This is a genomic window from Bacteroidia bacterium (assembly GCA_020852255.1).
Taxonomy (GTDB): Bacteria; Bacteroidota; Bacteroidia; order JADZBD01; family JADZBD01; genus JADZBD01.
This window is the reverse complement of the sequence record JADZBD010000002.1, coordinates 403,700-578,548: the sequence shown is the minus strand read 5'-3', so window position 1 is coordinate 578,548 and position 174,849 is coordinate 403,700. Positions and strand designations below refer to the sequence as shown.

Sequence of the window (174,849 nt, the reverse complement as noted above, 5' to 3'; positions counted from 1 at the left end):
TGGAAAGCATAAGGGATCAGGACAGCTTTGTTCCGATGGTGTTTACTATTATGTCTGCAGAGTGAATGAAATACGCCTGCAGGGCATTGAAGCCCGTACGCTCACCGGTTTTGTTCACCTTCTTCAATCAAAATAATTAATGTTCTCCGGTATAGTGGAGTGTGTGGGAGAGGTAACGGGAATCCGGACGGATTCGGGAAATGTCCATTTTACACTTACAGCTCCTTTCGCGGCGGAATTAAAAGCAGATCAAAGTGTTTCTCATGATGGGGTTTGCCTTACCGTGGTAAGTTGCCATGAGGAGAGTTATACTGTAACGGCGGTGGCGGAAACCCTGCGTCGCACTAAGCTGGGAGATTGGAAAAAGGGAACACAGGTTAACCTGGAGCGGAGTGTGAAAGTGGGAGACAGGCTGGATGGCCATATTGTGCAGGGGCATATCGACGGAACCGGTATTTGTAAAGAAGTGAGGACAGACAACGGAAGTCATATCTTTACTTTTCATTTCGATCTCCCGCATGTTCTTATTCCAAAAGGATCCGTAAGTGTGAACGGCGTTTCACTAACTGTGGTAGATCCCGGACCCGGTGTGTTTTCAGTGGCCATTATTCCTTACACCTTCGAGCACACGAATTTCAAATACCTGAAGGCAGGGGATAAGGTGAATCTCGAATTTGATGTGATCGGGAAGTATGTGCAGGCCCTGCTTAAAACACCTCTTTAGCTACGCGGCGGGTAGTTTCTGATGTTCCCATTGTATAAAAATGCAGGCAGGGAGCTTTGGCTTTTACCAGTTCCTTGCTCTGCTGTATGGCCCATTCAATTCCCACTTCTTTTGCTTCAGCATCCGATTTGCATTTTTCAACTGCATCCAGCAGCGCGTCGGGTATGTCAATCTTAAATGTTTTTGGCAGGATCTTCGCCTGACTCCGGGAGGTAAGAATCTTGAGCCCGGGGAGAATGGGAACTTTGATCCCCATATCACGGCACTTGTCCACAAAATCAAAATAGGCCTTATTGTCGAAAAACATCTGCGTTACGATGTATTCTGCACCTGCATCAATCTTAGCCTTAAGGTATTTCAGATCCGATTTCATATTCGGAGCTTCGTAATGCTTTTCGGGGTACCCGGCTACGCCAACACAGAAATTGGTGGGCGCCATGTTTTCCACCTCCTCGTGCAGATATTTACCGCAGTTCATGTGCACGATCTGTCTGACCAGATCAGAAGCATATTCATGCCCGTTTGGTTCCGGAACAAAAGCAGGTTCGGATTTAATGGAATCACCCCGCAGTGCAAGTACATTATCAATGCCGACAAACTGAAGATCTATCAGCGCACTTTCCGTCTCCTCCTTGCTGAAACCGCCACAGATAATATGTGGCACGGCATCCACATGATAGCGATTAATGATGGCCGCGCAAATACCCACCGTTCCAGGTCGTTTGCGGATACTCACCTTTTCAAGATATCCGCCCTCTCTTTTCTTGTAGACATACTCCTCACGGTGATATGTTACATCGATGAAAGAAGGTTTGAATTCCATTAAAGGATCAATCCCGTCAAAAATCGATTGAATGCTCTTCCCCTTGAGAGGGGGCAGAATTTCAATGGAGAAAAGCGTTCCTTTTGCTTTTTTCAGATGTTCTATTACCTTCATCTACCTGATTCTGAGGGGGCAAAGGTAATAAAAACACAGGCAAAATCATGACTAATATTTGGCTAGGATCGCGGAAATACCTACTTTTGCGGGGTAGATACGGTATAATAAAGAGGGGTCAAAAGCCCCTCTTTTGTTTGTATAAGGTTCAATGATCGCAGCCGAAAGAGTGGAGGAAATTTGCAGAGAGCATCTGAGCGGCTCCCCGCTGTTCCTGCTGGATGTGAAGGTGAGTCCGGGTAACCGGATACTTGTGAGAGTGGATGCAGATCAGGGAGTACGAATAGACGACTGCCGCGAACTGCACCGGAAGATAGAGGCCACACTGGATCGGGATGTGGAGGATTTTGAACTGGAGGTTTCTTCCGCAGGATTGGAGGAGCCCTTCGTAGTACAAAGGCAGTACATCAAAAACGTGGGGCGCGTAGTGGAGGTACTGCTGCAAAACGGAAAGAAGAAAAAGGGCATACTGAGTGCGGCGGATGAACAGGGAATTGAGATCGAAGAAAAGCCAAAATGGAAGAATGACCCGGTGATACGTCACCGGTTTGAATACCCGGAAATAAAACAAACCAAAAAAACCATAACGTTCAAATAAACAAAACAATGAACAACATCAACCTGATCGAATCCTTCTCAGAATTCAAAGAGATCAAGAACATCGACCGCGTAACCCTGATGAGCATCCTGGAGGATGTGTTCCGCAGTATGATCAGAAAGCGTTACAACTCCGACGAAAATTTTGACATCATCGTGAACCCGGACAAAGGGGATGTGGAGATATGGCGCCGCCGAGAGATTGTAGATGATGAATTTGCTGAAGATAGTTTCGATTATGATGAAAACAGGCATATCAGCCTTACCGAAGCAAAAAAAATTGAACCTGATTTTGAACTGGGCGAAGAAGTGACCGACCAGATATATCTTAATGACTTCGGCCGCCGGGCGGTTCTGTCTGTCCGCCAGAACCTGGTTTCTAAGATCCTGGAACGGGAAAAAGACAACCTTTACAAGAAGTATAAGGACAGGATCGGCGAGATCGTGACCGGTGAAGTTTATCAGATATGGAAAAGGGAGTTACTGGTGCTCGATGACGAAGGCAATGAACTGATCCTTCCCAAAGTGGAGCAGATTCCGTCGGATTTCTTTAAGAAGGGTGATAATGTGCGCGCCGTGGTTTCCGGAGTAGAACTCAAGAATAATAATCCTGTGATTATCCTCTCCCGTACGTCGCCACTCTTCCTTGAACGTTTGTTCGAGCAAGAAGTGCCGGAAGTATTTGATGGACTCATTACCATCAAACGCATCGTGAGGGAACCCGGCGAACGTGCTAAAGTGGCTGTGGAATCCTACGATGACCGGATTGACCCGGTGGGTGCCTGTGTGGGCATGAAAGGGTCACGTATTCATGGCATCGTACGCGAATTGAGGAATGAGAATATTGATGTGATCAACTTTACCAATAACTCTACCCTGTTTATTCAACGGGCTCTGAGCCCCGCGAAAATAACCTCCATTAAGCTCGATGATGAAAGTAAGCGAGCGGAGGTTTATCTTAAGCCCGACCAGGTTTCGCTTGCCATCGGAAAGGGGGGACATAATATCAAACTCGCCGGAAAACTCACGGGATACGAGATTGACGTCTACCGCGATACCGATGAGGATTCTGAAGACGTGGATCTGGAAGAGTTTGCAGACGAGATTGACGGATGGATCATTGATGAACTCAAGGGTATCGGGTGCGATACGGCCAAGTCGGTACTCGAACTTTCCGTAGACGATCTCGTGAAACGTACGGACCTCGAGGAGGAAACAGTGAAAGAAGTGCGCAATATTTTAAAAGCAGAATTCGAATAGACATTCTATGACAGAAACCGCCAGCATAAGGCTTAGTAAAGTTCTGAAGGAACTCAATGTGGGCATGCCCCACATTATTGAGTACCTCGCCGCCAAAGGGCATAAGATCGAAAGTAATCCCAATACCAAGATCACCCAGCGGATGTACGAGTTGCTTCTGGACGAATTCCAGAGTGAAAAGAAAGATAAGGAGGATGCCAAAACAATCTCCACTACGGTGAAAGCGAAAAAAGAGTCGCTGACCCTGGATGATGTGGATGTTACGCAGCGGCCGGGCCGGGAAGAGGAGGAAGAACTCATGATTAAGGACTCCTCTGCAAAAAAAGCAAAAAAGGAAGAACCTGAAGAGGTAATCAAAGCTAAAGTAGATTCCGATGCGGTGAAGGTAAGCGTGAAGGGTAAAATTGATCTGGAAGCGGTAGGTGGCACAAAATCTAAAGCAAAAAAGACAGCAAAAAAGGAAGAACCGGAGGAAACACCCAAGAAAAAGAAAACCACTAAAAAGGCAACTAAAACGGAGGAAACTCCGGAGGAGAAACCGGAAGTGATTATACCGCCTGTAGAGGTGAAGAAACCGGAGGAAGATAATTTCCTGAAAACGAATTATCAGAAACTGGAAGGGCCTAAGATTCTTGCAAAGATCAATTTACCGGTTGAGGAGAAGAAAAAACCAGTGGCATCTTCTAATGAGGCGTTCGGGAAAGACAAGAAAAAGAAGCGTAAACGGATTCAGAAGGAAGGTGGAGCACCGGAAACCGGTGCAGGTGTACAAAGGCAGGGTCGTGGGAAGCGGCGCGACGAAAAGGTGGAACTGACAGAAGAGGAAATACAGGCGCAGATAAAGGAAACCCTGCAGCGCCTGAGCAGTGGAGGAAAATCAAAAGCATCTAAGTACCGCAGGGAGAAGCGCACGGAAATCAATAGAAAATTGCAGGAGCAGGCGGAAATTACCGCAACGGAGTCCAAAACGCTTAAGGTTACTGAGTTTGTGACCGCAAACGAACTGGCCACCATGATGGGTATTTCCGTGGCGCAGGTTATTTCCTCCTGCATGTCGCTGGGACTCTTCGTCTCTATCAATCAGCGACTGGATGCTGAAACCATTGTGATTGTAGCCGAAGAATTTGGATTCAAGGTTGAATTTGTGAGTGTAGATGTGCAGGAGGCCATCCGGGAGGAAGAGGATAAGCCGGATGAACTGATCACCCGCCCGCCCATTGTAACGGTAATGGGTCACGTGGATCACGGAAAAACCTCTTTGCTGGATCATATTCGAAAGTCGAACGTGATTGCCGGTGAAGCTGGAGGAATTACACAGCATATTGGTGCCTATAATGTGAAGCTGGATTCCGGAAAAACGATCACCTTTCTGGATACTCCCGGTCACGAGGCTTTTACCGCTATGCGTGCACGAGGTGCAAAAGTAACGGACGTAGCGATTATTGTAGTGGCAGCAGACGACAGTGTGATGCCTCAGACCGTGGAAGCAATTAACCACGCACAGGCTGCAGGTGTACCAATGGTGTTTGCAATCAATAAAATTGATAAGCCGGGAGCGAACGCAGAAAAGATCCGTGAGGCACTTTCGCAAATGAATATTCTGGTGGAGGAATGGGGAGGAAAATACCAGTGTCAGGAAGTTTCCGCAAAGAAAGGATTGAATATTGATACCCTCCTCGAAAAGGTATTGCTTGAGTCGGATATGCTGGATTTGAAGGCCAACCCGAAACGGCTGGCCACTGGAACCATCATCGAATCTTCATTGGATAAAGGCCGGGGGTATGTAGCTACCATCCTCGTACAGGCAGGAACCTTGCGGGTGGGTGATGTAATGCTCGCCGGATGTTACTCGGGAAGAATCAAAGCAATGTATAATGAACGGGGCCAGATTGTAGAAGAAGCGGGTCCGTCTATTCCGGTTCAGATCCTTGGTCTTACCGGCGCTCCCCAGGCAGGAGACCGGTTCAATGTAATGGATGATGAACGTGAAGCGCGCGATATCGCTTCCAAACGCCTGCAACTGCAGCGGGAACAGTCCATCCGCACAACCAAGCATATCACACTGGACGAGATCGGAAGAAGGATTGCGATTGGAGACTTCAAGGAACTCAATGTAATCGTGAAAGGTGATGTGGACGGTTCTATCGAAGCGCTTTCGGATTCCCTCATCAAGCTATCAACAGAAAAGATACAGCTGAAGGTGATTCACAAATCGGTTGGTGCCATCTCCGAGTCGGATGTCATGCTGGCCTCTGCATCTAATGCTATTATCGTGGGCTTCCAGGTTCGTCCTACCGTGAATGCGCGTAAACTGGCTGAACAGGAGCAAATTGATATTCGCCTGTATTCTATCATCTACGACGCCATCAATGAGATTAAGGATGCTATGGAAGGAATGCTTGCGCCGGAATTTCAGGAAAAGATCCTATGTAATATCGAGATCCGGGAAGTCTTTAACATCACTAAGGTGGGAACCGTGGCCGGATGTATGGTGCTTGACGGTAAAATCAGCCGGAATAATAAAGTACGCGTGATCCGAGACGGTATTGTAATCTATACCGGAGAACTTGGATCATTGAAGCGATTCAAGGATGATGCCAGGGAAGTGGCAGCCGGATTTGAATGCGGACTCAACATCCAGAATTTTAACGATATCAAAGTGGGAGACATTATTGAAGGATACGAATTACTGGAAGTAAAGCAAAAACTGTAAACCTGCACTGTTCCGACCTTATGCAGATTTCACGGAAAGTAACCTCACAATCCGTCCGCATTATCCTGCTGGTGCTTATAACGGCCGGAACTGGCTTCAGCTATACCGTTGAGAAATCCGGGGTACCTGCGCATTCAGCACCTGATTGCAAAACGGTTATTACTCAAATGCTGGATTCAATGAGTAATGTCAGAGCAATGCGTTTCAAAATGAAAATTCTGGAACGAATCAAGGGACAGCTGATGAATTACGGCTCACAGGGGAAGTACGTAAAGTCTCCGCGAAAGATCTACCTGGAACTCAATGGACCGGAAGTTTTATGGAAAGAGGGATGGAATAACGGACAGGCACTCGTAAACCCGGGTGGATTCCCTTATTTTAATCTTAACCTCGATCCCTACGGATCTATTATGCGGGAAGGTCAGCATCATACGATTTTTGAAATCGGCTTTACCTACTTTGAAGATATTATACGGAATGCAATGCAGCGGGCAGGAAATGATTTTAACAAGCATATAAAGCTGGTGGGAAGTGCAACATGGAACGGAAATGATTGTTGGCTCGTATCTCTCGAATATCCTGAATTTGCATTCATAGATTATACAGTCAGGAAGGGAGACAATCTTTTAAAGATAGCCAGGGAAAAAAGAGTGGCGGAATACATGATTCTGGAGGGAAACACAAAGATGAAGGATTTTTACGATGTTAAGCCGGGACAGGTAATCCGTATTCCGAATGCCTACGCCCGCAAAACTACAATCATGATCAACAAAAAGTCCTTTCTTCCCGTCAACACCAAAATATATGATAATCAGGGACTCTTTGAATCCTACGAATACCATATGTTACAGGCCAATGTGAACATCCCGGACGTGGAGTTCAGCAAAGAGTATCAGGGGTATAAATTCTAAAACAGAAAGCCCGCACGGATCACCGGATAAAAGATCCAGTGAGAGTGGAATAGCCGCATGGTCGCGAATGAATTGTTGCCGGTTCCCCCAACATCGTCGGTGCTGGCGAAATAATGGAAATCATTCGAGGGATCCCAAAGGTAGGAATCGGGATATTTTTTCAGAGGAACCCGGTATGCTGAAGCCGAGGCCAGCGGTTTGATATTGCCAAAACTGAACCCGGTTTTAACACCAATGTCAATGAGAAGGGAGTGATGCAGCATGATCTTTCCTCCCCCCGTGAAAGTAAACGCTGTTTCAAGATTCCGATAGGTTAAGGCGGCACCGGTGGAGTCGGGAATCTCTGAAAAGGTGTTCTGAATCCGTTCCGTTCCAAGTGAGTAATAGAGTCCGGCAGGAGCAGGTACACCGGAAGATCTGCTGTGCATGGTAAGAGCAAGGCTCCAGGTAATGCCTTCGGACAGGTAGGTAAAATGCCCGGTAAATTCCACCTCATTGCTGTCTGTCCAGCTTTCGTTAAAACTGCCTCGTTTTGAAATATACCCAAAACCGGCTTCAGCGTGCAAATATTTTCCCAGGCTTCTTGAATAGGTGATCCGGTAAATGCCATTATGAATCGCCGGAACAGGTTCAGCATACAACACATTTTTCTTGCCGTTGAAACCACGGTTCCTGTCGCGCCCGTCTTTTAGTTCTCCTGAGGCATAGTAAAAGAGATTTTCATAAGGAAGCTTCCGGATCTTTTTCCAGTGCGTTTCTGTACTTACCCGCACAGGAACAGGGTCGCGTACATCAAAACGAATGGATTGCACTCCGTACGCATAGGAAGGAGATCCGTCTTTTAGTTCCAGTGCATACCGGGGGATCAGGAAAGGATAGAGGGGCGGGATGTAATACCATATCGTATTTTTAACCCGGTCAGGATTCTCCCACAGGTAAGGGTCTGTGAAAGCAACGGAGCGCAGATTTTCCTTTTCCATCCATTCCCATAACAACGGATCAGCGTAAAATGGGTTTTTCTTACGCCATACGGAAGTATCCGTTTCAATGGCATTAAGTATAAAGCCCGTACAATGTTCACTCTCGGAAACCTCCTCCATAAGGGGGCCGGCGCAGATACGCCGGAAATATTCAATACGCCTGTATTCTTCCGGATGCCAGCGCCGTACATCCTCCAGAAATATAACCGGGCCTTTGAACGTCTTAAGAAAAGTTGTTGAAGCATCGAATGGCAGGAGGGATGAGTCCTGCTTCTTCAGACCGCTTTCTTCCCGGATGTATTTTTCAAGAGGGAACAGGTAATTCAGATCCCGGCTGTTCTCCCGGATGGTTCCTTGCAGGCGGTTGTTCAGCATGGCATCTGCAAAGGCATGGTGAAGAATGTTCTTTTCTTTCAGATAGCGCTGAAGGCAGGAGTCCCGTTTACCGTGATGACGAGCGTACCAGAGGGCAGCGGTTAAATGCATCTCATTTACGGGAATACGACGGAACTGCCGAAGGAGGTACTCCATCATCTCTCCGTATGTTTCCAGCAAAGGTGCACCTGCCGCCAGCGTGAAGGCACCATGTGCATACTTGTTTCCGGTAGTATCGGGTTCCAGCAAGCGGAGGTCGCGGAAAATGCCTCCTGTGCGAAGCACGGAACGTGCGGCTTCCGATCCGAATCCCTTATACGCCGTACCCGGCTGACGGTAGATCATCCTTCTAATGCCTTCCGTCAGAAGGAAGAGTGCCGTTGTGTCGTTACCAAGTATATGGTATTGATAAAATGCAATCCGGATAGCGAGCGGATATTCTTCGGCTCTCCACAATTGTTCACAGGCGGAAATTAAAAGGGAGTCTTCTCCGGGCAGCGAAATACTGTCGTCCGGATGCGTCAGTGCAGCTGGCGAATTCATCCAGATTTTAAGTTCCGGAACCGATTCCAGATACTGAGATAAGAGATCCTTCATCTTTGATGAACTTCCGGCATTCTTAATACGTGTCTTCCCGGAGAACCGGAGCAGGCTCTGCTCTGTCATCAGGTGAAACAGCAGACCGGGAGCACCGTCCGGATTTACCGGTAAACCGGGAACCGCTCTCCGGAAGAAGAATTGGATCTCTTCCTTGGTGGGGGAAGTAGCCAGGAAGGACGTTGGGATGACTACCACCTGGTCCGGACGAAGGTAGGGGAGGTACTCCGTTCCGCTGCTGATCTCAACCGGGTATTTTCCTTTCATTGAGTCCGGCAGCGATGCATCGGTGCATGCGCGGATGAACGGGATCTGCCCCTGCATGCAGAAGCATCCGGCCAGAAGCAGAAGAATTAACATTCCTCCGCTTTTCCTTAGATCACTGAAACGCGATCTTGTTGAAATAAAAAACTGTTCGTTTGCCGTTTTTTCCATTTCCGTCCTTACCGGAATTTTTAATACGCTGGAATCCCCAGGTCAGAAAATAATTATCATACCAGAATTCCATATCACTTCCCCAGGATGATTTAACAAGGTCCTCAGGGTAATTGGTTTCTATTACTGTGGTCTGTTTCCCGTCCACTACCTGGTTTCCGGAAATAACTTTCGAACGGATACTTCCGGCAATGCTGTAGGCCAGTACAATATTGTCGCCCTCAAACATCACCTTTACGCGTTCCTTAAGATTGAATGTAAGAATGTCCATAATCTCGAAAGAGTTGTCCCACAACTTCTCCCCATCTTTGCTGAATGCGGCAATGAGGGCATGGGTGTAACGGTATCCTACAAACACCTGTGTGGTGCGTGGAACATAGTTACCATTCGGATCAAAATAATAATCCGTTCGTGTTTCATATTCGGGAAAGTAGGCTTCAGAAATTACGATATATTCATTGTTTCGTTCGATCACATTGTGAACAAGGAGATGATATCCTATGCGACCTTCCGTTTTTTTATTTTCATTCGCCCCCGGGAAGCGATCTTTGGTGTCGTTCCAGAAAGATTGAAAGCCGGAAAATGGATAATAACGGATGTACTCCTGTTCACCTTCAGCGATTTTTGCAATGAATAGTCCGTTGGATGTGGCAGGTGCACTGGTTCTGCCGGAGGCTCTCGACAGCCGTTCACTGAACGATTTGTACTTAACGGGTAAACCATACGTTCCGATAACCAGTTTGCCTTTATCTGCCAGCGGATTCACTCTTCCGTATAACAGTTCGTTGTTCCCTCCCGAACTGATCCGGATGCTTCCGGCAAGATCTTTCCCCCGGAAATCCTTTACTTCCATTTTGAATTCATTTTTATCCGGACGGTGAAGAATAACGGTTTGTGCAAGTCCGGATATAGTGTCGGCGGCCAGATCGGTGATCGCGGCGGAGCCGCTGTACGGAAGTACCAATGGCTGGGATCGTCCGCCGTTGCTAACGTCGGCAACGTAAAGTACGGGTTGGAATTTAAATTCAAATCCCCCGAAGAATGCCGGCACGCAGCAAAGGGCATAGGTAAAGCATGTACGCGCAAAAACGGTTGTTTCGGTGGGAAGTGTCCGGCCTCCGAGATAGGCAAGCCCGCTCACTACTACAAAATCCTCGAATCGGGTTTTGTATGGTACCCGGCCGGTGATGGATATGATTTCGCCGGAGGAAAGATCAAGATGGATGATCTCAAAAACGGAATTCTTTTTTTCTTCCGTCAGCAATACATACAGCCGGCTGCCTTCTGTAGTGTACTTGCAGAATTCCAGTCCGGAAGTAACGGGAAAATTCTTTTTCCATGTCTGCTGAAGTTCGGTATTGTACATTTCAAAGGTAAATACGTTTTTATCCTTCACGCGTTTTTCGTTGTTTGCATAGAAAAGCACCAGTCCCAGACCGGCGGCGGGTACTACATAGTAATCATCGCTTTGCCCTGCTTCAATTTCAATACGCAGCGGCGGCGATTGTGCCGCGATCTGCGCAGCAGTCATCAGAAGTAGTAAGAATATCCGCATAGAGTAAATTTACTAAAAGGCACCTTCGAGCTTTAACAGGTGATCCCGCACCGCATTCTTATACTCCCGCTTCTTTTGTTCATTTACCCCGTGGACGAGCTTCATGGCATAGCGCGCGCCCCCGGAATAAAAACGTACCGAATATGTAAATCCTGTAAAAAAGGCCGTGAGCCAAACACCCTGCGACACGGAGAGCACCCCATATCCCACCGCCATTCCTGCCAGCACCAGCGAGGATAACCCTCTCCAGGCTTTGCCGGCATACACCTGCCCGAGTCCGGGTAACAGGAGAGAAAGAATGAGGGCTTTTCGTTCGCTCTTCAGTTGCAGTTCCTCTTCAGACCGTATCAGATGAAAAGTCATGCTGTCCTTTTTATTCACCCTGCAATACTCCAACCAGGAGCTGAGTGCTGTTTCCCATTTTTCTCCTTCAGTAAACACAATGACGTCAAGGTACAACGATTGTTGTTTCAGTTCACGGCTCTTTACTACTTCTTTTAAGCGCATCAGATGTTCTTCTGCATTGAACAGATCCCCTGCAAGATATGAACAGAGTGCAATTTCATAATGGGTGAAGAAATTCAGAGAATCTTTCCCATCCCTGACAGGAATCCGTGCAAAGGTGAGCGCTGCTTCATGAAAAGCACCAGACATTTTCTTCGAAAGACCTTTTTGCATTAAAGCACGGTCTCTGAGATCAGGATCCGGTGAATAATACCATACTCTCTCATATTCCAGTTCAGCCTGGAGATGATTTCCGGCGGCCAGAAGACTGTCTGCTTTCCGGAGTTCGTTACCAAAGCCCGCCGTAAAGATCATGCAGAGAAACCCGAAGGTCCACCATGATCTGTTCCCTGGTGATGTCATATTGTGTTTGTTTAGCAATCCGTACGGCTAACGCGCTGCCGTAAATATTCCCGATATAGAAAACAGTGAATGCGGCTCCAAATATCCAGAACCGGGGACTTTGTAATCCCTGATGCCGGTATCCTTCCCAGCATTGTACACCCATTATTGCCAGTGGTATAAACGAACTGAACATTTGCCGCGGTGATCCGGCGTATACCTTGCCCAGCCCGGGTACCAACGCTGAGAGCAACCCGCCTAACACGGGTTTACGCCTGGAATAGCGGTTCATGGTTGATACATATCCTGCCAGCTTCTTTCGGTACTCCGGCGGACCCACCGAAAAAACGGTGTCCTTATGTATCAGGAGTTCCAGCGCATCCCGCTGAAAGTCCAATACGATCTTTGATCGTTTGTCACCGGAAAAATCCGATGTCAGCAACTGCAATGCGCTGTCAGTGCGACCTGTTTCCAGCAAATAAAGCGAAGAATACTGAAGCCCGCAGGTATGAAAAGAGGAAAGGGATACCAGACCGGATAATAATTGAATAGCTGTATCCGTTTTTCCCATTCCGGCGTAACACAATCCGGTATAAAATGAAAGTGAATCATAGTCCTTAAAGCGATCCGAAGACGCAAGAAGCTGCAGTTCAAGAACAGCTTCCCTGTAATATCCTTTTTTGTAGAGGTGCCGCGCGAATTCCAGTTCTTTCTGCTGCGCCCCGGCCTGATAAAACAGGCAACACAAAAGCAGGGAAGGGAGAATCCTTCTCATTGATCAAAATGAATGCGTGGTTCGTCAATGGCTTTGCCGTTCGGTGCAAAGCGGAAGGGAGGAAGCTGGCGAACAGTACCACGGTTGCAGCGTGTCAGACGGTCTGCTGTCAGCAGCACACCGCGAATGGCCCCGAATTGCCCAATGGCGTGCTTCGCATAATTTGAACAGGTCATCTGATAGAGGCAGCCTGCAGATAATTGAGGAGAGATCACATGCTGATATGCAAGCATACTTCCTTTGAGGAGGAGCATGAACGGGTTGTATGCCGCTGCGGGGGTTCCTTTCCTGGAGTTTAAAACTTTACGACTGTTGGGTGAAGGTGGCGAGGGTGGTTTTTTTTCACTGCCAAATCCTTGTTTCAATAGTTTGAGATCCGGGAGCGGAGCTTTCTGGGCAAAGGTAAATGTTGCCAGCAATAAGCTGAAAATGAGCAAACGGCACATGCTACAAATGTACTGAAGCTCCTTCATATTTAGTACATTTGATACCGAAATTCATGAGCGGAATTGTTGATAGAATCAAAGCACCAGTGCTTTCGGAAATGAAGGAGTTCGAGAAGAAATTCCATGTTTCCATGAAGTCTTCTGTGCCCCTGCTGGAGAAAATCACCGGTTACATTGTTAAGAGAAAGGGAAAGCAGATGCGACCTCTTTTTGTCTTTCTTGCTGCAAAAACAGCGGGAGGCATGACCGAATCATCCTACAGGGCGGCAGCCCTCATCGAACTGCTTCATACGGCAACGCTCGTGCACGATGATGTAGTGGACGACTCCAATGAACGCCGCGGATTCTTTTCCCTGAATGCACTGTGGAAAAACAAAATTGCAGTGCTGGTCGGCGATTACCTCCTGTCACGGGGTCTGCTTCTTTCTGTAGAGCACAATGAATTCCGTCTGCTGCAGATTGTGTCAACAGCCGTGCGTGAAATGAGTGAAGGCGAATTGCTGCAAATTGAGAAAGCCCGGAAACTTGATATTGAAGAACCGGTCTATTATGACATCATTCGTCAGAAAACAGCTTCCCTGATTGCCGCCTGCTGCGCCGCAGGTGCATCGTCGTCAGGTGCGGGTGATGAAGTAGTAGAGAAAATGAGAAGTTTCGGAGAAAATACCGGAATGGCTTTTCAGATCAAGGATGACCTGTTTGATTACGGACATGATGAAGGGATCGGAAAACCAACAGGAATCGACATCAAGGAAAAGAAACTGACCCTTCCCCTGATCTATACCCTCTCTAAAGCGGATAAAAGCACCCAAAGGAAAATCATCAATATTGTCAGAAATTACGGACACGACAGCCACAAGGTGGACGAGGTCGTTCGGTTGGTGAAGGGAAGCGGAGGTATTGAATATGCCACCGAGCGCATGATGGAATACAGAGCAAAGGCGCTGACTATCCTGCACGAACTTCCGGCCTCAGATGCCCGAGACTCCCTTGAATTACTTGTCAATTATTCGATTGAGCGAAAGAAATGATTCGGGGTATATTCCTGCTTTTTTTGATTCCTTCTTTCCTCCCGGCGCAGGTCAACTGCAGTTTTTTTCCCGATGGAACGCCCATGAGGTGCGGGTCTACACGCAATGGTCTCCGTTACGGATCCTGGAGATTTTTTCATGAGAATGGCACCCTGGCATCCACTGGTTATTACAATGAAGGTAAACCCGACAGCCTCTGGATGTATTTTAATGAAGGAGGACTACTGATAAAAAAGGGTTTTTTTTTAAAAGGAGAATTTCACGGAGTATGGGATTTTTATACCGGCAACGGAAAATTGATCTCTACAGCCTATTACAGGCAGGGGGTGATGGATGGATCATGGATATCCTACCATCCGGATGGTACTGTACGTCAGCAGGGGAGCTACCACAAGGGATTGTTGCATGGACTCTGGAAAACATTTGATGCGGAAGGGAAGCCCCTGAAGATGGAACAGTATAAGCTAGGTGTAAAAACCGGATGGCAGGAGGAGTGGTATCCAAACGGAATCTGTGCTTCGCGTACGGAATATAAAGGCGGGGTGCCGCACGGAAGGTGTACCATGTGGTACCCCGGCGGAACAGTGAAGTCGGAAGGAAAATACTATAAAGGTAAGACGGAAGGAAAATGGTATTTTTACGATGAAAAGGGAAATCTCTCTGTGTCCGCTTCGTTTAAAAGGGGTTGTTGGCACGGACAGTGGACCGATTACGGAAGTGCCGGAAAGATCAATTCAAGGGGGCGGTACAGGAAGGACAGAAAGAGTGGAAAATGGATGATCTGGGATGCGTACGGAATGCTTAACAGAATAGAATTTTATGAAGATGGAACACTGGTTAAAGAGATTACTTTTAAGTAGTGTCGGCGCACTGCTGATCGCCTCACTACCCGGATGTGGTCCGGAGGAAGGGGATAAGGATGCGCCGGGCACGGCAGACACAGCAGGTATCTCGGTTACGGAAGTGCCCGTGCAAAGCCCTAAACGTGTGGATGCAAATGATCCCCGTTTGAACGGAATTGATTATCTCGAAAAGTATCCTGATGGAGTAATCCGTGTAAAGGGATACGTTGTAGGCGGATTGAGGGAAGGAACCTGGATGAGCTTTTATCCGGACGGATCTCCATGGAGTCAGAATGTGTACCTGAAGGGAAAACTCAATGGAGCTACGGTGACATATTACGAAAATGGAAAAGTGAGGTATAAGGGTTTTTACCGCAATGATCAGCGCAGCGGCCATTGGCAGTTTTTTGATGAGCAGGGAAATAAAGTAGAGGAAATGGACTATAACGCGAAACCATGAAGATCGCGGGTATCATACCGGCGCGTTACGCCTCCTCACGCTTTCCGGGGAAACCTCTGATAGAGATCAAAGGGAAAACGATGATCCGGCGGGTATACGAACAGGCGGTTAAAGCAAAAGCGCTTTCCGATGTGATCGTGGCAACTGACGACCGGAGGATTTATGAGCATGTTCTTGAATTTGGGAAGGCTGTGATGACTTCTTCGAAGCATCTCACCGGAACAGACCGCCTGGCGGAAGTAATCCGGAAATGGAAGGGGACGCGTCCGGCGGGTGTAATAAATATCCAGGGCGACGAGCCTTTTATTCAACCCGGGCAGATCGATCTGCTTGCCGGAATCCTGGAGAAAAGAAATACCGCCATCGCCACCCTCGCAATACCGCTGAAGGAGAGAGGAGATATTCACAATGCGTCCGCTATTAAAGTGGTCATGGACAAAGAAGGTTATGCCTTGTATTTCAGCAGGGCGCCTATTCCCTTTGTGCGCGCTGAAGGCAGTGAGAGAACCGGGTATTTCCGTCATGTTGGGATCTATGGGTATCGTTCTTCCGTACTTCTGAAACTGGCCTCGCTTGCCCCGGGAAAGCTTGAAAGACTGGAATCGCTGGAGCAACTGAGATGGATGGAAAACGGATACAGAATACGGGTGGGAATTACACGACACAGTTCCTTTTCCATAGATACACCTGCGGATCTTCGGAAGATCTCTGGTATTCTCTGAATCCCTTGAAAACAGGGGCTTTCAGGGGATTCTGATTTCGGCGGTCTGCACCCTTTTCAAACCTTTTTTAATGTAAATTTGAGCATGCGAATGGAGCGCTATCTGGAAGAATTGCTTTACCGCCACGAATGCGTGATCATTCCCGGGTTCGGAGGATTTGTGAGTAATTTCTCACCGGCCCGGATCAATCCTTCAACGCATCAGTTCACGCCCCCTTGCCGGATCCTTACCTTCAACCGGCATCTGCGAAACAACGACGGACTTCTTGCCAATCATATTGCTACAGCAGAAAAATTATCGTTTGCAGAAGCACTCGCCCAGGTCAGAACCTATGTTGATGAAATGGAACGGACGCTTAATGGGGGTGATCGTTTTTCTATGAACCGGATCGGAAGTTTGTTTTCCGACCGCGATGGTAAAATCATCTTCGCTCCTTCTGAAGGGCAAAGCTTTCTGCCGGAATCCTTCGGTTTGCATTCTTTCCGGTTCCCGCCCATCCGCCGTGAAGAGCTGGTAAAAAAGGTAGAGAAACAGTTTAAAGACCGGCTCGCACCGGAGGTGATCGAAAAAGGAGTAGCAAAAAGGAGGATTCGTCCTGCCCGTGTGGTCGCTATGGCTGCTTCTGTTCTGTTGCTGGCCTCACTGATATATATTCCATGGCAAACCAGTGTAATGGAACAGCAGGGATGGGCAGACCTCAATCCGTTTAAGAGTCTGAAACCCCGGTTTTTTGTGGAACGCACAGAAAGTTTTATCCCGCCGGGTGAAAGTGACTTTAAAGAAGAGACGATAATGAATTACCCGGATACCGGTGCTTTTACGACGATGAGTGTGGAAGAGGGTTCCGTTCCGGTGGTGGTTCGTCTGAGCGAAAATCCGGCAAATCCGGATAAAACGGTGGTGAAGAACCACGGGAAGGAGAATCGTTTCAACAGAGCTGGAAGATTCCACCTCATTGCCGGCGCCTTCGCCGTACCCCAGAATGCAGATAATTTTGTGGTCAGGCTGAGCAGTGAAGGATTAGGAGCCGGTATCATGGAACAGCAGTTTTCATCGCTGCGCTACGTTTCAGTGGGAAATTTTCAAACCCGGGAAGAAGCACTGGCGGAACTGGCACGGATCAAAGCCTCTCATCCCGACGTCTGGCTTTTGGTTAAATAATGTCAATGATCCAAAAGGAGGAACTCCAGATGCGTTCCTGTTAAAATCCCTTCATGATGAAGTATGTGATTCTGATTTTTTCATTGGCAGCCTTCGCATCCTGCAAGGAACCGGTACCGGTTTATCATTCCAGTCTTCCGGGTAAGCCCCTGGATTCTATACCCTATTCCGTTTGCGGATCATGGGTGGGAATTGATGACGTGATGAAACGCGAACTCAACCAGATGCAGCTGTGGTTCCCGCCAAATCCTGATGACCTGAAATATGTGGTGGCCGATACCTCCTTTCATTCCCCTTCGGATACAGCAAAAAATAAATTGTTTGCTTTTAACAAGCAATCCTGTGAGCAATTCCTGAGACCGATTGATTCCCTGGAGGGCACGGCAAAGAGAAGAATTAAAGTGGGGGTAATCCGGATTATTCCGGGCGGAATGGATTTCGAATTTATGGATTCCACAGGACTAAGAGCGAGCCTTCCCCTTTTCAGACTGGGAGAAAATGTGAAAGTAATTTCCTTCAAAGAAGATTACTTTATCGCTCAGAAAACAGTGCTGGGCTGGGAACTGCTTATGCTGGATATTCATCATAAAAATCTGATGAGTATACGTATCCCGTGGTTTACCGCTTATGATGAGAAAGCCACCACACCGGATGCTTTCCGCAACTCCATGAAATCTACCTGTCCGAAACTCAAACCGGTCCTTAACAAAGAAGGTAAGATCATCGGATTGTCTGCGGCATTAAAACCGGACGAGATTATTGACCTGCTGCGCAACAGTAATACGGACCCTATCAATCTGCACCGGTATTAACTTGCAGGAGAACCGTCTCCTTCTGTAGTTTATTTTTCGCGGTTCTTTTTGTAGAGCTGAACGCCGATGTATAAGCCCGCAGCCAGTGCCACCAGTCCGATTCCCATCCACACCCACCCGGAATTGCTCTTAGGTACTACAAGGAACACAATAGCGAACAGTAACAACGTGGCTACTTCGTTCCAGATTCGGAGCCGGAAGGAACTCCATGCGGCATCTTTATCCCTGAATGCTGTAAATAGAAAGTGATTCTGAAGGTGGTAAAGCACCAGCACACCTACAAAGCACATTTTCAGAATGAACCAGGGTTGTTGAACATAGGCCGAAAAACTCTGAAGTGCCAACCAGGATCCCGTGAGTAATGAAAGAATCATGCTCGGCCAGGTAATGCCGTACCAGAGGCGCCGCTCCATGAGGCGGTACTGCTTACGAAGTATGCTTTTCTCCGGTTCCGGCATATCTACCGTTTCGGCATGGTAAACAAAAAGCCGGACAATGTAGAAAAGACCTGCAAACCAGGTAACAATAAATATGATGTGCAACGCAAGGAGATAATGGAAAGCCATACCTTTATACCTGTAAAGTTAATGAATTGCCAGCCATGAACAAGTCAAAGAAAGCATCTGAAACCCGCGCGGTCCTTACGGAGATCGTTCTTCCCAACGATACCAACACCCTGGGTAATCTGGCCGGAGGTAAACTCCTGCACTGGATGGACATTGCCTCCGCTATCTCCTCGCATCGCCTATGCAAAAGAGTGGTGGTTACGGCATCCGTTAACCACGTTTCTTTTACTGAACCAATAAAACTGGGCAGTATTGTTACATTGGAGGCCAAAGTTTCGCGGGCGTTTAATACCTCGATGGAGGTGTATATTGATGTGTTTGTGGAGGATAATGTGACGGGCGAAATTAAGAAACACAATGAGGCGATCTATACGTTCGTAGCAGTAGATCAGAATGGCGCACCCCTGCCTGTACCGCAGGTGATTCCGGAATCTGAAGTGGAGAAGAAGCGATACGAAGGTGCTTTGCGCAGGCGTCAGCTGAGCCTGATCCTTTCAGGGAAAATGAAACCGCAGGACGCAACGGAGCTTAAGGCGCTCTTTCAGTAATCGCAATCAGCGGTTCAGTGCCGTGGCAATGGCAGTAATATCCTGATCGTACATACAGCGAAAATGCCCCTTTGGACATTGTTCAAATCCCAGCTTCGAACAGGGCCGGCACGGTAGGGATTTGACTTCGAATAAATGACCTTCACCTTTTTTTCCGGTGCCGCTTAAATAGGGATACATGCCGAAGGCCGGAACAGTACTGCCCCACACGGAAATGATTTCCTTTTTGAATGCCGCTGCAATGTGCATGAGACCGGTATCATGTGTCAGTATTTTTCTCGCCAGCTGCACAATGGCCGCGGAAGTGAGAAGATCTGTTTTTCCGGAAAGATCCTGTGCTGTGTTACCCAGTGCGGCGTTGAGTTCCGCCGCTTTTTTCTTTTCACCGGTTCCTCCCAGCAAAACAAGGGGAGCCTGCACCCGGCGAAGCAAATCGGCCATCCGTTCCGGCGGCATTTGTTTGGTTCCGAATTTGGCTCCCGTAACTACTGCAATATAATCCTGTGGCAAAGAAACCCCTGCCCGTGCCAGCAGTTCCTCCGCTTTTTCTCCGAGGAAAAAATCCAGCCCCCTGCCGTCGTTTCGTACACCGAGGTCTTTTACCGTCCGGAAATACCGGTCTACCACGTGTTCATCCGGTAAACGGTTAATTCCTGCATTAACCAGCAGCCACTTTTCAAAATTCAGTTTCGGAAAGGAGGTGGAAGGAACACGCAGTGCTCTTTTAACCTGCCAGCTCCGCAGATTGTGATGCAGGTCCACTATGTGATCGAACTGTTCTGCTTCAAGCGCGGGAATTACTTCGCTTACAGAATGCGTAATCGTGTGCACTTTCCGGATGGCGGGATGGTGTTCTGTCAGCGGCCTGAAAGACGCCTTGGTAAGGTAGTGAATCTCTGCGTCAGGAATTTGTGTCGAGAGACAGCGCACCACCGGAGAGGTGAGTACGATATCACCAATAGAACTGAAGCGGATGACCAGAAATTTTGGCACCTTAGAAAGGAAGGAAGTGATATTCTTTTACTGTACCTGAATCTGTTTCCTGAAGCCATAACTCGCGCTCCTTAAGACGGAGAATGGTGAGACTCCAGTTGTCGGCAGTTGGGGCTGTCTGGTTGAACAGAATGGCATCTTTGTCTCCGCTGAGATGCCAGGTTCCGCTTTGTTCTACATCAATCAAACCCAATAATTTATAGGTAAAAACAAAATTCTCACTTTTTGTCAGTGAATATTTCGCTCCCTGGAAAGTGTTTTGGAAATCTGTGAGCTTGTTTACCCCGTTCTCCCAGTATCCCGAAATCTTCCAGTCATTGGCGATGCGTTCTTTTTTACTGCGTAAACTGAAAAGAGGACCATCTTCATACTTCTTACAGGCTGGGAAGGAGATCAGAAGAACAAGTAGCATGGAAAGGGAAAGAGTGCGCATAGTTTACTGGATGAGTGAATATTCAAATACGTGAACGGACGTCCCGTCATTATAACGCAGCTTGAGTTCTTTATTGTACAGCTTAATGATCTCCTGCAGCGAGAGCATACCCGAAGAAGATTCGGTAAACTGAACATTTTCCTTTTTTTTATCAAACTCCCATGATCCCTGTTCAGAATCAATGGTTAAGGGCAGCGGAGGAATGTTGTAGGTGATGAATTTGTCGTAATTGCCCGAGCGGTGAATGTTCAGCCGCCAGGAAGTTTGCGACAGATCCTGTTCCGTTCCGTCAATGGTCCACTTCATGATCTGCCAGGATCCTTCCAGTCGTTTGATCTTGCTCCGAAAAGAAAAAAACGGGCCCTCCTCATATTTATTACATGAGCACAGACTCAACGCAAGGATGACCGCCAGAACAGGGAAACGCACAGACAAAAATAAAAAAACCCCCGAGGCGAAGCCCGGGGGTTGGTTAAAGCATTAGTGGTTTATTGCTCGTAGGTTGTGATGGTAACATCTCCACCACTTTCATCCTTCAGTTTCAGCATCTTGTTTTTTAACATCACAATTGTGGATGTATCCTTATCGCCGGTACTGTTGGTTGAGATCAGGGTTTCTTTCTTATCGCCGAATTCCCAGGTTCCTACATCTGTTAGAGTGCCGAGAACGGGAACCGTCATGATCATGGTGTATCCTCCGTCCTTCTCAATCTTCAATTCGTAGGTAGAACCGCTCAGGTTTACAGCCGTTCCGTTCACGAGCATTTCAGTTAGTTTCCAGTCACCGGCCAACCGGCCCTTTCTTGTGCGAAGACTGATTTTTGGACCTTCTTCATACTTACTGCAGCTGACAATGGCGATGCTTCCGAACATCAGAAGTGCCAAAGTCCAAATAATTGTTTTTTTCATGTGTTTTGTTGTTTATTATTATTAGATGGTTTTATTTCTTAAGGACGACAAAGTTATCCAAAAGCAGCCATTTCAAAGCAAGTTTTGTTCCGCAAATGATGATCGCTGATAATTATAATTTGTTGGATAACAGACAGATAGGTTTATCCCATTTTATTATCTTCGTCCCGGATGATAATAGATACGCATACCCACCTTTACTTGCCGGAATTTGATGCCGACCGCGACCTGATCATCCGGCGTGCCATGGAGGCGGGGGTCAATCGGTTCTACATGCCCAATATTGATGGGGATTCGATACCTGCACTCTTCATGCTGGCAGACCAATACCCGGAAAGTTGTTTTCCCATGATGGGACTGCATCCCTGTTCCGTTGCCAACCGGTATGCAGAGGATCTGAAGGTAGTAGAGTACTGGTTGGGAAAAAGAAAGTTCAGCGCGGTTGGAGAGATCGGCATTGACCTTTACTGGGATAAGACGTATTACGAGCAGCAAAAGGACGCGTTCCGGCATCAGTTGAGGCTGGCAAGAAGGTATTCACTGCCGGTGGTTATACATACCCGCAATTCGTTTGAAGAAACTTATCAGGTAATCCGGGAGGAACGCTGGGATGGTATGAGGGGAATATTTCATTGCTTTTCCGGCAGTGCGGACCAGGCAAGGCGGGTGCTGGAACTGGGATGCTTTATGCTCGGAATCGGAGGTGTGATTACCTTCAGGAACTCCGGACTGGATAAGCTGATAGGGGAGGTGGGCGTAGCATCCGTGGTGCTGGAAACGGATGCGCCGTATCTTGCACCAGTGCCCCACCGCGGTAAACGCAACGAGCCGGCCTTTTTAACCCATGTTGTTGCAAGACTTTCGGAGATCACAGGGAAAACTGCGGCGGAGGTGACGACCCTGACATCTGAAAATGCGCTGAAAATATTTGGGAAATAAAGCTTCCTTTGTATCTATGGCCAGACCTCCCAGAGTTTTACTCATTTATACCGGCGGAACCATTGGCATGATGCAGGACCAGCGAACCGGTCAGCTGCGTCCTTTTAATTTTGCACGGCTCAGCGAACAAGTGCCTGAGCTGAAAAAAACCGGAGTGCAGTTGGAGAGTTATGCATTCAAGCATCCGCTGGACTCCTCCGATATGTCACCCGCGGTATGGGTTGAAATGGCTGAGGTAATAAGAAAAAATTATTCCCGGTTCGATGGTTTTGTAATCCTGCACGGATCAGATACGATGTCGTTCTCCGCTTCAGCGCTGAGTTTTATGCTTGAAGGACTGGCCAAACCGGTCATCTTCACGGGTTCGCAGTTGCCCATTGGTATTCTGCGTACAGACGGAAAGGAGAACCTCGTTACCGCCATAGAGATCGCAGGGGCCGGAACAAAAGGCAAACCGGGTATTCGTGAAGTATGCATTTATTTTGAGTATAAATTATTCCGTGGTAACCGTACGCACAAGTACAATGCGGAGCAGTTTAACGCTTTTCAGTCGCCGAACTATCCTGAACTCGCGGAAGCGGGCGTACATCTTAAATTCAACACCGCCGCTTTGCTTAAGAAGCCGAAAGGAAAACTCAGGGTGCATACACGCATGGATCCTTCAGTGGCCATACTGAAGGTGTTTCCGGGCATTGGTCCTGCACTGGTGAAGTCCGTTCTTCAGACGCCGGGTATGAGGGCCGTGATCCTCGAAACGTTCGGTTCCGGAAACGCCAGCACGCAAAAATGGTTTCTCGATGCATTGGAGGCCGCAATCAAAGGGGGTCTTATTGTACTTAATATTACTCAGTGCAATGCCGGGAGCGTGGTTCAGGGAAAATATGCCACTTCGGCCGGGCTGAAAAAGATCGGAGTTACGAGTGGCGGGGATATGACCACAGAAGCCGCACTTACAAAGCTGATGTTCCTGCTAGGAAAAGAAAAGGAGCCGCGCAAAGTTGTTCGCTTGCTCAGGCAGAACCTCCGTGGTGAACTCACGCCCTGACTACCTCTACTTCCAATCTCCCAGCACGTTCAGCGTTTCCCATACGTATACATCCTTTTTAAGACTTTTATGCCACTCCTTGTGCCGGTCGTTCTTCGTTGAATCGCTCTCAATGAGTAAGCGGTCGGCCGACGCATAGGAAATCTTCATTTCTTTTTCTTCCGTGATCTTATCGTATTTCTTGTTCTGCTCCTTTTCCATTTTGCGCTCCTTCAGATACTGCGCAAGGTTAAGCGAGTACCTGGTTATATCCCTTTCTTTTTTGAGCTGTTCAGCCCACTCTCCGATGAGCCGGAAACGGGGTTCATCTTTTACCCGCGCATCACTTTTCGTACGGAGTTGCTGTATGTTCGGGGAAGCATTCCATCGGGAGTAGTCTGCCTTTCGTACTTCGTCCCATGACAATGGATATTCCATGTCTTTTTCTCCGTCGGTGATGTACTTATAAACATCCGGTAATACAATGTCGGGTTCAACCCCCTTCAGCTGTGTGCTGCCGCCGTTTACACGGTAGAATTTCTGTATCGTCAGTTTCACCGCACCAACAGGCGCTATACTGTCGAACTGCGGAAGAAGATATTCATCCAGATTCACAAATTGCTGTACAGTTCCTTTGCCGAACGTACTCTTGCTTCCGATGATCACTCCCCTTCCATAATCCTGCACGGCTGCCGCCAGAATCTCTGAGGCGGAGGCAGAATTCTCGTTTACCATAATGGCCAGCGGACCGCTGTAGATTACATTCGGATCATCATCGCCGTATACCTGGGGAATCTTTTTATCTCTCTGCATCACCTGCACTACCGGTCCTTTAGGAATCAGGTATCCCATAATGCGGATCACATCCTGCAATGAACCTCCGCCGTTATTTCGAAGGTCAATCACAATCCCGTCTACTTTGTCTTTGCTCAGTTTTTCCAGTTCCAATTTCATATCCTTCGAGCAGTTGCGTCCGTTCGCCTTGGTGAAATCGGCGTAGAAACCGGGCAGGTGTATAAAACCAATTTTTTTATTTCCTTGTTCGATCACTGCAGACCGGGCATAGGTTTCCTCGAGTACTACAACATCACGGATAATGGGAATCACGAGAATACTGCCATCAGGTTTTTTAACCGTGAGCCGCACTTCCGTTCCTTTTTTTCCGCGGATCAGTTCAATCGCGTCATCCAGCCGCATCGCCGTTATATCTACCGGCTCGTTCGCGCCCTGTGCCACTTTGGTTATAATATCACCCGCCTTCAGTTGTCCCTGTTTCCAGGAAGGACTTCCCGGCACAATACTGGCAACCTTAATTGCCCCGTCACGCTCATTTAGCTGGGCGCCGATCCCTTCCAGCTGTCCGCTCATCTGGATGTCAAAATTCTTCTTGTCCTTGGGCGGGAAAAACTCTGTATGTGGATCATAAAGATTGGCGATACAGTTGAGGTAAATATAATACCGGTCGTACCGGTTAATCTTCATCAGACGGGAAAAGTAATCGGCATTGGTTTTTCCTACCTTCTCCCGTGCTTCTTTCTCAAGCTCCGCAAAACGAGGCGAATTAAGATCAAACTTTTTTGTGCTGTCTTTTTTTTCTTCGTCTTCAATCATTTGCGCCAGGCGCAGCATCACCTGGTACTTCATGGCCGTGTACCAGGCGGCTTTCATTTGTGCGGTGGTTTCCGGATAGAGTAGTTTTTTGGGATCTGTTTCAATCGCGTCATCCCCGTTAAAGGAAAACGGCTTTTCCAACGCCTCTTTATAATACACTTCCGACTGCTTCACGCGATTTTGCATGAGCGTATGTGATTGATCAAAAAAATTTACGGTGCCTGCTTTCAGTTCATCGTCCAGTAACAGCCGGTACTTTTTCAATTGATGCACATCTTCCTGCAACAGAAATTTCTTACTGTAATCCAACCGCTCCAGATACATGTCGAACAGCTTCTCTGAAAAATCATCCGAATAATTCTTCGGGGAGTAATGAACCGAGTTCAAACTGCTGGTCACCAGGTTCAGCATCACCTGATCACGAACCTCCGAACCGTTGAAAATATACGCGGCGGAAAAAAGAAATAGGGCAGATATGGCTGCCGTAACCCGGGTGGTTCTTGTCTTAAACATAGCGCTTCTGTGAATGATTAAATGTACGGGTACTTTCCAAAAAGGATGCCGTAAGGCAACGGAATTCACACAGATGGCGTCTATAAATGACGGAATTTCATATTATTAGTATATTTGGTACCCTTAAACCGGATTCCATATGAAGAGGATTCTACCCCTTGTTCTTAGTGTCTGTATTTCAATGACTTGCGCATCGCAGGTGAGTATACTGTGGAGCCAGACCTACACCTCCACAGGCAATAATATTGACCGTTCTGTAGAAATGGTGATGGACGGCAGCGGAAATGTGTATGTGACAGGGATTGGGAGGGGCACCAGCAACTTCGATATTGTGACCATAAAGTACAATTCCGCAGGTGTTCAGCAGTGGATTTCCACGTTTAATGGATCCGGGAACGGACTCGACGAGGGAAGAGGTATTGCACTGGATGCGGCGGGTAACGTGTATGTGGTGGGATGGAGCTACGCAACCAATTATGATTATGTGACTATTAAATATAACGGTGCTACAGGCGGACAGGTTTGGGCCAGGTATTTTAACGGAACGGCGAATTCCACGGATGATCCCTATGATATACAGGTAGATGCCGGCGCGAATGTGTATGTGACCGGCGGAACGAATTCAACCGGTACGGGTGAAGATTATGGTACGGTGAAATACGATTCGGCGGGAACCCAGCAATGGATTCGTCTTTACTCCTTTACAGGAGCCAATATCGACAAAGCCCGCGCCATGTATATAGATAACACCAACAATATATACGTAACCGGACTCAGTACAGGATCCGGATCAGGTCTGGATTACGCCACCCTGAAATACGATGCTGCAGGAACCGCTTTGTGGGGCACTCCTCACCGCTATAATGGTACAGGTAACAATGATGATGAGGCAACCGCTCTTACTGTTGATAACCTCACCGGTAACGTTTACATCACAGGTTACAGCCGCAACACGGTGATTATTGATTATGACATAGCCACCATTATGGTGAACAGTTCAGGCACCCAACAGTGGGCCATGCGCTACGGAGGAACAGCTGCAGAGCTGGACCGTGGGAACGACATTGTAGTGGATGCTGCCGGCAATTGTTATGTGGGGGGAAAAGCAAAGAACAGCACGACCAACGAGGACCTCGTAGTGCTGAAGTATGACAACGCAGGTGCATTGCAATGGAATACGGTTTACAGCGGATTTTCCAATTATTTTGACGAGGCAAAATCACTGGTGCTGAATCCTGCCGGTACTTTCCTCTATGTGGGAGGTGCCACCAATTTCGGAACCACCCTGAATGATTTGTATACCCTTAAGCTGCAAACCGGAAACGGCTCTGTTGTATGGGGAACGCGTTTCAATGGCGCCGGAAACGGGGCCGATCTTAATTTTGATATTGCCATTGATGCCCAGGAAAACGTATACGTTACGGGCCAGACTACCGGCACCGGAAGCGGCAGCGATTTCATCACTATAAAGTATTGCCAGCTGCTGGCATCGGCCGGAGCCGATGATTCCATTTGTCTTAATGCTTCCGTTCAACTGAATGCATCTGCTCCGGGAGCCACAGCATATAGCTGGAGTCCGGCATCCGGATTGAGTAATACCACTATTGCCAATCCGATCGCAAATCCTACCGTTACCACCACCTATGTGGTTACCATAACCAATGCCAACGGCTGCACTGATTCCGACACACTCACCATTACCGTTTTTCCGTTGCCCGGACCAAGTATTACCCCCAACGGCCCCACAACGTTTTGTGCCGGCGGAAGTGTAACACTCAGTGGCCCTGCGAATTTCAATTACCTCTGGGCGCCCGGAGGTCAAACCACACAGTCTATAAACGTTACCTCATCAAACACCTATACACTTACCATTACGGATACCAATACCTGTGCGGCTCAAAGCACACAAATGGTTACCGTAAATCCGCTGCCGAGTGTGTTTGCGGGTCTGGATGATTCAATCTGCCTTTCTCAGAATGCTCCCCTGAATGCCACCGGGGCACAATCTTATTTGTGGAGTCCTTCCGGAACATTGAGCAATCCCAGCATCGCCAATCCGGTAGCAGGTCCCGTGACCAATACAACGTACACCGTAGTAGGAACCGATGGCAACGGATGTACTAATCTTGATTCCGTAAGCATTACTGTGAATGCGAATCCACCTGTTCCAACTGTTTCGTATAATTCTATTACCGGAATTCTCACGTGTAATCAGGCCGGCTACTATTACCAGTGGTATTCGTTGTACCCATCCGTTCTTATTCCCGGTGCAACACAGCAGACGTATATGCCCGTGCAAAATGACACGTTTTACGTTGAGATCATTGATAACCTGGGATGTTTTACATCTTCGGATACCAGCATAGTGATCAATGTGGGAATAACCGAATATGGCGACCCATTTTCCGCGGGACTTTATCCGAATCCCAATAACGGAAGTTTCATTATGCACTTTAGCACGGGAATGGCCCAGCAGATGAATGTTCAGATCACGGATGTTTCCGGCCGCGCACTGTGGAGCCGGTCGCTGGGAAATGTATCGGGTGAAATGAGGGAGACGATTTCAGTAGCGGAGTTTGCCTGCGGCATGTATCTGTTAAGGCTGCAGGGCGAGAGTGGAGAAACCGTCTTACGGTTCAGTATTCAACGCTAAAAAGGTTTACAGCTGCTCGAGCATTTCCATCACCTCCGCTTTTTTACGCGTGGAGACGGAAACATGGCTTTTATCAGTCATTAACAGATAGCCGCCGTCCGCTTTAATAAATTCTTTGATGTGTCTGGTGTTAACGAGATGGCTTTGGTGCACTCTGAAAAATCCGCTGTCGGACAGTAAGTCATCGTATTCTTTTAGTGTTTTTGTTACCAGGTGCGATTTCCCACCCGTCAAAAAAAAGCGGCTGTAATTACCGTCCGCTTCTATCCGGATGATGTCATCCAGTTCCAGCATGTGTACCTTTTCAGATGTATGAATGGCGATCCGGGTATGTTTCTTCTTAATATTCTTTAATGCTTCTGCCAGTAACTGCATTGAACTGTCTGATTTGTTCCCCTGGTCTTTTACTTTTCTGACCGCTTTCTGAAGTTCTTCCGGATCTACCGGCTTTAGCAGGTAATCCACGGCGGAAAATTTAAATGCCTTGATGGCGTGGGCATCAGAGGCAGTTGTAAAAATCACTTTGAAATTCTTCTCTGAAGTTTGTTCCAAGACATCAAATCCGTCACCGTCCTGCATTTGAATGTCAAGGAAAACGATATCGGGATCACATTTTTTCAGTAAGGCCATTGCCTCCCTCACTCCACCTGCTTCCCCGAGTACCTTCACATCAGGGCAATACTCCTCAAGATCTCTGCGGAGGGTGGTGCGGGCTTTTTCTACATCGTCAACAATAATGGCGGAAGGCATGAGGCAAAAGTAGGAAATTTACGGGTCCTTTCTGCTTGAGAAATAACCGTATCCAGCTCAAAGCTGGTCATTTGATTAAATCCGGATAGTATCTAACGAATTTTAGTGCGAAAGAGAATTTCCATGCGTTGTTCAGCGGCAGTCCAAAATGATTAAAGCTTTATTGTTTAATACGAATGACGATGCAGGTGCCTGTAGGTTTTCCGTTTTCGGTGAGATCATTGATCTCCAGTGATTGGACGCCGGAATTTTGATTCAGTAAATCGAGGCGCTCCTGTGTTACAATAAGCGCGGTTGATTTATGATGCTCGGCCTGCTGCGAACGAATCTCTATGGCTTTTGTTCTGCCTACTCCATTGTCGCTGATGCGGCATTCAAGAATCGGACCGTCCAGCGAAAAGGTGATCGTAATTTTACCCGGCCGGTCCAGATAACGAATTCCGTGAATCACCGCATTTTCCACGAACGGCTGAAGTAACATCGGTGGAATATAAATCTCGTCCTTCGGAATGTGTTCGTCGCAACGGATCGAATATTCGAATTTGTCGTCTGAACAGAATTTTTCAATGGACAGGTAATGCTCTAAAGTCTGTATTTCAGTCAGCAACGAAATACTGCTCTGCCTGGAATTATCCAGAATCATTCGCATCAGTTTGGAGAATTTTGCCAGATAGAGTCGTGCCGTCTTTTCGTCCTTTTGCGAAATCAAAGACTGAATCGAGTTCAGAGCATTAAAGATGAAATGTGGATTCATCTGCAAACGCAACGCTTTCTGCTCCAATTCCAGCGTGTTCTTTTCCATTTCCAGCTGCTTTCTCAATAATTCCGAGCGGCGTTTTACTACAGACAGCCGCAGGTAAAATACCAGCGCAATAACGCCTGCTCCTGATCCGGTGATCAGTGCAATGAACCACCAGGTTCTCCAAAACGGGGGAAGCACTGTGAATGAAATACTTTGTAATTCCTCCGATTCAATACCTTCTTCGTTCACCGCTTTCAGGCGGAATGTGTAGTCGCCGGGAGGAAGGTTAGAATAGGTAACGTTCCGGTTATGTGTGTACGGCGACCATTTTTTTTCCATGCCTTCCAGAATCCAGGAATACATTACCGCCTCCGGTGCAGGCATATTCACGGCGAAGAATTCAAATCCTACATGATTCTCATCGGGATTTAAAATCAAATGGAGGCCTGGAGTAAACCAGCTTCCCAGGCGGCCGGCGAAACGGGTCTCCATCACGGGCTTATAAAAAATCTGAATTCCTGTGACAGCCAGAACAGGCGCAACCGTATTCTTTATGCTACTGTTTGGAAAATAACATATAAGGCCGGTTCCTGTGCCGAACCACAGATTCTGTTTCGTGTCCAGGATTGCAGCATTGAGCGAAGCTTCAACTCCGGAGGGTCCTTCGCCGAATTTTAAATGACGGATCGAAGTGATCTTTCCGGAAGGGGACATGATGAGATAATCTACCCCGCGGCCGGCGCCAACGTACATATTGCCGCTGGTGTCCGGCACCAGAAAATACACATTGGATCCTGTCAGTCCGTCATTCAGGTCAATAGTATCTATGCCGTCCGTATTCCCATCCTCCGGTACGATATTGATACCTTTCTCAGATGTTCCCAGCCAGATGTTCCCGTATTTGTCTTCTGAAATGCAATTAATTTCGTCATACGATAATCCATTGCTACGGTCGTAAATAAGCGATACCGAATCGTTACGGATATAACCGGCACCGTGCTGGTCCGTGGCAAACCAAATCCTTCCTTTGCGGTCGAGGTGCAGAGCATTGATCCGGTTAGTTGGAAGCCCCTTTCGTGTGGTAATTGTCTGAAATTCTTCCACCATCATATGGGTAGAGTCTGTGGTTAGGATAAATATCCCACCCCCGGCTGTAGCTACCCACACGCGGGAACTGTCGTCCATCAGCATGTCTTTGATGAACTTGCCATTGAGCTCCCGCACGGGAATAAATGTGCCTGAATCGTGAATGAAAATGCCATTCCCCTCCGTTCCTAACCAAATATGCTTACCGGGTCCCTCCAGAATGGAACGAACTTTCACATCTTTGAAGGAATTCTGAGAGGAAAAATTTCTGAATAGGCCGCTGTCCAGAACGCAAATGCCTTTACTTCCTGCACCGGTCCATACCCGTCCTTCGGAATCCATCAGTACGGATCCTGTGAATTTGTCAGGTAACCCGTTTCCCTGGTCGTATCGGATGAATTTCTGACCACTGTATTTATTCACCCCGCCGCCCGAGGTTCCTATCCAGTAATTTCCCCATCGGTCTTCACTGGTAACCCTCACGTGATCAACGCTCAGTCCATCCTTCTGTGTCAGATGCAAAATGCTGCTGTCAGCAGGGTTGAACCGAAATAGACCGTCTTCCTGGGTGGATATCCAAACCGTTTTTTTTGAATCAAAGAAAAGATGATGCACGATCCTGGAACGCAGCCCATGCGCGTCTTCAGGTCGATAAATGCGTTTACCATTGAAAATGTACACCCCCCCGCCGTAGGTTCCTATCCATATATTTCCCTTCGCATCTGCGCAGAGCGATTGGATCTGTGAATCCAGGAGTCCTTCTTTTTTACCGTACCTTTTTTTTACACCGGTGTTGCTGCATTCGTACAAACCGTCCGATGTTCCCACCCAGTGCGCGCCTTCTTCTGTGTGAAGGATACTGGAAACATTTTTCAAATCCTTCCCGTTTTCATCCCGGATCACGCGGAAGCTGGTCCCGTTGAACAGAACCAGGGAATTCACGGTACCGATCCAGAGTGTTCCGCCGGCATCAAATGCCAGTGACTGGATCTCTTTGATAAGATCTGCGGCGGTCGGATTTATTTTCTCGAAATAGAGTCCATTGAAACGTACCAGCCCTTCATCCGTACCTGCCCATATATTGCCTTCACTGTCCTCTGCAATGCTCCAGATATGGTTGTTGGGAAGTCCGTCGTTGCGGGTGTATGTTTTAAAACCCATTCCGTTATACACGGAAATTCCGCCTCCCCGTGTGCCCATCCATACCTGACCGCGCCGGTCATGCAGCATCGTCCAAACCTGGCTTTGCGCCAACCCATCCTCCAGGGATAAACGTGAAAAATTGTACTGCTGTGCCGTGAGTTGTAAACTACTGAACAGCAGTAGGATGTATATGAGTTGCGAGATCCGCATTTTCTGAATTCCGGCGCTTAATCAAAGATACAAAACGCTTGATAGTCCGTGTTTTCCGTTCGCTCATCAACGGGTATGAGCCTGCCGGTTCTGATTAACTTTGTAAGGTCAATGAGAAATTTTTTTCGAAATACAGGCCGGTGGATATGGAAATGGAAATATCCTATACTGGTCATTGGTTTGATTTTTTCCTTCTGGTTCTATCATTGTCTTCCGGAACGTCTGTTTACTTCCCCCACATGCACTATTTTGTTAGACAGGGAAGGGAATTTACTTTCGGCAAAAATCGCGGACGACGGACAGTGGCGTTTTCCGGAAAATCCGGAAGTGCCGGTGAAGTTCAGGGAATGTATTATCCGGTTTGAGGATCGTAATTTTTTTGATCATCCCGGCATCAGCCTGCGCTCTCTTGGACGGGCGGCCAGGCAGAATATCTCCGCAGGAAGAATTGTCAGCGGAGGAAGTACGCTTACCATGCAGCTGGCACGTATTGTGCGCGGCAACCGTTCGAGAAATCTTTGGGAAAAGGGAGTGGAAATGCTGTGGGCTTTGAGAATGGAAATGCGCTACAGTAAGGAGGAGATTCTCGCGATGTATGTTTCTCATGCTCCTTTCGGCGGGAATGTGGTAGGATTGGACGCGGCGGCCTGGCGTTATTTCGGAAGAAAGGCAGAACATCTTTCATGGGCGGAAGCCGCTACGCTGGCTGTATTGCCCAATTCACCCGGACTCATCTATCCCGGCAAGAATCAGGACAAGCTATGGAAGAAGAGAAACCGACTACTCAAAGGGCTGCTGGACGCGAAAATTATTGACAGTACAGGTTATGAGCTGGCCATTGCCGAACCTCTTCCTCAAAAACCATTTCCTCTCCCAAAATATGCACCACATTTACTTCAAAAAGCGATAGCAGACGGGCAAAAGGGTAAAGTGATCCGGACCACAGTGGATGTAGTGTTGCAGCAGCGTGTGCTGGAGCTGGTGGACAGGCATCACCGTACCCTCATGCTGAATGATATCAATAATGCTGCGGTGATCGTAATTTCGGTTGAGAAGGGCGAGGTGGTGGCGTATGTGGGAAATACAGAGGACGGAACCGGAGAACATGGAACGGATGTGGACATTATCACTTCGCCGAGGAGCACAGGCAGTATTCTCAAACCCTTTTTATACGCCGAGATGCTGCAGGACGGAAAACTGATGCCGAAAATGATTGTACCGGATGTGCCAACCAATATCGGGGGATATTCACCAAAGAATTTCAATGCCGGATACGATGGAGCGATTTCCGCTGACAAGGCATTGTCGCGTTCACTGAATATCCCCGCTGTACGCATGCTCAGTGACTACGGTCCGGAAAAGTTTCAACGGCGCCTGCAGCATCTGGGCATGACCACCTTACACCGAAGCCCGGATGAATATGGACTTTCTCTGATCCTCGGTGGAGCGGAAGCCAGCCTATGGGACCTGGTCACCATTTATGCGGGTATGGCCAGAACGCTAAAGCAATATCCAGTCTACCAACCGGGTGTTTGGGCAGAGAATGTTTATGTAACAGGACAGGTAAAAAATAAGGAGACTAAGCCTTTGCTGGATCCGGCGGTGATCTATACCACTTTCGATGCCATGGTGGAAGTGAACAGGCCGGAAGCGGATTTGAACTGGAAGGCTTTTTCTTCCAGCAGCAAAGTAGCCTGGAAAACCGGCACCAGTTTCGGGTTCCGCGACGGCTGGGCCGTGGGGATAACACCCGGTTACGTGGTGGGTGTGTGGGTCGGGAATGCCGATGGTGAAGGCAGACCCGGTATCACCGGTATCCAGGCTGCGGCGCCGCTGCTATTTGATGTTTTTTCCGGATTGCCAAGGCATGGATGGTTCCGCAAACCTGAAAGAAATATGGATAAGGTGAGGATCTGCCGCCAGAGCGGACACCGTGCATCAGAATATTGCGAAACGGTGGACTATGCCGAGGTACCACGCACTTGTCTGAGAACTACGGCTTGTCCCTATCATCAGTTAATTCACCTCGACCGTACGGGAAGGTACCGGGCCGACAGCGAATGCGAGGATGTTGATAAAATGAAGCACAAAGTATTTTTCGTTCTTCCCCCGCTGATGGAGAAGTATTATAAGTATAAACATCCTTCCTACGAAACCCTGCCGCGCTTCCTTCCCACTTGCGTGAGCCGGCAGCAGGAGAACAATATGTATGTGGTGTATCCCAAAAAAGGGAGCAGGATTAAGGTGCCGGTTACACAAGACGGCAGCCTGGGGAGAACAGTATTTGAGGTGGTACATCGCCGCAGCGATGCCGTGGTGCACTGGCACCTGGATGATCAGTTCCTTGGCAGTACCAGGGAATTTCATCAGATGGAAATAGCCCCCGGACCAGGTAGTCATATCATCACTCTGGTAGATGATTACGGGGTTACTGTATCACAGGAATTTGAAGTGGAAGAGTAGGTACCAGCCGAAATCGCATTATTTTAGCAGTTGAACGTAATGCCGGCTGTTGCTATATGCTAAGAACGCTGTTTTTTCTGTTGTTGACTAGTGCCTGTTTTCTGCCCCTGTTTTCAGGTACCGACGAACAGATCGTTCGATTTTCTGATCTGAGCTTTCGCGACGATGCCGAACGTGAACTTTTTCGTGATCATGCAGGCAGCACCGACCCAATGAAAATACTCGCCTTTCTGCTGACTCCTTATGCAGACGGGAAAAGTTATCCGCTGGGTATCGCAACAGAAAGAATTAATGAATGTGTCCGGGAAATGGAAAAGGAGCTGTCCGGGCGATCGCCGAAAAAGAAGATCAAATACGTCTATCAGCACGTACATAACACCTTTTTAAAGGTGTACAGCCTGGAAAATTCTTTTTCCGCCCTGCTTGAAAAAGGAGCATACAATTGTGTATCGGCCTCGGCATTGTATGCAATTGTTTTTTCAAAACTGGGTATCCCATATAAAATATACGAAGCCCCGGAGCATGTGTACCTCCTGGCGTATCCGGATAAAGAAAAGATCATCATCGAAACAACCAGCCCGCAGAACGGCTACGCAGGAGTAAGTGAAGAATTCATGAAGAAATATGTGAGTGCAATGGTTTTAAATAAACTTATCGTCCGCGAAGAACTGGATACGTCTACAGTGAGCAAGGTGTTCAACCGCTACTTTTTTTCTTCATCAGACATCAGCCTCATACAGCTGGCCGCCTTGCAGTATAATAACTTCGGTGTGTATGCCTCGGCGGCAGGTGCAGACACCGCTTCCGTAAAGTATTTTATGAAAGCTGCTTACCTGTACAAAAGGGAAAGGCAGAACATGGTTCTTCGAATGGTGCTTGGACTTGAACTCGACCGCTGCAATTTTACCAGAAAGGAAGATGCGAAGTACCTGGAGATAATGTGCCGGTATTTTACAGCCGGAGACCGGGCGGTGGGAGAGGAGAATATCCGGAACGCTTTTTACCGGATGACCCTGGAGCAGCTCAATAACCGTTCCGACTATGCTATGTATGAGCAATCCTATAAACTTGTTCGGTCGGCATTGAAGGATTCAGCCCTGCTGAAGGAAATTGATTTTGTATTTCATTATGAATTAGCGCGCATCGGCAGTATGACCTCGAAGGATAAATCATACATTACTGGTCATCTGAAAGCAGCCTGCGATGCAAACCCGGCCAATACCCAATTGCATGGCCTGGTCTATGAGTACTTTGATCAATTAACCGGCATTACGGAGGATTCCGGTGAACTTCTGAAACTTAGTGAAGAGTTCAGTAATTTATTTCCATTCATGAATTCCAATAACAGATTCAGCGGATTCAGGGCCGACTGCCTGCTGGATCTTGCATTCAAGAGTTTCGCTCTTAATAATATTTCTGAAGGAGAAATGCACCTGGCGAAATTCGAAGAGTTGTGCAGGAAGATTCCGGAAAGTATTTACAAGCCGTTCTTAGTGGAACGTGCTTATTCTGTAGGCGCCTCCGCATATTATAAAAAGGGAAACTATAAAAGGGCGAAGCAGTTGCTCCAGACTGGATTGATCTACGCTCCAGGAAATTTCGGACTTCAGCAGCGGCTGAGGGAGTTTTGAATTAATAATTGTTTGCCGCGGCGTTAAAACTGGTGCTGCTGAATAGGGTGTTGCCCATCCCGGACTTTCGGGTTGCTTCAATTTTAACATTTTCCATCACGTAATCCCCGGGGAAAACAGAAAATTCCAGTTCATAGAAGCCATTTCGCAAGAGAACTTTTGACCTCCACTCCTGTTTATTATTCGGGTTGTACTGTACACGGTAAACTTCATCCGACTCCTGTGGATTCTCAAGCCGTAGTAGAAAACGAAGTTTGTTCTCCATTTTAACCCTGTTTTGTTCCTGAACATAAATTTTGAAACTATTGTTGATGGGATTCCCGGCACCGTCCCATTCTTCCGTACCCGGAAGAGGTTGTCCTGCTTTATAGTACGTTACACTTTTCTTAGTGCCGTTATTGTAGAACACTTCCTGCTTCCCGTCCAGGCGCCCCCGCTGGTACCTGTAGCGTTTCAGCACCTTCCGCGATTTATAGGAATATTTAACTACTTCACCATGGAGTCGGTCATCCTCATAATGAGATTCGGAAATTACTTGTCCTGATTTATTATAATTCTTCCAGCACCTTTCTTTTTTTCCCCTGATCAGGATCTGGATGGTCTGCAAATTCCCGTTTTCGTAGTACCAGATTGTAGAATCACGCAGCGTGTCATTCACATAATACCGAATCATCTTGAGCTGCCCGCTCTTGTAATATTCCTTATGGGCCCCGTTTCTTCTCCCGTCTTCATATTGAACAATTGTTTGCACTTTCTTCGTTCCGGGATAAAGGAAAATCTTAGTGCCTTCATTTTGCTCGCCGCAGGCATCTAAAAGAAGGAAAAGTAGAAGGAAAATTGCAAGACGAATGAGCATATAATAAATGTACGAAGCCTCAGGAAAGTATTATTCCCCGTTTTGCCAATACCCAAAAAAAGGCTAGGTTTGCGACCCGAAATTCGGTGATGTAGCTCAGTTGGTAGAGCAAAGGACTGAAAATCCTTGTGTCGGGGGTTCGATTCCCTCCATCACCACCACGTCCCCCCCCATAAGCTTCTTGGAGGGGGCGTTTTATTTTGTAACAACCTGAAATACAGGTAATTGTAAGTTCACATCTTCCCGCTGCTTTCCTTTTGCATTATTAACCCCGGTACATACATTTGTACGCCAATCAATTTGCTCCTTATGAACAAGTTTCTTTCTTCATCGCTGGGCCAGAAGGTGATCATGGCCTGCACAGGTCTTTTCCTTTGCCTTTTTTTAGTCGAACATCTCTACACGAATCTTCTGCTTTTTGCCGGCGACGGGGGGGAGGCTTTCAATGAGGCATCGCATAATATGGTACACAGCCTCATCATCCGGATTGTTGAGGTAGTTCTTTTCGCCGCTATTCTTACCCATGTGTGGCAGGCCATCCAGTTGACCCGGCAGAATGCGAAAGCACGGCCTGTTGGTTACTTAGTTTCTGGAACCGCGCAAACTTCAAGTTGGTTCTCGCGGAACATGGGAATTACCGGAAGTGTGATCTTTTTTTTCATCGTGGTTCATATGTATAACTTTTTTGTTCCTTATCGCATCACAGGTGAAGTAGGCCCGGGTGCCGCAGAAACGGTAGCGCAGGAGGTGGCAGAGGCTATGAGTAACCCCTGGTACGCATTGCTGTACACGATTTCTATTCTTTTCCTCTCTTTTCACCTGAACCACGGATTCCAGAGCGCGTTTCAGTCACTGGGAGTGAACAATAAGAAGTATTCGCCGGTTCTTAAAACCGCCGGAAGCTTTTTCGCCTTTGGCCTGGTGGGTCTTGGTTTCGCTTCCTTTCCCATCTTGTTCTACCTCTCGCACCTGGCCGGGTTCGATCTGCTGAACTGGAACCTTTGATATTCTGAACAGTTAACTATTCAATCCAATTATTATGTCGGCTTTAAATTCCAAGATCCCTGAAGGTCCGCTCGAAACGAAGTGGTCAAAGTACCGCTCTACCGTTCCCCTCGTGAATCCTGCCAATAAGCGTAACCTGCAGGTTATTGTAGTGGGATCAGGACTGGCAGGTGCGTCTGCCGCCGCGTCCCTGGCGGAAATGGGTTATTCTGTAAAATGCTTTTGTTTCCAGGATTCTGCCAGACGTGCACACTCCATCGCCGCGCAGGGCGGGATTAATGCCGCGAAAAATTACCAGAACGATGGCGATTCGGTGTATCGTCTTTTCTATGATACCATCAAGGGTGGCGACTACCGTGCCCGAGAAGGCAATGTTCATCGTCTTGCGGAAGTTAGTGCCAGTATCATAGACCAGTGTGTGGCGCAAGGGGTACCTTTTGCACGGGAGTACGGCGGGTTGCTCGATAACCGCTCCTTCGGCGGCACACAGGTGCAGCGCACATTTTATGCAGCCGGGCAAACCGGGCAGCAACTCTTGCTGGGCGCGTACTCCGCTCTTCAACGTCAGGTGGGAAAGGGAACGGTAAAAATGTACACCCGTCATGAAATGCTGGATGTGGTGAATATTGACGGAAAGTGCCGGGGTATTATCGCCCGTGACCTTGTAAGCGGCAAACTCGAAAGACATTTCGGACACGCAGTGCTCCTCTGCACGGGTGGTTATGGTAATGTATTCTTTCTTTCTACCAATGCAATGGGAAGTAATGCAACAGCAGCGTGGAAAGCGCATAAAAAGGGAGCATTTTTTGGAAACCCCTGCTTTACACAGATCCATCCCACCTGCATCCCTGTCTCCGGTGATCACCAGTCGAAATTAACATTGATGTCGGAATCCCTGCGAAACGACGGAAGGATATGGGTACCCAAAAAACAGGGTGAGACCCGTCCTGCCAAGCAGATACCTGAAGAGGAGAGAGATTATTATCTGGAGCGGAGGTATCCCGCCTTCGGTAATCTGGTACCCCGTGATGTAGCTTCCCGCGCTGCCAAAGAACGCTGCGATGCAGGTTATGGTGTAGGTACCTCCAAAATGGCCGTGTACCTCGATTTCGCTTCTGCTATTGAGCGCTACGGGAAAGTAAAAGCCAATCAGTTGGGATTGCACAATGCTTCCAATGAGCAGATCATCTCTCTGGGCAAAAAGGTGGTGGAGGAGAAATACGGGAACCTCTTCGAGATGTATGAGAAGATTACAGGGGAAAATCCCTATGAAATGCCCATGCGTATCTATCCTGCCGTGCATTACACGATGGGAGGTCTGTGGGTAGATTATGAGCTGATGACAACCGTTCCCGGACTGTATGCACTTGGTGAAGCGAATTTTTCCGATCACGGCGCAAACCGCCTGGGAGCCTCGGCACTGATGCAGGGACTGGCCGACGGTTATTTCGTAATCCCTTATACCATCGGAAGCTACCTGAGCAAGGAAATTGCTACCAAAGCAATTTCAACCGATCATGAAGCCTTCGTGGAAGCAGAAAAGGCTGTGCAGGCTCAACTGGAACATTTTATCAATATCAAAGGTTCAAAATCAGTAGATCACTTCCACAAGAAGTTGGGAAAGATCATGTGGGACAAGTGCGGCATGGCACGTAACGATGCCGGACTCAAACAGGCCATCGATGAGATCCGCGCTCTGCGAGAGGAATTCTGGAGAGAGGTGCGTATACCCGGTACCGTTAATGAATTCAATCCTGAACTTGAAAAGGCCGGGCGTGTAGCCGATTTTATGGAACTCGGAGAACTTATGTGTTATGATGCTCTGAACCGTGCCGAATCCTGTGGTGGGCACTTCAGGGAAGAACATCAGACGGAAGAGGGAGAAGCCCAACGTGAGGATGACAAGTTTATGTATGTTTCCGCCTGGGAATATAAGCCGGGTAACCAGTGGGAAATGCATAAGGAAGAATTAAAGTACGAGGTGGTGAAGCCCAGCCAGCGTAGTTATAAATAAACAAAAAAGGAGATGAGCGTATGAATCTTACACTGAAAGTCTGGAGACAGAAAAACAGCAAGGAAGCCGGAAATTTTGTCACCTATAACCTTAAAGATATTTCTCCGGATATGTCCTTTCTGGAAATGTTCGATGTACTCAATGAGGACCTCATTGCCAAAGGACAGGAGCCCGTTGCATTTGACCACGACTGCCGGGAGGGAATCTGTGGTATGTGCAGTATGTATATCAACGGAAGAGCGCACGGACCGCAGAGCGGAACCACCACCTGCCAGCTTCATATGCGCCATTTCTCCGACGGCGAAACAATAGTAGTGGAACCCTGGAGAGCCAGCCCCTTTCCCGTGATAAAGGACCTGGTAGTAGACCGTACACCATTTGATAAGATCATCTCAGCGGGCGGTTTTGTTTCAATCAACACAGGAAATGCCCAGGATGCCAACACTATTCCGGTACCCAAACAGGATGCGGACAATGCATTTTCTGCTGCCGCCTGCATCGGTTGCGGCGCCTGTGTGGCTTCTTGTAAAAATGCCTCGGCCATGCTTTTTGTGTCGGCCAAAGTTTCACAGCTTGCACTGCTTCCGCAAGGTGCAGTAGAGAGAGAAGACAGGGTACTGAATATGGTGAAGGTGATGGACGAGGAGGGTTTTGGGAACTGTACGAACACCGGAAGCTGCGAAGCAGAATGTCCGAAGGGTATTTCTCTGGAAAATATTGCACGGATGAACCGTGAATATCTTCTGGCTAACGCTAAAAAGTAGAAGTTGAAGAGATTATTGTTCTTGTTCTTTATGGGTGCAGTTTTCTGCCTGCACGCCCAGCCCTACACTACGGCTGTTGGAGCCAGAATTGGTTTCGGGGTCGGGCCTTCTTGTAAGTTCTTCTTTTCCCAGAGAGACGTTTTTGAAGGTATCCTCGCCTGGCAGTGGCAGGAGAAAGGAGCAGGGCTAACGGCCTTATACGAAAGACATAACTATAATATTTTGCGTTCCAATAGCGCGGCTGTTTTTTACGGAGGCGGTGTGCACCTCGCATATTACACCAGTGGATATTATAAAACCAGGGAACAGATACTTTATGCCGAGAATGTATACAATGTCGGAATTGATATGATCCTCGGATTGGATTTTCACGAGTCAGGAACGCCGCTGAACTGGAGCCTGGATGTTAAACCTTTTTTTGATCTGGTGAATAAGGGATTCCGGTTCTGGGACGGAGCGGTAAGTGTACGCTGGGCGTTCTAATGATGGTGACCGCCGGGTCCGTGTACGTGGCCATGACTCAGCTCGTCCGGACTGGCAGCCCGGATCTCCAGAACTTCACCTATAAAATGTAATTCCAGTCCAGCCATCGGATGATTGAAATCCATCGTAACGCTTTCCAGTTTTACTTCCTTAATGATTCCCTGAAGATGATTTCCGTGGTTGTCCATCATGGGAAGCGTTTTCCCAACGGTCAGCACTGAACGGTCTACCTCACCCTTCTCATTCTTGAACGCTTCAATGGGTACGGGGATGAGATACTTTTCATCGAATTCTCCGTATGCATTAGCGGGTTCAATATGAAAATCAAAAGTATCACCAACCTTTTTCCCTTTCAGGTTGTTTTCAAATCCTTCTATGATCCCGCCATGACCGAAAAGGAAGGTGAAGGGATGTCCTTCCTCGGTACGTTCTACAATATTTTCCGGTTCTGATGTGGTCCGGCGAGAGGATAAAGTATAGGATACAGAAACTACTTTGTCTTTTTCAATGGTCATGTCAGAAATATTTCGGGCAAAGGTAGGAATATTCAGAACGGAACTACTGAATCCGGCTTTTTTGGTCGTTTTTCAACTCCCTGTGTCCGAAACGGATAGCAATAATCAGTTCATGTGTTCCGGAACTATAGTTTTTCAGGTTGGTAGTAGTAAAGTCGTAGGAGTAGCCAAGTGTCAGATTTTTCTCATAATTGAATCCCACAAAAGCGGCCCAGGCATCCATGGTACGGTAGGTTGCTCCGGCCCAAACCGATTCCTTATAAACAAGGCGAATCCCCCCGTCGAATTGCAGGGGAACCGGTTTTACATATTTCAGTAATATCGAAGGTTCCAGATCAAAATCCTCTCCCAGGTCAAAGGAATATCCCGCCGAACCGTAAAAATGTGTCTGCATCCTGCTCTCAGGATCGCTTTGGTATGAGAAGAATTTCAACTTAGCGGGATAAACCTGCGGCGCGGAACCGCCCACGTACCATTTCTCGCCGTAGAAATAAAACCCAGCGCCCAGGTTCGGAACCAGTACCGACTGATATCCGTTGCTAATAATATTATCGAAAGGATGATAAAGTGTAATCTTGGAACCGTCAACAGCCCACTGCAGCAAGCCGGCGGACGCCCCAAAGGATAATTTTGTTTTCTCTGCCAGCTGGATGTGATATGCGTACGTGAAATCAATGCCAATACGCCGTGTCGGTCCTACAATATCAGTAAACAAGTATCCGCCCAGCCCTACATTTTTATCTCGGGTAGGTCCGTTTGCGCTCAGAATATAGGTTCTCGGTGCATCTGTAATGCCGATCCACTGGTAACGATTATTGGATTTTACTTCGTAATAAGGGTTTTTTCCGGCAATGGCCGGATTCATCACATAGTCATTCAGCATGTACTGTGTGTAAAGCGGTAATTGCTGGGCTCGTATACCGGCCGCAGTAAAAATAAGTAGTATGTAAAACAGGCGGATCATCTGTAAACAGTTATAGGTCCTGTGAACACATCCGGGAACATGGGATCGTTCAGGTTAATGATGTAATAATATGTACCTACAGGAACGTTCTTTCCTTTGTAGGTTCCATCCCAGAAAACACTGGTATTGTCGTATCCGTCGCCATGGTAAAGAAGTTCTCCCCAACGGTTATAAACTTCCACCCAGTTATTCGGGAATAAATGGATATTATCAATAATCCAGGTATCGTTACTGCCATCACCATTTGGCGAAATTCCGTTGGGGAATATGATCTCTGGTAACACGGTAACAGTTATGCTGTCCAAAGCTGTACAACCGTCAGCTGAAGTCACAATTACAGTGTAGGTTGTTGTGATTGTAGGGGAGGCTATGGGATTTGCTGCAAGGCTGTCGCTTAGTCCTGTGGACGGCTGCCACAGATAGGTGGAGCCACCGGGCCCGGTGGGTGAACCGCCGATGGTGGTATTTCCGTTCACAACAATACTCTGATCGTTACCGGCATTCGCAAAAGGCAGGGGATTCACTGTCAGCATCACTGTATCTGTGTCGGAACATCCTCCATTCTGGGTAATAAGAATGTAGGTGTAGGTGCCGGCGTTCGGATTATTAACAACAATGGTGGGATTGGTACCAAGGTTTGTCATGGACGGAATCTCGTACCATTGGTAACTGGATGCATTTACACTTCCGCTGCCATTAAACATGTAGGACGAACCCGCGCAGGCGCTGGTATCTGACCCTGCATCCGCAATCACTGAAACATTGGAATTGACAATCACCGTAGTGGAGGTGCTACACCCGTTCGCATCTGTTATCACCACACTGTATGTGCCGGAGAGAATGGCGGAAAGATCTTGTGTGGTAGCTCCGTTGCTCCAGGCATATGTGAGGGCACCCGTTCCTCCGGTAACTGTGATATCAATGCCTCCGTCGTTTACGGTGTTGCAACTCGATGGAGTCACATTCACATTTGTTACAGTGATAGCTGGCGGATTATTCAGCGTCATGGTTTGCGTGGCTGTGCAACCGTTGGCATCCGTTACGGTTACAGTATAAGTACCGAAACATAAACCGGTAATTGAAGGATTAGTGGAGCCGTTGGACCATAGAAAGGTAAAGGGTAAGGTTCCGCCGAGCGGCAATGCTGTAACAGATCCGTTACAATCACCGTTGCAAAGAGGTTGCACAACCACCGGCGCACTGAAAAGAATGGCAGGTGGTCCTGTAATTGTGGCTACAACCAGGGTAGAGCAGTTATTTGCATCTATGACGGTTAGAGTATATGTCCCTGAACAAAGTCCTGTGATGCTGCTGGTTGTGCCTCCGTTACTCCAGTTGTACGAATAAGGTGGAGTACCTCCGCTTACAGTAGCAGTGGCTGATCCGATACACCCGCTGTTACAAGTGAGATTAACGGTAGTAAGTGAAACGGAAGGGCCATTCACATTTGTGACCGGAATGGTGTAGGACTCAGTGCAGCCGTTAGCATCGGTGATGGTAACTGTGTATACTCCTGCACAAAGATTTGAAATTCCCGCAGTCACCTGGTTACCGGGTAACCACAGATAGGTGTAAGGTGCAGTTCCTCCGCTTGGACTCATGGTAATGGAACCCTGGCATGCGCCACAGTCGGTATGAATAATCATGGGGTTACCTTGTATTTGCGTAGGTGCGCTAATCACCACCGTGTCGGTGGTAATACATCCGTTTGCATCGATAACCTGTACGTAATAGGTTCCAGGACACAGTCCATTGATAGACGAAGTTGTTTGTCCGCCCGGCAGCCAGTTATAGGTGTATGGAGCTGTTCCTCCTGTGGGTGCCGCGGTGGCCGAACCGGTGCAGGTATTCGAACACGGAGGATTGACAATGGTGACGTTTGGTGTTGGAGCGCCCGGATTGCTGACGGGAATGTTGAATGTTTGAGAACAACCGTTGGCATCGGTGATGGTAACCTGGTACAGACCTGCACAAATACCCGTTACACTGGCTGTGGTTTGCCCGTTATTCCAGATGTAGGTGTACGGAGCCGTGCCTCCGGTAGGGGTAAGTACGATCTGGCCATTGCACATGCCGCAGGATGGTGGGGTGAGGGCCGAGGTTACAACAATGGGAGGAGTGGCAGTGATAGTAACAGACTGGGTGGTGAAGCAACCATTGGCATCAGTGACCGTTACGGTATATGTTCCGGCACATAATCCGGTTGCCTGCGGTGTAAATTGACCGAAAGGATCTGTCCAGCTGTAAGAATAGGGCGCTGTACCACCTACCAGGTTAATCACCATGGCGGTTCCGGTACAGACATTACTGCACTGTATATTGGTGGATGTGGTGGCAAAGGCGATCACAGTGTTTCCCAGTACATTCACGGCAATGGTATCAAGGCATCCCTGAACATCGGTGATGATCACTGAATAGGTGCCAACACAAAGGCCGGTGATGGAAGATGTAGTCTGGTTTCCGGGCAGCCATAGATAAGTATACGGACCGCCGTTTCCACCTGAAGGATTAATCAGGATACTTCCATCACAAATCCCTGAACAGGAGGCATTGGTTACGTTGGCATTCGCCAGAATATTCGGAGGATCCTGGATATTTACGGAATCGATAGTAATACAGCTGTTGGCATCGGTGACCGTTACAAAATGTTGTCCGGCACATAAGCCGGTGACCGAAGCAGTAGTCGCCCCGCCCGGTGACCAAACATAAGTAAAAGGCCCGGTGCCCGTTGCTACCACACCAGCGGTACCATCGCAATCTCCGGGACAAGTTGTACCGGTAAAACTCATAACGAGTGAGGGCCCTGTAGTGTTGCTGACACCATATATAAAGGAACTGGTACATCCTCCGGCATCTGTTACAGTTACGGTATACAAACCGGCACAAAGTCCGGTGATGCTGGCGGTCGTTTGATTACCCGGGGCCCAGAGATACGTGTAGGGTGGCGACCCTCCCGCCGCAACAATGGCGATGGTTCCGTTGCAAACGCCGCAATTGGCTTGTCCGATCGCCGGTGTGGCAGTGATGGCCGGTGGATCATTTACCGGAAGTATCTGCTGACCTATACAACCGTTCGCATCTGTTACCTGTAAGGTGTAGGTGGTTTGTCCGCAAACACCCGTCACTGTTTGTGTAGTGGCGTTGACAGGCAACCATAAATAGGAATACGGAGGAGTGCCACCCACGGGGTTAGCGGTAATCACTGCATCACAGGAATTAGGGCAGGATGGTAATGTGGAAACAAAGCCGCCCGCCTGCAGAACATTGGGTGCGGTGATCGTGAAAATCGTAGATGCAGTACAACCGTTGGCGTCGGTTACGGTCAAAGTATAGGAACCGGGACAAAGTCCATTTACTGTAGAAGTAGTAAGACTTCCGGGCATCCATAAATACTGGTAAGGGCCGGTTCCTCCCGTTGGTGTGGAAATGGCGGCACCATTACATGCTGAATTACAACTTGCATTAAAGGTTTGCAGGCCGGTATTCACAGCAACAGGGGGTACAATATTTACCGGAATGGCCGCGGTACATCCGTTCGCATCCGTAACGGTAACCGTATAATTCAGTCCGCATAACGCTGTAACCGTGGCAGTGGTGAAGCCGCCCGGGCTCCACAGATAGGTATACGCAGGGTTACCACCACCTGCCGTTACTGTTGCTGTTCCGTCGCAAGAAGAGTTGCAAAGCGGGGGAGTGGAGGAGGTAAGGATTAAAGTAAGTACCGGAGGTTCCGTGATGGTCACCGTGGCGCTAGCTGTACACCCGTTTCCGTCCGTAACCGTTACGGTATAAACACCAGGGCAAAGATTTACAATATTCTGTGTGCTGAAATTGCCGGGCATCCAGAGATAAGTGAAATTACCTACGCCACCTGATGGATTGGCGATTGCCGTACCATCGCATGCGTTGTTACAGTTTACATTGGTGGAATTAACCGTTACGGTTACCGCCGGCGGAGCCGTGATGGTGTAAGTGAATGTGCTGTCGCAAAGATTCGCATCGGTAATGGTGAGCGTATAGGTGCCGGCGCATAAACCTGTGAGATCTTCCGTTGTACTATTTCCCGGCATCCACAAATAGGTATATGGCGCTGTTCCTCCTGTTGGAGTTATATTTATTGAGCCGTTGCAAGGAGTGGCACACGAAGAGTTTACAATTACTGCCGGGGCACTGAAAGGAGCAGGTTGATTAATTGTGACAGTGTTAAATGATATACATCCCGGCTGGTCGGTTACCTGTACAGTATAGGTTCCCTGACAAAGTCCTGTGGCAGTAGAAGTGGTTTGCCCACCCGGACTCCACAGGTAGGTGTATGGAGGCGTTCCTCCGTTTGCGGTAACCGTTGCCGTACCATCGCAGTCGCCGTAACAGGTGGTCGGAGTAGAAGTCATGGTTAATGAGGGTCCGCTGTTATTGTTCAGAGTAACCGTAAACGTGAACGTACAGCCATTGGCATCCGTGATGGTCACCGAATAAATACCGGCACAAACGTTGTTCGCCGTCGGACCATTGGAAACATTTGGCACCCACACATAAGTATACGGTGCAGTTCCGCCGGATGGATTAAGATTAATAACACCGTCACAGATATTGCAATTGGCCAGGGTAAATGTTGGGGCAATGGTAACGGGTGATGGTTCGGTGATGGTGATGGAACTCGTGATGGTACACCCGTTCGCATCGGTTACGGTAGCAATATAGCTGCCGGCACAAAGGCCTGTTGCTGTTTGCGTGGTCTGAACAGGAACCGTGTTCCAGGAATAGGTGTAACCGGGAGTTCCGCCGCCGGGTGTTGCTGTGGCGGTACCAATACAAATGTTGTTACACAGAAGATTTGTTCCGGATAGACTCAGTGTAAGGGCAGGTGGATCTGCAAAGGTTACTGTAGCAGTACCAAAGCATCCGTTGGCATCTGTTACCGTTACAGTAAAGGTGCCTGCACAAAGCCCGGTGGCTGATTGCGTAGTTTGAATGGGAAAGGTATTCCAGAGATAAGAGTATGGAAGCGTTCCCCCGGACGCTATGGCGGTAGCAATTCCATCGCAGTCGCCATTACAATCCAGCGTATCTGTAGACGTGGTGATAATAATCTGTACCGTCTGAAACACGTTTGCAACAGCGGTTGCCGTGCACCCGTTCGCATCCGTTATGGTCACAGTATATTGTCCGGGACATAAACCGGTGGCGGCTTGTGTGGTTTGTCCGGTGGGATTCCACAAATAGGAGAAGGGAGCAGTACCTCCGACGGCATTGGCAGTAGCGGTTCCGTTACAAATATTACAGGACGTGGTGGTGGCGGTGATTTGCGCTACCAGCGGTGCCGGTTGGGTAATGGTTACGATCTGGCTGACAGTACACCCGTTCGCGTCTGTGACCGTGAGTGTATAGCTGCCGGCACATAACCCGGTGATGGTGGCACTCGTTTGGTTGCCTGGTTGCCACTGATAAGAATAAGGTGCCGTTCCGCCGGAGGGATTTGCAGTGGCGGATCCGTTACATTGTCCATTACATAAAACATTCTGAGTAGTGACACCAGTGTTCACCGGTGGTGGATTCGTAATGGTTATGGTTGTGCTCGCGGTACATCCGTTCGCATCGGTGATCGTTACAGTATAGGTTCCCGGACATAAGCCGGTGATATTAGATGTGGTTTGTCCGCCGGGTGCCCAGAGGTACGTATAAGGTGCATTGCCTCCGCCTCCAAGAGCAGAAGCCGAACCATCGCATCCATTGTTACAGGAAGGGTTATTTGTAACAGTGAAAATATTTAGTGGAGTAGGCTGCGTAACATTAATCACCTGGCTGGATGTACATCCGTTGGCATCGGTAACAGTTACAGTATAGGTTCCTGCACATTGTCCGGTAATGCTCGAGGTGGTTTGTCCGCCCGGTTGCCAGGCGTATTGATACGGGGCGGTTCCTCCAAATGCACTTACACCCAGATTCGCAGTGCAGTCACCATTACACTGTAATGCAGAGGAAGACTGAGTGGTGGTTAGCAGCGTCGGCTGTGTAATAATCACAGATGCGGTTCGTGTACATCCCAGATTATCCGTGATTGTAACGGTATAGGTTCCTGCGCATAAACCGGTGGCAGTTTGCGTGGTTTGTACAGGCACGGTGTTCCAGGAATAGCTGTAAGGGGGACTTCCTCCTCCCACGTTGGCCGTTGCTGTGGCATTACAGTTTCCGTTGCACGCAAGGGGGTTGTTGGTGGTTGTAATGTTAATGGTAATCTGTGGTGGTTGAGTGATGGTTACTGTCTGAGTTCGTGTACATCCGTTGGCGTCTGTAACTGTTACAGTATATGTTCCGGCACATAAGGAGGAAATTCCTTGTGTGGTTTGTCCGCCCGGACTCCACAAATAGAAATATCCGGGTGTTCCGCCGCCCGGATTTGCTGTGGCTGTAGCAATGCACTGATTGAAACACGTGAGGGGATTATTGGTCGTGGTAATGTTCACCGTGAGTTGTGGCGGTTGGGTGATGGTTACCGTTTGAGAAATGGTACATCCGTTCGCATCTGTAACAATCACCGTATAGGTTCCGGCACAGAGGCCAGTAACGTTTGCTGTGGTTTGATTGCCCGGACTCCAGAGATAACTATATGTTGGCGTTCCGCCTCCTACAGTGGCTGAGGCTGTGGCATTGCACTGGTTAAAGCAAAGCAGCGGGTTATTGGTGGTGGTGAGAGACAGTGTAAGTATGGGTGGTTCCGTAATTGTAATGGTTTGTGTACTGGTACATCCGTTGGCGTCTGTCACGGTAACCGTGTAAGTTCCCGCACATAACCCGGTAATGTTAGCTGTGGTTTGTCCGCCCGGCGACCACGAATAAGAGTATGGGGCCGTTCCTCCTGAAGGAGTTGCAGTGGCAGAAGCTGTACAGTCTCCATTACAAGCAACGGGATTTCCGGCGGAATTAACAGTAACGTTAAGTGCCTGCGGTGGCTGAGTGATGGTGATTGCTTGTGTGCGGGTACATCCGTTGGCGTCAGTAATTGTTACGGTGTAGGTGCCTGCACATTGCCCGGTGATGGAATTCGTGGTTTGTCCGCCTGGAGCCCAAACATAATTGTAGGGGGGAGTGCCTCCGGTGGGCGTTACCGTGGCTACACCTGTGCAGTTGGGATTACACAGAACGTTGGTTTGTGTAGGGTTGGGAGAAATAGCAGTAGGTTGGGTAATGGTGGTAGTGGCAGAATAGGTACAACCGTTGGCATCCGTAACATTGATGGTGTAGGTGCCTGCACACAAACCCGTGGCTACGTTGGAGGTTTGGGCAGACGGTGTCCACAGGTACGAGTACGGAACGGTTCCTCCGATCACGTTGATAGTGCTCTGACCTGTGCACCAGCTATTGCACAATGGATTCACATTGTTGAAAAAACTTCCGAAGGGAAGGTAGTTGGTCATTATGATTCCAGCCTGACAAACATCGTTTGGATTGTTATTGTCTATCACCTGCACAATGTAACCCTGGCCTGTGCAAAGACCTGTTGCCGTTTGTGTGGTTTGTCCGTTCGACCACAGATAGGAATAACTTCCGGGTGGATTCACATTAACGGTGGCCACACCGTTGCACAGCCCCGGACAAAGGTTGTCTGTAATCACTACAATGGAGCAGGTGTGATTGACCGGAGCGGCAATAAATTTTGCAGTACTGTTGCTGTCTGAACCTGTTGCCACCTGCCGGTGGGTGAGGTATTTGTTCAGCGTTGAATAATCTGCGGAGGAACTGGTTTGAATCAAAACACCCGCTGCCACACGGATCTTAAAATCTGCTGCGGGATCCAAAAAGTGTATGCCCTCACAAATAATACTCCCCTCCACAACAACCCCGTCTCCTGATTTTAATCCGGATTGCGTGTTGAAATAGACAACATCTCCATCTCCGGGAATAAGGATTCCGGGCATGCCGCCCGGGCGATCCGACCAATGTGCCGGATCATTCCATCTGCCAGGCCCCCCAACCCAGTAGAAATCCGTACCTGCAGCCGACAGGGTCACTAAAAGCAAACTAAAAAAAAGTAATTGTCTACCCACGGGCTATTGCTTTGAAACAGAGGGAGCTACACATTTCCAAATATAAGTAAATCCCCTATATAAAAGACGGATGAGGGATTAAAACCGTTGCACAACGGCTTGTTAATTATTTAAGTCGGAAAAGGGCGCTTTTGTCGTGGGAATGTCCCGTTTTGTCTAATGAAAAAAACCTTTTCAACGGCTTCTCGTAAGCAGGGATTCCTGAAGAAAAAGAAGACTTTTTTTTCCTTTGGGCAAAAGTGGCAGGGCGTTAATGGTATTGATCAGGCGGGCGGTCTTTCTGCGGCACAAGGACTCTCCTGCTTCTCTGACTTTCAGGTTCCGGTAAACCTTTCTTACTTTTTCTTCGTTTCCTGTTCTGAGCATTTTCTGGAAGGACCGGCCTTGGCGTGAATTTCCGAGGCAATCGGTTACATAGGAAGCCAGCCAGGTTTTTTTTCCGGCCCGGATATCCTGTCCTGTTTTCTTTCCGGTCATTTTTTCATTTCCGAAAGTATCCAGCAGGTCATCCATGATTTGGAAAATGATTCCCAGCTCCACGCCTATTTTATAAAGTTTACGTGCGGTCAATTCAGTCGCGCCACCGGCGAGAGCGCCCATTTCCAGACTTGCGCCCAGCAATACCGCCGTCTTTTTCCGGATCATTTCTTCATATTCCTTCAAGGTAACACTGTTTCGCTGCTCAAAAGCCATATCCATTTCCTGTCCTTCGCATACCTCCAGCGCCATGCGATGGAAGATGGGATATAATTGAGAAGAAACCTTGACGGGATAATCGTCCAGGCAACGCCAGGCCAGTACAAAGAGTGCGTCGCCGCTGAGAATGGCTCTGTTCACACCAAATTTTCTGTAGACAGATGGCTTTCCCCTGCGAAGGGCGGAGGCATCCATGATATCATCGTGCAGGAGGGTGAAGTTGTGAAAAAACTCAACACAACGTGCGGCGGGCAGGGCTTTGGCTATAGAGGCACCGGTTACGGCTGCACCAAGCAGTGCCAGTACGGGTCTAACTCTTTTTCCGCCTTTTTTCAATGTATAACGAACAGGGTCGTAGAGTCCGGATGGTTCCTTGGAAAGGTGCTGAACAGATTGCCGGAGGTCCTTCTCAACGGCTATGAGGCATCGGGTGATCAGCTCCTGGCTCATTCCACTTTCAGTAAATATTCTCCGTATCCGCTCTTGCGTAAGGGTTCGGCGATCTTATGAAGCTGCTCTTTTGTAATGAACCCCATACGGTAGGCTACTTCCTCTATACATCCGATTTTCTGACCCTGCCGGTCTTCAATCACCTGAACAAATTGCGAAGCCTGCATCAGTGAGGCAAATGTTCCAGTGTCCAGCCAGGCGGTGCCCCTTTCCAGCTTCGCCACTTTCAGTTTCCCCCTTTTCAGATATTCTCGGTTCACATCGGTAATCTCAAATTCTCCGCGGGCACTGGGCTTCAGATTTTTTGCAATATCCACCACAGAGTTATCGTAGAAATACAAGCCCGGAATAGCGTAACTTGAGCGCGGGTTTTTCGGCTTTTCTTCGATGGAAACAGCTTTGCCGGACGCGTCAAATTCCACCACACCATACCGTTCGGGGTCGCTTACATGATAGGCAAGCACTACGCCGCCGTCAGGGTCGTTGAAATGTTTGAGCATTCTTCCCAGACCGGTTCCGTAAAAGATATTATCCCCCAGCACCAGTGATACTTTATCTTTTCCGATAAAGTTTTCGCCTATGACAAAGGCCTGAGCAAGTCCGTTGGGTACCTCCTGACGTGCGTAACTGAATTTGCAGCCGATCCCACTTCCGTCACCAAGCAATCGCTCAAACATCGGGAGATCGTGGGGTGTGGATATGATCAGTATCTCGCGGATCCCGGCCATCATCAGCACTGAGAGGGGATAATAGATCATAGGTTTATCATACACGGGCATAAGTTGTTTACTGATAGCCAGTGTCAGCGGATGCAAGCGGGTACCGGATCCTCCGGCCAGGACGATGCCTTTCATTCGTTTTCGTCTTTTTTGTGGTGACGCTTCTGTATTTCCAGCTTCTCATGATCAATATCCTCTTCTTCATCCATGAGATTGATGAGGGGTTCACGCTTGAGTGCCTTCAGAACGATCCGTTTCTCAAGCGACAAAAGGATAGAAGGCAACAGTACAAGGTTCGTAAAAAGAGAAACCAGCAATGTTACCGAAAGCAATATGCCAAGTGAAACGGTACCGCCAAACGAGGAGACAGAGAAAATAACAAAACCGGAAAACAAAATGACCGCTGTATAGATCATGCTGATTCCGATCTCATGGATGGTCCGCGAGATAGCTTTGTTCTTGTCTGTGTTTTTTCCTTTCAGGAGCTGATTCCGGTATTCTGTGAGAATATATATCGTTCCATCTGATGCGATACCAAAGGCGATGGAGAAAATAAGTATAGTGGAAGGCTTGAAGGGAATGCCAAGGAATCCCATGATTCCTGCTGTGATCACCAGCGGAATGAGCGCAGGAGCTTTGGAAAGAATGATAATGGCTACGCTGCGGAATAAAATCATCCCAATGATCAGAATCAGTACAATGGCAATGATCAGGCTGATCATAAGATGGTGGAACAGGTAATCGTTTCCTTTCAGAAAAGTGCTGCAGTAACCTGTAATGCCTACATCGTACTCTTCTTTCGGAAAGATGGAGTCTATTCTTGGCTGGATTTCTTTTAAAAGAGCTTTTAAGCGGACAGAGCCAATATCTGCTACCTGGTATGAAATCCGCGTGTACTGGTGCGTACTGTCTATAAATGATGCAAAACGGTCTTCCCCTCCTTTCACGCCCTTGGTATAATCAGAAAGTTTTTTCAGTTCTGTAGCGCCGGGGAGAATGAAGTATTTCGGCTTGCCGTCATTGTACGATTGATAGGCGAATTTTAATACTTCTACAATGGAAACCGGACGGGATAGCTCCTCATATTCTGCCATTTTTTTCTGGAGCGCCCGCATTTTATAAAGTGTTTTTGCGTTATCTGTAAAGATCCCGTTTCGTTTTTTTGAGTCGATGCTTACTTCAAAAGGCAATACACCTCCGAAATTACTCTCGAAGAATTTCAGATGTGTGTAAATCGGATCTCGCTTTGGCAGATCATCCACCACGTATCCGATCACCTTCACCTGAAACATTCCGTAGATGGCCACAACAGTTACTACGGTTGTGATCAGGTACAGTATCCTCCGGTGGCGATGGATGAGCTTGTCAACCCAATTGATCAGAAAATTAATACGCTTTCCTTCCAGGTGACTGGTGGCCTTTCCGGAAGGTGCGGGGAGATAACTGAACACGATTGGAATGAAAAATAAAGCGATGGTGTAAGTGGTCATCACATTCACTGCGGCCACAATCCCGAACTCCATCAGCATCGTACTATTGGTGAAATAAAAAACGAAAAATCCGATAGCTGTCGTAACATTCGCCAGCAAATTGGATAATCCTACCTTCTCAACTGTTCTGCTCAGCGCTTTTACTTTATTACCATGTTTTCGCAGTTCCTCCTGGTATTTATTAATCAGAAAAATACAGTTGGGAAGCCCGATAATCACCACCAGGGGTGGTATAAGCCCGGTGAGCAATGTGATCTTGTATCCGAAGAGTGCCAGTGTGCCGAAAGACCAAACGGCAGAGATGATCACCTGGATCACGGAGAAGAAAACCGCGTTAAAGGAACGGAAGAATACCCAGAGAATAATAGTTGTAACTAATATGGCAAGACCCAGGAACAAACCCATCTCCATGGAAACTTTTTCCATCATGTATGTACGGATGTAGGGTACACCTGAATAGTGAATCTCAACATTTAATTTATTCGCGAACTCATCACCCAGCCGCACCAGATCGTGCACAATGGATATACGGTTACGTGAGTTGAGCTCTTTTTCATTAAAAGTTACCGCCATTACGGTGGCTGAAGTTTCTTCTTTAAACGCCAGACCGTCGTAAAATGGGAGATTCAAAATGATTTCCTTCAAACTATCCAGCTCCTGCTGTGTAGAAGGTCGTTGTGTGATAATGGGCTTAAATTCGAATTTTACCAGGGAATCATTTCTGCGGATATTGTACAGGCTGGTAACGGATAATACATCCTTCACGCCCTGGATTTCACGGATCTTCCGGTCTGTATCATACCATGCATTGAAACGATCCAGTTTGAAAATATCAGGATCAGAAAAACCGAGGAGAAGCACTTTATCGTCCCCACCGAACCTTGAACGAAATTGCTCATACCGGATAAAGTCAGGATCGTCTTTGGGTAACGCACGCTGATAAGTGTAGGATAGCTCAATGCGCGTGGCCATGTATGCAAACCCGGCGGTCAGCAGCATGAGCAGTATCAGAAACTGTACACGGTAACGAAGTATGGCTCTACCAAGGGCTGACCACATAAGACAAGAGCAGACTACCTAAGTCCCTGATTATTAGTTCAAACCCCGAAGTTAGCTAATTTATCCGAAGCTGCTTCAGAAAAGAATCTTGAATGTGGTCTTAATGGAGTAATTATCAGATACTTGTGGGAAGGAATAATAGCCATACCGGTACATTCCCTGCAAGCCCAGCCCAATGAACTGATTTCGGAGCAGCCCGTTAATCTGAATTCCGGATTCCATGTAAACCTGCTCGGGCGTAACGGGCGCAATGCCGGGTGTAGGAAGAATGGTGTTATCCGTAAGGCCCCAATGCAAGTTATTCACCAATACCACGGAAGGATTAAACGAATGTTTTCGGGAGATTTTACCGAAATCGTGTCTGTGAAAAAGACTTAGACAGGTGGTGGAAGCAAATTCATTGTAGCGCATGTTCTCAAAGGTGTTTTCCGCAAAGTGTCCGAAACCAGCATAGCTCCCGAAGGGGATGAAGGCGATACTCACCGGAACTTTTCCATACATTTTGCCTCCCTCCAGACGGAAAAAAGACGTCCCTTTGGTTTTTGTTTTCCATTCCCAATCCACTCGGAACTCATAACGGTTCCATCGGGCATGCACCAGGGAGGTAACCGGAAGCTGCAGGTCGAAAACCGGATCTCCGACCGTGCCGGACCAACGCAGGTATACCACCGGCCACTTACTTCCCAGGCTGTTTCTTCCGAATCGTGTATGGATAAATTTTTCATTCTGCTGCCAGCGCAATTGCACCGTACCGGTCAGGGCGCTGACTCCGTCCATCCGCACTTGTGCTCCGGAATTGACTCCGGCAAAAACACCGGAGTCCGGCCATAAGGAATACTGTTCGGCTGCCGCATACCATTTCAAGTGTTGATTCATGCGCATGCTCATCATCATTCGGACGGATTCTTTCCATTCTAGCCAGGAAATTTTGTACTCCCTGACAGAGGAACCATCTATTTTTCCACGCGGTTCCATCCAGTCAGTTTTTCCGGGTTCTGATAAATCAAACAAGTACCGGGTTGCGATCGAAAATTCATGCGATGCGCGGCACTGCCAATGAATCCGGCCGCCGTATTTGAAACGCTGATCTTTTGCTCCGTAGGCTACATATCCGCCCAGCTGCCACAAACGCAATAACCTGCGTGATGTGTGAAGTCCGACCCCGATCCTCACTTTTTCCACTTCGTTATACCGGAATAGGTGAGGGAGTTCCAGTTCTACCGGACCCAACGGAATATTTCCATCTGCCAGCGCCTCTGCAAAATCCATTTTGCGGTCGAAATGTTCCGCATTGCCGGTACTATCTAACTTCCGGTAGGTCAGCAGATCCTTTGCATCCAGTTTTTCCATTCGCTTGTCTTCCCACCATGCACTATCCCGTCTGCCATGCTCCGGATCGGCAAACACTGCATCGGGCGAGAAGCGAACATCGTCAAGATCGTTTCCTATCTCAATACGGCGAATCCTGCTTTTACATACTACTTTCATTTTATTGGTGGTTCCTAATGAAAAGTTACGTGTAGAGGCGGTGATACTACTGTCGCCCACCTTCATGTTATTGTAATACCAGTCTGTGTGTAGTACCATCGGAAACCATTTGCCGTTGGTCCGTTCATATTCCTGTTCAATATGCGCGGAGATCACGCCTGTTTCATCTACCGGTTCGGCGATCACACGGTAAAGCGCATATCCGGATGTGTGGATATATAATACTCCCTTCATCGCCTCGAAATTCCTCCCTTTCCGGGGACGGAACGAAATCAGAAAAATGCTGTCACCTTCCGTGGTCAGTATCGTATCCTCGAGGAGGAAGAAATACCGCTTAAAAGTACCCTGGGAGAGGGGATTAACGTAATCTTTGTCGAGAATAGTGATGAAGCTACTGTAAAAGCCAAAGCTTTGAAGCTGGCTTACAGGAGTGAAGAAAGGGGCCAGCTGGAAGCCGGATACTCTGCTACCGATCACCTTCTCGTTTTCTTTCGACGGTTTGATATAGATTTTCTCTGTTACTGTTTCGGTTAGAAACAGATGTTGCTTTTTGAAATACTGCCTTGTTTTTTTCAAACTATCGGCGCCACCTTCCGACGTATCTGCCGGAAACTCTCCGGTAACATACATTTTTGTATACGTCTCACAGCGGAAACTGCTTTGAGCGTAGGGGTCATTGAATGCTGCGTTTTTCTGAACTTGAAGAATAATGCGGTGCGCGGGATTCTCACCCGGAAGAATGTTCACTGCGTCAAATGAATGCACCACCGGATGCATTTTAACACGAATGCTGGCCTGGTTCTTTTCTAAGCTAACCGTGATCGGGTGGTATGCAACATGGGTAATACGTAATACGGATACAGGTGCTCCGGTTTGTAGGGTAAATTGCCCTGAGATATCGGTTAGCACGGTTTGTTTTGTGCCTTCAGCGTGCACTGCTGCAAAGGCAACAGGTTCATTGTTTTCACTATCAGTAACCGTACCCGTGAGGGTGTGTACTTGTGCCGCCGTGAACAGAGGCAGTAAGAGTACGGCAAACCAACGTTTCATCCTGTAAAGATAACCGAACGGGTAGGATTTTATTCTAACTTTGAACATGACCCGAGGCAGCGCTTTTACATGGAAACGCGCCCTTCATGCCGCAGGCTCAAGGCTGGCTTTCCTTGGATCGCACCGGCTGGGCTTCCACGGAGCTCCGCTACCGGCGGCAATAGCGGTTGAACCAACCAACTTCTGTAACCTGAGATGCCCGGAATGCCCGAGCGGTCTGAGGTCATTCACCCGTCCGAGCGGCTACATGGGCCGGGAACTCTTCACCCGGATAATGGATGAAGTAGCCCCGCATTGCGGCTATCTGACCTTTTATTTTCAGGGGGAACCTTTCCTGCATCCTGAATTTACGGAATTGATTCGCATTGCCGCTTCCCGAAGGATGTATTGTGTAACATCTACCAATGCGCATTTCCTCAATGAGGAAACCTGTGAGAAGGTGTGCCGGTCAGGACTCGGCAAGCTGATCGTTTCGCTCGACGGTATGCACCAGGATACGTATGAAAAATACCGGATCGGAGGAGATATGCAACGTGTATTGGATGGCTTAAAACTTCTCTCTGAAACGAAAAAGAGGTTAGGAACCGGACCGGACCTGACGCTTCAGTTCCTTGTAATGAAGCATAATGAGCAGGAGGTGAGCGCTGTCAGGAAACAATACAGGAGCTGGGGCGCTGAGGAACTGAATTTTAAAACCGTACAGATCAACGACCCTGCGGATCCTAATGATCTGATGCCGGCTCACCCGAACCGCTCGCGTTACCGGAAAGGAAAGGATAAAAGGCTGGAGATTGTGAATGCATGGAAAAACAGGTGCTGGAAACTCTGGAGTTCGGCAGTGATTACTTGGGATGGAAAGGTTCTTCCCTGTTGTTTTGACAAGGACGCCCGGTATGTGATGGGGGATCTGCGCAACAACACATTCAGGGAGATCTGGTATTCGGAAGGATACCGTGCATTCAGAAAGCAAATTCTCAATGGAAGATCATCCATTGATATTTGCACGAATTGTTCTGAGGGCTCAAGAATTGAACCTGAAATCTGAAGGGTTAGAGCGCACGTATGGCTTCCAGCATTTTAGAAGGAAGATGTGCATAGAGATTGAGGAAGTGTTGCTGGAAGAGAAGAATGTAATCTTCATCTGCTGCGGGAAGTGTTTTTTTTCTGGATGAAGCATTCAACAGCCGTGATACGGAATCCCAGAATTTTTTATAAGGCAACAGCTTTTTTTTGTCCTTCTGCGCTGCCAGGTATTTCTGATTCCTGATACAAAGGGAGAGAGCGAAATCAACATCCTTTTTCAGGATGAACGTGATGGTCTCGAGTATTCTTATTTGTAACATGAAGGGCTGGTAGTAGGTTTTTTCGTTCAGGCGGTTCGCCTCGCGAAGATGGGAGAGAGCCTGAGGAACGTCACCACTGCTCAGAAAGAGTTTGCTGTGTATAAGGGCTTTCCGTGTGGCCGGTACATCCTTGAGGGTATTAGGGAAGTCCTCAAAATAGCGGTGAATCAGTTCACCGGCTTCTTTTGTACGCCCGGTGGCCAGTGCTGCAACAGCGAAATGTTCGGCATGATAGTGCAATCCGTAGAGTGTGTCGGGGGCTGCGCCCATTAATATCTCCTTGTACACCCTGTAGGCTTCCTCCGCTGCACCTGCACGTAAAAGTGCGTCGGCCCGGTGCGCGCGAAGCGTGAGATTCATGTCTCTTGTGAAATAATGCTGAACTTTCGGAACCAATGCAATGGAGCGGTCAAGATAATCCAGCATCCGGTCGTGATCCGTAACCATGTAGGTATAGTAGGAACAAAGGCAGCGGTAGAGATAAAACAAGGCGCCGTAATGCCCTTTAGCGAGCAGGTCACCGGCGGCAGCGGACAATTCGGCAGGTTCTTCACGGAAAAGGCGGAACGGATCTTTGGAAGCAGCGGCACGATTGCAGGTGGCAAATAGTGTATGGTACTTTATGTAATTTATCCGTGATTCCTGCTTCTTATCAGGTATAGCCATGTACCGGTCTGCCAGGGTCTTAACCAGTTTTTCGTTGTAATAACGGAAGGGAATATCCAGAGCCTGGTGAATACACCTGAGGTAAAAGTTTTCCGTGGCCGGAAGCCCTTGCGTACTTTCCAGCTTCTTTCCCAACCATACCATCCGGTGCGCCATATGTTTATAGAGGCCTTGCTCCTTGAGCCAAAGAATAGATTCAACCGGATCGGCGAACAGATGATCCAGGATCTTCCGGGTTACAACACTGCTTAGTTTGTAGGTATGAGATTCTGATAAATTCTCTGAGCTCCTCCGGTTGGATAAGGCCTGCAGGTAGTCGTTTTCAGTAGGGCTCAGCGGGACTTCCCCAAGTCGCCTAACTTGTTCTTTATCAAGAATTTGATATAATTCAGAAAGCTGGTCCATCCGTGGGCGAATGTAGTAAGAAATTGGCTTTTTCGGTTTAGCTGTTTGTTGCGGGACGGATACATTTGCGCTAAACCACAATGATTAACCTAACAACAAACAAATGAAAAAACTTATTTTCTCATTGGGCTGGCTGGCCGCTATGAGCGGAGCCTCCTACGGGCAGGACATTCATTACAAGGTACTGGAAGATGACCCCTACAACATTAAGAAACTGATGATCCACCTGGATCCTTTTTATTGTGATGCTTGGTGGACGGACGTTACACTGGGATGGGGTGTACGGGCCGACCTTCATTACGGCAGCCTTGGAACCCTAAATATTGATTTCAGAAGAGCTTATCTTGATGTCGTCAAGAGCTCAAATAAGAATGATAAGGATGTGAAGACGCACATGTGGTTCGAGGGCGTAGCATCCCTGAATCTGGTAGATAAGACCAAGCAGCGCAGTATGAAGATTGTTCTTTCTTCAAGCTCGCATTCGTCAGGGGGGTATACCTACACCAATACGAAGTTTTTTATGGCGCCCGGAACCAAGAGAAAGATTTTCGGGGTACGCGGCGGCATCTACATGGTTAATACCCCTTATGAAACAGAAGATGCCCATGCGTATAAACTGGAGGGGGTAGATACCAGCAGGGCAACAGGGGCAGCTATGATGAAAACCATGACAATCGTTGGCGGAATATCCTTCAAATCCATCACCAATCTTCAGGTTTCTGTAGACGACTGGGGAACGCGCCGGAACTCAGCGTACTCAGATTTCTACATTGACTTTCTGTTTGCACCGGGCGTAGGTATGGGAAAAGGTGACGTTACCCACCCTGTGAGCGGCATTGTGAGTCCGAATGCGGATCTGGATGTGAAAGAGAAAAAACACATGGGATGGAGAATGGGATGGTCTTATAAGAATCCGATGCGCACCTGGCTGACCTACAAGTTTGAGTGGGGCTCACGCCCGGGGTTTAAGTCGCAGGAATCGGGCATTCTCTCGGCCAATGCGTTCCTAATGATGACCATGGGAATCTCCATACCTTTTAACGTAAAATTCTGAACCACTGTTATTTGTTGGTTGAGGCGGGTGATCAATGTGGTAGGCGTGTTCCTAACAAGGAACACGCCTTAATTCAAAACAACTCTTAATTTCGCAGCTATGAAAGCAAAATTATTATTCGCAGGATTATTCCTCCCCCTTGCATTCCTTGCTCAGCAGGTGCAATGGGCCTCTAAAGTAATTGATTACTCATCCCAGTTCGACACCAAAGGCTATTCAGCCAACCAGGTGCTGGGGAAGCCATCCTGTATGCCGAAGGGTGGTGACAATCCCAATACTTGGAGCCCTTCGAAAAAGACTCCGAAGGAATTCATTAAGGTGGGATTCAGCAAGCCCATGAAAATTCAGCAGGTGATTATCTGTGAGGCATACAACGCATCCGCAGTTACAAAAGTGGAGCTGTTCGATGCTTCCGGAAAAGCATATAAGGTGCATAAAGGGAAGCCTAAGCTCATAGACGGCGGTGCACGGATGCTTTATGTAAAGTTTCCAATGACGGAATATGAGGTTGTGGCGGTAAAAATTACCGTAGATCTGGCATGGAACGGAAAGTATGCCAGTCTTGACGCGATTGGTATATCTGAAAGTGCCGACGAATGGATTCCTAAACCGGTGATCGCTACAGACGTGAATTTTGTCTCACAAAAAGAAAATCTGGGTGAAAATGTGAACAGTACTTACGATGAATTGCTTCCGGTGATTTCTCCCGACGGCAAAACCCTGTTCATTTGCCGCGATGATGATCCCAAAGGGAAAGGTGGGCAGGATATCTGGGTGAGTGAGCTGCAGCCCGACGGGAAATGGGGGAAGGCCACTAACCCGGGAGAACCGCTGAATAATTCAAAGCCAAACTTCGTTTGTTCCGTTACACCCGACGGAAATAAAATCATCGTGGGAGGCGTTTACCAGACCGAGGGCGGGAAAGGAATTTCCTACAGCATGAAAGGAAGCCGCGGAAAATTTGAAATGCCTTCCAAGCTTCCGATCAAGAATTATTACAATAAGAATGATTACAATGAGTACTGCATGGCCAACTCGGGAAAGTATATCCTGATGACTGTGGAGCGGGATGATACCTATGGTGATAAGGACATTTATTTCTCTATGTTACTTGATAACGGAGAGTGGTCAGAGCCGGTGAATATCGGAAATGTGGTGAACACCGCTTCGGGAGAAACAAGTCCTTTCCTTGCTGCGGATGATAAAACCTTGTATTTCTCTTCCGCCGGGCACATGGGATACGGATCGAATGACATCTTTATGACCAGGCGTTTGGATGATACCTGGACCAACTGGTCGGAACCTGTAAACCTGGGACCCGCCATCAATACACCGGAGTGGGATGCCTATTATACCATTCCCGCTTCCGGGGATTACGCCTATTTCACAAGTAGTGGCAAAACCATCGGAGGTATCGATGTGTTCCGTGTTAAATTACCGAAGGAGATCAAGCCGGATCCTGTTGCTCTCGTTTCCGGAAAAGTTTACAATCAGAAAACCCGCGAACCACTGAAGGCCAATATCAGCTATATTCTGATGGAAAACGGTAAAGAGGTGGGAGTAGCAACCACCAATCCTACGGATGGTTCCTACATGATCAGCTTACCGTTCGGAAAGAAATATGGTTTCTCCGCCAGTGCACCGGGTTTTATCGCTGTAAACGAGAACCTTGATCTGAGTGATCTCAAGGAATACAAGGAGGTTACACGGGATCTTTACCTCGTGCCGATTGAAGTAGGTCAAACTGTTCGTCTGAACAATATCTTTTTTGAGTCTGGCAAGTGGGACCTCCTGCCCGAATCCTATATGGAACTTGATAAGCTCGTTAAAGTAATGAATGAGAATCCAACTATGGAAATTGAAATTGAGGGTCATACTGACGATGTAGGATCGGATGCAGCCAACCTGACTCTTTCGCGAAACCGTGCAAAATCCGTATTGGATTATCTCGTATCAAAGGGAGTAAACGCAGCGCGCATAAAATCCAACGGCTTCGGTGAAACCAAACCCATTGCCGATAATAAAACGGATGATGGAAAGGCCCTGAACAGAAGGGTACAGTTCACCATCAGCAAAAAGTAATTTAAAAAGCCCCGGATTATCCGGGGCTTTTTTTTAATCCTTCTTTTTCTTCTTTTTTGGATTCTTCTTATCCTTCGTTTCGTAATTATACGGAGGTTTAATCTCTTCTTTCTTTTCTTCTTTAGGCGGAACCTTTACAATAATGTTCCCGTCCGCATCCAGCTCAACCACTTCGTATCCCAGCTCCTTCGCTTTCTTTTCTATGCCGGCGTACCATTTTTCCTTATCTCCGACTACGGTAATAATCATGTTCTCGGGCTGAAGCATTTTCTTGGCATAAGCATCCAGGTCCGCCTTCGTGATAGTTTTCAGGATCTCACCCTGCTTTTCAATGTAAGTCTTATCGAGATTATAATCCAGGAGCCGCAACAGGAAACCGGCCTTCTGTCCGGGCTGTTCAAACTTCAGCGCATCGCTCTGCCCAATGGAGTTTTTTGTGAAACTCAGTTCCTTTTCTGTGATGCCGGTGGTGTGGTATTCTTTAATAATGCGCATGAATTCTCCAAGTGCGCTGTCGGTAGCGTCGGCGCGGATGCCGGCGAAGGCGTACCATGAACCATCATACTTCGACCCGCGGAAGAAACCGTAGGCGTTATACGCCCAGCCTTTTTCTTCGCGAATGAAGAGGTTGATTCTGCCGCTGAACCCTCCGCCAAGAGGAAAATTCATCAACGTGCTTTTGTAATAGTCTCCGGTGGCATCGTAGGGGATGGAGGGATGCCCGAAGCGAAACTCCGTTTGGGCGGCTTTGCTCTTATCCACAAAATAAACAGTTGTCTTATTCACCGGCGCAGGAGCAGGAGGCAGGCTGCGCACTACTTTTTTATTATTCCACTTTTTCAGGAACTCGATTTTGGGAAGCAGCAGCTCTTTTGAAACATCTCCCACTACCACCACGTTAGTCACAGATGGTGAAAAGTTGGAATTGTAGTAAGCAATCACATCCTCCAGACTCACTTGTCCCACGGATTCTTTTGTTCCAATAACCGGTGTTGAAAGTACTGAACCCTGTCCGTACATCAGTTTCCGGAACACATTGTCGGCAATAACGGTGGGTTGGGTTTTTTGATTCTCGATGCTTTCAAGAATCATTTTTTTTGATCGTTTAAACTCGAGTGAATCAAATTTAGGGAAGAACATCATCTCTTCCAGGATCTTGAGCGTTGCATCAAGATTTTTAGTCAGTGAGTTTATTGTGTAGGTGATGTCGTTCAGCCCGGCCGAAACGGAAATCTCCGAGCCAAGTAACTCAAGCTGATCACTGATCTTCTCCGCAGCTGTTTTCTGAGTGGATTCGTTCAGAAGATCAGCCAGTAAATTTGCAATTCCGGCCTTCGAGGGATCTTCAAAGCGGTGACCTATCTCTATGTTGATTTGCATGGTAATACTGGGCAATTCATCCGAACGGGTGCCGATCAGTTTGAGTCCGTTGGGCAGCGTTTCCTGCCAGTAATCCGGAACTTTGATTACGGGGTTAGGACCCGGCTGGGGTTTTTTACTTCGGTCGAAGGAATCTTTGGCTTTTACGTACTTCAGGTTCTTGTATTCCTCGCTTTCCGGTGTATTGAGATCGCGCGGAGGGGAAACATACGTGTCTTCTTTAGCTTTCATTTCCGGTTTCCCCTTGGGGTATACGCTGATGATAACAGCGGGCTTACCTTTAATATACTTGTTGTACACCCGCATTACATCTTCTTTCGTTACTTTCTGATAACGCTGCAGATCCACCTTGATGAAATCGGCGTTGCCTGTAAAAGTGAAGTAGGCGGCAAGCTGGGAGGCCTTCCCGCTCACACTGCTCAGACTGTTGATGACATCCGCTTCATGCGTTGCTTTGAATTTTTTAAGGTCTTCGTCAGAGACCCCTTTCTTCTCAAATTCTATCAGCGCTGAACGAATCATAGAATCCATCTGGGAAAGGTTGTACATGGGATAGGGAAGCACGGTTACGGTGAACCGGCCGTGAAGCTCCGATGAAGGATTGGAAACGGAAGCATTCACTGCTTTGTTTGTTTTTATGAAGTTGTTGTAAAAGATAGAACCCTTCGAGGACCCGCTGAGCAGGTTAGCCAGAACATCCAGGGCCGCTTCGTCATCCGTGAAAGATGAAGCAGTGGGCCAATTGAACTGCAAAAGGGGGAAACGGATGTTGTCTTCGTAGCTGATATACCGGTCTTTGTCAATGCTCACAGAAGATTTTGGAAGATTCTTTACCTCCGGGCCGCGGGGAATGGATCCATAATATTTTTCTACCAGTGCGATTACCTGCTTGGGATCTACATCTCCGGCAACAGTAAGTACAGCGTTGTTCGGACCATACCAGCGAAGGAAAAATTTCTTCAGATCGTTGACATCTACCCGGTTCAGGTCTTCTATATAACCAATCGTTGGCCAGGAATAGGGATGGTTTTTTGGATAGAGGGCTGCAATTACTTTTTCATTCACGAGTCCGTACGGCCGGTTATCGTAATTCTGTCCGCGTTCGTTTTTTACTGTGGACCGCTGGATCTCAAATTTTTGTTGTGTAACTGCGTCTAGCAGAAATCCCATCCTGTCCGCCTCCAGCCACAGCCCGATCTCAAGCATATTTGATGGCAAAGTCTCAAAATAGTTTGTCCGGTCCAGGTTGGTGGTTCCGTTGAGAGTACCTCCGCATTCGGTCACAATCCGGAAATGTTCTTCGTCAGCTACGTTGTCCGACCCCTGGAACATCATGTGTTCAAAAAAGTGGGCGAATCCTGAGCGGCCGGGTTGCTCACGGTTCGACCCTACATGGTACGTCATGTCCACATGCACGATGGGATCCGAATGGTCTTCATGGATCAGCACGGTAAGTCCATTGGGTAGTACCCAGCGTTGATACGGAATCACGATCTCATTACCTTTCTTGGTGACGGTTTGTACAAGTTTCGCCTTTGGCGCTACCGGAGCCGGCACCTGTGTGAAGAGTGCCGTTGTCAGCAGAAGGATCGGGAAAAGCAACATCTTTTTCATGGAAATTCCTGAGATTGTTAAGGAGCAAAGTTAAAAATATAGCCCTATCTTTGTCCTCTCAAAACGTATACCATATGTACCCTGCAGAGATTGTAATTCCAATGAAAAAAGAACTTACTACCGTTGGTTTTGAAGACCTTACAAACCCCGACGATGTCAAGAGTGCCTTGACGGGTGGCGGTACGGTATTATGTGTGGTCAATTCTGTATGCGGATGCGCTGCCGGCGCAGCCCGTCCCGGGGTAAGACTGGCGCTTTCCGGTGCCAAGAAACCCTCCAGGCTGATCACGGTGTTTGCCGGATTTGACACCGAAGCAGTAGTAGAAGCACGGAAGTATTTTGCCCCGTACCCTCCTTCCTCACCCTGCATGGCTTTATTTAAAGACGGAAAACTGGTTCACTTCATTGAAAGGCATCACATCGAGGGACGATCTGCGGAGATGCTCGCAGAGCACCTGAAGATGGTATTCGATCAATTCTGCTGAGCTACTTTTTTTCGACCACCTTTGGAACTTTGAAATAATCAGAGTCCTTTTTTGGTGCGTTCATCAGGGCTTCTTTTGTGCCGATCTCCTTCCGGATGTTGTCCTCTCGGAGAACATTCACTTCTTCGCTCATGTAGATGAGTGGTTCAACTCCGCTGGTGTCAAGTTCATTCAGCTTATTCACAAAGTCCAGCATGCGCCCAAGATCTTTTTTGACCTGTTCTTTTTCCTGTCCGTTAAACTGAAGCCGGGAAAGCCAGGCCAGATGGTCAATCATTTTATCATTGATCTCCATGAGTAATTATTTGCGAAGCGCCTCGTCAATCACCTGATAGCACTTCTCCCGCAAAGATACTAAATCACCGGCTCCCATGCCCTTGGTGGGAATGGGTTCATGCACAATGACTCGTGCAATTCCGGGTCGGGCATCGGCCATTAGAAATGAGCCTGTCTGAAGTAAATGGATGTTATTCAGATACGTTATGGGTACTACCGGCACTTGCTTCTCAATCGCCAGACGAAAGGCTCCGTTCTTAAACCGGTGCAACTGCTGATCCCGGAAAATGATGCCACCCTCAGGAAAAATAAAAATACTGTTCCCCTTCTGCAGTTCCTCACCGGCGCGCAGAAAAGCTTTGTGCGAATCTACATTGCTTTTCCTGTCTACCAGGATATTCATCCCCCGGAAAAATACATTGAATAATGGAGTATTCTGAATCTCACGTTTCCCCATAAAGATGAAGTAATGCGGAATCACAATGTATGACATCAGAATATCCAGATACGAATGGTGATTGGCGCAATAAACACAAGGTCCTTTTTCCATAGAGGGCATCCGTTGAATCCGGGGGTAAATCCCGGAGGTGAACGCAATGAAGTAGGCCCAGCTTCTCATCAGCCGGAATGCAGCAGGGTAGCTGGAGGAGCGGCTCAGGAGCAACCGGAAAAAGGGATAGAGCAGGAGCATGCCGATCCCGAAATTGAGCGAGAGCCAGCATTTCCATAAAACCCGGGGAACGAGGGTGAGGTACTTCACTCCTCAAAATTAGCGAAACCTGTTAACTTTGCCGCTAATGGCCAGAATACTTACCGGAATTCAAAGTTCTAATATCCCCCATCTGGGGAATATTCTGGGGGCCATTCTTCCTGCCATCCGGCTTTCACAGGATCCGCGAAATGAGTCCTTCCTCTTTATCGCCGACCTTCATTCCCTTACCACAATCAAGGATGCCGGGTTCCGGCGCAACTCCTCCGCGGCAGTCGCTGCTACCTGGCTGGCCTTTGGTTTTGATACCTCACGGAACCTGCTCTACCGCCAGAGCCGCGTGACGGAAGTTTGTGAACTCACCTGGTATCTCAGCTGCTTTACTCCCTTTCCCATGCTGGCCAATGCGCACTCATTTAAGGATAAGGCCGGGAAACTGTCGGATGTGAACGCAGGTCTTTTTACCTATCCGGTTCTAATGGCCGCAGATATAATACTTTACGATGCACACAAAGTACCCGTAGGGAAAGATCAGTTGCAGCACCTCGAAATGACCCGCGATATCGCAGGTGCATTCAATCATCAATACGGCGACACATTTGTGATTCCTGAACCACTGATTGATGAAAGAGTAATGATCGTTCCCGGAACGGATGGGCAGAAAATGAGTAAGTCGTACAATAATTTCATTAATATCTTTCTGCCGGAAAAAGAGCTGCTGAAGGCGGTCAAAGGCATTGTTACCGATGCCACCCCGCTGGAGGCTCCGAAGGATCCCGAAAAGTGCAACGTGTTCGCGCTGTACAAACTACTCGGTACGGACCTTCAGGTGAGTGATTTGCGAACGAAATATCTGGGGGGGGGATTTGGTTATGGACATGCTAAACAAGCTCTCTTTGAGCTCATCATGGAGTGCTACCGGTCGCAGCGCGATGCCTTTCATGATCTCATGAACCAGCCGGAAATGCTGGAGCGTATTCTTGCGGACGGAGAAGAAAAAGCCCGTGCGATAGCACGGGCCAAACTCAAACTGGTCAGAGAAAAGCTAGGCTACTGATCAGCGGATCACCAGCTTCTTCACATAGGTATTACCGTTATGCTCCAGGGTCAGCAGATAAATGCCGGGAGCCAGATCTCCGGAATGGAAAGCCAGCTGGGTTTCTCCACTGAATTCCCCTTTTAATATTTCCTTCACTTCCCTCCCCATCACATCGTTTAATGATATACGGATCGTTTCCGGACCGTCCGTAGTGAATAGGAGCTGAGAAAATCCTTCCACCGGGTTGGGAAATACGTTCATCCCGAAAGGATCGGCCCCCGTGTTTTCCATACCTAGTGTGCCGGTCATATTAATGTGATCCACGTAAATATTATTTCCGCCATCGGAAGTAAATTCAAATTTCACCTTCAGTTTTGCAGCGCTCTGATAAGCGGCCAAACTTACTGTTTCCAGTCTCCACTGGCTGGCCTGCGTGGGAATGAATGAAGCGGTTTGCGGATTAACGGTCTTTAAAATGGATCCGGATTTTGAACTTCGCTGGGTCCACATTTCTCCGCAATCAATAGACACCAGAATACGAAGTTTGTCATCCGAATTGGCATCGCGCTGGGCATAGGACACATAGTAATAGAGTTTCGGAGAATTAATGGAAGTCATATTTACGGAAGGTGAAATGAGCTCATCCACCTGGCCCGTGAGTCCGGAACTATTCACATACCGGACGGAGCTTCCGCCAAACCAGCTGGCGGTATTTGTGATCGTCCAGGTTACTGCATCTCCTCCCAGGTTGTATACGGCCCAGTCTGACGGAAGCTGGGAAGCGTCAAATCCTTCATAATAATTCCATGTACTATACTGAGCGGTGCCGGCACTGACAACGATCCAACCTGTTTTTGTAGCTGTGTTGGTTCCCGCGGTGTTGCTCACAGTGAGTGTTACGGAATAAATCCCGGGAGTGGAATAGGTGACATATTCAGTAGAATCAGTGGAGGAGGACGGGGAGCCGCCCTGGAAGGACCAGTTGCGGTTACTTACGGTCCCGTTATACGACATATCCTTGAAAAGAACGGAATCGCCGGCACATATCAGGGCAGGAACAAAGGGGGAAATTTGGGCTACCGGGGCGCAGAGCACAGCGGGCGATCCGTCTGTTCCGGTTGCCGTAAGATTTGAAGCACTCCAGATGTTGGCTCTTGCACCGCTCAACGTGGTGTTCATACGAGTACACTGTCCAACCGAAAACATATTCTGACAATTACCATCAGTGTAGTCCATGTAATTCACATACATCTCACCATTGGGGCCCGGATTGCACTGGCTGCCTACGTTGTAAGGGAAAGTCGGACAACCTGAATTCGCTCCCAGGTGCGTAGGTGTATCACTCACCTGGTCGTTTCCGCATACGGCATCACCCCAAATATGGCGCAGGTTAAGCCAGTGACCGGCTTCATGACAAAGCGTGCGGCCGTTATAATTGGCGAACGGCCCCGTTGCTGCTGTGCCTATGTCTCCCACTACATCATGACGGAGTACCACACCATCCGTTCCAGGGCTGATCGGCAGCAAGTTTGGGAATTGAGCATAACCGAGAATCGTACCCGGATTACCATTGGCATCAATGGATTTAACCACCCAGATATTGAAATATTTTGTGGCAGGCCAGTAACTCACCGCCTTCACATTGTCGCGCGCATTCACGCTCAAAGGCGAATATTTGCGTACAATACCATCCGTACAATTCCCACTGGGATCTTTTTGTGCCAGGCGAAATTCGATATTGGCATCGCCGGCCAGAGGTTTAAAGGGGCCGGGCGTATTTACGGTGTCCGGATTTAGTCTGCGGAAATCCTCATTCAGTATGCGCATCTGATCCAGTACCTGCGCCTTGCTGATGTTTTCCGTTCCGCCAACATGGATGATATGGAATACTACCGGAATGATCCGGGGCCCACCCTGTGTTTGCAATTCAGGATTGTTCCGGAGGATCTCCTCGAATTTTTTCTCTTCTTCATTAAAGACAGCTCGCTTTAACGGATCCTGAAGGAACAATTCTTCCATGTGCTCCATCGTATGGCATGGAACAACCTGCTGGGCCATAGCAGGAACCGAACAGGCCAGGAGCATTGAGTACAATACTGTTTTCATCACTGGATTTTATTAGAATTAATGGTCCTTTACTGAAAAAACAATTTCTTCCGGGGATCCTATTTTCGCTAAGATACTAAAGTATTTCTCCGCTGTCAAGCGCGGATCCCCTAACACGTTGTCATTCTTGTACTTCTGAAAATCTTCGAGCCTGCTGAAATCAGAAGGCGAGGCCGAACGAATTTCTGTCTGCATCTGGGTGTCTACTATTCCTGGTGCAATGGAGAAAATGCGGATGCCTGTTTGCCGGGAGATTTTCTGCTCTTTATCCACGACACGGCTGAACATATCCAGTCCGCTTTTCGACGCACAGTAAGAACTCCATCCGTCAATTGGATTTTTGCCCGCCCCGCTGCTCACATTGACGATCATACGGTCGCAGTTCTCTTCACGGAATGCTTCAATAAAACTGTTGATCAGAACGGCCGGACTCACCAGGTTCACGTGAAAGCAGGCGATGAGCTGATCGGGATTCAGTTTGCCGGCCGGTTTAATCTGACCGATTGTACCCGCATTATTGATCAGCCAGATCTTTCCTGCTCCGGGATGGTAGGAAAACCGGAAGGCCTTAACCGCTGCCGGATCACTCAGATCCAGTTTATGCCAGGAGAAATTTGGGTGTGACAGGGTATTGGTCCGCGAGAGCCCGACCACATGATTGGTATGGTCGCGTAAGAGGTATTCGGCCATGGATTTGCCAATGCCGCGGGAGGTTCCGGTGATATAATAGTGATTCAACGGGGTAAACCTATTAATTCCGCGAGCGAATTGCAACAAATTGGGATAAACGGCAAAAAATCAGCTGAGGGCCTGTTTCAGATCGTCTAAAAGATCCTGAACATCCTCAATTCCCACACTCAATCGAATAAGATTATCTACCACACCCACCCTTTGCCTTTCTTCTCTTGGGATGCTGGCATGGGTCATGCTGGCCGGATGATTAATAAGCGATTCCACACCGCCCAGGGATTCGGCAAGGGAAAATACCTTCGTTCGCTGCATCATTTTTCCTGTTGCCTCGGCGTCAGCACCCTTCAACACAAAGGAGATCATTCCCCCGAAACCGCGCATCTGTTTTTTTGCAACCGCATGATTAGGAAAGTCGGCAAAACCGGGCCAGTAGACCTTTTCCGCTTTGGGATGTCCTTTCAGAAATTCTGCAACGGCTTTGCCGTTGGAACAATGTCGGTCCATACGTACATGCAGGGTTTTTATTCCGCGCAGGACCAGGAAGGAATCCATGGGGCCGGGATTCGCACCGCTGGCATTGAGTGCAAAGGCAAGCTGCTCGAGCAGGTTGTCGTTGTTGGTACAAAGGGCACCCATCACCACATCGCTGTGTCCGCCGAGATATTTTGTGGCGGAATGCATTACAATGTCTGCGCCCAGATCCAGCGGATTCTGCAGATAGGGCGAGGCAAATGTGTTATCCACCACCAATATCAGTTTTCGCTCCTTTGCAATAACAGCGCAGGCCGAAATATCAATGATCTTCATGAGCGGATTAGTAGGTGTTTCCACCCACAGAAGCCTGGTCTTATCCGTTATCGCACGCCGGATGTTCGCCGCATCCCCCATGTCCACATAAATAAATTTGATACCGTAGGGAGAGAAGATCTTTTCAAACATCCGGTAAGAGCCTCCGTAGAGATCATCCGTGGCGATAACTTCATCACCGGGTCTGAGCATTTTGATAACGGCGTCGCTGGCTCCCATTCCGCTTGAAAAGCAAAGTCCGTGACGGGCGTTCTCCAACGCGGCGATGCACTTCTCCAGTGCCATGCGTGTTGGATTTTTCCCGCGGGCGTAGGCGTACCCTTTGTGTTTCCCGGGAGCCTCCTGTACGTATGTTGAGGTCTGGTAAATGGGTGTCATGATCGCGCCGGTACTGGGATCGGGTTCCTGTCCGGCATGAATGGCTTTGGTGTCGAATTTCATAACATCAAAAGTAAGGATTCGACAGTGTATCTTTGTGCCCGGTTCAAAAAAAACCGAAAACAGGGTGAATACCATTTATGCTCATACGGCGCTGCTGGTTGCACAGGTGATCTACGCCATCAGTTTTGTTGTAGCTAAAGACTTTACAGCGGACTGGATGGAACCGGCAGGATTGGTGGTTTTACGGGCTGCCGGCGCAAGTTTACTTTTTTGGTTCGCCGGTACCTTGTTTGTACGTGAAAAGACGGATCGCAAAGATCTGCCCCGGCTCCTGATGCTTGCCGTTTTCGGAGTGTGCATCAACCAGATGCTATTCCTTAAAGGATTGGATCTGACCAGCCCCATTCATGCGGCCATTATGATGATTACTACCCCTATTCTTGTACTGATTCTGGCGGCACTCATTATCCGGGAGCGCATTACAATGGTGAAAGCCGCGGGGGTGTTGTTGGGATTTCTCGGAGCGGCTGCACTGATGTACTCCGGAAGCGGTGATACAAAGGGTGTTGCGGATCCACTGGGCGACTTTTTTGTTTTACTTAACGCCACATCCTGGGGATTGTATCTCGTGCTGGTAAAGCCCCTGATGCAGAAGTATCATACTGTAACCATTCTGAAGTGGGTCTTCCTCTTCGGAGCCATTCTGGTGCTGCCGTTCGGGGTTGCAGACACGGCGGTGGATTATAGCGCTTTCTCGCGGTGGGCATGGGGCGCCCTGGCTTTTATCATTATCGGTACTACTTTTATTGCATACCTGCTCAATACCTTCGCACTGAAGGCCCTTAGCCCATCTGTCGTAAGCGCGTATATCTATCTTCAGCCTGTTCTAACGGCCATCATCGCAGTTGGCCTGGGAAAGGATCACCTTGATCTCGGCAAGGTACTTTCTGCTCTCTGTATTTTTACCGGCGTCTACCTGGTGAGTGTGCGGAAACCAGCCTGAGTACTGAATGACGAAATACAGGTCATCGAAGGAATCGAACGTACAGACACCATTCTCTCTTTGGAAGAAAGTATCATCCGTCCTATTGACCTCGGCAGAATCATAAAGAAATAAGTTCATTCGGGTTTGCTCCTGCGGTTCATTAACTGACCGGGGTCAGTATCTGTGCTGACACCACTCACAGGACCTTTCCTTTGTGATTAGCTATCTTTGGAGAATGGCATCGGGACCCCTCGCACCCCTGAGAGAAACATTGGACGATACAGGCCGGATGGCTGCTTTCGCTGCGCGTTTTTTCAGGGAGTTGTTCCGGCCGGGGTTCGAGTTTTCCGAGTTCCTGCGGCAGTCGTACTACGTTGGCTATCGTTCCTTACCTCTGGTTGCCATCACCGCGTTTATCATGGGGCTGGTAATCACCATCCAATCACGGCCCACACTGGTGGAATTCGGTGCTGAGGCTTGGCTTCCCAAAATGGTATCGCTCTCACTGGTACGGGAAATTGCGCCCGTAATTACTGCACTGATCTGCGCTGGAAAAGTAGGTTCCGGCATCGGTGCGGAACTCGGATCCATGCGCGTAACAGAGCAAATTGACGCAATGGATGTTTCCGGTACCAATCCTTACAGGTACCTGGTGGTTACACGGGTGCTGGCTACTTCACTGATGCTCCCCATTCTATCCATTCTTGCCGATGGTGTATCGCTCTACGGCAGTTACCTCGGCGCGAATATTCGCGGAGTTGTGAGCTGGGAACTTTTCTGGAATCAGGTGTTTGAAGTGATGAATTATTCGGATCTTATTCCTGCTTTTATTAAAACTTTCTTTTTTGGATATGCCATTGGTATGGTGGGATGTTATAAAGGGTATTTTTCAAGTAAAGGAACGGAAGGGGTGGGGCGGTCCGCAAATTCTGCTGTTGTGATCGCTTCCCTTCTGGTATTCCTGATAGATCTGGTGGCCGTTCAGATCACGGATATTCTTGGGCTTAATTGAGTAATGGAGATCGGCGAACTGGTTATCGAAAGCAAGGGGATCCGGAAATCGTTCGGAAGCAATCATGTGTTGCGCGATTTCGACCTGCAGCTTCATCGGGGCGAAAATGTGGTGGTGCTGGGAAAATCCGGCTCGGGCAAGTCGGTATTTATTAAAATTGTCATTGGGTTGATGCAACAGGACGCCGGTTCCATGAAGGTGTTTGGACAGGAGGTGACGGAGCTGGACAGGGATGAACTGGATAAATTACGCGCCAGAGTCGGGTTCCTCTTCCAGAGTAATGCCCTTTATGATTCCATGACGGTACGGGAGAACCTGGAGTTTCCTCTGAGGAGGCACTGGATACAAATGAAAAAGGAAGAAGTGAATGCGCTGGTGATGGAAGCGCTCTCCAACGTTGGCCTCGCGGAAACAGTGGATTTAATGCCTGCGGAATTATCGGGCGGTATGCGAAAGCGCATCGCACTCGCACGTACTCTTATTCTGAAACCCGAAATTATTCTGTACGATGAACCTACCACGGGTCTGGATCCAATCACCGGTCGTGAAATTTCAAACCTGATGGTGGAGATTCAGAAGAAATACAAAACTTCTTCGGTGATTATTTCGCACGACCTCAACTGCGTGGAGATCACTTCCAACCGTGTAGTGATGCTGATTGACGGAAGAAATCACGAGGAGGGAACGCTCAATGAACTGCGACACTCCTCAGACCCTGCAGTGAAACCTTACTTTAAGCTGACATGAAAAAAGAAGGAACCAGAAATTTACGGCTTGGCATTTTTGTGTTGGCTGGAACAGCCTTACTGATTGCCGCACTCTATCTGGTGGGAACTAAACAGAATTTGTTTGGATCAACCTTTAATCTGTATGCAAATTTTAGTACCGTAAGCGGCCTGATGGAGGGCAATAATGTGCGCTACGCCGGTATAGACGTAGGCACTGTTTCGGAGGTCATGATTGTGAACGATTCAAATGTACGGGTGACCATGATGATTGAGGAAAGTGTTCAGAAATATATCCGGAAGAATTGCAAGGCGGCGGTAAGTACCGACGGACTGATGGGAAATAAACTGGTGAACATAACTCCTTCCTCCGGCCCATCGCCTATGGTGGAACCGGAGGATGTGCTGGCTACTGTGGCTCCCATCGAAATAGAGCAGATGATACGTACGCTAAGCGTTACGAATGATAATATGAAGGACATTACTGCTAACCTGAAGGATATTACGGAGCGTTTCCGAAGCAGAAATACCATATGGTCGCTGCTCACGGATGAAGAAGTGGCGGAAAATATAAAAGCGTCTATTGTGCAAATCCGCAAGACTTCGGATCATACCTTGCAGATCACAGGAGACCTGCATAGCCTTGTGGCCGGCATAAAAAATGGCAAAGGCTCGCTGGGGGCACTGGTAACGGATACGGCGCTTTACGGCAGCGTGAAACAAACCGTGTTGAAATTTGAGAAATTGTCGGATTCCCTCGCTGTGCTCAGCGGTGATATTTCGGACATTTCCGGTAAATTGAAAAAGGGAGAGGGAAGTATTGGCGTGCTGCTTAACGATACAGCCTTTGTTCATCATCTCAACCAGAGTATGAAGGAGTTGAACAAGGGGACTATTCTGCTCAATGAAGATCTGGAGGCGCTAAAACACACTTTTCCACTGAAAAGATATTTTAAAAAGCAGGAGAAAAAGAAGAAAAAGGCTGTAAAGTAAAAAGTACTTTATCGGGCATCACCGGTCTTAGCCGATCAGATGGGCCAGCCCGCTGTTCACGTCGCTGCAGAGATCATTCACGTTTTTATCGGAGCACATTGTCCTGAACAGTTCACGAATTGGTTTGAAATCATTATGAAACGGACAGGGATGTGTTTCACTGCATTTTGTTAATCCCAGGCCGCATTTACTGAACACATCCTTCCCGTCTATGGCATGAACAATATTAATAATAGGCTGTCTATATTGCCTGCCTGTCATATAGAATCCGCCGTTAGGGCCTTTGACACTATTGATAATTTTAGCCTTCACAAGTTTTTGCAGAAGTTTCCCAACAGTATGTTCATTTTCATTGATATATTCGGCAATCTCCCGGATGCCGGACTTCATATTTGAGTCGGATTTTGAGCCAAGATAAATGACTGCTTTGATCGACGCTTTACATGTCAGGCTCAGCATGATTATCGTTTTAAAAACGCTTTGCCCTCTTCCGAGATCCGTTCAAAATTCCAGGGCGGATCAAATGTAAGAACCACTTCTGCTGAATAACCTGTGAATGAAGTCTGCAATGACTCCCTAACTCCGGTCGTAATGGAATCTCCCATTGGGCAAAATTCTGCAGTGAGTGTCATCAGGCATGTTACTTTTTTTCCCGGCTCATCAAAATTTATTTCATAAATCAACCCCAGATCTACCACGTTCAGCCCAATCTCCGGATCCAATACCGTAGACAATCCCGCCAGCGCAACCGTACACTGAATAGTATTATTTGTTTTTACGTTCATTTAGTTACGGCTTTATGAGTAATAACTTTAAATACATTCAGATTATACATTACCCCGGTGAGGATCAGCAACAAGGCACCAACTTTTAGCGTCACAACAGAAGTAAACAATATCCCGGATGCGAAAATAATAAAACCGGAAAGATAGGCCAGACTCATGATCTTAAACACGACCGGGCTGAAAAGCTCCTTCGGACCGGGGGTCTTTCCGCGGGCAGAGCGGTGGTGGTAAACCTTGTTCCACACGATAAACGGCAGGGTCTTAAATGTCATTCCAAATATCAGTGCCGTAATCCATCCAAAAAAGATCACAAAACCGTACGTCAGGACCAGCGTAATATGATCTCCTGAAGCAGTCAATATCGGAATCAGAATTGCAAACAGAAACAGCACAGGAATCAGGATCATTCCAACGGAAAGCAGAGAGATTTTCATCTGATCGTCTACCATGCGACGGATGCGTTTACGGTACGATTCATAACAGTAAAATGCAAATAACAGAACCGCAAGCAGAATCATCGTGAGTGGAATGAATAGCCAGGATGCATTCGCCTGAAGAAAAAAGACTGCCAGATAATGAAGCAGCGCAGCGTTGATTAGAATGCAGATAAGCCCAAGAAGTTTCGTATTAGTGTATTTGGAAATGAGGAACATTGGAATCAGCCGTGAGGCTACTCCAATTACCAGCAGGAGAAACCAGCCGATGATGCCGACATGGGCATGCAGGGGAAGGTAATGCAGCGAATCTGACGGGAGAACCACTCCTGTGAAATTGTAAACAAGCAGCAGACCCAGTACGGCAGTAAATAAGAGCCAGGCCGCGGAAGTAAAAACAAACAGGGTATGCACGTTTTTACTCCGGCCTCCCGAGATACTTCCGCCGATGTTGATGAGATAGGTCGTTAGAGCGAGTACAATCAGTTCGCCCCCACGCCGGGCAGAAAATCCCATGTCAAAATTATAAAAGCCGTACAGTAGCAGTGGAATTCCAAGGGCCGCCAGACCAAAGGTGAAATAGGCCAGCCATTCGCTGTATAGTTTTCCCTCACTGATAACCGGTATCATCTGATGACTGGCGCCGATAATAATCATGGTTCCCCAGCCCAGTGTCATCATGTGCGTAAGTGAGAGGAGTTGAGGATGAAAATAATGCGTCATAAACGCTTCGGCGGAAATAAAAAGGAAAATCGTGGCCACCAGGTAGGAGAGAGCAGCGTAAATATAGAAGGGCAGTACCACTTTGTGCGAGGTGGTCCTGATGGTGGAAGTATCAACGGGGGCACCTAACATTCGGAATGAAAAATCAAAAGATGAACATTTCCGTCACTGATTTCTTTGATACGGTACTCCATCTTTCGTTCTTCCAGCTCGGGAAGAAGAAATACGGGGATACGTTTATGCTGAACAAACAGTGCCTGGTCTTTAGGCAGTTGTTCGAGTGCCTCCAGTATCATGTGCATTGGCTGAGGCATTTCCAGGTGGCGTACATCTATGTTGACCAGCTTATCGCGGAAACGTTGGTAAACCTCGTCCCAGCCGGTGGCATCACCCACCTGTGGCAGTGTTGCATTTCCGGTGCCTCCTTTACGAAAGAAGTAGGTGTGCACAAGATCGTCGTTCTTGTGTTCCACAAAATATTCAAAACCTTGTTTGCTGAGGATATTCAAAAGAGGTACCGGTGCAAATGTGTTGATCAGCAGCAGAACCGAATCCGCCGGGAGTTCATTTATCTTCTGCATAATACTACTGAACGGATCTTTCCCTTCGGCTATTACCGGCCGAACATCCAGTGTTTCAACAGATAGTTGCTGAATGTTATTCATAAAGCCGGGCTTTTCAGCTGTGAAGTGGTCCTCTGAGGGGGCAGTGGTCCGGTCAATCGTAAAGCCCAGCGGTTCCAGTTTCAGAAAGAAATCATTTACGGAACAGCCCCCAACTTTACTGGCAGTAAAAAGTGAGGTGCGTGAGGCCATTAATTTGCGCAACACAGGATTCCTCAGTTTGTTGAATTTTGGTGACAGGCTGATAATCGCTTCCAATGCACCCGGATGTGCTTTAATAACTGCTGCAATCTTTGTGTCGGCATTGATAGTGATCATGATCGTAGTTTTTAATTCGGGTTAACCATTCCGGAATGGATGCCTCCCGGTTATACCGCTGTACATTGGCGCTTTCTGTATGGAGAGCAAATCAGCCATGTTATATCCATCCTCCTCGTGAGATCGCTACCCCCAGAAATGCGATAAGGACAGATAACAGCAAATTGATGCGGCCAGACCATCGGGCAACCAGCGTAAGCTTATTTTTTTGATCTGCCTTTATTAGTTCTATAGCTTTTTCACCAATGTAAAAGTCGTGAATAAATGCTATCATCAGCAGGATGGAAAAGAGTATCAGTTTGAACGCAAGTAGCCGCCCGTAGCCACTCTCCGTTAGGAATTCCAGACTGAATGGTATACCGCGTAAATACATATTCAGGAGTCCCGTGATAAGCAGCCCTGCCAGTGCAACCCATCCATACAAACGAAAACGGATTCCGGTCTTATAAAGCAGCGCAACACGGTTGCTTTCGTTTTTTATTCCCGGCAAAAATACCAGAGGCAGGAACAGCATACCGCCCATCCAGAAAGCAGCAAAGAGGATATGAAGAAAAACTGAAGCAATGTATGGCATTGGCATCTCAATCCTCTCTTCAGAATATTAATTTCTCAGCGACTTCTCCATTTCTATTGCTTTTGGAAAAAGTATGTTATTCTCGAGATGGATATGTAAGTGCAGATCGTTTTCGAATTCGTCCAGCATGCGGTAAAGCATACTGTAACTGGCGCAGGCATCGGGCGGCAGCGTATAACCTCCCGTACAGGCATTGAGTTCTTTCAGAATGTTGCCAAGTGTATCGTGCTCATGTTCCATCATATGGATTGGATTCTCCACAGTTCCGAACGGACTGCCTTCGAAGGGTTCTGAATTCTTTTTAATAATGGCGAGTTGCCGTATGTACGGGAAAAGGATCTGTTCTTCCTTATGCATATGTGGAAGGATTTCGTTAGCGGCGGATTCTACGAGTTCATATACCTTGTGTAACTCCGGATGCTGGTCGCCGTGCACGCGCATTACCTTGTTCGCATACATCCGGATATCAGGAAGATTTTTGTTAATATAACCGTGGTGGGTATTCACAATATAGTCGGCTAAAAAGCCAGGATCCCATTCGTTATAAGGGAGCGGACGACTTTCCCTGACCTCTTCCGCCTGCTGCAGCTCCTGTTCAACCTTGGTGACATCCAGACCCTTTTCAAGGCAGGCTTCTTTTACTGTTTTCTTTCCGCCGCAGCAGAAATCAAGGCCGTATTTCTTAAAGATTTTTGCCTTGTGCAGATCTTTGGCAGCGATTTCGCCCAGCGTTTCTTTTCCCTCTCCTCTCACTTTCTTACTGATCCTTACTTTCCACCACTGCGGACCTTGTTCGAGGTATTCCCAGGTGAATATATCACCCCGCTCGCCGAGAAGCTGATAGTAGAGCGGTTTTGGATCATGGTCATTATGGATCACGAAATTCTCTCCTTCCGCCAGTTTGTCAAAACCGGCAAAAATAGTCGGGTGCTTTAATCGGGGCTCTATCAATGTTACATTGATAATATTCTCTGTGGTTGTTTCCATTCCTGTTGTTTTTAATTCGTGATTGATTACCGCACAAAGATAATCTTAGTTTTGTAATAAAAGTAATTAAATACTTATAATTAGGTAGAAGAGGAACCGGGGGTAGGCAGGAGCCTCTGATAATGAGGCAGGTACGTTTTGAGTAATATCAGCTATTCATCCCAGCCGGGCCACTCGTCGTGATCCCCTTTGCGCAGGTCGCGGAGCATCCCGACTACCAGGATAGCGGCGATAACAAAACTGCATATCCCGGGAAAGGAAGTATCATCCCACAGTGGAGGCACCTTATAAATAAGCATAAGGGTTCCGCCGATGATGAGTGCCGCACCGATGATGGAGGTAATGATTTGGCGGGTAACGCGGTTAATGGTATGCACCAGCGGGTCAATGCCCTTGTGCCGGAGGTCGACTTTGATCTCCCCGGTATTGATCTTACGGATGGCATTCTTCAGATCGCGCGGGAAGTCCTCCATATACATTCCCATTTCATATACGGAGTTGAATACCCGCTTGGCAAATTTGAACGGGTTGTATTGTTTGGCCACGGTTTTAATCAGGTAAGGTCGGGCGAGGTCAATGAGATCCAGGTCCGGATCCAGTTTATGGATTACTCCTTCGATGGTTACCATGGATCTCCCTAGAAGGAAAAAGTGGGAGGGTACACGCAGACCATGACGGATGATGATATCCTTAAGCGACATCAGGATGTGGCTCATTTCATTGGAATGAACACTGCGGAAATGATGATTCTGTACAAATTCATTCAGATCACTTTCAAGGTCGCGGAAATTACGGATTACCGGATTATCGGATAAGGATTGCAGAGCGCGGATGATCTTACGCACATCCTTCTGCTTTACTGCAATAAAAAGGTACCCCAGTTGTTCAATATCCTTCCGCATGATATTGCCCATCATGCCGAAATCAAGATAGCAGATGCGGTTAACAGGTATAGCAAGAAGGTTCCCCGGGTGCGGATCGGCATGGAAAAAGCCGTATTCGAAAATCTGCTTGAAAAAAGAAACCGCCAGTCTGCGTGCCAGCACCGTTGGATCGTATCCCTCTTTTTTTAACCGTTCCAGTTTGGAGATTTTGGTTCCGTCAATGAACTCCATAGTCAGTACACGTTCCGTAGTAAATTCAGGATGTACTTCCGGTGCATAAATCTCCCCTTCGTCACTCTTATCATTATGAAACTGGTGATGGAAGCGCTGAATATTGATGGATTCGTAAATAAAATCCAGCTCCCGGGTTATGCTTTCTTCAAAATTTTTGACCAAACCTGGCGGATCAAAGGATTTCAGGGAAGGAATGCGACGGCTGAATATCCCGGCCACGTAATACATTACCTTGATATCGGATTCGATCATTTCTTTAATGCCGGGTCGTTGCACCTTAAGGACCACTTTTTCGCCCGTTTTCAGTGTGGCATGATGCACCTGCGCCATGGAGGCTGAAGCGAAAGCTTCCTCCTCAATGGATGCAAACAATTCCGACACTGGTTTTTTCAGTTCGGTTTCGATAACCTGGAGTGCAACTTTTCCGGGAAGCGGCGGAACTTTGTCCTGCAGTTTCTCCAGTTCGTAAATCAGTTTCTCCGGAAGAAGGTCGGGCCGGTTGCTGAGGATCTGTCCGAATTTTACAAAGGTGGGTCCCAGTTCTTCACAAACCAGTCGCATCTTCTCCCACTTGGTCAGATGTGTCGCACGTTCGATCGTTGTTTTTGGGATCAGCTTTTTAAGAAAGCGAAAGCGCTTTTTTTCCTCCAGGTACGATACAAAATCGTCAAAACCATACTTCATCATCACCCGGATGATCTGGTTGTACCGCTTCAGAAAAATATACTTCTTGTCGAAGTAACTCAGGATTCCCATCAGTGCTGTTTGGCCGTTTCTAGCTGAATTAAACGGGCTTCTGTCAGCGCCAGTTCACGCTGGAGGGCTTCCATTTTCTGCTCCAACTTTTCGATATCATTCTCATGTGCAAGCTTCATCCGGTGATACACTTTTTCGGCTGTTTCCTCTACTTTTCTGTCAAACTCAAGTTTGGCTTTCTTCACCCTGGTCAGCAGCTGTTCCAGCAACTCGGCATCCTCCCCGGTATCTTCTCCAAGGTTGTCCCAAACCGCATTCGCCTTCTTTTTTGCTTCGGCAGACCATTCTTTCAGGTGCTTCATTAGTTCCTCGTCACGTGCAATCATATACAGGTTTCCGGAAAGACTCAGCAGATCAATAAGTGTTCTCGTTTTCATGGCAGATGTTTTTCCTGAAATTAGCTTTGACGATAGGCCCGGAAAATGATAAAGATAAGATTATCCTTCCGGAGAAGTGACATTCATCAGAATCCCGGAAAAATCCCATCTTTACCTTTGGAAACAATCCTAAAGCAATGGAAAAAGCAGTATCAACGATCATGTCCGGCCACCTCGTAACGCTCAGCCCGGGCCAGAAACTGGTAGACGCTAAGCATATTTTCGAGAAAATAAGATTTCATCACCATATACCGGTGGTGGAAAACGGATTGCTGGTGGGAATGGTGAGCTTGCACGATTTTATGTATGCTGCAGAAGGAGCCGGACTGAATGACGACGCGGCACCTTACCAGAATAAACTGGTGAAAGACGTGATGTCGGCTCATCCGGTGAGCATTGCCTCCACGGCAAGCATTCGGCTGGCAGGGGAGATCCTTGCCGGAAACGAAGTGCATGCTGTGGTGGTGGTAGATAATGGCAAACCGGTGGGTATCGTCAGCTCGGCGGATCTCATCCGGTATTTTCTTCACAAGTAATTGTAACAGAGCATTCCTTACATTTGTTTATGATGCAATCCATGACGGGCTTTGGGAAAGCCACCGTGAATTTGAAGGGTAAACAGGTGAATATTGAAGTCCGGTCCCTCAATTCAAAACAGTTGGACCTGAACCTGCGCCTCTCCGGCCTGGTTCGGCCCTATGAAAACGAAATTCGCACCCTGGTAAGCGGAGCTCTGGAAAGAGGTAAAATAGATGTTTCAGTTTACGTGGAGCAGGGTCCGGAAGCAGGGCTGCCGGGGATAGACCGGAAGCTGGTGAAAACATATTATACTGGATTAAAATCACTGGCCAGGGAACTCAAAGCACCGGAAGGTGATCTTTTAGCTCATGTTCTGCGCTTGCCCGAAGTATTGAAGACGGAAAAGGCGGAGCTGGAAGACAAAGAATGGAAGCAGGTGAAGGCGGGACTGGTTAAGGCGCTGGAGGGGTTAAGCAAATTCAGAACCGATGAAGGGAAATCCCTGCAAAAGGAACTGGAGCGCCGTATTGATCTTATCCGGAAAAATCTGAAGGAAATTGAGAAAATGGATGAAATGCGAGTGGTCAGGATAAAGGACAGGTTGAGGCAGTCGGTGGCAGAGTTAAAGGGTCAGTTTGATACGAACCGGTTTGAAGCGGAGCTGATCTACTACATGGAGAAGCTGGATATTACCGAAGAGAAGGTGAGATTAAAAACCCACTGCGACTATTTTACCTCCACTATGCGGGAGAAGGGGAACGGACGTAAGCTGGGTTTTATATCACAGGAGCTGGGCCGGGAGATCAATACCATTGGTTCAAAAGCAAATGATGCCCTCATTCAGAAGCTCGTGGTACTCATGAAGGATGAACTGGAAAAGATCAAAGAACAGATCAATAATATCCTTTGAACGGGAAGCTGATCATATTTTCCGCACCGAGCGGCGCAGGTAAAACCACTATTGTTCATCACTTGCTGCATCTATTCCCTGAAAAGCTGGAATTCTCCGTTTCGGCCACCAGCCGCGGAAAGCGACCGGATGAGACAGAAGGAGTGGATTATTACTTTTTATCGATAGCGGATTTCAAAAAGCGGATTGCCAGTGAAGAATTTGTGGAGTGGGAAGAAGTTTACAGAGATAATTTCTATGGAACGCTGAAGAAAGAGGTAGAACGGATATGGCGGCTGGGCAGGCATGTCATCTTCGATGTGGATGTAAAAGGCGGTTTGAATCTCAAGAAGCAATACGGTAAAAAGGCGCTCGCCGTGTTCGTAATGCCACCTTCCATTGATGCCCTGGAAGAGCGATTGCGCAAACGCGAAACTGAAACGGAGGAAAGCATTGCAAGGCGCCTGGGCAAGGCGCGGATGGAGCTGGAAACCGCTCCGCAATTCGACTTCATACTTAATAATTCCGATCTCTCCGCTGCTTTTAGGGAAGCGGAGGAGGTGGTGGGAGGGTTTCTCAGCAAGTGATAGTGAATCAATCTGTGAGAATGAATTTTCCGGTTTGAGGTTTCTCACCCGAAATATGCAGTTCATAGAAGTATACTCCGTCTGCCAGTGACTCACGGCGGATTACAATGCGATCGTTTCTGATACTTTTGTATATGCGCACCAGCCGTCCCTTTACGTCATAGATTTTCAGATGAGCCGGATGACTTTCATTGTTTTCAAATTCAAGCAGGGCCTCATCGCTAAAGGGATTAGGGTAGAGTATCGTTGGACCGGTATAGTCATAGCAATCCTGATAAGCATCACTATTAATGGTGAATGAGTACATCGGGTAATTCCGGTTTTGAGGATTTGCAGTGGTGGGGTAAGCCATAAAGGGTTTCATAACACGTAGCCGGATACGTACATCTGTTTCAAAAATGGATCGCCCGGGCTCAAGAAGAGGAATATTGACCCACATGGCGTCGCGAAAAACATTCCGCTTCACGGTGTTGACAGGAGTGTTAGGCGCTGTGGCATTAAGGAGCACACGAATCTTTTTTCCATAGTCGTAACGGGGAATAAAATTTGTGTCATCAGAATTATGTCCAAAAATGTAGATGTAATGCATGCCCCCGAAAACGGGTACTGTGCCTGGTTGAAGAATCTCGGTCGCAGTTGGATTCCACAACATATCTCTTCCGTTATGTCCGGCCAGCCACGAATTTTCACCAAAGGCAATGTTGAGTCTTTCTCCGGTCTCAAGGTCAATGGCATACCCCGGGAACCATGACATGCCCGTAGGACTGATAAAATCAGCATCGCTCGGGTCATTGGTAGGCCAGCCATCGCCGGTATTTCCGCTCTTATCCACGCTTTGGGCAGTGCGCAGATCCAACTTCCGGGCGTTCATCAGCGTGTTTGTGGGATGTGGCTCTACCACCATCGGATCATCGCAGGTTTCCAGAACGCAGCAACGAGTCCACTTACTTTTGTCAGCGGTTATCACCAGGTCAACATTGGATAACTTATTAAGATTCGCCATTGATGCGAACATCTTGTCCCAACAGGGCCCTCCACTATAGCAAAAGGGAGAAAAAACAGCTTGGGATGAACCGGTGAGTCGATAAGGTGCCCACATTCCGCCCATTACCGTTTCATAGATCTCTCCGGGATCCAAACCGATGTAATCATCGAATTGAGCCATACATACATTGTTGGTTTGGTCATTCCGGAAACCTGATCGAATCCAGTTTCTGTCGCTTTGTCCATCTTTATCTGCCAGTCCTTTCAGCCATTTTTTGCCAGGGTCTGTAAAGATCATGTTTGCTTCAACGAAGCCGAGGTTCACGCTTCCCGGATCACCGGGTTCAGGCTTATGGTCCACAGTTACTTCTAATCCCCATTGGGAGATCATTTGACGGGTTTTAATGCTAATCACAGAATCAGAGAACACGGTGTCCAAACTACCCTGCCGATACATTTTCCATCCGGAACTTGTATGAACGGAATCAAATTTTAAAATATAATCTCCATTCACAAGATGTTCGAAGTCCTTTACTATTACACGCACTGGTCCTTTGGCACCCTTGTAGGTTGGAAAGAGCACACGGTGGTCATTGCTGGATAGGATATCCTGTTCCGTTTTTTCGGTGATATCAGTTCCGTAGCCGCTGTTCCCTTTTCCTTCAATGCGTGTGAGTTCGGGACCGCATAGATGCCCTGCTTCTTCCACATCAATTACTAAACAAGTGCTACTGCTTCCACAGGAATTAGTAACAGTAAGGCATACGGTATATCGCCCTTCTTCAGTATAAATGTGCGTTGGAAATTTCTGGCCAGACCCGCTGTTATCTCCAAAATCCCAGCTGAAACTATCACCGTTGCTAAATGCCGCAAACATATAGGTCAACCCGAAATGCTGCTCACTAAGCTGAGCCAGTGGGGAAGTGCAGGGGAAGATAAAGCAAGAGTCAAAAGCTGCCTGCACAATGTCAGACGCAAATTGTAGTTTATTGACAGATGTCAGATTATTCCCGGAAGAATCCTGAGCCCATGGCACACCAATCGTAGACTCCATGACTTCGCCAGGCTCAAGCGTCATTGGACCCATAGTCATTAGAAAGCGACGATCTGATGGTGTGTTGCCTACAGTAGTTTCTGTCCAGGATGGCATGGGAACTCCGCCGGTTCCCCAGCCGTAGGGGTCGGAGGTTCCGGGGAACATGTAGTGACAAACCGGACCTGGCTCATTATAACCATTGCCGCCGTAGGTGATAGGTACGCCATCCATCCAGACTCCCTGCAGGTAAGTATAAAAGTTGATCGCGTTGTTTGGATTTCCCTGGGAGGACCAGTCGCCGTTATAGTATACAAACCGGCTCATTTTAAATCGCTCACCCGGTTCGTCTAACATACTGTCCTGGTCATTATCCAGGCCATCAAAAGCATCTGCCAGAGGACCTTGAAGAAAGTCTACGCCAATGGCGGGTGGGTAATTACCGTAACTCCCTGGTCCTCCATTCCCGTCAGCAGGGTCACCGTTGTAGGCATATCCTAAGCCTCTTTTCACGTCGCAACCTACGAAGTCGTCCGAATAATCACCCAGGTCCACATCTGCGTATTGTCCCCACCAGAAATTATTGAACTCATCTGCAGAACGATTTATCAGTTTGTATTGGTAGAAAGTTGCGTTGGCCAGCTCTTCGCCAGAGGATTGAAAGGCGTACGCCATGCAATGTATCTCGATTCCTAAGCTTAATCCGTTGGTTTCTTCGTGACTGTTTCCTCTGTCGTTGATTATCCACCATAAGCACTGATCTCCAGGTATCTTGTTGCAGATATTGTTTCCTGAAAGGTCAAATCCCGGATAATCACCATCTGCAGCGAAATACTTACCGTCGCCGTTTACGTCAGTGAATGGCGCCAGGTAGTTGGGTTCACCCCGGTAGGTTCTGCCATTTCCTGGCCAGGACGCGATGTCGTTAGGAATAATGTAACCAGACTCATTCCGCCGCACAATGAACTCTTCCACTTCCCATCGATTCACTTTCCAGATATAATCGTATGCTTCACAAAGTGAATCGTAAGCAATCACATTCACAGTGTCCATCGGTCCTGGCCAGAAGTCGTTTCCGCCCTGGCGGTAGGTCATGCATGCTGTATGAAGCTGCCCGCTGGCATCAATGCCGCCAAACCACAACGTTCCGGCAAAGAGGCTATGATCTCCTGTTCCTTTCGGTACCTCATACCCTGCATTGCTCAGATCCCACCACATATCCCCTCCATTAAGGATCCGCGAACGCACGTTTCCGATATCCAGGTCTACCTGCGCTTCCGGCGAGATACACAGCGGGGTAATATCCTGTGCGATCGGCGGATCTCCGGCAAAAAAGAATTGCGGGAAAAGTAAAAAGGGGAATGCTGCAAAGAGTATTCGCCGATGCATGGCACTTTTATTTGAACGGGGACGTTCAGTAGACTAAAGATAGTACAAAACGGGATATTCCGGGCTCTGATGAATTGGGCTTTATTTCAGCTGCATGAGTTCCTTCAGCAGTTGTTCCATTCCTTCCCCGGCCTTTGCACGAATGATCTCCAGATTAGGAATAAGTTCAGCACGCGTGTGATTAGGATCTACCACAAATTTCGGAACATCATAGGGAGCGTAATCCACAAGCCCGGCCGCGGGATATACATTCAGCGAGGTGCCTACTATCACAAAAATATCCGCCAGGCTCGATAATCGCTGCGCTTCTTCGATGTTGGGAACAATCTCTCCAAACCATACGATGTGCGGACGGAGCTGTGAACCTTTCTCGCATAGCTGTCCCATCTTCAACTCGTCATTACGCAAACTGTAAATCAATTTGGGATCCGCGGAACTCCGGCTTTTGGTGATCTCACCATGTAGATGAAGTACATGTTTTGATCCGGCACGTTCATGCAGGTTGTCTATATTTTGTGTGATTACCTGCACATCAAAGTGATCCTGGAGCGACGCGATCACATTGTGCGCACGGTTCGGACGCGCTTCAAGAATCTGCCTGCGGCGCTTATTGTAAAACTCAAGCACAAGCGCCGGATTCTTCTCCCAGGCTTCCGGGGTTGCCACATCCATCACATTGTATTCCTCCCACAAGCCCCCGCTGTCGCGAAAGGTTTTAAGTCCGCTTTCCTCACTCACTCCGGCTCCGGTGAAGACCACCAGTTTTTTAACGTTCCGATCCATAATTTTAGGTGACGCAAAGTAGGAAAATTGTTGACCAAAAACAATGCTAAAGTGTTTAAAATGAAGCTCCTAAAATTGAAAACGGGGACCCCTTCTTTTTTAGTATATTCGCCTTTACCTTAAAAAAGGAGAGGGGGCTATTGTCCTCTTTCTCAACTTAAAAAGATGGCCAAACTCAGAAAGCAGGACGCCCTGGACTACCATTCCCAGGGCAGGAAGGGTAAGATCGAAGTGATTCCTACCAAACCCCACTCCTCGCAGCGCGACCTGACATTGGCCTATTCGCCAGGTGTTGCTGAACCCTGTCTCGAAATCGAGAAGAATCCGGATGACGTTTATAAGTACACAGCAAAAGGGAACCTGGTGGCAGTGATTTCTAATGGAACGGCAGTGCTCGGACTCGGCAATATAGGACCAATGGCTTCCAAACCGGTGATGGAAGGAAAAGGAATGCTCTTCAAGATCTACGCGGATATTGACGTGTTCGATATTGAGATTGATGCACTGGATCCTGAGGTGTTCATCCAGACGGTGAAGGCGATCGCGCCAACATTCGGAGGAATCAACCTGGAGGACATCAAAGCCCCGGAATGTTTTGAAATAGAAAGACGCCTGAAGGAGGAACTGACTATTCCGCTGATGCACGACGATCAACACGGAACAGCCATCATCTCTTCGGCCGCTTTACTCAACGCCTGTGAGGTATCCGGAAAGGATGTGAGTAAAGTGAAGATTGTAGTGAACGGCGCCGGCGCTTCCGCTATTTCATGTGCGAAACTCTACCTGGCTCTCGGCGCGAAAAAGGAAAATATCCTGATGCTGGACAGCAAAGGACCTCTGACCACTGACCGCAGCGATTTGGATCAGAATAAAAAATTCTTCGCACGAACAATTGATAAAAAGATTACGGATCTCGCCGGAGCAATGAAAGGTGCTGATGTGTTCCTTGGCCTTTCCAAGGGAAATGTGGTTACCCAGAAAATGATCCAAAGCATGGCGAAGAACGCTATCGTGTTCGCGCTGGCCAATCCTGACCCGGAAATTCCTTATGAAGATGCCGTTGCTTCGCGGGAAGATGTGATCATTGCCACCGGGCGTTCGGATCATCCCAACCAGGTTAACAATGTGCTGGGGTTCCCTTATATTTTTCGCGGTGCGCTGGATGTGCGTGCCACATGTATCAACGAGGAAATGAAGCTTGCTGCCGTGTATGCTATTGCCCAGCTGGCAAAGGAGCCCGTACCGGAAAGCGTGAACTCGGCCTATCATTCCAGAAATCTGGTCTTCGGGCGGGATTATATCATTCCAAAACCTATTGACCCGCGGCTGATCGCCACGGTGGCTCCGGCGGTGGCCAAAGCAGCAATTGATTCCGGTGTATCTCGCTCAGGCATCGCCGACTGGGAGACCTATAAGAACGAATTGGTAAACAGACTCGGCCTCGATAACAAACTGATCCGCTTCATCACCAATAAGGCCCGTCAGAATCCCAAACGGGTGGTATTCACTGAGGCGGATCACTACAAGATCCTTAAAGCAGCACAGCAGGTCAAGGACGAAGGGATAGCGCGCCCCATTCTGCTGGGAGATGTAAGCAAGATCCGGAAGATGATTGAGGAAAATCACCTTGATCTTCAGGATGTACCTATAATTGATTCCAGAGATCCGGGGGAGGAAGAACGAAGAAATTCCTTCGGAGAACAATTCTTCAATAAGCGCAAACGCAGAGGTTTCACACTCTATGAAGCCCGTCAGATCATGCGGGAAAGAAACTACTTCGGCGCCATGATGGTTGAAACCGGTGACGCGGATGCGATGATCTCAGGACTTACCCGGAAATATGCTGATCCGATCCGACCTGCCCTGCAATGCATTGGTGTTCAGGATGGTGTGCGGCGCTGCGCGGGTATGTACATACTGAATAACAAACAAGGGCCCTTCTTTTTTGCTGACACTACCATGAATGTGGATCCTACGGTGCAGGACCTTGTGGATATTACCGTACTCACTGCCCAGTCGGTGCGCAGGTTCAATATCGTTCCCCGCATCGCCATGCTTTCTTATTCCAATTTCGGTTCCAGCGAAGGACCCGTGCCCGACAAAGTGCGCGAAGCCGTTGCCATTCTGCACCGGGATTATCCTGGAATGATCGTTGACGGGGATATTCAGGCTAATATCGCCATGAACAACGAACTGCTCAAGGAGGTTTTTCCGTTCTCGGAACTGGTAGATAAGAAAGTAAATACCCTGATATTCCCCAATCTTGCTTCGGGGAATATTGCTTACAAACTCATGCAAACCATGGGAGGCGCGGAAGCCATCGGACCCATTCTGCTCGGGTTAAAAAAGCCGGTGCATGTTCTGCAGCTGGGAAGTGCGGTGCGTGAAATTGTGAACATGGTTACCATTGCCGTTATAGACGCTCAAGCCCATCACCGCTGATATGTACGAATATTTCCAGGGAAAATTGGTGGAGAAAACCCCTACACATTGTGTGGTGGATTGTAATGGAGTGGCATTTCATTTGAATATTTCCCTTTCAACATCGGCAAAACTGGGCATTTCTAAAGAATGTAAACTTTATGCATACCTGGCGGTCAGGGAAGATGCGCATGTTCTTTACGGATTCTTCGATACAGGAGAACGGGATATGTTCCGAATGCTTATTTCAGTTTCCGGGGTGGGAGCAGCAACCGCCCGAATGATCCTTTCGTCTTTGTCACCGGAGGAGATTGCCGGAGGAATCGCTGCAGGTAACGTTTCTCTTTTTAAATCGGTGAAAGGGATTGGTGAAAAATCAGCTCAGAGAATCATTGTGGATCTGAAGAATAAAGTAGGCAAAACCGGTGCTCCGGTAAATTTCCTTACGGCTCACAATAAAACCCGTGAGGAGGCGTTAAGTGCCTTGACCGCGCTGGGATTTACCCGGGCTGCTGGTGAAAAGGCCCTTGAAAAAGTTATTAAATCTGATCCTTCCGACCGGCCGGCGGAACAACTGATCAAAGAAGCACTTAAGTTCTTGTAGATCCTATGGCAGGCCACAAAAGCGGAAAACTCTATTCGGTTACAGCCCCCTTCGCGGCGGGCTTTGCCGCTTTGATTTTCGCCTCCAGCGTTACACTTGAACCCGGCCATCTGTCCGTTTCGGAATTTAACCCTGACCGGCTTGTTTTGGCCTCGGATACAGACTCGGTTAAAACCATTGACCTGCCGTACCCGTTCACAGATCAAAGCAACAGTGATCCAATGTACAGGGATGAGAGTCCGCTCTTCCTGAATGACCCATCCAATATAAAAACCATCGTCACCTTTGATCCCGATTCCAACATGTACATCGTGGAACAGAAAATGGGTTCCATCGATTACCGTCCGCCTTCTTACATGACTGTGGATGAGTACATGAACTGGCAGAAAGAGCAGCACCTGAAAGAATACTGGAAGCAAAAGACGCATGCGGATGAATTGAATTCCCAAAACGGAAAGAAGGGATTCAATCCAAAACTCCATGTGAAGGGACAAGTATTTCAGGATATTTTCGGCGGGAACACGGTAGATATCCGCCCACAGGGAAGCGCGGAGTTGACATTTGGCGTAAATATTTCGAAAACAGATAACCCTTCTATCCCGGAAAAGCAGCGCCGACTGACCACCTTTGACTTTAACGAGAAGATTCAGCTGAACGTGATCGGTAAAATCGGAGAAAAACTGAAACTGACAACCTCGTATAACACCGAAGCGACCTTCGATTATGAAAATCAGATGAAACTGGAATTCACCGGTTTTGAGGATGATATCATCAAGAAGATCGAGGCAGGAAACGTAAGTCTTCCGCTCTCGGGCACACTGATTACCGGAAGTACTTCCCTCTTCGGTATTAAAACACAGCTTCAGTTCGGGAAAGTAACTGTGACCAATGTTTTTTCGCAGCAAAAAGGAAAGAAAAGCGAAATTGAGATTACCGGGGGAGCCCAGACCAGTAACTTTGAAGTCAACGGCGACAATTACGAAGCCAACAAACATTATTTTCTCTCCCAGTGGTTCAGAGACCATTACGAGTCTGCTCTGGCTACCTTGCCGGGTGTGGCTTCCAATATCAATGTAAATAAGGTAGAGGTGTGGATTACCAATACCACCAGCAGCATTACCGATACAAGGCACCTCATTGCGTTTACTGATTTGGGGGAGGAGGACTCTAATCTGACATCCCCTCTTGTGATTGGAAACCTGGGGCCGGTTGCGCTGCCGAATACCACACCGGGCAACTCGAATAACGGATTGAACCCTTCGGTATTCCCGGTAACCTACCCGCAGGTCCGTGATAAAAACCAGGTCGCAGGTTTTTTAACAAGCCCACTGAACTTTCTACCCGTTTTTGAGGCGGTGCGGGATTTTGAAAAGGTGATTTCGGCCCGAAAGCTTACTCCATCAGAGTATTACGTGAATGAGAAGCTGGGCTTCATTTCACTGAACACCCAACTGAACCCTGACCAGGTTCTGGCTGTGGCTTTTCAGTATACCGTGAACGGAGATGTTTTTCAGGTGGGAGAATTCTCTACCGACGGGGTTGCCGATTCTTCCTGCATTCTGGTGAAGCTTTTGAAAAGTACTAACGTATCTACACGCCGCGATACCCTGATGTGGGATCTGATGATGAAGAACGTTTATGCCATTGGTGCTTATCAGGTAAAGGCACAGGATTTCAAGCTGGATGTACTGTACAACAATCCCAGTTCCGGTACCTATGTGAACGTGCTTCCGGAAAATAATCTTGGTATCAGCGGGCAACAGCTTATACAGGTGCTGAACCTGGATAATATGAATACCTCCATGAATAATACGCCGGACGGCATGTTCGATTTCCTGGATAAAATTACCATTAACGCCAGTAACGGAAGGGTGTACCTTCCCGCCGTGGAGCCATTTGGCGATTACCTGCGCAAACAAATCAATCCGACCGGCAATGTGAACCTGGTGGTGATCGAAAATAAGTATGCCTACGATCAGCTGTATGATTCGTCTAAGACTGCGGCACAGCAGTTTCCTGATAAAAACCGTTTTCTGATAAGAGGTTCCTATAAGTCTGCCTCCGGGTCAGAGATTTCACTGAATGCGGCCAATGTACCGCAGGGATCCGTTATGGTTACTGCCGGAGGAGTGCCTCTTATCGAGAATCAGGATTATACTGTGGATTATGCCCTGGGAAAGGTCAAAATCATCAATGAGGGAATTCTGCAGTCGGGAACTCCGATCAAGATCTCATTGGAAAGTAATTCGCTTTTCTCCATTCAGAGTAAAACAATGATCGGTACTCGGATAGATTACCGCGTAAGCCGCGATTTCAATCTTGGTTTTACACACGTTCGTTTGAATGAGAAGCCGCTCACACAAAAGGTGAATATCGGGGATGAACCCATTAAGAATAATGTGGTGGGAATCGACGGAAATTACCGGACCGAAGCTCCTTGGCTAACCCGCCTGGTGGATAAGCTGCCACTTTACGCCACGAAGGAAATTTCCACCATTACCACCTCGTTTGAAGGAGCCAAGTTATTCCCCGGACATTCCAAGGCGATTGGCAAGGATGGTAATTCGTACATCGATGATTTTGAAGGAAGCCAAACTAACATTGATATTAAGTCGGTGGGTGCATGGACCCTGGCATCGGTACCCCAGCTGCAACCTACTCTTTTCCCGGAAGCAGCCGACACCGGCACATCGCCCGGCATGAACCGTGCGCTTCTGTCGTGGTATGTGATAGATCCCATTCTCCTCCGTACAACACAGGTGGTAACCAATACCAATCAGCAGTCGAATAACCTCACACGCGAAATTCTGGAAACCGAGCTGTTCCCGAATAAACAGTCGCCTACCGGACAGCCCATCAACATTCCAACACTGGACCTCAGTTTTTATCCGCAGGAACCAGGACCTTATAACTACAATGTGGATAGTACTTTTCTGGCCTCCGGACTGGACATTAACGGGAAGTTAAAGGATCCCGCTTCGCGCTGGGCCGGTATCATGCGAAAGATAGAAACAAATGATTTTGAGGCAGCGAATGTGGAGTATATTCAGTTCTGGCTGATGGATCCTTTCGTACGCGATGCGAACGGAACCCCGACGGATTACACCGAGATTTTCCCCAGCTATAATGTAATGAACAACAGCGGGGATCTGTACATTAATATCGGAAATGTATCGGAGGATATTCTGAAGGACGGACGAAAGAGTTTTGAGAACGGTCTTCCCAACCCGAACAATACAACACTTCCCACTATTCAGACCAGCTGGGGAAATATTCCAACGACCACTTCGATCGTGAACGCCTTTGACAATACCAATGACGGAAGACGGGGGCAGGATATCGGATTAGACGGACTGGCCGATACCGATCCGCTGGGTGGTTCCAATAACGAAACAAACTTTTTTGACTGGTACCTGGGACGGATTGCTGCCGTTTATGGAACGTCTTCAACAGCCTACCAGAACATGGTGGATGCAACAGGTGAAAATGGTGATGTCTCCCACGATTATTATCACCACTACAGGGGAGATTATGATGACCTGCAATACGACATCATCCGCCGCTACAAATATTATAACGGAATGGAGGGTAACTCACCGGTGGAAAGCGGTGACAACGGATATACCCAGTCGTCTACCACGATCCCCAATACGGAAGATGTTAACCGTGATAACAACCTGAACGAAACGGAGAGCTATTATCAGTACCGCATCCGGGTAAATCCCACGGATATTAATCCAAACAATGTGGGGAACAATTATATTACCAATGTTTACCAGTCGTCTGCTCCGGCACCGAATGGTCAAACGAAGGTGGTGTACTGGTATCAGTTTAAGATTCCACTGTCCCAATTTCAGAAAGTGGGTAATATAGAAGATTTTAAATCCATTCGTTTCTTCAGGATGTACATGAAGGGTTTCCAAACGCCGATGGTGATGCGCTTCGCCAAACTGGATCTCGTGAGGGGTGAATGGAGAAAGTATGCATATGATCTTCTCGCACCCGGTGATTATCAGCCCAATGACAACGGCTGTACTACCTTCGATATTTCAGGAGTAAACTATGAAGAAAACGGAAGCAAACAACCGGTGAACTATGTGCTGCCTCCGGATATTGAGCAGGAAACAGATATTACCACGGCGAATCTGGTAAAACTGAACGAACAGGCACTGGCGCTGCGCACCTGCTGCCTGAAGGACGGAGATTCCCGGGCCTGTTACAAGAATGTAAGCCTGGATGTACGGTCCTACAAAAAAATGAAAATGTTTGTTCACGCGGAGGCCGGTCCCAATAACGAAGTACTGAATGACGGAGATGTTACTCTTTTTGTCCGTCTGGGAACCGATTATACATCGAATTACTACGAATACGAAATTCCGCTCTATGTAACTGCTCCGGGATATTACAGCAATACCAGCGATGACGATAAACGGAGAGTGTGGAGATTTGAAAACGATCTGATCATGAATTTCGCGGATCTGCAATCGGCCAAACAGGAGCGCAATTCAAAAATGGCCATCAGCACCAGTGGCGTTTCACTTACTACTGAATACCTGGTGACCATACAGGACGAGCAGGGTAATACCCGTTTCATCCGCGTGAAAGGTAATCCCAACCTCAGCACAATCAAAACCATAATGATTGGTGTGCGAAATAAGAAGAAGATTGCCGGCGATGGCGACGATGGCCTCAGTAAGTGTACAGAAGTATGGGTGAATGAGCTGCGATTGACTGATTTTGATGAGATTGGGGGCTGGGCGGCAACCGGACGCATTACCGCCAAACTGGCTGATCTGGGAAGTATTACTCTGGCGGGAAACATCAGCACGCCGGGATGGGGCAGCCTTGAAAAGAAAGTGAGTGAGCGCAAAAAGGAGACAGTACTGTCATACGATATCATTACCCAGGTGGAATTGGGTAAGTTTTTCCCGACCGGATGGAATATCCGTGTGCCGCTCTATTATGGATTCTCTGAAACCCGGATCAATCCGCAGTTTAATCCTTACGATCCTGACATTGAACTAAGCAACGTGTACAGCAATACCGAATTTTCCGACGCATATAAGGATTCCATTCGCAATTCGGCACAGGATTATACCCGTAGAAAGAGCATTAATCTCACGAATGTGAAAAAGGAACGCGGGAAGGACAAGAAGAAAACACACTTCTATGATGTGGAAAATCTGGCCCTTAACCTGTCCTATTCCGAAATTTTCCAGCACAATTACAGTGTGGCGCATTATCTGTCCAGAGATTACCGGGGTGGGATAACCTATAACTTTAATACGCAGCCCAAACCGTGGAAACCACTCGAAAAGAAAAAGTTATTCCGGTCAAAGCACCTGACGCTGTTACGGGAGTTCAATCTTAATCTGTATCCCAGCAGCTTCGCTTTTGTCATGGACGTAAACAGGTACTACTCCGAACGACTGCTGAGGGATATCACAGGAGAGTACCTGACTATTGATACGGCTTTCCAAAAGCGCTTTAGTATACTTCGGACCTATGATCTGCGGTGGGATATAACCAAAGGCCTGAAATTGCAGTACTCCGCTACCAATACCGGGCAGATCAGAGAACCTGACGGAAAGATTGATAATGAGCAGGAGAAAGACACTATACGCAACGAAATCAAGCGGGGCGGAACTACTACAACCTTCAATCAAACGGCACGGGTGGACTATACCATTCCGATTAATAAAATTCCAATTTTCGACTGGATCACTGCGAATGCCGGATATTCTGCTTCTTTCAACTGGGAACGGCCAATGTTTGCAGCGGATACCCTCGGAAGAGTGTTGCAGAACACACAAGGTAAGACGCTGAACACCCAGATGAATATGGTAAACTTCTATAATAAGGTGAAGTACTTCAAAAAGGTTAACGCTAAATTCCAGAAGAAAAATGCCCAGCAGCCCACTACCGGGAAGGGAGGTAAGACCCCGCCGAAGGCCAATGCAGACACTACAAAAAAGAAGGAAAAAGATCAAAACGAGATCACGATTCTTGATTACCTGGCCCGTACGCTGATGATGGTTCGTAACGCATCATTCTCCGTTACAAATAACCAGGGAACAACGCTTCCGGGATATACGCAAAACACCAACTTTTTCGGGATGGCTTCCACGACCCCTTACCAGGAATCATTTTCGCCCGGGCTGGGTTTTGTACTCGGCGGACAGAACCCCGATATTCACACAGAACTTTCTTCAGCCGGCTTAATGACTACGGCGAATCATAATACCGCATACCTGAATAACTATACGCTTAACTATAACGGCAGGGTAAACGTTGAACCAATTAATAATTTTAAAATTGAATTCACGGCCAACAGGAATTATTCAAAGAACCGGACCATGTTCTATGTTTTTGATCCGCTGGATGATATGTTCGAGGAGCGAAATGTAGCGCATGCAGGTAACTTTTCCATGTCATTCCTTTCCTGGCGTACGGCTTTTTCAAAATTAGGGAAGAAGGATTTCTCCTACGACCCGTTCACTCAATTTAAAAACATGCGCGCTGAGATGTCGGCTCTCCTGGCAGGCGACTACGGAAACAGCACCGGGGTAACGAACGGGTTTTACAACGGATACGGAGCCACCTCGCAGCAGGTGATGATGTTCTCCTTTCTGGCGGGATACGGAGGATATAATGCGGGTGGAGTCAGCCGTAATGTGTTCCCTACTATTCCAAAGCCCAACTGGCGGATCACCTACGATGGCCTTTCGAAGGTAAAGGCCCTGCAAAAGCTGTTTAAAACCGTTACACTTTCACATGCCTACCGTTCTACGTACAGCTTCTCCTACGTACAGAACCTGAACTACACGGAGGATCCGAATACGGGGTTGCCCAATGCCTTCAACAGCGCCGGCGATTTCATACTCCCTGAACAAATCAGCACCATAACCCTGAGTGAACAGTTCTCACCGCTGATCAAGGTGGACGTAACGATGAATAATAAGATTACAGCGAATTTTGAGATCAAAAAGGACCGAAACATTGCACTCAGTCTGACCAGCTCACAAGTCACGGAGATTTTCGGTCAGGAATATGTGATTGGAGCCGGTTACCGCATACCGGATGTGAAGATTCAGTTCGGAAAGAAAAAGAAGAAGTCCAAGACGGATTCAAAGAAGCGGACATTGAAAAGCGACCTGAATCTCAAGGCGGACCTATCCATCCGCAGAAACGTAACCGTTCTCAGAAAAATAGTGGAAAATGTAACCCAGCCTACGGCAGGTCAGCTGGTATTATCCGTGAAAACCTCGGCGGATTACGTAATTTCCGAGCGCCTGAATATCCGTCTGTTCTACGACCAGCTGATCACCCGACCCGTGATCTCTACCAGTTACAATTCCTCCAATACAAATGCCGGAATTGCTCTTAGGTTTACTTTGTAAAAAAAGTTTACATTTGCCCGACAAATAACAAAGAACGTATGAATTTTCCTTCAGAATTAAAGTACACCAAAGACCACGAATGGTTGAAAGTGGAAGGCAATGTGGCCACTATAGGCATTACGGATTTTGCCCAAAGTGAACTGGGTGATATCGTATATGTGGAAATTGAAACCAAAGGAGAGAGCCTTGACAAAGAAGCTGTTTTCGGTACAGTAGAAGCTGTGAAAACAGTGTCAGATCTCTTTATGCCGGTTTCGGGAAAGGTGCTGGAAGTTAACCCAGGTATCACCACCAATCCGGAATCAGTAAACAAAGATCCGTACGGCGCAGGCTGGATGATCAAAGTGGAGATGAATAATCCCTCCCAGGCTGCTGGCTTGATGTCCGCAGCGGATTATAAAGCGATGGTGGGACACTGATTCCATGTTCCGGCTATTACTGTCTTATAAATGGGCGACCCTGTGGGCATCGCTCATTTTTGTTTTATGTGCTATTCCCGGACGTGATCTTCCGGATGCAGATTGGATGCGCCTGTTCCGGCTCGACAAATGGGTGCATGCCGGAATGTTCATTATTTTATTGCTGCTGGCAACGGCGGAGCATCACCGGCGAACGAAGCATTCACTTTCTCTGATGTGGGCTGTGGCGGGAACCCTCTACGGGTTAGGCCTGGAATTGATGCAGGAACTCGTTTTTACAGAGCGGAGTTTTGATATTTTTGATAGTGTGGCAGATGCGGCAGGGGCATGGATGGGATGGGTGTTTGCACCGGTGATTCTGAAAAAAGCAGGAGCATGGAATGGAAAGTAATGCCGTTTGAGGATCTGAAAACGAGGGATTTGTATGAACTGCTCCGACTCCGGTCGCTTGTTTTCCATAAGGAACAGAATTGTGCATATGTGGACACCGATAATAAGGATCAGGACGCATTGCATGTGCTGGGATACCGCGGTAACCAGCTGATCGCCTACGCACGCATTCTGCCAGCGGGAGTATCCTTCAGGGAGGTATCTGTCGGAAGAGTTGTAACGCATCCGGAATGCCGGGGACTCGGAGCAGGGAGGGAGCTCATGAATAATTGCCTGAAGCTGATTGCGGATAAATACGGATGTGTACCTGTACGAATCGGGGCGCAATGTTATCTTGAGAAATTTTACCGCGAATTCGGGTTTGTTCCGCAGGGAGAACCCTATCCGGAGGATAATATCCCGCATATTGAGATGCTGCGTTAGTGCAGGATCATTCCGGCTCCCGCTGTCACATTCGTTCCTTCATCAATCAGAATAAGCGATCCGGTGTTGCGGTTTGTTTGGTACGGATCAAAGAACAGAGGAGCTGTTGTTTTTAATTTTATTTTCACAATATCATTAAGGTGCGCTTTGCTGACTCCTTCTATTTTATCCTGGGTATTCACATCTACTTTATAAACGATTTCCTTTACCACGGCGCGAACTTCACGGGAAGTATGTTTCACCACATATTTATTGCCGGGAACAAGTTCCCGATCCGCCAGCCAGCAGGCCATGAGTTCAAATTCCTGATTTTCCGGAGGTGCGTCCGCAGCACTTACGATCATGTCTCCACGGGAAATATCAATCTCATCTTCAAGGGTAATCGTCACACTCATGGGTGCAAAGGCCGCGTCAAGACTGCCATTCAGCGTGTCTATACTCTTAATCTTTGTAGTGCGGCCCCCGGGAAGCACCACCACCGGATCCCCTTTTCGGATCACTCCTCCTGCGATCCGTCCTGCATACCCGCGGTAATCATGATGTTCGCTGCTCATCGGGCGTATCACATATTGGACTGGAAAACGGAAGCTGTTCAGGTTCACATCTGAGTCAATGGAAATAGATTCCAGTAAATGAAGTAAGGTGGTTCCTTTATACCAGTTCATGTTTTGGGACGTATCCACCACATTATCCCCTTTCAGAGCGGAAATGGGAATAAAATGAACGTCTTTCACGCCGATATTCTTTGCAAGGATCCCGTAATCATTACAGATGGTGTGAAAGACATCCTCCCGGTAATCCACCAGGTCCATTTTGTTCACACAAACAAAAACATGAGGAATGCCCAATAAAGAAGCGATGTAGGAATGTCGTTTAGTCTGCTCGATCACGCCTTTCCGGGCATCAATCAGGATGATGGCCACATTGGCGGTACTTGCACCCGTGACCATATTCCGGGTGTACTGGATATGCCCGGGTGTGTCAGCAATAATGAATTTCCGTTTTGGAGTTGCAAAGTAGCGGTAGGCAACATCAATCGTAATACCCTGTTCCCTTTCTGCGCGTAATCCGTCTGTCAGAAGTGCCAGGTTTACATATTCTTCTCCGCGCTTTTCACTGGTGGCTCTGATGGATTCATACTGGTCTTCAAAGATTGATTTTGAATCATACAATAATCTTCCGATCAAAGTACTCTTCCCATCATCTACTGAACCGGCCGTAGTGAATCTTAATAAGTCCATTTCTAAATACGAATCTTTTTTCATCAATCTATTTCTTATTTTTTATTTAAAAGTATCCGGCTTTTTTCCGGTCTTCCATAGCCGCCTCACTTCTTTTATCATCTATGCGGCTACCCCGTTCGGTAACACGCGTTGCAGCCACCTCCTGAACAATTTCCTCCAGACTGCTGGCCCGGGAAACAACCGCACCTGTACAGGTCATATCGCCGATTGTGCGGAAACGAACCTGTCTGCGCTCCACTTTTTCTGAAGGTTTGAGTAAAATGCAATCGGAGTAGGCATAAATCACTCCGTCTCGGGTAAATGTATCGCGTTCATGTGTGAAATAGATACTTGGAATTTCAATCTTTTCTTTCAGGATGTACTGCCAAACGTCCATCTCCGTCCAGTTGCTGATAGGAAACACCCTGAAGTGTTCTCCAATGTTTTTCTTCCCATTGAAGATATTCCAGAGCTCGGGGCGCTGATTCCGGGGGTCCCACTGCCCGAATTCGTCACGGTGTGAGAAAAACCGCTCCTTGGCTCTGGCTTTTTCTTCATCCCTTCTGGCACCCCCGATACATGCATCAAACTTATATTTTTCAATCGTGTCCAGTAAGGTCACAGTCTGCAGTGCGTTTCTGCTGGCGTTGTATCCTTTTTCTTCCGTAACGCGCCCGGTGTCTATGCTTTCCTGTACCGAGCCAATAACGAGACTCACCGCGTGCTTTTTTACAAGTTCGTCACGAAACAACAGTGTTTCACCGAAGTTATGCCCGGTGTCAATATGCACCAGCGGAAAAGGAACGCGTGCCGGGAAGAAAGCCTTGCGGGCGAGGTGAAAGCAGACAATGCTGTCTTTGCCTCCGGAGAATAAAAGGGCTGGCTTCTCAAACTGTGCGGCTACTTCACGTATTACATAAATAGATTCCGACTCCAGTTCTTCAAGGTGTTTTAAATGACGCTTGTTCATATGCTGAGTAATTTTCTGTGTTCAAGTTCTTTCAGAATGAGTGCAGCGCACTCCCTGGCGGAATGGCCCTGAGTATGCAGGTGCAGGTCAGGATTTTCCGGTGCTTCGAAGGGAGAAGAAATACCGGTAAAATCTGCGATCTCCCCTTTGCGCGCCTTGGCATACAGTCCTTTCACATCTCTCTTTTCGCAAATTTCAAGAGGAGTGTCTACAAAAACTTCTGTAAAATCCTCTTCGCCGATGATACTTTTTGCCTGTTCACGGATAGCGCGTGTGGGTGAAACAAAACAACAGATCGTGATCAGCCCTGCATGGCAGAATAATTTGGCCACTTCTGATATTCTGCGAATGTTTTCAACGCGGTCCTCTTCCGAAAATCCCAGGTTTCTGTTGATACCGCTACGGATATTATCCCCGTCAAGAACTTGTGTGAGCTTTTTTTTCTCATTCAGACACTTTTCAAGCTCTGTGGCAATAGTGGTTTTCCCTGAGCCGCTCAGCCCCGTCATCCAAATTACGGTTCCCCGCTGGTTCAGCAGGCGTTCTTTTGCTTCACGGCCCAGAATAGTATCAGTTGGAAAGATATTCTTACTCATTGGTGTATCATCTCATGTACGAAAATAAAAAACCCTTCTCGTTTCGGGAAGGGTTCTGTATCAGTTAGGACAAAGACTTCCCGTTCAGCAGGCATGCATCATACAGCAACAGCTGCAGGAATGGCGAGCGATGGCATTGGTCTTTTTCATAATGGCACAAAGGTATGGAATTCGCCGAGAGTGCAAAATGAATGTTTCTGCATCCGCTTCCTGCTCCAAAAGAAGCCTGACGCGATTCTTAGACCTTGATTATCAGGTAATTTTTTAGGCACCCTGGGACGGAAAGGATTACTTTCCTGCGGTTTCCCGGACTTGTCCTGCCGGATTTCGCAGTATTTTTGCCGGGAATGACAGCCGCTGAACTTATATCTGCTTTTGAACAGGCCGGCTCCGCAGGGGAAAAGACATCGCTGATTCTTTCACTGATCGATCTCACTTCACTGGAAGGAAAGGACACCGCCGAGGATATCCATCGTCTCTGCGAAAAGGCGCTCCGGCATAAAGTGGCGGCGGTGTGTGTGTATCCCACGATGGTACAAACGGCACGGCAGATTCTTTCCGGTTCCGGTATCAGGGTCGCCTCGGTTGCTGGCGGGTTTCCCGGAGGGCAACTTCCGTTACGGCTTAAAGAGAATGAAGTCAGGTACGCATTAGATGAGGGGGCCGATGAAATTGATATGGTGATTAACAGGGGGAAGTTCCTGGAACATAATTACAATGCCAATTCCGATGAGATCGCATCCCTGAAATCGCTCTGCGGTAAGCGAACGCTGAAAGTGATACTGGAAACGGGCGAACTGGGATCGGAAACCAATATCAGCAGGGCTTCAGCGCTGGCGATTAAAGCCGGTGCCGATTTTATTAAAACATCAACAGGGAAGATTCCTGCAGGGGCTTCTCCGGCTGCTGTTGCCGGCATGCTTCTGGAAATAAAAAGGGCGCTTGCTGAAACGGGAAAGCGAACAGGTATAAAACCGGCCGGTGGCATACCGGATGCCAAAACTGCTTGCGGATACATCGCTATGACGCGCGCTGTGTTGGGAAATGAGTGGATTTCACCCGAGCGATTCCGGATTGGAGCATCAAGGCTGGTAGATCAACTGGCAGGTGAGGAAATAAAAAATATGCCCGGAAATGCCTACTGACATCGCCGAACTCACACGGCGAGCTATTCTTGCCTCGGTGGAGGCAGGAATAGAAATTATGCGTGTATATGCTACCAGTTTTAAGGTGGAGATGAAGGAGGACCGGAGTCCGGTAACTGAAGCAGATAAGCGCTCCGGCACGATCATCCGCAGGTGTTTGCAATCAGCCGGTATCCCTTTTCTGGATGAGGAAACACCGGCCGAAGAATATACCGTTCGCCGGAAATGGACGCGCTGCTGGATTGTGGATCCGCTGGACGGAACAAAGGAATTTGTGCGCCGCAACGGAGAGTTTACAGTGAATATCGCATTGGTAGAAAACGGCATTCCCCTTGCCGGTGTTATTTATGCACCGGTCACGGAAAAAATTTATTACGGAGGACCGGCCTTGGGAGCCCGAAAGGTAGGGGCTGCAGATTTCAGGAATACCGGAGATGGGATCGCTTTGCCCGTTTCTTCCGGTTCACGCCCGTATACCGTTGTAGCGTCACGTTCGCACCGCGGTTCCGAAACAGAATCCTATTTGCAGGAAAAAGCCGCAGGGATGCCGGGAATGGCAACCATCACCGGAGGAAGTTCAATGAAATTTGCATTCGTGGCGGAAGGGCTCGCTGATGAATATCCACGCTTTGGCCCCACCATGGAGTGGGATACCGCTGCCGGTCATGCGCTTGTAATGGCGGTGGGGAAGGAAGTATACAGCCTTGAAACCATGCAGCCCCTTCGCTATAACCGGGAGAATCTCCGCAACCCGTCCTTCCTTTGCAAATAACAGCGTATCTTCGCGGCTATCTGTAAGATTCTGATTCTATGGCAAAAGTGGCACTGATCACAGGGATCACAGGACAGGATGGCGCTTACCTCGCCGAACTGCTCCTTTCCAAAGGATATATCGTTCACGGGGTTAAACGAAGGAGCTCTCTGTTCAATACGGACCGGGTGGATCACCTTTACCACGACCAGCACGAAAAAGGTATTCGCTTTTATATGCATTACGGAGACCTCACCGACAGCACCAACCTGATTCGCATCGTCCAGGAAACGAAACCGGACGAGATTTATAACCTGGCAGCACAGTCGCATGTGATGGTTTCATTCGAGACCCCGGAATATACCGCTAATGCGGATGCGCTGGGAACGCTGCGGCTGCTGGAGGCGATTCGTATTCTCGGACTGAAGGAACGTACGCGCTTTTATCAGGCAGGGACCTCGGAAATGTACGGACTGGTGCAGGAGATACCGCAGCGCGAGACCACACCGTTTTATCCGCGATCCCCTTATGGAGTGGCCAAAATATACGGATACTGGATCGCAAAAAACTACAGAGAGGCATATGGATATTATGCGTGCAACGGAATTTTGTTCAATCATGAAAGTCCGATCCGGGGTGAAACATTTGTGACCAGAAAAATCACACGGGCAGTGGCTCGTCTGAAGCTGGGAATGCAGAAGAAGTTTTACCTGGGTAATCTGGACGCTGAACGTGACTGGGGCCATGCAAAAGATTATGTGGAAGGAATGTGGCTGATGATGCAGCAGAAAGAAGCGGATGATTATGTGCTTGCAACGGGAAAGAAGATTACAGTGAGGAAATTTGTGGAATTGGCCTTCCAGTATGCAGGAATGAAAGTAGAATGGACCGGGAAGGGAGCGAAGGAGAAAGGTGTTGACCCAAAGACCGGAAAAACGCTGGTGGAGATTGACAAGCGCTACTTCCGGCCTTCCGAAGTGGATTGCCTTATCGGAGATGCGTCGAAAGCACGCAAAAAGCTTGGATGGACCCCCCGGCATTCAGTGGAACAACTGGCCAAGGAAATGGTGCAGAGTGATATTGAACTTTTCGAAAGGGAAAAATACCTCGCGGAGGCGGGGCATAAGATTCTGCGGAGGAACGAATGAAGATCATGGACAAGGGGGCGAAGATCTACATCGCGGGCCACCGAGGGATGGTGGGGTCATCTATTCACCGCCGTCTTCAATCAGCAGGTTTCAGAAACTTCCTGCTACGATCTTCTTCCGAAACCGATCTGCGCAAACAGAAAGCGGTAGAAGATCTTTTTCTGACCGAACAACCGGATTATGTGTTTCTGGCTGCAGCCCGGGTAGGCGGCATTTATGCCAATAATACGTATCGTGCCGAATTTTTATATGATAACCTGATGATCCAGGCCAATGTGATTCACGCGGCCTGGAAATACAAAGTGAAAAAACTTCTTTTTTTGGGATCGTCCTGTATCTATCCCAAAATGGCTCCGCAGCCGCTAAGAGAGGAAAGTCTTCTGACCGGCTTGCTGGAACCTACCAACGAGCCGTACGCCATCGCCAAGATTGCCGGAATAAAAATGTGCGATGCATACCGTTCGCAATACGGATGCAATTTTATTTCAGCCATGCCCACCAATCTGTACGGGCCAAACGACAATTACGACCTGCAGAATTCTCATGTATTGCCGGCCTTGCTGCGAAAATTTTATGAGGCAAAGAAGAATCATTTACCGGTAGTGGAGATTTGGGGAACCGGTTCGCCTCTCAGGGAATTCATGCACGTGGATGACCTTGCTGATGCCTGCATTTTCCTGATGGAAAAGCATAGCAGTTCCGGTTTTGTTAATGTAGGGGTAGGTGAGGATATCAGCATTCGCAATCTGGCAGTTCTCATTAAACGCATTGTGGGATACGACGGAGAGTTACGTTTTGACCCCGAAAAACCTGATGGAACTCCGCGAAAGCTGATGGATGTAAGCCGGCTTCATGCCATGGGCTGGAAACATCAGATTGGCCTTGAAGAAGGAATCCGGAGGGTGTATGAAGAGGTAAAAATGAAGTTCTGACATGCGGTTACAGGTCCTGCTCTTTTTTTTACCGGTTCAGGTCTTTTCTCAGCTCTCTGTTTTAAATCGCGAACAAGCATTGTACCATCCTACCTCATTGGATAGTGTACATGCCTTTATCAGCCCGTATTTTTCCAAACCTGAACCGGACAGCCTGTATCCGGGTTCATGGTTGAAGCGAAAGTTGCTGCATGAACATGTGTTCGTAATCCGGGATTCAGCAAACAGATTTCATTTCACTATCGATCCTTTGTTTCATTTCCAGCTGGGAAAAGATCAGGAAGATTCTACCGGGCAGAATCTGTATCAGAACAGCCGGGGATTCAGAGTGCGCGGGCAAATCGGAAAAGACTTTTCATTTGAGACTTCCTTTCTTGAAAATCAGGGAAGATTTAACCCCTATATTGATTCCTTCGTTCAACTGCATGGCGTGATTCCGGGAATGGGTCGTTGGAAAAGCTTTGATACCACGGATTATGACTTCGCATTTTCTTCAGGCTACTTTTCCTGGCAGATGTGTAAACACTTCGCACTTACTGCAGGTCATGGAAAGCATTTTGTGGGAGAAGGATACAGATCCTTGCTGTTGAGCGATAATTCCTTTAATTATCCTTTTCTCCGTTTAAGTCATTTTTGGGGTAAATGGCAATACACCAACGTCTATGCAATGGGTATGAACCTGCATAGCGGAGGTGTACAGACTCCGCCGAATACAGAAAGACTATTTCAAAAAAAACCAATGGCGTTCCATACACTGAGCTGGAAGCCGCACCGAAAATTTGAACTGGGATTATTTCAGGGACTGATTTGGACAGTTTCGGATACATTGAACCGGCTTGAGATGGGTGCCGGGTATTTCCTGCCTGTTATGTTCGTAGCCCCTGTCATGTATGATTTAAATACAGAGAAAAATGTATGGCTGGGAATCAATTTCAGAGCGGAAGCTGCGAAAGGATTGTTCGTGTACGGACAGTTGGTATTGGATGGTTCCGGAAGTAGTGTTGAACAAAAAAAATCCGGGTTTCAGTTTGGAATAAAATATTTGAATGCATTCACGGTGAAGAATCTGATGTTGCAACTGGAGTACAATCTGGTAAATCATTTCACCTATGCAAGTCCGGTGGTTGATCAGAATATCTCCCATTACAATCAGCCATTGGCACATCCATTAGGCGCCGGATTCAAAGAGGTGGTGGGAATAGTGGATTACAAAATAAAGAGATTTGTATTGCATGGTGCATTGATCGCCGCCGGTCATGGGCAAGATGTCCCAGGTGGAAATGCAGGTTTTTTTATCTGGGCGTCAGACTCCACCTACAATAGCAGTAGTTTTATTTCAGTAAGGAGTATGAATATGAACGGATATGTTGGATACCTGGTCAATCCTTCATACAACTTTCAGATTGCAGCCGGTGCGAGGATTCGTCAGAGACAAGGAGATGCCTTTTCCCAGAATTCTTTCGAGTTCTTTCTGGCCCTCCGAACACATCTCTGGAACCAATACCTTGATTTTTAATAAAACCAGATTCAGTGCATAGACGGGTAATTTGTTGGTTTTCAGTATAATTTGTATCTTTGTGATCCGTCAGAAACCCCATGGGATACCTCGCGTTAGTTTTTGTTACAGCATTATTCATTTCGCTGCTATGCATACCACCGCTGATCAAGGTTGCTATCCTGAAAAGGATATTTGATGAGCCGGGAGGACGGAAACTGCATATACGTATGGTTCCTACCATCGGGGGCATCATCATTTTTGCAGCAACCATCTTCACCTTTGGTATCTGGTTTCCCACCGATAGCTTTTTCCCCGAAGGTCCGCTCCCTGATCTGATTCCTTCGCTGCAGTACACTGCAGAAATTCAGAAGGTAATTCACAGTCTTAACGATTTCAAGTATGTGCTGGCCACTGTTATCATTCTGTTCTTTGTGGGTGTAAAGGATGATATCATAGGCACTGCGCCAATTAAAAAGCTGGCCGCACACGTGGTGGTCGGGCTCATCCTGGTGCTGATGGCTAATGTGAGAATTACAAGCATGTACGGAATCTTCGGGGTGCATGAGCTTCCTGAATACCTCAGCATACTGCTTTCCCTGTTTACAATCATTGTTGTGATCAATGCGTTTAACCTGATCGACGGGGTGGATGGGCTTGCGGCCGGCGTGGGTATGATCGCCTGCGTTGCATTCGGATTGTGGTTCCACCTGGCGGGCGATCAGGTGATGTCTTTACTCTCTTTTTCCCTGGCGGGATCCCTGATGGGATTTCTGGTGTTTAATTTTAACCCTGCAAAGATCTTCATGGGCGATTCCGGATCTCTGGTGATCGGACTCATTATTTCAGTATTAGCCATTCGTCTGATCGAGTATAAACCGGGTGCGATTGAAAGCAATTTTCTCCTCGAAATTTCAAAACCCATTTTTGCCATGAGCGTGCTGGTGTATCCGCTGATTGATACCCTGCGCATTTTCATTTACAGGCTGGTGCGGGGTGTGTCGCCATTTAGCGCGGATAAAAACCATATTCATCATCAGATCATTGATCTGGGATTGAATCACCGGCAGACAGTGATCTCCGTGTATGTAGTGAATATTTTCATCATTTCCCTGGCCGTGCTTCTGCGCAAGATAGATTCCAGTATCGGATTCATGGTGATCGGTGCAGTGTCGCTGTTTTTCTCCCAGCTCCCTTATTTGTTGAAAAAAATGAAAACGGGATTTAAAAAAGACATCATTCTCTGATGTATCCGGGAAGATATTTTTCGACCATCGTTTCCTTTCTTTTCTTCTCCGCTACTCTCTTTTCCCAATTCAATCAATCGCTTGACCACCGTACAATCCAATTTCAGGAATTAGGGAAAGACCTGCATTGTAACATTCGCCCGTACACCTACCATGATACAGCTTCAAAACGCCAGATTGAAATGCAGATCCCTGTTAATTGGTCAGCCGGGTATGAATTGAGTGAGCAGACACTGCTTTACAACGGTGGGTCGGGATTACGTGGCTTTCTTAGCCTTCCCGGGCAGAAAGTGAGTGTTTCCTTCACCGGATATGTGATCCCGCCTTCTTCTTCTCCTTCCTTTCAGGATACGCTCATGAAATATTCCGGATATTTTCCCGGAGCGGGTAGAGCGTTTCACGATGGCGGTTCCAAGTATTCGAGCGAGTATCTGGAGGGATACGTATCCTGGTCGCCGGGTCAGGTGTTTAATTTTCAGGCAGGAAAAGGGAAGCACTTTTGGGGCGATGGATACAGATCGTTATGGTTGAGCGATGTTTCTGCGGCCTATCCTTACCTGCGTATCAGCGCAAATGTGTGGAAGATCAAATATGCCGTGTTGTATGCAATGCACTCAGATCAGAGCACGGGTACCGGAATGAAAGAGGATTTCAGGAGAAAATTCGGAGTGTTTCATTTGTTAAGCTGGAATGCAACACCAAAGTGGAATTTCTCCTTTTTTGAAAATGTGATCTGGCAGGGAAAGGATACAAACCGGGTGCGGAGTTTTGACGTGAATTACCTGAACCCGGTTGTGTTTTACAGGCCGGTGGAATATTCGCTGGGATCCTCTGATAATTCGATGATCGGTTTCTCGTTGCGGCATAAAACATGTAACTCCTTTCACTGGTATGCCCAGGCTATGCTGGATGAATTTTACCTGAAAGAAATACGTGCCGACATGAGTGAGTTAATTTCTCCGGACGATACGTTGGATAGTGGCTGGTGGGCAAACAAATACGGGCTTCAGATCGGATGGAAGTTCTTTGACCTGGCAAAAATCAAAGGATTGTACCTGAATCAGGAACTGAATCTGGTTCGCCCATTCACCTATTCTCACGGGAGTGTTCAGCAGAATTATGGTCATGCCGGAATCTCTCTCGCACATCCACTGGGATCTAACTTTGTGGAATTTGTGAACAGAGTGCGCTATGAAATCATCTCTCAGAAATTCGGGATTGAGGCATTTGTAAACCGGGCTATTACAGGTAAAGACAGCGCCGGAAAAAATTTGGGCGGTGATATTTTCCAATCGTACGCTTCACGGGACAGGGAATACGGAAACTTTCTGTTGCAGGGAGAACGGGAAGACATTCTCAATGCCGGAGTACTTTTTTATTACTTCAATTTTCCGATAAAAGGAGTAGTTATAGAAACTGGAATCCGTTACCGTAAACAGGACAGGGCAGGTTACCACCGGGAGAATCTTTGGTTTTTCCTGTGTTTCAAAACAGAATTGCGGAATATATATTCCGACTATTAAGTTACCTTCGGACTTCGAATTTTCAATGCAGTGAAGGACCTTCTACAATTTGTAAAATTCAGGCTCAGTATTCTGGTAGTGTTCTCTGCTGCTATCGGATTTATGATCGGCACAGAAAACGACACAGACTGGTTGAGGTTTGGCATGCTGCTCGCCGGTGGTGTTCTGGTGGCTGGCAGTTCCAACGGATTCAACCAGATCATTGAGCGGGATCTGGATAAGCTGATGGTCAGAACCAGGTCCAGACCACTTCCTTCCGGAAGAATGAGCTTGACAAAAGCCTGGACAGTGGCTATAATCATGGCGCTTACCGGTGTGGCAGTGATCACTGTTTACACCAATTATCTTAGCGGTGCCCTTGCTACGCTTTCCCTGCTCCTGTATACACTTGTTTATACCCCGCTCAAACGCCGCACACCCCTTGCTGTTTTTGTTGGAGCATTTCCGGGTGCCATTCCTCCTCTGCTCGGGTGGGTGGCTGCACAGGATGGTATGGGGAGTATCGAATACCCCGCCTGGTTACTTTTTTTCACCCAGTTCATATGGCAGTTTCCGCATTTTTGGGCTATCGCCTGGGTGATGGATGAGGATTATAAAAAGGCCGGATTCATCATGCTCCCTTCCGGAGGACGCGATAAAAGCAGTGCATTTCAAACGCTGGTGTATACCCTTTTCCTTATCCCCATTAGTCTGGTGCCCTCACTTTTTGGAATGTTCGGTATACCGGGTTTGCTGGTTATCTTTGCAGCAGGGGTTTATTTCTGCTGGCAGGCCTACGTGTTGTACCGCGATTGCAGTGAAGTGGCCGCCAGACGACTGATGTTCGGATCGTTTTTTTATTTACCCGTGGTGCAATTGGCTATGGTCTTAGGTTAATCAGATGTCATGTTAACAGCAGAAGAGGAAAGAGTTGCCAGAATTAAGGTCCGGAAGAACCTTATGTGGCTCGGAATCATTAGTATCGCAATGATGTTTGCCGGATTAACCAGCGCCTATGTAGTGGCCATGGGAAAGCCCGGTTTTGTTGTGCTGGAAATGCCAATGATGTTCTGGATTTCTGCCATTATTATTGCAATCAGCAGTTTTTCAATGCTTTATGCGGTTCATTCAGCTAAAAAGGGGGCGTTCCCCGGCGTTAACTTTGGGCTAATCCTCACTTTATTTCTCGGCCTTGGTTTTGTTTTTACTCAGTTCAGAGGATGGCAGGAACTGATATCCCAGGAAGTGTTTTTCTCTAATCATGCCACCGGTCAATATCTCTATATGCTGAGCGGGGTTCATTTGATTCACCTGGGAGCCGGTCTTATATCATTGATATTCACGCTTGTACGTTCAATCAATAAAGCCTATTTCCCATCCCAAACCATTGGCTTAGAGGTAACTGCAATGTATTGGCACTTTTTGGGAATATTGTGGGTTTATTTGTTGCTCTTTTTACACTTTGTTCGCTGAGCGAATCCTGTTTTTTATCATATTTGAACATAATTAAGATCATAAAATCAAGATGTTCAAAATGATTCTAAATAGCACTCAGCATGGCGCAGTCAAAGGAAATTAACTGGGGAGGGAAGGCATCTCCCTTTTCGGTCAGTTACGGGAAGCTCTTCATGTGGTTTTTCCTGATTTCTGATGCGCTCACGTTCACTTCTCTTCTGGCGGCTTATGGTTTTCACCGGCATGTTCACCCGGCGGAATGGCCTGCACCGGCAGATATTTTTGTTCACTTTCCTTTTCTTCATGGTCATGTGCTGCCCCTGTATTATGTGGGGCTGATGACATTTATCCTCATTATGTCTTCTGTTACTATGGTGCTGGCGGTTGAGGCTGGTCACCGCAACAACAAGCGGGGGGTAGTGATCTGGTTGAGCTGGACAATTATCGGAGGACTTGCCTTTTTGGGCTCACAGGCATGGGAGTGGTACGGCTTTATTGTGGGAGAGAATCCTGTGTTGCGGGATTTTATAGATCCTGCAACGGGCCAATGGGTCACAGCGGAATTTCAGGGGGCCAATATGCATGTGAATGAATATGGTCATCCCTTATTCGCCAATTTCTTCTTTGGCATTACCGGGTTTCACGGTTTCCACGTATTCTCCGGTGTGGTCATTAACATCATTGTGCTGTTGATGGTGCTCAATGGCGCCATGGAGCGCAGAGGACATTATGAAATGGTGGAGAAAGCGGGGCTGTATTGGCACTTTGTGGATTTGGTTTGGGTATTTGTATTTACATTCTTCTACCTGCTGTAAGAAATATTAACGCAAAGCGAAAGAAACATGGAATTCAACGATGGTTACCCGCAGTACGAAATGATGGCTCATCATTCGGAAGAAGAAGGGAAAGGAGTTCGTAAAAAACTATGGCGGGTATTCTGGATTATGCTGGCCATTACAGTGGTGGAACTCGTAATCGGAATCAGCCAGGACCGCCTTCATCTGACCGGCACGGTAATGCTGAAGTTCATCTACATTATTTTCACCGTGGTGAAAGCTGGATTTATTGTCTATTCTTTTATGCATTTGGGCGATGAAAACCACTTCCTCCGTAAGGTCATTCTCTGGCCGTATGTTATTTTTGCACTTTATCTTACCTACCTCTGCACTGTTACAGAAGGTAACTTTGTACGTGACCATAAGATGTATGAGGATAAGGTACTGATCGAACAGCGGATTAAACAGCGCCAGGAGGCGATTGACCGGGCCAATGGCAAGATCGCAGATGGACAACATAAATCAGGAGAAGGACATTAAGAGCAAGACGTCTCAGCGGATTCTCCTGCTTGTTATACTTCTTCTCCCTTCATTAGCTTATCTTTTCCTCTCCACCGGAGAGGAGCATTTTATTACGCTGCCTTACTACGGTCCGCGCGAGCCCGTGGAGATTCTAAAGAATGGTGAAATGGTGACTGATACCGTTTATCATCGTATTCCGGACTTCTCACTGATTAGGCACGACGGACGCCCATTCACCCGGGATCATCTGAAAGGGAAGATTTTTGTAGCGGACTATTTCTTTGCAACCTGCCAGTCTATTTGTCCTAAAATGACCTCCAACATGTTGCGGATTCAGCAACGCTTCAAGGATACTCCGGGTCTTCTTTTTATTTCACACACTGTGGATCCGGAGCATGATAGTTCGGAGGTATTGCTGCAATACGCTCAGATGGTACATGCGGATACTTCAAACTGGTTTTTTCTTACCGGAGAGAAAAAGGCGCTGTATGATCTGGCCCGGAACGGCTATCTGATTACTGCTGTGGAAGGCAACGGAGGGCCTGAAGATTTTATACACAGCGAAAAGCTGGTGCTGGTAGACAAGGAAGGATGTATTCGCGGTTTTTATGACGGCACTACGGTTTCTTCCTGCGATTCGCTGGTGGATGACATACGTGTACTGATGGCCGATTATGCGCGCAGGACACAGGCGCAAAAGGAGAAAATCGAGCAACGAAAATGAGCGACAAAGCCGCATTTCGTCTGGTGTTTATAACCACTGCGCTGGTGCTGATGCTGGTTGCTCTCCTGAGTGCCCATGTATTACCGAAGCCGGAAACTCTTCCCGGATTCGTTCAGTACCAACCGCTCTTTCATGCCTGCGTGAACGGCACCTGTTTTATATTGCTTCTGGTCTCATTTTATTTTATCCGCAGAAAACAGGTGGAAAACCACAAAAAAGTAAATCTGACAGTGTTTTTGCTTTCTGCAGTTTTTTTACTCTCGTATGTATTGTATCACTTCTTTAAAACAGACACAACGTTTCCGAAGGATGATCCTTTACGGCCGTATTATCTGTTTGTGCTTGCAAGTCATATTTTACTGGCCATGCTCGTGTTTCCAATGGTGCTCTTGTCGTTTTACTTTGGGTTAAAAGGCCAGGTACAAAAGCACCGCAAACTAGCCCGATGGACTTTTCCGATATGGCTTTATGTATGTCTTACCGGTGTGGTGGTTTATCTTATGATCTCCCCGCATTATAATTTTCAATAAACTCATTAAACTTGTTTTGTGAAAAAGTACATCCCAATCCTGCTAGTCTGCTCCCTTGTTCTCCTGCTTTGTTTAGACGTTGATGCCCAATGCGCGATGTGCAAAAAAGTGGCAGACGGAAAGGATCCCAACAGCTACACCTCTGTTGCGAAAAACCTCAATTCCGCTATCCTGTACCTTATGGCGGTTCCTTATTTCGCACTGATGTTTATTTTCAGGCATCAGATTGTGTCTGTGATAAGAAATATGCGCAAGAAAAATAACTTGTAGTTGGCTGTTATTCAATAGTTTAACTAACTTCCCGTTTGCTTTCGTATATTTGTGGCTGTAATTCGTTCTTTTCATACTTATCCAGAAAGGCAGAGGGAGTACGCCCGATGAAGCCTTGGCAACCGTCTGGTAATTCAGCAAGGTGCCAACTCGTATCCCGGAAGAAATTCCGGGAATAGATAAGTCAGAGTGTTCGATCATTGAAAATGAATATATGATCCCTTCTGACAAACAGGAGGGATTTTTTTATGACAGCTATACGCGACATACTTAATAAAAGGATCTTGGTGATCGATGGCGCCATGGGTACTATGATCCAGCGCCATAAATTGCAGGAAGCGGATTACCGCGGAAAGCGATTCGCCGGCTGGCACCAGGATCTTAAAGGGAACAATGACCTTTTGGTTCTAACCCGGCCGCAGATTATCCTGGATATTCATAAAGCGTATCTTGAATCGGGAGCGGATATTGTTGAGACCAATACGTTCAACGCGCAACGGATCTCATTGGCGGATTATAAAATGGAGGATCTCGCCTATGAGATCAATTTCGAAGCGGCGAAAATTGCAAAACAGGCCGCAGCGCAGTTTATCACCCCCGAGCGTCCCCGGTTTGTGGCCGGTGCCCTGGGACCTACGAATCGTACCGCCTCTCTTTCTCCGGATGTGAATGATCCAGGCTTCAGGGGTGTTAGCTTTGAAGAACTGGTAGAGGCCTATTCTGAACAGACACGCGGACTCATTGACGGAGGGGCGGACCTTCTCCTTATTGAAACCGTATTTGACACCCTTAATGCAAAGGCAGCCTTGTATGCAGTGGATCTTGTGATGATGGAGAGGAAGGTGAAACTTCCAGTTATGATTTCCGGTACCATCACCGATGCCAGCGGCAGAACTTTATCCGGACAAACAACGGAAGCCTTTCTGAATTCTATTTCCCATATGGACCTGCTCAGTGTGGGACTGAATTGTGCCCTGGGAGCTAAAGACATGCGCCCCTACCTGGAGGAACTTTCCATGAAGGCGCCTTTTTATATCAGTGTGTACCCCAATGCCGGACTCCCTAACCAGTTTGGTGAGTACGACGAAACACCGCATGCTATGGCCTGCGTGATCGATGAGTTCATTCAGGCAGGATTTGTGAATATTGTGGGAGGATGCTGCGGCACCACTCCGGAGCATATCCGGCATATAGCGGAACATGCTCGCAAAGCGAAACCCAGGGCAATACCGGAGGTGCCGGCCTATCTGCGCCTGAGCGGATTGGAACCGGTTACCCTCCGGCCTGACTCAAACTTTATGAACGTAGGCGAGCGTACGAATGTCACCGGATCCAGAAAATTTTTAAAACTCATTCAGGAAAATAAGTACGACGATGCACTGAGCGTAGCGAAGGAACAGGTGGAAGGAGGTGCTCAGGTCATTGATGTGAACATGGACGAAGGTATGCTGGATTCCGAAAGCGCCATGGTGAAGTTTTTAAACCTCGTGGGAGCTGAACCGGATATCGCCCGGGTGCCAGTCATGATCGACTCTTCTAAATTTTCGGTGATCGAGGCGGGATTAAAAGTGCTGCAAGGCAAAGGGATCGTGAATTCAATTTCACTGAAGAGCGGAGAAAATGAATTTATCCGGCAGGCGGAAACGATCAGGCGTTACGGAGCGGCCGTTATTGTTATGGCCTTTGATGAGCAAGGACAGGCAGATACATTGCAGCGAAGAATTGAAATTTGTTCACGCGCCTATGATATTCTGGTAAGCAAGGTGCATTTTCCTGCCCAGGATATCATTTTTGATCCGAATATCTTCCCGGTGGCCACAGGAATGGACGAGCACCGAAAAAATGCTATCGACTTTTTTGAAGCAACACGTTGGATCAAACAGAATTTACCACTCGCAAAAGTCAGCGGCGGCGTTTCCAATGTGTCATTCTCCTTCAGAGGAAACGACCATGTCCGCGAAGCCATCCATTCAGCGTTTCTCTTTCATGCTGTGAAAGCCGGAATGGATATGGGTATTGTGAATCCTTCCCAATTGCAGATCTACGACACGATCGATAAGGAATTATTAGTTGCCGTGGAAGATGTATTACTGGATCGCAGAGACGATGCCACAGAACGCCTGATCACTCATGCGGAAAAGCTCAGAGGCAAGGGCAAGAAGGAAGAGGTGAAGGACGAGGTCTGGAGAAAGGGATCAGTCGAGGAAAGACTTACCCACGCATTGGTAAAAGGCATCACGGATCATATTGATGCCGATATCGAGGAAGCCCGTGTAAAGTATGGGCAGCCGATCAAAGTGATCGAAGGTCCTCTCATGGACGGCATGAATGTGGTGGGGGATCTCTTCGGCAGCGGAAAAATGTTCCTGCCCCAGGTGGTGAAGAGTGCCCGCGTGATGAAAAAGGCCGTGGCGTATCTGCAGCCTTTTATTGAAGCTTCCAGAGAAAAGGGAAGGAGTACGGCCGGGAAGATCCTCATGGCGACGGTGAAAGGCGATGTACACGATATCGGGAAGAATATTGTTTCTGTTGTGCTGGGATGCAATAATTATGAAGTGATCGATCTTGGGGTGATGGTTCCCAGTGAAAAGATATTGGCGGAAGCGAAAAGGGAAGGCGTCCAGATCATCGGGCTCAGCGGATTGATCACTCCTTCATTGGATGAAATGGTACATGTTGCCAAAGAAATGAAACGGGTGGGATTGGATATTCCTCTCCTTATCGGGGGCGCAACCACCTCAAAAATTCATACCGCCGTGAAGATCGCACCGGAGTATGAACATCCCGTGGTGCATGTGAACGACGCTTCACGTTCCGTTCCGGTAGTGGGAAGCCTTATTTCCAAAGGGCAACGAAAAGAATTTCTCAGCAAGGTACAGGCGGAATACGAATTGTTGAGAGCGCAGAATAGTCGTTCGCGGAGCCATGAAAGTATTATTCCTCTGGAAAAAGCACGGGAGAATAAATCTTCCCTGAATTTTAACGGCATTCTGCCGCAGTCCCCGCTTCATCTGGGAGTACAGGTTTTCAGGGATCATGACCTTGCGGAGATCGCTGCCTACATCGACTGGACACCGTTCTTCCACGCCTGGGAGATGAAGGGGACCTACCCGGCGATCCTGCAGGATAAGAACCGGGGAGAGGAAGCAAGGAAGTTGTTTGGGGATGCCCAACACATGCTCCAACGGATGATCCGTGAAAAATGGGTGAAAGCACACGGGGTGGTGGGATTGTTTCCTGCGGTGTCAAAAGGGGATGATATTATGGTGAAGGATCAGACAGGTAAAGAGCTGACCGTATTCCATACGCTTCGGCAGCAAACCCAAAAGCCCGGAGAAGGTAAGAATTTGGCCCTTAGTGATTTTGTATCTCCTCAGAAGGATCATATAGGAGCGTTTGTGGTAAGCGCGGGGGAGGGAATGGAAGAATGGGTAAAGAAATTCGAGAAAGATCACGATGATTACTCGGCCATACTGCTCAAGGCGCTCACCGACCGTTTGGCGGAAGCTTTTGCAGAACTCGTTCATCTGAAAGTGCGCACTTCGCTGTGGGGGTATGCTGCATCCGAGAAATTAAGCAAGGATCAATTAATCAAAGAGGAGTACCAGGGTATTCGTCCCGCCCCGGGATACCCCTCCCAGCCGGACCATACGGAGAAGCCTGCTTTGTTCAGACTCCTTAACGCTGAAAAGAATACCGGGGTAAAACTCACAGAGAGTATGGCCATGTATCCCACCGCCTCCGTTTGCGGACTCCTCTTCGCCCACCCTGAAGCAAGGTATTTCACGTTGGGAAAAATCGGGAAGGACCAGGTGGCCGACTATGCCCGGCGTAAAGGTATTTCCTTAGAGCAAGCTGAGAAATGGCTGGGACCGGTGCTGGGATATTAAATGCTCAACTTTGCGCTTCGCTCATGATTACGTGAATGAAACAGTATGTAGAAAAGAAGCTGCTCAATTCAGGGGCCCGCTATTCCGAGACCTTTTTGGCAGAAGGAGATCATGGTAAAGTCATCCTTAAGCAACTTCACCCGCGCCATTCGAAGAATGCAGTGGAGATCCGGCGTTTCCTGAGAGAGGGAATGTTGAGACCTGTTCTGAAACATACGATAACCGCTGCAGAACTCATCACCGAAGACAACGAGGCATGGATCGTACGCCCCTATTTTGAAGGGAAAGATCTGAAAACACTCGCAGCCGGTTTAACAACTGATCAAAAGTGGAGGGTAGTGAAGGGCATTCATCTGGCCCTGCAGGAACTGCACAACGCAGAGATCCTGCACCTGGATCTGAAACCATCCAACGTTTTGATCAGCGAAGATTTTTCTGAAATTAAATTGATCGATCTCGGATTAGCATATCCCACAACAAAGAGAGTGAAGGAAGCAGAAGGTTACAACAAAAGTTTCTGGACACTTCCCGGGATGCTATACCCCTTCTCCTTTTATTATGCGCCTCCGGAGCAAATGCTTAACTGCAATGATCTTTTTTGCTCGGCATCTGATTTTTTCAGCCTTGGCATCATAGTCTATGAATTGTTTGCAGGAGAAAAACCGTATTCCGGTGCTCATCCGGCACTGCTGACCAATATGATGATCAATTATCCGGTAGATGTATTAAAGATAAAAGATCAGGGGGCAAGGGAGCTGGTCAAAGCATTAACCGCGAAGCATGTATTTTCAAAACCTCCGAATTTATTGACTAAGGCACAGCAGAAGTATGGATTGAGAAAGGGGATAGAAATGAGGCGGCTGGCAGCGGAGTCGGCTGTGCGTAGCTGGCTTTGATCTGAAATCTGATATCTTTACCCAATGATTCGCTTACTGTCATTTACACTTTTCTTCCCGCTCGTCGTTTTCCCTCAGGGAAACTGCGACTGTATGGACGCCCTGGAGATTAAAAATTCCCTGGTGCACAGCTTTACTTCGGATGGAGCGGGGAAAGTCAGGGAGATCTCGGAAACCGACAATAAGTCTATTTACTTTTTTGAAAAAGAGCACAACACCGGCTGGTATAAATTTCAGATCAGAGCGGATGGAGAACTCACGCTCAGTATTAATCCGGTGAATGGTCAGGATGATATTGATTTTATTCTTTTTCGGTATGATTTCGACGGATTTTGTGACCGCATCAGGAATAAAAAGTTTCTCCCTGTAAGTTCTAACCTGGCACGAAGCGGCATGGGGAGCCCTCCCGAAACAGGATTGAAGCCGGGTGCAGGTCAGGATTTCGCTCATTCCGGACCGGGTAACCCTTTTAGTAATTCCATTCAGGTAAAAAAGGATGAAGTATTCTACCTTGTGGTGGATAATGTGAGCGGAGCAGGAGAATATACCCTGCAAATTGATCTGGGAGAAAAGAGAATGAAAAAACCGGAAGTGACGGATGAAAAGTATGTGGAACTGAAAACCCCTTTCCGGGTAAAAGTAATTGATGATGCATCCGGAATGCCGTTGGCCTGTAATTTTGATATGGCCGGATATCAGATCGGGGAACCGTTCAGAGTGAATGAAAAGTCGGAATATACATTCGATCTTTCCTCGTCTCAGAATATCACCCTTAACTGCAACGCCAAAGGATATATTTTCTTTACTAAAGCCATGATGGCCCCGCCGATACCCTTCGATGCAAAGAAGATTCCGGATACGGTGAATTTTGAGGTTCGTTTAAAAAAGGTGAAAATCGGCGAACCTGTAAAACTGGAGAACATCAAGTTTGTGGGAGATGAAGTGGCCTTTCTGCCTGTTTCGCGCCCAACCTTGTTAAGCTTGTACCGATTCATGCTGGATAATCCTACTGCCAGAATACTGGTCAACGGACATGTTAATGCTCCGGATATGCGAAATATTCCCAAACTGAAAAAACTATCAAAAGACAGGGCTAACGCAGTGTACGATTACCTTGTAGAGAAAGGCATTGAACCTTCCCGTATCGAATACAAGGGATCGGGTAATTCAAAAATGGTATACAAAAAGCCACTGAACGCAAAACAGGAGGAGGAGAACAGAAGAGTTGAGATCAGCGTTATATCTCTGTAAATCACATAGTTGCCGCTCATCCCATTTTCTAATTTGTAGTCTGCTTTACGGTAATTTAGAGTCTGTAAATGCCCTACCAACTGCTTCTGCGAACACTCCTGCTGCCCCTTCTGCTACTGCTCGCAGTAAGTATTCCTGCACAGAATACCCCGGATCTTACCGCCCCATGGTCGCTGAAGCAATGCATTGATTACGCACTGCAGCACAACCTTACCATTAAGCAAAGTGAGCTGAATTTAAAAGTGGCGGACATTAATTACCTGCAAAGTAAAATGAATGTGCTTCCCACGCTGAACGGCAATATTTCACATATCAATAATTACGGACGCACCATTGACCCGTTTACTAACCAGTTTGCAACAGACGCGGTGTTATCTCAGAATTTCTCGCTGAGTTCCAGTTTGCTGCTGTTTAACGGTCTGCAGAATTATAACACAATCGGTGAGCAGAAGTACAACCTGCTGGCGTCGAAGGAAGATCACCGGAAAATGCTGAACGACATTTCCCTTAGCATCGCTACGGCCTACCTCCAGATTCTTCTGGCAGAAGAGCTGTTGAGCATTGCAGATGCACAAGCCGGAATAACCAAACTGCAGGTGGACCGAACTAAAAAGCTGGTAGAGGCGGGGAGTCTTGCTAAAAGTTTTCTGTTTGAGATCGAGGCCCAGTATGCCACCGAGGAACTCAACAGGGTGAATATGGAGAACCAGTTGACGATGGCCTATCTGAATCTGGTACAGATGCTGGATCTGCAGGATGCGAAAAATTTTAAAATAGTACGCCCCAACCTTGAAATTCCCAATTTCTCCGTACTGTCCATGCCTCCGGAACAGATCTTCCAAATGGCACTTTCGGGAATGCCGGAAATCAGAAGCTCTGAATACAAAGTGAAGAGTTCAGAAAAGGCTCTCCGGGTAGCGAGGGGGGGAATGAGCCCCCGGCTGGTACTGAGTGGTTCATACGGAACAGGATATTCGGGAGCAAGTAAGGATATGAGTATCACTCCTACCGGCAGTTGGGATACCACTTTTTATTTTACATCCGGCGGAGATTTCGTGCTTACCCCGGAGTATAATACCACTTATACAACCACTCCATTCGGCGATCAGATTGATCAGAATCTGAACCGCTCCGTAGGACTGCATCTTTCCCTTCCCCTGTTCAATGGCTATTCGGTGAGATCCAACATTCAGCGCTCAAGGATCAATTATCTTCATTCACAGTTACAGCTGGATCTGACAAAGAATGCACTGAGAAAAAATATTCAGCAGGCCTACGCAGATGCACTAGCGGCACTCAAGAAGTATCAGGCCACCGAACAGTCTGTTAAAGCACTGGAGGAATCTTTCCGGTTTACAGAGGAGAAATTCAATGTAAACATGGTGAATGCTTTTGATTACGCAGATGCAAAGAACCGCCTGGCCCGCGTTCGTTCGGAATTGTCTCAGGCCAAATTTGATTTCTTTTTTAAAATTAAGGTGCTGGAGTATTATCAGGGAAAACCATTACAGTTTGAATAAAAAAACAGAAAAGTGAAACGTCCTCTTATCATCATCCTTTCCGGTATTTTACTCATTGTTATTCTGATCATGATCAAGACCTGCGGCGGCAGCGACGGGCTGGAGGTGGAAACAGCGAAGGTGGAGAAGCGCAGCGTGGTGGAGAGTGTTTCGGCCAACGGAAAGATACAGCCGGAGGTAGAAGTGAAGATCAGCTCTGACGTGCCGGGCGAGATCACCGAGCTGAACGTTAAAGAGGGAGATATGGTTAAAAAGGGAGATTTGCTTCTGAAGATCAAACCGGATATTTTTCAAAGTAATCTGGACCGGATGATTGCGGCGGTGAATACTTCGAAAGCCAATCTCGCTAATAGCCTGGCACGGTATGAGCAGATGAAAGTAAAATTCAAGAACGATTCGATATCCTATTCCCGTAGCGCGAAGCTGTATAATTCCGGAACTATTTCGCAATCGGAATTTGAAACGGCAAAAACCCTTTATGAGACTTCAAAGGGGGAAGTGGTGGCCGCATGGCAAAGTGTGAAAGCATCGGAATTCACAGTCATGAGCTCGGAGGCTTCTTTGAAGGAAGCAAATGAAAACCTGACAAAAACAACCATTGTAGCCCCGGTAGATGGACGCATCATCCGGCTGAATGTGGAGAAAGGGGAAAAGATCGTGGGTACTTCCCAAATGGCTGGAACCGAGCTGATGGTTCTCGCCAGTTCCAATGAAATGGAAGTGAGCGTGGAAGTGAATGAAAGTGATATCGTAAAAGTGCACCTGAAAGACACCGCGCTGGTAGAAGTGGATGCTTATCTGAACAGGAAGTTCAAAGGAATTGTCACGGAAATTGCCCACTCGGCGAATACCATCGGAATCTCGGCCGACCAGGTTACCAACTTTGTGGTGAAGATCCGTATCCTTCAGGATTCGTATAAAGATCTCGACAACCCCTTCCGGAGAGGAATGTCCGCAACGGTTGATATTTTGACAAAGTACGCAAACAATGTCATCTCTGTTCCCATCCAGTCAGTAACGGTACGCAGCGATTCTGCATTTATGGATAAAAAGGACGGGGAAGGTGAACAAAGTATGGAAGAGGTGGGCGATCTTGAAGTGACACATAATGACACTAAACAGGATAAGAAGGAAATTAAATCAAAGGGAGAGGAATGCGTGTTCCTGCTCGTAGACGGAAAGGCAAAACTGGTAAAAGTAAAAACAGGAATACAGGATGAGGATTTTATGGAAATTCTGGAAGGACTGAAAGAAGGGGATGTCGTGATTGCTGGTCCTTATACCGTTGTAGCCCGCCATTTAAAGGATGGTGATGAGGTGACTGTGAAGGAAAAGGAGGAGGAAAAAGGCGGAGTAAGCATCTCCTTTGGCACGAAGGAGTGATTACCGGAAAATGCCGTAACTTGGGGTTGTTCCGTGCCCCTCATTCTTAATATAGAATCAGCAACCACCGTGTGTTCCGTTGCATTATCCTGCAACGGGGAAATACTTTCTCTCAGAGAACGGAATGAGGGTTATTCTCACGCGGAACACCTGACATTTTTTTGTGAAGAGGTACTCAAAGAAGCAGGACGAAAGTTTTCAGGGCTGGATGCCATTGCCGTAAGCAAGGGCCCCGGCTCCTATACCGGCCTTCGAATCGGCGTGTCGGCCGCTAAAGGATTTGCCTTCGCGCTCGGGATACCGCTGATCAGCGTCTCTACGCTTCATGCTATGGCCAGCCGGTTGGTCAGTGAATTCCGGGAAATCGGCACAAACGATAGCATTATTCCAATGATAGATGCCCGCCGGAAGGAGGTGTATTGTGCTGTGTACGACCGGCAATTGACGGAAAGGGAACCTGTACAGGCGCTCATTCTCCAACCGGAATCGTTTCAGAAGTGGAGAGCAAAGGGAACTATCCATTTGTTGGGAGACGGAGCTGGAAAGGCAATGGACCTGCTGGCCCCCGGAGAGGTGCATTATCATCCGCGGGTGCTTCCTTCCGCTGCCGCCCTAGTCCCTTTTGCGGAGGAGAGATACCTCCGGAAGAAATTCGAGGATGTTGCGTATTTTGAACCGTATTATTTAAAGGATTTTATTGCAGGACAAAAAAAAGTACATGACAAAATTTGAAATGACCACTAAGGCCAATACCATCCAGCTGGTAATGGGAGTGGTTTTCTGTGTGGTTTGGTTCAGTATTCTCGGTTTCATTTCCATGACCATCCTGTCAATGGGGACACCTCCCGTTGTGTTCGCTTTTCTGGGCTTGTTCGCACTGTTCGGTCTTATTCCGGTTTGGGTAGTGATTAAAAACGGTGTTAGCACACACCTGCTGGTAAACGAAACACATGTGATATCCACCCGCACTCCCCTCATCGGTTCTGCAAAACGCCGGGAAATCCCTCTCAGCGATTATTCGGGAATCACTACCGGCACACGGGTGGTGCGCAGAAACAAACACAATTATACCCTTCACACGGTGCTGCTGGTTCACAGAGAAAAAACAAACAATCATGAACTGGGAGCCTACCGGGATGTGATGGCACAGCATCTGCGCGCAGAGGAATGCTGCAAACAGATCGGATTGCCGTTGCTGCGAACCGGGAATGACGGGAATTATGTAAAAACGGAGGCAGAAGACCTGGATAAGAAATTCAGTGAGCGTACCCGAAAGGAGGACATCAGTACACCGCTTTCCGCTTTCCCCAAAAGTAACCGTTACGTTCTAACTCCACTCGAAGGCGGATTCATGATCACACGGAAATATCCCCTGGCGGCCTTCTGGGTAGTAGTACTGTACGGAGTGGCCATCGGCTTTTTCCTGAGCCCCCTGTGGCAGCCCGGAATTGTACTCCTTATTGTAGGAACGCTGGCGTTAGGAGCGGCAATTAAGGGAGGCCAGTATCTGCTTCTTCAGAACGACCGGGTGATTACTTTTCAAACCTTCTTTGGTCAGCAGTTGAAACGACTGGACCTTCATGTGGATGATATCGAAGAGATTATTGAAGCGCACGATGGTACCCAGGGAAATGTACAGTCCCTCAATATTTGCGTGCAGGTCCGGTCGGATAAAGGGTTTATCTCCTTTGCTCACGGCGCAAAGAAGGAGATGCGGGAATGGGTCAGGAAATCCGTTTCACAATATGTTTTCGCAAGGCAAAAAAGGGAGGAAGCTGGGAAGTAAACGACCAGCCGGAAGTAAATGCACATGCAACATACTCCCCGGAAACCAACGTTTAATAACCCTGTGCCCGCACCCCCTCAATAGGCCTCTTTCTTTTACATGAACAGATTTAATCTTGTATTGCATAAAACCATAACCATGAGCACGTTCAGCATCCGCATCCTCGTCATCATCACTGCAGTGATGATAACCCTTTCTTCCTGTATGGGTCCCGAAAACCAGTCGGTTTCAACAGACCCTGCTTTCGGTAACTATATTTCCGCATACACCTCAGGTGTGGTTGCCCGGAAAGATCAGATCGTTGTTATTCTGGCAAAGGAGTACAATGGAAAATTTATGGACAACAAGGAGCTGGCCTCCCTGTTCGAGTTTGAGCCATCTCTGGAAGGAACTGCGGTGTGGGAGAACAAGCGAACAATTCGCTTCATCCCATCAAAGCCTCTTCCGGTGAGCACACACTATATAACTGGTTTTCAGCTCCATAAGGTAGCTGACGTTCCCAATAAATATAAAGAGTTCCGTTTCCAGTTCACCGTTAAGAATCAGCAGTTGCAGGTGAATATTGAAGGACCTGAAACGTATGATGCATATAATTATGAATGGCAGCACCTCAACGGAAACGTAACGGTAAGCGACTGGGCAGATACGGCGGAGATTCATCAGACACTGAAGGCCAGTCAGGAGGGACGCCCGCTTCGCGTTAGCTGGGGTTATGCTTCAGGTAACCGGCATTATTTTGAGATTGACAGCGTGAAACGTGGCGCCGCAGAATCCAAAGTAGTGGTGGAATATGACGGAAAACCAGTGGGCGATCCCAACTCCGGAAAACTTGAGTCGCGGGTACCCGGCATGGGCGATTTTAGCATCAGTAACGACAATCTGAAGCAAAATCCGGACCAGGTCATCGAACTCCATTTCTCGGATCCCCTGCTTGCCGGTCAGAACCTCGATGGGATCGTGCGCCTTCAGGGAGTGGATCAACTGAGTTTCCAGATCGAAGGGCATGCTCTCTATGTTTTCCTTACGGAGAGAATCACAGGCAATCGTGTCCTGACTATTTCCACAGGACTTAAGAATGCCAAAGGCTATAAGATGAATGAACCCCAGGAAAGGGAATATTCCTTTGAACCGCCGAAGCCTATGATTCGTCTGGTGGGCAAGGGAAATATCCTTCCGCATTCCGGAAATCTCCTATTCCCCTTTGAAGTGATCGGAATGAAAGCTGTGGATGTGCGTATTTCTCGTATTCATGAGAAGAATGTAGCGCAGTTCCTGCAAGTGAACAGCATTGACGGCGATGAAGAATTGCGAAGGGTGGCTTCCAAACTTGTAGAGACAAAGGTGGATCTGGAAAAAGGAAAAAAACTGAACCTGAATGCCTGGAACCGTTTCACTATTGATATTGCGAAGTATATCCGCCCTGAGCCCGGTGCCATTTACCGGGTGGAATTGAAAATGAGAAAGGAGTACGCTGCCTGTGATTGTTCCGGTGAGGAGGAAAATACCGGGGAAAATAACGGATGGTTCGGTGGCAGGGAGGATGATGAATGGTTTGATACACGGAATAAGGACTTTTATAATTACTATGACAATGAGTTTTATTCCTATGAGTCGGATTACTATGATCAGTACAGTCCTTGTTCGCGCGATTACTACCACGGCCGTGCCCGCGGCAGGAATATACTTGCTTCTGACCTGGGAATAATCGCAAAGATCGGAAACGACAGGGTGGCGAATGTTTTTGTCAGCAGTCTGGTAGATACCAGACCCATGGCCGGAACAACCATCGAATTTCTGAATTATCAGCAGGAGGTTATCACAAGCGGTGTAACGGACGCAACGGGAATGCTGAGCATAAACCTTCCCAAGAAACCTTTTTTGCTGGTGGCAAAGAGCGGGGACCAGCGGGGCTATATGAAGATGGAGGATTCGTATTCTAATTCGCTCAGCAAATTTGATGTGAGCGGGGAAGATGTGCAGCAAGGTATCAAAGGATATATTTACGGAGAACGCGGAGTTTGGCGCCCCGGTGATTCCATTTACATCGCTTTTTTACTGGAAGACAAGCAGAAAACATTACCCACCAACCACCCTGTAACATTTGAGCTGGTGAGTCCGCGCGGGGAAACCGCTCATAAAATTACCCGAACCAGCAGCCTCAACGGAATGTATGCTTTCCGGACGGCAACGGACCCCAATGCCATTACCGGCAACTGGCTGGCCCGTGTAACGGTTGGAAAGAAGACCTATACGCGCAGCCTAAAAGTGGAAACGATCAAACCGAACAGGCTGAAGATTTATCTCGACTTCGGGAAAGAGAGAATTTCCTCAACCGATAAAACGCAGCAGGGTCAGCTAACCGTGAAATGGCTGCATGGGGCGCTGGCGAAGAATATGAAGGCACAGGTAGACGTGAACGTAACAGGTGGAAGCACTACTTTCCCCAAATACATAGGATACGTATTCGATTCTCCTGTTCGGTTTTACAACAGCAATACTGAAACGGTTTTTAACGGAACTGTGGATGATAAGGGCAATGCATCCTTCCCGCTGTCACTAAAGATTGCGGAGAATGCTCCGGGGAAACTCAAGGCGTTTTTTACCACCAAAGTGTTTGAAGAGGGTGGTGAGTTTTCCGTTGACCGTCATAGCGTAGAGGTTTCACCTTTCAGCTCCTATGTTGGGATGCGTTTTCCGGAAAGCCGGCTTTTCGGCGGAATGCTGGAAACAGGAGAAACCCATACAATTGAAGTGGCAACCGTGGATGAGAACGGAAATCCTGTTAACCGGAAGGGCGTAAATATACGCGTGTACAATATCGGATGGAGATGGTGGTGGGATCATCAGGATGAAGATCTGGGCGGGTACCTTTCACGTACCAGCACGGTGGCAGTAAAGGATACTGCACTCGTTACTGCCAACGGCAAAGGTATCTTCAAACTGAAGCTGGGACACAGTCATTGGGGGCGTTACCTCGTGGTAGCCACAGATCCGGTCAGCGGCCATTCCTGCGGTAAAGTAGTGTATGTGGATGCCCCCTGGTGGAGCAAATCAAATAAAAACAACAACGAGAATGCCTCCATGCTGAATTTTTCTACCGATAAGGATAAATACTTTACCGGTGAAACTATTAAAGTTACCATTCCTTCAGCATCGGGAAACCGCTTGTTGGTTTGCCTGGAGACGGGTAGCAAGGTCATCAGCCGGAGCTGGGTTGAAACAACGGAGGGTGAAACCCGGATTGAGATACCGGCTACCAAAGAGATGTTGCCGAATATTTTTGTGCATGTTACGCTGATGCAGCCGCACGCACGTACTAAAACAGATCTTCCCATCCGATTATATGGTGTACTGCCCGTGATGGTGGAAGATCCTTCCACACACCTGGATCCTGTATTGACCACTAAGGATGTGTGGAAGCCCGAAGAAAAGGCAACGGTGATGGTGAAAGAGAAAAACGGGAAACCCATGACCTACACCCTGGCGGTTGTAGACGACGGATTACTAGACCTGACAAAGTATAAGACACCGGCACCGTGGAACACATTTTATGCACGGGAGGCACTGGGAGTGAAAACGTGGGATCTCTTCGACCAGGTGATGGCCTCTCAGTATGGAAAAGTTGACAAGATGCTCAGCATCGGTGGTGATGGAATGGAAGAAGAAGGAAACAATGCAAAGGCCAACCGTTTCAAACCAATGGTCAGATTTATCGGACCCTTCTATGTTGCTCCTGGAGAAACAAAGTCACATACCCTGGATATTCCTAACTACGTGGGATCAGTTAGGGTGATGGTTGTGGCCGGGCACAACGGGGCCTACGGTTCTGCAGATAAAACCGTAGCCGTGCGTACACCGCTCATGGTTTTAGCTACGCTGCCCCGTGTGCTTGGTCCTCAGGAAACCGTTGAGCTTCCTGTGAATGTGTTTGCCATGGAGAAGCAGGTGAAGAATGTAAAGGTGAGGGTAGAGGTGAATTCACTCTTCACCCTGGAAGGTTCTTCTACTCAGGAACTCACCTTCAAGGATATCGGAGATGAAGTGATCAACTTTAAAATGAAAGTTGCGCCCAAAACCGGATTGGGATCCGTACGTGTGATAGCGGAATCCGGCAGTGAGAAATCTGTTTCGGAGATCGAAATTGATGTGAGAACGCCGAACCCGGAGGTAACAGATATCGATGAAATCGTACTGGAACCCGGTAAAAGCTGGTCGCTGGATTATAGTTTCACCGGAATGGGTGGCACCAATAAAGGTGTTCTCGAAATCAGTTCCGTACCTCCCATGGATCTGGAGAAACGTCTGCAGTACCTGATGATGTATCCTCATGGATGTATTGAACAAACTACTTCTTCTGTATTTCCGCAGCTGCTCGTGGGAAATCTGCTGGAACTCACCACCAAAGAAAAGGATCAGATAACAAAAAATGTAAAGGCAGGAATCAAGAGAATACAGCTCTTTCAGACCGGAGCGGGTGGATTCTCTTACTGGCCGGGCGAAAGCTATACCAGCGAGTGGGGCAGTAATTATGCCGGCCATTTTTTAATGGAAGCAGAAAAGCTGGGTTACAGCGTTCCAGCAAGTATGAAAAACCGTTGGGTAAAATACCAGACCCGTGCGGCCAAAGACTGGACCGGAACCAATAATAAATACTCGCATCCGCACGGATCGGAAAGTTACCAGCTGATTCAGGCTTACCGCCTTTACACTCTTGCTTTGGCCAAACAGCCTGAGATGGGATCGATGAACCGGATGCGTGAAATGCCAAACCTTAGCACCGAGTCAAGATGGCGCCTGGCCGCGGCCTATCAGCTGGTCGGACAGGATGAAGTAGCACGGAATATGGTTAAAGGACTGAACTGGTTAGTGAAACCCTATAAGGAACTCTCGTATTCTTATGGTTCTGATTATCGTGACCGGGCGATGATCCTGGAAACATTGAGCTTGCTTCAGGAAATGAACGGCGCTAAAACGCTGGCAGATGAAGTAGCTAAATCACTCAGCTCCGATCAGTGGATGAGCACCCAGGAAACAGCGTATGGCCTGATTGCTATGATTAAATATGTGAGCGGGAACGGAACAACTCCCGTGATCAGCGCGGGGTATTCACTCAACGGTGCAGGTGAGCAATCCTTCACCTCTTCTACGCCGGTAAAGCATGTTCGCATGGAAGGAAAGGATCTGATCAAAAATGGCAAGTTGCAACTTAGAAATACCGGAACTTCCGTTCTGTATGTAAAAATGATCCGACGCGGTATTCCGCTGATCGGTGATCCTTCAGCTTTCAGTAATCATGTGAAGATTTCGGTACGATACACTGACATAAAGGGCAACCCTATTGATGTGAAGAAGCTGAGCCAGGGAACAGATTTTATCGCCGAGGTGAAAGTAGATCACGCCGGAACAAAGGGAAATCTGAATGAAATGGCCTTGAACCAAATCTTTCCGAGCGGATGGGAGATACATAATGCTCGGATGGATGAATTCAGTACCGGAAACTCCGGATATACATATCAGGATGTGCGAGACGACAGGGTATACACTTATTATAATCTGCAAAAGAATGGCACAAAGACATTCAAAATAAGACTGAATGCAACGTATCTTGGTAAGTTTTATCTGCCAACGGTAGAAACAGAAGCAATGTATGATAATACCATTGCTGCACGAGTTCCCGGAATGTGGGTAGAAGTTGTAAGAGGGAGCGGACTTGTGGGAAGGTAGGATTTCCATAGCCCCCTTCCTTTGGGTCGGGGGTTATGGCCGGGGGAGTTCCGCTACCACTTCCTCCACGCCCGGTACCATGCGTTTGAGCAATGCTTCAATACCGGATTTTAGAGTAACAGAAGAAGAAGGACAGCCGCTGCAGGCACCGCGCAACTGTACGGTTACACGGCCATTGATGAATGAAATAAAGGTGATCAGGCCGCCGTCTGATTCCACGGCAGGACGAACATACTGATCAAGTACCTCCACGATTTTTTGCTCGGTTTCGTTGCCGGGAGGATTATGCTGAGTGGGAACCTGCAGGGTTTCGCTGAAAGAAGAATCGGAGAAGACTTCTTTCATTGGCAATTGGGCAACGGGATCAATATCCATGGCCATGAATTGCCGGAGGAATTCACGCAATTCATTCATTACATCGTCCCAGGAAGCCGTCGGGTTCCGCGTTACTGATACGAAGTTGGAGGAGATGAAAACCCCCTGTACATAAGGAAACTGAAACAATGCCGCTGCCAGTGCAGATCCGGAGGTTTCAGACATCTTTGTGTACTCAGCACTCGCGCCGGCTTGAATAAGATTTTTGTCGCACACGAATTTCATCACCAGAGGATTGGGTGTCATTTCTGCGTAGAACAGAACAGGTGCTTGTTTCTCCATGGGGCAAATTTCGGAAATTCTTCTTAATCCCGTTTATATTTCTGCAGCGCAGCCATTTCCTGAATCATCCTTTTTAAAGCGCATGTTCAAGGTATTATTAACTTTATACAATGAAACGGTATACTGATTTCCTTGTAATTGGTTCCGGTATTGCGGGGCTTTCCTATGCCCTAAAGGTAGCGGCGAAAGGAAAAGTGCTGATCATTACCAAATCGGATGAGGCGGAGTCCAATACCAAATATGCACAGGGCGGAATTGCCGCAGTAATGCATGCACCGGATACTTTCGAGAAGCATATACGCGACACCCTGATCGCGGGCGACGGAATGTGTGATCAGGAAGTGGTCCGGATGGTGGTGGAGGAATCAACCGACCGCATTCTGGAACTTGTAAAATATGGAGCGGAATTCGATAAAGACGCCAGGGGAGCGTTTGATCTTGGCAGGGAGGGAGGGCATTCCGAAAACAGGATCCTTCACTTTAAAGACAAAACCGGATTCGAAATAGAACGGGCTCTTCTGGCGAAAGTGCATGCGCATCCCAATATCGAAATCTTTGATCATTACTTTGCGCTTGACCTTATCACTCAACATCATCTGGGCGTGTATGTCAATAGCAGAACTCCGGATATCGAGTGCTTTGGGGTGTATGCACTCAACACCCGTAATCAGCAGGTGGACCAGATTTTGTCTAAAGTGACGCTTATGGCAACAGGTGGTGCAGGACATGTATATGCCAGCACCACCAATCCCCTGATCGCTACGGGTGATGGGGTGGCTATGGTCTATCGTGCTAAAGGCAGAGTGGAGGATATGGAATTCTTTCAGTTCCACCCCACGTCCTTGTTTAATCCCAATGAAAAACCGGCCTTTCTTATCACCGAAGCCATGCGCGGTTTTGGTGGAGTGCTTAAAACAGCCGATGGCAAGGAATTTATGGGCAAATACGACGCACGTGGATCGCTTGCACCTCGAGACATTGTGGCCCGCAGTATTGATAACGAACTGAAAATTCGCGGAGAAGATTTTGTCTGGCTCGATTGTACGCAGCTTGACCGCGACGGAATGAAGAAACACTTTCCCAATATCATGAATAAATGCAGCTCGCTGGGAATTGATATCACAAAACAACCTATTCCCGTGGTGCCCGCCGCCCATTATATGTGCGGAGGAATCAGTGTGGACAAACAGGCGCGAACCAGTATCAAAAACCTTCTCGCCGTGGGCGAATGTTCACGTACCGGATTACACGGAGCGAACCGCCTGGCATCCAATTCCCTGCTGGAAGCAGTTGTTTATGCTCATCATGCAGCTCAATATGCCCTTTCGCATGCAGGTTCGGTGCAATACAGAAACGATATTCCTGACTGGAACGCAGAACGTACCATCAATGCCGAGGAAATGGTACTCATCACCCAAAGCCTGCAGGAAGTGCAGGCTATCATGACTAATTACGTAGGCATCGTCAGGTCTAATCTTCGTCTCAAACGGGCCTTCGACCGCTTGCTGATCCTTCACCGTGAAACGGAAACGCTTTATGAACGCACTACTATCTTCCCCGGTCTGTGTGAACTGCGAAACCTGATCAAGGTGGGGTATATTATTATCAAGCATGCAATGGCCAGAAAGGAAAGCCGGGGACTGCATTATACGATTGATTATCCGCCCCATCATCGTGGAGCAAAGGTAAGTGCTTGAAATACAACATGATGTAAAGCTTTGCGAGCTTTGTTAATCTACGTTAACCGCTCTTTTTGTACTTGTACCATTCTCGCTCTTTGATCTATCTTTGTTGTGAATGAAATTCATTCTAAGGCATAGTATTCTTTTTGTGATGATTCTTCTTACCCTTGCGGCGGGAGGAGGATTTACCCTTTCGCGCATGATCTGTACCGGCAGCGGGCACACCACCTATGAACTGGGGCAAATGAAAAAGTGCAAAAAGGATCCGGATCACCACAACGCATGTGTTTCTCCTGATTGCTGTTTGATGAGTGTTTCGGAAATGAATACCGGGGCACATACAGCAACAGTTAAACCGGAGTCTTCCGATGAGCCGATCCAGATTGTGGGTATTCCATTCCTTTCACCCGCCTCGGATTCAGAAAGTGAGGGACAGGATGAAAAGCCTTCCGATTTCGATCCGCCCAATCTCGGCGTTAGTATTCTTCGCCTCATACAAATTCTCCTGATCTGAGACTGAATATAATGTGGATTTCCCCTCCGGGGACCGTCTGTTCGTTATATTAAGTTGCTCATCATGCTCAGGATTCTTCTTACAGGTTTCGCTTTATTTTTTGTCACTGAATTTTTCGGTCAGGGCCTTCGTGTGCAGGTCCTGGGCGATTCTGCACAACCCGTGGAATTTGCCGGAATAGCCTGGCTGGGAACCAAAAATGCAGCACAAACAGACGAGAAGGGATTGGCATTCATTGGCTGGCCCGACAGCTTCCCCGCCCGCTTAGTGGTTCTTCACACAGAGTTTGTGACCGATACCATTCTTCTGACAGATTCACTGAAAAAGTCCCTGACGGTGCGCATGAATAACGTGAAAACGCTGGGACAGGTAAACATTACAGAAAAGAAAGACGGAAATTTCATCTCCTATTCTCCCATAAAAACTGAAATTATTACTCCCAAAGAGCTGACTAAAATGGCCTGTTGTAACCTGGGGGAGAGTTTTGAAACCAATGCCAGCGTAGATATTACATACAAAGATGCTGTTACAGGCAGCAAGGAGATTCAGATTCTGGGATTGTCGGGAGCCTACACTTTATTACTTACGGAGAATGCCCCGCTGCTCAGTGGGCTCTCCCAAACCTATGGGCTGAATAGCGTACCAGGAAATCAGATCAATGCAATCCATATTGTAAAAGGACCGGGCACCGTGATCTTCGGTCATGAAGCGATGGCCGGTATGGTGAATGTGGATCTGAAAGATCCGATGAATACAAAAAGTTTATTTGTAAATGCTTACCTGGATGACGACCTGCGAAAAGAGCTGAACATTGACAAGAAGTGGAAACTCAACGACCAGCTCTCCACTATTTTTATGATACACGCCGATCATTCGGATAAAGAGGAGGATCTTAATAATGATGGATTCATGGATATGCCGATGCTCCAAAGCGTGAGCCTGGCCAGCAAATGGAAATACCTGAGTAAGCAGGGTACTATTTCCCAAAATACGATACGGTATCTGTACGAGCAGCGAATGGGCGGACAAACCGGATTTGAACACGGGGAACATCACCATGATACACTAGGCGGGTGGGGACAGGAGCTGACCACGAACAAATTGGATTTCAACGGGCGGATCGGAAGGGCTTTAAAAGGAAAGAAGGAACACAGCATCGGATTCCAGTATTCGGGGGTTTACCACAGTCAGTACGGTTTCTACGGGCTAAGGCAATATGAAGGCAAGGAGGTGAACGGAAATCTGCGTATGATTTATAACCGCCGGTGGAATGAATACAATAGCCTCGATGCAGGTTTCAGTTATAGGTACGATGATACACAGGAAACATTCGATACCCTTACCATTAAACGCAGGGAGAGCGTTCCCGGCGTGTTCATTGAGAACACATTTAACAAAAATCAAATACTGGCTTTTATCGCCGGGGTAAGGGCCGATCTTTCCGATGGGAAAGTGTTCCTCACTCCCAGGCTGAGCATGAAATATTCATTCAGTGAAAATTTTGATCTGCGCGCGAATATCGGAACCGGATGGAAGCACAGTTATATTCTTGCTGAAAATCCAAATATCCTGGCTTCTTCTAAGGTTATTCTCATTCACGGTGACCTGAGGCCGCAGGAATCGGTAAATACAGGGATCAGTCTTGTTAAGAAATTCAAATGGCTGTACCGTAAAGGAACTTTTATCCTGGATGCCTACCACACCCGGTTCAGGAATATGGTGATTCCCGATTACAGCTTTGATTTTACCGAAGTACATTTCGCAAATTTTAACGGGAAAACATGGTCTACCGCCATTCAGGCCGAATTCAGCTGGGAAGTAATCAAAAACCTGGATATCAAACTCGCCTGGAAATTCCTGGATGTGCAAAAGGAGAAGGACGGAAACAGGGAGGAACTTCCCTTCATTGCCCGGCACCGGGTTCTGGCTACTCTTTACTATGAAACATTTAACAGGAAGTGGAATGCGAGTTTAACCACACAATGGTTTGGTAAGAAGCGCTTACCCTATACCTTATTTAATCCGGTTCCTTTCCGCCGGCCTGATTACTCCGATCCATATTTTAAACTGAATATGCAGGTGAACCGCATTTGGAAGCGTCATGAACTTTACCTGGGTTCCGAGAATCTTCTTAACTTCATTCAAAAGGATGCCATTATTTCCTCCGCAAACCCCTATGGCCCGTATTTTGATACTTCGTTTATCTGGGGGCCTACAGAAGGGAGAAAAATTTATCTGGGATGGAGGTATCATATTGATTAACAATATATTAGATAAATAGAATCGCAAACTAACATTGAAAACATGAAAGCATATCTGAAAATAGCGCTTTTTAGCCTGTGCCTTTTGATGGCGGGGGCTTTGGCATCTCAAGAAACGCCAGTGCCGCAGGAAAACAGTAAAAAGGACCCGAAGGCCCCAAAGCGTTCAATGATGGTGCTAAAGGTGAAAATTTCCGGGATGACATGTGCCCATGGCTGCGCCAAGGGAATTGAGGATAATGTCTACCAGTTGAAGGGAGTAAAATCCAGCACCGTGGATTTTGAAAGCATGACCGGTACATTTATATTTGACGAGGTGAAGATTTCAAAAGAAAAGATTATTGCAGCAATAGAAAATTTTAATCCGGGAGAAGGCAGTGAACACAAGTATAAGGTTGAAGTCATTTTCTGCGAACCCAATAAATAACTCCTATGAACAATAAAATTCTCATCGCACTCATTGCGCTCTTCGTATCCTTCGGATCTGCCGGCATGGCGCAGCGTAAAACGGAGGTTAAGATTAAGGTAAATGCCGAATGCGATAAGTGCAAGACCGGAATTGAAAAACTGGTCAAGGGCATTAAAGGTGTGAAAAAGGCGGAAGTGGACCTCTCTACAAAAACGCTCACCGTAGTTTTTCTGACAAAGAAAACCAGCGTGGACGTGATTCGCGAGACCATTGCCGGAGGCGGATGGGAAGCCGACGATGTGAAGCCGAAGAATAAACTGAATAAAGACGGGAACAAACCTGTGAATCCGCATACACCGGAAGAGAAATAGTATGCCGGTAATTAAACCCGTAAAAGGAGTTTCCCCCGCATTCGGAAAAGAAGTTTTTATTGCTGAGAATGCTACCATCGTAGGTGATGTTACCTGCGGTGATCAGTGTTCCTTTTGGTTTAATGCTGTAGTGCGGGGAGATGTGCATTACATTAAAATGGGGAACAAAGTGAACGTTCAGGATGGCGCCATCATTCACTGCACCTATCAGAAGGCTCCTACCAACATTGGCAACAATGTTTCCATCGGTCATAATGCCATAGTACACGGATGCACCATTCAGGATAATGTATTGATTGGTATGGGAGCGATTGTGATGGACGGCTGTGTGGTGGGAAGCAATTCTATTATTGCTGCCGGAGCCGTTTTACTTGAAGGAACCAAAGTAGAGTCGGGGAGTATTTATGCCGGTGTTCCGGCCAAAAAGGTAAAGGATATTTCTCAGGAACTTATCGCCGGCGAAATAAACCGCATCGCCGGAAACTATGTGATGTATTCATCCTGGTTTAAATAACCGGATTCCTTTCCCATTCCCTCTTCAATCTCAGCTTTGTAATTCAATCACTTCCCCCGGCTTCATGTCCAGCATACTCAATGCACTTTTCATCTGCTCTACAGAACCGCTGGTGAAATAGGTAATATCTGCTGCTTTGGTTCCGCTGACCAGCAGATCTTTTTGTTCTAATATTCGCTGTACCTGTTTAGCTACTGCCGGAGCAGGATCTATGATGCGCACCTTTTCTCCAGCAATTTTTTTGATGAGTTCTTTTACAAATGGATAATGCGTACATCCCAGCACCAGCGTGTCAATATTTTTCTCCAGCATGGGCTCTATCCATCCTCTCAGCATTCCTTCGGTATCATGAGTGTGTAATTTTCCAGCTTCTATTTGTTGTACAAGCCCCGGACAGGGTTGACGAATGACTTCTACATCCTGTGCAAATCGTTCCACAACAGAAGCATACAATTCACCCTGGAATGTAGCGGGTGTGGCAAGCACTCCAACCGTTTTTGTTTTTGTTTGCTCCGCAGCCGGTTTCACTGCCGGTTCCATTCCTACAAAAGGAAAATCAGGATAGAGTTCCCTGAGGGGTTTAAGGGCTGCCGCGCTCGCAGTGTTACATGCGATCACAATAAGCTTACAACCTTTGGAGCGAAGCAATTCCACGATATTTTTACTGAGCTCCAGGATCTTCTCCATGGGTTTTTCTCCATAGGGCAGATTCGCCGAGTCTGCAAAGTAGATGAGCTCTTCATGTGGCATCAATTTCCGGATCTCCGACAATACCGTTAAGCCACCGATTCCGGAGTCAAAAATACCAATGGGAGCTTGAGATGACATAAAGACAAAGATACCTGAATACTGCAAATCTATTACTACTGCCTGCTGCTCACGCTCACTACCACTTTGTCTCACTCCCGCCACCTCCAAAATCTCCGCCACCTGGGCCTACGCTTTCATCTGCAGACGGTCCGGTAGTTCCCATTGTTTGAGCTATGATCAGTGCCTCGGCATGCTCCTTTAAAAAATTGTCTTCATCCGGTTCAGCCACATAAGTGATTCCCTTTCTTCCTTCCCTGAAGTATTTTATTCCCACCCAGGCCAGGAGGATCAGCACAAACCCCGCAAGGCTCAAGGCTACTTCGGGGGGCGCAACACTGTAATAATTTCGGAATGTCATCACCGACAGGCCGATCAGGATCAGTCCGCTCCAGAGAAAGACCTTATCTTTTCGGGCAAGCCCCAAAAACAGGTAGGCAAGGGGAACCAGAAAAGTAAATGCCCAGAAGAACCAGTAGAGCGGTACTTCTGAATCCTGCGACATGTGAAAGAATTCAATGGACGATTCTCTTATTACAAAATAATTTCCTGAGAAATAGAGTACGAGCATATTGATCAGTCGTGCCACCGTAATCACCTTTTTCCAGAATAGAAATTTCTGCAGTCTTCTGATCCGGGCGAATCCCAGCAGAAAAGCGGCAGATAAAAGCATAAAGGCGAAGGGAATGATGTATTTGGCTGAGTCGCCGGTTTTAATAAGTATCAAAAATGCGATGAGATAAAAGCAGATGACCGATCCCGCCGCGCAGACCAGATCAAGGTAGCGAACAGCACCGGCGAGCAGTACAGGCAACAAGAGGAAACAGGTTGTGAGAAATGCATCCTCGTCATTCATACTTGTTCCTGAAAGCAACCAGAACAGACCCCCTGCCAGAAAGCCGAGTGCTGAGTAGATCAGCGCTTCCCCGATTCCACTGTTATACAGCTCTCTGCCTTTAACCAGTCGGCGGATCCCGAATTCGAGCGTCCCCGTGCACAAAACGGCGAAAAAAATCAGCATGGATGCCATGGCCGTTTCCCAGGAGGAGGAATCAATGAAGTTAAACCAGAAAATAAACATTCCGTAGGCCGAACTGATGATGAAATGGGTGAAGAGAAACAGGCCAATACGAATGAAAACATTCGGACTGTAAAAGGTGACAGGATATGCTGTTTGTGTCTTTTCAAGGATGCCGGCACTGATCCAGTTCCGGGCAAACCAGCGTTTAGCTGCATTAGTGATGTGCAACCCATGGAGATTTTCTTTGGAATAGATGATCATTTTTTGATACCCAGGAGTTTTTTGTAATGGATAAAGAAGAGTACAACTCCCCCTGCACTGGCCATAAAGTACAGGAATCCGAGTGTGATCATCAGATCATCATTTCCGCTCATCCAGTCCATCAACAGGATAAAAAGGTAAGAGAACATGATATATCCGTAGATAACTGAATAAAGCAGGAAGATGAAGGACTTCATTTTTCTTGCATAGTAAATATAGAAATACACGCCGGCGGCGATCAGCAGAACCATAAGCACTTCGGCTTCGCCTGAAAATAACCCGGAAAGGGCTGCAATAAAGAAAATATTCGCTGCAAAATTGTGAAAGGTAAATGCAAAATGCTTCTTCTTCTCTTTCTGTTCTGTAAACCAGGCGGCGGCTCCGGTACAGATGCCGAAAGCGATACCGGTATACATCAGCTCACGTTCCGAATCAAAATTATTCTCCAGAAGATCATGCAAGGATACGCTGATGCCGGCCCAGGCAGCTAAACCGGTAACGGAGAGAGACAGTACACCTTTGTGGTCAAACCTGTATGCAAGGAAAAGATAAGCAAGGGAAGGGAGAAGGGTAGCCAGCCCGTAATGAGTTCCAAAGATTTCGTACTGGTATTGAATATAACCGGTTAATATTCCAAGCAACAGCACGCCCAGTAAAAGCACATAATCATAAAATGGAGACGGGTGTTGCATGCTGCCCCAGTGAAAGGGCAGTTTATGTTTCCATATATACCAGAAGCAGGCAGTGCAGGCAAGTGCATTTAATGCAATGATCACATGATGACCAATCGTATCAATATTTTTATAGATGAGAATACCCAGTCCGGTGCTAAGTAGCGTTACGCCGAGGTACAAAATGACCCGCAGTTCCCAGTGGATGGAAAGAGGGTGTGTTATTTCGAGATCGTCTAAGGTGTTCTTCTGTTCATCTCCGATGATTTGCTTTTTTTTCAGCTCTTCGGTTGCCCACATGTATCAAAGATACTAAACTGCGCATATAAACATTCACAGCGCTTCCTAAAACTTTCCTCGTAATGTGACAAAGAAATTTCTTCCCGGTGCGCTTATCCCGGAAGCAAAATGCCGGTAATGTGTATCCAGAATATTCTCTACCCCGGTATTGACAGTGATCATGCGATTGATCCGGAAAGCGGTCTTGAAATTCAGCGTTACCCAGGATGGCATCCCCTCCGCGGTAGCATACTGAAGATTATCTTCCCCGCTGGGAGAGTAATCCCGCAGCAGTTTCGGCCCGTTGTATCGGACATAAATCTCTGTTTCTGCTTTCTTACTCTTGATATTCAACGCAGTCTGACCGAAAGCAGGAGGTACGTGATCCAGCGGAATCACTGTATCGTTATCGGAGTCATGATAGCGCCCGTAGGTATATGTTGCGGAACTTTTCAATGTGAACAGGTCGTTGAACAGGAAATGCAGGGTGCCGGTAAGCCCGGTAATCATGCCGTCGTCGGCGTTTTGCGCAGCTTGTACCTGACTCATCTGCCCGTCATAAAGCAGGGAATCCTTCCCGTCAAAGATAAAATCCTTCACCACAATAGCATCTGTCAGCACGGTATACCAGCCCGCAATAAAGGCATGCAGGTGTTTTCCCAATCGGGCATCTGCACTGATTTCGGTGTTAATTACTTTCTCAGGCGCCAGATCCGGATTAGGAACAATCAGCATTCCGGGTGAGGAATCGAATACCTTTGCCAGGTCATCTACGTTCGGTGAGCGGAAACCGGAGGAATTCATAAGTGCAAACTTCCATTTTTCGCTGGGGTTCCACACCACACCCGCTGTCCAGGTAAGTGCTGAATTTCTTTGCCCGATAGCTGCGTAGGGGAAGGGATAAAAAGCGGTATCTGAAAAATCGGCGGAAATACTGCCTGCTGAATACCGGAGACCGGCCGTAAGTATTATCTTGTTCTTCGCCACTTTCCCTTTGTAGGCGAAATATCCGGCATAGCTGCTCATGGTGCTGCCGCCATTCGGATACCGGGTGGGGTAAGGTGTCTTTTCATCGGTTATCCGGTTACGGGTGTGAGCATCAGACTGAACATCGTTGTACGTTACTTCAATCCCGTAATGAATATCATGTTTTTCAGAAAGAAACTTAACGAAGTCGGTGTTGAATGAGAAAACCAGGAGATTTTCTTCCTGTATATTCCGGTCATTATTCTTATAGCGACGGGTTATTCGCTGCTGCCGGATTTTCTGGGCAGCCAGCGAAATGCTCAGGCTGTTGAAAATTTTATTTTCGGCAAGTACCCTTGTATTCAGGATACTCATCAGCCGCAGCTGCGGCCCGTAATACCATTCGGCAAACCGGAGATCTCCGTTGGCGGAGGTGTCGGTGAGCCGGTCGTAACGGGGAATGTTCGACGAATTGGAATATTGGAGATTCACGGTTTGAAGAATATTCTCGCGGACTTTCCAGGAGAATTTCTGAAACAGATCATATTGGGAATATCCGCTGTAGAGTTGTGTATTAGGGTCAGGATTCTTCAGCAGGGTGTCGGTACCGTTGATGGTATCAATGTAAAAATCTCTTCTCCAGTACTGATCGTAGAAGGGATGACGGTTGCTGCCTGCTCTCAGATCGCCGAAGGTGCTGTGTGTAAAACTGGTAATAGAGGCCAGTTTTTTCCATCCCAGATTGATATCCGCATGACCCGAAAATTCGTTATTGGCGGAAGACCATCTGAACCAGGAGTTGCTATTGACATACATGCCGGAGTCGTCTCCGAAAACAGCCTTGCGCGTATAGAAGCACATGACGCCTCCCAGCGCATCGCTTCCGTACATCACGGAAGACGGGCCGAAAAGGATCTCTGTCCGGTCAAACATACTTTGATCCAGCGTAATCACATCCTGCAGATGTCCGGCCCGGTAAATGGCATTATTCATTCGTACCCCGTCTACCACCAGAAGCACCCGGCTGGCTTCAAATCCGCGCAGGGAAGGACTGCTTCCGCCCTGTTGGGATTTTTGCACAAAAACAGATCCTGAGTTCATCAGCATATCGCCGGTATTCTGTGCATTCTGAAACTCGATCTGCTTGATATCAATCAGTTCCATTGTATACGGAATCTCTTTTTTACGTTCTCCGTATTTATCTGCGGATATCAGCACAGGATCAAGTTCGTTGACCCGGGTAGTATCGTTCAAATCCTGTGCATTTACCATCAGCGGCAATGCAGACAGGACGACTAATAGTCGTTTCATAATCTGGAAAATAAGGTTTAACGAGAATGGATGAATACCGTTAACCTTTAAGATCGGGCGGAGGGGTGGGAGGGACGAGGAAGGGAGCGCGTGTAGGTAGTGTGCAAAAGGCAGTAAGTAAGCAGGAGGAAGCGGGTAGCAGGCAGGATGAATTTATGGACGGAAGATCTATGGAAAATAATTTGACAAATTGCTGGACGGCGGCTCCTGCCGGGTCGCCGTTTTGTCTGGCTTGTTGCTGGCAGAGAAGTTCAAGTTTTTCAAACAGGATTTTTTCTTCTGTATCGTTTACGCAATAGTAGATTATGGTTTTGCCATCTGTTTCTGTTTTGACCACGTCATAGAAAAGCCCGTTCAGTTTAAATTCTTTTCCTTCGCGTACCCACAGGATGTGTGCATTGGTATTGAAACGCAGGGCATGGAGTTCCGTCTCCGGCACATGAGATTTCAATTTGTGTTTTACGGCACTTCTGATCTGGGATTGCTTGAAAAAGAAATAGGGCATCACACCGAATAATCCGGTGAGAAGGACGAGAAGCCAGATGATTGCCAATGCCCGTTTCACACTGGTAAAGATACGAAGTTCAGTGCAATACTACCCGCCTGGATATCCTCCTCCCCGGTGACTCAAAAACGAACAGGTAAGTTCCCCTTTGATACGTGCTTAAATCAAGAGTAAGACTACTTGAGTTCCAATCCTGTTCAAGGACTTTTTTCCCATCTATCAGAAATATTTTTATGACTCCTTTATCCGAGCCCGGGAACACGATATGCACTAGAGTTGTCGGAAAAAGTGTCACCTGAAATTCTCAAAACTTGCCTTAGAAGGGAATGCAACCAACTGAATTTCATATTTGTAGCAATATAGTCTAGGGGATCCTCTGTGCACATAACGCTACTCATAACTGGTAACACGCAGTTTTTGTATTTTGCCAGGTATAAAAACATATATATGAAAGCTATCGTTCTTCTCAGCTCTTTATTAATGGTTGTTAGTACGCTTGAAGGCCGGCACACGGCGGAAGGCTTTATTCCAAACATGGGCCAGGTCTACAATCAGCATAACAAAGCGAATGCGGATGTTTTATTTTCCGGAACGCGCAACGGAGTGGTATTTCACCTTCGTAAAAACGGAATATCTTACCAGTTCAGCAAAGTAAGTGCCGGTACCGGCCCCGATATCTGTGAACCGGGAAAAAAGAAGGCGGCGCCTCCTTCAACAGAGATCTACCGTATAGATATCACCTGGTTGAATGCAGGGCTTGCAACAGCAACGGGGAGTGATGCCACAGGCGAACTCCGCCATTACTATAATGAAGTTTGTCCGAACGGTATCGTAAATGTTCCTGTCTACCGAACAGTTGTTTACAAAAACATATATCCGCTTACCGACCTGAAATGGTACCTGCATGAAGGCAGTGTAAAATATGATTACATCGCGGCAGCGGGTGCAGATCCGGGGAAACTGCGTATGAAAATAGAAGGAGCAGAAAAAATATTTATCAATGATAAGGGAGCGCTCGTGATCGAGTCGCCCTTGGGCAGTATGGCAGAGGATGCTCCCGTGGTTTTCCAGGGTGGCAGGAAACTTCCTGCACGCTGGGTGCTTCACGGGAACATTGCAGGAATTGAAATAGAAGGATTGAATCCGGGCGAATCGTATATCGTAGATCCCCAGGTGCGGTTGTGGGCAACCTATTACGGAGGGACGGGAAGTGACGTGAACCGCATGATGGCAACGAACACAAGCGGAGATGTTTTTCTTGGAGGCCACACGAGTTCTGCATTCGGTACAGAAATTGCAACTACCGGCAGTCACCAATCCACCTATGGCGGTGGTGGTACGGATTGTTTTCTGGTAAAGTTCAATGCGGCCGGCGTACGGCAATGGGGAACATATTATGGAGGAACACCTGCTGAATATATGCGGGGAGGCTGTACAGATGGAATGGGGAATGTTTTTATCTGCGGACAAACTTATACCACCACCCCGGGTTTGATCGCTACGCCAGGATCTCACCAGCCGGTTTTCGGCGGCGGGGATGATGCCTTTCTGGTGAAATTCGATGGTAATGGCGTAAGACAGTGGGGAACATATTACGGCGGCGCCGGATATGATTACGGCACTTCCTGTGCTGCCGATGCAGTGGGAAATGTTTATCTCGTTGGAATGGTGCTACAGCAAAATTACTCTTATACCAATGAGATCGCCACCCCGGGCAGTCATCAGCCGGTACATGGTGATGGTAACATTGCCTATGATGCCTTTCTTGTTAAATTTAACAGCAGCGGGGTCCGGCAATGGGGAACGTATTACGGGGGAAGTGCCACTGACCGCGGATATGATGTAGCTTGTGACGGTTCCGGCAGTGTGGTGATTATTGCAGGAACCACAGAATCAACTAACGGAACAAGTATCGCCACCACAGGAAGTCATCAGTCCATTCACAACGGCGGAGTAACAGATGCTTACCTGGCAGCATTTGACGGGAGCGGGACACGGCAATGGGGTACCTACTATGGAGGAAGCAGCGGGGAGGATGATTTTTCAGTCTGTGCTATTGACGGTTCTGGCAATATCCTGTTGGGGGGGTGGACCGATTCACCAGATGCGATCGCTACGTTGAATGGGCATCAGCAGGTATATATGGGTGCGACCGACGGTTTCCTGACCCTGCTGAATAGTTCCGGGGTACGGCAGTGGGGAACGTATTACGGAGGAGTTGGAACGGAAAGGATCAGAGATATTTTCTGCCAGGGTTCCACGATCTATGTTTGCGGAGAGGCCAGCACTTCCACTTCCGGTGTCATTGCAACAGCCGGCAGTTACCAACCGGTGTTTGCCGGAAATATGGATGCTTTTCTGGCAACCTTTTCCACCGGAGGAGTCCGACAGTGGGGAACATATTATGGTGGTGCAGGGTGGGATTATGGATACCGATGCGCCCCGGGCGGTAATAGCCAGATCTATTTTGCAGGGGCAACTTCGAGCACCAGTAACATGAGCTCCGTAGGTTCCCACCAGGAACTGTATGGAGGAGGCAGCGAGGATAATTTTTTGGTAAAACTGTGCGACGCACCGCCGGCACCGGCCAACACCAGCAACCCATCTGCGCAAAGTATTTGTTATGGTAACAGCACAACGCTGAGTGCCTCGGGCAGCGGTATTCTTGGTTGGTATAATGCTTCGGTCGGAGGAACGTACCTGGGCGGCGGTGGCAGTTTTACTACTCCCGTTCTAACATCCAGCACAACGTATTATGTACAGGACAGTACCTGTTCCTCAGGTTCGCGAACCGCCATTGTAGTTACAGTGAATGCCCTTCCCACAGTAACCCTCGGAAATGATATTACACAGTGCGGAGGCAGTGTGCAGCTTGATGCAGGTAATCCGGGAGCCTCGTATCTCTGGAGCGATAATTCCTCAGCTCAAACGCTTGCTGTAAGCAGTTCGGGATCCTATTCTGTGGTTGTCACCGATGTGAACGGATGTACCGATGCAGATACCATTAATGTTACCATCAATACAATTCCCAATGTAACCATCAGCGGCAACCTCACACTCTGCGCAGGGGATACGATTCCTCTTACCGCGGGAGGCGCACAAACTTATCTCTGGAGCACATCTGCCACTACGGCCGTGATCAATGCGGGTCCTACAGTTACAACTGTTTATACGGTTACAGGCACCGCCGGGAACGGATGCACAAATACCGCAAGCCATACCGTTACGGTCAACGCATTGCCAACGGTAGTGTACAACGAAACACAAAACTTAGTTTGCATCACCTGGTCCGCCATCACACTTACACCCGGCACACCTCCGGGAGGAAGCTACAGTGGAACATCGGTCACCGGCAACCAGTTTGATCCCGGTTCCGCCGGTGCAGGAACCTTTGCAATTGTGTACTCATACACCGACGGGAATGGCTGCACGAATTCCGATACATCAATGATCACGGTAGATCTGTGCACAGGAGTTTCGGGGCAGGCAGGATCCGACCATTTTGAGGTTTATCCGAATCCTGCAACGGATTACATTGAGCTGCGTGGTTTTGGTGACCTGAGCGTTGTACTTACAGATGTACTCGGAAGAACGGTAATAGCAGAACGTTTGCAGGGTGGAAGTGCGCGATGGGATGTTTCATTGCTGTCGCCGGGGGTGTATTTTCTGCGTTGTAACGGCAGTACACCGGTACGACTGGTCATTAAGTAGTTAATTCTTAAGGTACTTTTATGGCAGTTTTAGTGGCGGCGGGCAGTATGACAAGATGGATTTCCGGAATATCCGATCATTTATCACCACACGGGAGAGTAGGTGGCTGCCGGCTACTGATTTTAATTTTTCTCGCCTCGTTTAATTCTTCTACGGGGAGAACGTCCCTTACAGATTCCTTAATCGCGATAACAGGCTCTACCGCACCTGACACTCAAAAGATCAATGCGTATATCCAGTTGTCGGCCGCGGTCTTGTATTCCGATAATTTAAAATGTCTTGAATACAGTATCAAGGCATACAGGTTGTCGCGAAAAGCCCAATTCATCCGGGGTATGATTGACGCACTGAATAGACTGGGAGACTATTACTACAACAATGGCGAGTTTTCACCTGCTATGGATTGTTTTCAGGTGGCCGCACAATCTTCAGAGAACAGAAAATATAAATATGGTCTTGCCCAGGCGAATTCAGGTATGGGCCTGGTATACCTGAGTCAGTCCAATCACCCAAAAGCCCTGGAATTTCACCTCAAGGCACTCCGCATTAATGAAGAGATAAAAAATATAGAAGGGATCCTGGTCAATTTGGGAAATATCGGGATTGTATATGTAGAGGAAAAAAATTATCCCAAGGCCATTGAGTATTATCAGAAGGTCATGCACAAAGCCGATTCGCTGGGCAAGAGCCGCTTAAAAATGGTTCAATACGCCAATTTGGGCACCGTTTATGCTGAACAAAGCGGCAGCGCAAAAACAGATTTGGAGAAAGGCGCATTGCTCCAGAGTGCGGAAGAGTACTACAAGGAAGCGCTGCAGATTGCCGGCACGCTCAACGACAAGAACACCAGGGCGGTGGTATTGCTAAACATAGCAGCCATTCTCTCCGAACGATACAATATAACGAAGAGTCCGGAAGAGAGAAACGTGTTGAAGAAAGCAGCATTGCAGGATTTTGACACGATGTTGATCCTGTGCAGGGAATTAGGGAACAAGTATTACGAAGCTGTAGCGCTAGGAAATTTAGGCGCGTTTTACATGCATTCGGGTGAATACGTAAAAGCAGAATACTATTTAGATACAGCGCTTGAAATGTCCACGGGCTTACAGGCACCCGGCATTCAGAGGGATCATGAGTTTTATTTCTATACGCTTTATGACACCACCCGGCGATATGCGGAGGCGATGGAACATTACAAAAAGTACATTGTCCTGAGAGACAGCATTATGAATCAGGAAAATTCCAGGAAAAATCTTCAGCAGCAGATGCAATATGACTTTGAAAAGAAGGAGGTGATCGTGAGGGAGGAGAACAAGAGAAAAATACAGGATTTAAAAATGAATGAGACGCGATTAACGCTCGTGATTTATGCGGCTGCCGGAGGATTGCTCTCACTTATCATCATTTCAATATTGATATTCAGGAATTTGAAGGTCAGCCGCCTTCAAAACAACATCATTCGCGCCAAGAACAAGGATATTCTGGACAGCATCACTTGCGCCAAGCGCATACAGGAGGCGATTTTACCTTCCACCAGGGAGATCCAAACATTATTGCCCGAGCATTTCATTTATTATGCTCCCAAAGACATTGTTGCCGGAGATTTTTACTGGCAGGAGAAATTAAATCAGAATTTATTTATTGCGGCGGCCGATTGCACGGGGCACGGGGTTCCGGGAGCCCTTGTGAGCGTGATTTGCAGTAATGCCTTAACGAAGGCACTCATGGAGGAAAAAATCGAGGATACGGGCAAGCTTCTGTCACGCACCAGAGAAATTGTGGTGGAGAAGCTGAGCAAAAATAATGATGCTGTGATGGATGGAATGGACATTTCCCTTGTCTCCCTGCGTTTTATCACACCTGGAAAAAAGGAAGAAGCATGCGCTGAGCTGGAATGGGCCGGTGCGAACCTTCCATTATGGATCATTCGTGCCGCTTCCCGGAATCATCCCGACCCACCGTTGCAGGAGTTCAAACCTACGAAGCAGGCGATTTGCAAAACGGAAAATCCGGTTCCGTTTTCAACAGTAAAGCAGTTGCTCTATAAAGGCGACACCATTTACCTTTTCACCGACGGATTTCAGGATCAATTTGGCGGCGAAAAGGGGAAGAAATTCAAGAAATCACACCTTAAGGAATACCTGTTAAGCATTCAAAAGCACAGAATGGACGAGCAAAGAAACCTCATCCATGAAAGATTTACTTCCTGGAAAGGAACGCTGGAGCAGGTGGATGATGTGTGCGTTATCGGGGTAAGGGTGTGAATGGGGAATGGCAGGGTGATATATAGTCAAATCATTCTATATGAAATCGTACTTATTCTTCCTTGCGCTCCTGGCATTTAATTTGCCGGCAGTCGCCATTAATTATTTTGTCGACTTCAACACTGGTAATGACGGGAATTCCGGGTTAACGCCTGCCATGGCTTTTAAAACTCTAACCCGGCTAAACGCAGTCAATTTACAGGCAGGCGATTCCGTATTCCTGGCAAAATCGTCGGTCTGGATCAATGATTCCATTTATTTCTACAACAAAAGCGGCACTTTCGCAAATCCCATTGTTTTTTCAAATTACGGATCAGGCTCCAAGCCCAGGATCATACTCAGTAACCTGTACGATAACGGGGTTCGTCTTGTGCAGTGTGATCACATCCAATTGAATTCTCTTTATATTATCAAATCAAAACGTGAAGGTGTTTTAATAAGCAAGGGCCATTATATTACCATTTCGAATGTGCGCGTTGATTCCACCTTTTCCAAAGGAGGGTTCGCATTTTACGGGGGTGGGAATAATATCCGCTTGTTTTATGATACTGCAATCTATACCAGGGAAAACGCCATATATTTCGACGGCTCTATCAGTGATAAGATGAGTTATGTGGTTGTCGAAAACTGTTATGTAAAGAAAACATTTGCCAATGATGGAATAGTCATCCATAACGATATATCCGGCAACACGGTTGGGAGGAATTTTATTTTAAGGAACAATCATTCCGAACAATGCTTCGAACAGGGATTTGACATTACTTCGGGCGACAGTATTGCCCTGATTGGTAATACTTCCGCCATAAACGAACGAGGCGGAATCGTTACCGGCTGGAATGTTAAAAACGTTTACATCAGTCGGCACCGCAGCACTGATGATGCCACCATCGTGCAAAACTCGGCATTTTTATGCAATGGGAATGCCCGCAATATCGTCCTATACTATAATATTTTCGAAGGTAATGTTAACCGGTTCGTAGATATAACGGGGAACAGCAGGCAGGTAAAACTTCATAATAATGTGTTTGCCTGGAACGGATTCGGTACCGCCATGGTGGATTTTGGTGGATCTGCCGACACTATTGAGTTTTATAATAATATCTTGACCAGGAAAAACGATACGTTGCTGAATTCGGGCCCTACACTCATCCGCTTTTTAAATGGTGCTGTTTTGCCTGACTATTCCGGCTATAAACTGAACTATAATTGTTACCTGAATCTGACCGGGAACAAGTTCTACCGTCTTTTCGATAGTATGTCCTTCAGTTTCACTACGCTGCAAACAACCTACAACCATGAGCAAAACGGATTTTATACCAACCCGCTGCTGGTTGATCCGCCGGCCGGCGACTATCATCCGCAATTAAATTCCCTTTTGATCAATCAGGGACTACCCCTCGGCTATGCCTCCGACTTCAGCAATGTCCCCGTTCTGGCAAATCCAGAAATCGGCTGTCTCGAATATAATCCAATGACGAACGAAGAAAATGTCCCACAAAACACGGAACCGATCAGGCTATATCCCATTCCTGCAATCGAGAAGGTCTTTATAAGCTCCACATGCACGAACGGGCTTGCCTTTAGCATTAGCGATTTATACGGAAGATCCATAGAAAATGGGGTGTTGAGTGAGCCGATTGGCGAGATAGATATCTCCGGGTACAAAAACGGCATTTACCTGTTTATTTCAGTTTCATCCGACAGGATATACGTAAATAAATTCATGGTGGCTCATTAACTAATGAGAATAAAGTTGGGAAAGAGTTTTGGAGCATGAAAGGATCCTCTTTGCACGGGAAAACAGGTTGAAAAAACCCGATCAGGTTTCCTGGAAAAACACTGTTTTCACTGGAGGATTGTAAAGAAAAGTGCCCGATCAGGTTTCCAATTTTTGGAGCTTGAAAAATGCGACCTGTTTGGAAACCTGAAAAGGGGGTATAAATGGGTAAAATTTGAGCAATTGCTCCAAAAAAAAGTACCTAAGAAGTGAGTTCTCAGGCACTTTAGGTAAGCCTCAATTTTAGGTTCGTAGCCCGTAGGAGGGCCGAATGAGTAAAGCCGGTGGCTTTACGAATGAGGAGCCGGGACTTTGCGTGATGGACCCCGCAGGGCGAAACGAAAACGCCGCAGCGGATGCGGCGGCGTTGAAGTGTAGCCCGTAGGGCTAACACCCGGTAAACCATAGGAAATTAAAGTAAACAAAGTCAACAGATTAACATTTTCGATTTCTCCTTGCCTACCCCTTTTTTGACCTTGTTTTACCTTTTTTGGTTACTGGATGGTTACTGGGATTTGAATTCGATGTGCAGTAATTACACATTGAAATCAGGATCAAACTTTTCCCAGATCTTTTTCATAAAAGGAAGGGGTCAGGAAAAAAACAGTATCAATGAACTGCAGCGCGCCGTCTTCCGTAAGTACATTTTCATCGTGCAGATCCTCCAGGATAAGTCCAAGCCCGGGATGGTAGTAATCATTTCCCTTTTTATTCAGGAAACCGTTCGCAGTCAGAAATTCTTTGACATTTTCAAGGTCGGTGTTGCCTGTCGCCCGTACGAAGGGCTGCCGGACAACGGTGAAAAGTTTATCATCAGGCATATAAAATCCAAGGAGCTCGTAGGCCAGGTGCGGAAAAAAATAGTTATGGATCAGAAGGCTGTTAAAATAGTCTTCCCACTGTTCGTAAAATATTCCGTCGTTGAGTTTAATGATGAAATCAGGATCCGGGGAGTCGTAAATCTTTTGTTCAGCACCTTCGCCGATATATTTTGATTCATCGATGGCACTGTACCAGAGCTTATTGATATCAATATACTCTATGAGGGTCTGCGTTTCCTGTTCTTTGACCTGCTTCGCTTTTTCAGCTCCCTGAACTGCCTTCTTTTTTCCTCTAAGGTAGCCGGTGATTGCCTGGATAGTTTTTCCATTCCTAACCGGTCCATTTCCTGAAATGATATCCTGTAATTCATGCTTTACGGACATTTATACAAAGGTACGATTTTCAGCCAAATTTGGCAATAGGGCAAATTAGTATTCATAATGTAACGCTCATTCGGCATATTGATTAATTCGAACTCAGAATATCAGCCGCGGCCTGCTTTGAAATAAGGCTATTAATTCTTTCTATCAACTCCGTCAGATTCGATTTGGTTTCAGCATGTAAATTTCTGAAAAAATCTTCCCTTATGTGCTCTTGCTCGTGGTAGAGTAGAATAAGTGCCTGCTTCACATCATCCGATCCAGTAATTCTTAAGAGAACTTGCCTGTCGTGTTCACAGATGAAGTCTTCCAATTTGTACATCTTCAGGATAAAGTGTTGAGGATTGCTGCATGAACTTATATAGTGTTTGAGCATTTAATTCAAAGTTACTTCTAATTTTTGTTTTTCTAAAATGAGCTTTTGTTTGAAGTAGTCCTCCTTTCTTTTAAACATTGTTTCTCGTTTAATTTTTTCTCGATTTCTCCTCACTTTTTCTGCCCGGCCAAAATAAACGTCGGCTGGTGTCATGTTGTCAAGTGATTCATGGTAGCGCTCGTAGTTGTAATAATGGACGAACTTAGTAATGGCACGTTGCAATTCTTCGGGAGAATAGTAATTCTCGAGCAGGACAACATTCTTGATTGTACGATGATACCGTTCTATTTTACCTTGGGTTTGGGGATGACAAGGAGCGCCGTTTATCTGGTGGATGCCCTTGAGCTTTAAGTATGCCCTGAACTCCTGAGCAATGTAACAGGACCCGTTGTCAGATAAAAGCTTCGGCATTTTGTTGGGTGATATGCCGGAGCTGATGATCGCTTTATCAATTGTTGCTCTGGCATCTTCTGCTTTCATGGTGGAGAGCAAATCTCCAACGATGAGAAATCGAGAGTAATCATCCATCACCGAACTCATGTAATAATTGCCCCAACCAGTGATGCGGAAATAAGAAAAATCAGTCTGCCACATTTCATTCACAAAAGTTGTTTTTCTTTTGAACTCATTGGCCGCACTCAAAACAATATGATGTGGAGCGGTGATCAATCCACGTTCACGCGTCTTAAAGGTAATAAAAAAGCCCCAGATTGCTCTGAGGCTTGGGGTTCATTAGTGGAAACTGCGTTAAACAAGTTCAACTTCTCTGGTTCCCTCCTTATCGGATAACCTGATGAAGAGATGTCCCTTGAGGACCTTCATAAGTTTTAAAATGGTATCCAGCCGCTGCGTTTTGACGTTGTTCTCAATTTTTGACACATACGCCTTGTGCATGCCCAGTTTTTTGGCAAGCTGCGATTGCGTTAAATTATTGTCCTCCCTCATTTGCTTGAGCAATTCACCGATTATTTCAAGTCGGACCTGACTCTCGTAAACTTCTCTTTCTTGAGAACCTTTTTTTCCGAAGTACTTGTCTTCAAGTTCTTCCAGGCTTTTGGTCTGCCTTTTTACACTTTTCTTTTGCGTCTGCATGTCCTTGAGTTTCTTTTTCTCGTTATTAGAAACCTGCTTTGTGATTCCCCTTTTGAAAATTCAAAGCGTATCATTTGGTAATTGTATTCAGCTAACTGCCTTCCATGTATTCCTTTTTTATTCTTTCCGCTCGTTCAATGTCGCCCCTCGGAGTCTTTGCCGTGGTCTTAACTATTCCGTTGGTACAAATCACGAGTGTTTCCTGTTCCCCTCTTTTATGCCAAAACGCAAACACCCGATAGTACGTTTTGTTAAACAATGTTCGGAATTCCCAAATATCATCCGTTCCTGGCATTTTGCAGAACCACTCTCCACGTAGTCCTGCCCTGGTCTTACTGATGTCCGAGAAAATCTTTTTTCTCGCCTTGGGATTCACTTCATCAAGAAAGTCTTCGGCCTCCTTGAGGAATTCTACTTTTATTTCCTGCATTTATATCACCTCTGAATTACAAATATACTGACTATTTTCTGAAGTAGCACTAAAGGTCTACATGTATTTTTTCATCTGTTGATATTCAGCCTGTTATAAACATCATATTGACCGCTTCTCCGCTCATTAGTTGTAGAAAATCAGCTCCGATTAGGTTTCCAATTTTTGGATGAGAAAAAAGGAAACCCATTAGGAAACCTGAAAGGGGGGTATTTTAGGGTATAATCTGGTTGGAAATTCCGCTTAAACTGATGAGTACTGGGCATGGAAGAAAAATGCTCTTTACTGTTCTAACGCCTGCCGGAATCTGGTAAGTTTGGCAAAACGGGATGCAAAGGAGGCGGAAAAATGATAACGCCAACGCAAAAGCCAGGAATTGCCCTGTTCTAAGATGACCAAGCCACGACTAAACCACGGCTCAACCACGACTCAATTACATTGCAATTACGATAAACCCACGACAAAAGGCCGATAAAAGACGGTAATAACAAGGGAAAATCAAGGAAAAGACAAGGATTTTCAAGGGTAATTCTAGGCTTTGCGTAGGAAAATCTAAGGTATTGTAATGGAAAAGGTAAAGCATTGCCATCCAATTGTATGAGTTTGTTCTGGAAGTTTACGGCTCTTTTTTAGGTAGGGCTCGAGTAGTTATTGGGTCTGTTTCGGCAGAATTTCCATTAATTACGAATCAACCTAGTTCTAAGAACGCCGCTACTGCTGATGAGTTCAGCTACATAGATTCCCGGACAAAGGGATGAAACACAAATCTCCGTTCGGCCGCTCACGTTACGCTTTGCCAGAACAGAATTTCCTGTCATGTCGAATAGATTAAAATCACCTGAGCCTAGGACGGTTACCCAATCATTTGCCGGGTTAGGGAAAATACGTAACATTTCAGGTCCGAAGTCTGAATCACTTATACCTGTACAGGGAATCACCTCAATTTCCGAGAAATGTAGACTGTCACAGCCATTAACTGCGACAAACATGCTGTCATAATAGATGCCCCCTGTTAAATAGTAATTGCCATATAGCAAGAAGCTGTCGCCTGCGCAAATTGTAACTGTGGTATCATGAATAAAGTAATTAGGAGTATTATTCAATAAAACCGAAACGGTATTTGATCGTTTGGCAATGGCCGCTATATCATTCTTATAATCGCCGTTAAAGTCTCCGGGCGCAATCCAATATGGCTCTGAATCCGTTCGATAAATATTTGGTGTGCTGAAGAATAGATTTCCCAAATTTAAAACCGTGCAGATCAACTGTGACGAGGCGCCCTCCGCCACCACGAAATCGGGTTTGAGATCCCCGTTAAGATCAGAAAGTACAAAGGACTGAATCCCAATAAAGGTGGATACAGTGGAGGAAGTGAGGAATGTTCCATTTCCCTGTCCCAGGAAAATAGTAATTGCAGGAATTGAAGCCCGGTTACAGGCAACGTCAGGAATAGAATCCTGATTGAAATCGTAGACCATTGCCAGCCGGTATGAGGTGGTAGCGGTAGGGATAGAAGGGGCAAAACTTCCATTCCCTATACCCTTCAGGAAACAGTAACTGTAATTTGTGACTACGAAAAGATCGAGAATAGAATCGCCATCAAAATCAGAAGCAGCTATTCCGTCAGGCTGCGCATTTACAATAAAATTCACTGCAGAAGCATAAAGACCGCTTCCCAATCCCAGGAGCACAGAGACATTTGCACTACCGATATTAGTAACGGCAATGTCCCGGATACCGTTAGTGTCGAAATCGGCCACAGCAATATGCCTTGGATTTGTGCCTACAGAATAATTCACAGCTGGCGCAAATATGCCTGTACCACTATTTAAGAGAATAGAAATATTCGCACTTCCTTCGTTTGTTACAACGAGATCACTGTCCCCGTCCCCCTCTAAGTCGGCGCTAATTATAGCGAATGGGCTCGTTCCAACTGAATAATTGGTACTCGACTGAAACGTTCCTGATCCGGATCCGTACATTACACTTAGATTATTTGTATTTTGATTTGCCGTCACGAGGTCAAGATTCCCATCACCATTCAGATCAGCTGTAGCAAGCGCACGGGGGCCCCATCCGCCGGTAATTTGATAATTTGTCGCCGCAGGAAATACACCGGTTCCATTACCCCGAAGAACATGAAATTCGTAATTGGTTAAATCCATATAAGCGATATCCGGATAAGAGTCCTGGTCGAAATCTGCAATATCAATACAAAATAGAGAAATAAAAGCTCCCGCGGAATATACCACCGGTGCAGATGGATTTACAGTTCCATTTCCCGGAAAAACGCTCACGTCTGCGCTGTAGGAGTTAGCGATGACAATATCTACGAATCCATCTGAATTGAGATCGGAAATATTCAAGCGGCAACCACCCATTGCCTGGGTGGGGATGGATATGCTGTTTTGAAATGTCCCGTTTCCGTTTCCTTTTAGGATACAAAGATTATTATATGTTACAACGAGCAAATCCTTAATTCCATCGAGATCAATATCTTCAGTAGCCACGTCCAGTGGATTTGCGCTCACGGAATAATTCACCGGGGATTGCAGGGAATTATTACCATTACCGGCCAGAAATGATACAGAATTTGAAGGGTTATTTGCAACTACAACGTCGGCCCGCCCGTCCCCGTTAAAATCAGCACAGGTAAGCCCCTCGCCGTTGGCATCACAAAAATAGAGTGCGCCAAGCTGGAATGTTCCGTTACCGTTGCCGGGAAGAAGAGCGACTACATCATCATTCAGATTGGAATACAGTATTTCCCTGTTGCCATCTCCATTCACATCACCGGATGCAATACGATATGGATTTCCGGTGATTGTTACAAAAAGGACAGCAGCTTGAAAGGTGCCATTGCCATTTCCAAGAAGCACCGAAACTCCTTGTGCTGATGGATTTGTTACGGCGAGATCCGGAATAAGGTCATTGTTAAAATCGTCCGTGAGAATATCAAAGGCATTGGATTGTGTGGCATAGTTAACTTCTGGCTGAAAGCTCAGATTCCCGTTTCCGATTCGAACACTTAGGGTGCCATCATTACGATTGACGTATGCCAGGTCTGAAAGGCCATCTGTATTGAAGTCGCCGGTGACAAAGGCGCTGGTCCAAAAGGGAACAGAAAACAAAGCGGTATCCTGAGGAAAAATGGCAGGGCAACTTTGGGAAAAGGAAGTGGAGTGCAGGAAGAAAATTAAAACAAAAAGAACGTTACTTTTCATTGTGTGAATATTTGACGAATAAAAACGCTATAAGTTCGATCCGAATTGCCTCCTACTTACCATATTTCTTTTTGATTTCCTTTATTACTTCTTTAAGATTTACGGATGCCCCTACGCCGGCCATCCCCACAGTTTTCTTATAAGGTTGATAAACCTTGCCCGTTTTTCTGTCTACTATTATTAATGCGTAAAAATCTTTAGGAAATGGACCGCTTGGATTCTTATCTTTATGATGAAATACATATTTGAATTCATATTTAGCTTCGTCGGCCGTTGGCTTTGCAAGTTCTGTAACCGTTATTGAAGCTGTGTCAAGAAATGTCGGATTCGGCACATGCCCCTCTGCCTAAACAGTTAAGTATTTGAACGGATATTTTTTTAATTCATTAATACATTTTTTGTAAGCGAAATTAAGTTCGTCCTTATATTCTTTATATGCCCAGATTTTATTTGCGTTCATCAGGGCACCCTTGCTGAATATTATTTTTTCCCTATCAAGATCATCAGGGATCTCTGTTTTAATATCTGATGAATTGAAAGATGTAAAAACTACAAATGAAAGGCAAATCATGGCTGGTTTGAGCCGAATTAGTTTAGCAAATCCTTTCATGCGCTTCCTCATTTTAATTATTGTTCGTCAGTTATTTCAATTCATATTATTTGCTATACTTCTCCTTAATAGCCCTAATAACTTTATTTGCAGAACGATCCGTAAAGTCCATACCATGCGAAACTTTGATAATTTTGAATGTCTTACCTGAACTGATTTCCCTAATTTGAAGGTTGTAATTTTGAAGAATGTCGGATTTGTCCTCAGGAAGAATGAATTCATACTTGGCATCCTTCGGGAAGTCAATATCCTTACAATTCATTGCCCAGCCAGTATCAGAAAAGGTAGTGGCAATGCAATTGGCATCTACAAATACACATTTGAAAGGATATTTTTCAAAGGCTTTCTTACATTCGTTAAATTCTTTATCAACAAGCTTTCTTTCAGTTTTCTCAACTTCCCCTTTCTGTCCAAAATATCCCCCTGCGTTAGCTACCCACGCTTTTATGATGATAGATTTGCTGAATACAACGGTCTCTTTATCCAAGTCGGCTGGGATTTCAATGGACTGTTCATCCTTTTGGAATGACGTGAGGATTAAAAAACCAAAAGCAGCAACAATCGGAGTCAAGAAAACCCGTAATAGGAATAAACGTAATGATGTGTTCATTTTAGAGATTGCTTATCAGTTATTTCAAGTGAATAGGAAGTTATGAAAGGCAGCAGCTATTCAAATCTACTGTACTAAGATAGACAGAATCTATAGCAAATTTCTGTCCCCTCCACTGTCCCCTTAAATTAAAAACCCTCTGCAATCACTTGAGATGCAGAGGGTTTAATTGTCACCTAGTAGCCCGTAGGGGAATTGAACCCCTGTTTCCTCCGTGAAAGGGAGATGTCCTAACCCCTAGACGAACGGGCCGTGATTAGAGGGTTGCAAAAATAGAGTAATTGAGGTGGATTGCAAAATAGAAATGCCTTTGCATAAACGTCTAAAAATCAAACATATAGACTAATTACTCGGCGGGACTCTCCTGAACTTTTACAGGAAAATCGTACATCAGGGCAAATTCACGGCCCATATCCACAAGGTCTTCATCCGTTTCTTTTGATTCCCATAGCACCCGAACTACTTTACCGGAAGTATGCACTTTGGACAGCTTTGTCATGATCAGCTGCAACAGTTTTTTTGTGGAAGAATTTACATAGTTGAAACGAAAATGAAACAGCATCTTGGGATCCGGATTGTTCACATACTCATCAATCCATTTCAAAACAGGCTGGTAAAATTCAAGTACGTTATCGGGAAATGAATTGCCGGCAATGTAGAAAAGCTGAAACTCTCGGTCTACAATCACCCAGGGTGTCCGCTCCGTTGGCTTGATCTCCAGCGTTTGCATTTTTTGTGTGACGTTAGAAGTATCCATTTTTCTCTCCTTTATATCCTGATACCAATCAGCAATACATCATCAATTTGTTTCTGTTCCCCCTTCCACCGGTCAAAAGTACCTGTTATAATGGCTCGTTGTTCTTCCAGTTTCGAATTCGCCGTTTCTGTCAGAAGATTCTTCAGGTTTTTGGTCGAAAATTTCCTGCCTCTTTCCCCTCCGAACTGGTCGGCGTACCCGTCCGAGAATATAAAGATCATGTCTCCTGCCTGTAATTCAACCCTTTCCTCTCCGAATTCCTTGTGCAATTTACCATAGGTTCCGCCAATTCCGAAAGGAGATCCGGAATATTCGCTTAATACCCCTTTTCGAACGACCAAGACGGGTCTGTTGGCGGTGCTGAATACGAGTCCTTTACGATCTGTATCAATTATCAGCAATGCCAGCTCCATGCCGTCCTGACTGGTCAGATCTTCCCCCTTCTGATGCAGGCTTTCTTTGATCCCTTCATCCATCATCTTCAGGATCTTTGAAGGTTCGGTGATCTTGCGCTCAATGATGATCTTGTCCAGCAGCATTTTTCCCACCAGACTAACAAATGCGCCTGGAACACCGTGACCCGTACAGTCGGCCGCAACCACCACCAACCGCTCATCTTCGAGTATGTAGTACCAGAAAAAATCACCGCTCACAATATCCCTCGGCCTGTAAAAAATGATCCCGTTGATCACCTTCTCCATCAGTTGCGTTTTGGGAAGTGTGGCCTCCTGGATCTTCACCGCGTAATTGATGGAACTGGTGATATCGCGGTTTTTTTCTTCCACAATCGCGTTGATCCTCTCTACTTCTTCCTTTTCTCTGCGGATCACCAGCGTTTGCTCGTGTACCTGCTGCTGAAGGATCTGCCGCTGTTTTACCAGGCGGCGGGTACGCATGCGGGTGTACAGGATACTGATGGTGGTAATAATGGCAGCGCAGAAAACAAAAAAATACCAGCGTTTCCATATGGGCATGTTAATCCGGAATGAAATGGTCACCGGCTGTTTGTTCCATGCTCCCGTATTGTTGCGGCTCAGTAAACGGAATGTGTAGATCCCATCTGTAAGACGGGGATAGGAGATAAAGCGCTGCGTGTGGTCCGTTTCTGCCCAGCCGGGATCAAAGCCCTCCAATATATACCGGTAGCGTACCTGCGACGGATCTGAAAGACACACGCCTATGAAATCAATGCGAACCGAATGGTCGCCGTATTCGATCAGCGTATCTTCAGGCAACCCGATATATTTTCCGTTGAGTGTGATGCCGAGAATGCTTGTCTTATTTTCTACCGGGTTCATCTTTTCTTTCCGCGGGTCATACTTTACCACACCGTTTTCTGTTCCGAAAAATACGGTGCCGGTGGGATCGGCGTACACTGCGCTCAGATTGTTTTCTGATGAAAGTATGCCTTTGCTCTTGCCGATATGTTCAAACCATGTTTCACCACGTTTCATCCGGCTGACTCCGTTTTTATGGGTCACCCATACGTTTCCGTTCACATCCACCACCACCGCATAGCAAAAGTTGGAACCCAGCCCTGTTTCTATGGAATAATGAAGGAACTCGCTACCGTTGTAGCGGAACAGTCCGTCGCCTCCCGTAGCGATCCAAATGTGGCCGTCCTTATCTTCAGCCAGGTCGTTCAGGTCAAAAGTGCGTATGCCCGGAACGTTATTAAATACTTCTGCCTTTCCGTCCATAAAAAAGTATGGCGGTGTTTCATGGGATGCTATCCACAATTTTCCTTCGTAACTGTATAAGGTGTTAACTACGTTGTTGTGCAGCAATCCTTCATTGGTTGTTAGTGTTTCGGTTTCCCCGTTCTTCAGGTTTATAATGAATAATCCTGCAGACGTGGCGATGTAAAGTTTATCGTACACCCGGTCAATGGTATTGATGTATTTTGATTTTCCGGAGAGAGAATGCCGGATCACTTTTTTCGTTTCCGCATCCACCACGTACAGCATCCCGCTTTCGCTTCCCGCCCATATTTTTCCTTGATTATCCGGCTGAAGAGCCGTGATTTTTTCTTGTTCAATTCCTGCAATCGGGTGGAGGTCGTTCTGTCTCGATCCGGGAACAAACCTTACCAGTCCGTTACGGGTGCCAATCCAGAGATTGCCGGTAGCATCGGAACAAGCAGAGTACACGCCCGGGTCCAGCTCCGTTCCAAAACCCGTAAACAGCGAAAACCGTTCGTTAATCATCTGTACCAGTCCCTTCCCGTAGGTCCCGATCCATAGGTTTCCTTCACGGTCGAAGAAGAGACTTTGCAGATGATCCGTAGGAAGCCCATTTTCATGATCAATCACGAAAAGGGTTGCAATCTCAAATTTATCGTCTCCCGGAATCAGTTTTTTCAGTCCTTCTCCGAAGCTTGCCAGCCAGAGGTTTCCGTCGTTGTCTATCACCCCGTCGCGGATATCAAAGACAGATCCCTTGAAAAGATCATTGTTGAACGGACGGAGCCGGCATTCGCCCTGCAAGTACTCCAGGTGAACAATTCCAATTCCCATTACGGTAATGAAATAATCATTCGCTCCTTTGCGGATAATTTGCTGGGTGTTTTTACCCGCATGCTCTTTCAGCTCATAGATCGCTTCTGCTTTTGTCATTTCCGGATTGAGCCGGTAAACGCCAAAGGATTCATTGGTAGCAACCAGGAGTTTACCGTCCAGGGTAATCTCAATGTCGTTGATCATGTCTGAAGGTAATCCGGTGATAAAACCGGGCGTTCCATGGGAAGGTATGCTCATCACTCCCTGCCCGAACGTGGAAATAAGAAAGTTTCCTGAAGAATCCTCAAGGATCCTGGTGATCCTGACGCTTTGAAGCCCGGCCAGCCGGAGGTCCAGGAATTTTATGCCGTGCTTTACGGTAATCCCCTTCTGGTAATGGCCCAGCCAGAGATTTCCGCCTCGGTCGAGATACTGGGTGTTTATGAAATTCTCTGCAAGTCCTTCCGCCTGTGTGATATTTACAAAGCGGTTGCCTCCAAAAACGGAAAGGCCGTCACCGGTGGCGGCATAGAGAAACCCCATGGTATCCTGTGTAATGTGATACACATAGGGATTGGCAAGTCCTTCATCAATTCCGAAAACACGAAAATTATAGGTTTGCGCGCTGAGAAGAGTCAGGCATATGCTGAAAAGAAGAGTCAGGGGAGTACGCTTCATCACTTGGGCTTTACCCCGATCTTATATTTGTACTTCGGAATTCCTCCGATGGGGATCGTGAAGAAGGGCATCGTTTCTCCGTACTGGTTGGTGATGTACACCACTACGTTGTTATTGGCTACCGCGGAAGTCTTAATCAGTTGAACATCCAGCGAGGTATTCAATTCTTCTTTTTCAATTTTCAATTCCGTGAGAGCCCAGTCACCGTCACCGGATGTTTTCAGGGTTTCTCCTTTCTTTTTTACCGAGATCATACGCATCTTTCCTTCACTGTCGAAGTCGAAGGTATGTACTTTTACAGAGATAACGGCAGGATTTACAAAGGGATATAAATGGCAGACCGTATTGGGCTGTTCGTTGGTTCTAAAGCAGTATTCGTAGGTAAAACCGTTCCCGCCCTCTACCGGAGCATTGTCTTTTTCCTTGGAGGAGAAGTACAGTTTATACAGGTTGCCGTCGTCGCCTTCTGCACCTTCTACAATCAGTTTGAAAACGTATCCTCCATATTCGGGTTGTAGCTCACCTTCTGTTGGATTAAACGGTCCGAAGGTATACCAGGTATTATCTGCGGTGGCATCCATGCCGAACGATTTGCTGTTCAGCAGCACTCCGGCTTTATAGTTTCCTGCCGGATTCACTTTTTTAGCGTCGGGATCGGAATGTGCGCCCTTTCCTCCGTACATGCTGAACTTGGTGCGTGTATTGAAGCCGGAGCGGTTCTCATCGTGTTTTCCGCCGACATCTGCATCAAAGATCCGTACATAAACAGGATCTTTCCGACCGACAGGAACAGAGAAGAATACTACCTGTGTGAAATCATCATCTCCCCAGTTTTTTTCAGCTGCCGACCCAAAGGTTACCAGAAAAGGAATATTCTCTTCGGAGGAGGGTAGGGCCTGTGTTTGCGCAAGAAGCGGCAGCAGCAGGACAAGATATAGAAAAGGCAGTTTCATGGTCAGAAGTGAACGATAATATCTGTTCTCCGGTTGAATTTCCTTCCGTCTTCATTATCATTCGGAGCGATGGGAACGTCGGAACCGAACGGACGAATGGCAATGCGCTTATAATTGACTCCTTTTTTCACGAGATAATCCCTCACTACTTGTGCGCGTTTTTCCGAGAGCCTGAAATTAAGGTAATCATCCCCCATGTTGTCCGAGTGTCCCGAAATGAATATTCTGAGGTCCGATTTCTTCTTCAAATCGCGTACCAGACTGTCAAGAACTATTGTTTGGCCGGGAAGAAGAATGAATTCACGGTTGGGAAAGAAAACAGTATATGCTTTAACAACTGTAGAATCAAAGATCTGGACCTGGGATCCTGCCTGCCCCGGGATGAGCTGATCATTGCGGAAGGCGAGAACACTGGCGTCGCGAAAGCCTTTTTGTTTGGCCTTCACAAAATACGGGAACAAGTCGATCATTTTCTTTGTTTCTCCGGCTGTATACCGGTAAACGCCGTCGGCATAGATCTCTTTCACGTCTTTAATGCCGTCAAACATTTTGGAGGTAAGGGGAATTTGTGATGCTGAGTACCCGAGATTCAGACGATACGATATACTGTCATCGTTCGGGTCAATGTTCAGACCGGTTTTTAGCCCTGTATTATCGGATTGCTGCCGGAACGGCTTATTCCGGTAGATGGTCAGGTAATCTTTTTCATTCACAACAACCAGATCTTTAAACACGCATTGATAAATGGACGCTGCTGAGCTGTCACTTACAGCTCTTACGCCCAGTATAACCTTGTATTTTCCCGGCTTCCGGAAGGCATACTGCACCTGCATTCCCCGGCGTTCACGCCAGGATCCGAATTCCCAGAAGTACTCTTTTATACTATGATTCGGAATCACACATCCGGCTCCATCAAAAAGGATGGTCTTTCCAGCCGGCAGTGTATCCTGTACGTCAATAAAAAGGGAGGTGACAGGATCTACGGTGATCTCATACGAGGCTTGTGTAAAGAACAGCAGGCCGGATTCTTTCTCCACAATGTTCAATTGAACCGTGTATACTCCCGGCTGTGCAAAACAGTGATCTGCTTCCTTTCCGCGAACCTTTATACCGTTGCCGAAATCCCATTCGTAACTGAGCCGGGTGGTGTCGCCTTCCAATGCGGAATTTTCTTCGAAAAATGTAAAGCAGTAGGAAACCTGTTTCGTAGGTATGCAGTCTTCAAAGCGCGGACGAATAGAGCGAAACCGGTAAATGTCATCCTGGCCTGTCCGGTTGGATGAAAAATAACCGGAGCGGTGATCGGGATAAATGAAAAAACCAAAATCATCGTAAGGGGTATTAAATGGCTCCCCCAGTCGTTCTACTTCATATTCGTCAAAGGGGTAAATCTTTTCCGCTACAAAAATATCCAGACCTCCTTTTGATTTCCGTGCAGTAGAGTAAAACAGAAGTCCGGAGGATTCGATGAAGGGAAACATTTCATCGAAGGTGGAATTGATAAGCGGTCCCAGGTTTTCCGGCTTGCCCCAGGTGTTACCGAGGAATTCGCAGACATATATATCCATTCCTCCGGCTCCTCCCGCGCGGTCTGAACTGAAATAAAGTTGATCGCCGTCGGCGCTGAGCGATGGATATGCATAGGAAAATTCATCTTTGATGAACGGGAGAAGTTGAGGCGGCGACCACCCGGATCCTTCTTTTTTGCACCAGTAAATCCCGAGAATACGTTTACCGGCTATTTCTTTCGGGCGACGTGTGGCTGTGAAGAAGAACAGTTCGCCATCCGAAGAGATGCACGAAGGTCCTTCGGCGAACGGAGAATTTACGGTCGCATCGTAAGGGTGTGGTTTGCTGAATCCGGTATCCCTGCGCAGGCAGTGATAGATGTCCGGAAAGGGTTGCTGTGTTTTCTCATCATAATGAGAAACACCAAAGCGGTTTTCCCGGTCAGTGACAAAAAACACTTCGTCTTTGAAACCGTATGCACCGTATTCAGAGGCGGAAGTATTGAACGGCGCCGGAGTTACAACATATTCTGTGGAATCAAATGAAAATCCTTCCTGTGCACTCGTATGTAGGAGCCCTGCAAGACTAGCAACGGTTAGGAGCACAGTTTTTTTCATTGCGCAGTTCTGGGATCTTCGGATCTTACAGGATAGCCAAATTCATACCTGAAAAGTATTTCATGTGAACCGGTGTGCTGATCCGCAAGCGGAGTAAGTCCGTTTTCATAAGAATAATAAAGGTAGATCTGCCGGTTGATCTTGAAACCGGCCATCAGTAGCAGAGCATCTCCCATTCTGTATCCGGCACCAATGGTAAAGGCCTGGCTGAAGGTTCCCTTCCATTGAAATTCATACTGTACCGGCGAATGATGTAAATGTCGCACCATACCGAGTAACGACCATGTGATCTGCGGTCGCTTGATGAACCATTCAGCGCTGGTTGTGTAGGATGGATAGGATGTACGGGAAAGTTGTTCTTGCGGCAGCAGATTCTGTGTGCTGAAATTAAAGTGAAATACAGGATGGTACAGCTGTATTCCGGCACCTGCTTCGGGAAAAAGAAACCTGGAATCGGTGAGAGGGAATGCAACGTCAGGATTCTGGTTCAGTGCCACTCCTGACCAGGCGCTGCGGCCTGCCGACACTCCGGCATTCAAACCCAGCGCAGCATTCCATTTTCCCATTTTCATGCGAAAGGCGTAGGCGGCCTGCAGCCTGTTGCGGGTGAAAATACCGATCTCATCACGGACATACAGAAAGCCAAGATTCACTTTTTTACTGATCAGCGGGGTGTGAAGAGAGACATATAAATTCTTCGGTGCGCCGTCGAATCCCAGCCACTGGTATCGCCGCCCAGCGGTAAAGGCAAGATACCCCTTTTCTCCCGCCGCCGCGGGATTAAACAAAAACGCCTCTGTGTTCGCTCCGCTCAGCAATTCCAGATGCTGGGCAGATGCGGAGAGAAGGAAAGCATTAAACAGTATAAAAAAGCGTTTTCTCATCGTTTCAATATCACATAACCTTTATAAGGGGAGGTGTTCGGTATTTCCAGAATAAAGAAATACGTGTCTTCCGCAAGCGCACTGTTCCCGTTATTCCTTCCGTTCCAGTCGTTCTTATAATCCGCCGAATAGTACACTTCTGTTCCCCAGCGATTGAATACGGTTAGTTTTACCTCGCTGAATTCAAGTAAGCCACTGATTTCAAAATGGTCATTCACCTGATCGCCGTTGGGAGAGAACCCTTCCGGAATCATCAGCGGATCCATCCGGAGCATTACTTTGTCCGTGTCTTCCGGACAGGTGCCGCTGCTCATGATCCAGCGGAAAATGTTTACACCCGCACTGAGGTTGGTAACGGAACTGTTGGGGTTGTTCACGTCGGAGAACTGCCCGCTTCCGCTTTCCACTTCCCATCGCCCGGTTCCTGTTACAGGGTCGGTGGCATCCATGAAAGCAAATGGAATATGAACGATCTGATCTGGTCCTGCATCCGCTGCGTCGGGGAAGGGATCAACAAAAATGTTTACATCATCTGTATTCGGAGGGCAGGTTCCGTTGGTTATTGTCCAGCGGTATATATTGAGACCGGGTCCTATATTCATCACCTGAGTAACGGCAGAGAAAGGATTGGTGAAAGTGCCTGCACCGCTCACTAATGACCAAAAACCGGTGCCTGTAATGGGGGCGGTGGCATTGAGCTGTGTGCTGTCTGTACAGATGTTCATATCTGTGCCGGCTACAGCGGGCGAGGGGGTGGCAAAGATGGTGATTATGACAGTATCGGCGGAGGGTGGACAGGTGCCACTGGTGATCGTCCAGCAAAATACGTTGCTGCCGGCCCCGGCGTTTTGTACTGCAGAATTGTTTTGCGATGGATTCAGGATATTTCCTGAACCGGTGATTAATGTCCATAAACCGGTTCCTGAATTAGGCGGATTACCCTGCAGGTTGAACTGAGTAGCACAGAATGTCTGATCAAGCCCTGCAAAGGCTGGTGTTGGCATGGCGTCCACATTTATAACTACCGTATCTGTGGAGGATGGGCATACTCCGCTGGTAACAGTCCAGATGAAAATATTCTGCCCCGGACTCATTCCGGTGATGCCGGTGGCCGGATTAGGAGGGGAGAGAACGTTGCCCGTTCCGCTGAACAGCCCCCAGCTTCCGGCTCCGATAGTTGGAACCCCTGCATTCAAGTTGGTGGTTGCGGAACAAATGGTTTGATCCGAACCGGCATTGGCGGCGGATGGCATGGCATCCCGTACGATGATTACTGTGTCGGTAGAAGGAGGACATACTCCGCTGGAGATGGTCCATACAAATACATTCACACCTATGCCCAGTGAGGTCACCGCTGTTACTGCGGATGTGGGTGTGGTGATCGATCCGCTGCCGGTGACCAGTGTCCACAATCCGCTTCCGGTAACCGGAATATTTCCGGACAGTGTTATGGTGTTATTACACACGTTTTGATCGGCACCTGCATTGGCCACTGAAGGATAAGGATCAACGGTAATCTGAACGGAATCTGTGGAAACGGGGCAGACCCCATTCGTGATGGTCCAGACGAATACACTCACGCCCGGTGTCATTCCTGTAACGGATGTGTTAGGTGCCGGAGGAGCCACAATGTTTCCGTTGCCGCTGCTGAGTGTCCAAACACCGGTGCCAACAACTGGCACATTACCGTTGAGGGTAGTTACTGAGGTGCAGATCACCTGATCCGTTCCGGCGCTTGCCGTTGTAGGCAAGGCGTTGACCAAAATCTGAATCGTGTCACGCGAAGGCGGACATACACCGTTGGTGATAGTCCAGATAAATGCATTCACACCTACACCCAGTCCGGTAACAACACTTTGCGGGTTGAAAGGATTCGTTACCACCCCGGGGCCTGAAAGTACTGTCCACGTTCCTGTACCTGTAACCGGCGTATTTCCGTTCAGCGTGTCGGTGTATGCGCAAATCTGCTGGTCAGGTCCGGCGGTGGCGGTGGTTGGAGGAGTGTCTACAAATAAATTTACAGTATCCGATGAAGGGGCACATGGTGCGTTGGTGATGGTCCAAATAAACGTGTTTAATCCGGCCGACAGACCATTCACTGCGGTGGTGCCAAGATTGGGATTCACAAAAGTTCCGCTTCCAGCATATACAGTCCAGGTACCTGTTCCGTTAACAGGAATATTTCCCTGCAACTGCTGAATAGTTGCACATAAAGTCTGATCATTGCCGGCGGAGGCGGTGGAGGGTGGGATATTGCGTGTAATTACTACGGTGTCGGTAGAAGAAGGACAGGAGCCGTTGGTGATGGACCACACGAAAAAATTGTTTCCGGATCCTAACCCGGTAATAGATGTTGCCGGAGAAGTGGGTGTAACAATGGTGCCGGTTCCGGAATATAGGACCCATGTTCCTGTACCGGAAGTTGGCACATTACCGCTCATCAGGGTGGAGGAACTACAAATGTTCTGATCAGCTCCTGCCGCGGCAGGTGTTGGAAGAGAATCGATCTGGATGAGGATATACGATGAGGTGTCAATTTGTGAACAGGGCAGCGAAGAGGTCACAATCCGGCGATAAAATGTGCTGGAAGAAAGAGACGGAGGTTGGTAATGTTGGTTGGTATTGATCCCCTGCGCAGGAGACCAGATCAGGTTGTCCGGACTTTCTTCCCACAGAAAAGTAAAAGGAGGACTGGAACCACCGGGCATCCCACCGGTGATGGGTGCGGGTACCGTGTTAATGCAAACCACCTGGCTGGTGGTGATCACATTATTTGTGATGGCGCTGCAAAATATTTTTCCCAGAAATATATTGGCTTCATTGTTCAAGGGCAGAAGATAGGAGTCGAACTGGGCACTGCCGTGATATTCCCCTCCGACATACACCTCGTCATAATTGCTCTGGCTGATACCATAACCGTAATCGTTACGATTTCCTCCGGCGCTTTTCGACCAGTCGAAAATACCGGACGTGTCATAACGCAATACCATTACATCGGCAGAATCAATCGCGTCAAGCAGCGGACCCGTACTGATCTGCAGTGAGTCAACATAATAACCGGTGGCATAAATGGCGCCGGCGGGTCCACAGCTGAGACTCAGTATCTCCTGGTCGGTGTTTCCGAACCCCTGTTCTGCCTTCACCCACTGTGTAACTCCAAAGGATTTTGAAAGTGCTGATATGAACATTTCCTTACCGAGCGCGGCAGGCGCAACCGGATTGGATCCCCAGGAAGGGAAATCTGCACCTGCCGAAATGCTGCCGCCAACAAACACTTTTGTTCCGTTCTGGACAATGGCCCGTCCGTAATCGTTTCCAGGTGAACTGATCGTGTTTGCCCATGCAAACTGACCGTTGAGTTGTAAGCGGAGGACAAGGATATCTGTTGATAAAGGGGTTGTATTTCCAAGAGCAACAGAATTGGAACCACTGCCATCGTAGAGTGTGAAAGTGGGTCCCGAAAAATCACCGGTAACGAAAACACTGGTTGCATCCGCCGTAATCCCCCTGCCATTGGCCGATTGCGATGTTCCACCGTCAGCCACCCATTGCGCATTACCGCCGGGATCGTAACAGGCGGCGAATAAATTTACATTTACGCCGGGTGTCCAGGTGGTGAGCGGGCCGAAGGAAGCACTGCCGGTGAAATATCCCGTAACAAAAATGTTATTGAGATTCACACAAACACCAGCGCCCTCATCGTGTCCGGTACCGCCCGCCCTGCGCGCCCAGAACAGCTGCCCCATAGAATTGTATTTTGCAAGAAAGATGTCCTTCCCCCCGGCCGAGGATAAAGTGTAGGAACTCATGGACATTCCCCTGAAATCGGCAATTTGCTGAAAATACCCGGTCACATATATATTTCCAGATGCCGCAACGGCCACTGAGAGACAGGCGTCGTCCTGAAAGTTTCCAATGGGGAAAGCCCATAATACGTTACCCGCCGAATCATGTTTGGCTACAAAACCACCTCCATTCGCACCCGCAAAGCGGAAGCCATACCAGGCACTTATATCTCCGTTGAAAATTCCTACCGAAACCACGTGCCCGGAATTTGTATCTACCGCCACATCCCGAATCATTTCTGCATCCGGGCTTGCTACATCGTCAACCCAGGTGAATGGGGGAGCCGTCTGTGCATGAGATATTACCGGAACGATCCCATGCAACAGCACAACAAGCATTCCGGTGAGGAATTTGGAATGAATACACGTGGTATTGAACCACCTCCAGATCATAAGCATGAAAGTTACGGAAAAGTAGGTCTTAAAAAAAGCATCATTTTTTCAAGTTGCTAACAATCAAGTATTTATATCGATTTAACTTTTTTAGATACCTGTCTCCGGAACTGAAGCGCATCTTGTTAATTCTTTTTCTTGTTTCCATGACAGGGGTCATAAGCACCGCTCCTGATCGCATGGTAGCTTTGATTTACAATTAATGCGTTCTTTTTTTAAGAGCTTGTGCAGAAAGGCGCAGTTCAGGGTCCTGCTAACGCCACTGCACTTATAAGGGTGAAGGTTTTCCTTCACCCTTTCTTTTTTACTTTCGGATATTGAAAGAAGATGACTCAATACGCTTTTTCAAACCGGGAGCTGCGTTTTTCGACGCGTTGATCTCTGCTATTTCTGAAGCAGAGCACTACATTCATTTTCAGATTTATATTTTTGAGAATGATGCTACCGGAAAAAGGGTTAGTGAAGCGCTCCGGCAGGCTGCTAAACGCGGCGTGAAAGTGTATATGGTACTGGATGCTTACGGATCGGGAGGCATCGGTGCAAGGCTGGTAAAAGAGTGGAAGTCAGACGGCATCCGGGTACGGTTTTTTGCTCCCCTTTTCGGCAGAAAAGGTTTTGGAATCCGCCGCCGGCTTCATCACAAGATCATCACGGTGGACGGCAGGATTGCTTTCACCGGGGGAATGAACATCGGTGACCGTTACAGCGGATACGGAGGAGGAGATATCTGGATGGATCATATGATCCTTCTTAAAGGAATTGCTGTTCATGAGCTGGAACGTATTTGTACGCTGTACTGGGACAGGAAAACAAGGAAGTTGATTCTGCCTCTGTTAACTGGTTCATCCATGCGCGGGGGAATAACGGTGTTGCGTAACGATCGTGTGAGAGGAAAAGCGGAAGTAGCGGCCGCTTATAAAGAGCTTCTGGGTAGCTCCAGGAAATCGGTTTTCCTTATTGCTTCCTATTTTCTTCCGGGATCATCTTTCCGGAAAGCACTTCGTTCCGCTGCTTTGCGCGGGGTGGAGGTAACCCTGCTGCTTCCCGGGAAAAGTGATGTGGGCCTGGCGGAGGCAGCCATGCGTCATTTATATCCCTGGCTGATCCGCTATGGGATCAGGATTGTGGAATGGAAGGATACCGTTTTGCATGCCAAATGGATGTCGGTAGACGGAACAACAGTATTGTTCGGGTCATTTAACCTGAATCACCTGAGTGATTTTTCCAGCATTGAGACGAATGTCAGGATTGAGAATCCTTCCTTTGTATCAAGCAGTGAAAATTATTTCCGGAACTCTGTTCTTCCCCGCTGCCAAACGATCAGTCCTGTTATTGTAACACAGCACAGGACACTGTATCAAAGATTGAAATACCGCCTGGCATACATGATCACCCGCTTTTTGTTCCGGTTCATGTACCGCGTCACTTCAAGGGAATAAAAAAGCCGGGAGAAGTCCCCGGCTCTTTCTGTGACAAGTAAGAAAAATTACTTTTTCTCTTCCTTCTTTTCTTCGTTGGAAGCCGTGTTCTTCTTTGAACAGCAGCTTTTCTTCTCAGAAGTAGAACAATCAGACTTTTTCTCTGTTTTGGAGCAGTCAGACTTCTTTTCAGTATCCGTTGTTCCTGCGGTTGTCCCTTTTTTGGAACAGCAGCTCTTTTTCTCGTCGCAGGTTTTCTTTTTTTCTTCCCCTTTCTTTTCTTCTCCCTTCTTCTCTTCACCGCATACAACGGTTACTGCAGGAGAGGCAGCATAAGAAAGCGTGGCAGCGCCAACAAGACCGAATACGGTAAGCGCGATGAACAGGTTTTTCATGGAAATATGTTTTGGTTTAGTGCATGATTACTCTACAAAGTTAGCAAAGGAAATGCCGGGATTTTTGGAATATGGTTAAATATTGTTAACAAGCTGTTTATAAGCCATTTATCACCATTCGGCCAGGGTCGTAATTCCACCCCGTACGGTTTCACCCAGCTTTACTTTTATGCGTGCGTTCAATGGTATAAAAACATCCACGCGGGAACCGAATTTTATAAATCCCATTTCCTCAGATTGTTTCACTTCCTGCCCCTCCCGGAGATACTGACAAATCCGTCGGGCCATGGCGCCGGCGATTTGCCGGAAGAGGATTTGTCCTTTGGGATGAGCGATCACCAGGGTAGTACGCTCGTTTTCGGT

At 47.4% G+C, this 174,849-nt stretch carries 136 protein-coding genes, 2 tRNA genes and 1 riboswitch (1 of these 139 running past the window's edge); of the genes, 72 read left to right on the top strand and 66 right to left on the bottom strand.

Translation table 11 applies throughout. The annotated features are described in order from the left end of the window. Positions 1–139: 139 nt before the first annotated feature. Complete coding sequence (locus tag IT233_03215) at positions 140–724, top strand: riboflavin synthase (GenBank protein MCC7301630.1); 585 nt, start codon at positions 140–142, stop codon at positions 722–724. Here the strand turns inward: IT233_03215 and metF are convergent. Next, positions 708–1,661, bottom strand: a complete 954-nt coding sequence (gene metF / locus IT233_03210; protein MCC7301629.1) for a methylenetetrahydrofolate reductase [NAD(P)H] — start codon at positions 1,659–1,661, stop codon at positions 708–710. The two genes, IT233_03215 and metF, sit on opposite strands and share 17 nt — an antisense overlap. Before the next feature lie 151 nt (positions 1,662–1,812). Between metF and rimP the strand changes: the two genes are divergently transcribed. Genes rimP through IT233_03190 form a run of 4 tightly spaced genes read left to right on the top strand, consistent with a single transcriptional unit; the run spans position 1,813 to position 7,142 of the window. Beyond that, a complete protein-coding gene (gene rimP / locus IT233_03205; GenBank protein ID MCC7301628.1) occupies positions 1,813–2,259 on the top strand; it encodes a ribosome assembly cofactor RimP in 447 nt (148 codons plus the stop codon). 8 nt (positions 2,260–2,267) lie between these two features. Next, positions 2,268–3,518 carry a transcription termination/antitermination protein NusA gene (nusA, locus tag IT233_03200; GenBank protein MCC7301627.1) on the top strand — a complete coding sequence of 417 codons (1,251 nt, stop codon included), beginning with the start codon at positions 2,268–2,270 and terminating at the stop codon, positions 3,516–3,518. A gap of 7 nt (positions 3,519–3,525) precedes the next feature. Continuing rightward, positions 3,526–6,231 carry a translation initiation factor IF-2 gene (gene infB / locus IT233_03195; protein ID MCC7301626.1) on the top strand — a complete coding sequence of 902 codons (2,706 nt, stop codon included), beginning with the start codon at positions 3,526–3,528 and terminating at the stop codon, positions 6,229–6,231. A 20-nt stretch (positions 6,232–6,251) separates the two neighbouring features. Then, complete coding sequence (locus tag IT233_03190; protein ID MCC7301625.1) at positions 6,252–7,142, top strand: DUF1571 domain-containing protein; 891 nt, start codon at positions 6,252–6,254, stop codon at positions 7,140–7,142. Here the strand turns inward: IT233_03190 and IT233_03185 are convergent. The 5 genes from IT233_03185 to IT233_03165 are packed head-to-tail and all read right to left on the bottom strand — an operon-like array spanning position 7,139 to position 12,959. After that, positions 7,139–9,454: a hypothetical protein gene (locus IT233_03185; GenBank protein ID MCC7301624.1), complete on the bottom strand. Its 2,316-nt coding sequence runs from the start codon at positions 9,452–9,454 to the stop codon at positions 7,139–7,141. The genes IT233_03190 and IT233_03185 overlap by 4 nt on opposite strands. 19 nt (positions 9,455–9,473) lie before the next feature. After that, positions 9,474–11,084 (bottom strand): hypothetical protein, encoded by a 1,611-nt coding sequence (locus IT233_03180; GenBank protein MCC7301623.1) that lies wholly within the window; start codon positions 11,082–11,084, stop codon positions 9,474–9,476. 12 nt (positions 11,085–11,096) lie between these two features. Beyond that, the gene (locus IT233_03175; GenBank protein MCC7301622.1) at positions 11,097–11,951 is read right to left on the bottom strand and encodes a hypothetical protein; all 855 of its coding nucleotides are present in this window, start codon (positions 11,949–11,951) and stop codon (positions 11,097–11,099) included. Continuing rightward, positions 11,878–12,705 (bottom strand): hypothetical protein, encoded by an 828-nt coding sequence (locus tag IT233_03170; protein ID MCC7301621.1) that lies wholly within the window; start codon positions 12,703–12,705, stop codon positions 11,878–11,880. The genes IT233_03175 and IT233_03170 overlap by 74 nt, the downstream gene beginning before the upstream one ends. Further along, entirely contained in the window at positions 12,702–12,959 is a 258-nt protein-coding gene (locus tag IT233_03165; protein ID MCC7301620.1) for a membrane protein insertion efficiency factor YidD, read from the bottom strand. The genes IT233_03170 and IT233_03165 overlap by 4 nt, the downstream gene beginning before the upstream one ends. Before the next feature lie 245 nt (positions 12,960–13,204). On the opposite strand from IT233_03165, the gene IT233_03160 reads away from it, so the two are divergent. The 6 genes from IT233_03160 (at position 13,205) to IT233_03135 (ending at position 18,179) form a co-directional block, all read left to right on the top strand. Then, positions 13,205–14,182 (top strand): polyprenyl synthetase family protein, encoded by a 978-nt coding sequence (locus IT233_03160; protein ID MCC7301619.1) that lies wholly within the window; start codon positions 13,205–13,207, stop codon positions 14,180–14,182. An 83-nt stretch (positions 14,183–14,265) separates the two neighbouring features. After that, on the top strand, positions 14,266–15,042 hold the full coding sequence (locus tag IT233_03155) for a toxin-antitoxin system YwqK family antitoxin (protein ID MCC7301618.1): 777 nt from the start codon (positions 14,266–14,268) through the stop codon (positions 15,040–15,042). Further along, positions 15,008–15,484, top strand: coding sequence for a hypothetical protein (locus tag IT233_03150; GenBank protein MCC7301617.1), 477 nt, complete (start codon positions 15,008–15,010; stop codon positions 15,482–15,484). The genes IT233_03155 and IT233_03150 overlap by 35 nt, the downstream gene beginning before the upstream one ends. Then, positions 15,481–16,206: a 3-deoxy-manno-octulosonate cytidylyltransferase gene (gene kdsB / locus IT233_03145; protein MCC7301616.1), complete on the top strand. Its 726-nt coding sequence runs from the start codon at positions 15,481–15,483 to the stop codon at positions 16,204–16,206. Before IT233_03150 ends, kdsB begins: the two co-directional genes overlap by 4 nt. Positions 16,207–16,296: 90 nt before the next feature. Next, complete coding sequence (locus tag IT233_03140; GenBank protein MCC7301615.1) at positions 16,297–17,367, top strand: SPOR domain-containing protein; 1,071 nt, start codon at positions 16,297–16,299, stop codon at positions 17,365–17,367. Positions 17,368–17,420: 53 nt separating this feature from the next. Further along, complete coding sequence (locus IT233_03135) at positions 17,421–18,179, top strand: hypothetical protein (protein ID MCC7301614.1); 759 nt, start codon at positions 17,421–17,423, stop codon at positions 18,177–18,179. Positions 18,180–18,208: 29 nt separating this feature from the next. Here IT233_03135 and IT233_03130 read toward each other — a convergent pair whose 3' ends face one another. Continuing rightward, complete coding sequence (locus IT233_03130; GenBank protein MCC7301613.1) at positions 18,209–18,745, bottom strand: CopD family protein; 537 nt, start codon at positions 18,743–18,745, stop codon at positions 18,209–18,211. A gap of 35 nt (positions 18,746–18,780) precedes the next feature. On the opposite strand from IT233_03130, the gene IT233_03125 reads away from it, so the two are divergent. Further along, positions 18,781–19,293: an acyl-CoA thioesterase gene (locus IT233_03125; GenBank protein MCC7301612.1), complete on the top strand. Its 513-nt coding sequence runs from the start codon at positions 18,781–18,783 to the stop codon at positions 19,291–19,293. A 6-nt stretch (positions 19,294–19,299) separates the two neighbouring features. On the opposite strand, the gene IT233_03120 is transcribed toward IT233_03125, so the two are convergent. The 4 genes from IT233_03120 to IT233_03105 are packed head-to-tail and all read right to left on the bottom strand — an operon-like array spanning position 19,300 to position 21,627. Further along, positions 19,300–20,286, bottom strand: coding sequence for a glycosyltransferase family 9 protein (locus IT233_03120; protein ID MCC7301611.1), 987 nt, complete (start codon positions 20,284–20,286; stop codon positions 19,300–19,302). Between the two features lies 1 nt (position 20,287). Continuing rightward, positions 20,288–20,719, bottom strand: coding sequence for a hypothetical protein (locus IT233_03115; GenBank protein MCC7301610.1), 432 nt, complete (start codon positions 20,717–20,719; stop codon positions 20,288–20,290). Positions 20,720–20,722: 3 nt separating this feature from the next. Next, positions 20,723–21,148, bottom strand: coding sequence for a hypothetical protein (locus IT233_03110; GenBank protein MCC7301609.1), 426 nt, complete (start codon positions 21,146–21,148; stop codon positions 20,723–20,725). Between the two features lie 59 nt (positions 21,149–21,207). Next, positions 21,208–21,627: a hypothetical protein gene (locus tag IT233_03105; protein ID MCC7301608.1), complete on the bottom strand. Its 420-nt coding sequence runs from the start codon at positions 21,625–21,627 to the stop codon at positions 21,208–21,210. A gap of 171 nt (positions 21,628–21,798) precedes the next feature. Between IT233_03105 and IT233_03100 the strand changes: the two genes are divergently transcribed. Then, the gene (locus IT233_03100) at positions 21,799–22,566 is read left to right on the top strand and encodes a TatD family hydrolase (protein MCC7301607.1); all 768 of its coding nucleotides are present in this window, start codon (positions 21,799–21,801) and stop codon (positions 22,564–22,566) included. A 16-nt stretch (positions 22,567–22,582) separates the two neighbouring features. Next, positions 22,583–23,611, top strand: coding sequence for a type I asparaginase (locus IT233_03095; protein ID MCC7301606.1), 1,029 nt, complete (start codon positions 22,583–22,585; stop codon positions 23,609–23,611). Between the two features lie 6 nt (positions 23,612–23,617). On the opposite strand, the gene IT233_03090 is transcribed toward IT233_03095, so the two are convergent. Beyond that, entirely contained in the window at positions 23,618–25,714 is a 2,097-nt protein-coding gene (locus IT233_03090; GenBank protein ID MCC7301605.1) for a carboxy terminal-processing peptidase, read from the bottom strand. Between the two features lie 139 nt (positions 25,715–25,853). On the opposite strand from IT233_03090, the gene IT233_03085 reads away from it, so the two are divergent. After that, positions 25,854–28,367 carry an SBBP repeat-containing protein gene (locus tag IT233_03085; GenBank protein MCC7301604.1) on the top strand — a complete coding sequence of 838 codons (2,514 nt, stop codon included), beginning with the start codon at positions 25,854–25,856 and terminating at the stop codon, positions 28,365–28,367. Positions 28,368–28,373: 6 nt separating this feature from the next. Here IT233_03085 and IT233_03080 read toward each other — a convergent pair whose 3' ends face one another. Together IT233_03080 and IT233_03075 are read right to left on the bottom strand one after the other, a co-directional pair. Next, positions 28,374–29,117 (bottom strand): response regulator transcription factor, encoded by a 744-nt coding sequence (locus tag IT233_03080; protein ID MCC7301603.1) that lies wholly within the window; start codon positions 29,115–29,117, stop codon positions 28,374–28,376. Positions 29,118–29,277: 160 nt separating this feature from the next. Beyond that, entirely contained in the window at positions 29,278–32,298 is a 3,021-nt protein-coding gene (locus tag IT233_03075) for a histidine kinase (protein MCC7301602.1), read from the bottom strand. A 111-nt stretch (positions 32,299–32,409) separates the two neighbouring features. On the opposite strand from IT233_03075, the gene pbpC reads away from it, so the two are divergent. Both pbpC and IT233_03065 read left to right on the top strand, forming a co-directional pair. Continuing rightward, positions 32,410–34,761, top strand: a complete 2,352-nt coding sequence (gene pbpC / locus IT233_03070; GenBank protein ID MCC7301601.1) for a penicillin-binding protein 1C — start codon at positions 32,410–32,412, stop codon at positions 34,759–34,761. 56 nt (positions 34,762–34,817) lie between these two features. Then, positions 34,818–36,392, top strand: coding sequence for a hypothetical protein (locus IT233_03065; protein MCC7301600.1), 1,575 nt, complete (start codon positions 34,818–34,820; stop codon positions 36,390–36,392). 1 nt (position 36,393) lies between these two features. On the opposite strand, the gene IT233_03060 is transcribed toward IT233_03065, so the two are convergent. Next, positions 36,394–37,248 carry a hypothetical protein gene (locus tag IT233_03060; protein MCC7301599.1) on the bottom strand — a complete coding sequence of 285 codons (855 nt, stop codon included), beginning with the start codon at positions 37,246–37,248 and terminating at the stop codon, positions 36,394–36,396. Between the two features lie 85 nt (positions 37,249–37,333). Here IT233_03060 and IT233_03055 point away from each other — a divergent pair. The 5 genes from IT233_03055 to IT233_03035 all read left to right on the top strand — a co-directional run bounded on the left by IT233_03055 (position 37,334) and on the right by IT233_03035 (position 41,514). Continuing rightward, a tRNA-Phe gene (locus tag IT233_03055) sits at positions 37,334–37,409 on the top strand. A gap of 148 nt (positions 37,410–37,557) precedes the next feature. Continuing rightward, positions 37,558–38,253: a succinate dehydrogenase cytochrome b subunit gene (locus IT233_03050; GenBank protein ID MCC7301598.1), complete on the top strand. Its 696-nt coding sequence runs from the start codon at positions 37,558–37,560 to the stop codon at positions 38,251–38,253. Positions 38,254–38,287: 34 nt separating this feature from the next. Next, positions 38,288–40,267 (top strand): fumarate reductase/succinate dehydrogenase flavoprotein subunit, encoded by a 1,980-nt coding sequence (locus IT233_03045; protein ID MCC7301597.1) that lies wholly within the window; start codon positions 38,288–38,290, stop codon positions 40,265–40,267. Between the two features lie 20 nt (positions 40,268–40,287). Next, positions 40,288–41,031, top strand: a complete 744-nt coding sequence (locus IT233_03040; protein MCC7301596.1) for a succinate dehydrogenase/fumarate reductase iron-sulfur subunit — start codon at positions 40,288–40,290, stop codon at positions 41,029–41,031. 30 nt (positions 41,032–41,061) lie between these two features. Further along, complete coding sequence (locus IT233_03035; protein ID MCC7301595.1) at positions 41,062–41,514, top strand: hypothetical protein; 453 nt, start codon at positions 41,062–41,064, stop codon at positions 41,512–41,514. On the opposite strand, the gene IT233_03030 is transcribed toward IT233_03035, so the two are convergent. From IT233_03030 to IT233_03000, 7 genes are all read right to left on the bottom strand, one after another. Then, positions 41,511–42,029 (bottom strand): FKBP-type peptidyl-prolyl cis-trans isomerase, encoded by a 519-nt coding sequence (locus IT233_03030; protein MCC7301594.1) that lies wholly within the window; start codon positions 42,027–42,029, stop codon positions 41,511–41,513. The genes IT233_03035 and IT233_03030 overlap by 4 nt on opposite strands. A 43-nt stretch (positions 42,030–42,072) precedes the next feature. Then, positions 42,073–42,993, bottom strand: a complete 921-nt coding sequence (locus IT233_03025; GenBank protein ID MCC7301593.1) for a type IX secretion system membrane protein PorP/SprF — start codon at positions 42,991–42,993, stop codon at positions 42,073–42,075. Further along, positions 42,990–51,011, bottom strand: a complete 8,022-nt coding sequence (locus tag IT233_03020; GenBank protein MCC7301592.1) for a gliding motility-associated C-terminal domain-containing protein — start codon at positions 51,009–51,011, stop codon at positions 42,990–42,992. The genes IT233_03025 and IT233_03020 overlap by 4 nt, the downstream gene beginning before the upstream one ends. A 201-nt stretch (positions 51,012–51,212) precedes the next feature. Next, entirely contained in the window at positions 51,213–52,184 is a 972-nt protein-coding gene (locus IT233_03015; GenBank protein MCC7301591.1) for a polyprenyl synthetase family protein, read from the bottom strand. Then, positions 52,181–53,038: a glucose-1-phosphate thymidylyltransferase RfbA gene (gene rfbA, locus IT233_03010; protein MCC7301590.1), complete on the bottom strand. Its 858-nt coding sequence runs from the start codon at positions 53,036–53,038 to the stop codon at positions 52,181–52,183. Before rfbA ends, IT233_03015 begins: the two co-directional genes overlap by 4 nt. Continuing rightward, on the bottom strand, positions 53,035–55,452 hold the full coding sequence (locus IT233_03005; GenBank protein ID MCC7301589.1) for an MMPL family transporter: 2,418 nt from the start codon (positions 55,450–55,452) through the stop codon (positions 53,035–53,037). The genes rfbA and IT233_03005 overlap by 4 nt, the downstream gene beginning before the upstream one ends. A gap of 75 nt (positions 55,453–55,527) precedes the next feature. After that, a complete protein-coding gene (locus IT233_03000) occupies positions 55,528–57,990 on the bottom strand; it encodes a carboxypeptidase-like regulatory domain-containing protein (GenBank protein ID MCC7301588.1) in 2,463 nt (820 codons plus the stop codon). A 46-nt stretch (positions 57,991–58,036) separates the two neighbouring features. Between IT233_03000 and IT233_02995 the strand changes: the two genes are divergently transcribed. Beyond that, positions 58,037–59,035 carry an SPASM domain-containing protein gene (locus IT233_02995; protein ID MCC7301587.1) on the top strand — a complete coding sequence of 333 codons (999 nt, stop codon included), beginning with the start codon at positions 58,037–58,039 and terminating at the stop codon, positions 59,033–59,035. Between the two features lie 4 nt (positions 59,036–59,039). Here IT233_02995 and IT233_02990 read toward each other — a convergent pair whose 3' ends face one another. Further along, positions 59,040–60,404, bottom strand: coding sequence for a hypothetical protein (locus IT233_02990; GenBank protein ID MCC7301586.1), 1,365 nt, complete (start codon positions 60,402–60,404; stop codon positions 59,040–59,042). Between the two features lie 103 nt (positions 60,405–60,507). On the opposite strand from IT233_02990, the gene IT233_02985 reads away from it, so the two are divergent. Next, positions 60,508–61,458: a hypothetical protein gene (locus IT233_02985; protein ID MCC7301585.1), complete on the top strand. Its 951-nt coding sequence runs from the start codon at positions 60,508–60,510 to the stop codon at positions 61,456–61,458. Between the two features lie 99 nt (positions 61,459–61,557). Beyond that, a complete protein-coding gene (locus tag IT233_02980) occupies positions 61,558–63,540 on the top strand; it encodes an OmpA family protein (GenBank protein ID MCC7301584.1) in 1,983 nt (660 codons plus the stop codon). Between the two features lie 33 nt (positions 63,541–63,573). Here IT233_02980 and IT233_02975 read toward each other — a convergent pair whose 3' ends face one another. Then, entirely contained in the window at positions 63,574–66,534 is a 2,961-nt protein-coding gene (locus IT233_02975; GenBank protein ID MCC7301583.1) for an insulinase family protein, read from the bottom strand. A 74-nt stretch (positions 66,535–66,608) separates the two neighbouring features. Between IT233_02975 and IT233_02970 the strand changes: the two genes are divergently transcribed. Then, positions 66,609–67,019: a BrxA/BrxB family bacilliredoxin gene (locus IT233_02970; GenBank protein MCC7301582.1), complete on the top strand. Its 411-nt coding sequence runs from the start codon at positions 66,609–66,611 to the stop codon at positions 67,017–67,019. Position 67,020: 1 nt separating this feature from the next. On the opposite strand, the gene gatC is transcribed toward IT233_02970, so the two are convergent. Both gatC and IT233_02960 read right to left on the bottom strand, forming a co-directional pair. After that, positions 67,021–67,314, bottom strand: a complete 294-nt coding sequence (gene gatC, locus IT233_02965; protein MCC7301581.1) for an Asp-tRNA(Asn)/Glu-tRNA(Gln) amidotransferase subunit GatC — start codon at positions 67,312–67,314, stop codon at positions 67,021–67,023. Between the two features lie 6 nt (positions 67,315–67,320). Then, a complete protein-coding gene (locus IT233_02960; protein MCC7301580.1) occupies positions 67,321–68,055 on the bottom strand; it encodes a 1-acyl-sn-glycerol-3-phosphate acyltransferase in 735 nt (244 codons plus the stop codon). Between the two features lie 37 nt (positions 68,056–68,092). Here IT233_02960 and trpS point away from each other — a divergent pair, with 37 nt between their 5' ends. Next, positions 68,093–69,061, top strand: a complete 969-nt coding sequence (gene trpS / locus IT233_02955) for a tryptophan--tRNA ligase (GenBank protein MCC7301579.1) — start codon at positions 68,093–68,095, stop codon at positions 69,059–69,061. Here the strand turns inward: trpS and IT233_02950 are convergent, their stop codons facing one another. From IT233_02950 to IT233_02940, 3 genes are read right to left on the bottom strand one after another with little or no spacing between them, the layout of a single operon-like run. Then, positions 69,062–71,149, bottom strand: a complete 2,088-nt coding sequence (locus IT233_02950) for a T9SS type A sorting domain-containing protein (GenBank protein ID MCC7301578.1) — start codon at positions 71,147–71,149, stop codon at positions 69,062–69,064. Positions 71,150–71,167: 18 nt separating this feature from the next. After that, positions 71,168–71,887 carry an SDR family NAD(P)-dependent oxidoreductase gene (locus tag IT233_02945; protein MCC7301577.1) on the bottom strand — a complete coding sequence of 240 codons (720 nt, stop codon included), beginning with the start codon at positions 71,885–71,887 and terminating at the stop codon, positions 71,168–71,170. A gap of 60 nt (positions 71,888–71,947) precedes the next feature. After that, positions 71,948–73,087, bottom strand: coding sequence for a cystathionine gamma-synthase (locus tag IT233_02940; GenBank protein ID MCC7301576.1), 1,140 nt, complete (start codon positions 73,085–73,087; stop codon positions 71,948–71,950). Positions 73,088–73,151: 64 nt separating this feature from the next. Here IT233_02940 and IT233_02935 point away from each other — a divergent pair, with 64 nt between their 5' ends. From IT233_02935 to IT233_02920, 4 genes are all read left to right on the top strand, one after another. Further along, a complete protein-coding gene (locus tag IT233_02935; protein ID MCC7301575.1) occupies positions 73,152–74,030 on the top strand; it encodes an EamA family transporter in 879 nt (292 codons plus the stop codon). 217 nt (positions 74,031–74,247) lie between these two features. Then, positions 74,248–75,024, top strand: coding sequence for an ABC transporter permease (locus IT233_02930; protein MCC7301574.1), 777 nt, complete (start codon positions 74,248–74,250; stop codon positions 75,022–75,024). 3 nt (positions 75,025–75,027) lie between these two features. Next, positions 75,028–75,771, top strand: coding sequence for an ATP-binding cassette domain-containing protein (locus tag IT233_02925; GenBank protein ID MCC7301573.1), 744 nt, complete (start codon positions 75,028–75,030; stop codon positions 75,769–75,771). Beyond that, positions 75,768–76,742: an MCE family protein gene (locus tag IT233_02920; GenBank protein ID MCC7301572.1), complete on the top strand. Its 975-nt coding sequence runs from the start codon at positions 75,768–75,770 to the stop codon at positions 76,740–76,742. The genes IT233_02925 and IT233_02920 overlap by 4 nt, the downstream gene beginning before the upstream one ends. Positions 76,743–76,769: 27 nt before the next feature. On the opposite strand, the gene IT233_02915 is transcribed toward IT233_02920, so the two are convergent. The 8 genes from IT233_02915 to IT233_02880 all read right to left on the bottom strand — a co-directional run bounded on the left by IT233_02915 (position 76,770) and on the right by IT233_02880 (position 83,437). After that, positions 76,770–77,201 (bottom strand): Rrf2 family transcriptional regulator, encoded by a 432-nt coding sequence (locus IT233_02915; protein ID MCC7301571.1) that lies wholly within the window; start codon positions 77,199–77,201, stop codon positions 76,770–76,772. Positions 77,202–77,203: 2 nt separating this feature from the next. Beyond that, a complete protein-coding gene (locus IT233_02910; protein ID MCC7301570.1) occupies positions 77,204–77,527 on the bottom strand; it encodes a metal-sulfur cluster assembly factor in 324 nt (107 codons plus the stop codon). Continuing rightward, positions 77,524–78,816, bottom strand: a complete 1,293-nt coding sequence (locus tag IT233_02905) for a cytochrome c oxidase subunit I (GenBank protein MCC7301569.1) — start codon at positions 78,814–78,816, stop codon at positions 77,524–77,526. The genes IT233_02910 and IT233_02905 overlap by 4 nt, the downstream gene beginning before the upstream one ends. Continuing rightward, positions 78,810–79,625 (bottom strand): DUF2249 domain-containing protein, encoded by an 816-nt coding sequence (locus tag IT233_02900; GenBank protein MCC7301568.1) that lies wholly within the window; start codon positions 79,623–79,625, stop codon positions 78,810–78,812. The genes IT233_02905 and IT233_02900 overlap by 7 nt, the downstream gene beginning before the upstream one ends. 100 nt (positions 79,626–79,725) lie before the next feature. After that, positions 79,726–80,199 (bottom strand): CopD family protein, encoded by a 474-nt coding sequence (locus IT233_02895; GenBank protein MCC7301567.1) that lies wholly within the window; start codon positions 80,197–80,199, stop codon positions 79,726–79,728. A 27-nt stretch (positions 80,200–80,226) separates the two neighbouring features. Next, entirely contained in the window at positions 80,227–81,186 is a 960-nt protein-coding gene (gene ric, locus IT233_02890) for an iron-sulfur cluster repair di-iron protein (GenBank protein MCC7301566.1), read from the bottom strand. A gap of 152 nt (positions 81,187–81,338) precedes the next feature. Beyond that, a complete protein-coding gene (locus IT233_02885) occupies positions 81,339–83,060 on the bottom strand; it encodes an AarF/ABC1/UbiB kinase family protein (protein MCC7301565.1) in 1,722 nt (573 codons plus the stop codon). Beyond that, positions 83,060–83,437 carry a hypothetical protein gene (locus IT233_02880; protein MCC7301564.1) on the bottom strand — a complete coding sequence of 126 codons (378 nt, stop codon included), beginning with the start codon at positions 83,435–83,437 and terminating at the stop codon, positions 83,060–83,062. Before IT233_02880 ends, IT233_02885 begins: the two co-directional genes overlap by 1 nt. Positions 83,438–83,574: 137 nt before the next feature. On the opposite strand from IT233_02880, the gene IT233_02875 reads away from it, so the two are divergent. Genes IT233_02875 through gmk form a run of 3 tightly spaced genes read left to right on the top strand, consistent with a single transcriptional unit; the run spans position 83,575 to position 85,432 of the window. Next, positions 83,575–83,973 (top strand): CBS domain-containing protein, encoded by a 399-nt coding sequence (locus IT233_02875; protein ID MCC7301563.1) that lies wholly within the window; start codon positions 83,575–83,577, stop codon positions 83,971–83,973. Positions 83,974–84,002: 29 nt separating this feature from the next. Beyond that, a complete protein-coding gene (locus IT233_02870; protein MCC7301562.1) occupies positions 84,003–84,866 on the top strand; it encodes a YicC family protein in 864 nt (287 codons plus the stop codon). Next, positions 84,863–85,432: a guanylate kinase gene (gmk, locus tag IT233_02865; protein ID MCC7301561.1), complete on the top strand. Its 570-nt coding sequence runs from the start codon at positions 84,863–84,865 to the stop codon at positions 85,430–85,432. The genes IT233_02870 and gmk overlap by 4 nt, the downstream gene beginning before the upstream one ends. A 7-nt stretch (positions 85,433–85,439) precedes the next feature. Here gmk and IT233_02860 read toward each other — a convergent pair whose 3' ends face one another. After that, positions 85,440–88,838, bottom strand: coding sequence for a T9SS type A sorting domain-containing protein (locus IT233_02860; protein MCC7301560.1), 3,399 nt, complete (start codon positions 88,836–88,838; stop codon positions 85,440–85,442). 81 nt (positions 88,839–88,919) lie between these two features. Continuing rightward, positions 88,920–89,621 (bottom strand): NAD-dependent deacylase, encoded by a 702-nt coding sequence (locus IT233_02855; protein MCC7301559.1) that lies wholly within the window; start codon positions 89,619–89,621, stop codon positions 88,920–88,922. A 165-nt stretch (positions 89,622–89,786) separates the two neighbouring features. Here IT233_02855 and IT233_02850 point away from each other — a divergent pair, with 165 nt between their 5' ends. From IT233_02850 to IT233_02825, 6 genes are read left to right on the top strand one after another with little or no spacing between them, the layout of a single operon-like run. Beyond that, positions 89,787–92,063, top strand: coding sequence for an NADP-dependent malic enzyme (locus IT233_02850; GenBank protein ID MCC7301558.1), 2,277 nt, complete (start codon positions 89,787–89,789; stop codon positions 92,061–92,063). 1 nt (position 92,064) lies between these two features. Beyond that, positions 92,065–92,646, top strand: a complete 582-nt coding sequence (gene ruvA / locus IT233_02845; GenBank protein MCC7301557.1) for a Holliday junction branch migration protein RuvA — start codon at positions 92,065–92,067, stop codon at positions 92,644–92,646. A gap of 5 nt (positions 92,647–92,651) precedes the next feature. Next, positions 92,652–100,046 (top strand): cell surface protein SprA, encoded by a 7,395-nt coding sequence (gene sprA / locus IT233_02840; GenBank protein ID MCC7301556.1) that lies wholly within the window; start codon positions 92,652–92,654, stop codon positions 100,044–100,046. 38 nt (positions 100,047–100,084) lie between these two features. Continuing rightward, positions 100,085–100,465 (top strand): glycine cleavage system protein GcvH, encoded by a 381-nt coding sequence (gcvH, locus tag IT233_02835; GenBank protein MCC7301555.1) that lies wholly within the window; start codon positions 100,085–100,087, stop codon positions 100,463–100,465. A 4-nt stretch (positions 100,466–100,469) separates the two neighbouring features. After that, positions 100,470–100,856 (top strand): VanZ family protein, encoded by a 387-nt coding sequence (locus IT233_02830; protein ID MCC7301554.1) that lies wholly within the window; start codon positions 100,470–100,472, stop codon positions 100,854–100,856. Beyond that, positions 100,841–101,278 (top strand): GNAT family N-acetyltransferase, encoded by a 438-nt coding sequence (locus tag IT233_02825; GenBank protein ID MCC7301553.1) that lies wholly within the window; start codon positions 100,841–100,843, stop codon positions 101,276–101,278. Before IT233_02830 ends, IT233_02825 begins: the two co-directional genes overlap by 16 nt. On the opposite strand, the gene cysN is transcribed toward IT233_02825, so the two are convergent. From cysN to cysC, 3 genes are read right to left on the bottom strand one after another with little or no spacing between them, the layout of a single operon-like run. Further along, positions 101,275–102,519: a sulfate adenylyltransferase subunit CysN gene (gene cysN, locus IT233_02820; GenBank protein ID MCC7301552.1), complete on the bottom strand. Its 1,245-nt coding sequence runs from the start codon at positions 102,517–102,519 to the stop codon at positions 101,275–101,277. The two genes, IT233_02825 and cysN, sit on opposite strands and share 4 nt — an antisense overlap. Before the next feature lie 46 nt (positions 102,520–102,565). After that, positions 102,566–103,471, bottom strand: coding sequence for a sulfate adenylyltransferase subunit CysD (cysD, locus tag IT233_02815; GenBank protein MCC7301551.1), 906 nt, complete (start codon positions 103,469–103,471; stop codon positions 102,566–102,568). Continuing rightward, positions 103,468–104,067 carry an adenylyl-sulfate kinase gene (cysC, locus tag IT233_02810; protein ID MCC7301550.1) on the bottom strand — a complete coding sequence of 200 codons (600 nt, stop codon included), beginning with the start codon at positions 104,065–104,067 and terminating at the stop codon, positions 103,468–103,470. The genes cysD and cysC overlap by 4 nt, the downstream gene beginning before the upstream one ends. Before the next feature lie 347 nt (positions 104,068–104,414). Between cysC and deoC the strand changes: the two genes are divergently transcribed. From deoC to IT233_02700, 22 genes are all read left to right on the top strand, one after another. Continuing rightward, positions 104,415–105,212, top strand: a complete 798-nt coding sequence (gene deoC / locus IT233_02805) for a deoxyribose-phosphate aldolase (GenBank protein MCC7301549.1) — start codon at positions 104,415–104,417, stop codon at positions 105,210–105,212. Continuing rightward, positions 105,202–105,984: a 3'(2'),5'-bisphosphate nucleotidase CysQ gene (gene cysQ, locus IT233_02800; protein ID MCC7301548.1), complete on the top strand. Its 783-nt coding sequence runs from the start codon at positions 105,202–105,204 to the stop codon at positions 105,982–105,984. Before deoC ends, cysQ begins: the two co-directional genes overlap by 11 nt. A gap of 38 nt (positions 105,985–106,022) precedes the next feature. Further along, entirely contained in the window at positions 106,023–107,111 is a 1,089-nt protein-coding gene (gmd, locus tag IT233_02795; GenBank protein ID MCC7301547.1) for a GDP-mannose 4,6-dehydratase, read from the top strand. Between the two features lie 5 nt (positions 107,112–107,116). Continuing rightward, complete coding sequence (locus tag IT233_02790) at positions 107,117–108,043, top strand: GDP-L-fucose synthase (GenBank protein ID MCC7301546.1); 927 nt, start codon at positions 107,117–107,119, stop codon at positions 108,041–108,043. A gap of 1 nt (position 108,044) precedes the next feature. Then, complete coding sequence (locus tag IT233_02785) at positions 108,045–109,559, top strand: hypothetical protein (protein ID MCC7301545.1); 1,515 nt, start codon at positions 108,045–108,047, stop codon at positions 109,557–109,559. Between the two features lie 80 nt (positions 109,560–109,639). Further along, positions 109,640–110,785 (top strand): undecaprenyl/decaprenyl-phosphate alpha-N-acetylglucosaminyl 1-phosphate transferase, encoded by a 1,146-nt coding sequence (locus tag IT233_02780; GenBank protein MCC7301544.1) that lies wholly within the window; start codon positions 109,640–109,642, stop codon positions 110,783–110,785. Next, entirely contained in the window at positions 110,785–112,308 is a 1,524-nt protein-coding gene (locus tag IT233_02775) for a hypothetical protein (protein ID MCC7301543.1), read from the top strand. The genes IT233_02780 and IT233_02775 overlap by 1 nt, the downstream gene beginning before the upstream one ends. 18 nt (positions 112,309–112,326) lie before the next feature. After that, entirely contained in the window at positions 112,327–113,184 is an 858-nt protein-coding gene (gene cyoE, locus IT233_02770; protein MCC7301542.1) for a protoheme IX farnesyltransferase, read from the top strand. 9 nt (positions 113,185–113,193) lie between these two features. Further along, on the top strand, positions 113,194–113,760 hold the full coding sequence (locus tag IT233_02765; GenBank protein ID MCC7301541.1) for a heme-copper oxidase subunit III: 567 nt from the start codon (positions 113,194–113,196) through the stop codon (positions 113,758–113,760). A gap of 83 nt (positions 113,761–113,843) precedes the next feature. Further along, entirely contained in the window at positions 113,844–114,557 is a 714-nt protein-coding gene (locus tag IT233_02760) for a cytochrome c oxidase subunit 3 (GenBank protein ID MCC7301540.1), read from the top strand. Between the two features lie 27 nt (positions 114,558–114,584). Next, on the top strand, positions 114,585–115,058 hold the full coding sequence (locus IT233_02755; protein MCC7301539.1) for a cytochrome C oxidase subunit IV family protein: 474 nt from the start codon (positions 114,585–114,587) through the stop codon (positions 115,056–115,058). Next, on the top strand, positions 115,027–115,764 hold the full coding sequence (locus tag IT233_02750; protein MCC7301538.1) for an SCO family protein: 738 nt from the start codon (positions 115,027–115,029) through the stop codon (positions 115,762–115,764). The genes IT233_02755 and IT233_02750 overlap by 32 nt, the downstream gene beginning before the upstream one ends. Next, positions 115,761–116,294, top strand: coding sequence for a DUF420 domain-containing protein (locus tag IT233_02745; protein ID MCC7301537.1), 534 nt, complete (start codon positions 115,761–115,763; stop codon positions 116,292–116,294). Before IT233_02750 ends, IT233_02745 begins: the two co-directional genes overlap by 4 nt. Positions 116,295–116,312: 18 nt before the next feature. After that, the gene (locus IT233_02740; protein ID MCC7301536.1) at positions 116,313–116,564 is read left to right on the top strand and encodes a hypothetical protein; all 252 of its coding nucleotides are present in this window, start codon (positions 116,313–116,315) and stop codon (positions 116,562–116,564) included. A gap of 74 nt (positions 116,565–116,638) precedes the next feature. Then, positions 116,639–116,750: riboswitch (SAM riboswitch) on the top strand. A gap of 62 nt (positions 116,751–116,812) precedes the next feature. After that, positions 116,813–120,454 (top strand): methionine synthase, encoded by a 3,642-nt coding sequence (gene metH / locus IT233_02735; protein ID MCC7301535.1) that lies wholly within the window; start codon positions 116,813–116,815, stop codon positions 120,452–120,454. Positions 120,455–120,489: 35 nt separating this feature from the next. After that, positions 120,490–121,350, top strand: coding sequence for a protein kinase (locus tag IT233_02730; GenBank protein ID MCC7301534.1), 861 nt, complete (start codon positions 120,490–120,492; stop codon positions 121,348–121,350). Between the two features lie 24 nt (positions 121,351–121,374). After that, positions 121,375–122,601, top strand: coding sequence for an OmpA family protein (locus IT233_02725; GenBank protein MCC7301533.1), 1,227 nt, complete (start codon positions 121,375–121,377; stop codon positions 122,599–122,601). 68 nt (positions 122,602–122,669) lie between these two features. Further along, a complete protein-coding gene (locus IT233_02720; protein ID MCC7301532.1) occupies positions 122,670–124,121 on the top strand; it encodes a TolC family protein in 1,452 nt (483 codons plus the stop codon). Positions 124,122–124,190: 69 nt separating this feature from the next. Then, positions 124,191–125,504 carry an efflux RND transporter periplasmic adaptor subunit gene (locus tag IT233_02715; GenBank protein MCC7301531.1) on the top strand — a complete coding sequence of 438 codons (1,314 nt, stop codon included), beginning with the start codon at positions 124,191–124,193 and terminating at the stop codon, positions 125,502–125,504. A 33-nt stretch (positions 125,505–125,537) separates the two neighbouring features. Beyond that, entirely contained in the window at positions 125,538–126,236 is a 699-nt protein-coding gene (gene tsaB / locus IT233_02710; protein ID MCC7301530.1) for a tRNA (adenosine(37)-N6)-threonylcarbamoyltransferase complex dimerization subunit type 1 TsaB, read from the top strand. Continuing rightward, positions 126,223–127,290: a hypothetical protein gene (locus IT233_02705; protein ID MCC7301529.1), complete on the top strand. Its 1,068-nt coding sequence runs from the start codon at positions 126,223–126,225 to the stop codon at positions 127,288–127,290. Before tsaB ends, IT233_02705 begins: the two co-directional genes overlap by 14 nt. A 138-nt stretch (positions 127,291–127,428) precedes the next feature. After that, complete coding sequence (locus IT233_02700) at positions 127,429–133,014, top strand: hypothetical protein (GenBank protein MCC7301528.1); 5,586 nt, start codon at positions 127,429–127,431, stop codon at positions 133,012–133,014. Between the two features lie 33 nt (positions 133,015–133,047). On the opposite strand, the gene IT233_02695 is transcribed toward IT233_02700, so the two are convergent. After that, positions 133,048–133,671, bottom strand: coding sequence for a NifU family protein (locus tag IT233_02695; protein MCC7301527.1), 624 nt, complete (start codon positions 133,669–133,671; stop codon positions 133,048–133,050). Between the two features lie 110 nt (positions 133,672–133,781). On the opposite strand from IT233_02695, the gene nadB reads away from it, so the two are divergent. The 6 genes from nadB to IT233_02665 all read left to right on the top strand — a co-directional run bounded on the left by nadB (position 133,782) and on the right by IT233_02665 (position 139,422). Beyond that, positions 133,782–135,368 (top strand): L-aspartate oxidase, encoded by a 1,587-nt coding sequence (nadB, locus tag IT233_02690; protein ID MCC7301526.1) that lies wholly within the window; start codon positions 133,782–133,784, stop codon positions 135,366–135,368. Positions 135,369–135,468: 100 nt separating this feature from the next. Continuing rightward, positions 135,469–135,867, top strand: a complete 399-nt coding sequence (locus tag IT233_02685) for a hypothetical protein (GenBank protein ID MCC7301525.1) — start codon at positions 135,469–135,471, stop codon at positions 135,865–135,867. 63 nt (positions 135,868–135,930) lie between these two features. Further along, positions 135,931–138,129 carry a TonB-dependent receptor gene (locus IT233_02680; protein MCC7301524.1) on the top strand — a complete coding sequence of 733 codons (2,199 nt, stop codon included), beginning with the start codon at positions 135,931–135,933 and terminating at the stop codon, positions 138,127–138,129. 42 nt (positions 138,130–138,171) lie between these two features. Further along, a complete protein-coding gene (locus IT233_02675) occupies positions 138,172–138,555 on the top strand; it encodes a heavy-metal-associated domain-containing protein (protein ID MCC7301523.1) in 384 nt (127 codons plus the stop codon). A gap of 5 nt (positions 138,556–138,560) precedes the next feature. Then, complete coding sequence (locus IT233_02670) at positions 138,561–138,908, top strand: heavy-metal-associated domain-containing protein (protein ID MCC7301522.1); 348 nt, start codon at positions 138,561–138,563, stop codon at positions 138,906–138,908. 1 nt (position 138,909) lies between these two features. After that, positions 138,910–139,422 (top strand): gamma carbonic anhydrase family protein, encoded by a 513-nt coding sequence (locus tag IT233_02665; protein MCC7301521.1) that lies wholly within the window; start codon positions 138,910–138,912, stop codon positions 139,420–139,422. Between the two features lie 30 nt (positions 139,423–139,452). On the opposite strand, the gene IT233_02660 is transcribed toward IT233_02665, so the two are convergent. The 6 genes from IT233_02660 to IT233_02635 are packed head-to-tail and all read right to left on the bottom strand — an operon-like array spanning position 139,453 to position 145,514. Next, the gene (locus IT233_02660) at positions 139,453–140,250 is read right to left on the bottom strand and encodes a glutamate racemase (GenBank protein ID MCC7301520.1); all 798 of its coding nucleotides are present in this window, start codon (positions 140,248–140,250) and stop codon (positions 139,453–139,455) included. Positions 140,251–140,308: 58 nt separating this feature from the next. Next, entirely contained in the window at positions 140,309–141,511 is a 1,203-nt protein-coding gene (locus tag IT233_02655) for a hypothetical protein (GenBank protein ID MCC7301519.1), read from the bottom strand. Continuing rightward, positions 141,508–142,482, bottom strand: coding sequence for a DUF2157 domain-containing protein (locus IT233_02650; GenBank protein MCC7301518.1), 975 nt, complete (start codon positions 142,480–142,482; stop codon positions 141,508–141,510). Before IT233_02650 ends, IT233_02655 begins: the two co-directional genes overlap by 4 nt. 45 nt (positions 142,483–142,527) lie before the next feature. Further along, complete coding sequence (locus IT233_02645) at positions 142,528–144,738, bottom strand: TonB-dependent receptor (protein ID MCC7301517.1); 2,211 nt, start codon at positions 144,736–144,738, stop codon at positions 142,528–142,530. Between the two features lie 40 nt (positions 144,739–144,778). Beyond that, positions 144,779–145,303: a hypothetical protein gene (locus tag IT233_02640; protein MCC7301516.1), complete on the bottom strand. Its 525-nt coding sequence runs from the start codon at positions 145,301–145,303 to the stop codon at positions 144,779–144,781. Positions 145,304–145,322: 19 nt separating this feature from the next. Then, on the bottom strand, positions 145,323–145,514 hold the full coding sequence (locus tag IT233_02635) for a T9SS type A sorting domain-containing protein (protein MCC7301515.1): 192 nt from the start codon (positions 145,512–145,514) through the stop codon (positions 145,323–145,325). 176 nt (positions 145,515–145,690) lie between these two features. Here IT233_02635 and IT233_02630 point away from each other — a divergent pair, with 176 nt between their 5' ends. The 3 genes from IT233_02630 to IT233_02620 all read left to right on the top strand — a co-directional run bounded on the left by IT233_02630 (position 145,691) and on the right by IT233_02620 (position 152,956). Next, the gene (locus tag IT233_02630) at positions 145,691–148,954 is read left to right on the top strand and encodes a T9SS type A sorting domain-containing protein (protein ID MCC7301514.1); all 3,264 of its coding nucleotides are present in this window, start codon (positions 145,691–145,693) and stop codon (positions 148,952–148,954) included. Positions 148,955–149,289: 335 nt separating this feature from the next. Continuing rightward, positions 149,290–151,218: a tetratricopeptide repeat protein gene (locus IT233_02625; GenBank protein MCC7301513.1), complete on the top strand. Its 1,929-nt coding sequence runs from the start codon at positions 149,290–149,292 to the stop codon at positions 151,216–151,218. Between the two features lie 40 nt (positions 151,219–151,258). Further along, on the top strand, positions 151,259–152,956 hold the full coding sequence (locus IT233_02620; protein MCC7301512.1) for a right-handed parallel beta-helix repeat-containing protein: 1,698 nt from the start codon (positions 151,259–151,261) through the stop codon (positions 152,954–152,956). Between the two features lie 593 nt (positions 152,957–153,549). Here IT233_02620 and IT233_02615 read toward each other — a convergent pair. From IT233_02615 to IT233_02545, 15 genes are all read right to left on the bottom strand, one after another. Further along, positions 153,550–154,200 (bottom strand): hypothetical protein, encoded by a 651-nt coding sequence (locus IT233_02615; GenBank protein MCC7301511.1) that lies wholly within the window; start codon positions 154,198–154,200, stop codon positions 153,550–153,552. A 373-nt stretch (positions 154,201–154,573) separates the two neighbouring features. Next, positions 154,574–155,242 (bottom strand): transposase family protein, encoded by a 669-nt coding sequence (locus IT233_02610; protein MCC7301510.1) that lies wholly within the window; start codon positions 155,240–155,242, stop codon positions 154,574–154,576. Positions 155,243–155,320: 78 nt separating this feature from the next. Then, positions 155,321–155,665 carry a helix-turn-helix transcriptional regulator gene (locus IT233_02605; protein ID MCC7301509.1) on the bottom strand — a complete coding sequence of 115 codons (345 nt, stop codon included), beginning with the start codon at positions 155,663–155,665 and terminating at the stop codon, positions 155,321–155,323. Between the two features lie 91 nt (positions 155,666–155,756). Then, positions 155,757–156,095, bottom strand: a complete 339-nt coding sequence (locus IT233_02600) for a type II toxin-antitoxin system RelE/ParE family toxin (GenBank protein ID MCC7301508.1) — start codon at positions 156,093–156,095, stop codon at positions 155,757–155,759. 677 nt (positions 156,096–156,772) lie between these two features. Then, positions 156,773–159,319, bottom strand: a complete 2,547-nt coding sequence (locus tag IT233_02595) for a T9SS type A sorting domain-containing protein (GenBank protein MCC7301507.1) — start codon at positions 159,317–159,319, stop codon at positions 156,773–156,775. A 52-nt stretch (positions 159,320–159,371) separates the two neighbouring features. Beyond that, positions 159,372–159,653, bottom strand: coding sequence for a hypothetical protein (locus IT233_02590; GenBank protein ID MCC7301506.1), 282 nt, complete (start codon positions 159,651–159,653; stop codon positions 159,372–159,374). A 12-nt stretch (positions 159,654–159,665) separates the two neighbouring features. Then, positions 159,666–159,941 carry a hypothetical protein gene (locus tag IT233_02585; GenBank protein ID MCC7301505.1) on the bottom strand — a complete coding sequence of 92 codons (276 nt, stop codon included), beginning with the start codon at positions 159,939–159,941 and terminating at the stop codon, positions 159,666–159,668. A 34-nt stretch (positions 159,942–159,975) separates the two neighbouring features. Further along, the gene (locus tag IT233_02580) at positions 159,976–160,539 is read right to left on the bottom strand and encodes a hypothetical protein (GenBank protein ID MCC7301504.1); all 564 of its coding nucleotides are present in this window, start codon (positions 160,537–160,539) and stop codon (positions 159,976–159,978) included. A gap of 180 nt (positions 160,540–160,719) precedes the next feature. After that, positions 160,720–160,791: transfer RNA gene (locus IT233_02575), tRNA-Glu, on the bottom strand. A 94-nt stretch (positions 160,792–160,885) separates the two neighbouring features. Next, the gene (locus tag IT233_02570) at positions 160,886–161,296 is read right to left on the bottom strand and encodes a DUF1987 domain-containing protein (GenBank protein ID MCC7301503.1); all 411 of its coding nucleotides are present in this window, start codon (positions 161,294–161,296) and stop codon (positions 160,886–160,888) included. An 11-nt stretch (positions 161,297–161,307) separates the two neighbouring features. Beyond that, the gene (locus IT233_02565) at positions 161,308–164,472 is read right to left on the bottom strand and encodes a SpoIIE family protein phosphatase (GenBank protein ID MCC7301502.1); all 3,165 of its coding nucleotides are present in this window, start codon (positions 164,470–164,472) and stop codon (positions 161,308–161,310) included. Then, the gene (locus tag IT233_02560) at positions 164,472–165,425 is read right to left on the bottom strand and encodes a hypothetical protein (protein ID MCC7301501.1); all 954 of its coding nucleotides are present in this window, start codon (positions 165,423–165,425) and stop codon (positions 164,472–164,474) included. The genes IT233_02565 and IT233_02560 overlap by 1 nt, the downstream gene beginning before the upstream one ends. Positions 165,426–165,427: 2 nt before the next feature. Further along, positions 165,428–167,551, bottom strand: coding sequence for an OmpA family protein (locus IT233_02555; protein ID MCC7301500.1), 2,124 nt, complete (start codon positions 167,549–167,551; stop codon positions 165,428–165,430). Beyond that, complete coding sequence (locus IT233_02550) at positions 167,548–168,435, bottom strand: type IX secretion system membrane protein PorP/SprF (protein ID MCC7301499.1); 888 nt, start codon at positions 168,433–168,435, stop codon at positions 167,548–167,550. The genes IT233_02555 and IT233_02550 overlap by 4 nt, the downstream gene beginning before the upstream one ends. Further along, positions 168,432–172,673 (bottom strand): gliding motility-associated C-terminal domain-containing protein, encoded by a 4,242-nt coding sequence (locus IT233_02545; protein MCC7301498.1) that lies wholly within the window; start codon positions 172,671–172,673, stop codon positions 168,432–168,434. Before IT233_02545 ends, IT233_02550 begins: the two co-directional genes overlap by 4 nt. A gap of 317 nt (positions 172,674–172,990) precedes the next feature. Here IT233_02545 and IT233_02540 point away from each other — a divergent pair, with 317 nt between their 5' ends. Then, the gene (locus IT233_02540; protein ID MCC7301497.1) at positions 172,991–174,112 is read left to right on the top strand and encodes a phosphatidylserine/phosphatidylglycerophosphate/cardiolipin synthase family protein; all 1,122 of its coding nucleotides are present in this window, start codon (positions 172,991–172,993) and stop codon (positions 174,110–174,112) included. Positions 174,113–174,159: 47 nt separating this feature from the next. Here the strand turns inward: IT233_02540 and IT233_02535 are convergent, their stop codons facing one another. After that, complete coding sequence (locus IT233_02535; GenBank protein MCC7301496.1) at positions 174,160–174,486, bottom strand: hypothetical protein; 327 nt, start codon at positions 174,484–174,486, stop codon at positions 174,160–174,162. Positions 174,487–174,597: 111 nt separating this feature from the next. After that, positions 174,598–174,849: the final stretch of a phosphatidylserine decarboxylase family protein gene (locus tag IT233_02530; GenBank protein MCC7301495.1), read on the bottom strand. Its footprint extends 399 nt past the window's final position; only the last 252 of its 651 coding nucleotides appear in the window; the start codon falls outside the window, past its right edge — the gene reads right to left on this strand; it ends in the stop codon at positions 174,598–174,600.

Bases quoted from the DNA above. Each gene is read 5' to 3' on its own strand.
- IT233_02730 (MCC7301534.1), top strand. From the start codon at position 120,490: ATGAAACAGTATGTAGAAAAGAAGCTGCTCAATTCAGGGGCCCGCTAT.
- gmd (MCC7301547.1), top strand. From the start codon at position 106,023: ATGGCAAAAGTGGCACTGATCACAGGGATCACAGGACAGGATGGCGCT.
- IT233_03115 (MCC7301610.1), bottom strand. From the start codon at position 20,719: ATGCGCACTCTTTCCCTTTCCATGCTACTTGTTCTTCTGATCTCCTTC.
- IT233_02895 (MCC7301567.1), bottom strand. From the start codon at position 80,199: ATGCCATACATTGCTTCAGTTTTTCTTCATATCCTCTTTGCTGCTTTC.
- deoC (MCC7301549.1), top strand. From the start codon at position 104,415: ATGACAGCCGCTGAACTTATATCTGCTTTTGAACAGGCCGGCTCCGCA.
- IT233_03180 (MCC7301623.1), bottom strand. From the start codon at position 11,084: ATGCGGATATTCTTACTACTTCTGATGACTGCTGCGCAGATCGCGGCA.
- IT233_02790 (MCC7301546.1), top strand. From the start codon at position 107,117: ATGGACAAGGGGGCGAAGATCTACATCGCGGGCCACCGAGGGATGGTG.
- IT233_02850 (MCC7301558.1), top strand. From the start codon at position 89,787: ATGGCCAAACTCAGAAAGCAGGACGCCCTGGACTACCATTCCCAGGGC.
- IT233_03060 (MCC7301599.1), bottom strand. From the start codon at position 37,248: ATGCTCATTCGTCTTGCAATTTTCCTTCTACTTTTCCTTCTTTTAGAT.
- IT233_02920 (MCC7301572.1), top strand. From the start codon at position 75,768: ATGAAAAAAGAAGGAACCAGAAATTTACGGCTTGGCATTTTTGTGTTG.
- IT233_02685 (MCC7301525.1), top strand. From the start codon at position 135,469: ATGAAATTCATTCTAAGGCATAGTATTCTTTTTGTGATGATTCTTCTT.
- IT233_02915 (MCC7301571.1), bottom strand. From the start codon at position 77,201: ATGCTGAGCCTGACATGTAAAGCGTCGATCAAAGCAGTCATTTATCTT.
- IT233_02870 (MCC7301562.1), top strand. From the start codon at position 84,003: ATGATGCAATCCATGACGGGCTTTGGGAAAGCCACCGTGAATTTGAAG.
- IT233_02545 (MCC7301498.1), bottom strand. From the start codon at position 172,673: ATGATCTGGAGGTGGTTCAATACCACGTGTATTCATTCCAAATTCCTC.
- metF (MCC7301629.1), bottom strand. From the start codon at position 1,661: ATGAAGGTAATAGAACATCTGAAAAAAGCAAAAGGAACGCTTTTCTCC.
- IT233_02785 (MCC7301545.1), top strand. From the start codon at position 108,045: ATGCGGTTACAGGTCCTGCTCTTTTTTTTACCGGTTCAGGTCTTTTCT.
- IT233_02675 (MCC7301523.1), top strand. From the start codon at position 138,172: ATGAAAGCATATCTGAAAATAGCGCTTTTTAGCCTGTGCCTTTTGATG.
- IT233_03080 (MCC7301603.1), bottom strand. From the start codon at position 29,117: ATGCCTTCCGCCATTATTGTTGACGATGTAGAAAAAGCCCGCACCACC.
- kdsB (MCC7301616.1), top strand. From the start codon at position 15,481: ATGAAGATCGCGGGTATCATACCGGCGCGTTACGCCTCCTCACGCTTT.
- pbpC (MCC7301601.1), top strand. From the start codon at position 32,410: ATGAGAAATTTTTTTCGAAATACAGGCCGGTGGATATGGAAATGGAAA.
- IT233_02990 (MCC7301586.1), bottom strand. From the start codon at position 60,404: ATGGACCAGCTTTCTGAATTATATCAAATTCTTGATAAAGAACAAGTT.
- IT233_02555 (MCC7301500.1), bottom strand. From the start codon at position 167,551: ATGAAAAAAACTGTGCTCCTAACCGTTGCTAGTCTTGCAGGGCTCCTA.
- IT233_02925 (MCC7301573.1), top strand. From the start codon at position 75,028: ATGGAGATCGGCGAACTGGTTATCGAAAGCAAGGGGATCCGGAAATCG.
- IT233_03165 (MCC7301620.1), bottom strand. From the start codon at position 12,959: ATGCTCCTCCTCAAAGGAAGTATGCTTGCATATCAGCATGTGATCTCT.
- IT233_03185 (MCC7301624.1), bottom strand. From the start codon at position 9,454: ATGTTAATTCTTCTGCTTCTGGCCGGATGCTTCTGCATGCAGGGGCAG.
- IT233_02985 (MCC7301585.1), top strand. From the start codon at position 60,508: ATGAAAAAACTTATTTTCTCATTGGGCTGGCTGGCCGCTATGAGCGGA.
- IT233_02670 (MCC7301522.1), top strand. From the start codon at position 138,561: ATGAACAATAAAATTCTCATCGCACTCATTGCGCTCTTCGTATCCTTC.
- cysC (MCC7301550.1), bottom strand. From the start codon at position 104,067: ATGAGTAAGAATATCTTTCCAACTGATACTATTCTGGGCCGTGAAGCA.
- sprA (MCC7301556.1), top strand. From the start codon at position 92,652: ATGGCAGGCCACAAAAGCGGAAAACTCTATTCGGTTACAGCCCCCTTC.
- IT233_03170 (MCC7301621.1), bottom strand. From the start codon at position 12,705: ATGAGAAGGATTCTCCCTTCCCTGCTTTTGTGTTGCCTGTTTTATCAG.
- IT233_02885 (MCC7301565.1), bottom strand. From the start codon at position 83,060: ATGGGAATCCTGAGTTACTTCGACAAGAAGTATATTTTTCTGAAGCGG.
- IT233_02900 (MCC7301568.1), bottom strand. From the start codon at position 79,625: ATGATCACTATCAATGCCGACACAAAGATTGCAGCAGTTATTAAAGCA.
- IT233_02705 (MCC7301529.1), top strand. From the start codon at position 126,223: ATGACAAAATTTGAAATGACCACTAAGGCCAATACCATCCAGCTGGTA.
- IT233_02645 (MCC7301517.1), bottom strand. From the start codon at position 144,738: ATGAAACGACTATTAGTCGTCCTGTCTGCATTGCCGCTGATGGTAAAT.
- IT233_02655 (MCC7301519.1), bottom strand. From the start codon at position 141,511: ATGATCATCTATTCCAAAGAAAATCTCCATGGGTTGCACATCACTAAT.
- IT233_02875 (MCC7301563.1), top strand. From the start codon at position 83,575: ATGGAAAAAGCAGTATCAACGATCATGTCCGGCCACCTCGTAACGCTC.
- IT233_03135 (MCC7301614.1), top strand. From the start codon at position 17,421: ATGATGAAGTATGTGATTCTGATTTTTTCATTGGCAGCCTTCGCATCC.
- nadB (MCC7301526.1), top strand. From the start codon at position 133,782: ATGAAACGGTATACTGATTTCCTTGTAATTGGTTCCGGTATTGCGGGG.
- IT233_02550 (MCC7301499.1), bottom strand. From the start codon at position 168,435: ATGAGAAAACGCTTTTTTATACTGTTTAATGCTTTCCTTCTCTCCGCA.
- IT233_03155 (MCC7301618.1), top strand. From the start codon at position 14,266: ATGAGGTGCGGGTCTACACGCAATGGTCTCCGTTACGGATCCTGGAGA.
- IT233_02695 (MCC7301527.1), bottom strand. From the start codon at position 133,671: ATGGAGAAACAAGCACCTGTTCTGTTCTACGCAGAAATGACACCCAAT.
- cysN (MCC7301552.1), bottom strand. From the start codon at position 102,519: ATGGACTTATTAAGATTCACTACGGCCGGTTCAGTAGATGATGGGAAG.
- IT233_03090 (MCC7301605.1), bottom strand. From the start codon at position 25,714: ATGTTTAAGACAAGAACCACCCGGGTTACGGCAGCCATATCTGCCCTA.
- ruvA (MCC7301557.1), top strand. From the start codon at position 92,065: ATGTACGAATATTTCCAGGGAAAATTGGTGGAGAAAACCCCTACACAT.
- IT233_02700 (MCC7301528.1), top strand. From the start codon at position 127,429: ATGAGCACGTTCAGCATCCGCATCCTCGTCATCATCACTGCAGTGATG.
- IT233_02580 (MCC7301504.1), bottom strand. From the start codon at position 160,539: ATGAACACATCATTACGTTTATTCCTATTACGGGTTTTCTTGACTCCG.
- IT233_02860 (MCC7301560.1), bottom strand. From the start codon at position 88,838: ATGCATCGGCGAATACTCTTTGCAGCATTCCCCTTTTTACTTTTCCCG.
- IT233_03160 (MCC7301619.1), top strand. From the start codon at position 13,205: ATGAGCGGAATTGTTGATAGAATCAAAGCACCAGTGCTTTCGGAAATG.
- IT233_02995 (MCC7301587.1), top strand. From the start codon at position 58,037: ATGACCCGAGGCAGCGCTTTTACATGGAAACGCGCCCTTCATGCCGCA.
- IT233_02940 (MCC7301576.1), bottom strand. From the start codon at position 73,087: ATGAAATTCGACACCAAAGCCATTCATGCCGGACAGGAACCCGATCCC.
- IT233_02650 (MCC7301518.1), bottom strand. From the start codon at position 142,482: ATGTGGGCAACCGAAGAGCTGAAAAAAAAGCAAATCATCGGAGATGAA.
- IT233_03050 (MCC7301598.1), top strand. From the start codon at position 37,558: ATGAACAAGTTTCTTTCTTCATCGCTGGGCCAGAAGGTGATCATGGCC.
- IT233_03175 (MCC7301622.1), bottom strand. From the start codon at position 11,951: ATGACATCACCAGGGAACAGATCATGGTGGACCTTCGGGTTTCTCTGC.
- IT233_02760 (MCC7301540.1), top strand. From the start codon at position 113,844: ATGGCGCAGTCAAAGGAAATTAACTGGGGAGGGAAGGCATCTCCCTTT.
- gcvH (MCC7301555.1), top strand. From the start codon at position 100,085: ATGAATTTTCCTTCAGAATTAAAGTACACCAAAGACCACGAATGGTTG.
- gatC (MCC7301581.1), bottom strand. From the start codon at position 67,314: ATGGAGATCAATGATAAAATGATTGACCATCTGGCCTGGCTTTCCCGG.
- IT233_02855 (MCC7301559.1), bottom strand. From the start codon at position 89,621: ATGGATCGGAACGTTAAAAAACTGGTGGTCTTCACCGGAGCCGGAGTG.
- ric (MCC7301566.1), bottom strand. From the start codon at position 81,186: ATGGAAACAACCACAGAGAATATTATCAATGTAACATTGATAGAGCCC.
- IT233_02660 (MCC7301520.1), bottom strand. From the start codon at position 140,250: ATGTCATCTCAAGCTCCCATTGGTATTTTTGACTCCGGAATCGGTGGC.
- IT233_02615 (MCC7301511.1), bottom strand. From the start codon at position 154,200: ATGTCCGTAAAGCATGAATTACAGGATATCATTTCAGGAAATGGACCG.
- IT233_03125 (MCC7301612.1), top strand. From the start codon at position 18,781: ATGAACAAGTCAAAGAAAGCATCTGAAACCCGCGCGGTCCTTACGGAG.
- IT233_02780 (MCC7301544.1), top strand. From the start codon at position 109,640: ATGGGATACCTCGCGTTAGTTTTTGTTACAGCATTATTCATTTCGCTG.
- IT233_03100 (MCC7301607.1), top strand. From the start codon at position 21,799: ATGATAATAGATACGCATACCCACCTTTACTTGCCGGAATTTGATGCC.
- IT233_02595 (MCC7301507.1), bottom strand. From the start codon at position 159,319: ATGAAAAGTAACGTTCTTTTTGTTTTAATTTTCTTCCTGCACTCCACT.
- IT233_02565 (MCC7301502.1), bottom strand. From the start codon at position 164,472: ATGAAGCGTACTCCCCTGACTCTTCTTTTCAGCATATGCCTGACTCTT.
- IT233_02950 (MCC7301578.1), bottom strand. From the start codon at position 71,149: ATGAAAACAGTATTGTACTCAATGCTCCTGGCCTGTTCGGTTCCTGCT.
- IT233_03040 (MCC7301596.1), top strand. From the start codon at position 40,288: ATGAATCTTACACTGAAAGTCTGGAGACAGAAAAACAGCAAGGAAGCC.
- rimP (MCC7301628.1), top strand. From the start codon at position 1,813: ATGATCGCAGCCGAAAGAGTGGAGGAAATTTGCAGAGAGCATCTGAGC.
- IT233_02720 (MCC7301532.1), top strand. From the start codon at position 122,670: ATGCCCTACCAACTGCTTCTGCGAACACTCCTGCTGCCCCTTCTGCTA.
- IT233_03000 (MCC7301588.1), bottom strand. From the start codon at position 57,990: ATGAAACGTTGGTTTGCCGTACTCTTACTGCCTCTGTTCACGGCGGCA.
- IT233_02825 (MCC7301553.1), top strand. From the start codon at position 100,841: ATGGAATGGAAAGTAATGCCGTTTGAGGATCTGAAAACGAGGGATTTG.
- IT233_02715 (MCC7301531.1), top strand. From the start codon at position 124,191: ATGATCAAGACCTGCGGCGGCAGCGACGGGCTGGAGGTGGAAACAGCG.
- IT233_02755 (MCC7301539.1), top strand. From the start codon at position 114,585: ATGGAATTCAACGATGGTTACCCGCAGTACGAAATGATGGCTCATCAT.
- trpS (MCC7301579.1), top strand. From the start codon at position 68,093: ATGGCCAGAATACTTACCGGAATTCAAAGTTCTAATATCCCCCATCTG.
- IT233_03005 (MCC7301589.1), bottom strand. From the start codon at position 55,452: ATGTGGTCAGCCCTTGGTAGAGCCATACTTCGTTACCGTGTACAGTTT.
- IT233_02765 (MCC7301541.1), top strand. From the start codon at position 113,194: ATGTTAACAGCAGAAGAGGAAAGAGTTGCCAGAATTAAGGTCCGGAAG.
- IT233_02725 (MCC7301533.1), top strand. From the start codon at position 121,375: ATGATTCGCTTACTGTCATTTACACTTTTCTTCCCGCTCGTCGTTTTC.
- IT233_02750 (MCC7301538.1), top strand. From the start codon at position 115,027: ATGGACAACATAAATCAGGAGAAGGACATTAAGAGCAAGACGTCTCAG.
- IT233_02625 (MCC7301513.1), top strand. From the start codon at position 149,290: ATGATTGACGCACTGAATAGACTGGGAGACTATTACTACAACAATGGC.
- IT233_02775 (MCC7301543.1), top strand. From the start codon at position 110,785: ATGTATCCGGGAAGATATTTTTCGACCATCGTTTCCTTTCTTTTCTTC.
- IT233_02680 (MCC7301524.1), top strand. From the start codon at position 135,931: ATGCTCAGGATTCTTCTTACAGGTTTCGCTTTATTTTTTGTCACTGAA.
- metH (MCC7301535.1), top strand. From the start codon at position 116,813: ATGACAGCTATACGCGACATACTTAATAAAAGGATCTTGGTGATCGAT.
- IT233_02880 (MCC7301564.1), bottom strand. From the start codon at position 83,437: ATGAAAACGAGAACACTTATTGATCTGCTGAGTCTTTCCGGAAACCTG.
- IT233_02930 (MCC7301574.1), top strand. From the start codon at position 74,248: ATGGCATCGGGACCCCTCGCACCCCTGAGAGAAACATTGGACGATACA.
- IT233_03190 (MCC7301625.1), top strand. From the start codon at position 6,252: ATGCAGATTTCACGGAAAGTAACCTCACAATCCGTCCGCATTATCCTG.
- nusA (MCC7301627.1), top strand. From the start codon at position 2,268: ATGAACAACATCAACCTGATCGAATCCTTCTCAGAATTCAAAGAGATC.
- IT233_02605 (MCC7301509.1), bottom strand. From the start codon at position 155,665: ATGCAGACGCAAAAGAAAAGTGTAAAAAGGCAGACCAAAAGCCTGGAA.
- infB (MCC7301626.1), top strand. From the start codon at position 3,526: ATGACAGAAACCGCCAGCATAAGGCTTAGTAAAGTTCTGAAGGAACTC.
- IT233_02630 (MCC7301514.1), top strand. From the start codon at position 145,691: ATGAAAGCTATCGTTCTTCTCAGCTCTTTATTAATGGTTGTTAGTACG.
- IT233_03035 (MCC7301595.1), top strand. From the start codon at position 41,062: ATGGGTGCAGTTTTCTGCCTGCACGCCCAGCCCTACACTACGGCTGTT.
- cysD (MCC7301551.1), bottom strand. From the start codon at position 103,471: ATGAACAAGCGTCATTTAAAACACCTTGAAGAACTGGAGTCGGAATCT.
- IT233_02980 (MCC7301584.1), top strand. From the start codon at position 61,558: ATGAAAGCAAAATTATTATTCGCAGGATTATTCCTCCCCCTTGCATTC.
- IT233_02905 (MCC7301569.1), bottom strand. From the start codon at position 78,816: ATGTTAGGTGCCCCCGTTGATACTTCCACCATCAGGACCACCTCGCAC.
- IT233_02600 (MCC7301508.1), bottom strand. From the start codon at position 156,095: ATGCAGGAAATAAAAGTAGAATTCCTCAAGGAGGCCGAAGACTTTCTT.
- IT233_03095 (MCC7301606.1), top strand. From the start codon at position 22,583: ATGGCCAGACCTCCCAGAGTTTTACTCATTTATACCGGCGGAACCATT.
- IT233_03215 (MCC7301630.1), top strand. From the start codon at position 140: ATGTTCTCCGGTATAGTGGAGTGTGTGGGAGAGGTAACGGGAATCCGG.
- IT233_03140 (MCC7301615.1), top strand. From the start codon at position 16,297: ATGGAGCGCTATCTGGAAGAATTGCTTTACCGCCACGAATGCGTGATC.
- IT233_02665 (MCC7301521.1), top strand. From the start codon at position 138,910: ATGCCGGTAATTAAACCCGTAAAAGGAGTTTCCCCCGCATTCGGAAAA.
- IT233_02975 (MCC7301583.1), bottom strand. From the start codon at position 66,534: ATGAAAAAGATGTTGCTTTTCCCGATCCTTCTGCTGACAACGGCACTC.
- IT233_03150 (MCC7301617.1), top strand. From the start codon at position 15,008: ATGGAACACTGGTTAAAGAGATTACTTTTAAGTAGTGTCGGCGCACTG.
- IT233_03105 (MCC7301608.1), bottom strand. From the start codon at position 21,627: ATGAAAAAAACAATTATTTGGACTTTGGCACTTCTGATGTTCGGAAGC.
- IT233_02970 (MCC7301582.1), top strand. From the start codon at position 66,609: ATGTACCCTGCAGAGATTGTAATTCCAATGAAAAAAGAACTTACTACC.
- IT233_02585 (MCC7301505.1), bottom strand. From the start codon at position 159,941: ATGAGGAAGCGCATGAAAGGATTTGCTAAACTAATTCGGCTCAAACCA.
- IT233_02910 (MCC7301570.1), bottom strand. From the start codon at position 77,527: ATGAACGTAAAAACAAATAATACTATTCAGTGTACGGTTGCGCTGGCG.
- IT233_02570 (MCC7301503.1), bottom strand. From the start codon at position 161,296: ATGGATACTTCTAACGTCACACAAAAAATGCAAACGCTGGAGATCAAG.
- IT233_02535 (MCC7301496.1), bottom strand. From the start codon at position 174,486: ATGAAAAACCTGTTCATCGCGCTTACCGTATTCGGTCTTGTTGGCGCT.
- IT233_03025 (MCC7301593.1), bottom strand. From the start codon at position 42,993: ATGATCCGCCTGTTTTACATACTACTTATTTTTACTGCGGCCGGTATA.
- IT233_02745 (MCC7301537.1), top strand. From the start codon at position 115,761: ATGAGCGACAAAGCCGCATTTCGTCTGGTGTTTATAACCACTGCGCTG.
- IT233_03065 (MCC7301600.1), top strand. From the start codon at position 34,818: ATGCTAAGAACGCTGTTTTTTCTGTTGTTGACTAGTGCCTGTTTTCTG.
- IT233_03030 (MCC7301594.1), bottom strand. From the start codon at position 42,029: ATGACCATTGAAAAAGACAAAGTAGTTTCTGTATCCTATACTTTATCC.
- IT233_02830 (MCC7301554.1), top strand. From the start codon at position 100,470: ATGTTCCGGCTATTACTGTCTTATAAATGGGCGACCCTGTGGGCATCG.
- IT233_03130 (MCC7301613.1), bottom strand. From the start codon at position 18,745: ATGGCTTTCCATTATCTCCTTGCGTTGCACATCATATTTATTGTTACC.
- IT233_03075 (MCC7301602.1), bottom strand. From the start codon at position 32,298: ATGCGGATCTCGCAACTCATATACATCCTACTGCTGTTCAGTAGTTTA.
- IT233_03015 (MCC7301591.1), bottom strand. From the start codon at position 52,184: ATGAGCCAGGAGCTGATCACCCGATGCCTCATAGCCGTTGAGAAGGAC.
- IT233_03085 (MCC7301604.1), top strand. From the start codon at position 25,854: ATGAAGAGGATTCTACCCCTTGTTCTTAGTGTCTGTATTTCAATGACT.
- IT233_03045 (MCC7301597.1), top strand. From the start codon at position 38,288: ATGTCGGCTTTAAATTCCAAGATCCCTGAAGGTCCGCTCGAAACGAAG.
- IT233_02620 (MCC7301512.1), top strand. From the start codon at position 151,259: ATGAAATCGTACTTATTCTTCCTTGCGCTCCTGGCATTTAATTTGCCG.
- IT233_02560 (MCC7301501.1), bottom strand. From the start codon at position 165,425: ATGAAACTGCCTTTTCTATATCTTGTCCTGCTGCTGCCGCTTCTTGCG.
- rfbA (MCC7301590.1), bottom strand. From the start codon at position 53,038: ATGAAAGGCATCGTCCTGGCCGGAGGATCCGGTACCCGCTTGCATCCG.
- cysQ (MCC7301548.1), top strand. From the start codon at position 105,202: ATGCCTACTGACATCGCCGAACTCACACGGCGAGCTATTCTTGCCTCG.